Origin of the sequence: Ruegeria sp. HKCCA6707 (assembly GCF_013033515.1) — a bacterium.
GTDB lineage: Bacteria > Pseudomonadota > Alphaproteobacteria > Rhodobacterales > Rhodobacteraceae > Ruegeria.
In genome coordinates this window covers 112,509-336,044 of the sequence record NZ_WQEG01000003.1, presented here as the reverse complement: position 1 = coordinate 336,044, position 223,536 = coordinate 112,509, and the positions used below count along the sequence as shown (strand labels likewise).

At 58.3% G+C, this 223,536-nt stretch carries 227 protein-coding genes, 1 tRNA gene and 2 pseudogenes (2 of these 230 running past the window's edge); 109 read left to right on the top strand and 121 right to left on the bottom strand.

What is annotated here, in order from left to right:
* Nucleotides 1-2,238, bottom strand: partial view of an aconitate hydratase AcnA gene (gene acnA / locus GOW40_RS10150; protein WP_171130139.1) — the 5' portion only. Its footprint begins 453 nt before the window's first position; the window shows 2,238 of its 2,691 coding nt (coding positions 1-2,238); it begins with the start codon at nt 2,236-2,238; the stop codon falls past the left edge of the window.
* Nucleotides 2,239-2,464: 226 nt separating this feature from the next.
* Between acnA and GOW40_RS10145 the strand changes: the two genes are divergently transcribed.
* The gene (locus tag GOW40_RS10145) at nt 2,465-3,163 is read left to right on the top strand and encodes a thioredoxin family protein (RefSeq protein ID WP_171130137.1); all 699 of its coding nucleotides are present in this window, start codon (nt 2,465-2,467) and stop codon (nt 3,161-3,163) included.
* Here GOW40_RS10145 and GOW40_RS10140 read toward each other — a convergent pair whose 3' ends face one another.
* The 4 genes from GOW40_RS10140 to purB form a co-directional block, all read right to left on the bottom strand.
* Nucleotides 3,164-4,087, bottom strand: coding sequence for a lysophospholipid acyltransferase family protein (locus tag GOW40_RS10140; protein WP_171130135.1), 924 nt, complete (start codon nt 4,085-4,087; stop codon nt 3,164-3,166).
* 94 nt (nt 4,088-4,181) lie between these two features.
* Nucleotides 4,182-5,252, bottom strand: a complete 1,071-nt coding sequence (locus tag GOW40_RS10135; RefSeq protein WP_171130500.1) for a FliG C-terminal domain-containing protein — start codon at nt 5,250-5,252, stop codon at nt 4,182-4,184.
* 94 nt (nt 5,253-5,346) lie between these two features.
* Nucleotides 5,347-5,889: a tetratricopeptide repeat protein gene (locus tag GOW40_RS10130; RefSeq protein ID WP_171130133.1), complete on the bottom strand. Its 543-nt coding sequence runs from the start codon at nt 5,887-5,889 to the stop codon at nt 5,347-5,349.
* Nucleotides 5,890-6,260: 371 nt separating this feature from the next.
* The gene (purB, locus tag GOW40_RS10125; RefSeq protein WP_171130131.1) at nt 6,261-7,568 is read right to left on the bottom strand and encodes an adenylosuccinate lyase; all 1,308 of its coding nucleotides are present in this window, start codon (nt 7,566-7,568) and stop codon (nt 6,261-6,263) included.
* Between the two features lie 88 nt (nt 7,569-7,656).
* On the opposite strand from purB, the gene GOW40_RS10120 reads away from it, so the two are divergent.
* The 5 genes from GOW40_RS10120 (at nt 7,657) to GOW40_RS10100 (ending at nt 10,145) form a co-directional block, all read left to right on the top strand.
* A complete protein-coding gene (locus GOW40_RS10120) occupies nt 7,657-7,989 on the top strand; it encodes a hypothetical protein (RefSeq protein ID WP_171130129.1) in 333 nt (110 codons plus the stop codon).
* Complete coding sequence (locus tag GOW40_RS10115; RefSeq protein ID WP_171130127.1) at nt 7,986-8,408, top strand: DUF6314 family protein; 423 nt, start codon at nt 7,986-7,988, stop codon at nt 8,406-8,408. The genes GOW40_RS10120 and GOW40_RS10115 overlap by 4 nt, the downstream gene beginning before the upstream one ends.
* A 76-nt stretch (nt 8,409-8,484) precedes the next feature.
* Nucleotides 8,485-9,072: a biotin transporter BioY gene (locus GOW40_RS10110; RefSeq protein WP_171099798.1), complete on the top strand. Its 588-nt coding sequence runs from the start codon at nt 8,485-8,487 to the stop codon at nt 9,070-9,072.
* A 135-nt stretch (nt 9,073-9,207) separates the two neighbouring features.
* Complete coding sequence (locus tag GOW40_RS10105; RefSeq protein ID WP_171130125.1) at nt 9,208-9,768, top strand: hypothetical protein; 561 nt, start codon at nt 9,208-9,210, stop codon at nt 9,766-9,768.
* An 11-nt stretch (nt 9,769-9,779) separates the two neighbouring features.
* The gene (locus GOW40_RS10100) at nt 9,780-10,145 is read left to right on the top strand and encodes a hypothetical protein (RefSeq protein ID WP_171099794.1); all 366 of its coding nucleotides are present in this window, start codon (nt 9,780-9,782) and stop codon (nt 10,143-10,145) included.
* Between the two features lie 37 nt (nt 10,146-10,182).
* Here GOW40_RS10100 and GOW40_RS10095 read toward each other — a convergent pair whose 3' ends face one another.
* Complete coding sequence (locus GOW40_RS10095; RefSeq protein WP_171130123.1) at nt 10,183-11,406, bottom strand: bifunctional alpha/beta hydrolase/OsmC family protein; 1,224 nt, start codon at nt 11,404-11,406, stop codon at nt 10,183-10,185.
* Nucleotides 11,407-11,652: 246 nt separating this feature from the next.
* On the opposite strand from GOW40_RS10095, the gene GOW40_RS10090 reads away from it, so the two are divergent.
* On the top strand, nt 11,653-11,847 hold the full coding sequence (locus GOW40_RS10090) for a hypothetical protein (RefSeq protein WP_171130121.1): 195 nt from the start codon (nt 11,653-11,655) through the stop codon (nt 11,845-11,847).
* Between the two features lie 3 nt (nt 11,848-11,850).
* Here the strand turns inward: GOW40_RS10090 and dddP are convergent, their stop codons facing one another.
* Entirely contained in the window at nt 11,851-13,194 is a 1,344-nt protein-coding gene (dddP, locus tag GOW40_RS10085) for a dimethylsulfonioproprionate lyase DddP (protein WP_171130119.1), read from the bottom strand.
* 123 nt (nt 13,195-13,317) lie between these two features.
* On the opposite strand from dddP, the gene GOW40_RS10080 reads away from it, so the two are divergent.
* Nucleotides 13,318-14,064: a DUF3445 domain-containing protein gene (locus GOW40_RS10080; RefSeq protein WP_171130117.1), complete on the top strand. Its 747-nt coding sequence runs from the start codon at nt 13,318-13,320 to the stop codon at nt 14,062-14,064.
* Between the two features lie 36 nt (nt 14,065-14,100).
* On the opposite strand, the gene GOW40_RS10075 is transcribed toward GOW40_RS10080, so the two are convergent.
* The 5 genes from GOW40_RS10075 to GOW40_RS10055 form a co-directional block, all read right to left on the bottom strand.
* Complete coding sequence (locus GOW40_RS10075; RefSeq protein ID WP_254430420.1) at nt 14,101-15,006, bottom strand: hypothetical protein; 906 nt, start codon at nt 15,004-15,006, stop codon at nt 14,101-14,103.
* 206 nt (nt 15,007-15,212) lie between these two features.
* Entirely contained in the window at nt 15,213-16,007 is a 795-nt protein-coding gene (locus tag GOW40_RS10070; protein ID WP_171130115.1) for a lytic transglycosylase domain-containing protein, read from the bottom strand.
* Nucleotides 16,008-16,074: 67 nt separating this feature from the next.
* Nucleotides 16,075-16,722, bottom strand: coding sequence for an MSMEG_1061 family FMN-dependent PPOX-type flavoprotein (locus GOW40_RS10065; protein ID WP_171130113.1), 648 nt, complete (start codon nt 16,720-16,722; stop codon nt 16,075-16,077).
* A gap of 123 nt (nt 16,723-16,845) precedes the next feature.
* A complete protein-coding gene (glnA, locus tag GOW40_RS10060) occupies nt 16,846-18,252 on the bottom strand; it encodes a type I glutamate--ammonia ligase (RefSeq protein ID WP_171130110.1) in 1,407 nt (468 codons plus the stop codon).
* 32 nt (nt 18,253-18,284) lie between these two features.
* Nucleotides 18,285-18,623 carry a P-II family nitrogen regulator gene (locus GOW40_RS10055; RefSeq protein WP_171099777.1) on the bottom strand — a complete coding sequence of 113 codons (339 nt, stop codon included), beginning with the start codon at nt 18,621-18,623 and terminating at the stop codon, nt 18,285-18,287.
* A 168-nt stretch (nt 18,624-18,791) separates the two neighbouring features.
* Between GOW40_RS10055 and GOW40_RS10050 the strand changes: the two genes are divergently transcribed.
* From GOW40_RS10050 to tig, 3 genes are all read left to right on the top strand, one after another.
* Entirely contained in the window at nt 18,792-20,489 is a 1,698-nt protein-coding gene (locus GOW40_RS10050) for an NAD(P)H-hydrate dehydratase (protein WP_171130108.1), read from the top strand.
* Between the two features lie 232 nt (nt 20,490-20,721).
* Nucleotides 20,722-21,846, top strand: coding sequence for a porin (locus tag GOW40_RS10045; RefSeq protein ID WP_171130106.1), 1,125 nt, complete (start codon nt 20,722-20,724; stop codon nt 21,844-21,846).
* A gap of 183 nt (nt 21,847-22,029) precedes the next feature.
* A complete protein-coding gene (gene tig / locus GOW40_RS10040) occupies nt 22,030-23,361 on the top strand; it encodes a trigger factor (protein ID WP_171130104.1) in 1,332 nt (443 codons plus the stop codon).
* Nucleotides 23,362-23,463: 102 nt separating this feature from the next.
* On the opposite strand, the gene GOW40_RS10035 is transcribed toward tig, so the two are convergent.
* The 6 genes from GOW40_RS10035 to rpsF all read right to left on the bottom strand — a co-directional run bounded on the left by GOW40_RS10035 (nt 23,464) and on the right by rpsF (nt 27,225).
* Nucleotides 23,464-24,312 carry an acyl-homoserine-lactone synthase gene (locus GOW40_RS10035; protein WP_171130102.1) on the bottom strand — a complete coding sequence of 283 codons (849 nt, stop codon included), beginning with the start codon at nt 24,310-24,312 and terminating at the stop codon, nt 23,464-23,466.
* A gap of 95 nt (nt 24,313-24,407) precedes the next feature.
* Entirely contained in the window at nt 24,408-25,109 is a 702-nt protein-coding gene (locus GOW40_RS10030; protein WP_171130099.1) for a LuxR family transcriptional regulator, read from the bottom strand.
* A 223-nt stretch (nt 25,110-25,332) separates the two neighbouring features.
* Nucleotides 25,333-25,815: a lytic transglycosylase domain-containing protein gene (locus tag GOW40_RS10025; RefSeq protein ID WP_171100148.1), complete on the bottom strand. Its 483-nt coding sequence runs from the start codon at nt 25,813-25,815 to the stop codon at nt 25,333-25,335.
* A gap of 159 nt (nt 25,816-25,974) precedes the next feature.
* Nucleotides 25,975-26,604: a 50S ribosomal protein L9 gene (rplI, locus tag GOW40_RS10020; protein WP_171099767.1), complete on the bottom strand. Its 630-nt coding sequence runs from the start codon at nt 26,602-26,604 to the stop codon at nt 25,975-25,977.
* A gap of 12 nt (nt 26,605-26,616) precedes the next feature.
* Nucleotides 26,617-26,844 carry a 30S ribosomal protein S18 gene (gene rpsR / locus GOW40_RS10015; RefSeq protein ID WP_005608650.1) on the bottom strand — a complete coding sequence of 76 codons (228 nt, stop codon included), beginning with the start codon at nt 26,842-26,844 and terminating at the stop codon, nt 26,617-26,619.
* A gap of 27 nt (nt 26,845-26,871) precedes the next feature.
* Nucleotides 26,872-27,225 (bottom strand): 30S ribosomal protein S6, encoded by a 354-nt coding sequence (gene rpsF / locus GOW40_RS10010; protein WP_171130097.1) that lies wholly within the window; start codon nt 27,223-27,225, stop codon nt 26,872-26,874.
* Between the two features lie 270 nt (nt 27,226-27,495).
* Between rpsF and GOW40_RS10005 the strand changes: the two genes are divergently transcribed.
* Both GOW40_RS10005 and GOW40_RS10000 read left to right on the top strand, forming a co-directional pair.
* On the top strand, nt 27,496-28,014 hold the full coding sequence (locus GOW40_RS10005; protein ID WP_171130095.1) for a hypothetical protein: 519 nt from the start codon (nt 27,496-27,498) through the stop codon (nt 28,012-28,014).
* A 125-nt stretch (nt 28,015-28,139) separates the two neighbouring features.
* On the top strand, nt 28,140-28,712 hold the full coding sequence (locus GOW40_RS10000; protein ID WP_171099762.1) for a YceI family protein: 573 nt from the start codon (nt 28,140-28,142) through the stop codon (nt 28,710-28,712).
* Between the two features lie 58 nt (nt 28,713-28,770).
* Here the strand turns inward: GOW40_RS10000 and GOW40_RS09995 are convergent, their stop codons facing one another.
* Complete coding sequence (locus GOW40_RS09995) at nt 28,771-30,009, bottom strand: cytochrome b/b6 domain-containing protein (protein WP_171136422.1); 1,239 nt, start codon at nt 30,007-30,009, stop codon at nt 28,771-28,773.
* A gap of 172 nt (nt 30,010-30,181) precedes the next feature.
* Here GOW40_RS09995 and fabD point away from each other — a divergent pair, with 172 nt between their 5' ends.
* The 7 genes from fabD to mltG all read left to right on the top strand — a co-directional run bounded on the left by fabD (nt 30,182) and on the right by mltG (nt 36,502).
* Complete coding sequence (gene fabD, locus GOW40_RS09990; RefSeq protein WP_171130091.1) at nt 30,182-31,120, top strand: ACP S-malonyltransferase; 939 nt, start codon at nt 30,182-30,184, stop codon at nt 31,118-31,120.
* A gap of 42 nt (nt 31,121-31,162) precedes the next feature.
* The gene (gene fabG / locus GOW40_RS09985; protein ID WP_171130089.1) at nt 31,163-31,900 is read left to right on the top strand and encodes a 3-oxoacyl-[acyl-carrier-protein] reductase; all 738 of its coding nucleotides are present in this window, start codon (nt 31,163-31,165) and stop codon (nt 31,898-31,900) included.
* A gap of 207 nt (nt 31,901-32,107) precedes the next feature.
* Nucleotides 32,108-32,341 carry an acyl carrier protein gene (locus GOW40_RS09980; protein ID WP_008756330.1) on the top strand — a complete coding sequence of 78 codons (234 nt, stop codon included), beginning with the start codon at nt 32,108-32,110 and terminating at the stop codon, nt 32,339-32,341.
* 140 nt (nt 32,342-32,481) lie between these two features.
* A complete protein-coding gene (locus tag GOW40_RS09975) occupies nt 32,482-33,021 on the top strand; it encodes a GNAT family N-acetyltransferase (RefSeq protein WP_171099755.1) in 540 nt (179 codons plus the stop codon).
* A 108-nt stretch (nt 33,022-33,129) separates the two neighbouring features.
* On the top strand, nt 33,130-33,873 hold the full coding sequence (locus GOW40_RS09970) for a HisA/HisF-related TIM barrel protein (RefSeq protein WP_171230950.1): 744 nt from the start codon (nt 33,130-33,132) through the stop codon (nt 33,871-33,873).
* A gap of 205 nt (nt 33,874-34,078) precedes the next feature.
* Nucleotides 34,079-35,344: a beta-ketoacyl-ACP synthase II gene (gene fabF / locus GOW40_RS09965; RefSeq protein ID WP_171130085.1), complete on the top strand. Its 1,266-nt coding sequence runs from the start codon at nt 34,079-34,081 to the stop codon at nt 35,342-35,344.
* The gene (gene mltG, locus GOW40_RS09960; RefSeq protein WP_171130083.1) at nt 35,345-36,502 is read left to right on the top strand and encodes an endolytic transglycosylase MltG; all 1,158 of its coding nucleotides are present in this window, start codon (nt 35,345-35,347) and stop codon (nt 36,500-36,502) included.
* Nucleotides 36,503-36,569: 67 nt separating this feature from the next.
* On the opposite strand, the gene GOW40_RS09955 is transcribed toward mltG, so the two are convergent.
* Nucleotides 36,570-37,832 (bottom strand): DEAD/DEAH box helicase, encoded by a 1,263-nt coding sequence (locus tag GOW40_RS09955; protein ID WP_171130081.1) that lies wholly within the window; start codon nt 37,830-37,832, stop codon nt 36,570-36,572.
* A 257-nt stretch (nt 37,833-38,089) separates the two neighbouring features.
* Between GOW40_RS09955 and GOW40_RS09950 the strand changes: the two genes are divergently transcribed.
* From GOW40_RS09950 to GOW40_RS09940, 4 genes and pseudogenes are all read left to right on the top strand, one after another.
* Nucleotides 38,090-39,037 carry a DMT family transporter gene (locus tag GOW40_RS09950; protein WP_371731832.1) on the top strand — a complete coding sequence of 316 codons (948 nt, stop codon included), beginning with the start codon at nt 38,090-38,092 and terminating at the stop codon, nt 39,035-39,037.
* A 470-nt stretch (nt 39,038-39,507) separates the two neighbouring features.
* Nucleotides 39,508-40,173: pseudogene (locus GOW40_RS22340) on the top strand (glycoside hydrolase TIM-barrel-like domain-containing protein); the annotation flags it as partial.
* A gap of 180 nt (nt 40,174-40,353) precedes the next feature.
* Entirely contained in the window at nt 40,354-41,883 is a 1,530-nt protein-coding gene (locus tag GOW40_RS09945) for a phage tail protein (protein WP_371731835.1), read from the top strand.
* A gap of 8 nt (nt 41,884-41,891) precedes the next feature.
* A complete protein-coding gene (locus GOW40_RS09940) occupies nt 41,892-42,188 on the top strand; it encodes a hypothetical protein (protein ID WP_171130079.1) in 297 nt (98 codons plus the stop codon).
* Here the strand turns inward: GOW40_RS09940 and GOW40_RS09935 are convergent.
* On the bottom strand, nt 42,169-42,507 hold the full coding sequence (locus GOW40_RS09935) for a TraR/DksA C4-type zinc finger protein (RefSeq protein ID WP_171100146.1): 339 nt from the start codon (nt 42,505-42,507) through the stop codon (nt 42,169-42,171). The two genes, GOW40_RS09940 and GOW40_RS09935, sit on opposite strands and share 20 nt — an antisense overlap.
* An 84-nt stretch (nt 42,508-42,591) precedes the next feature.
* Between GOW40_RS09935 and cysE the strand changes: the two genes are divergently transcribed.
* Nucleotides 42,592-43,401 (top strand): serine O-acetyltransferase, encoded by an 810-nt coding sequence (gene cysE, locus GOW40_RS09930; RefSeq protein ID WP_171099739.1) that lies wholly within the window; start codon nt 42,592-42,594, stop codon nt 43,399-43,401.
* Nucleotides 43,402-43,473: 72 nt separating this feature from the next.
* Here cysE and GOW40_RS09925 read toward each other — a convergent pair whose 3' ends face one another.
* From GOW40_RS09925 to pgk, 5 genes are all read right to left on the bottom strand, one after another.
* Nucleotides 43,474-44,787 carry a pyruvate dehydrogenase complex dihydrolipoamide acetyltransferase gene (locus GOW40_RS09925; protein WP_171130077.1) on the bottom strand — a complete coding sequence of 438 codons (1,314 nt, stop codon included), beginning with the start codon at nt 44,785-44,787 and terminating at the stop codon, nt 43,474-43,476.
* Between the two features lie 12 nt (nt 44,788-44,799).
* Nucleotides 44,800-46,173, bottom strand: coding sequence for a pyruvate dehydrogenase complex E1 component subunit beta (locus tag GOW40_RS09920; RefSeq protein ID WP_171130075.1), 1,374 nt, complete (start codon nt 46,171-46,173; stop codon nt 44,800-44,802).
* Between the two features lie 15 nt (nt 46,174-46,188).
* The gene (gene pdhA, locus GOW40_RS09915; RefSeq protein WP_171099734.1) at nt 46,189-47,178 is read right to left on the bottom strand and encodes a pyruvate dehydrogenase (acetyl-transferring) E1 component subunit alpha; all 990 of its coding nucleotides are present in this window, start codon (nt 47,176-47,178) and stop codon (nt 46,189-46,191) included.
* Between the two features lie 158 nt (nt 47,179-47,336).
* Nucleotides 47,337-47,636 (bottom strand): septum formation initiator family protein, encoded by a 300-nt coding sequence (locus tag GOW40_RS09910; RefSeq protein ID WP_171099732.1) that lies wholly within the window; start codon nt 47,634-47,636, stop codon nt 47,337-47,339.
* A gap of 167 nt (nt 47,637-47,803) precedes the next feature.
* Nucleotides 47,804-48,994, bottom strand: a complete 1,191-nt coding sequence (pgk, locus tag GOW40_RS09905) for a phosphoglycerate kinase (protein ID WP_171130073.1) — start codon at nt 48,992-48,994, stop codon at nt 47,804-47,806.
* Nucleotides 48,995-49,127: 133 nt separating this feature from the next.
* On the opposite strand from pgk, the gene GOW40_RS09900 reads away from it, so the two are divergent.
* A complete protein-coding gene (locus GOW40_RS09900; RefSeq protein ID WP_171099728.1) occupies nt 49,128-49,634 on the top strand; it encodes a peptidylprolyl isomerase in 507 nt (168 codons plus the stop codon).
* Entirely contained in the window at nt 49,627-50,175 is a 549-nt protein-coding gene (locus tag GOW40_RS09895) for a peptidylprolyl isomerase (RefSeq protein WP_171099726.1), read from the top strand. The genes GOW40_RS09900 and GOW40_RS09895 overlap by 8 nt, the downstream gene beginning before the upstream one ends.
* Before the next feature lie 83 nt (nt 50,176-50,258).
* On the opposite strand, the gene aqpZ is transcribed toward GOW40_RS09895, so the two are convergent.
* The 5 genes from aqpZ to GOW40_RS09870 all read right to left on the bottom strand — a co-directional run bounded on the left by aqpZ (nt 50,259) and on the right by GOW40_RS09870 (nt 54,472).
* Nucleotides 50,259-50,948: an aquaporin Z gene (gene aqpZ / locus GOW40_RS09890; RefSeq protein WP_171130071.1), complete on the bottom strand. Its 690-nt coding sequence runs from the start codon at nt 50,946-50,948 to the stop codon at nt 50,259-50,261.
* A gap of 134 nt (nt 50,949-51,082) precedes the next feature.
* Nucleotides 51,083-51,715: a hypothetical protein gene (locus tag GOW40_RS09885; RefSeq protein ID WP_254444390.1), complete on the bottom strand. Its 633-nt coding sequence runs from the start codon at nt 51,713-51,715 to the stop codon at nt 51,083-51,085.
* 160 nt (nt 51,716-51,875) lie between these two features.
* Nucleotides 51,876-52,373 carry a polymer-forming cytoskeletal protein gene (locus GOW40_RS09880; RefSeq protein ID WP_171099720.1) on the bottom strand — a complete coding sequence of 166 codons (498 nt, stop codon included), beginning with the start codon at nt 52,371-52,373 and terminating at the stop codon, nt 51,876-51,878.
* Nucleotides 52,363-53,691, bottom strand: a complete 1,329-nt coding sequence (locus tag GOW40_RS09875; RefSeq protein WP_171130068.1) for a DUF5930 domain-containing protein — start codon at nt 53,689-53,691, stop codon at nt 52,363-52,365. Before GOW40_RS09875 ends, GOW40_RS09880 begins: the two co-directional genes overlap by 11 nt.
* A 319-nt stretch (nt 53,692-54,010) precedes the next feature.
* The gene (locus GOW40_RS09870) at nt 54,011-54,472 is read right to left on the bottom strand and encodes a peroxiredoxin (protein ID WP_171099716.1); all 462 of its coding nucleotides are present in this window, start codon (nt 54,470-54,472) and stop codon (nt 54,011-54,013) included.
* Between the two features lie 68 nt (nt 54,473-54,540).
* Here GOW40_RS09870 and GOW40_RS09865 point away from each other — a divergent pair, with 68 nt between their 5' ends.
* From GOW40_RS09865 to GOW40_RS09850, 4 genes are all read left to right on the top strand, one after another.
* Nucleotides 54,541-57,918, top strand: a complete 3,378-nt coding sequence (locus tag GOW40_RS09865) for an AsmA-like C-terminal region-containing protein (RefSeq protein WP_371731831.1) — start codon at nt 54,541-54,543, stop codon at nt 57,916-57,918.
* Between the two features lie 46 nt (nt 57,919-57,964).
* Nucleotides 57,965-59,011, top strand: coding sequence for a tRNA preQ1(34) S-adenosylmethionine ribosyltransferase-isomerase QueA (gene queA / locus GOW40_RS09860; RefSeq protein WP_171130064.1), 1,047 nt, complete (start codon nt 57,965-57,967; stop codon nt 59,009-59,011).
* Nucleotides 59,012-59,117: 106 nt separating this feature from the next.
* On the top strand, nt 59,118-60,392 hold the full coding sequence (locus tag GOW40_RS09855; RefSeq protein ID WP_171099711.1) for an MFS transporter: 1,275 nt from the start codon (nt 59,118-59,120) through the stop codon (nt 60,390-60,392).
* Nucleotides 60,393-60,500: 108 nt separating this feature from the next.
* Complete coding sequence (locus GOW40_RS09850) at nt 60,501-61,079, top strand: DUF924 family protein (RefSeq protein WP_171130062.1); 579 nt, start codon at nt 60,501-60,503, stop codon at nt 61,077-61,079.
* Here GOW40_RS09850 and GOW40_RS09845 read toward each other — a convergent pair.
* On the bottom strand, nt 61,076-61,510 hold the full coding sequence (locus GOW40_RS09845) for a hypothetical protein (protein ID WP_171099707.1): 435 nt from the start codon (nt 61,508-61,510) through the stop codon (nt 61,076-61,078). The genes GOW40_RS09850 and GOW40_RS09845 overlap by 4 nt on opposite strands.
* Before the next feature lie 216 nt (nt 61,511-61,726).
* On the opposite strand from GOW40_RS09845, the gene lpdA reads away from it, so the two are divergent.
* Nucleotides 61,727-63,121 carry a dihydrolipoyl dehydrogenase gene (lpdA, locus tag GOW40_RS09840; protein ID WP_171130060.1) on the top strand — a complete coding sequence of 465 codons (1,395 nt, stop codon included), beginning with the start codon at nt 61,727-61,729 and terminating at the stop codon, nt 63,119-63,121.
* 139 nt (nt 63,122-63,260) lie between these two features.
* On the opposite strand, the gene GOW40_RS09835 is transcribed toward lpdA, so the two are convergent.
* Nucleotides 63,261-64,646: a M20/M25/M40 family metallo-hydrolase gene (locus tag GOW40_RS09835; RefSeq protein ID WP_171130058.1), complete on the bottom strand. Its 1,386-nt coding sequence runs from the start codon at nt 64,644-64,646 to the stop codon at nt 63,261-63,263.
* A gap of 306 nt (nt 64,647-64,952) precedes the next feature.
* Here GOW40_RS09835 and hemA point away from each other — a divergent pair, with 306 nt between their 5' ends.
* The 3 genes from hemA (at nt 64,953) to ispG (ending at nt 68,717) form a co-directional block, all read left to right on the top strand.
* The gene (gene hemA / locus GOW40_RS09830; RefSeq protein ID WP_171230949.1) at nt 64,953-66,176 is read left to right on the top strand and encodes a 5-aminolevulinate synthase; all 1,224 of its coding nucleotides are present in this window, start codon (nt 64,953-64,955) and stop codon (nt 66,174-66,176) included.
* 129 nt (nt 66,177-66,305) lie between these two features.
* Nucleotides 66,306-67,526, top strand: coding sequence for a helix-turn-helix domain-containing protein (locus GOW40_RS09825; protein WP_171130054.1), 1,221 nt, complete (start codon nt 66,306-66,308; stop codon nt 67,524-67,526).
* Nucleotides 67,527-67,595: 69 nt separating this feature from the next.
* Complete coding sequence (gene ispG, locus GOW40_RS09820) at nt 67,596-68,717, top strand: flavodoxin-dependent (E)-4-hydroxy-3-methylbut-2-enyl-diphosphate synthase (RefSeq protein ID WP_171130052.1); 1,122 nt, start codon at nt 67,596-67,598, stop codon at nt 68,715-68,717.
* 14 nt (nt 68,718-68,731) lie between these two features.
* Here the strand turns inward: ispG and GOW40_RS09815 are convergent, their stop codons facing one another.
* Entirely contained in the window at nt 68,732-69,103 is a 372-nt protein-coding gene (locus GOW40_RS09815; RefSeq protein ID WP_171130050.1) for a VOC family protein, read from the bottom strand.
* A gap of 78 nt (nt 69,104-69,181) precedes the next feature.
* On the opposite strand from GOW40_RS09815, the gene GOW40_RS09810 reads away from it, so the two are divergent.
* Nucleotides 69,182-69,748 (top strand): TetR/AcrR family transcriptional regulator, encoded by a 567-nt coding sequence (locus GOW40_RS09810; RefSeq protein ID WP_171130048.1) that lies wholly within the window; start codon nt 69,182-69,184, stop codon nt 69,746-69,748.
* 26 nt (nt 69,749-69,774) lie between these two features.
* On the opposite strand, the gene GOW40_RS09805 is transcribed toward GOW40_RS09810, so the two are convergent.
* The 3 genes from GOW40_RS09805 to GOW40_RS09795 form a co-directional block, all read right to left on the bottom strand.
* Nucleotides 69,775-70,257, bottom strand: a complete 483-nt coding sequence (locus GOW40_RS09805) for a DinB family protein (protein ID WP_171130047.1) — start codon at nt 70,255-70,257, stop codon at nt 69,775-69,777.
* A 149-nt stretch (nt 70,258-70,406) separates the two neighbouring features.
* Entirely contained in the window at nt 70,407-71,165 is a 759-nt protein-coding gene (locus GOW40_RS09800) for a DsbA family protein (protein ID WP_171130045.1), read from the bottom strand.
* A complete protein-coding gene (locus GOW40_RS09795) occupies nt 71,162-72,544 on the bottom strand; it encodes a M48 family metalloprotease (RefSeq protein WP_171130043.1) in 1,383 nt (460 codons plus the stop codon). The genes GOW40_RS09800 and GOW40_RS09795 overlap by 4 nt, the downstream gene beginning before the upstream one ends.
* Here GOW40_RS09795 and GOW40_RS09790 point away from each other — a divergent pair.
* The 3 genes from GOW40_RS09790 to GOW40_RS09780 all read left to right on the top strand — a co-directional run bounded on the left by GOW40_RS09790 (nt 72,543) and on the right by GOW40_RS09780 (nt 77,588).
* Nucleotides 72,543-73,706, top strand: a complete 1,164-nt coding sequence (locus GOW40_RS09790; RefSeq protein ID WP_171130040.1) for a pyridoxal phosphate-dependent aminotransferase — start codon at nt 72,543-72,545, stop codon at nt 73,704-73,706. The genes GOW40_RS09795 and GOW40_RS09790 overlap by 2 nt on opposite strands.
* Before the next feature lie 66 nt (nt 73,707-73,772).
* A complete protein-coding gene (locus GOW40_RS09785) occupies nt 73,773-74,993 on the top strand; it encodes an N-acetylmuramoyl-L-alanine amidase (protein ID WP_171130038.1) in 1,221 nt (406 codons plus the stop codon).
* A 105-nt stretch (nt 74,994-75,098) separates the two neighbouring features.
* Complete coding sequence (locus tag GOW40_RS09780) at nt 75,099-77,588, top strand: PBP1A family penicillin-binding protein (RefSeq protein ID WP_171099684.1); 2,490 nt, start codon at nt 75,099-75,101, stop codon at nt 77,586-77,588.
* On the opposite strand, the gene GOW40_RS09775 is transcribed toward GOW40_RS09780, so the two are convergent.
* Complete coding sequence (locus tag GOW40_RS09775) at nt 77,582-78,415, bottom strand: aminoglycoside phosphotransferase family protein (RefSeq protein WP_171136427.1); 834 nt, start codon at nt 78,413-78,415, stop codon at nt 77,582-77,584. The two genes, GOW40_RS09780 and GOW40_RS09775, sit on opposite strands and share 7 nt — an antisense overlap.
* Before the next feature lie 77 nt (nt 78,416-78,492).
* Here GOW40_RS09775 and prfB point away from each other — a divergent pair, with 77 nt between their 5' ends.
* From prfB to GOW40_RS09760, 3 genes are all read left to right on the top strand, one after another.
* Nucleotides 78,493-79,617, top strand: coding sequence for a peptide chain release factor 2 (gene prfB / locus GOW40_RS09770; protein ID WP_171130034.1), 1,125 nt, complete (start codon nt 78,493-78,495; stop codon nt 79,615-79,617).
* A 182-nt stretch (nt 79,618-79,799) separates the two neighbouring features.
* Complete coding sequence (locus GOW40_RS09765; RefSeq protein WP_171130031.1) at nt 79,800-81,197, top strand: amidase; 1,398 nt, start codon at nt 79,800-79,802, stop codon at nt 81,195-81,197.
* Between the two features lie 31 nt (nt 81,198-81,228).
* A complete protein-coding gene (locus GOW40_RS09760) occupies nt 81,229-82,014 on the top strand; it encodes a DUF2189 domain-containing protein (protein WP_171130029.1) in 786 nt (261 codons plus the stop codon).
* Here the strand turns inward: GOW40_RS09760 and GOW40_RS09755 are convergent.
* From GOW40_RS09755 to GOW40_RS09735, 5 genes are read right to left on the bottom strand one after another with little or no spacing between them, the layout of a single operon-like run.
* On the bottom strand, nt 82,003-82,773 hold the full coding sequence (locus GOW40_RS09755) for a helix-turn-helix transcriptional regulator (RefSeq protein ID WP_171230948.1): 771 nt from the start codon (nt 82,771-82,773) through the stop codon (nt 82,003-82,005). The genes GOW40_RS09760 and GOW40_RS09755 overlap by 12 nt on opposite strands.
* A complete protein-coding gene (locus tag GOW40_RS09750; RefSeq protein ID WP_171130025.1) occupies nt 82,773-82,919 on the bottom strand; it encodes a hypothetical protein in 147 nt (48 codons plus the stop codon). Before GOW40_RS09750 ends, GOW40_RS09755 begins: the two co-directional genes overlap by 1 nt.
* The gene (ilvN, locus tag GOW40_RS09745; protein ID WP_171130023.1) at nt 82,919-83,479 is read right to left on the bottom strand and encodes an acetolactate synthase small subunit; all 561 of its coding nucleotides are present in this window, start codon (nt 83,477-83,479) and stop codon (nt 82,919-82,921) included. The genes GOW40_RS09750 and ilvN overlap by 1 nt, the downstream gene beginning before the upstream one ends.
* Entirely contained in the window at nt 83,479-83,883 is a 405-nt protein-coding gene (locus GOW40_RS09740) for a hypothetical protein (RefSeq protein WP_171130017.1), read from the bottom strand. Before GOW40_RS09740 ends, ilvN begins: the two co-directional genes overlap by 1 nt.
* A 4-nt stretch (nt 83,884-83,887) precedes the next feature.
* Entirely contained in the window at nt 83,888-85,639 is a 1,752-nt protein-coding gene (locus GOW40_RS09735; protein ID WP_171130014.1) for an acetolactate synthase 3 large subunit, read from the bottom strand.
* 422 nt (nt 85,640-86,061) lie between these two features.
* Between GOW40_RS09735 and GOW40_RS09730 the strand changes: the two genes are divergently transcribed.
* Nucleotides 86,062-86,448, top strand: a complete 387-nt coding sequence (locus GOW40_RS09730; protein ID WP_171099670.1) for a VOC family protein — start codon at nt 86,062-86,064, stop codon at nt 86,446-86,448.
* A gap of 74 nt (nt 86,449-86,522) precedes the next feature.
* Here GOW40_RS09730 and GOW40_RS09725 read toward each other — a convergent pair whose 3' ends face one another.
* The gene (locus GOW40_RS09725) at nt 86,523-87,167 is read right to left on the bottom strand and encodes a response regulator transcription factor (protein ID WP_171130012.1); all 645 of its coding nucleotides are present in this window, start codon (nt 87,165-87,167) and stop codon (nt 86,523-86,525) included.
* Complete coding sequence (locus GOW40_RS09720; protein WP_171099666.1) at nt 87,167-88,600, bottom strand: cache domain-containing protein; 1,434 nt, start codon at nt 88,598-88,600, stop codon at nt 87,167-87,169. Before GOW40_RS09720 ends, GOW40_RS09725 begins: the two co-directional genes overlap by 1 nt.
* Nucleotides 88,601-88,850: 250 nt before the next feature.
* Between GOW40_RS09720 and GOW40_RS09715 the strand changes: the two genes are divergently transcribed.
* The 3 genes from GOW40_RS09715 to GOW40_RS09705 all read left to right on the top strand — a co-directional run bounded on the left by GOW40_RS09715 (nt 88,851) and on the right by GOW40_RS09705 (nt 93,350).
* Nucleotides 88,851-89,933: a TRAP transporter substrate-binding protein gene (locus GOW40_RS09715; protein ID WP_171099665.1), complete on the top strand. Its 1,083-nt coding sequence runs from the start codon at nt 88,851-88,853 to the stop codon at nt 89,931-89,933.
* 118 nt (nt 89,934-90,051) lie between these two features.
* Nucleotides 90,052-90,978, top strand: coding sequence for a TRAP transporter small permease subunit (locus tag GOW40_RS09710; protein ID WP_171130010.1), 927 nt, complete (start codon nt 90,052-90,054; stop codon nt 90,976-90,978).
* Nucleotides 90,979-90,995: 17 nt separating this feature from the next.
* Nucleotides 90,996-93,350 carry a TRAP transporter large permease subunit gene (locus GOW40_RS09705; RefSeq protein WP_171130008.1) on the top strand — a complete coding sequence of 785 codons (2,355 nt, stop codon included), beginning with the start codon at nt 90,996-90,998 and terminating at the stop codon, nt 93,348-93,350.
* Between the two features lie 134 nt (nt 93,351-93,484).
* On the opposite strand, the gene GOW40_RS09700 is transcribed toward GOW40_RS09705, so the two are convergent.
* From GOW40_RS09700 to GOW40_RS09685, 4 genes are all read right to left on the bottom strand, one after another.
* Nucleotides 93,485-93,874: a VOC family protein gene (locus tag GOW40_RS09700; protein WP_171130006.1), complete on the bottom strand. Its 390-nt coding sequence runs from the start codon at nt 93,872-93,874 to the stop codon at nt 93,485-93,487.
* A gap of 6 nt (nt 93,875-93,880) precedes the next feature.
* Nucleotides 93,881-94,705 carry an arginyltransferase gene (locus GOW40_RS09695; RefSeq protein ID WP_171130004.1) on the bottom strand — a complete coding sequence of 275 codons (825 nt, stop codon included), beginning with the start codon at nt 94,703-94,705 and terminating at the stop codon, nt 93,881-93,883.
* A 75-nt stretch (nt 94,706-94,780) separates the two neighbouring features.
* Nucleotides 94,781-95,212, bottom strand: a complete 432-nt coding sequence (locus GOW40_RS09690) for an RDD family protein (protein ID WP_171130002.1) — start codon at nt 95,210-95,212, stop codon at nt 94,781-94,783.
* A gap of 63 nt (nt 95,213-95,275) precedes the next feature.
* The gene (locus GOW40_RS09685) at nt 95,276-95,698 is read right to left on the bottom strand and encodes a DUF2852 domain-containing protein (protein ID WP_171130000.1); all 423 of its coding nucleotides are present in this window, start codon (nt 95,696-95,698) and stop codon (nt 95,276-95,278) included.
* Between the two features lie 97 nt (nt 95,699-95,795).
* Here GOW40_RS09685 and GOW40_RS09680 point away from each other — a divergent pair, with 97 nt between their 5' ends.
* Genes GOW40_RS09680 through GOW40_RS09660 form a run of 5 tightly spaced genes read left to right on the top strand, consistent with a single transcriptional unit; the run spans nt 95,796 to nt 101,081 of the window.
* Complete coding sequence (locus GOW40_RS09680) at nt 95,796-96,245, top strand: DUF4440 domain-containing protein (protein WP_371731830.1); 450 nt, start codon at nt 95,796-95,798, stop codon at nt 96,243-96,245.
* Complete coding sequence (locus GOW40_RS09675) at nt 96,242-99,028, top strand: glutamine-synthetase adenylyltransferase (protein WP_171230947.1); 2,787 nt, start codon at nt 96,242-96,244, stop codon at nt 99,026-99,028. Before GOW40_RS09680 ends, GOW40_RS09675 begins: the two co-directional genes overlap by 4 nt.
* A complete protein-coding gene (locus GOW40_RS09670; protein ID WP_171129996.1) occupies nt 99,015-99,287 on the top strand; it encodes a hypothetical protein in 273 nt (90 codons plus the stop codon). Before GOW40_RS09675 ends, GOW40_RS09670 begins: the two co-directional genes overlap by 14 nt.
* Nucleotides 99,288-99,339: 52 nt before the next feature.
* Nucleotides 99,340-100,542, top strand: coding sequence for an RSP_2647 family RNA methyltransferase (locus GOW40_RS09665; RefSeq protein WP_171136429.1), 1,203 nt, complete (start codon nt 99,340-99,342; stop codon nt 100,540-100,542).
* Nucleotides 100,539-101,081 (top strand): RSP_2648 family PIN domain-containing protein, encoded by a 543-nt coding sequence (locus tag GOW40_RS09660; protein WP_171129992.1) that lies wholly within the window; start codon nt 100,539-100,541, stop codon nt 101,079-101,081. The genes GOW40_RS09665 and GOW40_RS09660 overlap by 4 nt, the downstream gene beginning before the upstream one ends.
* Nucleotides 101,082-101,152: 71 nt before the next feature.
* Here GOW40_RS09660 and GOW40_RS09655 read toward each other — a convergent pair whose 3' ends face one another.
* Nucleotides 101,153-101,842 carry a M48 family metallopeptidase gene (locus tag GOW40_RS09655; RefSeq protein WP_171129989.1) on the bottom strand — a complete coding sequence of 230 codons (690 nt, stop codon included), beginning with the start codon at nt 101,840-101,842 and terminating at the stop codon, nt 101,153-101,155.
* A gap of 187 nt (nt 101,843-102,029) precedes the next feature.
* On the opposite strand from GOW40_RS09655, the gene GOW40_RS09650 reads away from it, so the two are divergent.
* Nucleotides 102,030-102,542 carry a peroxiredoxin gene (locus tag GOW40_RS09650; protein ID WP_171129988.1) on the top strand — a complete coding sequence of 171 codons (513 nt, stop codon included), beginning with the start codon at nt 102,030-102,032 and terminating at the stop codon, nt 102,540-102,542.
* A 69-nt stretch (nt 102,543-102,611) separates the two neighbouring features.
* Here the strand turns inward: GOW40_RS09650 and GOW40_RS09645 are convergent, their stop codons facing one another.
* The 5 genes from GOW40_RS09645 to GOW40_RS09625 all read right to left on the bottom strand — a co-directional run bounded on the left by GOW40_RS09645 (nt 102,612) and on the right by GOW40_RS09625 (nt 106,748).
* A complete protein-coding gene (locus tag GOW40_RS09645; protein WP_171129986.1) occupies nt 102,612-103,796 on the bottom strand; it encodes a VWA domain-containing protein in 1,185 nt (394 codons plus the stop codon).
* A 4-nt stretch (nt 103,797-103,800) separates the two neighbouring features.
* Entirely contained in the window at nt 103,801-103,971 is a 171-nt protein-coding gene (locus tag GOW40_RS09640) for a hypothetical protein (RefSeq protein WP_171129983.1), read from the bottom strand.
* Nucleotides 103,972-103,976: 5 nt separating this feature from the next.
* Nucleotides 103,977-105,341, bottom strand: coding sequence for a DUF2927 domain-containing protein (locus GOW40_RS09635; protein ID WP_171129981.1), 1,365 nt, complete (start codon nt 105,339-105,341; stop codon nt 103,977-103,979).
* On the bottom strand, nt 105,338-105,787 hold the full coding sequence (locus GOW40_RS09630) for an N-acetyltransferase family protein (protein ID WP_371731829.1): 450 nt from the start codon (nt 105,785-105,787) through the stop codon (nt 105,338-105,340). The genes GOW40_RS09635 and GOW40_RS09630 overlap by 4 nt, the downstream gene beginning before the upstream one ends.
* A 115-nt stretch (nt 105,788-105,902) precedes the next feature.
* Nucleotides 105,903-106,748, bottom strand: coding sequence for a MoxR family ATPase (locus tag GOW40_RS09625; RefSeq protein ID WP_171129976.1), 846 nt, complete (start codon nt 106,746-106,748; stop codon nt 105,903-105,905).
* 387 nt (nt 106,749-107,135) lie between these two features.
* Here GOW40_RS09625 and dksA point away from each other — a divergent pair, with 387 nt between their 5' ends.
* Both dksA and GOW40_RS09615 read left to right on the top strand, forming a co-directional pair.
* The gene (gene dksA / locus GOW40_RS09620; protein ID WP_171099633.1) at nt 107,136-107,558 is read left to right on the top strand and encodes an RNA polymerase-binding protein DksA; all 423 of its coding nucleotides are present in this window, start codon (nt 107,136-107,138) and stop codon (nt 107,556-107,558) included.
* A gap of 73 nt (nt 107,559-107,631) precedes the next feature.
* A complete protein-coding gene (locus GOW40_RS09615; protein ID WP_171129974.1) occupies nt 107,632-108,783 on the top strand; it encodes an FAD-dependent monooxygenase in 1,152 nt (383 codons plus the stop codon).
* Nucleotides 108,784-108,787: 4 nt separating this feature from the next.
* On the opposite strand, the gene xth is transcribed toward GOW40_RS09615, so the two are convergent.
* From xth to GOW40_RS09590, 5 genes are all read right to left on the bottom strand, one after another.
* Nucleotides 108,788-109,567, bottom strand: a complete 780-nt coding sequence (gene xth, locus GOW40_RS09610) for an exodeoxyribonuclease III (RefSeq protein WP_171129973.1) — start codon at nt 109,565-109,567, stop codon at nt 108,788-108,790.
* Nucleotides 109,568-109,862: 295 nt separating this feature from the next.
* Nucleotides 109,863-111,278, bottom strand: coding sequence for an FAD-binding oxidoreductase (locus tag GOW40_RS09605; RefSeq protein WP_171136430.1), 1,416 nt, complete (start codon nt 111,276-111,278; stop codon nt 109,863-109,865).
* A gap of 114 nt (nt 111,279-111,392) precedes the next feature.
* A complete protein-coding gene (locus GOW40_RS09600) occupies nt 111,393-111,650 on the bottom strand; it encodes a DUF4242 domain-containing protein (RefSeq protein WP_171099626.1) in 258 nt (85 codons plus the stop codon).
* A gap of 27 nt (nt 111,651-111,677) precedes the next feature.
* Entirely contained in the window at nt 111,678-115,277 is a 3,600-nt protein-coding gene (locus GOW40_RS09595) for an adenylate/guanylate cyclase domain-containing protein (protein ID WP_171129969.1), read from the bottom strand.
* A gap of 349 nt (nt 115,278-115,626) precedes the next feature.
* On the bottom strand, nt 115,627-115,950 hold the full coding sequence (locus tag GOW40_RS09590; RefSeq protein ID WP_170714874.1) for an iron-sulfur cluster assembly accessory protein: 324 nt from the start codon (nt 115,948-115,950) through the stop codon (nt 115,627-115,629).
* Nucleotides 115,951-116,026: 76 nt separating this feature from the next.
* Between GOW40_RS09590 and GOW40_RS09585 the strand changes: the two genes are divergently transcribed.
* The 7 genes from GOW40_RS09585 (at nt 116,027) to GOW40_RS09555 (ending at nt 123,063) form a co-directional block, all read left to right on the top strand.
* Complete coding sequence (locus GOW40_RS09585; RefSeq protein ID WP_171129967.1) at nt 116,027-117,184, top strand: deoxyguanosinetriphosphate triphosphohydrolase; 1,158 nt, start codon at nt 116,027-116,029, stop codon at nt 117,182-117,184.
* A gap of 258 nt (nt 117,185-117,442) precedes the next feature.
* Nucleotides 117,443-119,188, top strand: coding sequence for an arginine--tRNA ligase (gene argS, locus GOW40_RS09580; RefSeq protein ID WP_171230946.1), 1,746 nt, complete (start codon nt 117,443-117,445; stop codon nt 119,186-119,188).
* Between the two features lie 86 nt (nt 119,189-119,274).
* Nucleotides 119,275-120,330: an SPOR domain-containing protein gene (locus GOW40_RS09575; RefSeq protein ID WP_171129963.1), complete on the top strand. Its 1,056-nt coding sequence runs from the start codon at nt 119,275-119,277 to the stop codon at nt 120,328-120,330.
* Nucleotides 120,327-121,334 carry a beta-N-acetylhexosaminidase gene (nagZ, locus tag GOW40_RS09570; RefSeq protein WP_171129961.1) on the top strand — a complete coding sequence of 336 codons (1,008 nt, stop codon included), beginning with the start codon at nt 120,327-120,329 and terminating at the stop codon, nt 121,332-121,334. Before GOW40_RS09575 ends, nagZ begins: the two co-directional genes overlap by 4 nt.
* Nucleotides 121,324-122,112, top strand: coding sequence for a ScpA family protein (locus GOW40_RS09565; RefSeq protein WP_171129959.1), 789 nt, complete (start codon nt 121,324-121,326; stop codon nt 122,110-122,112). Before nagZ ends, GOW40_RS09565 begins: the two co-directional genes overlap by 11 nt.
* Nucleotides 122,109-122,759, top strand: coding sequence for an SMC-Scp complex subunit ScpB (scpB, locus tag GOW40_RS09560; protein WP_171129957.1), 651 nt, complete (start codon nt 122,109-122,111; stop codon nt 122,757-122,759). The genes GOW40_RS09565 and scpB overlap by 4 nt, the downstream gene beginning before the upstream one ends.
* Nucleotides 122,760-122,823: 64 nt before the next feature.
* Nucleotides 122,824-123,063 (top strand): hypothetical protein, encoded by a 240-nt coding sequence (locus GOW40_RS09555; protein WP_171129955.1) that lies wholly within the window; start codon nt 122,824-122,826, stop codon nt 123,061-123,063.
* On the opposite strand, the gene GOW40_RS09550 is transcribed toward GOW40_RS09555, so the two are convergent.
* From GOW40_RS09550 to GOW40_RS09515, 8 genes are all read right to left on the bottom strand, one after another.
* Entirely contained in the window at nt 123,060-124,139 is a 1,080-nt protein-coding gene (locus GOW40_RS09550; protein ID WP_171129953.1) for a 2'-deoxycytidine 5'-triphosphate deaminase, read from the bottom strand. The two genes, GOW40_RS09555 and GOW40_RS09550, sit on opposite strands and share 4 nt — an antisense overlap.
* A 61-nt stretch (nt 124,140-124,200) precedes the next feature.
* Nucleotides 124,201-124,277: transfer RNA gene (locus GOW40_RS09545), tRNA-Pro, on the bottom strand.
* A gap of 61 nt (nt 124,278-124,338) precedes the next feature.
* Nucleotides 124,339-124,998 carry a MerR family transcriptional regulator gene (locus tag GOW40_RS09540; protein ID WP_171129951.1) on the bottom strand — a complete coding sequence of 220 codons (660 nt, stop codon included), beginning with the start codon at nt 124,996-124,998 and terminating at the stop codon, nt 124,339-124,341.
* Nucleotides 124,999-125,016: 18 nt separating this feature from the next.
* Nucleotides 125,017-125,319, bottom strand: a complete 303-nt coding sequence (gene ihfA / locus GOW40_RS09535) for an integration host factor subunit alpha (RefSeq protein WP_037316145.1) — start codon at nt 125,317-125,319, stop codon at nt 125,017-125,019.
* Between the two features lie 96 nt (nt 125,320-125,415).
* Complete coding sequence (locus GOW40_RS09530; protein ID WP_171099605.1) at nt 125,416-126,387, bottom strand: beta-ketoacyl-ACP synthase III; 972 nt, start codon at nt 126,385-126,387, stop codon at nt 125,416-125,418.
* Between the two features lie 24 nt (nt 126,388-126,411).
* The gene (plsX, locus tag GOW40_RS09525; RefSeq protein ID WP_171099603.1) at nt 126,412-127,500 is read right to left on the bottom strand and encodes a phosphate acyltransferase PlsX; all 1,089 of its coding nucleotides are present in this window, start codon (nt 127,498-127,500) and stop codon (nt 126,412-126,414) included.
* Between the two features lie 24 nt (nt 127,501-127,524).
* The gene (gene rpmF / locus GOW40_RS09520) at nt 127,525-127,731 is read right to left on the bottom strand and encodes a 50S ribosomal protein L32 (protein WP_008756996.1); all 207 of its coding nucleotides are present in this window, start codon (nt 127,729-127,731) and stop codon (nt 127,525-127,527) included.
* A 206-nt stretch (nt 127,732-127,937) separates the two neighbouring features.
* Entirely contained in the window at nt 127,938-128,474 is a 537-nt protein-coding gene (locus GOW40_RS09515; protein ID WP_171129949.1) for a DUF177 domain-containing protein, read from the bottom strand.
* 84 nt (nt 128,475-128,558) lie between these two features.
* Between GOW40_RS09515 and GOW40_RS09510 the strand changes: the two genes are divergently transcribed.
* From GOW40_RS09510 to GOW40_RS09500, 3 genes are all read left to right on the top strand, one after another.
* Nucleotides 128,559-129,032: an outer membrane protein assembly factor BamE gene (locus tag GOW40_RS09510; protein WP_171129947.1), complete on the top strand. Its 474-nt coding sequence runs from the start codon at nt 128,559-128,561 to the stop codon at nt 129,030-129,032.
* Between the two features lie 94 nt (nt 129,033-129,126).
* Nucleotides 129,127-129,867, top strand: coding sequence for a GNAT family N-acetyltransferase (locus GOW40_RS09505; protein WP_171129945.1), 741 nt, complete (start codon nt 129,127-129,129; stop codon nt 129,865-129,867).
* 68 nt (nt 129,868-129,935) lie between these two features.
* On the top strand, nt 129,936-131,744 hold the full coding sequence (locus tag GOW40_RS09500) for an ABC-F family ATP-binding cassette domain-containing protein (RefSeq protein WP_254444389.1): 1,809 nt from the start codon (nt 129,936-129,938) through the stop codon (nt 131,742-131,744).
* A 1-nt stretch (nt 131,745) separates the two neighbouring features.
* Here GOW40_RS09500 and GOW40_RS09495 read toward each other — a convergent pair whose 3' ends face one another.
* On the bottom strand, nt 131,746-132,300 hold the full coding sequence (locus GOW40_RS09495; RefSeq protein WP_171230945.1) for a sugar O-acetyltransferase: 555 nt from the start codon (nt 132,298-132,300) through the stop codon (nt 131,746-131,748).
* 9 nt (nt 132,301-132,309) lie between these two features.
* Nucleotides 132,310-133,065, bottom strand: coding sequence for a 3-hydroxyacyl-CoA dehydrogenase (locus GOW40_RS09490; protein WP_171129942.1), 756 nt, complete (start codon nt 133,063-133,065; stop codon nt 132,310-132,312).
* Between the two features lie 202 nt (nt 133,066-133,267).
* Between GOW40_RS09490 and GOW40_RS09485 the strand changes: the two genes are divergently transcribed.
* The gene (locus GOW40_RS09485; RefSeq protein ID WP_171136431.1) at nt 133,268-134,128 is read left to right on the top strand and encodes a hypothetical protein; all 861 of its coding nucleotides are present in this window, start codon (nt 133,268-133,270) and stop codon (nt 134,126-134,128) included.
* 113 nt (nt 134,129-134,241) lie between these two features.
* Here the strand turns inward: GOW40_RS09485 and GOW40_RS09480 are convergent, their stop codons facing one another.
* The 3 genes from GOW40_RS09480 to GOW40_RS09470 form a co-directional block, all read right to left on the bottom strand.
* On the bottom strand, nt 134,242-135,003 hold the full coding sequence (locus GOW40_RS09480) for a DNA/RNA non-specific endonuclease (protein ID WP_171129938.1): 762 nt from the start codon (nt 135,001-135,003) through the stop codon (nt 134,242-134,244).
* 117 nt (nt 135,004-135,120) lie between these two features.
* Complete coding sequence (gene tyrS / locus GOW40_RS09475) at nt 135,121-136,365, bottom strand: tyrosine--tRNA ligase (protein WP_171130492.1); 1,245 nt, start codon at nt 136,363-136,365, stop codon at nt 135,121-135,123.
* Between the two features lie 593 nt (nt 136,366-136,958).
* Entirely contained in the window at nt 136,959-137,753 is a 795-nt protein-coding gene (locus tag GOW40_RS09470; protein ID WP_171129936.1) for an SdiA-regulated domain-containing protein, read from the bottom strand.
* A gap of 354 nt (nt 137,754-138,107) precedes the next feature.
* Between GOW40_RS09470 and GOW40_RS09465 the strand changes: the two genes are divergently transcribed.
* Entirely contained in the window at nt 138,108-138,866 is a 759-nt protein-coding gene (locus tag GOW40_RS09465) for a hypothetical protein (RefSeq protein WP_171129934.1), read from the top strand.
* Here the strand turns inward: GOW40_RS09465 and GOW40_RS09460 are convergent, their stop codons facing one another.
* The 10 genes from GOW40_RS09460 to GOW40_RS09420 form a co-directional block, all read right to left on the bottom strand.
* Nucleotides 138,867-139,778 carry a metallophosphoesterase gene (locus GOW40_RS09460; protein ID WP_171230944.1) on the bottom strand — a complete coding sequence of 304 codons (912 nt, stop codon included), beginning with the start codon at nt 139,776-139,778 and terminating at the stop codon, nt 138,867-138,869. It abuts the gene before it with no gap.
* Nucleotides 139,779-139,797: 19 nt separating this feature from the next.
* Nucleotides 139,798-141,231, bottom strand: a complete 1,434-nt coding sequence (locus GOW40_RS09455) for a hypothetical protein (RefSeq protein ID WP_171129929.1) — start codon at nt 141,229-141,231, stop codon at nt 139,798-139,800.
* Nucleotides 141,232-141,250: 19 nt separating this feature from the next.
* Complete coding sequence (locus GOW40_RS09450; RefSeq protein ID WP_171129927.1) at nt 141,251-141,895, bottom strand: hypothetical protein; 645 nt, start codon at nt 141,893-141,895, stop codon at nt 141,251-141,253.
* A gap of 120 nt (nt 141,896-142,015) precedes the next feature.
* On the bottom strand, nt 142,016-142,189 hold the full coding sequence (locus tag GOW40_RS09445) for a hypothetical protein (protein ID WP_171129925.1): 174 nt from the start codon (nt 142,187-142,189) through the stop codon (nt 142,016-142,018).
* A gap of 42 nt (nt 142,190-142,231) precedes the next feature.
* Nucleotides 142,232-142,537 carry a hypothetical protein gene (locus GOW40_RS09440; RefSeq protein ID WP_254444386.1) on the bottom strand — a complete coding sequence of 102 codons (306 nt, stop codon included), beginning with the start codon at nt 142,535-142,537 and terminating at the stop codon, nt 142,232-142,234.
* Between the two features lie 52 nt (nt 142,538-142,589).
* Nucleotides 142,590-143,204, bottom strand: a complete 615-nt coding sequence (locus GOW40_RS09435; RefSeq protein WP_171129923.1) for a hypothetical protein — start codon at nt 143,202-143,204, stop codon at nt 142,590-142,592.
* A 129-nt stretch (nt 143,205-143,333) separates the two neighbouring features.
* Nucleotides 143,334-144,860: an alpha/beta fold hydrolase gene (locus GOW40_RS09430; RefSeq protein ID WP_171230943.1), complete on the bottom strand. Its 1,527-nt coding sequence runs from the start codon at nt 144,858-144,860 to the stop codon at nt 143,334-143,336.
* 91 nt (nt 144,861-144,951) lie between these two features.
* The gene (locus tag GOW40_RS22050) at nt 144,952-145,131 is read right to left on the bottom strand and encodes a hypothetical protein (RefSeq protein WP_217352275.1); all 180 of its coding nucleotides are present in this window, start codon (nt 145,129-145,131) and stop codon (nt 144,952-144,954) included.
* Between the two features lie 58 nt (nt 145,132-145,189).
* Nucleotides 145,190-145,489, bottom strand: coding sequence for a hypothetical protein (locus tag GOW40_RS09425; RefSeq protein WP_068337406.1), 300 nt, complete (start codon nt 145,487-145,489; stop codon nt 145,190-145,192).
* A gap of 364 nt (nt 145,490-145,853) precedes the next feature.
* Nucleotides 145,854-146,153, bottom strand: a complete 300-nt coding sequence (locus GOW40_RS09420) for a hypothetical protein (protein WP_171129919.1) — start codon at nt 146,151-146,153, stop codon at nt 145,854-145,856.
* Between the two features lie 298 nt (nt 146,154-146,451).
* Between GOW40_RS09420 and GOW40_RS09415 the strand changes: the two genes are divergently transcribed.
* From GOW40_RS09415 to GOW40_RS09405, 3 genes and pseudogenes are all read left to right on the top strand, one after another.
* Complete coding sequence (locus GOW40_RS09415) at nt 146,452-147,156, top strand: SDR family NAD(P)-dependent oxidoreductase (protein WP_171230942.1); 705 nt, start codon at nt 146,452-146,454, stop codon at nt 147,154-147,156.
* A 184-nt stretch (nt 147,157-147,340) separates the two neighbouring features.
* Nucleotides 147,341-147,502, top strand: a pseudogene (locus tag GOW40_RS09410) (MFS transporter); the annotation flags it as partial.
* A gap of 1,119 nt (nt 147,503-148,621) precedes the next feature.
* Nucleotides 148,622-149,734 carry an anhydro-N-acetylmuramic acid kinase gene (locus GOW40_RS09405; protein ID WP_171129915.1) on the top strand — a complete coding sequence of 371 codons (1,113 nt, stop codon included), beginning with the start codon at nt 148,622-148,624 and terminating at the stop codon, nt 149,732-149,734.
* Nucleotides 149,735-149,784: 50 nt separating this feature from the next.
* Here the strand turns inward: GOW40_RS09405 and GOW40_RS09400 are convergent, their stop codons facing one another.
* Nucleotides 149,785-150,150, bottom strand: coding sequence for a DUF4157 domain-containing protein (locus tag GOW40_RS09400; RefSeq protein ID WP_171129913.1), 366 nt, complete (start codon nt 150,148-150,150; stop codon nt 149,785-149,787).
* A gap of 129 nt (nt 150,151-150,279) precedes the next feature.
* Nucleotides 150,280-151,170, bottom strand: a complete 891-nt coding sequence (locus tag GOW40_RS09395; RefSeq protein ID WP_171129911.1) for a fatty acid desaturase — start codon at nt 151,168-151,170, stop codon at nt 150,280-150,282.
* 352 nt (nt 151,171-151,522) lie between these two features.
* On the opposite strand from GOW40_RS09395, the gene GOW40_RS09390 reads away from it, so the two are divergent.
* From GOW40_RS09390 to GOW40_RS09375, 4 genes are read left to right on the top strand one after another with little or no spacing between them, the layout of a single operon-like run.
* The gene (locus GOW40_RS09390) at nt 151,523-153,622 is read left to right on the top strand and encodes a hydantoinase/oxoprolinase family protein (protein WP_171129909.1); all 2,100 of its coding nucleotides are present in this window, start codon (nt 151,523-151,525) and stop codon (nt 153,620-153,622) included.
* Nucleotides 153,619-155,262: a hydantoinase B/oxoprolinase family protein gene (locus tag GOW40_RS09385; RefSeq protein ID WP_171136432.1), complete on the top strand. Its 1,644-nt coding sequence runs from the start codon at nt 153,619-153,621 to the stop codon at nt 155,260-155,262. Before GOW40_RS09390 ends, GOW40_RS09385 begins: the two co-directional genes overlap by 4 nt.
* On the top strand, nt 155,259-156,341 hold the full coding sequence (locus tag GOW40_RS09380) for a histidinol-phosphate transaminase (protein ID WP_171129905.1): 1,083 nt from the start codon (nt 155,259-155,261) through the stop codon (nt 156,339-156,341). Before GOW40_RS09385 ends, GOW40_RS09380 begins: the two co-directional genes overlap by 4 nt.
* Entirely contained in the window at nt 156,338-157,081 is a 744-nt protein-coding gene (locus tag GOW40_RS09375; RefSeq protein WP_171129904.1) for an aspartate/glutamate racemase family protein, read from the top strand. Before GOW40_RS09380 ends, GOW40_RS09375 begins: the two co-directional genes overlap by 4 nt.
* Before the next feature lie 2 nt (nt 157,082-157,083).
* Here the strand turns inward: GOW40_RS09375 and GOW40_RS09370 are convergent, their stop codons facing one another.
* From GOW40_RS09370 to GOW40_RS09360, 3 genes are read right to left on the bottom strand one after another with little or no spacing between them, the layout of a single operon-like run.
* Nucleotides 157,084-157,863 carry a methyltransferase domain-containing protein gene (locus tag GOW40_RS09370; protein WP_171129902.1) on the bottom strand — a complete coding sequence of 260 codons (780 nt, stop codon included), beginning with the start codon at nt 157,861-157,863 and terminating at the stop codon, nt 157,084-157,086.
* A gap of 29 nt (nt 157,864-157,892) precedes the next feature.
* Entirely contained in the window at nt 157,893-158,885 is a 993-nt protein-coding gene (locus GOW40_RS09365; RefSeq protein WP_171129900.1) for a nitronate monooxygenase family protein, read from the bottom strand.
* Nucleotides 158,886-158,934: 49 nt separating this feature from the next.
* Complete coding sequence (locus GOW40_RS09360) at nt 158,935-159,354, bottom strand: cupin domain-containing protein (RefSeq protein WP_171130488.1); 420 nt, start codon at nt 159,352-159,354, stop codon at nt 158,935-158,937.
* Nucleotides 159,355-159,440: 86 nt separating this feature from the next.
* Here GOW40_RS09360 and GOW40_RS09355 point away from each other — a divergent pair, with 86 nt between their 5' ends.
* Nucleotides 159,441-160,859, top strand: a complete 1,419-nt coding sequence (locus GOW40_RS09355) for a YdiU family protein (protein WP_171129898.1) — start codon at nt 159,441-159,443, stop codon at nt 160,857-160,859.
* Here the strand turns inward: GOW40_RS09355 and GOW40_RS09350 are convergent.
* Complete coding sequence (locus GOW40_RS09350; protein WP_171129896.1) at nt 160,835-161,752, bottom strand: adenylate/guanylate cyclase domain-containing protein; 918 nt, start codon at nt 161,750-161,752, stop codon at nt 160,835-160,837. The two genes, GOW40_RS09355 and GOW40_RS09350, sit on opposite strands and share 25 nt — an antisense overlap.
* 208 nt (nt 161,753-161,960) lie before the next feature.
* Between GOW40_RS09350 and GOW40_RS09345 the strand changes: the two genes are divergently transcribed.
* From GOW40_RS09345 to GOW40_RS09325, 5 genes are all read left to right on the top strand, one after another.
* Nucleotides 161,961-162,665 (top strand): endonuclease/exonuclease/phosphatase family protein, encoded by a 705-nt coding sequence (locus GOW40_RS09345; protein ID WP_171129894.1) that lies wholly within the window; start codon nt 161,961-161,963, stop codon nt 162,663-162,665.
* Nucleotides 162,666-162,737: 72 nt separating this feature from the next.
* A complete protein-coding gene (locus tag GOW40_RS09340) occupies nt 162,738-163,151 on the top strand; it encodes a Fur family transcriptional regulator (RefSeq protein ID WP_171099543.1) in 414 nt (137 codons plus the stop codon).
* Between the two features lie 133 nt (nt 163,152-163,284).
* Complete coding sequence (locus tag GOW40_RS09335; protein ID WP_171129892.1) at nt 163,285-164,163, top strand: DMT family transporter; 879 nt, start codon at nt 163,285-163,287, stop codon at nt 164,161-164,163.
* Nucleotides 164,164-164,299: 136 nt separating this feature from the next.
* Complete coding sequence (gene eno, locus GOW40_RS09330) at nt 164,300-165,577, top strand: phosphopyruvate hydratase (protein ID WP_171099539.1); 1,278 nt, start codon at nt 164,300-164,302, stop codon at nt 165,575-165,577.
* Between the two features lie 470 nt (nt 165,578-166,047).
* A complete protein-coding gene (locus tag GOW40_RS09325) occupies nt 166,048-166,215 on the top strand; it encodes a hypothetical protein (RefSeq protein WP_171099537.1) in 168 nt (55 codons plus the stop codon).
* On the opposite strand, the gene GOW40_RS09320 is transcribed toward GOW40_RS09325, so the two are convergent.
* The 3 genes from GOW40_RS09320 to mazG all read right to left on the bottom strand — a co-directional run bounded on the left by GOW40_RS09320 (nt 166,212) and on the right by mazG (nt 168,529).
* The gene (locus GOW40_RS09320; protein WP_171099535.1) at nt 166,212-166,661 is read right to left on the bottom strand and encodes an N-acetyltransferase; all 450 of its coding nucleotides are present in this window, start codon (nt 166,659-166,661) and stop codon (nt 166,212-166,214) included. The genes GOW40_RS09325 and GOW40_RS09320 overlap by 4 nt on opposite strands.
* On the bottom strand, nt 166,658-167,599 hold the full coding sequence (locus tag GOW40_RS09315; RefSeq protein WP_171129890.1) for a nucleoside hydrolase: 942 nt from the start codon (nt 167,597-167,599) through the stop codon (nt 166,658-166,660). The genes GOW40_RS09320 and GOW40_RS09315 overlap by 4 nt, the downstream gene beginning before the upstream one ends.
* A 63-nt stretch (nt 167,600-167,662) precedes the next feature.
* Nucleotides 167,663-168,529 carry a nucleoside triphosphate pyrophosphohydrolase gene (gene mazG / locus GOW40_RS09310; protein ID WP_171129888.1) on the bottom strand — a complete coding sequence of 289 codons (867 nt, stop codon included), beginning with the start codon at nt 168,527-168,529 and terminating at the stop codon, nt 167,663-167,665.
* A 66-nt stretch (nt 168,530-168,595) separates the two neighbouring features.
* Here mazG and GOW40_RS09305 point away from each other — a divergent pair, with 66 nt between their 5' ends.
* From GOW40_RS09305 to GOW40_RS09290, 4 genes are all read left to right on the top strand, one after another.
* Nucleotides 168,596-169,759 (top strand): M20 aminoacylase family protein, encoded by a 1,164-nt coding sequence (locus tag GOW40_RS09305; RefSeq protein WP_171129885.1) that lies wholly within the window; start codon nt 168,596-168,598, stop codon nt 169,757-169,759.
* An 11-nt stretch (nt 169,760-169,770) separates the two neighbouring features.
* On the top strand, nt 169,771-170,739 hold the full coding sequence (speB, locus tag GOW40_RS09300) for an agmatinase (protein ID WP_171230941.1): 969 nt from the start codon (nt 169,771-169,773) through the stop codon (nt 170,737-170,739).
* Nucleotides 170,740-170,807: 68 nt separating this feature from the next.
* A complete protein-coding gene (gene speB, locus GOW40_RS09295; RefSeq protein WP_171136434.1) occupies nt 170,808-171,755 on the top strand; it encodes an agmatinase in 948 nt (315 codons plus the stop codon).
* A gap of 73 nt (nt 171,756-171,828) precedes the next feature.
* Complete coding sequence (locus GOW40_RS09290) at nt 171,829-172,227, top strand: DUF1499 domain-containing protein (protein ID WP_371731828.1); 399 nt, start codon at nt 171,829-171,831, stop codon at nt 172,225-172,227.
* Here GOW40_RS09290 and GOW40_RS09285 read toward each other — a convergent pair.
* Nucleotides 172,153-172,455, bottom strand: a complete 303-nt coding sequence (locus tag GOW40_RS09285) for a hypothetical protein (RefSeq protein WP_171129876.1) — start codon at nt 172,453-172,455, stop codon at nt 172,153-172,155. The two genes, GOW40_RS09290 and GOW40_RS09285, sit on opposite strands and share 75 nt — an antisense overlap.
* Nucleotides 172,456-172,517: 62 nt before the next feature.
* Here GOW40_RS09285 and prfA point away from each other — a divergent pair, with 62 nt between their 5' ends.
* From prfA to GOW40_RS09270, 3 genes are all read left to right on the top strand, one after another.
* Complete coding sequence (gene prfA, locus GOW40_RS09280; protein WP_171130486.1) at nt 172,518-173,573, top strand: peptide chain release factor 1; 1,056 nt, start codon at nt 172,518-172,520, stop codon at nt 173,571-173,573.
* Nucleotides 173,570-174,418 carry a peptide chain release factor N(5)-glutamine methyltransferase gene (prmC, locus tag GOW40_RS09275; protein WP_171129874.1) on the top strand — a complete coding sequence of 283 codons (849 nt, stop codon included), beginning with the start codon at nt 173,570-173,572 and terminating at the stop codon, nt 174,416-174,418. Before prfA ends, prmC begins: the two co-directional genes overlap by 4 nt.
* Before the next feature lie 234 nt (nt 174,419-174,652).
* Entirely contained in the window at nt 174,653-175,234 is a 582-nt protein-coding gene (locus tag GOW40_RS09270) for a DUF4167 domain-containing protein (RefSeq protein WP_171129872.1), read from the top strand.
* A 56-nt stretch (nt 175,235-175,290) separates the two neighbouring features.
* Here GOW40_RS09270 and rsmA read toward each other — a convergent pair whose 3' ends face one another.
* From rsmA to lptG, 5 genes are all read right to left on the bottom strand, one after another.
* Nucleotides 175,291-176,133 carry a 16S rRNA (adenine(1518)-N(6)/adenine(1519)-N(6))-dimethyltransferase RsmA gene (rsmA, locus tag GOW40_RS09265; RefSeq protein WP_171129870.1) on the bottom strand — a complete coding sequence of 281 codons (843 nt, stop codon included), beginning with the start codon at nt 176,131-176,133 and terminating at the stop codon, nt 175,291-175,293.
* An 85-nt stretch (nt 176,134-176,218) separates the two neighbouring features.
* Entirely contained in the window at nt 176,219-177,184 is a 966-nt protein-coding gene (gene pdxA, locus GOW40_RS09260; protein WP_171129868.1) for a 4-hydroxythreonine-4-phosphate dehydrogenase PdxA, read from the bottom strand.
* Nucleotides 177,181-178,434 (bottom strand): peptidylprolyl isomerase, encoded by a 1,254-nt coding sequence (locus tag GOW40_RS09255; protein ID WP_171129866.1) that lies wholly within the window; start codon nt 178,432-178,434, stop codon nt 177,181-177,183. The genes pdxA and GOW40_RS09255 overlap by 4 nt, the downstream gene beginning before the upstream one ends.
* Entirely contained in the window at nt 178,425-180,587 is a 2,163-nt protein-coding gene (locus tag GOW40_RS09250) for an LPS-assembly protein LptD (RefSeq protein WP_171129863.1), read from the bottom strand. The genes GOW40_RS09255 and GOW40_RS09250 overlap by 10 nt, the downstream gene beginning before the upstream one ends.
* On the bottom strand, nt 180,587-181,690 hold the full coding sequence (lptG, locus tag GOW40_RS09245) for an LPS export ABC transporter permease LptG (protein ID WP_171130484.1): 1,104 nt from the start codon (nt 181,688-181,690) through the stop codon (nt 180,587-180,589). Before lptG ends, GOW40_RS09250 begins: the two co-directional genes overlap by 1 nt.
* Nucleotides 181,691-181,922: 232 nt before the next feature.
* Here lptG and GOW40_RS09240 point away from each other — a divergent pair, with 232 nt between their 5' ends.
* Genes GOW40_RS09240 through GOW40_RS09230 form a run of 3 tightly spaced genes read left to right on the top strand, consistent with a single transcriptional unit; the run spans nt 181,923 to nt 184,935 of the window.
* Nucleotides 181,923-183,389 carry a leucyl aminopeptidase gene (locus tag GOW40_RS09240; protein WP_171129861.1) on the top strand — a complete coding sequence of 489 codons (1,467 nt, stop codon included), beginning with the start codon at nt 181,923-181,925 and terminating at the stop codon, nt 183,387-183,389.
* Between the two features lie 6 nt (nt 183,390-183,395).
* Entirely contained in the window at nt 183,396-183,854 is a 459-nt protein-coding gene (locus GOW40_RS09235; protein WP_171129859.1) for a DNA polymerase III subunit chi, read from the top strand.
* 34 nt (nt 183,855-183,888) lie between these two features.
* Complete coding sequence (locus GOW40_RS09230) at nt 183,889-184,935, top strand: aldo/keto reductase (RefSeq protein WP_171136435.1); 1,047 nt, start codon at nt 183,889-183,891, stop codon at nt 184,933-184,935.
* A 279-nt stretch (nt 184,936-185,214) separates the two neighbouring features.
* On the opposite strand, the gene GOW40_RS09225 is transcribed toward GOW40_RS09230, so the two are convergent.
* Both GOW40_RS09225 and GOW40_RS09220 read right to left on the bottom strand, forming a co-directional pair.
* Nucleotides 185,215-186,042 carry a transporter gene (locus tag GOW40_RS09225; RefSeq protein ID WP_171129854.1) on the bottom strand — a complete coding sequence of 276 codons (828 nt, stop codon included), beginning with the start codon at nt 186,040-186,042 and terminating at the stop codon, nt 185,215-185,217.
* A 407-nt stretch (nt 186,043-186,449) separates the two neighbouring features.
* Entirely contained in the window at nt 186,450-187,436 is a 987-nt protein-coding gene (locus GOW40_RS09220) for a GlxA family transcriptional regulator (RefSeq protein ID WP_171129852.1), read from the bottom strand.
* A gap of 132 nt (nt 187,437-187,568) precedes the next feature.
* Here GOW40_RS09220 and GOW40_RS09215 point away from each other — a divergent pair, with 132 nt between their 5' ends.
* From GOW40_RS09215 to GOW40_RS09205, 3 genes are all read left to right on the top strand, one after another.
* Nucleotides 187,569-188,486 carry a 3-keto-5-aminohexanoate cleavage protein gene (locus tag GOW40_RS09215; RefSeq protein WP_171129850.1) on the top strand — a complete coding sequence of 306 codons (918 nt, stop codon included), beginning with the start codon at nt 187,569-187,571 and terminating at the stop codon, nt 188,484-188,486.
* Nucleotides 188,487-188,604: 118 nt separating this feature from the next.
* A complete protein-coding gene (locus GOW40_RS09210) occupies nt 188,605-190,068 on the top strand; it encodes a carnitine 3-dehydrogenase (RefSeq protein ID WP_171129848.1) in 1,464 nt (487 codons plus the stop codon).
* Nucleotides 190,065-190,823: an SDR family oxidoreductase gene (locus tag GOW40_RS09205; RefSeq protein WP_171129846.1), complete on the top strand. Its 759-nt coding sequence runs from the start codon at nt 190,065-190,067 to the stop codon at nt 190,821-190,823. The genes GOW40_RS09210 and GOW40_RS09205 overlap by 4 nt, the downstream gene beginning before the upstream one ends.
* Here the strand turns inward: GOW40_RS09205 and GOW40_RS09200 are convergent, their stop codons facing one another.
* Nucleotides 190,824-191,006, bottom strand: coding sequence for a hypothetical protein (locus GOW40_RS09200; protein ID WP_171099500.1), 183 nt, complete (start codon nt 191,004-191,006; stop codon nt 190,824-190,826).
* A gap of 83 nt (nt 191,007-191,089) precedes the next feature.
* Nucleotides 191,090-191,953 (bottom strand): helix-turn-helix domain-containing protein, encoded by an 864-nt coding sequence (locus GOW40_RS09195; protein ID WP_171129844.1) that lies wholly within the window; start codon nt 191,951-191,953, stop codon nt 191,090-191,092.
* Between the two features lie 107 nt (nt 191,954-192,060).
* Here GOW40_RS09195 and GOW40_RS09190 point away from each other — a divergent pair, with 107 nt between their 5' ends.
* From GOW40_RS09190 to GOW40_RS09180, 3 genes are read left to right on the top strand one after another with little or no spacing between them, the layout of a single operon-like run.
* Complete coding sequence (locus tag GOW40_RS09190; protein ID WP_171099495.1) at nt 192,061-192,264, top strand: DUF2061 domain-containing protein; 204 nt, start codon at nt 192,061-192,063, stop codon at nt 192,262-192,264.
* The gene (locus GOW40_RS09185; protein WP_171129842.1) at nt 192,257-193,141 is read left to right on the top strand and encodes a fatty acid desaturase; all 885 of its coding nucleotides are present in this window, start codon (nt 192,257-192,259) and stop codon (nt 193,139-193,141) included. The genes GOW40_RS09190 and GOW40_RS09185 overlap by 8 nt, the downstream gene beginning before the upstream one ends.
* Nucleotides 193,142-193,162: 21 nt before the next feature.
* Nucleotides 193,163-194,065: an EamA family transporter gene (locus GOW40_RS09180; RefSeq protein ID WP_171129841.1), complete on the top strand. Its 903-nt coding sequence runs from the start codon at nt 193,163-193,165 to the stop codon at nt 194,063-194,065.
* Here the strand turns inward: GOW40_RS09180 and GOW40_RS09175 are convergent.
* The 3 genes from GOW40_RS09175 to GOW40_RS09165 form a co-directional block, all read right to left on the bottom strand.
* The gene (locus tag GOW40_RS09175) at nt 194,062-195,411 is read right to left on the bottom strand and encodes a DEAD/DEAH box helicase (protein WP_171099490.1); all 1,350 of its coding nucleotides are present in this window, start codon (nt 195,409-195,411) and stop codon (nt 194,062-194,064) included. The two genes, GOW40_RS09180 and GOW40_RS09175, sit on opposite strands and share 4 nt — an antisense overlap.
* 185 nt (nt 195,412-195,596) lie before the next feature.
* Nucleotides 195,597-196,541, bottom strand: a complete 945-nt coding sequence (locus GOW40_RS09170; protein WP_171129839.1) for a glycosyltransferase family 2 protein — start codon at nt 196,539-196,541, stop codon at nt 195,597-195,599.
* Between the two features lie 4 nt (nt 196,542-196,545).
* Nucleotides 196,546-198,150 (bottom strand): peptide chain release factor 3, encoded by a 1,605-nt coding sequence (locus GOW40_RS09165; RefSeq protein ID WP_171129837.1) that lies wholly within the window; start codon nt 198,148-198,150, stop codon nt 196,546-196,548.
* Between the two features lie 109 nt (nt 198,151-198,259).
* Between GOW40_RS09165 and GOW40_RS09160 the strand changes: the two genes are divergently transcribed.
* The 8 genes from GOW40_RS09160 to GOW40_RS09125 all read left to right on the top strand — a co-directional run bounded on the left by GOW40_RS09160 (nt 198,260) and on the right by GOW40_RS09125 (nt 205,717).
* A complete protein-coding gene (locus GOW40_RS09160) occupies nt 198,260-198,622 on the top strand; it encodes a SnoaL-like domain-containing protein (protein ID WP_171129835.1) in 363 nt (120 codons plus the stop codon).
* Nucleotides 198,623-198,697: 75 nt separating this feature from the next.
* Entirely contained in the window at nt 198,698-199,477 is a 780-nt protein-coding gene (locus GOW40_RS09155) for an SDR family oxidoreductase (RefSeq protein WP_171136436.1), read from the top strand.
* A 2-nt stretch (nt 199,478-199,479) separates the two neighbouring features.
* Nucleotides 199,480-200,592: a hypothetical protein gene (locus tag GOW40_RS09150; RefSeq protein ID WP_171129830.1), complete on the top strand. Its 1,113-nt coding sequence runs from the start codon at nt 199,480-199,482 to the stop codon at nt 200,590-200,592.
* Nucleotides 200,593-200,698: 106 nt separating this feature from the next.
* On the top strand, nt 200,699-201,745 hold the full coding sequence (locus tag GOW40_RS09145) for a methyltransferase domain-containing protein (RefSeq protein ID WP_171136437.1): 1,047 nt from the start codon (nt 200,699-200,701) through the stop codon (nt 201,743-201,745).
* A gap of 81 nt (nt 201,746-201,826) precedes the next feature.
* Nucleotides 201,827-202,912 (top strand): ABC transporter ATP-binding protein, encoded by a 1,086-nt coding sequence (locus tag GOW40_RS09140; protein ID WP_171129827.1) that lies wholly within the window; start codon nt 201,827-201,829, stop codon nt 202,910-202,912.
* 122 nt (nt 202,913-203,034) lie between these two features.
* Nucleotides 203,035-203,817 (top strand): 5'/3'-nucleotidase SurE, encoded by a 783-nt coding sequence (gene surE / locus GOW40_RS09135; protein ID WP_171129825.1) that lies wholly within the window; start codon nt 203,035-203,037, stop codon nt 203,815-203,817.
* On the top strand, nt 203,814-204,464 hold the full coding sequence (locus GOW40_RS09130; protein WP_171099475.1) for a protein-L-isoaspartate(D-aspartate) O-methyltransferase: 651 nt from the start codon (nt 203,814-203,816) through the stop codon (nt 204,462-204,464). The genes surE and GOW40_RS09130 overlap by 4 nt, the downstream gene beginning before the upstream one ends.
* 62 nt (nt 204,465-204,526) lie before the next feature.
* Entirely contained in the window at nt 204,527-205,717 is a 1,191-nt protein-coding gene (locus tag GOW40_RS09125) for a peptidoglycan DD-metalloendopeptidase family protein (protein WP_171129823.1), read from the top strand.
* A 61-nt stretch (nt 205,718-205,778) separates the two neighbouring features.
* Here the strand turns inward: GOW40_RS09125 and GOW40_RS09120 are convergent, their stop codons facing one another.
* Together GOW40_RS09120 and GOW40_RS09115 are read right to left on the bottom strand one after the other, a co-directional pair.
* A complete protein-coding gene (locus tag GOW40_RS09120) occupies nt 205,779-206,450 on the bottom strand; it encodes a YafY family protein (RefSeq protein ID WP_171129821.1) in 672 nt (223 codons plus the stop codon).
* A 21-nt stretch (nt 206,451-206,471) separates the two neighbouring features.
* Nucleotides 206,472-206,777: a hypothetical protein gene (locus GOW40_RS09115; protein ID WP_171129819.1), complete on the bottom strand. Its 306-nt coding sequence runs from the start codon at nt 206,775-206,777 to the stop codon at nt 206,472-206,474.
* 220 nt (nt 206,778-206,997) lie between these two features.
* Between GOW40_RS09115 and GOW40_RS09110 the strand changes: the two genes are divergently transcribed.
* From GOW40_RS09110 to GOW40_RS09095, 4 genes are all read left to right on the top strand, one after another.
* Complete coding sequence (locus GOW40_RS09110; RefSeq protein WP_039531114.1) at nt 206,998-207,213, top strand: twin-arginine translocase TatA/TatE family subunit; 216 nt, start codon at nt 206,998-207,000, stop codon at nt 207,211-207,213.
* Between the two features lie 6 nt (nt 207,214-207,219).
* Nucleotides 207,220-207,678 carry a Sec-independent protein translocase protein TatB gene (tatB, locus tag GOW40_RS09105; protein WP_171129817.1) on the top strand — a complete coding sequence of 153 codons (459 nt, stop codon included), beginning with the start codon at nt 207,220-207,222 and terminating at the stop codon, nt 207,676-207,678.
* Entirely contained in the window at nt 207,675-208,598 is a 924-nt protein-coding gene (locus tag GOW40_RS09100) for a twin-arginine translocase subunit TatC (protein WP_171129815.1), read from the top strand. Before tatB ends, GOW40_RS09100 begins: the two co-directional genes overlap by 4 nt.
* A 117-nt stretch (nt 208,599-208,715) precedes the next feature.
* Nucleotides 208,716-209,558, top strand: coding sequence for an ATP-binding protein (locus tag GOW40_RS09095; RefSeq protein ID WP_171129814.1), 843 nt, complete (start codon nt 208,716-208,718; stop codon nt 209,556-209,558).
* Between the two features lie 59 nt (nt 209,559-209,617).
* Here the strand turns inward: GOW40_RS09095 and GOW40_RS09090 are convergent, their stop codons facing one another.
* The 7 genes from GOW40_RS09090 to GOW40_RS09055 form a co-directional block, all read right to left on the bottom strand.
* Entirely contained in the window at nt 209,618-210,262 is a 645-nt protein-coding gene (locus tag GOW40_RS09090) for an SDR family oxidoreductase (RefSeq protein ID WP_171129812.1), read from the bottom strand.
* A gap of 42 nt (nt 210,263-210,304) precedes the next feature.
* Complete coding sequence (locus GOW40_RS09085; RefSeq protein WP_171099465.1) at nt 210,305-210,553, bottom strand: hypothetical protein; 249 nt, start codon at nt 210,551-210,553, stop codon at nt 210,305-210,307.
* A gap of 155 nt (nt 210,554-210,708) precedes the next feature.
* The gene (gene purF / locus GOW40_RS09080) at nt 210,709-212,229 is read right to left on the bottom strand and encodes an amidophosphoribosyltransferase (RefSeq protein ID WP_171129810.1); all 1,521 of its coding nucleotides are present in this window, start codon (nt 212,227-212,229) and stop codon (nt 210,709-210,711) included.
* A 643-nt stretch (nt 212,230-212,872) separates the two neighbouring features.
* Nucleotides 212,873-213,478, bottom strand: a complete 606-nt coding sequence (locus tag GOW40_RS09070) for a CvpA family protein (RefSeq protein WP_171099459.1) — start codon at nt 213,476-213,478, stop codon at nt 212,873-212,875.
* A gap of 40 nt (nt 213,479-213,518) precedes the next feature.
* Entirely contained in the window at nt 213,519-214,883 is a 1,365-nt protein-coding gene (gene radA, locus GOW40_RS09065; RefSeq protein ID WP_171099458.1) for a DNA repair protein RadA, read from the bottom strand.
* A 120-nt stretch (nt 214,884-215,003) separates the two neighbouring features.
* Nucleotides 215,004-215,786, bottom strand: coding sequence for a DNA repair protein (locus tag GOW40_RS09060; protein WP_171136440.1), 783 nt, complete (start codon nt 215,784-215,786; stop codon nt 215,004-215,006).
* Nucleotides 215,787-215,936: 150 nt separating this feature from the next.
* Entirely contained in the window at nt 215,937-216,389 is a 453-nt protein-coding gene (locus GOW40_RS09055) for a paraquat-inducible protein A (protein WP_171129806.1), read from the bottom strand.
* Nucleotides 216,390-216,491: 102 nt separating this feature from the next.
* Here GOW40_RS09055 and GOW40_RS09050 point away from each other — a divergent pair, with 102 nt between their 5' ends.
* Nucleotides 216,492-216,920, top strand: coding sequence for a thioesterase family protein (locus tag GOW40_RS09050; RefSeq protein ID WP_171129804.1), 429 nt, complete (start codon nt 216,492-216,494; stop codon nt 216,918-216,920).
* Here the strand turns inward: GOW40_RS09050 and GOW40_RS09045 are convergent.
* The 3 genes from GOW40_RS09045 to alr are packed head-to-tail and all read right to left on the bottom strand — an operon-like array spanning nt 216,917 to nt 219,473.
* On the bottom strand, nt 216,917-217,663 hold the full coding sequence (locus GOW40_RS09045) for an ABC transporter ATP-binding protein (RefSeq protein ID WP_171129802.1): 747 nt from the start codon (nt 217,661-217,663) through the stop codon (nt 216,917-216,919). The genes GOW40_RS09050 and GOW40_RS09045 overlap by 4 nt on opposite strands.
* Nucleotides 217,660-218,442, bottom strand: a complete 783-nt coding sequence (locus GOW40_RS09040) for an ABC transporter permease (protein ID WP_171129800.1) — start codon at nt 218,440-218,442, stop codon at nt 217,660-217,662. The genes GOW40_RS09045 and GOW40_RS09040 overlap by 4 nt, the downstream gene beginning before the upstream one ends.
* Nucleotides 218,439-219,473, bottom strand: coding sequence for an alanine racemase (gene alr / locus GOW40_RS09035; protein ID WP_171129798.1), 1,035 nt, complete (start codon nt 219,471-219,473; stop codon nt 218,439-218,441). The genes GOW40_RS09040 and alr overlap by 4 nt, the downstream gene beginning before the upstream one ends.
* Nucleotides 219,474-219,728: 255 nt before the next feature.
* Here alr and GOW40_RS09030 point away from each other — a divergent pair, with 255 nt between their 5' ends.
* Entirely contained in the window at nt 219,729-220,268 is a 540-nt protein-coding gene (locus tag GOW40_RS09030) for a GNAT family N-acetyltransferase (RefSeq protein WP_171129796.1), read from the top strand.
* 49 nt (nt 220,269-220,317) lie between these two features.
* Here the strand turns inward: GOW40_RS09030 and GOW40_RS09025 are convergent, their stop codons facing one another.
* From GOW40_RS09025 to GOW40_RS09010, 4 genes are all read right to left on the bottom strand, one after another.
* Nucleotides 220,318-221,808, bottom strand: a complete 1,491-nt coding sequence (locus GOW40_RS09025) for a replicative DNA helicase (protein ID WP_171099448.1) — start codon at nt 221,806-221,808, stop codon at nt 220,318-220,320.
* A 225-nt stretch (nt 221,809-222,033) separates the two neighbouring features.
* Nucleotides 222,034-222,714 (bottom strand): orotate phosphoribosyltransferase, encoded by a 681-nt coding sequence (locus GOW40_RS09020; protein ID WP_171129793.1) that lies wholly within the window; start codon nt 222,712-222,714, stop codon nt 222,034-222,036.
* 84 nt (nt 222,715-222,798) lie between these two features.
* On the bottom strand, nt 222,799-223,281 hold the full coding sequence (locus GOW40_RS09015; protein WP_171129791.1) for a CinA family protein: 483 nt from the start codon (nt 223,279-223,281) through the stop codon (nt 222,799-222,801).
* Nucleotides 223,278-223,536, bottom strand: partial view of a phosphatidylglycerophosphatase A gene (locus tag GOW40_RS09010; protein ID WP_171129789.1) — the 3' portion only. It continues 239 nt past the right edge of the window; 259 of the gene's 498 nt are visible here — the last part of the coding sequence; the start codon falls outside the window, past its right edge; the stop codon is at nt 223,278-223,280. The genes GOW40_RS09015 and GOW40_RS09010 overlap by 4 nt, the downstream gene beginning before the upstream one ends.

Genomic DNA, 223,536 nt, shown 5'->3' with positions numbered 1-223,536 from the left:
GGGGCCTTTGGTATAGCCCCCCTCAACACCATCCAGCATCTCGTTCTTGACGCGGATATTGGCGAAGGTGCCGCGCATCATGATCTCGTGGTTGCCACGGCGCGACCCGTACGAGTTGAACTCGCGCGGTGCCACTTGACGTTCTGTCAGATACTTGCCCGCAGGTGTGGTTGTTGCAAAGGATCCAGCAGGCGAGATGTGGTCGGTTGTGATCATGTCCCCCAGGATCAGCAGAACCTTGGCGCCGTCGATATTTGAGATGGTGCCCGGCTCGGCCCCCATGCCTTGGAAATAAGGGGGGTTCTGGATATAGGTCGAGGTCGGTGGCCAGTCATAGGTTTCCTGCTGCGGAACCTCAACTTCCTGCCATTTCTCGTCACCCTTGAACACATCGGCGTATTTCGACTGGAAGGCCTCGCGGGTCACGGTTGCCTCAACCAGTTCGGCAATCTCGCTTTGGCTAGGCCAGATGTCTTTCATATAGACGTCGTTGCCATCTTTGTCTTGGCCGATCGGCTCGGACGTGAGGTCGATGTCCAGCGTTCCGGCCAGCGCGTAAACCACGACCAGCGGGGGCGAGGCCAGATAGTTGGCGCGCACATCAGGCGAGATCCGACCTTCGAAGTTGCGGTTGCCCGACAGGACAGAGGTTGCGACCAGGTCGCCCTCGGCAATGGCTTCCGAGATCTCTTGCTGGATGGGTCCCGAGTTACCGATACAAGTGGTGCAGCCATAGCCCACAAGGTTGAAGCCAACCTTGTCCAGATCCTCTTGCAGACCGGCGGCCTCAAGATAAGCCGAAACAACCTGCGATCCCGGTGCCAACGAGGTTTTGACCCACGGTTTGCGGTTCAGGCCCAAGGCCGCGGCTTTGCGTGCCACCAGGCCCGCGCCGATCATCACATACGGGTTCGATGTGTTGGTGCAAGAGGTGATCGAGGCGATCACAACCTTGCCCGATTCCATGGTGTAGTCTTCACCTTTGACCGCGACTTCCTTGCCCATGGGGCGCTTGAAGGTCTCGGCCATTTCTTTGGTGAATGCGGCTTTGGCATCGGTCAGTGCCACATAGTCCTGCGGGCGTTTTGGGCCCGAGATGGCGGGAACGATGGTGCCCATGTCCAGCGACAGGGTGTCGGTATAGATCGGCGCGTAGTCTGCATCGCGCCAGAATCCGTTTTCCTTCGCATAGGCTTCGACCAGAGCGATCCGATCTTCGTCACGGCCTGTGTTCCGCAGGTAGCGCAGGGTTTCACCGTCGATCGGGAAGAAACCACAGGTCGCGCCGTATTCAGGCGCCATGTTCGCAATCGTCGCCCGGTCGGCCAGCGGCAGACGGTCCAGACCTTCGCCATAGAATTCGACGAATTTACCCACCACGCCTTTTTCGCGCAGCATTTCCACAACTTTCAGAACCAGGTCAGTGCCGGTGGTGCCTTCGACCATGGCGCCGGTCAGTTCAAAGCCAATCACTTCGGGGATCAGCATCGAAATCGGCTGACCCAGCATCGCGGCTTCGGCCTCGATTCCGCCAACGCCCCAGCCCAGAACGGCCATGCCGTTGACCATGGTGGTGTGGCTGTCGGTGCCTACCAGCGTATCAGGGTATGCAACCTCGTCGCCGTTCTGATCGGTATCTGTCCAGACGGTCTGGGCCAGATATTCCAGGTTCACCTGGTGGCAGATACCGGTTCCGGGGGGAACAACGCGAAAGTTGTTGAACGCGTTCTGGCCCCATTTCAGGAACTGGTAGCGCTCCATGTTGCGCTCATATTCGCGATCCACATTCATCTGGAAGGCGCGCGGGTTGCCGAACTCGTCGATCATGACCGAGTGGTCGATGACCAGATCCACCGGGTTCAGCGGGTTGATCTTCTGTGCGTCGCCACCCAGACCTTTGATCCCGTCGCGCATCGCGGCCAGGTCCACAACGGCGGGAACGCCGGTGAAGTCCTGCATCAATACGCGGGCCGGGCGATAGGCGATTTCACGCGGGTTGTTGCCGCCATTCGCACCCCATTCGGCAAAGGCCTTGATGTCGTCGACCGAGACCGAGAAACCGTCATCCTCGAACCGCAGCATGTTTTCCAACACCACTTTGAGCGCGGCAGGCAGTTTCGAGAAATCGCCCAGACCGGCCTCTTGCGCGGCGGGGATTGAGTAATAGGAAATGGACTTGCCATTCACGCTCAGGCTGCGGCGTGTCTTGGCGGTATCCTGTCCGACTTTGATGGGCATCTAATGGCCTCCCTCTCAAATGACGTGGATTTTGGGATTCGCTGAGGCGTATCTGCATGACGTTGGCCTTCGGTTCAAGAGCTTACAGACCATCTGCGTCAATTTTTGTATACCATTGCACACATTTTTGTGCGTCACACTGCAGTATCTCTCTCGAAACCTTGATTGGAGGCGGAACCGTTAAGCAAGTATTGTGCCCGAAATGCTTACCAGATCGAGTAGTCAAATGTTCCGAGCCGCAGCCCTTGCGCTGGCATCTCTATTGCTTGCGCCCACCGCCCACGCCCAGCAAAACCCGGTTGTGGTCGAGCTGTTCACGTCTCAGGGATGCTCATCCTGCCCGCCTGCCGATCGTATCCTAGAAGAACTGGTCAAACGGGATGACATTATCGGTCTGGCACTGCATGTGGACTATTGGGACTATATCGGATGGAAGGACGAGTATGCCCATCCGGATCATACCTTTCGTCAACGCGCCTACGCGCGCGAGGGCGATCGGACAATGATCTATACTCCTCAGATGGTGATCAACGGCCAGCAGGATGTCGTGGGCGCAAAGGCTGCCGAGTTGGCCGAGGTAATCAACTCGTATCTGACCGAAGCGCCAAAAGCCTATGTGCAGGCGGCGCGCGTGGGTGAGGATGTTACGGTTGAAGTGACCCCCGTGGAATTGCCGCAAGGGCAGACCTATGAAATTCGCGTGGTGCAGTATTCACCGATGCGACACGCCTCGATCAAACGCGGTGAGCTTGCAGGACGTGACCTGAGTTATGCCAATGTTGTCGAGAAAACGCAGATTGCCGGACATTGGGACGGGATCGCGCCACAGAAATTCAGCGCATCTCTGTCTGAGGCACTGCCAGCCGTGGTCCTGGTGCAACGCGTCGGTCATGGCCCGATTGTAGCGGCAACCAAGGTCAAGTGATCAGGGCATGTCCTGCGGTTGAACGCCCAAGCCGTTCCAAGCCTTCCAGCGACGGTGGATCCAGAACCACTGGCCCATATGCTGTCGCACCATGCCTTCAAGGTCGTCATTGGTGTACTGAGTCATGGTTTTGGGGTCGGTATGCGCAACCGGATCGTGGAGGACGATCTCGAAATCGATGCCATTGGGCTCTCGGACCGCATAGCAGGGGATCAGAACAGCGTTGTATTTGATCGCCAGTTCGGCGTTGAGCACCGAGGTGACGGCGGGCTTGCCGAAAAAGGCCAGTTCTTCACCGCCATGGGCATGCAGATCGGAAACAATGGCGATGATGCCGCCCTTCTTGAGCGAGCGTACCATCTCGACCATGCCCTTGCGCCCCTGTTCGAACATGGGCGCACCGGTTTTGTAGAATGCCTGCACATACATGTCGTTGAAATAGGGGTTTGCCATCCGACGATAGAGGCAGCCGATTGGTTTGCCGCTACGCGCCTGCAAAGCAATCCGCGCGGCCAGGTAATGGCCGAAATGGGCGGTGATCATCATCACCGGGCGCCCTTCGGCAACTGCTGCGTCAAAGGCGGCGACACCCGAGCCTGAAACCTTGGCATTGCTTTGGCGTTCGATGAAGCCTTCGGGTGAGAAATGCTCCATGATCGCGCGGCCGGCATTGTCGGGTACTGCGCGGCTGATGCGACGGATTTCGTCTTCTGAAAGCTCGGGGCAGGTGAGTTTCAGGTTGCGCCGCACGCGCGTGCGAAATCCCACCACAGGTGCCAGTGTGCGCATGATCGCGCCCATCGCACCGATCCGGCGCTCGTAAGGCAACAAGCGCATTCCGCCGATAATACCCTTTAGGGCCAAGTTGATGGCATAGTAGCCTGCAAGCTCGAGACGGCTGCGGTCCGACTTTTCGACGGGCATTCGGGGGACTCACCAAGTGCTGTGATTTTCGGCACCAGACATATCGCCACAATTCGCCAACCACAAGCCGCGCAAGCGGGGGCGCGATGCTTTGTCAGTCTACGTCGTCCTCATCGGTTTCAACCAGGGTGATGGTTCCGTCGTCCAGAAAAGACCGGATCGCCGTGACGATCTGAGACATCGCGTCTTCTGCCTCACTCAATTTCACCTTGCCGCGTTCGGCCATTTCCTCGCGCAGGTTTTCTGCCATCCGAGTGGACATGTTGGACAACATGAACTCGGCTGCGGCCTGGTCGCCTTGGGTTGCGGCACCGGCGAGGGCAGAGACCAGAACGGGCTGATCCACCCCGCGCAGAACGGCGGGGATGTCGCGGGGCAGGATGCGCGTGGGGATATGGGCAAAGATAAAGATCGATTGCCGGACGGAGTTTGCGAAATCGGCATCTTCTTCGTCCAGTGCAGTCAGCAACCCATCCCGTGTTGTTGCTGTCGACTGGTTGAGAATGGCTCCAACCCGTGCGCCGGGTTCGTCTTTGAAAGCCGGGGTCGGGCGCTGATCCAACTGGGCCGCCAGGGACCATCCGATCCGCTCTACAGCGTCTGGGTTGACATTGGCCGTTTTCGACACCGCATAGGTGATCCGGCGCGCCACAGGGCCGGGCAGATGGCCCAGTAACTGCGCGGCGTTAGCGGTTTCGAGCTTGGACAGCATGACCGCTGCAACTTCGGTGCTTTCGGCCTGCGCGATCTTGGCCAGATCTTCAATCGGCACCTCGCGCAACCGCTGCCACGGATCCCCAATCTGACGGACACCGGCCACTTTGCGCAGCCGAGCGGCGGTGGACGGTGCAATCTTGTCGTTGACCGCGTCCAAAGCACCTGCCAGCCCGTGCGGAAAGGCCAGCCCGACACTGTCCAGCGCATTGGCGAACTCTTGTGCCACGGCGGCCAGGGTCACACGATCCACCAAGCCCATCTGGCCCAGTTGATGTGTGAGTTTTTCTTGCAAGCTATCGGGCAATTCCTCAAGCGGGATATCCGCGCCCTCGTTCAGCAGCAGGCGCACAACAATGGCGGCCTTTTCCCGGCTGTTCAATCTGCGCGGTACAACCTTTGTAGCCGCGTCATCCGCGTCGACAACAGGTTGTTGACGGCCCGGCGTCATCTGTACCAATGCGTTTGTGTCTTGCATCTGCCCGTGAAGTCATAGTGTGATTCACGGGCAGATTAGCGAGGTCGGGGTAAAGAAACCCTGAAACTCAGTAGCTATAAGTCAGCCCGGTACTGATCGCGTCGCGCAGAGAGGCTTCGGCCCATGTGCCTTCGCCGCCACGCGCCTTGATTTCCCGCCATTGTTCGATCGCCAGGTCGGTGCGGCCTTCGGCGACAAAACCCTGACCCATGTAGCTGCGTGCCAGAAGGTTGTCGGGATTTGCGTCAATGGCCTGCTGATAGAACAGGTTGGCCAGTTCAATCTCACCCATCTTGCGATAGGTGAAGCCCCAATAGGTTTTCACTCGGTCATCGTCCTGATCCATAACCCGCAAGATGTCCTGCGCATGTTCAAGCTGCCCGTCATAGGCCAGTTCGCGCACGGCATCATATAATTGGTCTTGGGAAAAATTTGTCTTGTTGGGTTTTACACATTTGCCAGCAGCTTCGTCATAGACTCGGCCAAACAGGCATTTCTTGGTTGTGTTCGTCGGCTTGGGCGGGCTGCTGTCGCCTCCGCCTGCTGCATGAACCATCGGTGCAAAGGCAAATGCCTGAAGGGCGATGGCCGAAGCGAGTACCAGACGCATATTCTTACTCCATTCTCAAAGTGATCAAAAAAAGCATAGCGTTGCCTTGTAAAAAGCGAACAACGCTGGTGCCAATTTTATTCACAAATTGGAGAAGAAAATTCTCAAGCAGTGATTTTGGTGCAGCTATGGCTGTCTGAATCCCAAACGGTCCCTTCAGCGCAAGACTGTGTCTGCTTTGAGTGCCCATTGCAGGCGAAGCTTGCAGTTGCTGCAAAAACAAGCGCCACAGCGCAGATGGTTGTCCGGATCATGGTGGTGTCCTTTCCAAAGACTACGCAGTGATCCTATCACAAATTCGCCAGCCTTCCAAAAAAGAAGGCCCGGATTGCGCCGTGCAACCCGGGCCTTCGGCAAAAACTGGCCAGAAATTAATCTTCGCCAAACACGCGGGCGAAAATCGTATCGACATGTTTGGTGTGATACCCGAGGTCGAATTTCTCTTCGATCTCATCCGGGTTGAGTGCTGCGGTGACGTCCGGGTCGGCCAGAAGCTCCTCTTTAAAATCAGTGCGGTGTTCCCAAACCTTCAGCGCGTTGCGCTGTACCATGGCATAGGCATCCTCGCGGCTGACACCGGCCTGGGTCAGCGCCAGAAGCACCCGCTGGCTCATGACCAGGCCGGGGAACTTGTTCATGTTTTCGATCATGTTCTCGGGGAAGATCAACATCTTGTCGATCACGCCGGTCAGACGGGCCAGCGCGAAATCCAGAGTGATCGTGGCGTCGGGCCCGATCATGCGTTCGACCGAAGAATGCGAGATATCGCGCTCGTGCCACAGCGCCACATTTTCCATTGCCGGAATCACCGCCGCACGCACCATGCGGGCCAGGCCGGTCAGGTTTTCTGTCAGAACCGGGTTTTTCTTATGCGGCATCGCGGATGAGCCTTTCTGGCCCATCGAAAAGAACTCGGCCCCTTCCAACACTTCGGTGCGCTGCATGTGGCGGATTTCGATGGCGATGTTTTCGATGCTGCTGGCGATTACTCCAAGCGTGGCAAAGAAAGCGGCGTGGCGGTCGCGCGGGATAACCTGCGTGCTGATCGGCTCGGGCACCAGGCCCAGTTGATCGCACACATGTTCTTCGACGCGGGGGTCGATATTGGCGAATGTGCCAACCGCACCGCTGATCGCACCCGTCGCAATCTCGGCGCGCGCATCGCGCATCCGTGACAGGTTGCGGTCCATCTCGGCATAGAACCGCGCAAAGGTCAGGCCCATGGTGGTGGGTTCCGCGTGGATGCCGTGGCTGCGACCGATGCGGACTGTGTTCTTGTGCTCCATCGCACGACGCTTGAGCGCGGCGAGCAGACCTTCGAGATCGGCAATCAACAGATCCGCGGCGCGGGTCAGCTGCACGTTCAGGCAAGTGTCCAGCACGTCGGATGAGGTCATGCCCTGGTGAACAAAGCGCGCTTCTTCACTGCCAACATGTTCTGCCAGATGGGTCAGGAAGGCGATGACGTCATGTTTGGTGACCGCCTCGATCTCATCTATCCGCGCCACGTCAAATTCTACGTCCTTGGCTTTCCATACGGCTTGCGCGTTTTCGCGCGGGATCACACCCAGATCAGCCATGGCATCGCAGGCATGGGCTTCGATCTCGTACCAGATGCGGAATTTGGTTTCGGGCGACCAGATAGCGACCATGTCAGGACGGGAATAGCGGGGAATCATTGGCGGCAGACCCTTTTTGTGATTGGGATGAGGCGTTGGCGCGGGGTTTAGCCGTGCTGGTCCAAGGGAACAAGGCACGAGTGGCGGGATGAGACGGTTTGCCCTGATTTTGTTGATCTGGCCGGGTATTGCGGCGGCTGATACGTTCAATACCTTGTCGGGCGATGAAATTCTGACCGCCTTGTCGGGCCAAAAGCTCGACTACGGGCAGGGGGTCTGGCAGGTGTTTGAGCCGTCTATGGTGACGAATTATTTCTCGGGTGGTCCAAGCACCGGGCGCTGGGCTGTGCGGGGGGATCAATATTGCTCGATCTGGCCACCGTTGGACCTGTGGGCGTGCTATGACGTACAGCAAAAAGGCGACGTAATCCGATTTGTGGATGATGCGGGCGGCATTACAGACGGGACGTATTCCGAGTGAACCTGCCCACAGGATTGACCGATTTCGAAGGGCGTTGGGCACTGACGCGACTGATCCGCGATGAGCGGGCCGGGCAGGTGGTGCAGGCCGATGGTGAGGCTGAGTTGCGCCCCGGATCAGGCGGGTTGATCTATAATGAGACGGTCACGCTGCGCATTCCCGGACAACCTGAAATGACCGGAACGCGGCGCTATTTTTGGCGCGCAGCCGAGGGCGGGATTGCCATCTATTTCGACGATGATCGCTATTTCCACGCGCTGACATTGGGTCGACCCCACGAGAAGGATCATCACGATTGCCCCCCTGACAGCTATGATGCAGAATACGATTTCACAGGATGGCCGCGCTGGAGCGTCCGCTGGACCGTGTCGGGCCCGCGAAAATCCTATGAAATGGAGACCGAATTTACGCGACGATAGCGTAATCATCTTGCAGCAGGGGGCCGGAACAGGCATTGCTGCATGTGCAAAGAGATCCGCAAGTGGAGAAAACGAAATGAATGCGAACGTATTGGCCAATGCAATTGGCCCGCGCGAGGGGACAGCGCTGCGCGTCAAACAGGTTGTACTGGTTGCCTTGGGCATTGTTGCTCTGGCCGTTGCCGCCAAGATCAAAGTTCCGATGTGGCCGGTTCCGATCACAATGGGGACCTTTGCGGTATTGACCATCGGCACCGCTTATGGCGCACGTCTTGGGCTGGTTACCATGCTGGGCTATCTGCTGGTTGGCGCGTTGGGCTTTGACGTGTTCGCAGGCTCGACAGCCGAGAAAAACGGCCTGACCTACATGATGGGCGGCACCGGCGGCTATCTGGTCGGCTATGTGCTGGCGACACTGGCGCTGGGTGCCTTGGCCGCGCGCGGCTGGGACCGCTCGGTCGGCAAACTGGCGCTGGCGCTGGTTTTGGCCAACGTGCTGATCTATGTGCCGGGCCTGCTGTGGCTGGGCCAATTGTTCGGCTGGGACAAACCGATCTTGGAATGGGGTCTGACACCGTTCCTGCTGGGTGATGCGATCAAGCTGGCTCTGGCGGCGCTGCTGATCCCGGCGGTCTGGAAACTGGTCGGCAACGCGCGTACCTGATTTCCCTGGATTTCGACAAGAGCCCGCGGTCGGTATCTCCGGTCGCGGGTTTTTTGTGCCCCGTGTTTGCAGGCTGGACAAACAGGGGCATACGCGTCCAATCTGATGGCAGAGAAATCATCAGGTTATTAAGATATGCGCTTTCTTAAGAATTCCGCCCTTGGGGCTTTTACTGCGCTTTTGCTGGGCAGCGCTGTACCTGCCAGCGCAGATACTCCCGTCACCTATACAGATGGTGGCGCGCCGTTGTTCCAGTTCATTGTCCCTGACTTCTGGGCGCTTCGGGTCGGTGGCCCACGCGAGATTGAAGACACCAGCGGCAATGACCCGCGCAGCGTGTCCCGGGTCATGGGCATGCGGCCTGTAACCGATGATGCGGCTTGGATCGGGTTCATTTCGCCCGAAGGTGTTTCGACGATCGATGGGGGGATCCAATACCTGCGCGATATCGACAAGTTCCTGGTCAAGGACCCGCAGGTGAGCAGCAACACGCGTCAGCGCATTGGCGGATTGCCGGCTCAAATCATCCGCGGCACCGGGCGGCGCGATGGGCGAGGTGTGAACTTTACCGCGACCGTGATCGACCTTCCGCGCGACCGTGTGGCTGTTGGCGTTGCCATCCTTCGTGACAGCGCCGATGCGGGCTATGTTGAGGATTTGAACGCCGTGTTCGAATCCTTCCGGTCACTGCGATAGGAGGGCAGCAAATGGCGTATTCGATCCTTAAGCGAACGGTGCTGGCTCTGGGGCTGGGAGGTTCGGCGTTTGCTCTGTCTGGTTGCGATGGTGTCGCTGTCGGGTTTGGCGTCGGCTACGGCTATGATCCGTTCTACGATTCGATGCTTTGGAACGACTATTACCGTCGCGATGTCGATGTGGATATCGATGTTGATCGACCAGTCAGGCCCAATCCGCCTGCGGGCAAACCACCGTCCAGACCAAACCCACCTGCCGGGAAACCGCCCGCGCGTCCCAAACCGCCTGTCGCTAAGCCTCCGGCCCGACCGCGCCCGCCAGTTGCGCGCCCACCCACAGCGCGACCGCCAATCCACCGGCCTGGCCCGCGCAGATAGTTCTGACTGCGCTGCGGGGTGGGCCCGTGGCGCAGACCTATTCAGTGGGCAATAGTTCGGTCGTGATCTGAACTGTCCCTTCCAGGGTGCGATGTACCGGACATCTGTCCGCGATCTCCATCAATTTGGCCCGTTGTGCATCGTCCAGCGGACCTTGCAATCGGATCTTGCGGCGAAAGACGTCCACTTTGCCTTCGTTGATGGCGAGACCGGCGTCCTGTGCGTGTACCTTGTTGTGACACACATCCACACTGACACTGGTCAGCGGCCAGCGCTTACGCCGTGCATACATGCGGATGGTCATCGACGTGCAGGCGCCTAAGCCCGAGGATACAAAGCCATAGGGCGACATGCCTCGGTCCGTGCCTCCGTAGGACACCGGCTCGTCAGCTATGGCGTGATGGTGGGGACCGGACTGGATGTCCTGCAGAAATCCGCTGGGATCGGCTTCGGTCACGCGCACAACACCCTCAGGCGCGCCGATCGGTGGGGCGGGAGGGCTTAGCTTAACATAGCGTGACACCCAGGCGGTGATCACATCTGCTGCGTAATTCGCGTCTTCGATGCGCGTGATCAAATGGTCTGCGTCATCCAGCGTCACAAAGCTTTTGGGATGTTTAGCAGCCATGAAGATACTGCTGGCATTGTCGATGCTGACCGTGGAGTCCAACGGCGCATGCAGGATCAGAAGCGCTGCGTTCAGATTGGCAATCGCAGGCGTTAGCGCGGTTTCCGAGATATCGTCGACAAAGGCCTTGCCTATGCGGAAAGGTCGACCACCGAGCGATACTGCGGCACTGCCATCCTTTTCGATTTCCGGGAGGGCGGCCTCGAAATGGTGCGAGACATGGCCGGGATCCGCCGGGGCGCCCAATGTCACAACGGCCTTGACCGACTCGATTGATGCACGGGCCCGTAAAACCGCAGCCCCACCAAGCGAATGACCAATCAACAGCGCAGGTGCCATATTCCGCCCCGCCAGATACTGAGCTGCTGCAGTCAGGTCCTGGACGTTCGATGTGAAGGTCGTATTCGCAAACTCCCCTTCAGAATGCCCCAGCCCGGTGAAGTCGAACCGCAAGATGGCAATTCCCATGGCTGCAAGACGCGCCGAAATGCGCCGCGCCGCCGGGATATCCTTTGAGCATGTAAAACAATGGGCAAACAGGGCAGTGGCCAAGACAGGCCCATCCGGCAGGTCTAACCGGGCCGCAAGTCGGCTGCCGTCATGTCCGGCAAAAGTTACGCGTTCCGTTGGCATAGGGAATCCTTGGTGTTTGGAGGCGGAACCATACTGGGTGCTGACGGGGAGCGGCTCAACCCCTATGTCAGAACCGTAACGGTAAGGTGAGGGACTGAAACTTTGTCTCGAATGATCCAACCGTTCAGCGGAGCATTGGATCAATATATCACATTTTGTGATTCAATTCCGATTAAACATTCATTTTCATTATTTCTCGGCGGCAACCACATTGGGCTTACAGATAAGTCACGAACGGAGGCCAAAATGGCACACGCACCTTGTGTCCCGCACAAACCCATCATTCAGCCAAGCCTTGTCTTTGCGGTTTTTCTGACCGGAGCAGCTGGATTTGCCTTAGGGCAGAACTGGCCACGTGATATGGCCGGCCAGAACGCCGCGACGACGCATGAGGACTGGCATGGCAATGTCAGAAGGTCAGGTTGGGGGCAGAGCGAATAGTTTTTAAGCGGTGTCCATCAGTTGCGCATCGAACGGGTATTTGGTCAGGTTCTCATAACCGTCTTCGGTGATCAGGACCTGATCTTCCAGCTTGATCGAGAAGTCGCCGCCAACCTCACCCACTGCTGCCTCGACGCACAATACCATACCGGGGTCAAGCGGATAGTCATATGAACCGGCTACCGCCTTGTCAGGGTAGGCGACCAGGGGCCATTCGTCACACAGGCCAACGCCGTGCATCAGGCAGCCGTATTTCTGCGCTTGAAACTTGTCGTCCAAACGATGGCTGTTCGCAGTCAGTTCGGGGATCATCACACCGGGTTTCAGCATTTCCATGTTGGTCATGATGTGCTCATGCGCGTGCTGCATCGCATAGATCATGTCGGGGCGAGGCTTTTGGTCGCCGATCCACCAGGTGCGTGAGATATCAACACATATGCCGTATGATCCAATGAGGTCGGTATCAAAGGCAATGATCTCGTTTTGCTGTGTGATCCGGGGGCCGCATTCCTGAAACCATGGGTTGGTACGCTGCCCCGAGGCCAGCAGGCGGGTCTCGATCCATTCGCCTCCGCGCTTGATATTCTCGGCGTGTAGAACGGCCCAGATGTCATCTTCCGAGGTTTTGCCATCCCCCACATTCGCACGGGCGAAACTTTCCATTTCGGCCACGGCGGTTTCGCAGGCATGGCTGGCGCAGCGCATCGCCAGAATCTCGTCCGGGCCTTTGACGGCGCGGGTCCTTTCCGTCAGCTCCTCGCCTTCCATGATCTCAAAGCCCTGCGCCTCTAGTGCGCGCAGGCCGTGCAGCATGATCTTGTCGACCGCCAGGCGTTTATTGCCGCCGCCATGTTCGTCGATCAGCACGCGCACCTCGTTCGAGAACACATCAGCCGCAACATCGACCTTGTCGCCACGGTCAAAATAGAACAAGTCCGCGCCCGAGCGCTGCTCGCGCACCAGCGGGTTGAACTTGGACAGAAAGGGCGAATTCTTATAGTCCCAGATCACCATATACCCATCAGCACAAAGCAGAACGGCGCGAAACGGATTATGCGTGTTCCACAGCTGCATATTGGTGCTGTCGGTGGCATAGCGGATATTGAGCGGATCAAAGATCAGCAATCCACCATAGCCTCGGTCGACAATGGCCTGTGTCAGGCGCTGCCAGCGATATTTGCGCATGGTTTCCAGGTTTGGCAGCTCAAGCCCGGCTGCGGCCCATTCAGAAAACGCCAGCTGCGTCGGTCCGATCTCGATCCGGTCATTGTCATTTGGTGTGCCGTCGCCCAGAGCTGCCCCTTTGGTCGGGTCAATCTTGCGCGTGTCGCGATATGGAACGTTCACTTAGGGCCTCCATCCTTGCCAGATGACTGTGCAAGGTGCAATTTTGCAGGTCGCAGTTGTTTGCGACCGTTCCGACGTCGCTTTTTTACCGACATTTCCGGGTGAGGCTGCTAGTGCGGGCGCATGACTACGATCTTGCAGAGCTCCATACCCTATGACCCGCTGACTGAAACCGCACTCCCCGGTATCGGCGCTGCTGACGCAGATGATTGGCTGCGTCGGGATGATGCCTTTGATGCGCAAATGCGCCGTAGGGCCGAGGTTTTGCGAGATCATCGCAAGGATGTTCTGGCGTTGGACGCGCAGGCATTTGAACCCGCGCAAGAGCTTTTGGAAATGGCTCTGGCGCTACATTACCCTGATGCAGGGGATCATGCGCTGCGCCAGGACGGTGTTCGGGTCAGGATTGATCGCGCCAAGCCACTAGAGACGCTGTGCCATCTGGTGCAGGAAGATCTGTGTATCTTGCAGAAACAGGGTGACGAACACGTTCTGACCGGAGCCATTCTATGCTTTCCGGCCAGTTGGTGCTTGTCCGAGAAGTTCATGCGCCCTTTGATCGGCATTCATGATCGAGTTGATCCCTATGACGCCAATATCGCCCGCCGAGTCCAACGGCTGTTCGATGGTATCCAGCCCGGCCGCCCGTTATGGCGCTTCAATGCCCTCTGGTATCACGACGCTGAGTTGTACCAGCCACGCAGCGTGAACGATCCACGCGAGATCACGGATCGGGGCTCTGCTCGGTTTCTGCGCAGCGAACGGCAGGTTCTACTCCGTTTGCCAAGAACCCGCGCAGTGGTTTTTTCGATCCACACCTATGTCCTGGACGCTCAAACCCTGCCCAAAATGGAAAACCCCGCCAAATGACGGGGCCTTCCTAGGAGGGTCTTAGGGTTGTCTCGTTCAAAAGCCGATAGCAGAAGTCACTCCGGCAATGGCGCCACTGGTGTTCAGCCCGAAAAGAGCCACTGTAAGAGCGACGACTTGCGTGTTCAGACGGAAATCCTCACCACGGATCAGATTGACCGCCGCCAGGGACAATGCAATCGGGGCCGAGACGCTTGCAATCGCACCGGTCATGCCCCAGCTGGACAGGCGCAGAATATCGCTGGGTTGCTCCTCGGGCGCACAGGTTACCAAGACTTGCTCGGATCCCTCGCCATCGACGGGTTCAGTGCGAAAGGCGATGCTGAGCAATTGGTCATCTGTCAGCTGGATCGGGCGTGCAGTTGGTTCGGCAAAAGCCACCACATCGGCTTCATGGTTTGCCATGTTCAAACCCGCAAACGGGCCGCTGATCACATCAAAAATCTGCTTCTTGTCGCGCAGCCTGCGTGGTGCGAATGAGTCGAATGCGCTGAGGAACTGCTCGGCTGTTAAGACGGTCTTTTCCGACAACCATTCGATGCGACGGGTCGAACAGATATCGATCATCCGGTAGAGCATCACGACCAACATCAGTTCCGAGACTTCAGTGTCGTCCAAAATCGCCGAAACCGGAGTAACAGTCAGCGCGAGCCGGTTCTCGGGCTGTTTGCTCTTTTGACGCTCAAGCGTCTTCAACCCGGCTGCATTGTCCATGCGTTGGTAGCGGGGGTCAGCATGTTGCGGGAGCGAGTCAAGCGTCAGCCGCACAAGGTATTGGCTGGACACGATGCTGGCTTCGGTCTCGCTCAGCTGCGCCTTGCGTTCCACCTGGTAGCCATAGTCCTCAAGCGTTGCGGCAACGATGTCACTGAAATGTGTCAGCGCATCCTTAGCTTCACCGTCAAATTGAACGCCGCCGTGATAGTCGTGTTTTGAGGTCACAGACTTTTCCTCTTTCCGCCGCAGTGGTCGTTTTCACCAGCAACCATAAGGAGCGAACTTGGGCAAAATTTGGCGCTTTAAGAAAAAATCGAGAAATATCAGGGATTGGTTACGCATTGGAAACCAAGAAACATTGGATTTCATTAAATTGTTGTGTCCAAAAGATGGCAAGACGGGGCTTGTCCACCCTTTTCGGGATGTGGGTGTTAGTTATCGATTCGCCACGCAATAATCGCAATTGACTGCTGATAGACAGACGCTGCATTCCACTGTTTGATCACTGCAAAATTCGGCTCTCCTTGCTGATAGCCTCGACCGGGTTTCCAGCCTTTCTTGCGAAGGAAATTAGCTGTTGAGGCCAGCGCATCGGTCATATTGTAGAAGTCAACTTCGCGATCTCCGGTGGCGTCGATACCATAGGTAAGGGCGTTGCCGGGCAGGAACTGCGTGTGTCCCAACTCGCCATGTTTTGCCCCTTTTGTGGCCATGGTGATGCTACCTTGGTCAACCAGTTTCAGGGCCCCAATGGCATGGGGAATAAAAAACTCGGATCGGCGACAATCATAGGCCAGCGTCGTGATTGATGACACGACGGGGCTGTCACCCATGAAATTTCCAAAGCCTGTTTCCATTCCGTGAATGGCGATCAGCACACCTGAAGGGACGCCAAATTGGCGCTCTAGGGCAGCGTAGAATTCGGGGTCGCGAGCCTTGCGTTTGCGGCCTTGGGCCACGATAGCGTCTGCGCCGCGCACCTGCATGAACTTGTCCAGCGAGTATTTAAAGCTTTTCTGGTTTCGGTCGGCTGCGATGGTGCGGGTTGCGTATTGGGTCTGCGCCAGGGCCTGCAGCCCCTTGCGTTTGACACCAGCGCGTTTCGCGGTCTTGGCGAAGTCTGCTTTCCAGGCCTCGAAACCCGCGCTGGTGTTACCGCAGGGGGCAGCTGCAGCAGCGGAAGTCAGGGCGAGCCCCAGAACGAACGCGGCGGTCAATCGAAGCATGTCTTTACCTTTCAGGCTAGGCCATCAAGGTCAGCCTAGGCCGGACAGGTTCAAACGCAAGCAGTCTTCAATACAGATCAAGCTCTCCTGCTTCTTTGAGCTTTTCGAACCACTCATCCGGGGTGGACTGAATCCGCGCGTGCTTGACCATCATGGCATTCATATCCGCCAGGCTGGACGTGTCGGGCCAGTTTTCAGGCTGCCAGAGATTCGCGCGGATGACGCATTTTGGACAATGGGCAAAGACAGATCGAACATGGATCAGCAAGGCGAGCTTTGGTGCTTTGCCATTGACTTGCATTTGGGCCAGCAGCTCCGGGTCTTTGCACAGACGCGCGGTGCCGCGCAGGCGCAGCGTTTCCATTTTGCCCGGAACCAAAAAAATCACCCCGGCACGCGGATCGCGCAGGATGTTGTGGAACGTGTCCATCCGTTTGTTGCCGGGCCGATCCGGGATTGCGATCAGCTGGTCCGAGATGACATGCACAAATCCAGGCGGGTCGCCGCGGGGCGAAATATCGACATAGCCATCCGGGTTGGTGGTTGCGATCAGACAAAACCCCGAAGCTGCAATGAAGTCGCGGCACATCTGGTCCAGCGCTGGGATCTCTTTGGCGACGATCTGCGGCAGCGGATGACCGGCCAGTGCTTCGAGCTCATCGGTGGATGTGATGAAATCGGAATAGGGGGCGAAGGGCGAAGGCTCAGGGGGCATTTGCGGGCTCCGATCTGACTATGCCAGACCATAGTGAGGGATCAGCATGATGTGGTCAAACCGGGGGCGAACGAATAAGGGCGCCCCATTGGGACGCCCTTGCATTTCAAATCCAAAAAAGGATTAGCAGCTGTAGTACATGCCGTACTCAACAGGGTGCGGAGTATGCTCGTAGGTTTCGACCTCTTCCATCTTCAGTTCGATGTAACCGTCGATCTGGTCTTTGGTGAACACGTCGCCCTGCAGCAGGAAGTCGTGGTCCGAGGCCAGAGCTTCCAGAGCTTCGCGCAGGCTGCCACAAACGGTCGGGATGTCGGCCAGTTCTTCGGCAGGCAGATCGTACAGGTTCTTGTCCATGGCTTCGCCCGGATCGATCTTGTTCTTGATGCCGTCCAGACCGGCCATCAGCAGAGCAGCAAAGGCCAGGTATGGGTTTGCGGCCGGATCGGGGAAGCGAGCTTCGACGCGCTTGGCTTTGGGGCTTTCGGTCCATGGGATACGGACACAACCCGAACGGTTACGAGCCGAATAGGCGCGCAGAACAGGAGCTTCAAAGCCCGGGATCAGGCGCTTGTAGCTGTTGGTCGACGGGTTGGTGAAGGCGTTCAGCGTCTTGGCGTGCTTCAGGACACCACCGATGAAATACAGCGCCTCGTCGGACAGGTCGGCGTATTTGTCGCCTGCAAACAAGGGCTTGCCGTCTTTCCAGATCGACATGTTGCAGTGCATGCCGGTGCCGTTGTCACCTGCGATGGGCTTCGGCATGAAGGTTGCCGATTTGCCATAAGCGTGCGCAACGTTGTGGATCACGTATTTGTATTTCTGCAGCTCGTCGGCCTGCTTGGTCAGGCTGTCAAAGATCAGACCCAGCTCGTGCTGACACGACGCAACCTCGTGGTGGTGCTTGTCGACCTTCATGCCCAGGCGCTTCATGGTCGACAGCATCTCGGAACGCAGGTCTTGCGCTTCGTCTACAGGGTTGACCGGGAAGTAGCCGCCTTTGACACCAGGGCGGTGGCCCATGTTGCCCATCTCATATTCGGTGTCGGTGTTCCAGGACGCGTCGGTTGCATCAACTTCGTAAGATACTTTGTTGATACTGTTCGAGAAACGCACATCGTCGAACAGGAAGAACTCAGCTTCGGGGCCGAAATAGGCTACGTCGCCGATGCCCGAGGATTTCAGGTAGGCTTCGGCCTTTTCGGCGGTGCCGCGCGGGTCACGCTCATAAGCTTCGCCGGTGTCGGGCTCGACAACCGAGCAGTGCAGGCAGATGGTCTTTTCCGCATAGAACGGATCGACATAGGCGCTTTCGGTGTCGGGCATCAGTTTCATGTCGGATGCTTCAATCGACTTCCAGCCGGCAATGGACGAGCCGTCAAACATAAAGCCTTCTTCCAGGAAGTCCTCGTCAACCTGGTCAGACATGATGGTTACGTGCTGAAGCTTACCGCGCGGGTCGGTGAAGCGGATGTCGACATATTCTGCGTCTTCATCACGGATCAGCTGAAGAACTGCGTCCTTGCTCATTCTCTCTATTCCTCTGATTGGAGATTAGTCGATTACAACGCGTCCGAGCCGGTTTCACCGGTACGAATGCGGATGGCTTGTTCTACGGGTGAGACAAAAATCTTGCCGTCGCCGATCTTGTCTGTTTTGGCGGCCGATACGATGGCATCGATGGCGGCATCAACCTGATCATCGTCCAGCACAACTTCGATTTTAACCTTGGGCAGGAAATCCACTACGTATTCGGCGCCGCGATAGAGTTCTGTATGGCCTTTCTGACGGCCAAACCCCTTGACCTCGATCACGCTGAGCCCCTGCACACCAACGTCTTGCAGCGCCTCTTTCACCTCGTCCAGTTTGAACGGCTTGATGATCGCCTCAATCTTTTTCATCACAGCTCACCTTGAATGGTTGTCTGGATGGCAGTGATCACGTCTAAGATCAGGCAGCAATGTGAATGCGGATTCTGCCCGGTCAGGGCCCATCGAAATCAAGCTGCCGATTAAAGTTTTATCGGCTTGCCTAAAATGTAATCGTTTTTTGAATCGAGTGGTGTTGAGATGACGGAAGTGTTGACAGCAGCTCAGATGCGCGCGGTTGAGCAGGCTGCAATCGACTCGGGCGAGGTCACCGGGCTGGCGCTGATGGAGCGTGCGGGGCAGGGCGTGGTGGACGCGATCTTAGAGGAATGGCCCGCGTTCAACGATCCGAGGGTCAGCCTCTCAACTTCCCCGGAAAGTTCGGAGCCAGATAAAGGGGATGCCTTTCGCGCAGTTGTGCTGTGCGGCCCTGGGAACAATGGTGGCGACGGCTTTGTCGTGGCGCGGCTTTTGTTTCAGCTTGGTTGGCAGCTGGAGGTTTTTCTGTACGGGGACCCAGACAAGCTGCCGCCGGACGCGCGGGTGAACTATGAGCGCTGGCTCGAGATCGGTACTGTCGCGCCTTTGCCGGAGGGTGTCTGGCTGCCGCAGTGCGATTTGCACGTGGATGCGTTGTTTGGGACGGGCCTGACGCGGCCGGTGCCCGAGAGCATTTCATATTCACTCTCGTATCTGCATAAGCGTCATCCCCCTTTTGTTGCGGTCTCTGTGGACCTGCCATCCGGGTTATGTGCTGATAGCGGGCGCCCGATCGGTGTGGCGGGCAAGGCGGATTTGACGGTCACGTTTCACAAGGCCAAATGCGGTCACTTTCTCGCGGAGGGCCCTGCGCGTTGTGGTAACGTGCGGGTCGCTGATATTGGTCTGCCGGCCCCGAAATTTCGCAGTACTGATGAATTAGTCGCTTATGTAAGTGACCCGGCGCGCGAGAAAATGACCGGCGCCCAGTTGAAGGAATACCATGAACGTCAAAAGGCTGAGGCGCGGTCTTTGGTGCGATTGATCGACGGGCCGGTGTCGTTCGGAATGCGTCACGCCGACCGCAAGGATAATGATGCCCACAAATACACCCACGGCCACGCGCTGATCCTGTCAGGTGGTTCCGGCCAGACCGGGGCGGCGCGGTTGGCGGCGCGGGGGGCGTTGCGGATCGGAGCAGGGTTGGTGACGCTTGGCGTACCGCCTGCGGCGCAGATGGAAGTGGCATGTCAGATTACAGCCTTGATGATGCGCCGGGTTGAGGGGGCGGAAGGTTTGGCGGAGGCCTTGCAGGACCAGCGTTTGAACGCGCTTTGCCTTGGGCCCGGCTTGGGGTTGGATCGTGCACGGGCGTTGGTGCCGGTGGCTTTAGCCGCGCAACGGGCGACTGTATTGGACGCAGATGCTTTGACAGCGTTTGGCGAGGATCCAGACAAGCTTTTCGACCTCTTGCATCCGAATTGTGTTCTGACGCCGCATGGGGGCGAGTTTGCGCGCCTGTTTCCGGATATTGCCGAAAAGCTGACATCAGCTCCGACTGTGGGCCCGGCCTATTCCAAGGTGGATGCCACGCGTGAAGCGGCGCGACGGGCGGGGTGTGTTGTTCTGTTCAAAGGGCCCGACACTGTCATTGCTGACCCTGATGGGAGATGCGCGATCAACGCGGCGATGTATGAGCGCGCGGCCCCTTGGTTAGCCACCGCTGGATCGGGTGATGTTTTGGCGGGGTTTATCACGGGGCTTCTGGCACGCGGGATTGCGCCCCAAAGCGCGGCAGAAACCGCAGCTTGGTTGCATGAGGAATGCGCAAGACAGTTCGGGCCGGGTTTGATTGCTGAAGACCTACCTGAGCAATTGCCTGCGGTTCTGCGTAACCTACTGAGTGATCAAAAAAACTGACGCGGGTCCAAAGGTCGTCATAACCGCGTGGCGCGGGCGATTTTCTGCGTGCTGAACCGAGGTTTCGGTATCAAATAGACACATATTATGATATCACGATGAGACTCACTCCTTTCCTGCTTTCGGAGTGAAAAGAACTTCTGATCAGAGGCTTGCTGGTATGTCGCAGCGCTTCGTTACCCAGTGAGTATCCAGACTCGAACCGGTCGGACCCTTATTTGAGGTATGAAAGATGTCACGCAATTTCCGAATTTCTGTTTCTGGGGCCGCGTTGGTCGCAGGGTTGGTATCGCCTGCAGCTGCCGAATTGAAATATGAAAACAACAGCGGCGGGTATGTATTGCTTTACGGCCAGTTGCACCCGGCGCTGATCTCGGTCGATGACGGGCAGCAAACTGAAACGCGCCTTTTGGACAACGACCTCTCGAACAGCAGGGTCGGGCTGCGCCTGATGCAACCTTATGGTAGCAACGAATTTACTTTTCTGCTCGAAACGGCCTTGGGTCTGCCCAATTCAACAGAGTGGAACCAGTTGGGCACAAGTTTCAGCGGTTGGACGCGCACTGACATCCGTCACGTGGATTTCGCGTTGGAAGGAAGCTATGGCAAGTTTTCTGCCGGCCAGGGCAGCATGGCTGCCGATGGCGCTGCCGAAGTGGATTTGTCCTACGTTGGGACTGCGCTGTATTCCTTTACCAATGATGAAAACTCGGCCTTCTTCTACCGTGGTGCGAATGGGGTTCTGAGCGGGATAACCATAGGCGACTCCAGCAGTAACTTTGATGGCGCTCGGCGCGGGCGTGTGCGTTATGACACCCCGGAGTTCAATGGTTTTTCGGCGGGATTTGCCTATGGCCAGAACATATTGTCCAGCAGTGATGATGATACCTATTACGACGTTCGCGTCTCGTATTCCAACACGTTCGGGGACGGGGTGGAGTTCGGGGCGGCGCTTGCCTATGCGGTTCGCGATCGAGACGATAATTCCGGGGACCAGGAAGACTTTTTCGGGTCTGCGTCGGTTCTGCTGCGCAACGGGCTTGGATTTACGGTTGCGGCAGGCACGCGCGACGACAAAAGGGCTGGTGCGAGCGATCCGGACTATTTCTATGGCAAGGTCTCATATGAAGGCAATTGGGTCTCGTGGGGGAAGACGGGGATCGGGATCGACTACTACGATGGTTCGGATTTCAACAGCAGCGGATCCAGTACCGAGTCATGGGGTTTCGCGGTTGTTCAGAAAATCCAAAGCATCAACACTGATGCATACCTGAAATACCGGAATCACGATTTTGATGACGGAACATCGTTCGACAGCAATGACACTTGGGTTCTGGGTGCGCGCTGGAGGTTCTGAGCCGGTTTAACGACACACCTTATCGCCACGGTCGATCCGGGGCGATTTTTCGGTTCAAGGCGGTCAAATCCGGGGCTGATGGCGCCTTTGCCTCTTGCACGCGCGCGGCTGGGCAAATAGAAGGCGTCAAATTTGCCTGGCGCGCCCGTGTTGCGCGCCCCGAATCCTATGGGGACTACCATAATGCAGGTTACCGAGACGCTGAACGAAGGTCTGAAACGCGGCTACAACATCGTTGTGACCGCATCCGAGCTGGACGACAAGGTTAACGAGAAACTGACCGAGGCGCAGCCGGAAATCGAAATGAAAGGTTTCCGCAAAGGCAAGGTGCCTATGGCCCTGCTGAAAAAGCAGTTTGGCCAGCGTCTGCTGGGTGAAGCGATGCAGGAAAGCATCGACGGCGCGATGAACAAGCATTTCGAGGACAGCGGCGAGCGTCCTGCGTTGCAGCCTGAGGTCAAGATGACCAACGAGGACTGGAAAGAAGGCGACGATGTCGAGGTCGCCATGTCCTATGAAGCGCTGCCCGAGATCCCCGAAGTTGACTTGAGCACGGTTGAGCTGGAGAAGCTGGTTGTCAAAGCAGACGATGCAGCCATTGAAGAAGCGCTGAACAACCTGGCCGAAACCGCGCAGGATTTCAAAGCGCGCCGCAAGGGCTCAAAGGCCAAGGACGGCGACCAGATCGTGTTTGACTTTGTCGGCAAGGTTGACGGCGAAGAATTTGAAGGTGGATCGGCTGAAGACTATCCGCTGGTTCTGGGCTCGAACAGCTTCATCCCCGGCTTTGAAGAGCAACTGGTCGGTGTGAAGGCCGAGGAAGAAAAAGACGTCAACGTCACTTTCCCGGAAGAATACGGTGCCGAGCATCTGGCGGGCAAAGACGCCGTCTTTACCTGCACCATCAAAGAGGTGAAAGAGCCTGTGGCGGCAGAGGTCAATGATGAGCTGGCTAAGAAATTTGGCGCCGAGGATCTGGCTGGTTTGAAAGAGCAGATCTCGGAACGTCTTGAGGCAGAATATGCCGGTGCGTCCCGCGCCGTAATGAAGCGTGGTCTCTTGGATGTTCTGGACGAGAAGGTTTCCTTCGACCTGCCGCCGTCGCTGGTTGAAGCCGAATCCAAGCAGATTGCACATCAGTTGTTCCACGAGGAAAACCCCGATGTGGAAGGCCACGATCATGGTGAGATCGAGCCGACAGAAGAGCACACCAAGCTGGCCGAGCGCCGCGTGCGTCTGGGGCTGTTGCTGGCTGAACTTGGGCAAAAGGCCGAAGTTGAAGTTACCGATGCCGAAATGACTCAGGCGATCATGAACCAGGCGCGTCAATATCCTGGTCAGGAACGCCAGTTCTTTGAGTTCGTGCAGCAGAACGCCCAGATGCAGCAGCAGTTGCGGGCGCCGATCTTTGAAGACAAGGTCGTTGACTACGTATTTGAACTGGCCCAGGTCGCCGACAAGGAAGTCAGCAAAGACGACCTGCAAAAAGCGGTTGAGGCACTGGAAGAGGAATAAACCTCTTCCTCCCGGGGCGATCCGGAGTGACAAAATTGCGGAGCCGACTTATCTCGAAGACGGCTCCGCATGGGTGGCTTTTGGTTCTATGAGGCGAGGGGGTCAGACCTCATGAGCAAAAGCACGGGGGGTTCCAAGCAGAGCAACTTTTTGCTCTGGCGAGAATGTATCTGTTAGAGTTTCGATCAGCTTCAGCGTGGCCATCCGTTCGTCTTCGGTGGTCGAGGCGCTTATCTGCTCCACAAAATACCTTTCAAGATCGGTGAGTGGCTTGTGGTCTTGGTTCGCAGGCAGAGGCGATTTTGACCGCGCAAACAGCGCCAGCGCTTCGTCTTCGGACAAGAAGACGTCATGTTCAATACCCGCATACGCGCGGATGCCAGCGATTCGTTCTTCCGAACAGTCCATCATTGCGGCCATGGCCACGACTTTGCCCATTGGTTTAGCCGTGCCAAGATAGTCGTATGGAGCGTTGCCCGATCGTTGCAGCACCCGGTTCATGACCGGATCGATCACCGCAATCGAATCCAGCACTCCGGCCTGCATCGCATATTCAAACGACCCGATCATGACCTCGCTGGTCACATAGGAAATCGAGTTCTTCCCCCGGCCGCGCCCCAGTTTTTTCGTGTCCACGCAAAAGCGCGTTGCCTCCCAAACCTGGGCGCTTCGGATCGGCGGTTCGCCATCCAGGATCGCGTTAAAGACGTCGGCCATCATATGTGGCCCGGTTGTCTGCAACAGGCGCATGCACCCAACGACGTCCCCATCGTCGTTGATGCTTACGACATGTGCCGGATGCAGGTCGTCGAACGCATCGCGTTCGCGCCCGTTTTCGATATTGACTTCCCAGCCCAGGCGATCCCCGAAAACGCGCGCGCGGAGTTGGTACATCTCGTCCAAGATGTCAGTGAATAAGTGTTGGTTGATACCATCGATAACGATGATCATTTCCATCCCCCTACAGATTGGTTACCGTAGGAGCAGGATTAACGAACATTTGAAATGAGACTATTGGGGGTTTCCCGTATTTTTGTATTTTTTTGTTAACCTGGCGTGATTAAGCCTAGACCTATTGCCCGGCCAATAGCCTGCGGCGTGGTCAAAGCGCCAAGTTTTTCCCGACCCGAACGCATGTGAACCTCGACAGTCCGGTGCGAGATCGAAAGGATGTCACCGATATCTTGTTGTGACTTGCCTTCAGCAACCCATTGCAGGATTTCTTTTTCACGGGTGGACAGGGAAGGAAGATAGAGCGCACGGGACAGGACACCCGATTGCATGACAGTATCATGTGCATTGACGGCTGCCATTTGAAGGTCGCCCATCACGTACCGTTTGTACTTGTCCCATTCGGCATCGGAACAATCCCGGGTGACGTTCAGCAAGCCACATTCGCCGTAGGGACCGCGCACTGGAACCGTCAGACCGCGCGATGTTATGCCGAAATCATGCGCGTCCCGGAAGACCGCATTAAACTTTTCATCTTTCTGGAAACGCCCCCAATCCACCGGTGCAATACTGAGCATGGAGGTATAAATGGTGGGGTCGAATTTGTGGTAGCCGTGGCTACCGTAGTGAATCTTCCACTCATCGGGATAGTTGGCATATCCCTGTACATCGCCTCCGGCGGTGTTCATCGTGGCATAAGACGCATAGTCAAAGCCCAGCTCGTGGCAAACAGCGTTTATGATATCTGCGGTCGACTTTTCATCTTGGTCGAGCGCAGCCAGGTCTATGAGTTTCACCGTTCAAACCTTTAGAGCGATGCATCTTTTGACACTTTGCCAATTCAGGGGTGTCCAATGTTTACGTCAGGGCAGCTTCTGATACGGATGCAAGTGAGGGGTGCACATACTGTAATCTTAATTCGAATTTCATTTGACAGAAAGGCGCATTTTTTGTCGGGTCAAGAACGGTTTGGCCCCGGTGTTGCTGTCATTTCGTCAAAACCTGAGAAAAAAGCCACGTTTAGTTCGAGCGAAGCCCGGTTTCGACAAGCATTCCGCGCGCTTTGGCCTCGGGGTAAAACCCTTTGGCGTATAGAAAAATAGCTCGATCCTGATTGCCGTCTGAAAGCAGCCAGGCCCCACGCAGATACTTGCCCGCGAATTCCAGATTGGTGTCCGCATCCAACAACCCCTTGGCGTTTCCGCTGTATCCCATTGAGCGAGCCGTTGCCGGTAGAATTTGAAGCAAGCCATAGTAGGGACGGTTTACAGCCCAGGGACGGTGGGTGCTTTCGCGGATGGCGAGCTTGTGTACCAGCTCGCGCGGGAGTTCATAATGGTCGGCCCATCTGTTGATTGATGCGCGAAGTTCGGGGGTTTCGTTAGGATAAAGCGGTGGATCAAACGTATCTCCACGCGATACAGCGTTGTCAGCTCCGCCGCAGGCTGCGAGCGGAAGAATTGCAGCCAAAGCCAGAAAGTCGCGACGTTTGAACGAGAGCATTTGAAACCTCTTTGTCATTGCTTGCGGATCATAAGGAACAGCCGTTACCTCGCAAGCCTAGGCATTTAATCTGGCGAAATTTTGCCCGTATAAGCTGAAAATGGAAAAGGCCGCGCTGTTGTCAGCACGGCCCTTCAAGTGGCTCGTCCAAATACCTTGTTAGGCTTGGGTTTCGTCTTCGGCAGCCTCTTCGGCAGGAGCTGCATCGGCGACCAGTTCGTCATCTTCCGATGCCGCAGAACCGATATCGTCAAACAGTTCGGCGATCTCGAACTCGGCTGCAGCTTCTTCTTCTGCGGCCAGTTCCTGGATCGATTTGCCCGAAGCTTGCAATTCGGCTTCTTCTTCCGAGCGCGCGACGTTCAGCTTGATCGAAACTTCAACTTCGGGGTGCAGGTGAACGGCGACGGTGTGCAGACCCAGCTCTTTGATCGGAGCGATCAGGGCGATCTGTTTCTTGTCGACGGTGAAACCTGCTTCGGTGGCGGCGTCTGCGGCGTCACGTGGAGTGACAGAGCCATAGAGCGCACCGGCATCCGAGGCCGAGCGAATCACGATGAACTGCTGATCGTCCAGCTTTTCAGCCAGCGCTTCAGCTTCTTTCTTGGTTTCCAGGTTGCGTGCTTCAAGCTGAGCCTTTTGGGCTTCGAACGAGGCGATGTTCGACTCGGACGCGCTCAGGGCTTTGCCTTGGGGCAGCAGGAAGTTGCGGGCGTAGCCGGGCTTGACGTCAACGACGTCGCCCATCTGACCCAGTTTCGCAACACGTTCCAGAAGGATAACTTGCATGTCAGTCTCTCCTTACTTCACGGCGTAGGGCAGCAGGGCGAGGAAGCGGGCGCGCTTGATGGCACGGGCCAGTTCACGCTGCTTTTTCGCCGAAACGGCAGTGATACGCGAGGGAACGATCTTGCCGCGCTCAGAGATGTAGCGCTGCAGCAGACGAGTGTCCTTATAGTCGATCTTCGGCGCGTTTTCACCCGAGAACGGGCAAACTTTGCGACGGCGGAAAAATGGTTTTGCGGCCATGGTTTATGTCCTTTCGTCAGGCGTTGATCAACGGCGCTCGCGGCGGTCGCCACGTTCGTCACGCTTTTGCATCTGAACCGACGGGCCTTCGGTGTGCTCGTCAACTTTGATGGTCAGAACACGCATGACGTCGTCATGCAGGCGCATCAGTCGTTCCATTTCCTGCACCGCGCCCGAGGGGGCATCGGTCTTCAGGAAGGAATAGTGACCCTTGCGGTTCTTGTTGATCTTGTAGGCCATCGTCTTGACACCCCAATACTCGCTATCGACGAGTTTGCCGCCATTGTCGGACAGTACGGTGCCAAAGTGTTCGATCAGGCCTTCGGCCTGCGCGTTGGACAGATCCTGACGCGCGATCATTACATGCTCATACAGTGGCATGTTCACTCCTGTTTATATCAAGGCGCATTTCAAAGGCGGGGCCATTTTGTCCTTCGCGACCCTGCCACGAGAGGCTGCGCGATTCACATCTGTGCGAAGGATGGCCCCATATACACGTTTGGGCGGTGGGAACAAGCCCTGCCTTACATGCCATTGAGACGCCGTGCTATTTCCACCAGGGTGCCCAATTCCTGACGCTTTTCTCCTCGAGGTTGTTCATTAAGACGGGGACACCCGGAACATCGCAACAGATAAAGACAGGGCAAACCAATGGCCGTAGTGAATACGAACACTTTCGAAAAGACAGCGCAGAGCGCAGTCTATGAAAAATCCGTACCTCTGCTGATCAATTTCACACCGAATTGGAAGGCACGACTTGTACTGGCTCGGATCGCCGGAGCCCTGTTGATCATGATCGCCTTCTCGATGTGGTTGATGCCAGGTTCGGTGATGGGTGCCGAGGTATGGCCGTTCAAATTGATCGCATCGCTGGCGTTTCTGATTGGCGGTGTCAGCCTGCTGACCGTAGAATTGCTGGATACCCGTCCTGACGCCTATTTTGACCCGATCCGCCGTGAGGTTCGTATCCTGCAAAAGAACGAGAATGGTCGTCCGCAAACCGTTCTGCGCCGCAGCTATGAATCTTTGGGTGGTGCCCGTTTCTCGGATGATCAGGTCGAACTGTTTGACGTTGATGGCAGCTTGCTGATGAAGCTTCCCCTGCAATCGGCGGATGTCAGCCGCGCGCTGAAAGGACAACTGAGCCAGAACGTAACAATCCTCGGCTGAGTTTTATTCTGTTCAAAAAAGAACAGAACCTGTTGATCAAAAAAACTTGAGTGCCGCCCTTGGGCGGCACAAATGTGTTATGAGCGAGCCTTGAGGTTTGCGAACTTAACACCGCGGAGATAACCATGAAATCCACCATTATTGCTGCAGCACTGGCCGTATCGGCGACAACAGCGTTTGCCGGCGCCGAAAAATACGTTTTGGATCCCAGTCATAGTCAGGTTTTGTTTTCCTATGACCACCTGGGTTTTTCGACCACCTACGGGATGTTCTCGGGATTTGAAGGTGAGATCATGTTCGATCAAGAAAACCCGGCTGCTTCGAGCGTGAGTGTTTCCATGCCAGTCATGTCCATGTTCACTGGCTGGGAAGCACGTGAAGGTCATTTCATGTCCGAGGACTTTTTTGGTGCGAAAGAGGGTGACCTGATCACTTTCACCTCGACCGGCATTGAAGTGACCGGTGACGACACCGCAAATATCACGGGTGACCTGACGATGAACGGTGTCACCAAATCTGTTGTTTTGGATGCCTCGCTGAACAAGGTCGACAACCACCCGATGGCCAACAAGCCATGGGCCGGTTTCAACGCGACAACCACACTGACGCGCAGCGAGTTTGATTTGGGCCAGTTTGCGCCGTTCGTTGGTGACGAAGTGACGGTTCAAATCTCGGTCGAGGCGCAAAAGGCCGAATAAGCCAGCCTCTACCGGATGAAATTCAGCCGCCAGAGCCAAACGCTCTGGCGGTTTTTTCTTATTGAGTCCGCGTGGCCGTCAACTCGACCCCAACGGTGACAACAAAACCCAAAGAGTCTTCGGTGGGCTGTGAGGTCCCGACGTCAAACTCCAACCGGTTCAACTCCAATGCGCCACTCATGGCTGCTGTGTTATCCTGAAGGTCCAGCGAGAAGGGCAGGACGATTTCCATGGTTTTGTCACGTATGGTCAGCGGACCGCGGGCTTCGTAACCTGTTTCCGTCTTGAACAGATCCGCTTTGAACTGTGCGGTTGGAAACTGGGTCGCATCGAAGAAATCTGCCCCCATGGCCTGATCCGTCACGGTGCCCAGACTAAGCGAAGCGATGGCGATGGTGACATCGACCGACCCGGCGGGTCCGGGTGCATCAGGCTCGTCAAAGGTGATGGCAGCCGTCCAATCTGAGAACGCTCCTGTGACCGGGCTGCCCAATTGCGAAATCGTAATCGACAGAGTACCGTCCTGAATCTGCCAATCGGATTGAACTTCGGCCAGCTGTGCGTCTCCGTGATCGTGATCCCCATTATCGTGACGACCGTGCGAGAACTCTCCCATCGCCCAGCCACCAGTGAGGACGGCCACCCAAACGGCAAGCGCCGCGACAACCGGGACCGGGCTGTGATGTTGTTGCGGTGGTTGCGGTGCGTCTGAGCGGCCCGGTAACATGCGACGCAGAGTGCTGTCCTTGTCGACAATATGGTGCTTGAGCGCACCGGCAATATGCAGGCCCAGGGACGCGACCAGAACCCACATCAAAAGCTCGTGCAATGTACCGGTCAGCTCGGCCAGGCCAAGAGATTTCGGGACGAAAGGCAAATTCTGTCCAAAGGGCCAGAGAATCGGCGCAAAACCCTCGCTTGCCGCGTGGTGGAACCATCCGGTCAGAGGGACCAGAACCAAAGAGCCATAGAGCAGCCAGTGAACCGTTTCGGCAGCAAGGGCTTCGGGTTTGTTATCCGCATTCAGAAGGCCTGGTTTGGTTTGCGTGACTGCCCAGAGGATGCGGGCCAGGGCGACAAAGAAAACCGTTACCCCTACAGTCTTGTGCAGCGAAAACAGATTGGCCGCGCGCGCAATCTGCGCTTCGGTCGGTGTGACCGTTGGATCAAACAAGACATGAGCCAGGTCGTTGGCGATCCAGCCCAGCGGTAAAGCCGTTAGGATCAGCAAGGCGGTCAGCCAGTGAAAGGCCTTGGTGACACTGCCGTAGCTTGAGGAAGTATTGCTCAGGGACATCGGGGAAATCTCCGGGACATTCAGTTCGCTACACCCTAAATCGCTGCCCATGGGACACAAGTGCGAGAAACGCACAGAACCGGTGCCCAGATGCAGAGCGCAGGCAATGCTTGTGCCGCGCGGCCTGTCGGTTTACACCGCGCGGCAACCTGACGTCATCCAAGAGGCATCTATGACACGCGCGTTCGTATTTCCGGGGCAGGGCGCCCAGACCATTGGCATGGGGAAGGCTCTGGCCGAGGCTTATCCGGCGGCCCAAGCCGTGTTCAATGAGGTTGATGAGGCCCTGGGCGAAAAGCTGAGCGCCTTGATCTGGGAGGGTGACATTTCTGATCTGACGCTGACCCAGAACGCACAACCGGCGCTGATGGCGACCTCGATCGCGGCGATGCGCGCATTGGAGGCCGAAGGCGCGTCGATTACGGATGCCGCTTTTGTGGCGGGGCATTCGCTGGGCGAATATTCCGCGCTGGCGGCTGCGGGTGCGTTGTCCGTGGCGGATACCGCGCGCCTGCTGCGCACGCGGGGGCAGGCGATGCAATCTGCCGTACCGGTGGGTGAGGGCGCGATGGCCGCCGTTCTGGGCCTTGATCTGGACGCGGTGCGCGCAGTAGCCGAAGAGGCCGCACAAGGCGAGGTGTGCCAAGCCGCAAATGACAACGATCCCACTCAGGTTGTTGTGTCCGGTGCGAAGGCGGCGGTGGAACGTGCTGCGGTGATCGCCAAGGAAAAAGGTGCCAAGCGGGCGGTGATGCTGCCCGTCAGCGCGCCGTTCCATTGCGCGCTGATGCAGCCCGCCGCTGATGTGATGGCCGAGGCTTTGGCCGGCGTTGAAATCAATGCACCTGCAGTGCCGCTGGTGGCAAATGTACGGGCCGAAGCAGTCACCGACCCGGATCAGATCCGGTCGCTGCTGGTTGAGCAAGTCACCGGCTCGGTCCGCTGGCGCGAAAGTGTGCAGTACATGGTGGCCCAAGGGGTCGATAGCGTCTGGGAGATCGGAGCGGGCAAGGCTTTGTCGGGGATGATCCGCAAGATCGACCGGGCGGTTGCATGTCAGGCCGTGGGATCGCCGGATGATGTTCAAGCGGCGCTGGGCGCAGGTCAATAACAGGGATGACACCCGACAGGGTGTGCAACGAGGAAGTTTTACATGTTTGATTTGACAGGAAAGAATGCTCTGGTCACCGGCGCGTCAGGCGGTATCGGTGGTGACATCGCGCGTGCTTTGCACGGCGCGGGCGCAACCGTGGGTCTGTCCGGTACACGTGTTGAGCCGTTGCAGGCGCTGGCTGACGAGTTGGGCGAACGCGCTCATGTGCTGCCGTGCAACCTGAGCGATGCCGAGGCTGTTGAGGCGCTGCCGAAACAGGCGATCGAGGCAATGGGGTCGGTCGATATTCTGGTCAACAATGCCGGGATCACGCGGGACAACCTGTTCATGCGCATGTCGGATGAAGACTGGCAAAGCGTGATCAACGTGAACCTGACCTCGACCATGAAGCTGTGCAAAGGCGTGATGCGCGGCATGATGAAGGCCCGTTGGGGGCGGATCATCAACATCTCATCCGTGGTTGGCGCGACCGGGAACCCAGGACAGGCAAACTATGCCGCGTCCAAGGCGGGTATGGTGGGTATGACCAAATCGCTGGCCTATGAGGTTGCCAGCCGAGGAATCACTGCAAATGCGGTGGCGCCCGGTTTCATCACCACCGCCATGACCGACAAGCTGACCGATGACCAGAAAGCTGGCATTCTGGGGCAAGTTCCTGCCGGTCGCATGGGCGATCCGGGCGAAATTGCCGCGGCTGTTCTGTATCTAGCAAGCCCCGAGGCGGGTTATGTCACGGGGACAACCTTGCATGTGAACGGCGGCATGGCCATGTTGTAGGCGCTGCAATTGGCAGGCGCGAAAGCGTTTGCCTTGTGCGTTGTGTATGCTATAGGCGGCGCATCTTAAAAGGGACCGGTTCCGATCGGTTCTTTGTTTTCCCGGGGACCCGGGACCCAAACCGCCCGGAATGGGCAAACCAAGGCCACCCCGCGCGGGCAAGGGCAGAACCGGGCAAACCGCCCTGAAATGGAATGAGGAATAGACATGAGCGACGTCGCAGATCGCGTAAAGAAGATCGTTGTTGAGCACCTGGGTGTTGAAGAAGACAAAGTTGCGGAAAACGCATCCTTCATCGACGATCTGGGCGCAGACAGCTTGGACACTGTTGAGCTGGTTATGGCCTTCGAAGAAGAATTCGGCATCGAGATCCCTGATGACGCGGCCGAAACCATCCAGACCTTTGGCGACGCCGTCAAATTCATCAGCGAAGCTTCCTAAGAGCTTCGGTTCTGAAAAAAAGCGGCGCTTCCGGGCAACGGAGGCGCCGTTTTTTGTGGCCAGACAAATTTCTCTCTTGCATGAGATGTTTACCCTTCGCAACGTATTGTCTGAGGCAGAAAACATAAGCGGGCAAGGGCATGATAAGATCCACCCCGATGATCAACACCGCACGGTTGACGCTGTGCGCGATGCGACCTGAGGACTTTAACCGGTTCGCAGAGATATGGCGCGACCCCAAGGTTGTGTGCCATATTGGCGGCAAACCCAAAACCCGTGGCGAAGCCTGGGAATCGTTCGTGCGCAATGCCGGGCATTGGCAAATGGCAGGGTTTGGACAATGGGCCGTTGTGCTGCAAGCCAACCGGACGCTGATAGGCCAGGCGGGTTTCTTTTATGGGAACCGAGACTTGGGTGAAGATTTCGATACTTTCCCAGAGGCTGGCTGGGTTTTGGCCCAAGAAGGTCAGGGGCAGGGCTTTGGGTTTGAGGCGGCGCAGGCCGCGCATGACTGGTTTGATCGCGTGATTCCCGGCCCGTTGGTGTCCTTGATAGGCAGCAAGAACGAAGCGTCGCTGAAACTGGCACAGAAACTCGGCTATACATTGATGCGCGAGGCCAAGTATCGCGGAACCGATGTTCACTTGCTCAAGCGGGATCGTCCACCGACGCGACATTGATCGATGCCGCAAAACAGTCCGGGTTTGCCGATCTTGTGAAACCGGAACCCATTTTGAGACTCTATGCTACCGTGGAAATCCAGAGTGATTCAGCGGAGGAAATGAGTCATGATGATCTACCCCACGATGGAGTTGCAGAACGGTCGGTGCGTGACCCTGGACAAGGGGCGTTTGGAAGATGCGTTGATCTGGCATGTGGATCCGGTGGAAACGGTGCGCGGCTGGGCGGCTGCGGGTGCCGAGTGGATGCAACTGACCGATTTTGACGCAATCGAGGGTCGCGATACCAACGCCGCTTTGGTGGAGGAGATCATTCGCTCGGCCGAGATCCCTGTGCAATTGGCCGGAGGAATGCGCACCCGCGAACATGTTGAGCATTGGCTAGATAAAGGTGCAGGCCGGATCGTGATCGGCACCATGGCGGCATGGGAGCCGAATCTGGTGAAGAAATTGGCCAAGCTGTATCCAGACCAGATTGTTCTGGCGGTGGATGTCTGGAAAGGTCGTGTGATGACCGAAGGCTGGCGCAGCCAGAGCGCGTTTACGGCCGAAGCCTTTATCGACGCATTTGCGGATACGCCTTTTGCGGCGATCCTTGTGACAGATATCGACAGCGACATGGAAGATGTCGAGGCGCAGTTGGGGTTGATATCGGGTTTGGCGGCGCAGTCTCGCACACCGGTGATCGCCAGCGGCGTGGTACGCAGCGCGGATGACATCTCGCGCCTAGCCTATATACCGAACATTTCCGGGGCAATTCTGGGGCGCGCATTGTTCCGCAAGAAACTGTCATTGGAGGACGCGTTGCGCGTCGCCCGGGGCGCTCAAGAGCCGGTGGCTCAGTTCCAGTAAGACTGCGGTGTTCGCCGAGGCGCGCGGTCTGACCTGAGCATGTCAGCGCCAAGCGTTACGACGAGCCCAGCTTGCGTTTCAGTGCGGTCGCCCGGGCAAGTTGCCGTAGCGACCGCATATGCGAATACGCTGATGGTCTTGCCCCCGGACCCCGTGCCGGGGTATGAGCGGTTCTAATAACAGTAAGCAGGCAAGAGGCATATCTATGCGCAGAGTCGTTGTTACCGGCCTTGGATTGGTCACTCCTTTGGCCAGCGGGGTCGAGGAATCCTGGTCGCGGCTGCTGGATGGTGAATCCGGTGCGGGTCCGATCACTCATTTCGACGCGGTTGAAAGCGGCGTCACCACGACCTATGCCTGTGAAGTCCCGCGCGGCGATGGCGCCGATGGCACGTTCAATCCTGACGATTGGATGCCACCAAAAGAACAGCGCAAGATCGAAGATTTTATCCTCTATTCCATCGCTGCAGCCGATATGGCGTGTCAGGATGCGAATTGGTTGCCCGAAGATGAAGAGGCGCGGCTGCGCACCGGTGTCTTGATCGGTTCCGGGATTGGTGGTCTGGGATCTATCGCAAACACTGCGAACCTGATCCGCGACAAAGGTCCGCGACGTGTGTCGCCCTTCTTTATTCCCGGCGCGCTGATCAACCTGGCTTCGGGACAGGTATCGATCCGCCACGGCTTCAAGGGGCCGAACCACTCGGTTGTGACAGCCTGTTCGACGGGTGCACATGCGATTGGGGACGCAAGCCGTATCATCCGGGCGGGTGATGCCGACGTCATGATCGCCGGTGGCGGCGAGGGCTGTATCTGCGAAATCGGTATCGCGGGTTTCAACGCCTGTAAGGCGCTTTCGACGAAATATGCCGATGATCCCAAGAAGGCGAGCCGCCCTTATGACGTTGACCGGGACGGCTTTGTCATGGGTGAGGGCGCCGGTATCGTAGTGCTCGAAGACTATGAGCATGCCAAGGCGCGCGGTGCCAAGATTTACGCCGAAGTTCTGGGCTATGGCATGTCTGGGGACGCGTATCATATTACGGCCCCATCCGAGGACGGGGACGGCGCCGAACGTTCAATGCGCGCCGCGCTGCGTAGCGCCGGGTTGGAGCCGAAGGATCTGGACTATATCAACGCGCATGGCACGTCGACCATGGCCGATACCATTGAACTGGGTGCGGTCGAGCGTTTGCTGGGCGATCACGCCAGTGAGGCGACCATGACCTCGACAAAGTCGGCAACAGGTCACTTGCTGGGGGCTGCAGGTGCGATTGAGGCCATATTCTCGATCCTCGCGATCCGCGATCAGGTTGCGCCGCCGACAATCAACTTGGAAAACCCTGCCGTGGAAACGCCTATCGATCTGGCACCCAACACCAAGCGTGAGCGCAAGATCGACGTGGCCCTTTCAAACTCGTTCGGCTTTGGCGGGACTAATGCCAGCGTGATCTTCGGAAAGGTCAGCTGAATGTGGCGGGCCCTTGCATCGAACGTGTTGACCATCCTTGTGGTTGGCCTGTTCATCATGGGCGGTGTGGTCCTGTGGGGGCAATCGCAATACCGGGCTGAAGGCCCTTTGGAAACCGCGATTTGCCTGCAGGTGCAGCCGGGCTCGAACATGACGCGTGTCAGCCGTGATCTGGAAGATCAGGGCGCGATCAGCAGTGGCACGATTTTCCGCATGGCCGCCGATTACAGCGACAAGTCCCAGCAGTTGAAAGCTGGCAGTTTTCTGGTGCGCGAAGGCGCGTCGATGGAGCAGATCATTGACGAGATCACCAGCTCGGGTGCCAGTACTTGCGGCTCAGAGATCGAGTACCGGATCGGTGTAACACGTATTCAGACCCGCGTGCGCGAGCTTGACCCGGCCACGTTGGATTTCGTCGAGATTGCTGCGTTTGACGCAAGTGATGAACAGATCCCTGATGCCTATACTGAGAAGCGAGACAATGCGGATACGCGGTACCGTGTATCGCTGGCCGAAGGTGTGACGTCGTGGCAGGTTGTGGAAGCGCTCAAGAGCTTTGGGGCGCTGAGTGGCGACATTGCCGAAATCCCGCCCGAGGGGATGCTGGCCCCCGACAGCTATGACGTGACGCCAGGGGCGGCGCGCGCAGACGTTTTGCGGGACATGATGGAAGAGCAGCAGCTGCGGATCAAAGCGGTCTGGGAGGCCCGTCAAGAAGGGCTGCCGATCACCAGCCCTGAAGAGATGTTGATCCTGGCCTCGATCATCGAAAAGGAAACCGGCGTGCCGGAAGAACGCGGGCAGGTCGCGAGCGTGTTTGTGAACCGTTTGAACCAAGGGATGCGTCTGCAGACAGACCCTACTGTGATCTATGGTGTCACCAAAGGTCAAGGAACGCTGGGTCGCGGGTTGCGGCGTAGTGAGCTTAACCGCCCAACACCTTGGAATACCTATCAGATCGACGGGTTGCCACCGACCCCGATTGCCAATCCGGGTCTGGCGAGCCTTGAGGCCGCTGTGGCCCCTGATGACACGGATTTCGTGTTCTTCGTGGCGGATGGCACAGGGGGTCACGCGTTTGCCGAGACGTTGCAGGAGCATAACCGCAACGTTGCAAAATGGCGCGAGATCGAAGCCGAACGGAATTCGGGGAACTAAAACGGTTTGGGTTTAGCCCTGAACGTTTAGAAGAAAAAAAGGCGGGCTGCGGCCCGCCTTTTTTTGTTTATGCTGCTGAACGGCGCCGGGGGCGGCGGCGTCTTTGACTTTGTGATGGTGCAGCACCTGATTTGTTCTGTGGTTTGGGGCCACGGCGGCGGTTGCCCGGACGACGACCGGGTTTCGCTGGTTCCTCACGCTCGGGCATGGTTCCGCTGGCCACAGGAATTTCGATCTTCATCAGCTTTTGGATCTGGATCAGCTTGTCGATCTCATCACCGGCACAAAACGCTATCGCCTCACCCTCGCGACCTGCGCGTGCGGTGCGCCCAATGCGGTGCACATAGTTGTCGGGCACTTCCGGCAAGTCATAGTTGATCACATAGGCCACACCAGGGATGTCGATGCCGCGGGCGGCGACGTCTGTTGCCACCAGAATGGTAACTTCTCCGGCGCGGAAAGCTTTGATGGCGCGATCCCGCTGCCCCTGGCTTTTGTTGCCGTGAATCGAGGCAGCGTTGAACCCGTCAGCGACAAGGCCTTTCATTAGCTTTTCGGCCCCATGCTTGGTTCGCGAGAACACTAGCGTCAGTGCGTCGGGGTCCTGAGACAGGATCTCGCGCAGCTTGCCGGGTTTCTCGGGCTTGGAGACGAAATGGACCGACTGCGTGATCTTGTCGGCTGCTTTGCCCGGGGGCGACACTTGCACCCGCTGCGGGTTATCCAGATAGGCACGGCTGAGCTCTTCCATCTGCTTCGGCATGGTCGCCGAGAACAACATGGTTTGGCGGGGTGTGCCTAGGGCGGGCGCAATGCGACGGAGCGCATGGATAAAGCCCATGTCGAGCATCTGATCCGCCTCATCCAACACCAGATGCCGAACGGAGCCAAGATCAACGGCCCCGCGCTCCATCAGGTCGATCAGACGGCCCGGTGTGGCGACCAGAATGTCCGTGCCACGCGACAGAAACATCACTTGTTTGTTGATCGACTGCCCACCCACAACAGTGGCCACGCGCAGTTTGGTCTTTTGCGTCAGCCCGCGCAGGCTGTCGGCGATCTGGTTCACCAGCTCGCGCGTGGGCGCAAGGATCAGCGCCTTGGCTGTTTTGGGCGCAGGCTTGCCGGGCTGCGCCAGCAAATGGTCGATCAGGGGCAGGCCAAAGGCCAGAGTTTTGCCAGTGCCGGTCTGCGCCAGCCCAAGAATATCATGCCCATTCAGAGCCAGCGGGATCGCCTGGTTCTGGATCGGTGTCGGTTGTGTAAGGTTTGCGCGTTTCAGCGCGTCATTCAGTGCGGGCGCAAGGCCCAGCATGTCGAAATCGAACAAAAAACTATCCTTCTGCTGCCCAAGGCATCAGGCCACGGGCAAATCGTGATGGGCCGCGTCCGCGACCGACAGGGGTGTACGAGACCTTGGGACAAGCAGGCGGTTCCTGCTTAGCCTGGTCGTCGCGTCAAGAACCCTGCGTGATGGGGAACTATGGGGTTGATCGGGCGCTGGCTGGCTTTTCGGCCTGTGTGCTCACGCTGCAGCGCTGTTTGGTGGCACATGCGCCCTGAAGGGTTGAAAGTCAAGCACTCAATATGCGCGACGCTTGCGAAGGGCGGGCCTTTGCCGGATACCGGACAGAAGGATTCGCGGGATGGCTGTGTATGCTCAGAGCTTTTGACAGGGCGGATTTGAGAACCGCCAGCATTGCCCTTGTCATCGGGGGAATGATGTGGGGACTCTATTGGATCCCGGTCCGATACTTCGTGAGTCAAGGGCTGAGCGGCGCATGGCCGGGCATCGTCATGTATAGCTCGGCCATTTTGGTTCTTTTGCCGTTTTTGTGGCGGGAACGCAGGTCGTTGCAGCGCGCTTGGCGCAGTCTGATTTTTAGCGGCATGTTTACAGGCGCCGCCTTCAGCCTGTTCACCATCAGTCTGGTTTATACGGATGTCGTCCGCGCCATCCTGCTGTTTTATCTCACTCCGGTCTGGGGAACGATCCTGGGCATGGTGGTGCTAGGCGAGCGACCGGGGCCTTTGCGGCTTTTAGGGCTTGTCTGCGGTCTGGGCGGAATGTTCATCATCTTGGGAGGTGAACAGGGGCTGCCCTGGCCTCGGAATACCGGAGATTGGCTGGCGCTGATCTCGGGCATGACATGGGCCTTTGGAACGCTTGGACTGTATCGTGCCTCGGGTATTTCGGTACGGGGACAGGTCTTTGCCTTTATTCTGGGTGCCTTGATTTTGTCGCTGTGCAGCCTGCCATTTGGGGCGGGGCTTGAAAGAGCGCTTGGTGAAGCGGTGCTTCAGGTCGGCCCTGTCGCCTTGCTTTCGGCGCTTTATACATTGCCGATGATTTTTCTGACCATTTGGCCTGCGACCTTACTGACACCAGCACGCGTTGGGCTGCTGCTGATGAGCGAGGTGGTTGTTGGCTTGATTTCGGCTGCTTTGTTCTCGGGTGAGCCGTTTGGACTGCGCGAGTTGATTGGAGCGACTTTGATCGTGAGCGCAGCCCTGTTGGAGGTGGTTCGCAGTTGAGGGGCCAATCGTAAACACGGCGTGCGCTGAGTGTTGCAGGAGGGTTGCGTAACGCATTGACATTGCGAACTTAATTTGGTATCCCTTATGTCATGCTAGAAGAAGTGGGCAACGGCCCCGGGGGAAACCCGGTGGCCGTTTCTCGTTTCTCTCGTGCGGAAAAACTCATGCATGAGGTCACAAGCAAAACATGACTTTGATTACCCCGGAAGAGCGGATTTCTCAGACGGCAGACTTGTTGCAGTCGCTTGAGGCGTCCATTCGCGGTTTGCGCCAGGCAGCGGAAGAACTGCGCAGGCAAATCGGAGCCGGGGAGGATGCAGATCTTGCTAGTTCAGCCAGGCAACTCGGTCAGCTAGAGGGGCTGATCCGAACCTGTCAGAAAGTGGAGACAAGCTTTGTCGAACAACATCACAGACAAGCCGGAATTGCCCAAGGGGGGTACGCGCTCGACCTTGATCGGGCACGATCTGAGATCGGGGAGGGGGGGGCTGTGTGCCCTCCCTTTCCTGTTTGAGTTTTGGGCGCTGCCGCATCAATTGCCGCCTGAAGGCGACTGGCGGTCCTGGGTGATCATGGGTGGCCGTGGCGCCGGGAAGACAAGGGCCGGTTCCGAATGGGTGCGGTCGATGGTCGAAGGGTCCAAGCCTTTGGACAAGGGTGCGGCCTGTCGGGTGGCTTTGGTGGGCGAGACGTTCGATCAGGTGCGCGATGTAATGATCTTTGGCGATAGCGGGATATTGCAGTGCTCACCGCCGGATCGGTGACCGACTTGGAAGGCGTCGGAGCGCAAACTGATCTGGCCCAATGGGGCCGAAGCGCAGGCCTTTTCGGCCCATGATCCCGAGGGGCTTAGGGGTCCTCAGTTCGATGCGGCCTGGTTGGATGAGCTTGGCTGCGCGGCAATAGACAAAGGCACCAACCAGCCGAACAAATTTTTGGACCCTAAATCGTCGGAATCAAAACTGCCCAATTATTCTAATGGCTTGAGGGACGATTTCATCCAGACACGTTACCTTGAGGCGGTGCTGGGGTATTGGGGGGATCCGGCCAACAACCCGGTTTCATCGCGCTATGGTGCGCCCATGATTGATATGTCCAACGCCTATGTCTGGGCATGGGACGCGCGGCCCTTTCCCAGCTTTCCAAACCGCCGCTCGCTATGGTCGGATGGGGCGAACTATGCACGCGGCCATTGGCTGAACGGGCGGTCGGGCGCACGCACGCTGGCCTCGGTGGTGACCGAGATCTGTCACAGCGCCGGTGTGACCCATATCGATGTTTCGGGTCTTTATGGCGTGGTGCGCGGGTATGCGATGCATGATGTGATGAACGCGCGGCAGGCCTTGCAACCGCTGATGCTGAGCTATGGGTTCGACGCGATCGAACGCGACGGCCTTTTGGTGTTCCGTATGCGCAACGTATTGTCTCCGGTTGGTTTGGATCCTGATCTTCTGGCCATCTCGCCCGACATTGACGGCACAATCGAACACCGCCGCGAGGCTGAGGCCGAGACGAGCGGCCGGGTGCGGCTGCGATTTGTGCAATCGGATGCCAACCATGATGTGGTCGCTGAAGAGGCTGTGTTGCCTGACGACGCAACCCATGCGGTTTCGGTGAACGAGATGCCTCTGTCCCTGACCCGAGGGGAAGGGCGGCAGACGGTCGAGCGCTGGCTGAGCGAGTCTCGTGTCTCGCGCGAAACGGCGCGGTTCGCGCTGCCGCCATCGATGCTGCATCTGGGGGCGGGCGATGTGGTCAAACTGCCGGATCGTCAAGATGGCATGCTGTACCGGATCGACAGGCTGGAGCAGGCCGAGATGCAATTGGCCGATCTGGTGCGGATCGAACCCGGCAATTATTCGCCCGCCGAGATCGCCGATGATGTGGTGGCCGAACGGCCCTTTACCGCGCCGGTTCCGGTCTTGCCGGTGTTTTTGGATCTGCCGCTGATCACCGGCGGTGAAGCGCCACACGCGCCGTATCTGGCAGTGTCGGCCAATCCATGGCCCGGCAATATCGCGGTCTATTCAGCGGCGCAGGACGAGAACTATGCCCTGAGCGAGATTATCGCGGGTCAGGCAGTGATCGGCTTTACCGAAACGCCCCTGTGGCGCGCAAGCCCTGGGGTCTGGGATCAGTCCGCGCCTTTGCGGGTCAACCTGATCGACGGAGTTCTGGACACACAACCGAGGTCGAGCCTGTTGAACGGGGCCAATCTGGCCGCAATCGGCGATGGCACTCCGAGCAATTGGGAAGTGTTCCAGTTTGCCGAGGCTGACCTGCAAGATGTCGGCGTATACAACCTGTCGACCCACTTGCGTGGACAGTTGGGCACCGATGCGCTGATGCCGGATGTCTGGCCAGCGGGTTCATGTTTCGTGTTGCTGGACAACCGTGTCTATCAAACCGGGCTGACACGCGGTGAGCGACGGCTGACCAAGCACTACCGGATTGGCCCGGCCACGCGCGGCAATGATGACCCGTCTTATGTACATCTGATCGAAACCTTCGAAGGCAATGGCTTGCGCCCATATCGGCCTGTGCATCTGAAACGCGCAGGTTCAGGGGGCGAGGACAGCTTCACCTGGATACGCCGGACCCGTATCGACGGGGACGACTGGGATGGGTTGGATGTGCCTTTGGCAGAAGAGACCGAGAGCTATCTGATCCGAGTTGTGGTCAGTGGCGGTGTCGTACGCGAAGAAGTCTCTCAAACACCGCACTGGAGCTATACCCCGGCGATGAAAGCGGCTGACGGCGTCGTCGGACCCTATGAATTCCGTGTGGCGCAGGTGTCTGCCACTTATGGGCCGGGTCCCTTTGCGGCCCTGGTGGTCGGGTAGGTCTGATCATGCGTCCCGTTCTTCACGGAGATGTCAGCGCGGCGGCACGCGCCTTTTTGGCCGTGCCCGCCACAGATCGAGAGCGACTGTGCGGGCGTATGATCGCCGAAGCCGAAGCTGCGGACCAGCACGTGGCCCAAACGGGGCGTCTGCATCCAGTCTTTGGAAACGGCTCATTGATGGCGGCGGCACGTGGTCGCCACCTTGCGGACGAGCCGGGATTTGACAATCTTAGTTACTGCGCTTGCTTCGAGATGGTCTTGCGGCATCTCATTCGGTTTCACGCTAACCTGCGGCGCAGCTGATGCATTTGCTGGCGGCGGGGTCCAGATCCAACCGCCCACGCGCGATGTCTTCGCCGCAATCTTCGCAATATCCAAACTCTCCTTCTGCAATACGCGCAAGCGCGGCCTGTAATCTGAGGGTTTCCAGATCGCGGCGGCTTTGCTGTGCCTGCGCCATCGCCTGGTTTTGCAGCGCGTCCATCCGACTGAGACGCCCAACAGCCTGTTGATCCAGCTCCACAACCGAGCGAGCGTCGTTTGTGCCTTCTGTCTGGGCCCGGATTTCTGCCAACAGGGTCCGAATTCGGCCTTTGAAATGCTGAATATCGGCATCATTCATTTTTGTTGCCCTGTCGATCACGGGTTTGCGTTTGGTAATTTTACCACTAAATGGCATTCTAGGCGCAGCAAAAGGACATAAGCCATGTTGGAAAAGCGCAGTCACGTCACCACTGTTGACCCGGTCTGGACCAGAATCACTGAAGAAGCTCAGGCTGCGGTCGATAAAGAACCGCTCATGGGCGGCTTGGTGCATGCCTGTATCCTTCACCACCGCAGCCTTGAACGCGCGCTGTCGTATCGTGTCTCAGCCAAACTGAGCTCGAACGAGATGTCGATGATGGTTCTGCGCGAAATCGTGGATGAAGCCTATGCGGACGAACCGGCGCTGGTCGAAGCTGCGCGGGCCGACCTTATGGCCGTCTACGAACGCGACCCGGCCTGTCATCGCCTGTTGCAGCCAGTTCTTTATTTCAAAGGCTACCAGGCCATGCAGGCCTATCGCGTGGCTCATTGGCTGTGGCGCAAGGGCCGTCATGATCTGGCCTATTTCTTCCAGATGCGTTCGTCTGAGATCTTTGGGATCGACATTCACCCCGCTGCAAAAATTGGCAAAGGTATCATGATCGATCACGCCCACTCCATTGTCATCGGTGAGACCGCGGTGGTGGGTGACAATGTCTCGATGCTGCATTCCGTGACCTTGGGCGGAACCGGAAAAGAAGAAGAACAACGCCATCCCAAGATCGGCGATGGCGTATTGATCGGGGCCGGCGCCAAGGTGCTGGGCAATATCGAAGTTGGCCATTGCAGCCGTATCGCCGCCGGGTCTGTTGTTCTGCAAGAAGTTCCGCCGTGCAAAACAGTGGCGGGGATCCCTGCAAAGATCGTCGGAGAAGCCGGCTGTGATCAGCCGTCAATTTCGATGGATCATATGTTGGGCAAAGATCAATAAGTCGGACTTGAGAAACGTAAAAAGGCCGCCTCGTGGGTTGAGGCGGCCTTTTTTGTACGTCGTTTGCTGGGATTACGCCAACATCACCATCGGGTTTTCCAGGTTCTCGACAATGGCCTTGAGCAACTCGGCCCCCAGCGCGCCGTCGATAACGCGGTGATCGACCGACATGGTGACCGACATGACGGTGGCCACGGTCAGCTCTCCATCATCGCCGACCACCGGTTTCTTGACCCCGGTGCCCACGGCAAGAATACCGGCATGGGGTGGGTTCACGATGGCGTCGAAATTGTCGATGCCGAACATGCCCAGGTTCGAGATTGCAAAGGTGCCGCCCTGATATTCGTGCGGAGCCAGCTTGCGTTCGCGGGCGCGGGCGGCGAGGTCTTTCATCTCGGTCGAGAGCGCCGAGAGCGATTTCATATCGGCATCCTGCAACACCGGCGTGAAAAGCCCGCCTTCGATGGCGACGGCCACGGCTACGTCCGAGGGTTTCAGTTGCAGCACCCTGTCGCCTGCCCAAACCGCATTACAGGCCGGAACCTGTTGCAGAGCGTTGGCAACGGCTTTGATGATGAAATCGTTGACGCTCAGCTTGACGCCGCGGCCTTCCAGCTGCTTGTTCAACTGGCTGCGGAATTTGAGCAGCGCGTCCAGTTTGATGTCACGGCGCAGGTAGAAATGCGGGATGGTCTGCTTGGCCTCGCCCAGACGTGCGGCAATGGTTTTGCGCATGCCGTCCAGCTGGACTTCCTCGTACTCGCGACCCTCGTACATGCGCGCAACCATATCGGCTGAGGGGCCTGTGGGCGCAGTCGCCGGGGCCGGAGCCGCAGCAGCGGGTGCGGGCGCAGCAGCGGCTGGCGCCGCCGTGGCGCTTTCCACATCGGCTTTGACAATGCGGCCATGCGGGCCTGAGCCGGTGATCTGCGCCAGGTCGAGACCTTTTTGCGCCGCGATCCGACGGGCCAGGGGCGAGGCAAAGATACGGCCACCGTCGGCTTTGACCGGCGCCGCCGGGGCTGGGGCTGCCGGTGCGGCGGGTGCCTCGGACGCCACAGGGGCGGCCTCGTTACCCGCGGCGGCTGCGGGGGCAGCCGCTGGCGCTGCGGCTGGTGCGGCTGCGATGTCATCGGCGCTTTCACCGTCTTCCAACAGAACCGCGATGGCGGTGTTAACCTTGACGCCTTCCGAGCCTTCGGGGATCAGGATCTTGCCTATGGTGCCTTCATCCACGGCTTCGAATTCCATTGTCGCCTTGTCGGTTTCGATCTCGGCCAACAGGTCACCGGACGAGACGGTATCGCCTTCCTTGACCAGCCATTTGGCAAGCGTGCCTTCTTCCATCGTCGGCGAAAGGGCGGGCATCAGAATTTCAGTGGGCATCTGTCTCGCTCCTTACCGGTAGGTCACTTGTTTCACGGCTGCAATCACTTCGTCGGTGGTGATCAGGGCCAGTTTTTCGAGGTTTGCGGCATAAGGCATCGGAACGTCCTTGCCGGTGCAGTTGATGACCGGGGCGTCGAGATAGTCGAACGCCTCTTGCATCACCACCGAGCTGATATAGCTGCCGACTGAGCCTTGCGGCCAGCCTTCTTCGACGGTCACCAGGCGGTTGGTTTTCATCACCGAATTGATGATCGCGCCGGTATCCATAGGGCGGATGGTGCGCAGGTCGATCACTTCGGCGCTGATGCCGTCTTCGGCCAGCTTGTCGGCGGCCTCAAGCGCGTATTGCATGCCGATGCCAAAGCTGACGATCGTCACATCCGAGCCTTCGCGCCAAATGCGGGCCTTTCCCAGCGGGATAGTCAGATCATCCACTTGCGGCATGTCGAAGGACCGGCCGTAGAGGATTTCGTTCTCCAGGAAAACCACCGGGTTCGGATCACGAATTGCGGATTTCAGCAGGCCTTTGGCGTCGGCTGCCGAATAGGGCATGACAACTTTCAGGCCGGGGATCTGCATATACCAAGCGGCATAGTCCTGGCTGTGCTGCGCTGCCACGCGGGCGGCGGCGCCATTGGGGCCCCGGAACACGATGGGGCAGCCCATCTGACCGCCAGACATATAGAGCGTCTTGGCGGCAGAATTGATGATCTGGTCAATCGCCTGCATGGCGAAGTTGAAGGTCATGAACTCAACAATCGGTTTCAGGCCACCAAAGGCAGAGCCCACAGCGATACCCGCAAAACCATGTTCAGTAATCGGCGTGTCAATCACGCGCTTGGGGCCGAATTCATCCAGCAGGCCCTGGCTGATCTTGTAGGCGCCTTGATATTCGGCGACCTCTTCGCCCATCAGATAGACGTCTTCGTCGCTGCGCATTTCTTCGGCCATCGCGTCGCGCAGGGCTTCGCGGACGGTTTCGGATTTCATCTCGGCATCGGCGGGCCAATCGGGCGACAAGTCCACAACCGGTGCGGCGGGGGCAGCAGCGGCGGGAGCAGGGGCCTCAACCGCCGCTGAGGCGGCTTCGGTCTCTGCTGCGGCGGCGGGTGCCGCAGCGGGCAGGGCGGAGGCGTCTTCGCCTTCCTCGACCAGGATCGCGATGGGGGTGTTGACCTTGACCCCTTCGCTGCCTTCCGCGATCAGGATCTTGCCGATGATGCCTTCATCAACGGCTTCGAACTCCATCGTCGCCTTGTCGGTTTCGATCTCGGCCATGATGTCGCCCGAGGATACAGTGTCGCCTTCCTTGACCAGCCACTTGGCCAGCGTGCCCTCTTCCATCGTGGGCGAAAGGGCGGGCATGAGAATTTCGGTTGCCATGTCTTAATCGTCCTCTCAGGCGTAAATGTCTGTCCAGAGCTCTTCGACCGAAGGCTCGGGGCTTTCTTTTGAGAATTCGGCGGCCTGATTGACGATCTCTTTGATCTCTTTGTCGATCGCCTTCAGATCCTCTTCGGTCGCGTGTTTGCCAGTTAGAAGCATCTCGCGCACATGTTCGATCGGGTCACTTTGTTCGCGGACCTTCTGAACCTCTTCTCGGGTGCGGTACTTGGCCGGGTCCGACATCGAGTGGCCGCGATATCGGTAGGTCTTGACCTCAAGGATATAGGGGCCTTTGCCTGCGCGGCAGTGAGCAACGGCCTTTTCGCCCGCAGCCTTGACCGCCAGCACATCCATACCATCGACAATCTCGCCGGGGATGCCGAATGCTTCGCCGCGCAGGTAAATGTCTTTGGTCGAGGTCGAGCGTGCCTGCGAGGTGCCCATGGCATATTGGTTGTTCTCGATCACGAACACCACCGGCAGATCCCAGATCGCGGCCATGTTGAAGGTCTCATAGACCTGGCCTTGGTTGGCGGCGCCATCCCCGAAATAGGTAAAGGTCACACCGCCGTTTTCCTTGTACTTGTCGGCAAAGGCCAGACCGGCCCCCAACGGCACCTGCGCGCCAACAATGCCATGACCACCATAGAAGTGCTTCTCTTTCGAGAACATGTGCATCGAGCCGCCCTTGCCCTTGGACAAGCCGCCTTCGCGCCCGGTCAGTTCGGCCATCACGCCACCCGGATCCATGCCGCAGGCCAGCATATGGCCGTGGTCGCGATAGGAGGTGATCCGCTTGTCACCTTCTTTGGCCGCAGCTTCAAGCCCGACAACAACTGCTTCCTGACCGATATACAGGTGACAGAAACCACCGATCAGGCCCATGCCATAGAGCTGGCCCGCCTTTTCCTCGAATCGCCGGATCAGCAGCATCTCGCGGTAATATGTCGTGAGTTCTTCCGCAGAAACATTTGGTTTCTTTGTGGTTTTTCGCGCAGCCATAGTGGCGATCTCCCCCTCTCGGCAAGATAGTTTAGCGTTAAACTATTTCATAAAGCATTTGGCGCTTGCTGGCGAGGGTAAATGTGACGCATGGTCATTCACGCGAAATTAATGCGCTCTGACGCGCTATGCCATGAGGTCTTACAAGGTGGATGGAACTATTGAATAACGATCTCATCCGCGCGGATCAGGCCCAGAATGGACCGCGCCTGCTGATCCAGCAGATCCAGATCCAGGTAGGTATCTGACAGGCGCAGGGTCAGGTTTTCCATCTTCGCGATTTCGGCGTTCAACTGCGTAAGATCCCGCGACAGCGCGTCCCGTTCGGCAGCGATCTCGACACGGCGGAACAGACCATAGTCACCTTGCACGGCGGCAAAGGTGAAATAAGCGCCCAACATGAAGGCGACCGAGAAGAACAGGACTGCACCCAAACCGGGGCGATGTGAACGGGTCACTAGGGAAACCACCGAATAGAAACTGCCTCGAACATGTGCCCTTAGCGGACATCTGGAAACACTATGTCACAGGTGATTCGGCTTGTGAATCCCCTGTGCTACAAAAACAGGAGCCAAAAACGAGATTGGCAAAGCGCCGCTGACTAGCGCTTTGTGCAAGCTCTGTTTTACTGGTCCAACGCCGCGACGCCGGGCAGGGTTTTGCCTTCCATCCACTCCAGGAACGCACCGCCAGCGGTTGAGATATAGGTGAAATCCGCAGCCGCGCCCGAGGCGTTCAGCGCTGCGACAGTGTCACCACCGCCGGCGACCGAGATCAATTGACCCGAACGACTGAGTTCAGCCGCTTTCAAAGCGGCCGCATTGGTGGCGGCATCAAACGGCGTCAACTCGAACGCGCCCAGGGGGCCGTTCCAGATCAGGGTCTGGCTTTTTGCAAACACCTCAGTGATGGTGGCTACGCTGTCGGGCCCTGCATCCAGGATCATGCTGTCTTCGGGGCATTGATCGGCGGGCAGGACCTGATGCGGCGCATTGGCCTCGAATGCAGTGGCGACCACCACGTCACTGGGCAGAACGATCTGACAACCCGCGCTTTGCGCTTTGGCAAGGATCTCGGCCGCTGTGTCCTTCATCGCGGTTTCGGCAAGAGATTTCCCAACACTGATGCCTTGCGCCACCAGAAAGGTGTTGGCCATCCCACCGCCGATGACCAGATAATCGACCTTCTCGATCAGATTGCCCAACAGCTCCAGCTTAGTTGAAACCTTGGCGCCACCCACAACCGCGGTCACGGGGCGTTTGGGAGCGCCCAATGCACCTTCAAGCGCTTGCAGCTCGGCCTGCATCAGACGGCCCGCACAGGCGGGCAGCAGGCGGGCAATGGCCTCGGTCGAGCTATGGGCGCGGTGGGCGGCGGAAAAGGCGTCATTGCAATAGACATCGCTCAGCTTGGCCATGCCCGCGGCCAGATCGGTGTCGTTTTTGGTCTCTGCCGCGTGATAGCGCGTGTTTTCCAGCAACAGGACCTGACCGGGTTGCAGCGCCTCTGCCGCCTGTTCTGCTGCGGGCCCTACGCAATCCTCGGCAAAGACAACGGGCGTGCCAAAGGCCGTCTCAAGCGCGGGCACCAGCTGTTTAAGCGACATCTCGGGCACGCGTTCGCCCTTGGGGCGCCCGAAATGAGCCAGAAGGATCGGCATACCGCCAGCGGCCAGAATATCTTGAACCGTCGGCACAATGCGCTGAATGCGGGTGTCGTCGGTCACAACACCGTCTGAAACCGGTACATTGATGTCGACACGCACCAAAACGCGCTTGCCGTTCAGGTCCATGTCATCCAGTGTCTTCCAGCCCATCCTGCGATCCTCGCTGTTTGCAATCCGTTTAGGCGGTTCTTTTCCTGCTATTTGCCCTCAGGTCAATGCGTCACTTGGCTTTCAGGCGCGCGCGTCATAACTATTTGCCAAGAATAAATGACAGGAGGGCCTCATGGCCGAGATCAAAGACCCCGAAAACACGATCATAATCGAGCTGAAGGATGGCAACGTGACCATCGAGCTTCTGCCCGATGTCGCGCCGCAGCACAGCGCGCGGATGAAGGAACTGGCCCGTGGGGGCGAGTATGACAACGTGGCCTTTCACCGTGTGATTGACGGGTTCATGGCGCAAACCGGCGATGTGCAACACGGCGATATGGAAGACGGCTTTAACCTGCGTATGGCGGGCACCGGTGGTTCGTCGCTGCCAAACGTTCCCGCCGAATTTTCGTCGCTGCCGCATGATCGCGGCACCTTGGGTGCGGCCCGGTCGCAGAACCCCGATTCAGCCAACTCGCAGTTCTTCATCAACTTCAAGGACAACCATTTCCTGAACGGCCAGTACACGGTCTATGGCCGTGTGATTGACGGGATGGAGCATGTGGACGCGATTGTACGCGGAGAGCCGCCGCAAAGCCCCGATCGCATGATCAGCGTCAAAGTGGCTGCCGATGTATAAGCTGGCGGCTGCATTTGCCCTGCTGGCCGGTCCTGCGCTTGCGACCGGTTTGCAGATCGAAATCGAAGGTGAGGGGGCCAATGGCACCGTCACCGTCGACCTGTTCGAAGATCTCGCCCCCCAACATGTGGAACAGATCACCGCACTGGCCGCCGCCGGCCAGTATGACAATGTGGTGTTTCACCGGGTGATCGAAGGTTTCATGGCGCAGACCGGCGATGTGGAACATGGCCGTCTGGGCAGCGATCTGCGCCGCGCAGGCACAGGTGGGTCAGACCGTCCTGACCTGCCCGCCGAGTTCTCGGATTTCAACTTTGACCGAGGCGTCGTGGGCATGGCAAGGGCGCAGGATCCCAACAGCGCCAACTCGCAGTTCTTCATCATGTTCGAACCGGGGCCGTTCCTGAATGGTCAATACACCGTTATCGGGCAGGTCACCGACGGTATGGATGTGGTTGACGCGATCAAGCGCGGCGATGGACCGAATGGCGCTGTCATCGGGCAGCCGGACGCGATGAAAACGGTCACCGTGACCGAGTAGAAAGACCAAACCCGGCGCTCATGACAGCGCCGGGTTTTTTTGAGGCTTTGCGCGGCGGCGTCTGAACCCCGCACTTTTGCAAGTCAGTCTTCGGACGACATCACCTTCCAGATCAGCGCACCTACGGCTCCACCGATCAGCGGTGCGACCCAGAACAGCCATAGCTGTGCCAATGCGGGACCATCCGCAAAGAGCGCAACGCCGGTCGACCGCGCCGGGTTGACCGAAGTGTTGGTTACTGGGATCGAAATCAGGTGGATCAGCGTCAATGCCAGACCAATAGCGATGGGGGCAAAGCCAGCTGGGGCGCCCTTGGACGTGGCGCCAAGGATGATCAGGATAAAGAACGCGGTCAGCACAATCTCGATCACCAAGGCCGACATCAAAGAATACCCTTCGGGCGAGGCCGCGCCATACCCGTTCGAGGCAAACCCTCCAACGCCTTCGAAACCGGGCGCACCGCTGACGATGATATAGAGTACAAGCGCTGCAACAACGGCACCCGCGACCTGCGCAGCCCAGTAGGGAAGCAGATCTTTGGCCGGAAAGCGCCCACCGACCATCAGACCCAGACTCACGGCAGGATTGAAATGCCCGCCCGAGATATGGCCAACCGTATAGGCCATGGTCAGGACAGTCAGGCCGAAGGCAAAGGAAACGCCCAGCCAGCCGATGCCCACATCGGCCACACCCGCCGCCAGCACCGCACTCCCGCAGCCCCCCAGAACCAGCCAGAACGTGCCGAAGAACTCGGCCATTAGTTTCGATGACATCAAAATCCCTCCGAAAAACAAACGTCTTATACTCATTCGAATAACATGTTTTTTTACGTTTTGTGAGCGGGGAATCTTTACCGCTCCGGCGTCAGAACCCTATGAGGAGACTGCCCGATTTGCGGCACCACGGATCAAACCGCCTTGATCGCCTTGCGCAGCAGTCGATTGCATCGACCGGAGAGAAAAGGAGACACTTCCTCGGTGCCTAGGCCACGTCGGTTCAGAAATAGCGCCAGGGCAAAAGCACGCGTGGGTTGGGTCATGTACCCCGACCAGCCGGCGTCATCAGCGCTTTGCAACTGGAACACGCCGAAACCGGCGATGATACATCCCAGATCCGTGGCAAGCTCATGGGCTTCATATCCGCCAGGCACGGCGTCCTCATGGCCGTCCAGCCGAGCGTGCATAAGCTCATGCGCCAGAAGGTTGATGAATTGTAAGGGCCGTTTCAACAGCGCGGGATCGTATCGGATCACCGTTGCCCCATCGATGGACTGATGTGTCCCAGCAATCGATGTAGCGGATTCATACGTGTGTCGGTATTCCTCGGGCAACACATCCAGCGTTAACAAGGTGACTGGCTTGCTCAGGTGCAACAGGCGTTTGACGTCTATCAACACGCGCTCGGCTGTCTCATGATCTTCGCCGCCGGGAGCCGAGAAGAATTCTTTGGTTGGCAGGATGACTTTACGCGGTGGTTCGAAATGTTCATCGAACCAGTCAAAGCAGTCTTCAACCCAAGACCGTAAGTTATCAGAGATCAATTGACGCGACCAAAACACTTTATGTTCCAAATACAATGTCTTGGACTTATGTCGCGTGTGTCCGCTTGGGCGTCAAGTCGCGAATTTGCGCGGTTGTACTGCAAGGAAAAACGCCGCAGACCTAGGTCCACGGCGTCGATCTTCAGTAAGAGAGGGGGTCTTACTGTTTTACGTCTGCCGCCGCGTTGGCGGCGGCTTTGCCACCGCGACCGGGGTTCAGCGGGTCGTCCTGGCGCTGCACAGATCCTTCGAAATGCGCACCACTTTCGATCGCGATTGTCTTGTGGATGATGTCGCCTTCGACCCGCGCGGTCGAGGTCAGGCGAACCTTCAGGCCGCGCACACGACCCACGATGCGGCCATTGACCACAACGTCATCAGCGGTCACTTCGCCCTTGATGGTGGCGGTTTCGCCAATGGTCAGCAAATGCGCGCGGATGTCGCCTTCGACAGTGCCTTCAACCTGAATATCACCCGATGTCTTGAGGTTACCGGTGATGTGCAGATCCGAGGACAGCACCGAGGCAGGGGGTTTCGGCTTGGGCGCCGTGCTTGCCTTTGGCTCGGCTGGTGCAGGGGCCGGAGCAGCCGGTGCAGCTGCTTTTTCCGACTCGGCGGCCTTGGTTCCGGGCTCGTTGATTTTGCTCTTAGAAAACATTTCTCGCAGCCTTGATGTAAGTCATTGGGTTTACGGGCTTTCCGTTCACGCGCACCTCATAGTGCAGATGTGTTCCGGTTGACCGTCCAGTGCTACCCATATCAGCTATATGATCCCCGCGCGAGACCCTTTGACCCACCTTGACCCGGATACTTGTGTTATGAGCGTAAAGTGTCTCAATTCCAAAGGCATGGCGAATTCTGACCAGACGGCCAAAGCCCGATTGCCAGCCCGCATGCGTGACCACGCCATCGGCCGTAGCGAAGATGTCCGTTCCGGGTGATCCTGCGAAATCCGCCCCATTATGCATACGGCGGCCGCCCGTTTTTGGGTCGCGCCGTGTGCCAAACCCACTGGTATAGCGCACAGCTGCGTTCACTGGGCTGGCGAAAGGGGCTTTCTCGGCGGCGATGCGAAAAAGATTCAACTGATCCATCTGCTGCAGCAGAGTATTCGCGCGGATCTGGTCGGGGGTCAGTTCCGACTCACCGCGCGTGCTGAAGGATAAAGGGGTCAGCGGACCGCCCATACCGCTATATCCGCGCCGGACCTCTTCGATGATACGATCTGTCGGCATCCCGGCCTGGCGGAACATCTTGTCCAGCGGCTCGACCGAAATCACCATTGCCTCTTCCAGCTGGCGAAATATCTCGTCGCTGCGTTCCTGCATCAAACGGATCTCCAGCTCTAGCTCAGCGCGCTGTTCCAACGCGCCCTGTGCATCGGCTGCAATCGCGTCACGCTCAAGCGCGGTGCGCGCAAGCGCGTCGGTCATGAACGCCATCTGCTCTGGGTTTGCGGCGGCCATCATGAAGGGCGCGTCCGCTTCGGTCAGTTGCTGCATTTTGGCCAGCTCAGCGCGCGCCTCTTCGCGCTGTTTCATGGTCGCCCGCAAGGTTGTCTGGATCACCTCAATCCCGGTTTCCAGCTCGCGGCGGCGGTTTTCTGACGCCAGCAGTTCTGACTGCATCGCCGAAACCTGTTCCAGCGCTGCGTTGAACCGATCATGCGCAGCCAGAGCTTCGGCTGCGCGCGCATCGCGTTCTGCAGACAGAACATTCAACCGCTCTTGATAGACGGCCTGATCGCGTTTTGCCTGATCTCGAAAGTTGCCCGACCCGATACTGTCCATCAGCAAGATTGAAGTTGCCACTGCGGTCCAGCCGACCATCACAGCAACGCCAGTTACCGCAATAACCTGTGTTTCGGAACTCAGCCGGATATACCGTGTATCACTGTCGGATTTCAAAAACACCCTGCGTTCAGGAAAAATCCGCTCAAGCAGTGCGTGTAGTTTAATAGCTAGGCGTGTTCGCACGCGTCCTACCCCATTGTCCCCATATTCGGGCTGGTTGTGAGTGAGTGGCCTGCCCTTGGGCAGAGTGCATAATGGGGTGTCGTGTTTTGAGCAAGTTTCTTGACCAAAGAGTCAGCATAAGCGGAAGAATCGCGCTTGAGATCGGCGGGAAATCGCCGAAAATCCGGTATTTGAGGGCTCTGTGGCCGATTGACGATGGGTAAACTCACGATCTCGATCACGCAGATCGTGGCCGCGATAGTTGAAACTCTGAGTATCGATTTGCGCCCCCCGCAACCTTCTGCGCCGCGGGGCTGTGCCGGGTTTTTGGCCGGTCAGATCACATTTCTTGCACGGCTTGCAGCACCTCATCCACATGGCCGGGCACTTTGACCTTTCGCCACATACGTGCGATTTTTCCATCCTTGTCGATCAGAAAAGTTGACCTTTCAATCCCCATGGATTTGCGCCCATACATGTTCTTTTCGACCCAGACACCATAGTCTTCGCAGACAGTTGATCCGTCATCTGACAGCAGCGGTGTGGTCAAACTGTGCTTGGCGACGAACTTGTCATGTTTCGCCACCGTATCTTTCGAGATGCCGAAAACGTGAGCCCCGGCTTGCTCAAACGCTTCTAACTGCTCTGAAAAACCAATGGATTCCTTGGTGCAGCCCGGCGTATCATCGCGAGGGTAGAAAAATAAAACGACGGCCTTGCCGCGTAGCGCGGACAGGGTTACGTCGCCGCCACCATCGCGCGGCAAAGTGAAGTCAGGGGCAAGATCTGAGACGTCGGGCATTTTATACTCCGGCTGAATTTGTAAACGGTTACGGGGTATAATAGGGCGCTGCGGGCAGGTTGAAAGACGTGGAAAGCAAAGTGGTGCAACCAGAACCGAAAGACGGTGTGAAACCGGCGCGAAAGCCGCGTCGGCGTTCGCGCAGCCTGTCGACTTTGTTCTGGGCTTTGCGTGGTGTTTTCATCCTGATCGCGCTGGCACTGTTCACCGGTTTCATGACGTTGGGCCAGCAAATGCACGCACCGCAATGGGTGCGGGATCGCGTTGAGGCGCGGCTTGATCGCGCGCTTGGTGGGATCAAGGTGACCTTTGGCGATGTCAGCCTCACGGTTCATCAAGGTTGGCGGCCTCGGTTACAGCTTAGCGATGTGCGCGTGAGCGACGCCGAGGGGCAACAGGTTGCCGAAGTCTCGCATATGTCGGCCAGCCTTGCGATGCGACCCTTGTTGCGTGGCCAGGTCCAACCAAAGCGAATAGAATTGCAGGGCGCGCAAGTGGCGCTCACTCGCGGGTTGGATGGTGCGCTGTCCTTGACCGTGGGGTCTAGCAGTGCCCCGGTCGGCGAGGCTCCTAACTTGGCGCAGCTGATCGAAGAAACCGATGAGCTCTTCAAATCGCCGAATTTATCTGCGTTGGTATCGGTTCGTCTGGATGCGATCACGCTGGATTATCAGGATCTGCGACAAGGACGTTCCTGGGTTCTGGATGGTGGTCACATCCTGTTGACGCGAGACGCGCGCCAATTGCGTCTGGGCACCGGGTTTTCGGTTTTGTCGGGGCGTGATTTTGTCAGCACCATCGAAGCGAACTACACCAGCTCGTTGGACAGTGCGGCGGCCGAGTTCGGAGTCAACATCACGGACTTGCCGACAGAGGATGTAGCAGGACACTCACCGGCGCTGGCTTGGATGCAGGTTCTGCGGGCGCCGATATCGGGTGCCTTGCGCGGATCGGTCAATGAGAACGCGGATCTGGGGCCAGTATTTGCAACATTGAACCTGGGCGCAGGCGCTGTGCAGCCCACGACCGCGACGCGTCCCGTCAAATTCGAATCTGCTCGGACCTATTTCACCTATGATCCAAAAGCTGAAGTTTTGGACTTCAATGAGGTGTTGATAGACTCGGCCTGGGGTACAGTACAGGCGGATGGAACGGCTTATCTGCACGGGGTCGACAGCGGTAGCCTGCAAAGCATGGATGGTCAGTTCCGCTTCAGCGGCATCCGCGTAAATCCGGCGGATTTGTTTCCGCAAGATCTTGAACTGACGCGCGCCGATCTTGATTTCCAGATCAAGCTTGCCCCGTTTCGGATGCGGCTTGGGCAGGCGACAATTGCCGACGATGAACACCGTTTGCATCTGACGGGCGATCTTGCCGCCGAGCCAGAGGGTTGGTCGGCACGTATCGACGCTCAACTTGCTGAACTGAGCTCGGAACAATTGTTGCCCTATTGGCCGGAACGTCTCGCCTCCAAACCGCGTGAGTGGGTGACGAAGAACATCCACAAGGGCAATCTCTCTGACATGGATTTTGCCTTGCGTCTAAGTCCCAATCAAAAGCCGAATATCTATCTGGATTTCGACTTTGACGACACAGAGTTGACGTTTGCCAAAACCTTGCCGCCGATCCAGCGCGCACAAGGCCAGGCTAGCCTATTGAATGGTCGATTTACGGTCACGGCGCAGCAAGGGATTGTGGTGGCGGATGAGGGGGGCGAAGTAGACGCTGCTGGCACGTCGTTCATCATCCCGGACACCGAAAGCAAAGGAATTACCCCCAGTGTCGTCAGGATTAAAGCCAACAGCAGCGTGACTGCGGCGCTGTCTTTGCTGGACCGCCCTCCGCTTCAATTGCTCACAAAAGCTGGATTGCCGGTTGATCTCGGGGCAGGGGGCGTGGCGCTTGAAGGTACCCTGGCGCTGCCACTAAAGAAAAAACTGCGTTTTTCTGATGCCGAATTTCATTTCGAAGGGGATCTGGCCAACCTGAACAGCAGCCGTTTGGTGCCAGGTTTCGAAATCAGCGCTGATCGGCTGGGAATACGAGGCGACCAAAGCGAGATCGAAATCGACGGGAATGGTCTTTTTGGTGCGGTCCCCGTGACCGCCCAATGGCTGCAACCGATCGGGGGCCCCGAGGCGCAGCGCAGTCAATTGACAGGGCAGATCGAGCTGTCGCCGCGCTTGATGGACGAGATCAATGCGGGTTTGCCACAAGGGATGCTGACGGGCCTTGGCATTGCCGATTTCAGCTTGGGTATCGGCGGCGGTGAGGCTCCAGAGTTGCAGGCTCAATCGGATCTAGTGGGTGTTGTGTTGGCCATCCCTGAGCTGGGGTGGCGCAAACCCGCGTCGCGCGGCGGTAGTTTGAATGCGCAGGCGACATTGGGTAGTGCGCTTGCGGTCAATGACCTGCAGATCGACGCTGCCGGGTTGCGCAGCCGTGCGTCGATCTCGTTTGCGAATGGTGGGGTCGAGCGGGTGCGCTTCAGTTCATTCGAGCTGGGCGACTGGCTTGCGGTCCCGGCCGAGTTGATTGCGCGAGGAAACGCGGTACCGGATATCCGCGTTCTGGGCGGCGTTCTGAACCTGGCCAAATCAACCATTGGCGAAGGTGGAAGTGGCGGTGGCGCGGGCGGTGGCGCCGGACCGCGACTGGATGTGTCCCTGGATCGCTTGCAAATCACCGAGTCGGTGGCGCTGACCGGTCTGTATGGGACATTTGAAACCACAGGTGGCCTAAAAGGGGGCTTCTCGGCGCAGGTAAATGGTGGTGCTGCGGTAAATGGGCAGGTGACACCCGTTTCAAGTCGCAGCGCGGTCAGTCTTACCTCAGAAGATGCAGGCGCGGTCTTGCTTTCTGCTGGGCTGTTGACGCAGGCGCGTTCAGGTTCGTTGGATCTGAATCTAAACCCAATCGGCGACCCCGGAAACTATGACGTTGACATGCGTATCGAGAATACACGTATCCAAAACGCCCCCGCCATGGCCGCGTTGCTGAACGCGATCAGCCTGGTCGGGCTGTTGGACGAAATGGCCGGGCAAGGGATCTTTTTCTCGGCCATCGATAGCAAAATGCGCATCACGCCAACCGAGGTCAAAGTGCTTAGCGGCAGCGCTGTTGGTCCTTCTATGGGGCTGTCCTTTGATGGCACCATCGACATGGTGACAGGGATGATGAACCTGCGCGGGGCGATCTCTCCGATCTATCTGCTGAATGCGGTCGGCAGCGTGTTGACCCGCAAAGGGGAGGGGGTGTTCGCGTTCAACTACACGCTGACCGGCCCGCTCAGCGATCCGAAGGTGGCAGTCAATCCGCTATCGGGTCTTGCACCGCTGTTCTTGCGCAACCTCATGCGGGCCCCGCCGCCCACGGTCTCAGACGGGCCAAATGCCAAGCCCGAAAGACCCCCGCCACCAAAAACGCCGAGAGGTGAGGACCGATAGCCCAATCAGAGTGGCCGAATCTATCCGCGCAATGTAGTGCGCCTGCATGAAACTTACCGATTTTGATTTTGACCTGCCTGAAGACCTGATTGCCACGCGGCCCGCCAGCCCGAGATCCTCGGCGCGCCTGCTGGTCTCGGAGGGCACTGAAATCCACGACCAGAGGGTGTTGGACCTGCCCAAATGGCTCCGCCCCGGGGATCGGCTGGTTCTGAACGACACCCGTGTCATCCCGGCGCGCCTGAATGGACGCCGCCACCGCAACAGCGCGCAGGGTCCGGTCTCGGCTGCGATCGAAGTCACATTGCTGGACCCGCAGGCCGATGGCACATGGTCGGCGCTGATCAAACCTCTGAAAAAGGTCAAGCCGGGTGAAGAGATCGTTTTTTCCGATGACCTCAGCGCGCAACTGGATCGAGTTGCCGACGGTCAGGCGTTTCTGCGGTTCAATCTTTCAGGCGACGATTTTGACGCCGCGCTCGAACAGGCAGGCGCGATGCCGCTGCCTCCCTACATCGCCGCTAAACGCCCTGCCGATGAGCGCGACAAAAGCGATTATCAGACCGTTTGGGCTCGCCATTCAGGTGCGGTTGCGGCGCCAACCGCCTCATTGCATTTCGACGATGCATTATTGCGGGCTTTATCTGATCACGGCGTGGCCTTTACCCATGTCACCTTGCATGTGGGCGCGGGCACCTTTCTGCCGGTCAAAGTCGAGGATGTGACCACGCACAAGATGCATGCCGAATGGGGCCGCGTCAGTGAGGATGCTGCTGCCGAGATCCAAGCCACCAAGGACGCGGGTGGGCGGGTGATCCCGGTAGGCACCACCGCCCTGCGGCTGATCGAAAGCGCGGCGCGCAGCGGTCGGATTGCACCCTGGGAGGGCGAGACGGATATTTTCATCTATCCCGGCTTCGACTTTCACGTCACCGATGCGCTGATGACCAATTTCCATCTGCCCAAATCCACATTGCTGATGCTGGTCTCGGCCCTGATCGGTCAGGACCGGGTCAAGGCCGTCTATCGCCATGCCGTTGATCAGAAATACCGTTTCTTTTCCTATGGGGACGCATCACTCCTGATCCCGTAACCGTCACAGGGGCGCGGATTGCCTCAAGATGTCGTAGACAAGCGCGACACCGACGATTCTATCTTTCACCACGGGTGATACCCGCAGCCACGACGAGGGAGCAGCCATGTTACAAGTCCTTTCCAGCGCTTGGGCGCTTCTCCTCGGCATGGGTTTGCTGATGGTCGGCAATGGCCTGCAGGGCACCCTGCTGGGCGTGCGGGGCGATATCGAAGGGTTTTCAACCTTCGAGATGTCCTTTGTCATGTCGGCCTATTTCGTTGGCTTTCTGGGCGGATCGCGCCTTGCACCCGAGATGATCCGCCGTGTTGGACATGTGCGGGTCTTTGCGGCGCTGGCCTCGTTTATCTCGGCTGTGATGATCATGTATCCGATGCTTGCAGACCCGATCGCGTGGTCGCTGGGCCGGGTGGTGATCGGGTTCTGTTTCTCGGGCGTTTACGTGACCGCGGAAAGCTGGCTCAACAACGCGGCCAGCAACGAAAACAGGGGGCAGGCGCTGTCGCTCTATATGATCGTTCAGATGATCGGGGTGGTCAGCGCGCAGGCGTTGCTGCTGGTAGGTGATCCCGCAGGGTACGAGACCTTTGTGATCGCGTCGATTCTGGTCTCGATCTCTTTTGCGCCCATCCTGCTGTCGATCTCGCCAACACCGGCCTTTGACACCACCAAACCGATGACGCTGCGCAAGTTGATGGACACGTCACCGCTGGGCTGTGTCGGCATGTTCCTTTTGGGCGGTGTCTTTTCGGCCCAGTTCGGGATGAGCGCCGTCTATGGCGCGCAGGCCGGGCTGACCCTGGTTGAGATTTCCACCTTCGTGGCTGCCTTCTATATCGGGGCGGTGCTGCTGCAATATCCGCTGGGTTGGGTATCGGACCGGATGGACCGGCGGATTTTGATCCTTCTGGTGTCTGCGGTGGGCGGTGCCGGAGCGGTCTTTGGGATGTTCTTTGGCGCGGGGGCCTTTCCGATCCTCTTGCTGGCCGCATTCATTATTGGGGGTATGACCAGCCCCCTCTATTCACTGTTGATCGCCTATACCAATGACTATCTGGAATATGACGACATGTCCGCCGCATCCGGTGGGCTGGTGTTCATCAACGGCCTTGGCGCCATCGCCGGACCGGTCATAACAGGTTGGTTGATGGGGCTCGGGTTGCTGGGGCCATCAGGCTTTTTCCTGTTCATCGCGACCTTGATGTTTGCCATGGCGCTTTATGCCGCCTATCGCATGACCCAGCGCGCTTATGTCCCTGTGGACGAAACCGGCGCTATCGCTCCGATCTATCCCACCGCCTCGCCGGTGGCCATGGAAGTTGCGCAAGAAGTTGCCATCGAGGCGGCGCAAGACGAATCAAGCTCACAAGAACAGGGCTAAGCGCCGGAAATATGTCGTCAATGTTGCAATATGTTACTGTTACAAATCTGTAAAACTGCCATACTTGATCCATATCCCTGGGGTGGGAATAGATGTGGAGTTTAGGACATGACTGGTCCTGAAGATGTACTGAGTTTTTGGTTAGATGAAATTGGCCCCGACGGTTGGTACGTTCAGGATGATGCGCTGGACGCGCAGATCCGCGAACGATTTTTGGCCACCTGGCAGGCCGCGTGTGAAGGTCGCTTTTCCCTTTGGCTGACATATCCCAGCGGTACGCTGGCTTACATCATCCTGATGGATCAGTTCCCGCGCAACATATTCCGGGGAAGCGCCAAGGCGTTTTCTACGGATAAGGCAGCGCTGGCAGCGGCCAAAGCGGCCGTTGACAGGGGCTGGGACCTCAAGATCGACGAACCTGCTCGACAGTTTTTCTATTTGCCGATGATGCATTCAGAAAACCTGTGTGATCAGGAACGTTGCGTGCGCCTGATGCACGAACGGATGCCCAACGACGGGGCCAGCAACCTGCTGCACGCCCGGGCACATCGCGAGGTGATCCGCCAGTTTGGCCGGTTCCCCTATCGCAACGAAGCGCTCGAGCGGTCAACGACGCAGCACGAAGCGGCCTATGTCAGCAATGGCGGCTACGGGTCTACCGTGCGCGCCTTGCAAACGGCAGGTTAACTCGCAGGCGTACAGCCGCGCAGGTCATGCAGTTGATCGGTAACCGCCTCGGATGCGGTGGTTATCGCATGGTTTATGAGGTCTTCGGGATTGTCCACCAAGCCATTTAGGCGCGCTTGGGTTGCTGACAGTTTTTCTTCGACGTCGTTCAAACGCTTTAGCGCATCGTTTAAATTCGTGCGTGTGGTCTGATCCAGGTTTCCGCCTTGTACGCGCAGATCAGCCAAATCGCTGCGAAGGCCTGCCAACTCTCCGCGAATGGCTTGCGCCTGATCCCGAAGCGGAGCCACTTGTTGAAGGTTTTCGGCGAAGCCGGTTTGGATGTTTTCCACCGATTGGGCGAGTTTCCACCCAAGGAACAAACACAAAGCCACCAGGATCAACGTTGCGTTCAGCAGAGCCAGAAGAAGATCCTTTATTGTTTTGGCCAACTATGCCTCCTGTTTTTCAATGAGTTAAGAAATCAGTACCGGTTGGATTTGTTCTCTCTTCTAGCCATTGCAGCCATGCGGGTATAGGCTCAAAATTGGTGCCACGTTGCCGATTGCCCCTGCGTCACATATGTCGCGGGCAGTCATGTTGATGCGTGGAGAAGAATAGTTTAATGGTAAACTAGTTTTGAAACTGATCTGCGCCGCGAGGTTAACATGGCTGCACAATCCTTTGATCTGATCGTAATCGGCGCCGGTCCTGGCGGGTATGTTGCTGCGATCCGCGCGGCTCAGCTTGGCCTGAAAACAGCCGTGATAGAGCGCGAGCATCTTGGTGGCATTTGCCTGAACTGGGGTTGTATTCCCACCAAGGCATTGCTGCGCTCGTCCGAAGTGTTCCACCTGATGGAGCGCGCCAAGGATTTTGGCCTGAAAGCAGACAAGGTCGGATATGATCTCGATGCGGTGGTCAAACGCTCGCGCGGGGTGGCGGCGCAGTTGTCGGGTGGTATCGGTCACCTGCTGAAGAAAAACAAAGTCACTGTGTTCATGGGCGAGGCAACACTGCCAGCCAAGGGCAAGGTCAGCGTCAAGACCGACAAGGGCAGCGAAGAGCTGACCGCCAAGAATATCGTGCTGGCCACCGGTGCGCGCGCGCGGGAATTGCCGGGGCTTGAGGCTGATGGCGATCTGGTCTGGACCTATAAGCACGCGCTGCAACCGCCCCGTATGCCCAAGAAGCTGCTGGTGATCGGCTCGGGCGCGATTGGGATCGAATTTGCCAGCTTCTACAACACGCTGGGCGCAGACACGACCGTGGTCGAGGTGATGGACCGCGTCCTGCCGGTTGAAGATGCCGAGATCAGCGCATTCGCCAAGAAAGCTTTCACCAAACAGGGCATGACCATCATGGAAAAGGCGATGGTCAAGCAACTGGACCGTGCCAAAGGCAAAGTCACCGCGCATATCGAGGTGAAAGGCAAGGTCGAGAAACACGATTTCGATACCGTTATCTCGGCCGTTGGAATTGTCGGCAATGTCGAGAATCTTGGGCTCGAGGCGCTGGGCGTGAAGATCGACCGCACCCATGTGGTCACAGACGAATTCTGTCGCACCGGTGTCGATGGACTGTACGCAATCGGCGACATCGCAGGCGCACCCTGGCTTGCACACAAGGCCAGCCACGAAGGTGTCATGGTCGCCGAGTTGATCGCAGGCAAACACGCCCACCCTGTGAAACCCGAAAGCATCGCGGGCTGTACGTACTGCCAGCCGCAGGTTGCATCGGTGGGGTATTCCGAAGCGAAGGCCAAAGAGCTGGGATATGACATCAAAGTCGGCCGCTTCCCCTTCATCGGCAATGGTAAGGCCATTGCCTTGGGTGAACCCGAAGGTCTGATCAAGACGATCTTCGACGCCAAAACGGGCGAACTGCTGGGCGCACACATGATCGGCGCGGAAGTGACCGAGCTTATTCAGGGGTACGTGGTGGGCCGCCAGCTGGAGACCACTGAAGAAGACCTGATGAACACCGTATTCCCGCACCCCACGTTGTCAGAGATGATGCATGAAAGCGTGTTGGACGCCTATGGGCGCGTGATCCATATGTAGCAGAAGGGGGCTCTGCCCCCGCCGCGGCGAGCCGCGACTCCCCCGAGGTATTTTCAAACAGAAGAAGCTGGCGAAGCGTCCTGACTTCTTCTGTTCTTAAATACCTCGGAGCGCGAGGCAGAGCCTCGCTAAGATTTCTTTACGTTGTCAAAGCGTCCAGAATTCGAGCCCAGGAGCGTATTCCCTTGTGGAAGCTCTTCACATCATATTTCTCGTTTGGAGAATGGATGGCGTCGTCGTCATTCGCATAACCCACCAGCATCGAGTCCAGCCCTAAAACCGTGTCGAAATAACCGACGACCGGGATCGATCCACCCATGCCGGTAAAGACGGCTTCGCGATCCCATTCGGCAGACAGCGCGCCGCGTGCGGCTTCGAATTCGGGACGGTTCAGGTTCATCACCGAGGCGGGCGAGCCGTCGAGGTCGGTGTCCCACTCGACGCTTGCATCTGGTGACAGCCGTTCTTCCACATGTTTGCGGATTTTCCCGCGCAGCGCGACCGGGTCCATATCGCCCACCAGACGGCATGTGATTTTGCAATGGGCCAGAGACGGGATCACGGTTTTTGATCCGGTACCGTTATAGCCCCCCCAAAGCCCGTTCACTTCAAGTGTCGGTCGGGCCCATTGCTGTTCCAGCGTGGAATAGGCCTTTTCGCCATGCGATTGGGTATAGCCGACCGAGTTCAAATAGTCCGCCTCGTCAAACCCGCAATTCTCCCATTGCCGCAGCTGATCGGCGGGGACTTCGTGCACGCCTTCGTAAAACCCGTCGACCGCCACGCGACCGGTTTCCTCATCGTAGAAAGATGCAACGATGCGCGACAATTCCCGCAGCGGGTTCAGGCCAGGGCCGCCATAGTGGCCCGAGTGCAGATCGATCCGAGGGCCTTGAATGGTAAACTCATCCTTGAGCATTCCACGCAGTTGCGCGGCAATCGACGGCACCCCGCGTGAGACCATGGATGTGTCGCAGACCAGCGCGATATCCGCCTTCAGTTCGGCTGCGTTCTCTTGCAGGAACGGGACCAGCGACGGCGAGCCCGATTCTTCTTCGCCTTCAAAGAAAAATGTGATGCGGCAGGGCAATTTACCGTGAACAGCTTTCCAGGCGCGGCAGGCTTCGATGAAGGTCATCAGTTGCCCCTTGTCATCCGAGGCGCCGCGCCCGCGGATGACCTGGCCGTGCTCGCTGTCTTCCAGCGCCGGGTCGAACGGGTCGCGATGCCACAGGTCCAGCGGGTCAACCGGTTGGACATCGTAGTGTCCGTAGAACAGAAGATGCGGTGCGTCACCAACTTCGCCCACATGCCCAACAACCATCGGATGGCCCGGTGTTTGCCGTTTTTCTGCTGCAACGCCAATGCTTTGCAGGTCCGAAACCAACCAGTTCGCTGCCTTGTCGACCTGGTCCTTATAGGCTGGATCGGTTGAGATTGATGGGATCCGCAACAGGTCCATCAGGCGATCGATCGAGGTGGATAGATCGTCATCGATGCGGCTGAGCACGGCGTCTAGCGACATGGGAAACTCCTGAGTATCTGGATTCTGGCGCGACCCTAGCAGCGTCAGCCGCACCGTCCAGCCCGAACTGCGGAGGGAACCGGTGTCGAAGACTGCGGCGTTTCCTCGCGTCTTGGAGCAGGAAGTTCTCTTGCCGGATCGGTTCCAAGGGGATATTTGATGCAGATCAATGATAGGTTTTGCTCTGGCCCCTAGACCGGATATCCAGAGAACCACAATCGCCAGGGCAGATTGATCTGAATGCTGGCGGCGGAATAGGAAGGCCCGGTTGCTGTTTGCAGTGACAGGGAACGTTAGGAGGGTCCGTTGGACTATACTGCCCAGCTCGATACTGCGATTGCCAGGCTGCACGAAGAAGGTCGATACCGCACTTTCATCGACATCGAACGCAAGAACGGACAATTCCCTCATGCCGTTTGGACATGCCCTGACGGGTCACAGCGCGACATCACCGTGTGGTGTGGCAACGACTATCTGGGGATGGGCCAGCATCCGGTTGTTCTCGAGGCCATGCACGAGGCCGTGGACGCCGCTGGCGCTGGCTCGGGCGGAACGCGTAACATCTCGGGCACAACGGTCTATCACAAGCGGCTTGAGGCCGAACTGGCCGATCTGCATGGCAAAGAGGGTGCTCTGCTGTTCACCAGCGCCTATATTGCCAATGACGCAACCCTCTCGACTTTGCCAAAGCTGTTCCCCGGCCTGATCATCTATTCCGACGCGTTGAATCACGCCTCGATGATTGAAGGTGTGCGCCGCAACGGTGGCGCGAAACGCATCTTCCGCCATAACGATGTGGCCCATCTGCGGGAATTGCTGGAAGCCGACGACCCAGCCGCGCCCAAGCTGATCGCATTTGAGTCGGTCTATTCGATGGATGGCGATTTTGGTCCCATCGAGGAGATCTGTGACCTGGCCGATGAATTTGGCGCTTTGACCTATATCGACGAAGTACATGCAGTAGGCATGTATGGCCCGCGCGGTGGTGGCGTGACCGAACGTGACAATCTTGCGCATCGGATCGATATCATCAACGGCACCCTGGCCAAGGCCTATGGCGTGATGGGGGGCTACATTGCGGCAAGCGCGAAAATGTGTGACGCTGTACGCTCTTACGCGCCGGGCTTCATCTTTACCACATCGCTGCCGCCCGCAGTCGCGGCTGGTGCGGCAGCCTCGGTTGCCTATTTGAAGAATGCCTCTGAATTGCGGGAGCGCCATCAGACCCAGGCCAAGATCCTCAAGCTGCGCTTGAAGGGACTGGGCTTGCCGCTGATCGACCATGGAAGCCATATTGTACCGGTGATCGTGGGCGACCCGGTACACACCAAAATCCTCAGTGATCGCCTGCTTCAGGATCATGGGATCTATGTGCAGCCGATCAACTTCCCGACCGTACCGCGCGGGACAGAGCGTTTGCGCTTTACCCCGTCGCCTGTGCATGGCCCGAATGAGATGAACAAATTGGTCCAGGCAATGGACGAACTTTGGTCACATTGTGCGCTAAATCGCGCCGAACTTGCTGGATAGCCTCAGAGCAAAGTGTGCAACGCGTTTTGCGCGTGTTAAGCTTACGCTAACAAGATTGGCGGACGAATCATGTGGGAATGATTCGCTCCGAGCGTGTAACACGCACAAGGCAGTAATGGGGCAGCAAGAATGATAGGGCGCAAGTCGCAGCGCGAGTCCGAAGAAGACGCCGAAGACGTCAAGCTGAAAGGGTTTGACGATTATGAGGTGAGTCTGGGCGACGTGATGCGCGGTGAACGTGCCACCATGGGCAAATCGCTGCTGGATGTTCAGCGCGAGTTGCGGATCAAAGCCAACTATATTGCAGCCATCGAGAATGCAGACCCCGACGCGTTCGACACGCCCGGGTTCATCGCGGGCTATGTTCGGTCTTACGCGCGTTATCTGGGTATGGACCCGGATGAGACCTTTGCCAATTTCTGCAAGGAAAGCGGGTTTGAGGTTGCGCACGGCATGTCTGCCGAGGCTTCCGTCGTGCGCAAGCCTTCGGGCGGCCTTCCGAACCGTGGCCCGATGGGGCAAGACCCGTTCATGTCTCCGAACACGCCGTTTGTTCCGGGCAAGGAGTCATTCGTCAGCCAGATCGAACCACGGGCTATCGGGTCTTCGCTGGTATTGTTGGCGGTGATCGGCGGGATCGGCTATGGCGGTTGGTCGGTGCTGAACCGGATTCAACAGGTTCAGGTCAGCCCCGTGGAACAGGCCCCCGTGATCTTGACCGATCTTGATCCGCTGGATGCGGTTCGCAGCACATCCAACCAAACCGAAGCTGAAACTGTCGAAGCGCCAAGCGCCGAGGCTCTGGATCGCCTCTATCGCCCCCAAGCGCTGGACGTGCCGGTTCTGGTTGCCCGCGATGCGCCGATCTCGACACTGGATCCCCGCACGGTTGGCACGTTCCGTCCACCAGAGCCGCCCAAGATCGAAGTGGCCGAGGTGCACACCGTCGAAAGACCGACTGTTTTGCCACAAGTGGTCGAACAGATCGACAAAACGCTCAAGATCGTAGCTGTTGGCCCCGCCTGGATGCGGGTCAGTGCGGCCGATGGCAGTATTCTGTTCGAAGGCACGCTGGGCACGGTCGAACAGGGCAATACCTTCGAAGTGCCGCTGACCGAAGAACCGCCGCAATTGCGGGCAGGGGCCTCGGGTCAGGTCTATTTCTCGATGAACGGCGAACATTTCGGACCAGTTGGCGCACCTGGCACTGTGACCAAGGGCGTCGTGCTGTCGAAAGAGGCGGTCAGCGAACGTTATCAGGTGGCGGATCTCGAGGCGGACCAGAACAGCGCGCTCAAGCAGCTGGTGGCCGAGTTGCAGACACAGGCAGCCGAGGCACCGGCAGAGTAATCTGACCATTGCAGCGCAGCGGTTGCCGGACTATCTAACAGTCAAGTTTGGCAGAGTTGGATCAGCCCCATGTCTCTCAATCATGTGCGCCCGTGGCGTGACATCTATCGTCGCAAGTCTCGCCAGATCATGGTGGGCAATGTCCCTGTCGGGGGTGATGCGCCGATTGCAGTGCAGACCATGACCAACACGCTGACCACAGATGTGGCGGCAACGGTGGCACAGGTTCAGGCCGCAGCCGAGGCGGGCGCGGATATCGTGCGCGTGTCTGTCCCGGATGAAGCCTCGTCAAAAGCACTGAAAGAGATCGTGCGCGAAAGCCCGGTTCCGATCGTCGCGGATATCCATTTCCACTATCGCCGCGGCATTGAGGCCGCCGAAGCCGGCGCCGCCTGTCTGCGCATCAACCCCGGCAATATCGGCGATGAATCGCGGGTGAAAGAGGTTATCCAGGCCGCGCGCGACCACAATTGCTCGATCCGCATCGGCGTGAACGCGGGCTCTTTGGAAAAGCATCTGCTTGAGAAATATGGCGAGCCATGCCCCGAGGCGATGGTCGAAAGCGGGCTGGAACATATCCGCATTCTGCAGGACAACGACTTTCACGAGTTCAAAATCAGTGTGAAGGCCAGCGATGTGTTCCTGTCGGCTGCGGCCTATCAGGGGATTGCCGAGGCCACCGACGCGCCGATCCATCTGGGCATCACCGAGGCTGGCGGGCTGGTCAGCGGTACAATCAAATCCGCCATCGGGCTGGGCAACCTCCTGTGGATGGGCATCGGCGATACGATCCGCGTCAGCCTGTCGGCGGATCCGGTGGAAGAGGTCAAGGTCGGCTTCGAAATCCTCAAATCTCTGGGCCTGCGCCATCGCGGCGTCAACATCATCTCGTGCCCGTCCTGCGCACGGCAGGGGTTTGACGTTATCAAAACTGTCGAGGCGCTGGAGCACCGGCTGGAGCACATCAAGACGCCCATGAGCCTGTCAATCATCGGCTGTGTCGTCAACGGACCGGGTGAGGCTCTGATGACCGATGTTGGCTTTACCGGCGGCGGCGCCGGGTCGGGGATGGTCTATCTGGCGGGCAAGGCCAGCCACAAGATGTCGAACGATCAGATGATCGACCACATTGTCGAGCAGGTCGAACAGAAGGCGGCCGAGTTGGATGCCGCGGCTGAGGCGGCAGAGTAGTACGCCTTTCAAGGCTATCGGATTGGTGTGCTGATATCCACGGCTGCACCGTTGGGATCGCGTAGCATCAGGCGTCTTTGCCCATAGGGCAGGTCCGTCGGCTCTTGAATGATGTCAGCCTGCATGGCCTGCGCATTTGCAACGACGACGTCCAGATCCGAGACCACAAAGGTGAAGATGCAACCTCCATGCATCTTGGCGACGCCTTCCGGTATGGTGTCATGATCCTTGTTCAGTATGCCCAGTTCGAAACCGGGCTTATCCTCGTCCGACAAAAGGACAAACCAACCGAAATCACCGGTTCTTTTCAGCCCGAGAAGGTCTTCGTAGAACTCTGCCGTCTGTTCGACATCGCCGGTTAGGATATTGGTAAAAGCGCGGTTCATCAGAGCCTCCTGAGGTTTGGACAATCAGCATACATATGTGTATGTTGCGTCCTACATACATAACTGTATGTTAGGCCAATGCAACCCAAAGCACTCACAACCGAAGACTGGCTGGATCTTGCGCTGAACGAACTGAGGCTAGAGGGGTATACCGCTTTGAAGGCGTTACCCTTATCGCGGAAGCTGAACGTAACGCGCGGCAGCTTTTATCATCATTTTCCAAGTCTGGATGAGTTTCACAAAGCGCTGATTGCCCATTGGTCAAGAAACACAAGTGACTCCGTGATCCGCGCGGCCCAAGAGGCAACTGACACGAAAGCCGCGCTGGATGATTTGTTGCAAAAGACATTGCGCTCGGGCGAGCAGTTGGAACGCGCTGTCCGGTCCTGGGCGACCGTTCAGCCCTTGGTCGCGCAAGAGGTTGAGAAGGTCGACAACACCCGAATTAAGGTGGCCGAAAACTTGCTTGTCAAAAGCGGGATTGCCAAAGCCCAAGCCACGCCGCGCGCGCGCTTATTGTACTGGGCCGCAATCGGCCGCCTTATGATGCCATTTCCAGAGCACAACCTGCTGTCACAGAGTGAGATAACCGATCTAGCGGCGCTCATGCTGGACGGCTTAACCGCCCTGAGAGCCAAAGGCTAACAGGCGAAATAGCCAGCACCTGGACGCTAGGGGATGTCGGTGGTCCCATAGTCGATCCCCATCGCATGCAGCGCGCTGGTTACCTGGCTGCGATGGTGTGTCTGGTGGTGGAAAATCTGCACCACCATAACCCAGCGGGGCACGGTGGGCAGGTCAGGCGCCTGCAGATCGCGCTTTGTGGGCGCGGCGGATAACCACTTTTCGGTCCATTCATCTGCGCCTGCTGACAAAAGTTCGTCTTGTTCCAGACGGACAGCTTTCAGGTCGTCCCAATCGGGCCAGACAGCGCCTTTGGAAGCGTACCGTTCCGGTAATGCTCCATTGAGGAAGGTCAAAATATTGCGATTGACCACGCAGATATGATCCAGCGTTTTGTGGATCGAGCCAAAGAACATCCCCCGGTCCAGGTTTCGTTCCGCGTCGCCAATCTCGTCGCAAAGGTGATAAACCGTATCGTTTTGCCAGCGCGAAAATGTTGCCATCTCACGGACAAAGCCATCTGTGATCATAACCTGGCCTTCCTAAAACGAATTGCGTCGGTCCTGACAAACCAAACCCTTGGAAAACGGGATGCGCTCAAATTCAGTTTTGCAAATGGGTTAAACGTCCCAAAGGTCGAAAGGGGCTGCGACCGGCAAAAGCTGCGCCCCCAATCCCATCACCCCTGTTCAGCGCGGACGCCGTCGGCGATCTCCAGCATTTGATCGGCGGGCAGGAAGCCGCGCAGCATCTCGGTGCCCAGAACAAAAGACGGCGTGCCCGAGATCTGCATGCGTTGTGCCAACTCGCGGGTTTCGGCGATTTCTGCGGTGACCTCGTCGCTGTTCATCGCAGCGATGATCGCGTCGCTGTCCAGGCCCAAGCCCTCTGAAATACGGCGTAGGGACACTTCGTTGGGCTCGCCGGTGAACTCCAACAGAGCGTCATGGACCTGTTTATAGGCGTCGTCGCCGGCAACCTGTTTGGTGGCCACCGCAAAGCGGGCAGAGGCCACCGAAGCCTCGCCCAGAATGGGCAGTTCTTTGATCACCAGCCTGATATTGCCGTCTTCGGCCAAGAGCGTGGCGATTTCGGGCACGGCCCTGCGACAAAAACCGCAGCGGTAATCCATGAACTCGACCAGGGTGATGTCACCATCGGGATTGCCACCCACCCAGCTATAGCCGTCATTGAACAAAGCCTCGGCGTTTTCGGCCACCAGCAGCTTGTCGGCTTGCGCTTCGGCTGCAGCGTTGCGCTGTTCCAGAATATTGATCGCCTCGATGATCACTTCCGGGTTTTCCAGCAGGTATTCGCGGACCTGCGCGCCAAACTCGGCTTTTTCGGCGTCGCTCATGGCGTTCAGGTCCAGCGCCTGGGCAGGGGCTGACAACAAGGAAAGACCCACCAGGGCCGGGGCTGCGTGTTTGAGGATCATTTCCGTTTCCTTTTCCGTTTCTCGGCGCGCTCTGATGCAATCAACACATCCTGGGCCCGTTGCCAACCCGGAGATCCTTCGGGCAGCAGCCGGACAGCGCGTTTGGCATGGATGCCCGCATCGGCCAACCGGCCCTGCAGCGCATATCGTTCTGCGGTCACGGCAGAGGCCATGCCGTTATTTCCCAGCTGCGAATAGGCCGTTCCCAGATCGCGCAGCAACCGCTGATTGCGATCATCTCGGGCGCGGGCCTTTTCCAACACGGGCAGGGCCGCTTTGGTGTCGCCACCCGCCAGCAGAGCCCGGCCATACCCCGCCAGGATCAAAGCGTTGGTCGGTGCCTTTTTTACGGCATCGCCATAGGCTGTAATGGCTTCGCTCACTTGACGGTTCTCCAGCAGGATCTGCCCTTTCAGATCATAGTAATATGGGTCATCGGGGCGCATTTCCAATGCTGCGTCGATGGCAGCTCGCGCACGGCTCAGATCCCGGTTCTGGTGGTGGGCCGCTGCTTCGCGCATCAGTCGAATATCGCGGTTGCTCTCTTCGGCAGCACGGCGCAAGGTCCAACTGGGGGACCGCAGGAAGGCTGAAAGTTTCCCTTTCACTCGCGCGAACCAATAATCGGCATTGGCATTGGGTTCGGCGCGATCTCCAAATTCGTCCAAAAACGCCTCGGCCGCGCGCAGGCGGTCGCGATCAGTGGGGTGCGAGCGCATGTAAGGATCGCGCCGCGCCTCGCTCAGCAATTCCTGCCCTGCGAATTTGCGGTGCAAGGCGACCATGCCCATGGGGGATATCCCGGCCCAGCGCAAATAACTGGCAGCACTGCGGTCGGCGGCGGCTTCTTCAGCCCGTGTATGGCTGAGAAAGCTGCGCAGGGCCGAGGATTGCGTACCAGCAGCGATGCCGGCAGCGGCCTCACCTCCACCTGCGGCAGCGGCTGCGATGGCCACCGCAAGGCCAAGCGATGCATTGCGCTGAGCAGCACGCAGGTTTTCGGCCCGGCGCGCCAGATGACCGTTGGCGATATGCGCGGCCTCATGGGCGATCACCGCTTGCAGCATCTCTGGGGTTTCGACTGACAGGATCAGCCCGTAGTGCACATAGATGGTGTTGTAGTCGATGACAAAGGCGTTGAACGTGTCATCATTGACCACGATGACCTGCACGCGGTTTGTGTTCAGCCCGGCAGCGCGCAGGATGGGAAAGGCCAGTTCGCGCAGCCCGTGTTCGATATCGGGATCGCGGATCAGGCTTTGCGCAACGCTTCCCACAACCGAGGCCATCCACAGAAGAATGGCCAGCAGCAGCGCCGGGATTGACGCGGGCCGGGATACGCGGTCAAAAGCCATGGCAACAACATGAGAGATGGGCATGAGAAACTCAACCCGGTCCAAGGTCGATCCGTTCATCGTGATGGATGTCATGGAAGCCGCGCGCCGCGCCGAAGGGGCCGGGCGAAGCGTGATCCATATGGAGGTCGGCCAGCCCGGGACCGGCGCCCCCAAACAAGCTGTTGAGGCTTTGGCCAAGGCGATGCAGCAGGATACTCTGGGGTATACCGTAGCGCTGGGATTGCCCGCGCTGCGCCAGCGGATCGCGCGGCTTTATGGAGAGTGGTACAATGTCGATCTTGATCCCAACAGGGTGGTGATCACGCCCGGATCGTCCGGCGGATTTCTGCTGGCTTTCACCGCTCTCTTCGACAGTGGTGACCGTGTGGGCATTGGCGCACCCGGTTATCCGTCTTACCGGCAGATCCTGTCAGCCTTGGGGCTGGAACCAGTGGACTTGCCGACCGCGCCGGAAAACCGCTTGCAACCGGTGCCTGGTGATTTCGCGGATTTGAACTTGCAAGGGCTGATGGTGGCCTCTCCGGCCAATCCGACCGGCACGATGCTGGACCATGCGGCGATGAAAGCGCTGATCGAGGCTGCGCAAGGGCAGGGGGCGTCTTTCATCAGTGATGAGATCTATCATGGGCTGGAATATGAGGCCAAGGCGGTCACGGCGCTGGAACTGACGGATGAGTGCTATGTGATAAACTCGTTTTCGAAATACTTTTCGATGACCGGCTGGCGCGTGGGTTGGATGGTGGTGCCCGAAGATCAGGTGCGCGTCGTCGAGCGGATCGCGCAGAACATGTTCATCTGCGCGCCCCACGCCAGTCAGGTGGCGGCGCTTGCGGCGATGGACTGCGAAGATGAGTTGCAGGCCAATCTGGATGTCTACCGCCGCAATCGCGCGCTTATGCTGGACGGCTTGCCCAAGGCCGGGTTCAGCAATATCGCACCTCCAGATGGCGCGTTTTATGTCTATGCCGATGTGTCCGACCTGACAGAGGACAGCCGCGCCTTTGCGGCCGAGATACTGGACAAGGCCGGGGTCGCGGTGACACCGGGCTTGGATTTCGACCCGGTGCGCGGGCACAAGACCTTGCGCTTTTCCTACGCGCGCGCCACGGCGGATATCGAAGAAGGTTTGGCCCGTCTGCAACGGTTCATGGCAGAACGCGGGGCGATTGCCGAACAAGCTTAGGGCGTTCACAACGCCCGCGAATTGCGGTAGACTTACCTTCAAACGATCTCGGGAAAACTTGAGGCCATGAGCAGGATTTTCTACGCATTCACCCTGATCTGGGCGTTGACCTCTGCTGCGTTCGCGCATGATTTCAACGCGCTGGCGCGGGTTTTGCCCGAACAGAGCCATATCGCCAACGAAGGCCGATCCGGCGTTCGGGTGCAATTGGGTCTTAGCCAGGGCGTTCCCTATCGTGTATTCACGCTCAAAGATCCATATCGCATGGTACTGGACTTCCAGGAGGTCGACTGGACAGGGCTGAAGCGCGATGGATTTCTGCAATCCGAGCGGATCAGTGATGTGCAATATGGCGCTTATGTTCCGGGATGGTCGCGTATGGTGCTGGAACTTGGGGCCCCTTTGATGGTCTCTTCTGCGGACATGCGGGTCGACGAGGCCAGCGGGCAAGCTGTGTTGGCCCTGCATCTGACCGGCACGGATTTCGACAGTTTCGTTGCGGGCGCAGGTGCGCCGCGTCAACCGGGCTGGGACCTGCCCGAGCCGTCGGTGGCCCCCGCGTTGCCTTTGATGGAAGGTGGACGCCCGGTGCATGTGATGCTCGACCCCGGGCATGGGGGCATTGATCCGGGGGCCGAGGTCGACGGGTCGGATGAAAAGACGCTGATGTTGACCTTCGCTCGCGAGCTGCGCGAGGCTCTGTTGCGCGCGGGTGGGTTCGAGGTGTCGCTGACCCGGGGCGACGATCATTTTGTCTCGCTTGAACGCCGCATCGCGCTGGCGCATCGGGCGGGTGCGGATGTGTTCATCTCGCTTCACGCGGATATCCTGTCCGAAGGGCGCGCGCATGGGGCTGCGGTCTATACCTTGTCAGATGAGGCGTCGGATGTGGCCAGCGTGAAACTGGCCGAACGTCATGATCGCGGTGATTTGATCTCGGGCATTGACCTGAGCGGGACGGACGACCAGGTGACCGATGTGTTGCTGGACATGGCCCGGCGCGAGACCAAGCCGCGCACCGACGCTTTGGCACAGGCGCTGGCCGATGGTATGGCGCAACAGGGCGGGCCAATGAACAACCGACCGATCCGGGCCGCGTCTTTTTCGGTGCTAAAGGCGGCTGATATCCCGTCGGTACTGGTCGAGCTTGGCTTTCTGTCCAGCCCACGCGATCTGAAGAATATCCGCGACGCCCAGTGGCGTGCGCGCATTGCCACAGGGTTGACAGAGGGGCTTATCCAATGGCGTCACGAAGATCAGGTCCGGCGGGCGCTGATCGGGCAATGACAGAGCAATGACGGGGCGGCGTAATTCAGCCTTGCAGCGTTTCGTGTTTTGACCCTGACACGGGGCGCCCTTATATAGACGGCACCGCGAAGAAAAGGCAGTAACGTGATCCGGTTCATTCTTTCGATTTTCGGTGGGCTGTTCAGCTTCATCACCCTGGGTATCTTCATGACCGCCCTGACCGTGGGCGGTGTGTTCTGGATGTATGGGCGCGATCTGCCCAGCCACGAGTCGTTGGCGCAATACAAACCGCCAACGATCAGCCGGATCTATTCGGGTGAAGGCAAGCTGATTGACGAGTTTGCTCAGGAACGCCGCCTGTTTACACCCGCCGAGGAAATCCCGGATCTGGTGAAACAGGCTTTTATTTCTGCCGAAGACAAAAATTTCTATTCCCATCACGGCTATGACCCGCGCGGTATCGTAGCCGCCGGTGTCGAAGCTGTGCGCACCAAAGGTGGTACCGTGCGCGGTGCGTCGACCATCACCCAGCAGGTGATGAAAAACTTCCTTTTGTCCGGTGACCGTCAGGCCGAGCGCAAGATCAAAGAGATCATTCTGGCCACGCGGCTTGAAGACACGTTGGACAAGGAACAGATCCTCGAACTTTATATGAACGAGATTTTTCTGGGTCAGAACTCCTATGGTGTGACCGCCGCGGCGCAGACCTATTTCAACAAGACCCTGCAAGAGCTGGAACCGCATGAGGCCGCGACCCTTGCTGCGATGCCCAAAGCTCCGTCGGATTTTCATCCGGTGCGCCGGAAAGAGCGGCTGTTGGATCGCCGCAACTATGTTCTGCGCGAGATGCAGCAGAACGGTTATATCGACCAGGCTACGTATGAGACCGAGGTCGAGATGCCATTGCGCTCGGTCCAGAACGGTGATTTCGAAAGCTTCCGTACGGCCCTGCCGCCACGCGATTATTTCACCGACGAAATCCGCCGCCAGCTGAGCGAAGACTTTGGTGAAGGCGAGTTCTTTACCGGAGGCTTCACCGTGCGCGCCTCGGTCGATGAGGAAATGCAGGTCGAAGCTGCCAAGGCGCTGCGCACCGCATTGCAGAAATACGACCGGTCACGCGGCCGCTGGCGCGGCACTGGCGAGGTGATTGCCGAAGAGCAACTGGCAGATGAGGCGCAGTGGCGCGAAGCGCTGTCGCTTGTGAAGATTCCGCGCGATGTTGAACTGCCAACGCAATGGTATCCGGCGGTGGTGCTGGAGGTGGCGGATCAAAGCCTGACCGTCGGGATCGAGGATGGCCCCGCCGATGGCGTCATTCCGCGCTCGGACATCCAGTGGATGCAAGGCAACTTCTTTGACAATTTCAAACGCGGCGACGTGATCCTTGTGATGGCCGGGGAAGAGGGCCAATGGTCTGCCCGTCAGGTGCCCGAGGTGCAGGGCGGCTTTGTCGCGATGGATGTGAACTCGGGCCGTGTTCTGGCGATGCAAGGCGGATTTTCCTATCAGGACACCGTGTTCAACCGCGCCACCCAGGCGCAACGCCAGCCGGGGTCATCGTTCAAACCCTTTGTCTATGCCGCCGCGCTGGACAGCGGATACAGCCCCGCCACCATCGTCGTGGACGCACCGATTGAGGTGAACACACCGCAGGGCCTCTGGCGGCCCAAGAACTCATCGAACAAGTTTTACGGCCCAACACCGCTGCGCACCGGGATCGAACAATCGCGCAACCTGATGACGATCCGTCTAGCGCAAGAGGTCACGATGCCGGTTGTCGCGGGCTATGCGGAACGGTTCGGGGTCTACGACCGGATGGGCGCGTTTCTTGCCAACTCGCTGGGCTCTGAAGAGACGACGCTCTACAAGATGGTGGCAGCGTATGCGATGTTTGCCAATGGTGGTCAGAGGGTCGAACCCACGCTGGTAGACCGCATTCAGGACCGGTTCGGGAAGACGATCTACCGCCATGATGATCGTGAATGCGTGGATTGTAACTCGGGCTGGATCGCACCTGATCAGTCGCCACGCATTGTTACGGATCGCTGGCAGGTGATGGACCCGATCACCGCTTATCAGCTGACATCGATGATGACCGGTGTGGTCGACCGCGGTACGGCCTCGTCGCAAATCGATCTGCCGGTGCCAACCGCAGGCAAGACCGGCACAACCAACGAATCTAAAGACGCCTGGTTCATTGGCTTTACGTCGAACATCGTCGCAGGCTGCTATATCGGATATGACCGTCCGCGTCCGATGGGGCGGGGGGCCTATGGCGGCACATTGTGTGGCCCGGTCTTCCAGAGCTTTATGGAGAAAGCGGTCGAGAAATATGGCGGTGGCCCGTTTGAAGTGCCGCCCGGTGGCCATTTCATCAAGATCGACCGGTTCAGCGGTGCGCGTCTGCCACCGGACGCAACCGGCGACTATGTCGTGGCCGAGTATTTCCGCGATGGCGTGGATGGATTTATCGACCGGATCTATGATGGCGGTTTTGCCATCGGCTCGGATCTGCCGCTGTTCGAAGAGGTTCAGCGCGCAGGCGTTCAGGTTCAGACCTCGACCGGGGAAACTGTGATCGTTGCCCCCAATGCCTCGCAAGGGGATCTGAGTACCGGCGGTCTTTATTGATCGGCAACTGCCAAAAGCAGGTTCAGCAGATCAGCCTCGCGGTCGCCTGACAGAGTGCCACCCGAACGCCAGAAGATCGACAGAGTGCATTTGGCCGCCGCCCATTTCGCGACGCGGCCGCGCGGGGCGTTCATGGCATCGGCGTAGAGCGTCAGGCAGCACTCGATATGAGCGGGCTGACGCATCAGATCTTCCAACCCTTTGGGATTGCGCAGCGCATTGGCCAGTTCAAAGGCCGGATCGCCGACATAGCCCTTGGCGTCAATGACCCGCAGTCCTGCATCCGTGACGATCACGTTGTCATGATGCAGATCGCCATGCAGCGGGTGTTTGAACTCGGTACCATTCAACAACGCGCGCGCAAACGCCATCCCTCGCGACATATCCTGTTTCAATCCGGCGGGGCAGTCGGAGGCAAACTGGCAGTCAAACATTGCGGCAAAGGTCTTCTCCAGCGGTTCCAGCCCGGCTTGAGATGGGGGCGGGCCCTGATGCAGGCGCCGGGCCGTCTCGGCCAGCATCTCTGCGGCGCGGTCAGGCGCACCATCGCGGGCGATATCGCCCAGTGAGGGGCCCTCAAGCCACTCCATCAGAACAGCGCTCTCTGCCCGCGCCAAAATCTCCACCGCACCGCGATCCTGCCAGCGCTCCAACAGGTGCAGACCGGGGCCTTCATTGCCCATATCTGCGCGCCGATAGACCTTAAGCGCGGCCTCTTGGCCGCGCTGCGTTCTGACCTTCCAGACCTGTGCGTGCCCGGTATCGGCGATGTGGCAAATCTCGGTCAGGTGCCATTCGGTCATAAACTCTTGGGCTGTGCCCTGCATTCGCGTCCTGCCTGTCTTGTGGTGCCTCACGCCTCTTGCTATCACGCAGGCCTGATTGAGCAAGTTGGGACAAGACCATGCGCGCCGAAACCCAGAATATTGTGGTGGAAATCGAAAAGTCTCTGGAGCTGCTGGCGCAGCGCATGGACTATGAAACCGCGCCGCACCGGCTTGAGGAATTCAACGCGCGGGTCGAAGACCCCAACCTGTGGGACAACCCCGAAAACGCACAAAAGCTGATGCGCGAACGGCAGATGCTGGTGGACGCGATCGAGACCTACGAGTCGATCAAGACCGATCTCAGCGACAATATCGAACTGATCGAATTGGGTGAGATGGAAGACGATCAGGACGTCGTGGATGACGCCGAAGCCGCCATCAAAGCGTTGCAGGACAAGGCCGCCAAGAAAGAGCTTGAAGCGTTGCTGGATGGTGAGGCCGACAGCAATGATACCTTCCTCGAGATCAACTCGGGCGCGGGCGGCACGGAAAGCTGCGACTGGGCCTCGATGCTGGCGCGGATGTATGTACGCTGGGCTGAGAAAAAGGGCTATACGGTCGAGCTGCAATCCGAGACAGCGGGCGAAGAGGCGGGGATCAAATCCGCAGCTTACAAGATTTCGGGACACAACGCCTATGGCTGGTTGAAATCCGAATCCGGCGTTCACCGGCTGGTGCGGATTTCGCCTTTTGACTCGGCAGCCAAGCGGCATACCTCGTTCAGTTCTGTCTGGGTCTATCCGGTGGTGGACGACAATATCGAGATCGAAGTGAACCCTTCGGACATTCGCATCGACACCTACCGGTCGTCAGGCGCGGGCGGACAGCACGTGAACACGACCGACTCGGCGGTGCGGATCACCCATATTCCCACGGGGATTGTTGTGACAAGCTCGGAGAAATCTCAGCACCAAAACCGCGATATCGCCATGAAGGCGTTGAAATCGCGGCTTTATCAGCAGGAACTGGATCGTCGGAACGCTGATATCAATGCAGCCCACGAGGCCAAAGGGGATGCGGGCTGGGGCAACCAGATCCGGTCTTATGTTTTGCAGCCTTATCAGATGGTGAAGGATTTGCGGACCAATCACGAGACCTCGGACACCAAAGGGGTGCTGGATGGGGATCTGGATGAGTTTATGGCCGCAACGCTGGCGTTGGACGTGGCGGGCAAAAGCCGATCCGAGGCGCAGGGCGACTGAGGTCGGCAGGGGGCTCTGCCCCCGTCGCTGCGCGACTCCCCCGGGATATTTTTGGCTAGATGAAGCGGATCCGGGTTGGCCGGGCTGACCGGCAAAAACATACATCCAAACAACGGGTTTTCTTGCTGCAAGGGCTTGGCTAGGCTGGTTTGAAGGACCAGTCTTTTCCAAGTGGAGCCCTCATGGATCTAAGCCGAACCTCTGCCACCCAGCTGCTGAGCGAATTGTCAGCGGGCCGCCTGTCGGCGCAGGAACTGATGCGCGCAACGCTGGATCGGATCGAGGCGGTGAATCCCCGGGTAAATGCCGTTGTAGCTTTGCGGGATGCGCAGGAATTGCTGGCAGAGGCGCAGGCGGTTGACAAAAGCGAGGTGAAAGGCCCGTTGCACGGGCTGCCGATTGCGGTGAAGGATCTGGTGAATGTGGCCGGCATTGCCTCGACCCAGGGTTCGCCATTGTTTCGGGACAATGTGCCTGCGCGCGATGATCTGCTGGCGGCGCGTTTGCGGGCGGCAGGCGCGATCCTGATTGGCAAGACCAATACGCCTGAATTTGGCCTGGGCTCCCACACGTTCAATCCGGTCTACGGCGCCACGCGCAACCCCTATGATCTGGATCTGTCCTGCGGCGGGTCTTCGGGTGGGGCGGCGGTGGCGTTGGCCACGGGGATGCTGAGCCTGGCGGACGGGTCGGACATGATGGGCAGCCTGCGCAATCCGGCGGCATGGAACAACGTCTACGGCTTTCGACCCAGCTGGGGCAGGGTGCCGTCCGAGCCGGTCGGAGATGTGTTCTTGCATCAGCTCTCGACGCTTGGGCCGATGGCGCGCAGCCCCGAAGATATTGGTTTGCTGCTTGACGTGATCTCGGGCGCAGACCCGCGCCAGCCCTTGTCGGTTGAAACGGCACCCGTTTCGCCTGTGCAAGCTGCAGACCTCACGGGGGTGCGGATCGGCTGGTTAGGGGATTGGGATGGCGCGCTACCATTTGAGCCGGGAATTCTGGAGTTGAGCGCTGAGGCGTTGCAAGTGTTTTCCGACCTGGGCGCAGTTGTTGAATCCGTGGCACCCCCTTTTGAGGCCGAACGGCTGTGGGACAGTTGGATCACCTTGCGCTCGTGGAGCGTGGCAGCGGGGTTGGTCCCCTTGGCTGCCCAGCGGGGGGCGCTCAAAGACACCGCGCAATGGGAGCTGGATCGGGGCCTGGCCTTGTCGGCGATGGATGTGCATCGCGCCAGTGTCATCAGGTCCGAGTGGGCCCAAGCGGCGGTTCAACTGTTTGAGCGCTATGACGCGCTGGTTTTGCCCTCGGCACAGGTTTGGCCTTTTGAGATCGATCAGCCTTATCCAACGCAGATCGCGGGGCAGGCGATGGATACGTATCATCGCTGGATGCAGGTGGTCGTACCCGTCAGCCTGATCGGCTTACCCTGTCTCTCGGTTCCTGCAGGCTTAGGCGCAGCGGGGCTGCCCATGGGCGTACAGCTCTTCGGGCCACGCGGATCGGACGCGCGAATCTTGTCGACGGGCGCCGCCTACCATGCGGCGACGCAATGGCCGCAAACCAGACCGGCCTTGTGACGCGGAATTCTAAGGGAGGAGGAACAGGGTGATGGATAAATCCTTTGGGGTCCCAGACCTGCGCCCGGCCAATACGGGGATGCTGAAACAGGCGCTGCATATGGCCTGGGCCGATCTGCGCCGCGCGCCGGTTTTTGGTCTGCTGTTTGCGGGCTTCTACGTCATCACGGGCTGGCTCATGGCCTGGGTCACGCTCGAAACCGGCACATCCTATTGGCTGGTTCTGGCGGCCATCGGGTTTCCACTGCTGGGCCCTTTCGCCGCCGTGGGGCTTTATGAGGTATCGCACCGATTGGAACAGGGTGAGCCTTTGGAGTTCAAGGCAATCTTCGGAGTTGTCCTGCAGCAAAGCCGTCGGCAGCTGCCGTCGATCTGCGCCATCATCGTGGTGATGTTCCTGTTCTGGTTCTTTCTTGGCCACATGATCTTTGCGCTGTTCATGGGGCTGTCGACCATGACCAATGTGTCCTCGTCGCTGCAAGTGTTCCTGACACCCAACGGGTTGACCATGCTGGTGGTCGGAACAGCGGTGGGCGCGGTTTTTGCCCTTGTGCTCTATATGATCACCGTGTTGTCGATCCCGATGCTGCTGGACCGCGAGCTGGATTTCGTCTCGGCCATGATCGCGAGTTTTTCCTATGTCCGGGTCAATCTGAAAGTGATGCTGATCTGGGGTTTGCTGATCGCGGTCTTTACTTTCGTGGCGATGATCCCCTGGTTCCTGGGTCTGTTTCTGGTGCTGCCGCTGCTGGGTCATGCCAGCTGGCACCTCTACCGGTTGATCACTGTTGATAGTGACGGCGCCTCAGCCGCGTGACAGGCGTGCAATGGGCAGTGCCGTCGACACCAAGCGCCCAAGATAGCGCAGTTTGAGCTGTTGCGGCGTGAGCGAAGAGCCGTGTGACATCTTCGACAGCGTGCCGGACCATTCCTCATCCTCTGTCGCGCGGGAAAACACCATCATGCGCTGATCTTGTGCATTGCGGCGCGACATCAGGATCAAAAGGCTGGTCTGTGTTGCGACAACCATGCCTTGAACCTCGCGTCCCTGCGGTGAGTGCGCTGAAGTCGAGCCGCGCGGTTCATATCCGCGCAACAGGGTTGTGTGCCCAACATGACGAATATGTACCAGGCTATGATGCGTTGTGGCATGCGCCTCGGGTGCATCGGCAAGCAATTGGTAAAAACCGCTCGCGAGGGTGGGTTTTTCTTTGGGTACCAAAAAACGGTCGAGCATTTCGGCTGCAGGATGTGGGTGCGTCTGGGTGATTTCATCCAAAGGCTGCAAGAGAATCCGGGCGTCCACGCCGAAGAATCGGCAAATGCGCTCCAATACCTCGGGCCGGGGAAAGTTCTGTCCTGACAGATAACGGTTGAACTGTGTGCGGTTCATCCCCAGTTGACGACACAACCCCGAGACCGACGGGTATTGGCTCGCCAGAACGCGTAGATTAGCCCCAAAAACACCCTGTGTTTCAGATCGGCTGACGCTTAGGTCGGTTATGCTTGTCCCAAGTTCGTATTGCAGGAAAAAACACAACCGCACCAATCTGGTACGTGCTGCAGTCACACTCATCAACCAAAAGCGGCGGGCAGAGAAATCAACCACGCAGCGACCTTCAGGCTAATCGGATAAGCCTGAAGTTCAATGGTCTTTTTGAGGTATTGTCTGATGTTTAGCGCAAAACCCTCGGAGCGATCACCGGGGGTGTACTTTTTCATCAATCGCCACGCAAAAGTGCGGCAACACCGGTTCGGGCAACCTCGATCAGGCCCAGAGGGCGCATCAGATCGGCGAAAGCATCAATCTTGTCGGGCGCACCGGTGATTTCGAAAATGAACGAGTTCAGGGTGCTGTCGACCACATTGGCGCGGAAGATATCGGCCAGTCTTAGCGCCTCGACCCGTTTGTCGCCTTCGCCCACGACCTTGATAATCGCCAGTTCCCGTTCGACCGAGGGGCCTTCGACGGTCAGGTCATGCACGTCATGCACGGTCACAATCCGACCCAACTGCGCCTTGATCTGTTCGATCACCTGCGGCGTGCCGGTGGTGACGATGGTGATCCGGCTGAGGTGGCCGGTGTGGTCCACCTCGGCCACGGTCAGGCTTTCGATGTTATAGCCGCGGCCCGAGAACAGCCCGATCACACGGGCCAAAACACCGGGTTCGTTCTCAACCAGAACGGCGATCGTATGGCGCTCCTGCACGTCCGAGAAGGTGGGGCGTAGATTATAGGCCGAATGGCGGGTGGAGCCTTTTTTGATATGTAGGGCAGACATTAGTCGGCATCCTCTATTAGAGCGTCTTCTGAGAAACGACCACGTACCATCATGACGTTCAGTGCCATTTGAGCAGCCTTTCGAAGGTCTTCCCATGCAGAGAGTGCGATAGCTGCACTCAACTCGGGAAGGGGGTTACGCGTGCGACGGCTGACGTCAGTTAAAGCACGGGAGTATTCTCGAAGCGCGATTTCTTCAGATTTCGTATAGATCGGTTTCGGAAAGCAGAATGCCGTGTCGTCAAACACGTCGTCCCATTGATTTATGACTTCGTTTGTGACCGAGACCGAAGGTGTATTTTGTTGGTACTCACGTTGACTGGGCCACGAAGATGCAAGCTCCAGCGCTTCGATCTGACGATTGCGAAGTCTCTGGTACACCAACATGTTTTCGTGGCCAGCCATGCGTTTACACCAACACCGACCCTTTGGAATCGATCACGCCCTGCGTTTCGGCCTCACCCAGCAGCATCTCGTTATGGGCTTTGCCTGACGGGATCATGGGGAAGCAGTTTTCGTGCTTTTCGACCAGACAGTCGAAGATCACCGGACCATCGTAGTTGATCATCTCCATGATCGCGTCATCCAGATCGGCTGGATCGGAACACAGGATGCCTTTGGCGCCAAAGGCCTCTGCAAGTTTGACGAAATCGGGCAGGGCCTCGGACCAGCTATGCGAGTATCGCTCGCCATGCAGCAGTTCCTGCCACTGGCGGACCATGCCCAGACGTTCATTGTTGAGGATGAACTGTTTCACCGGCAGGCGGTACTGCACGGCGGTGCCCATCTCTTGCATGTTCATCAGCCACGAGGCCTCACCCGCCACGTTGATAACCAGCGCATCGGGGTGCGCCATTTGCACGCCGATTGAGGCGGGGAAGCCATAGCCCATCGTGCCCAGCCCGCCCGAGGTCATCCAGCGGTTGGGGTCTTCGAAACCCAGATATTGCGCCGCCCACATCTGATGCTGGCCCACTTCGGTGCAGATATACCGGTCGTGGTTTTTGGTCAGTTCTTCCAGCCGTTGCAGCGCGTGTTGCGGCTTGATGGTCTTTTCGCTGGCGGTGAAGGCCAGACAGTTCACCTTGCGCCACTCGGAAATCTGCGCCTGCCAGCTTTTCACAGCCGCCGCGTCCGTCTTGCGGCCGCGCGATTTCCAAACTTTCAGGATGTCTTCCAGCACATGGGCGACATCGCCGACAATCGGGATATCGACGCGGATCACCTTGTTGATCGACGAGGGATCAATATCCACATGCGCTTTCTTGGAATTGGGCGAGAACGCATCCACGCGACCGGTGATCCGGTCATCAAAGCGTGCGCCGATATTGATCATCAGGTCGCAATCATGCATCGCCAGGTTGGCCTCGTAGAGACCATGCATTCCCAGCATCCCCAGCCAGTTCTTGCCCGAGGCCGGATATGCGCCCAGACCCATCAGGGTGGAGGTGATCGGGAATCCCGTGGCATCGACTAGTTCACGCAGCAAATGGCTGGCGGCGGGGCCCGAGTTGATAACGCCACCGCCCGTATAGAAGACGGGTTTTTTGGCGGTCTCCATCGCGGCGACCAGTTCAGTGATCTCTTCCAGATCACCTTTCAGAACCGGCTGGTAATGCGATGTAGAAGGCTTGGGTGCGCTATAGGTGCCCGATGCAAACTGCACGTCCTTGGGGATGTCGATCAGCACCGGGCCGGGGCGGCCCGAGGTGGCGACGTGGAACGCTTCGTGCATCGTTCCGGGCAGCGAATCCGTGTCCTTCACCAGCCAGTTGTGCTTGGTGCAGGGGCGGGTGATGCCGACAGTATCGGCCTCCTGAAACGCGTCCGAGCCGATCATGAAGGTGGGAACCTGTCCGGTCAGAACCACGATGGGGATCGAATCCATCAACGCGTCAGTCAGTCCTGTGACAGCGTTGGTGGCGCCGGGCCCCGAGGTCACCAGGGCAACACCCGGCTTTCCCGTCGCACGGGCATAGCCCTCGGCGGCATGAACAGCACCCTGTTCGTGGCGCACCAGAATGTGCCGGATGTCGTTTTGCAGAAAGATCTCGTCATAGATGGGTAGCACGGCGCCACCGGGATATCCGAATACCGTGTCCACGCCCTGATCCTTGAGGGCCTGAACCACCATCTTTGCGCCAGTCATCTCACGTGTCATCTGCTTTGCTCCGTTGGCGACATGTGTCTTGCGTTTCGCATAAAAAAAGCCCCCGATGATTTCGGAGGCGCATGGGTTCGATTATGGTTTACCGTTACCGGCCCATGCGCTTGGTTCCCACGATTACGACTAGCGTTCTCATCGCCAGAGGCTCCTTTTTGCGTTGGCAGCGACATTATGATCAGGGAATGGGGGCGTCAACAGGCAATTGCGCCAATTATCTAACCCAAGAGTGTAAAATTTTGACATTTTGTTGCGCAAAATGACGCATGTTGAGAAATTTCCGCGAAGCTGATGCTGTGAGAGTCGTGTCGAGCGCGCCGGAGTCCGGTCTTTGGGGCTGCGATGCAGCTCGGTATCAAGCCAAGCTGCCGGATCAGAGTTATGCTATTTTGTAGGTGAATTCAGCTTGGAGGCTTTCTGTGGCGCAGCTTTTGCAACTCACCCCTTTTGTCCTTTGCGCATCGCTGGAGCGGCAGATCCGGTTCTACTGCGATCGGTTGGGGTTCACCTGCACATTCCGGCAAGACAATTACGCGTTCTTGCGTCATGGCGCGGTGGCGATCCGATTGCTGGAATGCCCGCCGCGTGCTGATGGCAAACCGCTGGGGGATGAACACTCCTTTTATATCGACGTCGAAGGCATCGATGAATTGTACGAAAGCCTGCGTCCGGGCTTGGACGACCTGCCCGAAACCCGCGTGCGTGCCCCGTTTGACCAGCCGTACATGCAGCGGGAGTTTCATGTTCTGGATGAGGACGGAGCTTTGGTGTTTTTTGGCGAGGGTATTCAGAGCGCGGAAAGCTAGGTCTCCCGCTCATCGGCGACACGCCTGCGGCGCGTCTTCTCTTGTTGGGCCAGGCAGCGCGTTCCGCGCTGCGGTCAGAAATTGTGACCGGTGCCCTGCAGCATGCCATGTTCCAGCGCATAGCGGGTAAGGCCCGCGGTTGAAGAAATGCCCAGTTTGCGTTTGATGTTCTTGCGGTGGGTTTCGACAGTGCGCACCGAGATCTCCAACGCCTGGGCCACCTCTTTGTTGGATTTGCCCTGGGCCAGTTCCAGCAGGATGGTCTGTTCACGCCCGGTCAGCGCCTCGCGCGTGTCATCCTGTTTGGGTTGCAACGAACCACGAGCCCCGGTGCAGAGATATTGCTCGCCCTGCATGACCGCGTCGATCGCTTGTTTGATTTCATCTGTCGGCACATCTTTGAGCACATATCCCCGCGCGCCATGACTGAGCGCGGTCGAGATATATTCGGGGCTGTCATGCATGGACAGGATCAGAACGCGGGTATCTGGCAGGCGTTCGAGGATCATCTCGGTGGCGCTGAGCCCGCCGAGGCCGGGCATGTTCAGATCCATCAGGATTACATGCGGGTTCAGACGCAGAACCTGATCCACGGCCTCTTGACCATTATGGAGCGTGCCGACCACTTCGATTTCGTCATAGCTTTCCAGCAGTGACTGGATACCTTCGGCCACCATCGGGTGGTCATCGACGATTAGCACGCGGATGGGATCGGACATCAGGGGCTGGCCTTTCGCTTGGGAGTTGCGTCATCCTGCGGCGAGAGCAGGTGGCTCAGCGGCAGGCTCGCTTCGATCACCGTACCGCTTTGCGCGCCGCGTGATGACAGAATACGCAACGACCCGTCAAGCTGCTCGATCCGTTCCTGCATGTTGCGCAGCCCGATCCCGGTGCCGACGCTGCTGCGATCGCTGGGCAGACCGCGCCCGTTGTCGGTGATGCGCATGGTCGCGCCCTTAGTGTGGCCGCGCAGATCAATGGTCACGCGGGTGGCGCCCGAGTGACGTTCGATATTGGTCAGCGCCTCTTGCGCGATACGGTAGAGCGCGATTTTGCTGTCCTGATCCAGTCGGTTACGGAACACAACGGTCGAGAATTCGGTTTCAATTCCCGTGCGCTCGCGGAAATCATCGGTCAGCGCCTTGAGCGCGGGGCCAAGGCCCAGATCGTCAAGCACGCCCGGGCGCAGGTCGCGGCTGATGCGACGCACCTCGGAAATGGCGGTGCCCAGATTGTCGATGCCTTTTTCCAGCGGATCCTGTGCACCAGCCTCATCGCCCCGCGTCAGCCGACGGCGCGCATTGTCCAGCGCATAGCGCACACCCACCAGAATCTGGCTGATCCCGTCATGCAATTCGCGGGCAACCCGGCCGCGTTCCTCTTCTTGCGCATCGAAAACCCGCTGGGTCAGTTCCTTGAGCCGCGCATCTGCAAGTCGTCTTTCCCGGATATTGAGCAGCATCCCCGAGGCAAACACGATCAGCACGGCGGCCAGAACAATAGCGCCGATATAGCGGAAGGTGCGCTGTACCCGCGCCTCGACCTCGGCGCGCGCATTGGCAACTGTTGCCACGATATCGTCGATGAAAACACCGGTGCCCACGGCCCACCGCCAATCCTGCAATCCAACCACATAGGCGATCATCTGCGCCTCTTCCCCGGTCGAGGGCTTTTGCCACATGAAGCTGTGCCAACCGGCCCCCTGGCGGGCGAGGCGGATGAATTCATCGACAATCGGCGTTCCATCCGCATCGGTCAGGCCTTCCCAATTGCGGTTGATAAACTCGGTCTGGCGCGGACTGACCAGATTGGTGCCATCATAGTCATAGACAAAGAAGAACCCGTCCTTTCCATAGATCATGGCCGACAGGATTTGGGTTACCAGGTTTTTGGCAATATCATCATCAGGTGCTGCGCGCCCGTAGATATAGGCAAAGCCGTTGCGGGCCTGTGTGACGTAATTGCGTAACTCCTCTTGCTTGGCTTCGATCAGGCGTGCCTCAAGCGCTTGGATTTCGCTTTCCGCGGTGGCGCGGGACTCATAGGCCACGACAAGCGCAATCGCAGCAACCGCCAAAAGCAATGGCAGCGCTGCCACCAGCGACAGTTTCTGCGCATAGGTCAACGTGATGAGGTTTCGCAATCCGCCCATGGACGAATCGATACGCAAGACGGGCTGAAATTGCAAAAAGATTGGGCGTATTTTGCAGCCAGCGCTTGGGCGAGCCCTGCGTTGCAGATCAAATCTGCCCAGAATTGACCCAAATGAGCCGAAAAAAGCCACTCGCCTACGCAGTAGTAGGTATTCACATAAATTTCTGCCGCATTAGGGTGACGGGCACTGAACTCGACTGACCCGGTGATTTGCCGGGTATTTGAATATGCAGGGGAGGAACACTCATATGGATCGTCGTTCATTTCTGAAAACATCTGCACTGGGCGGCTCGGCGGCTGCGGCCACCACGCTGGCAGCTCCGGCTTATGCGCAGGGCAATCGCAAACTGACCATGGTGACCTCGTGGGGTCGTGGTCTGGCAGGCGTGTTTGACAGCGCTCAGCGTTGCGCCGACAGCATCAACGCGATGTCGGATGGCAGCCTGACGGTTGAAATCAAAGCTGCCGGTGAACTGGTTGGCGCGTTCGAAGTTTTCGACGCCGTGTCATCCGGTCAAGCCGACATGTATCACGCCGCTGACTATTACTTTGTAGGTCAGCACCCGGGTTATGCGTTCTTTACAGCCGTTCCGTTCGGTATGACCGCGCAAGAACTGGTAAACTGGTACTATCACGATGGTGGTATGGAACTGCATGATGAACTGGGCCAGATCTTTGGTCTGAAATCGTTCATTGCAGGGAACACCGGTGCTCAGGCGGGTGGCTGGTACTCAAAAGAGATCAACAGCCCCGAAGACTTCCAGGGTCTGAAGTTCCGTATGCCGGGTCTGGGTGGTCAGGCGCTGGGTAAACTGGGCGCATCGGTTCAGAACATTCCGGGCTCGGAAGTGTATCAGGCGCTGTCGTCCGGTGCGATAGACGGAACCGAGTGGATTGGTCCCTGGGCCGACGAAAAAGCGGGCTTCCAGGAAATCACCAAGACCTACTACACTGCGGGCTTCCACGAGCCGGGCGCAGGTCTGTCGCTGGCGACAAACCGCGACGTGTTTGAAGAGCTGACACCGGCCCAGCAAAAGATCATCGAGATCGCAGCTGGTGAAGCGCACCAGTGGAACCTGGCGCAATTCCTGGCCAATAACGGTGCAGCGCTGCAGCGTCTGCAAGCCGGTGGTGTGAAGGTTCTGGAATTCCCGGATTCGGTCTGGGATGCGTTCGGTGCCGCAAGCCAGGAAGTTCTGGACGAGAACATGGGCGACGAGCTGTTCAAGAAAATCCACGACAGTGCAATGACTTCGATGGCCGCGTCGTCGGGTTGGCAGAACCTGTCGTCGGGTGCCTACACCGCGCAGCGCGACCGCGTTCGCGGCTAATCGCAACGCGCTTGATCAATCGGTTTCCCCGCGGTCGCGGGGAAGCCTTTCCCGTTGCACATAAGCGGTGCGGACACCGCCATAAACACACGTGCAACCGAGACGACCTGGGGACAACATGCAGGACGAAAACGGTATCTCGTTCTTCGGCGCCCTGTGGAACGGACTGATCTGGTTCGTTCAGAATATCGCCGAAGCCTTCTATAATTTCGGATACGCCATCACGCATCCGCAGCTGTGGCTGGACTGGTCAGACAAAGAGGCGATCATGCGCTTTGTCTATTACGGCGGTTCCGTCGAGTTCTTCTTTGTGGTGTTCACCCTGTTTCTGGTGCTGACCGTGATTGGTGTCATGTACCGCAATGTCATGTGGAACATGGTGCGCGGGCTGGAAGGGTTTGCCAACGTGACGGGGCGCTTCTTTGCCTGGGCGGGGCTGTTGATGGTGGTGCAACAGATCATCATCGTCTTCATGCAGCGCGTCTTTACCCGGGCTGATATGGCCTTTGGGTTCGGTATCCCTTTTCAGAAGGATATCAGTTGGTTCGCGGAAGAGCTTAAGCTTTATAACGCTATGGTAGTCTGCATGTGCTGTACCTACACCTTCGTGCAGGGCGGGCACGTGCGTGTCGACCTAATCTATGCGGGGATCAGCCACCGCGCCAAGCGCGTGGTCGATATGTGCGGCGCGCTGCTGTTCATGATGCCAATGGCGGTTCTGACCTGGATGTATGGCTGGTACTTCATGTGGCGTCACCTAATCGTGCCGAAACCGTCGGCCAGTGACACTCTGGATCGTTTGGTGGCCAAGTCGCGCGCCCTGCGCTGGAACGTTGAAACGATCGGGTTCAGCCCGAACGGGTTCAACGCGTATTTCCTGTTCAAGATCCTGCTGATGTTGTTTGCAGGCATGGTGTTCCTGCATGCCATAGCCTTCCTGTGGCGATCCTACCTGGAATATGTCGAAGGACAGGAAAGCACCGGGAAATACCTCGACAAGGACAGCCTTGGCGAAGGTGAAGAAGCCTACGAAGGCGCACATTAGGGACGGAGACCCAGACTATGCTATTCGGACTTGATGGCGTCGAAATAGGCCTCATTATTGTATTCTTCTGCCTCTTCGGAGGCATCTTGTCAGGCTTTCCGGTGGCTTTCGCCATTGGTGGTGCCGGGGTGATCTCGTTTGGGATCATCGCTGCGCTGGACAGTGCCGGGCTGTTGATCCACCAGGCGATTGACACAAGCTCGACCGCGTATCGTGATCTGGTGAATTCCGGGGTCAAACCCGATGTCATATCGGTTTTCCGATACCCCGAGTTACCGCGCATCGGTGAGCCGGTGTTCCCCTCGGGCTGGGAAACCGCGCTGGACCGCAACGTATCCTTCATTGTGAACCGCATGAACGAGCGTGTTCTGGCTGGTCAGTCGATCGAGACGCTGCTGGCGGTTCTAATGTTCGTTCTGATGGGCATCACGCTGGAACGCTCGAAGATCGCCAACGATCTGCTGACCACGATGGCGCGCGTCTTTGGCCCGCTGCCCGGTGGTCTGGCCGTGTCGATCGTGGTTGTGGGTGCGTTTCTGGCCGCTTCGACCGGGATTGTGGGCGCAACCGTGGTCACCATGGGCCTGCTGGCCCTGCCGACCATGCTGCGCAATAATTATTCGCCCGAGCTTGCCACCGGTGTCATTGCCGCCTCGGGCACGCTGGGTCAGATTATTCCGCCGTCGATTGTGATCGTTCTGCTGGGTACTCTGGCCGGGGATCTCTACTCCACGGCACAGGAAACCCGCGCGCAAGAGGCCGGATGTACCGATGCGCTGACCTATCTGGGTGAACCTGCGGTGGTTTCGGTGGGCACGTTGTTCCAGGCGGCCTTGCTGCCGGGGATCATGCTGGCGCTTCTCTATGCACTTTATGCCTTTGGCTATGCGTTGTTGAACCCTGACAAAGCGCCGGCTGTGGCCGTTTCTGGCGGATCGGGCGAGCCAATCACCCGTTCGGAAGGCCTGACCTGGCTGCTGGGTGTGCCTGTCGCGCTGATCGTCGGGACGGTTCTTTTGGGCAGTGCCGGAGTTGTCGGCAGCCAGAACATCTCGGTCTCGGCCTTCTCGGACATCACAGAAGGCGCGTCGTTGCGGACCAATGTGTCGGAAGAGTGTAAAGCTTCGATGATCGACCTGCATGGGCAGGCCGCCTGGGATCAGGCGGTGGCCGAACAGGAAGAGATCGACGCCGCCGGTGGTGCGGAGCAGTCCGAGCGCTTGACCGAAGAGGAACTGGCCGCAGCGCGCGAGGCCAAGATCGCCAATGCCGCACCCATCGGTAACGGGGTCGCAGTGATCGTGGTTCTGCTGGGTCTGACGCTGGCGCTGGGTCGCGGCATTGCACCGTCGCGGTCGCCTCAGCCACTGATCGTCGGGGCGATTGGCTTGGTGCTGATGCTGCTGGTGGATATTCTCTTCATCTCACCAACCACGTCGTCCGGCTGGACCTTTGTCAGGCTGGCGATCCCCTTTGGTCTGGCGATCTATGGCTGCAAAGAAGCAGCCATGCGCTGTGCCACAAATGATCTGATCCGCGTGGTCTTCCCCCCGCTCGTTCTGATCATCGCGGTGCTGGGCTCGATCCTGGGTGGTGTGACCAACCCTACGCCCGCTGCGGCTCTGGGCGCAGGCGGGGCCATCATGTTGGCGGCCTATCGCAAGCTCAAGGATCAGGATCGTTCGGCCAAGGTGATCATCTGGGCAACCTTTGCCGTGATCATTTGTCTGCTGCTGGGTGTGAACTTTGATTTGCGTGTCAATCAGGAAAGCGTGCCGTTCGAAAGCTGGGTTGCCTTCTTCTTTGCCTATGCAACTTACCTCTACGCGGTGTTCGGCCTGCTGTTTGGCTGCTGGGTGCTCTATACCAGTGGCGTGCTTACACCGGTGGTGCGTGAGACCGCCAAGGTAACCTCGATGGTCTTTACCATCCTGATCGGGTCGCAATTGCTGAACCTTGTGGTGATCTCGTTCGGAGGCGAGCATTACATCCAGCAGTTCCTGCGGAGTTTCGACAACGAGTTCACGGTTTTCCTGATCGTGATGCTGGTGTTGTTCATCTTGGGATTTGTGCTGGATTTCCTCGAGATCATCTACATCGTGATCCCCATCGTGGGCCCGGTGATCTATGGCGGGTCGTTTGACCCGAAATGGGTGACGATCATGGTGGCGGTGAACCTTCAGACCTCGTTCCTGACCCCGCCGTTCGGCTTTGCGCTGTTCTACCTGCGGGGCGTGGCACCAAAAGAGGTCACCACAGGCCATATCTATCGCGGCATTATCCCGTTTGTGATCATTCAGGTGGTTGGGATTGGGATCCTGTGGTTCTTCCCGACGATCGTGACCATCATCCCGGATCTGATCCCGAACTGATCGTGCAGATCGCTGTTACAATGGAAAGGGGGCCGCTGGGCCCCCTTTTCTTTATGCTTTGGGGAAGGGGCCAGCCCCTTCTTGGCCCGCGACCAATTCAAACCCGGGATATTTCCGGCCAGATGAAGAAACGATCAGGTGAACTGAATCAGATCCCAGCGATTGCCAAACGGATCTTGCCACACAGCGACGATACCATAGGGCTCGGTGCGGGGGTGTTCTTCGAAGGTGACACCCGCGGCGCGCATGGCAGCGTGATCGCGGCCGAAATCGTCGGTTTCGAGGAAAAAGCCCACGCGCCCACCGGTCTGATTGCCGATTGCAGCGCTTTGTTCAGGTCCTTCGGCGCGTGCCAGCAGTAATGAGCCATTAGAGGATCCTGGTGGTGCGACACGGACCCAGCGTTTGCCGTCGCCCAGATCTATATCCTGTAGAAGCGTGAAACCGAGCGTATCGGTGTAAAAGGCAATAGCGGTATCGTAGTCCGGCACCACCAGGGAGACGGCGTGAAGGGTCTGTCTCATAAAAGGTCAGCCTTTGGTTGGGTGACGGTCCGGCAGTTGGATATTGGCCACCTGTTCGGCAATGGGGGCCGAGGACAGGGGGTGATGCGACGTATTGGCGAGTGCCTGCGGATTTTCTACCGACTGCCACGCCCCGTTCAGGAAGACCTCAAGCCCCGTGAACTTGGCCTTGTAGCCCATCTTGGGGCTGCCGGGCACCCAATAGCCCAGATAGATGTATGGCAGACCCGCCTCGCGCGCGATCTCGATATGGTCGAGGATCATGTAGGTGCCCAGAGAGTTTTGGTGCTGATCGGGATCATAGAAGGAATAGACCATGCTGAGCCCGTCATCGAGCACATCTGTCAGGCTGACGGCAATCAGATCCTGACTGCTCGGGTCGCTGTATTCCACCACACGGCTGCGGATCGGTGTCTCTTCGATCATCGCGGCAAATTCGAACACATCCATATCGGCCATGCCGCCATCGGCGTGGCGCACGTCCAGATAGCGGCGGAACAGGTCAAACTGATCATCCGTAGCCCAGGGCGAGGTGGCACGGCGTTGCAGATGCGCGTTACGTTTGGCAGCGCGCTTCTGGCTTTTGCTTGGGCGGAATTTCGACACATCGATCCGCGCCGACAAACACGCGGCGCAATCGGTGCAGGACGGGCGGTAGAGCACGTTTTGTGATCGGCGAAACCCTTGTTGTGAAAGGGAATTGTTCAACCTGTCGGCACCTTCGCCCTGAAGCGCGGTGAACAGCTTACGCTCCATCCGGCCTTCAAGATAAGGGCAGGGCTGAGGAGCCGTCACATAGAATTGTGGCGCAATTGGCAGCGTGTGTCGCATATGGGTCCCGCGTTTCCTTGGCGGGATGATAGCAACCGTTTCCGGGCCCGCCAAGTGTTTCGCGAAAGCAGGCGATTATGCGCGCCTGTTGATCATTACCGTTCCTAGGAAAGCGTCGGTCAGACCCTGACCACGCGCGCTGGTGAGCATCATGACGACCGAAATGATCTGCAGGACAAAAAACGTCATGCTGACAAAGTAACCGGCCGTATGTGCGATGGCCTTGCCCAAATCCATACGTGCGCCAAACGCGTCGCGCAGTTCGATCCCCATAAAGCGCATGCCCAGGGTGGCTGATCCGTTCGAGATCGTCACCACGCGATAGATGAAACTGACCACGCCATAGATCAGCGCCAGCACGAAAATGCCCAGGCCAAAGGTCAGCAAGATAGCCACTGTGCACAAAAGCGAAATGAAGGCGATGTCGAACAGCCAGGCGACAAAGCGCTTGGTCGCAACAGATTGATAGAATTCCGGCTGGGTATCCGGATCAGGCAAATAGGTCATTTCTGATGTCCACGAAGGTTTTCAAATACCCTGTCCCGATTGAGGGGACAGGGCAAGCTGTGATCAGGCCGGTTCACCGTTTTCAGGTTCATCACGGTTGTCGCGGGCGCGTTCATCCATGAACTCGTCGAACTCGGCCTTGTCCTTGGCTTCGCGCAGTCGGCGCAGGAACGCTTCAAAGTCTTTCTGCTCACGTTCCAGCCGGGCCAGAGTATCGGCCTTATAGGCGTCAAACGCGCTGTTGCCCGAAGGTTTCATAGCGCTCATGTGGCTGTTCCAGGAAGAACGGCGGCTGCAGGATTTGCTGAACATGCGTTTGCTCCAGATCATATAGGCAAGAAAGGCCAGGCCGATGGGCCAGAAGAAGATAAAACCAAGCACCATGGCAGCGATCCAGGCACCTTTGCCCTTGCTGTCCAGCCAGGCCTCGGCGCGGTGCAGCCATCCCGGATTGGAAGGGACGACGGTGTCGGACAATGCGGTCATATTGAGGTCTCCGGGGTTGATGTAAATTGCGTTCACATCTAACAGATGGGAGGGCCTGGTCCGGCTTGCAAGGGGTAAATGTGAAAAAGATTTACATTTGCCTGAATTGGCCAACTTGCCCGTTGACGCGGTGGCCGTTCAGGCGCAGGTTCCCGTCATGCAAAAGACTGAAAACACAAACGCTCCGTCCCTGAATGACATATTGGCTTTGGAGAAGCGGGTCTGGTCCGCTTTGGTCGAAGGGGATGCCCAGGCAGATCGCGCTCTGCTAACCTCGGATTTCCTGGGCGTCTATCCCACCGGGTTTGCCAATCGCGATGATCATGTGGGCCAATTCGCCGACGCGCCGACCATGGCCCGGTTCGAGTTGAGCGAAGAAAAACTTAGGGTACTGACCCCGGATATCGTTCTGCTGTCTTACCGGGCCGATTATCAACGACCGGGCGCGTCAGAATGGGAGGCGATGCTGATCTCGTCGCTGTGGGAAAGGCGCCACGACAAATGGCTCAACAGCTTTAGTCAGGACACGCCGCTGGAGCGGACATGACCGCGGCACTGACAGTCCGACGGATGCCGCGCGCATTCGACCCAGAATTGGGGGCTGAGACGCGTGAAAAAGTTTCGGATGTCACGTCAGAACAGGCTGAACTGATCGCCGGAACCGCTGGGTCCAGCCCCTATCTGAAAGGTTTGATCGAGCAAGAGGCCCCTTGGTTGGCCGAAGCGTTGCAGCAGCCCGACCAGGCACTGTCAGATGTGATGGCTGCGGTGCGCGATTTGGAACCGGCGCAGCTGAAACCGGGTTTGCGTCTGGCCAAGCGGCGCATGGCAGTGTTGACCGCTCTGGCCGACTTGGCCGGTGCGTGGCCATTGGAAAAGGTGACAGCAGCGCTGACGGATTTTGCCGCTTTGGCCGCCGATATGGCCGCCAAGGCCGAGATCGCAGCGCTGATCCGGCGCGGTAAACTGCCGGGTATGACCAAAGAGGATATAGCAACTGCGGGCGGGTTGATCATTCTGGCCATGGGCAAAATGGGTGCGCATGAGCTGAACTACAGCTCGGATATCGATCTGATCGTCTTGTTCGACGAGACGCGCTTTGATCCTGGTGATTTCTATGAGGCGCGCCACGGCATGGTGCGTGCGACGCGCAACATGTGTGCAACGCTCAGCGACAGGACTGCCGATGGCTATGTCTTCCGCACCGATCTGCGCTTGCGGCCAGACCCTGCGGTGACGCCTGTGTGCATGGCGACCGAGGCGGCCGAGCGGTATTATGAGAGTTTAGGCCGAACATGGGAACGCGCAGCTTATATCAAGGCGCGCCCCTGCGCAGGTGATCTGGCCGCCGGTCAGCGATTTCTGGACGCGCTGCGCCCCTTCGTCTGGCGCAGGCATCTGGATTTCGCGGCCATTCAAGACGCCCATGACATGCGCCTGCGCATCCGCGAGAACAAAGGCACCGGCGGGGGACTCAGCATCCCCGGTCACGATATGAAGCTGGGGCAGGGCGGCATCCGCGAGATCGAGTTCTTCACCCAGACCCGTCAACTGATCGCTGGGGGGCGCGACCCGGATCTGCGCCTGCGCGGCACGGTTCCGGGGCTTGCGGCCCTGGCCGAGAAAGGCTGGGTGCCAGCCGATGTGGCCGAGAAGCTGACGGATCACTACCGCGCCCATCGCGAAGTCGAACACCGTATTCAGATGGTCCATGACGCGCAGACCCACAAGGTGCCGCAATCCGAGGATGGCATCGCGCGGGTCGCCTGCCTGATGGGCATTGACAGTGCCGAGCTGACCTCTGACCTGACCCGCCGCCTGAGCGAAGTGCATGAGTTGACCGAAGGGTTCTTTGCCCCCGGTCAAACCGTGGCACCTGCGCCCGATCACGTCTTTGATCAGAAAATTCTGGCGCGCTGGCCCAGCTACCCGGCGCTGCGCTCGCAACGGGCCCGGCGCATCTTTGACCGTCTGCGTCCCGAGCTGTTGTCACGCCTGTCGCGCGCGGCGCAACCAAGTGAGGCGCTGGTGGCGCTGGATGGGTTTCTGTCGGGCCTGCCTGCCGGGGTGCAGCTGTTTTCCCTGTTCGAGGCCAACCCGCAACTGATCGATCTGCTGATCGACATCGTCGGCACCTCGCACGCGCTGGCCATGCACCTGTCGCGCAATGCATCTGTTTTTGACGCGGTGATCGGTGGTAGCTTCTTTGATGACTGGCCCGGACAAGCCGCTTTGCAGGCGGAGTTGGCGCAGGCGCTGAGCGCCGAAAGCGATTATGAAACGCAGCTGGATCTGGCGCGGCGCTGGTGCAAGGAATGGCATTTCCGCGTTGGCGTCCACCATTTGCGCGGGCTGATCAACAGCGCGCAGGCCGGGCAGCAATACGCTGATCTGGCGGGCGCGGTGATTGCGGCCATCCTGCCGTTTGTTGCTGCTCAATTCGCGCAGAAACACGGCCCGGCTCCGGGGCGGGGCGCTGCCGTATTGGGCATGGGGTCGCTCGGAGCGGGCCGGATCAACTCGCAATCTGATCTGGATGTAATCGTGATCTACGACCCGCTGGATCAGGACATGTCCGACGGCTCGCGCCCTTTGGCCACCCGCACCTATTACGCGCGTTTCACGCAGGCGCTGATCACGGCACTAACTGCTCCGATGTCGCAGGGGCGGCTCTATGAGGTCGACATGCGCCTGCGCCCCTCAGGCAATCAGGGGCCGGTGGCGACCAGTTGGGCCAGTTTCACCAACTATCAGCGCAACGAAGCCTGGGTTTGGGAACATCTGGCCCTGACCCGCGCCCGCGTGGTCGCTGGCGATGCAGGCTTGGCGAAGGATATCACCGATTTCCGTGCGCAGCTTTTGGCCGAGCCGCGCGACCCGGCCAAGGTCTTGAAAGAGGTTTCCGAGATGCGCGACCGTCTGGCGGCGGCCAAAGCACCCGCTGGGCTCTGGGACGCCAAGAACGGGCCTGGGCGCCTGATGGATATCGAATTGCTGGCGCAAACCGGCGCGCTCTTGTCCGGTTCGGTTCAACGCGATGTACATGCCGGGTTGGATGGCGCGGTCGCAGCCGGGCTTTTGCAGGTCGCAGAGGCGCAAACACTCAAGGATTGCTATGATTTATGCTGGTCCGTGCAATGCGCCGCGCGCCTGCTGTCAGGCAAGACAATCGAAGCCGACAAGATCGGCGAGGGCGGCACCGCATTCCTGTGCCGGGCCACGGGTTTCGACGATGTGGAGCAATTGCAGGAGGCGCTGCAAAACAGCTATACGACCGCTGCCGATATTATCGGCCGCGTGGTTGAGGAGGGTACAGATGGCGCGCAGTGACGATCCCAACGATCACAAGGGCCTGATCCGCGAGGCCTATCGCATCGATGGCATCACCCTGAAGGAATGCCGCAGCATCTTTCTGGACTGGGCGCTCAGCCTGCCTGTAGAGCGGGACCAGAGGCAAGCCCTGACCGATCTGCATGCACTCTATGTGGCCCAGGCTGCGGACCATCCGATGACGCAGGTGCTGGCCGAAGGGCTGCAAGCGGCCCAAACCCCCAAGCGGCGCGGCGGCTGGCGGTCTCGCCAGCGTTAGGCGCGCACACCGGGGGCTTTCACCTCTGCGCATTCGCGACTAAGAGGGCGTCATGACAGAACCCGCCGACCGCCCCCGCATTCGCCTGAAACCCAAAGCCAACGCACGTGGTCTGCGCCATGGCTTTCCCTGGGTCTATGGCAACGACGTCGTCACCGACCGCCGCACTCGCAAGATCCCCGCAGGCGCGCTGGCAGTGCTCGAAGACGACAAACGTGCGCCCATTGCGCTGGTGGCGGTGAACCCGAACTCAAAGATCATGTGCCGCGTGCTGGATCGCGACATCACGGCTGATTTGGATGCCACATGGTTCGAAACCCGCCTGCACCGCGCGCTTGAACTGCGCGAATGCCTGTTCGATGCGCCCTATTACCGGCTGCTCCATGCCGAGGCGGATGGCTTTCCCGGAGTGATCATCGACCGCTTTGGCGCGGCCTGCGTGATCCAGCCCAACGCCGCCTGGGCCGAGGCGCATCTGGATCTGTTGACCGACGCGCTGGTCAAGGTCACGGGCGTGACTGTCGTGCTGAAAAACGCCTCGGGCCGCACGCGCGGGCTGGAAGGTTTGGACGATGTGAGCCAGACCCTGCGCGGCGAAGCACCCCAGGCCCCGCTGCCGGTACCGATGAACGGGGCCACCTATATGGCCGATCTCACCGGCGGTCAGAAAACCGGCCTGTTCTATGACCAGCGCCTCAACCATGCGTTTGCGGCGAGGCTGGTGCAACCCGGCGCGCAGGTGCTTGATGTGTTCAGCCATGTGGGCGGGTTTGGCCTGGCCATGCTGGCCGGTGGGGCCGGGCAAGCGCTTTGCGTCGATGGCTCTGCCGCTGCGCTCGATCTGGCGACCCAAGGGTCCGAGGCCTCGGGGCTGGCCGGCCACCTGAATACTCGCCAAGGCGACGCGTTCGAGGTTTTGACCCAATTGGGCGAGGAAAACGCGCAATTTGACGTGGTGATCTGCGACCCGCCCGCCTTTGCGCCCTCAAAACAAGCCCTGGACGCAGGCTTACGCGCTTACGAGCGCATCGCCCGTCTGGCCGCGCCGCTGGTCAAACCGGGTGGCTATCTGGGTCTCTGCTCTTGTTCCCACGCTGCTGACCTGTCGCGCTTCCGCGACGCCTCATCTCATGGCATTGGCCGGGCCGGGCGACAAGCGCAACTGATCCACACAGGCTTTGCCGGGCCCGATCACCCGCAATTGCCGCAACTGGCAGAAAGCGGGTATCTCAAAGCGGTGTTCTATCGGCTATGAAGGCCGTGCTCGACACCTGTGTTATCTACCCCACGGTGATGCGTCAGATGCTGCTGGGCGCCGCAAAGCTTGGCCATTTCACTCCCATCTGGTCGGCGCGCATCCTCGAAGAATGGGCCCGCGCCGCCCGCAAACTGGGCCCCGAGGGCGAGGCGCAGGCCCGCGCCGAAATCGCATTGACTCAGGCACAGTGGCCGCAGGCCGAACACCGCCATGACCCAGGCGCAGAACAACGGCTCTGGCTGCCCGACAGCGCAGATATTCACGTTCTGGCCACCGCGATCACCGCCTCGGCCGATCTGGTCATCACCGTGAACGCCAAGGATTTTCCCCGCAACATCCTGGCTGAAGAGGGGCTCGACCGACGCGATCCCGACAGCCTTTTGCGCAGCCTTTGGGAGGTGGACCCCGAAGGCCTTGAAAGCCTTGCCGACAAGGTCCTGACTGAGGCCAATCGTCTGTCGGGGGATCAATGGACCCGGCGCAGTCTGATGAAAAAGGCACGCCTGCCCAAACTGGGTAAAGGCCTCGCTGTCTAAAGCGGATACCCGATCATCTGGTTTAAAAAAATTTCTCGCTGAACGCGAGAGGCAGGTCTCTCGTCCCTGCCTTAACCGCCCGCACCCCAGCGCTGCTCAAGCGCCTCCAAAGCGGCAATCCGCTCCTCCGTCTTGGGATGGCTCATCAGCCAGGCCGGCACAACACCGGCGCGCTGCTGGGTCAGATCCTCAAGCTTGTGAAACAGCGACTTTTGCGGCCCGATGCCGATCCCGGCCTTGGTCAGCAACGCAGCCGCATATTCATCCGCCTCATACTCATCCCCGCGCGACAGGCGCGAGGCCAACAGGGCGGTCAGCGCGTTGGCGATCATCGCACCCACGAAGGGAATAAACCGGTTCAACACCAGCATCAGTGCCGTGCGCAGCGCGTTCTGGCCGGAAAAATCAATCATCCGCCGCCGCGCATGCCCCAGCGCCACATGACCCAACTCATGTGCAATCACGCTGGCCATCTCCTCGGCGGAAACCTCGCCCGAACGGAATTTCCGGTAAAACCCCCGGGTGATGAAAATTCTCCCATCCGGCGCAGCAAGCCCGTTCACCGGGTCGATTTCATAGATATACACCGGCACCCGTTCGATCTCTAGCGCTGCGGCTAGACGATCCGTCATCCGCTTCAACGCCGGATCTGCCAGTTCGGTCGACTTGGCATCCAGATCCTTGTGCGTGCGCCAGACAGAAATCCGGTACATGACCAGACCATAGAGAACGGCAAGAAGGATCGGGGTGAGGCGCAACATGCGTTAGATATGGGTGTCCGTTAATCAAGAGCAAACAGAAATTTCGAATACCGGTTTGAGTTTCCTTGCAAAGATTTGTCGGCGAACACTGTAGCCGAGTATTTTCTTATAGATGCCAAGCCTCTATCCTCAGACTGTTATGCAAGTTTACCAAGGCGTTCGCCGGATGAGATGAAAAGGAAACGACATGTCGCAAAAACCAAAGGTGAACGCTCCAGTTGGAGATTTCAGTTTCGACAGCGTATCTGACGGCCGGATTGAAGTGGGTCAGCCCAAAGACCGATGGACCATGCTTTTTGTCTATCGCGGGCGCCATTGTCCACGGTGCAAGCGGTTTTTGAACAAGCTGAATGCGATGCTATCCGAATGGGTCAGTGTCTTGGATGTGGTGGTCGTGTCAGCGGACACGAAAGAAAAAGCTCTGGCTGACAAAGACGAGTTCGGATGGACGTTTGATCTAGGCTACGGGATGACCGAGCCGCAGATGCGTGTGCTGGGTCTCTATGTGTCAGATCCACTGTCCGAGGCCGAAACATCGCAACGATTTGCAGAACCTGGCGCATTCGGCATTCGGCCCGACGGTACCTTGATGTTGGTCGACATCTCGAATGGTCCTGCTGCGCGTCCGGACTTAGACGAGTTGCTGGACGGTATGAAGTTCAATATCGAAAATAACCGCCCCGCAAGAGGAACTGCTTGAAAACACCAAGCCTTTACAGCGGTGTCCGTTAATGCATCAAAGCACACAGGCCTCAATTGGAACCGAGCGCTAGCGCGTCAGCTCTCGCATACCCTGTTCCAGACCGGCCAGTGTCATCGGCACCATGCGGTTCTCGAAAATCTCCTGGATCATGCTGATCGAGTGGGTATAGCCCCAGTATTTCTCGGGCACCGGGTTGATCCACAGGTTTGACGCCCATTGGTCGCGCGCGCGTTGCAGCCAAACCTGGCCTGCCTCTTTGTTCCAGTGCTCGTTCGCGCCACCGGGATAGGCGATTTCGTAGGGGCTCATCGAGGCATCGCCGACGAAGATACATTTGTAATCCGGCCCGTAGGTGCGCAGCACCTCATGGGTGGGGGTCTGTTCTGACCACCGGCGGCGGTTGTCGCGCCAGACGCCTTCATACAGGCAATTGTGGAAGTAGAAATATTCCAGGTGTTTGAACTCGGTGCGCGCGGCCGAAAACAGCTCTTCCACCACCTTGATATGCGGATCCATCGAGCCGCCCACATCCAGAAACAGCAGTACCTTGACCGCGTTGTGGCGTTCCGGGCGGGTTTTGACGTCCAAATAGCCATGCTCGGCCGTGGCGCGGATGGTGCCGTCCAGATCCAGCTCTTCCGCCGCACCTTCACGGGCCCATCGACGCAGACGCTTCAGCGCGACCTTGATGTTGCGCGTGCCCAGTTCAACTGTGTCGTCCAAGTTCTTGAATTCACGCTTGTCCCACACTTTGACCGCACGCTGATGGCGGCTTTCTTTCTGGCCAATGCGCACCCCTTCGGGGTTGTAGCCATAGGCCCCAAAGGGAGAGGTGCCAGCGGTGCCGATCCATTTATTGCCGCCCTGATGACGGCCTTGTTGTTCCTTCAGACGCTCGCGCAGCGTGTCCATCAGCTTGTCAAAGCCGCCCATGGCTTCGATCTCGGCCTTTTCTTCGGCTGTCAGATGCTTTTCGGCCATCTTCTCAAGCCAGTCGGAGGGGATGTCCACAGCCTCCAGCACCTGATCGAAACTGATCTCAGACAGCCCTTCAAAGCTGGCGGCAAAGGCGCGGTCGAACTTGTCGATATTGCGCTCATCCTTTACCATCGAGGCGCGGGCGAGATAGTAGAACGCCTCGACATCATAGGTGGCCAGACCCTTTTTCATCCCCTCCAGAAAGGTCAGGTACTCCCGTAGTGAAACGGGGATACCAGCTTTGCGAAGGTTCTCGAAAAAGGGTAAAAACATGGGGTTACGTGATGAACCTCACCAATATCAGCGACAGGATCAGACCTAGCAGAGCGAAGGCGATGCCATACCCTGCCGCATATTGCGCCATATCGGCCTTGTTGCCATTGCGCTTGCGTGCGGCCATTGCACCAAGCGCGGCCCCCAAGATCGCCATTCCCAAAACAACCAACATGCGCCTTACCCGTTCGTGTTGCGCGCGGCCTGTTCAGCGATGCCATCCGACACGGAACGGGCCACAAGATCCGAACCGAACCCGTAGCGTGCCCATCCGATACTGTCCAGCCTGACGGTGCGTGCCTGATCCGGGCGACCGGATTGCCGCAGCGCTTCGGATTTTAACAATAGCAACGTGGCCAGCAACGCAGCATTTTCCGCTTGTTGCATGACGGCGATGGCGTCGTCCAATTCGGGGATCACCGATGGGCCCCGTCCTCGGGCCAAGGCGTAAGACGCGGTTTGCGCCGTCACATGAGCCTGATGTATTTCGGTGCCGGGGGTTGCCTTGAGGTATTTTAGCGCCACCGCATAGTGCCATTGGGCCCGCTCGGCATCGTCAAACTGCGCCATGCGGCCCAGAAGATAGTGCGGATAGGCGCGCCGGTGATCGGTCCAGCCTTGTTCTTCGCCGATGCGAACGGCCTGTTCCGCGGCGCGCACCCGCCGTGCAGATGCCGATGTTGATCCCAGCGAGGTCTGGACGGCCTTGATCCACTCGCGCGGGGTCTCGGATATCGGTTGGGCAGGTATGTTTTCACCGCGCGGGTTCAACCGGCGCAATATGCCGGGCAGAACCGCCGCGACCTGATCACGCGTCATGCCGCTGCGCAGTTCAGGCGCATAGGCCGTGCGCAGGATCAGCATGTCGAACCCGGTCAGGATGGTGTGGAAATTGTCGTCGTTGAACACCGAATCCGGCAGATGATAGAGATCGTTCAGAGGTCCAAGCGACTGGGCGAGTTCCTCGTGAAGGCAATCGCGAATTTCTTGCGGACTGGCGTCATAGGGAATGAAAATGCCGATCTTCTCGCGGCTGCGCAGCGCGGTCCAGTTGCTTTTCTGCTTGCGCCGGTCGCGCCGGTATTCTTCCAGACTGGCTGAGTTTGGCACCACGAAACAGGCCGCTTGGGGCAGGGTGCGTTGGATCTGCTCTTGGCTGACGCCTTCGATCGTGATGCTGGCCGGTCCGTCCGAGACCTGTGTGATGTCCAGACGCGCCTCGCGGCGCAAGCGCGACAGAAGTCGGGTCAGGTCCGATTGCATGGTTGGAGGAACCGTCCCGGTCAGACGCACCGTTATCGGGGTTTCGAACCGGGTGAAAACCGGCAATTCCGCACCGCTTTCCAGCGCAAAATGCAGATCCAGGAAATCGGCGGCAATATTTGCGTTTGATCGTGCCGCCGGTTGCGGACGGGTGGCGCCAAAGGATTTCGCCGGGGGCAGGGCGGCTTCGATGGCCTGCACCCGCGTCGGCTGTTCCACCGCCGGGGTGGTGGTGCAGGCAGCAAGCGCTGCCGCCGCTATGAGAGCCAGAGCCGTTCTCATGGCCGCTGATACCTGATGAAGGGCGTCAGCTTGCCGACACGATCATAGAGTTTTCTGGCCGTTTCATTGAAATCTTGCGTCAGCCAATAGACAGCAGGTGCACCCTGACGGTCGGCTTCGGCATAGACCGCTTCGATCAATGCGCGCCCGACACCTGAACCACGGGCTTGTGGTGCGGTGAACAGATCCTGCAGATAACAGACGTTTTCCACCTTCCACGCGTGCCGATGAAACAGGAAATGCGTCAGACCGACCAACTGCCCGTCCAATTCGGCCACCAGGCATGAGAAGTCTTGCGGATCCTCGCCCATGAGCCGGGCAAAGGTGCTGTCATAGACCTCATCACTCACTGTGCTTTCGTAAAACGCCAAATAGGCGCGCCACAGCTTTGACCAGGCCTCGCGATCCTCGGCACGAAGGGGGCGAATGAGAGGAGTATTCGGCAAATGCGCCATCCTTTCCTGCAGAAGACAGGACCGCCCCCTGAATTGTCGTCATGCTGACATCCGACCTGACCCTTGGCAAGCGATCATCACCGGATCGTCAACAATGCGGCGGTATTCAGCGCTGCGAGCGCGCCATAAAGGCAAGCCGTTCAAACAGATGGACGTCCTGTTCGTTCTTGAGCAAGGCGCCATGCAGCTTGGGCAGCGCATTGGCCCCGTCGCGCTTGAGATCTTCGGGTGTCAGATCTTCTGCCAGCAAAAGCTTGAGCCAATCCAGCACTTCCGAGGTTGAGGGCTTTTTCTTTAGCCCTTGTGTCTCGCGGATCTCATAGAATTGGGTCAGAGCCGTGGTCAGCAGCGCGTCTTTGATGCCGGGGTGATGTACCTCGACAATGCGGCGCATCGTGGCCTCATCCGGAAAGCGGATATAGTGAAAGAAACAGCGGCGCAGAAAGGCGTCGGGCAGTTCTTTTTCGTTGTTCGAGGTGATGATCACGATCGGGCGGTGCTTGGCCTTGATCGTCTGACCTGTCTCATAGACATGGAACTCCATCTTATCGAGCTCTTGCAGCAGGTCATTGGGAAACTCGATATCGGCCTTGTCGATCTCATCAATCAGCAACACGACCTTCTCGTCCGCCTCAAACGCCTGCCACAACTTGCCTTTGCGAATATAGTTCGCGACATCGTGCACGCGTTCCTCGCCCAATTGGCTGTCGCGCAGTCGACTGACCGCGTCATATTCATAAAGGCCCTGCTGCGCGCGGGTGGTCGATTTGATGTTCCATTCGATCATGGTCAGACCCAAGGCTCCGGCCACCTGCTTGGCCAGCTCGGTCTTGCCGGTTCCAGGTTCCCCCTTGACCAGCAGAGGGCGCTCGAGCGTGACCGCAGCGTTCACGGCAATGGTCAGATCGTCGGTGGCGACATATTCGGCTGTGCCCTGGAAACGTGCGGTCATGTGATCCTCGTTGACAACGTTCAGTCAGCCCTGATCGGGTCAGACCGCTCTGGGTTACCGTCGGGCGTTCTGCAATGCAAGACGGGTCGCTGCGTTGCAGCTTCACGCGGATGTGAAGCTGTTTGAGGTCTGCGCGGCATGATTCGAAACGATGCAACCAGAAAAGGTTGTGGGCCGCGCCTTGAAAAAGCCCGTTAATTTCCACAGAAAACAAGCTTTTTTGTTGCATGTCTCATAGTTAGACAAGGCCGCATGGCGACGCTTACAGGCAACGTTTGCATAGTGACAATCCTCGCGCCGTCAGTTAAACGCACCGCAGAAGGGGAGTGCCGAATGTCTGGTGACACGACCGCGACCGACGGTTCAGCCCGTACCGAGGGAGCAAAAATGAAACAGGAAGTTTTCCTGCCGGAAGATTACCGCCCGGCTGAAGATGAGCCGTTCATGAACGACCGACAGCTTGAATATTTTCGTCGCAAGCTGACGGATTGGAAAACCGAACTTCTTGCAGGCAGCCGCGATACAATCGAGGGTTTGCAGGACAATACCCGTAACATTCCCGACGTTGCAGACCGCGCCAGTGAAGAAACTGATCGCGCGCTGGAGCTGCGCACACGGGACCGTCAGCGCAAGCTGGTGGCCAAGATCGAGTCGGCTCTGCGCCGTATCGACGAGGGTGAGTATGGCTATTGCGAAATGACCGGCGATCCGATCTCGCTGAAACGTCTGGATGCGCGTCCGATCGCCACCATGACGCTGGAAGCGCAAGAGCGTCACGAGCGTCGCGAAAAGGTTCATCGCGACGATTGATCGCCGCATTTTTGAACAAGAAAATCAAACGCCGGGGCCTGTTGCTCCGGCGTTTTTGCGTTAAAGCGGGGGCATGGGTGTCAACGGTTTGAAATTCTGTGTCATCGGGGGCGGGATCGGTGGTCTGGCCGCCGCTTTGGCTCTGCGCCAGCAAGGCGGGGATATAACCGTGCTTGAACAGGCCCCTGCCTTGACCGAGGTTGGCGCGGGCCTTCAGATTTCTGCCAATGGAATGGCAGTTCTGCGCGCTTTGGGTGTCGCATCCGAGACGCCCGAAGCCGGCCAGAGATCCTTTGGCACCGAGCTGCGCGACTATCGTCACGGGCGTTTGGTCAGTCGGATCCCAAGCCCCAAGGCTGGGCCCACCTACTATTACCACCGCACTGATTTGTTGGATCTGTTGCACGCGGGTGCCGTTCAGGCAGGGGTCGATATTCGTCTGGATGCCTGTGTCGAAACGGTTCTGACAACCCCGGACGGGGCGCGTGTACAGCTTGAAAACGGAACACAGCTAGAGGCCGACTGCATCATCGCTGCCGACGGGGGCCGCAGCCGCATCCGACCCATACTGAATGGTCCTGAAGAGCCCCGATTTACCCGGCAGACCGCCTGGCGCGCCACCATCCCCTGGAAAGGTCGAGACGACACCCCGCGCGCGGTGCTGACGATGGGGCCAGGTCGACATGTGGTCACCTATCCCCTGCGAGATCAGAACCTGATGAATATCGTCGCAGTCGAAGAACGCTCGGATTGGCGCGCCGAGGGCTGGCGGCAGGAGGGCGATCCAAAAGACCTGCGCGCCCGCTTTGCCGATTTTGGTGGCACGGTCGGTGAAATCCTGGATCGGGTCGAGCAGGCGAACCTATGGGCGTTGTTCCTGCGCCCTGTGGCGCAGCAATGGCAAAACGGGCGGCTTGCTCTGCTGGGCGATGCGGCACATCCGACATTGCCCTTCATGGCCCAAGGCGCCTGTCTGGCACTTGAGGACGCTTGGTGTTTGGCGCGTGCCTTTCAAAACCAGCCCGATATCGCGCGGGCGCTGTCTGTGTATGAAACCACCCGAAAACCGCGCGCGACAAAAGTCGTTGCGGCGGCAGGCGCGAACGCGCGCAATTTCCATCTGCGCGGCCCGGCCCGATTTGTCGCGCAAGCGGGATTGATGGTTTTGGGCCCTCAACTCGGGCGGCGCTATGACTGGATTTATGACTACGATCCGACGGTCTGAGCCGTTACAGATCCAGATCAACCCAAACCGGTACGTGATCTGATGGCTTTTCGTGGCCGCGAATTTCTGCATCGATCTTGCAGTCACGCATCAGATCAGCGGCTTGAGGGGTCAGCAGGAAATGATCGATCCTGATACCGTCATTTCGGTTCCAGGCACCCGCCTGATAGTCCCAAAAGGAATAGTGCTCAGGCCCGCGCGTAACGGCCCGAAACGCTTCGGTGAACCCAAGGTTCAGAATTTTGCGAAACGCTGCCCGGCTTTCCGGCCGGAACAACGCGTCCTCGCGCCAGGCCTCAGGGCGCTTGGCGTCTTCCGCTTGCGGGATGATGTTATAGTCGCCAGCCATCAAGGCCGGCTCTTCTGAGCCGATCAGCGCTTGCGCCCGCGCATAGAGCCGTTCCATCCACGCAAGCTTGTAATCATATTTCGGACCCGGCGCCGGGTTGCCATTGGGCAGGTACAAACCGCAAATCCGCAGCGCCTGTTTGCCGATCACCGTCGCCTCGATCCAACGTGCCTGTTCGTCACTGTCATCACCGGGCAGGCCGCGTGTGACGTCTTCCAGAGGAAGCTTCGACAGGATCGCCACGCCGTTGAAGCTCTTCTGGCCATGGGTTTCGACGTTGTATCCCCGCTCTTCAAAGATCTCGCGCGGGAAGTTTTCGTCGACCGATTTGATCTCTTGCAGCAGCACCACATCGGGTTGCGCGTCATCCAGCCATCTGGGCAGTGCTTCAATCCGCGCCTTGATGCCGTTGATATTGAACGTGGCGATTTTCATCTGCGGTCCTCCGATGAGCTGAGGCAACCTATCGCGTAGAAAGGGACCAACGGCAAGTATGGGGCAGCATCCGAGCTTGATATTTGCCAAATTGACCGGGGACCAAATGTGGTGAGGTCTGTGTGACCGATACCGTTTGTCAGATTGACATGACAAACGGCATCGCAGCTTCAAAGCGTATGACAAACGACCAGTGCGCCTGCTTTACCCGGTGCTGGCGAGATGTCTGCGCATCTCTGATGATGGTCGAAGGCGCGCGTCTCAGACCTGTTGCAGCGCCTTCGTTTGTAACCAGCTAGGTAGGCAAGATGTTGTGGTTAACACGAAAGAGGTTGGCGGGGTCGTAGCTGCCTTTGATCTTGGATAGCCTGTCAACATTGTCGCCGTAAGCGCCGGTTGTTGGGTCCGCTTCATCTTCGGGCATGAAGTTTACATAGGCGCTGCCGCTGGAATGCGGTTGCATATTATCATAAAGATCGCGCGCCCAGTCGATACATTCGGCATCTTTTCCGGGATCTTCCCAGCGCGTGTGAACATTCATGATAAAGTGCGCCGATCTTTGGGGGTAGGCTGTTGAACCCGTATCAACGCGCGCCATTGCTCCGCCGACATGCGCTATGAAGACCTCGCAGGCGGGATCAGGCAGGTTGGAAATGGCTTTCAGAAGCTCCGAGATGGCGTCCGACGGCAGGGCGTCGAAGTCATGGCTTTTCCAATAATTGCGAGCCCCTGGTGTCAGAAGAGGGTCAAAAGCACCCTGCCAATCGACGAATTTATGTGGAGAAATAACATCGGCGATCGGATCTCCCAATGCGCGCAGTGAAGCCATGGCTTTTTCGCCGTCTTCCATTGGTCCGCTATAGCAGGCGGCGAAGATCAGGACTTCCCGCCCATGCCATTCCTCGGGCAGGAAAGGCAGAGGGGGCGCTTTGCGCATCACGCTCCACACGGTGAGCTCATCAGGCGATGTGTCTGCAATTACAGCATATTCCGCAAGCAGTTCCGGGGCTTTTTCAATCGGATGCACAATCAGGCCTGACAAGACGTCGGGTCCAAGCTCGTGCAACTGAAACTCGAAAGAGGTGACAACTCCGAAGTTTCCACCACCACCCCGAATGGCCCAGAACAGATCCGGGTGGCTCGTGGCTGATGCGGTGACAATTGTACCGTCGGCAGTTACGACTTCTGCAGAGATCAGGTTGTCGATTGTCATGCCAAATTTACGTGTGGTCCATCCAAACCCGCCACCCAGCGTCAAACCGGCAATACCCGTTGTCGAATTGATCCCGGTTGGGACAACAAGCCCATGCGCTTGCGTTTCGCGATCAACATCGCCGAGCAGCGCTCCGGGTGCCACCCGCGCTGTCTTGTTCACCGGATCAACATGGACCGAGCGCATCTGCGACAGGTCAAGCATCACCGCATCGTCTGCAACTGCGTGTCCTGCTATCTGATGCCCACCCGAACGAACCGACATTACGAGGCCAGCATCGCGTACAAAATTCACGGCTTTCTGTACGTCGCTTGCGCCCAAGGCGCGGACGACAAAGCCTGGGTAGCGTTCGAACATGCTGTTCCACGTTGTTCGAGCGTCTTCGTATTCTGCCGAACCTCGTTGATACACACCGCCACGAAGGGATGAATCAAGCGCGTCCAAAGCCTCTTGACTCACACGTGTCTTGTTTCCGTCGAGTGTAATTAGGTCAAACATGTTTTGGCCTCCCTATTGTTAGGTAGGGCTTCTTGCAGGTCTGCCTCTTATGATTGTTTTCCGTTCAGATGAATCGAACGAAAAGGGGTCTTGGAACTTGGACGAAACCCAAGGTCAGGCAAAAATCGCGGGATCAATCCGATCCACTGGCGTTATTACATCGGCTGGGATATTCAGACGCTCGGCCGCCTTTCTCAGGCTTTCTTCATCTGGGGCCTCATACAAACAGTATGTCTTACGTTTGTCAGCGCTCAGAAACGAGAAAATCCACTCAACTCCAACCTCGTCATTAATCTCTTTGATGTGGATCTTGGCATCATCGGTGATGTTCAATTGTTCGGCAAAGTTTCTTTCGATTATATACCTTGGCATACGGTCCCCCAGATTGTTTTTCGTATGTTAACTCGCTACTCCTTCGAGCTTTGACCTGAGGGAAACCATACTCAATTTTTGCGAAATTTCCAACGCTTCCCCTTCCAGTTGAAAAGCCTGTTCAACATCGTTTGGGCGGCCCCGGCGTCTCAACGCCTTGGCATACGCTGCTTTGCTGTGCGCTATCCAGGGCGGGCACTTCATGCGCGTGTCAATTTCGATGGCCTTGCACAACAACTGCTCTGCGGTGTCCCAATCTTTTAGAACGGTGCACAGATTACCCAACCGCCGCGCTGCCGCGCCGGAACAAACAGTTGTTGCCCCCGCGGTGATCGTTAGCTCTTCGTAAGGTGCCAGTAATTCGAGAAGGGTCTTGGCATGATCCTGATGTTCAACAGCGACACAAATGTCGGCCAAATAGGACAATGTGGTCGAATACATGGCGTCGGGCGGTAAATCGAAATTGTTTTCAGCCATTTCGTTCAAAATGCGCTCGGCAGGTTCTTTATACCCAAGTTCGGCTGCGATCAGCCCAAAGCCGGGCTTCCACGAGATATCTTCAGGACTTTCTGACATCAGTTTTTTGATGACCGGCGCCACCTCGTGAAGACGGTTTTGCTCGCGCCGGATGGTAAACATCTGAACCCCGAACACGCCTTCGACATGCTCGCCATGGGTCTTGCGACCAATCTTTACCGCTTCGGTCGCGTGTGTTTCGGCTTGGTCAAAATCACCATCCATGATTGCAACCATGGCGCGTGCGTGCTTCTGCACCCAATAGAGTTGCAGATGATTGTCCTTCTCGGAAATCTCGGTAAGCAGATCCAGCGAATGGTCCATCAATTCGCGATCAGCCATTTCAGCCCCGACGAACAGACTGAGAGTTCGGTCTCGCCCCTGATCGATGCTGCCAAGATGCTCGGCCACTTCGTGCATCGCATCCAGGTGTTCTCGCCAGCGGTGCGCATCTCTTCCTTTGCGCGCGATGAACGGGGCCCCAAAATGCATCATCATCACCGAGAACTGCGATTTGTGGTCGCCCAGTTTTGCCGCCAGTTCCATCGACTTCTGTCCGAATTCTGCGCCTTCGGCCAAATTGCCGACAAACATATACGCGCGTGCGAGTTGGCTCATCAATCGGCAGCGGCGGGTTTCGTCATCCTGGGGCAGGTCTTTCAGCGCATTTCTGCAAAGCTCGATCGCGTCGCCATGCCGCTTGCTCGACATCATGCTCGAGTCAGCAAAATGGTTGGCCGCGTCCGCAGCAAGTTCGACATTTCCGATCGCCCGGGCCGCTGTCGACGCCTCTTGCAAAATCGCGATGCCTTCCGGCAAATCGCCCAGGCTGTCATGGCTGCGACCAACAAGAATTTGGCCCACGACCCTTTCTGCCTTGGCCTCAGACCCAAGCTCTTGGGCGGCTCGGAGGGTTTCGCGGGCGTGTGTCATTGCCTCTTGGCTGGCAGATCGTGCCAATGCCATTTCTGTCGCAATCTTCCATTTTTCGAATGCCTCTTTCCATTCTTCAGCTTCAGAAAGGTGGCGGGCAACCAGTTCCGGTCGGCGTTCGATCTCTGCGGGCCTCAACTGCATGAGGGCACGTGCGACCATTGAGTGTTGTTTTCTGCGTGTCGCACTCAGCATGGACTGATAGGCCGTATCGCGGATCAGCGCATGGCGGAAAACAAAATGCCCGCGATTGTTCCCGCTTTCAAAGATCAGACCTGTGCGCGCAAGTTCTTCGAGGCATTTGTTAACATGGGCGGCGTCAAGGTTCATCGCCGCTGCCAGAATACCTGGCTCAAACTCGCGACCAACGACAGAGCCTGTAAGTGCGATCTGTTTGGCCTCATTCGACACAGCATCAAGCCGCGCCATCAACGCGCCTTTCAAAGAAGAGGGTATGTGGACTTGCCCTTGCTCACCCGCCTCAACAATTGCCCGTGTCAGTTCTTCGACGAACAAAGGCACACCATCTGTCTTTTCGATGATTGTTGATATCAGAGCGTCGTCCGGGCTTTGGCCTGTGATGCTTTCAACCAGGTTCGCGACATGCGCGGTTCCGAACCTGCGCAGGACAAGAGTCTGAACATGCGTATCCCCTTCATCACACGCCAAGTCCCAGCCGGGCCTATGTGTGATCAGGATCATGAGCGGAAGATCGGTGCAAATTGACTTAAACCGCTCCAGCAAGGCGTGTGTGGACGGATCCATCCAATGCGCGTCTTCGACACAAAGAATAACGGGTTGAACGTTCGACCTGACCTGTACTGTGTGGATCAAGGTTTGAATCGTTTTGTCGCGCTGTTCCTGCGGTGACATCTCGAGAACGGTACGCGCGAGCGCGCTGCGGGGGGCGACCAGTGCCGCAAAGACCGGCAGAACTTGTTCCCAATCCAGCCCCGATCGGCTTTCCAGTACTTTTCGGACATGCCGCAGGATCCGGTCATCATCAAAGTCCGGCTCAACACCGGCATCTTGTGAAATTCGCTGGGTAACCGGATGAAAAGGGCTGCTGCTGAGATAGGGGGAACAGTTCAACCTGATGACATCAGCGTGTTCGACGACGGCGTCGGAGGCAAGGAATTCCTCAGTTAGCCGCGATTTGCCGATCCCGGCTTCTCCGGCAAGAAGGACGACCTCTCCATGGCCGCTCTGAGCACGTTGCCATGATTGCAGCAGGATCCCTTTTTCGTAGTCCCGGCCGATCATTACGCTGTCGACATCTTCTCGATGCACAGCTCGAAACCGGCTTTCCGCACTGCGTTCCGATACAGCTTTCAACAAAGTATGCGGCTCGGCAAAGCCTTTGAGTTCGACTTGCCCAAGCGAGTCGAACTCGAATATCCGATGCAACGCCGTTTCGGTTTCTTCAACAGAAACCACGACCGAATTTGGTTCGGCATGTTCCTGAATTCGCGCCGCAAGATTGACGACCGGGCCGGTCATCGCTCCTTCTTCATAGGTGTTTTCACCCACGGTATCCCCGACCACCACATCGCCGCTTGCGATGCCAAGTCGGACCGATAAGCATTCTCCATCTGGCGCTTTAAGCACGCTGACACGTCGGACAGCATCCAGGCCTGCTTTAATCGCTCGAATGGCGTGATCTTCGTAGGCCCTGGGCCAGCCAAAAAACACCAGCAGACCGTCACCCAGATACTTTGCGACATAGCCCCCATACCGGCTTACCGCTCCTGCTACGGCATCCTGGTAGCTCTGCAGCAAGTCCCGCATGTCCTCTGGATCAAACCGGTTGGTAAGTTCGGTCGAGCCCACAAGATCAGCGAACACGACGGTTACATGACGTCTCTCGGCGGTACTATGCGCGGCGTGTGTTCGGGACAAAGGATTGCTGTCATTCGCAGTAGCCGCAGCTGAGGTCGGTGGCATTTCACGCGCAGGTTCATCGGCGGTTTTGATAGAAGGCGCCGCGCTTTGATGATCCTGCAGGCTCTGGATTGCTGCGAGTATGATTTTGCGGTGACCGAGGCTGACTCCAAGCTCTTTCAGGTCTTCGCCGGACAATAAGGGCAAAACACGCGCATCAATGTCGTTTTCCGCAAAAACATCTGCGTATTGACCCAGTTCGAGATCGTTTAGCCACTTGTAGATATCGACCGACATCTTTGGATCATGCTGAGATACGGTGCGCAGATCAAGAAAACGCTTTCCACAAAGCCAAAAATCGTCGGATAGCAGGGTGTTTCATCGTGTTTGGTCGATTGTCGAGACTGCCGGACAGTCGTTATGGCTGCGCACGCCGGGTCAAGGCACCGGGAACGGGAAACGACCCCTGAGGTCTAAAGGCCTTTGGCGTATTCTGGTCGCTCGGGTAGCGAGGACCGATCAATCTGTTCGCATATGGCTGAGAAAGGCCACTCTCTCAGATGGGTCTGTTCCAAGAAATGATCTCATTCGGCGTCGCTGCCCAAGCCTCGGTCTGTACTTGGTGCGTGACTTGGTGCGTGCGAAATTACATCGAGAACGACGTGCCGCAGCCGCAGGACGAGGTGGCATTGGGGTTGTCGATCACAAAGCGCGCGCCGATCAGTTCCTGGGTGAAATCGATCACCGCGTTTTCCAGAAACGGCAGCGAGATTGCATCGACGATCACCTTTTGGCCTTTGCCCTCCAGGACCAGGTCATCTTCTTTGGGCTCGTCCAAAGCAATTTCGTATTGAAACCCGGAACATCCGCCGCCTTCCACTGCGACGCGCAAGGCTTGTCCCTGATCTGCGGCGCCGATCTCGGCCAGGCGATCAAAGGCGCGTTCTGTGACGGTTGGGGGCAGATTCATGCCGAACTCCAAAGGTTTATTTCCCGGTTGAGGTACAATATATGAAACCCACAGACAGGCGACAAGGACAAGACCTTTGAAAATAGCGGGTTTTGCCTCGGATCCAGGTCGCGCAAGGGGGCGGCTTGTACCGGAGGAAGAAAGCAGTTTCCGGTCATGCTTTCAGCGTGATCGTGATCGGATTATCCATGCCAGCGCCTTTCGGCGGCTGAAACACAAAACGCAGGTCTTTGTTGAACATGAGGGTGACAGTTATCGCACCCGCCTGACCCATTCGATTGAAGTGGCGCAGGTGGCACGGACCATAGCAGGTGCGCTGGGGCTGAACCCCGAACTGACCGAGGCCGTGGCACTGGCGCATGATTTGGGCCACACGCCGTTTGGCCACACCGGCGAAGACGCGTTGCACGCCCTGATGCAGCCTTATGGCGGGTTCGATCACAACGCGCAGGCCATCCGGATCGTGACCAAGCTTGAGCGTCACTATGCCGATTTTGACGGCTGCAACCTGACATGGGAGTGTCTGGAGGGCATCGCCAAGCATAACGGCCCTGTGGTGGGCGAATTGCCCTGGGCCTTGGCCGCGTGCACTCAGGAGTTTGATCTGGAACTGCACACCCATGCCAGCGCCGAAGCGCAGGTGGCGGCGTTGTCGGATGACATCGCCTATAACAACCACGATCTGTTTGACGGGTTGCGCGCTGGTCTGTTCAGCGATGAGGACATCCAACAGCTTCCAATCATCGACCGTTGTTTTGCCGAGGTGGATGCCAAATACCCGCAGCTCGATGCCTACCGACGCCGACATGAGGCTTTGCGGCGGGTTTTTGGGGTCATGGTCTCGGATGTGATCGATACGTCTGGCGCGTTGATCGCCGCTTCGGGTGGGCGATCGGTCGAAGAGATCCGGCATCTGGGCTATCCCGTCATCCAGTTCTCGGATGGGCTATGGGCGCAGCTCAAACAAATCCGCGCTTTTCTGTTTTCCCGCATGTACCGCGCACCCAGCGTGATGGAGGTGCGGGCCAAGGTCAGCAAAGTGGTCGAAGAGCTGTTCCCGATCTATCTGAACGACCCCAAACAGATGCCCGGTCACTGGCATGGCGATATCGAGGCCGCTGTGGATGAAACTGCACTCGCCCGGATCGTATCCGACTATATCGCGGGCATGACCGACAGGTTTGCCCTGCAGGATCACGCCCGACTGACCGGGGATCATTCAATCGCGATATAGACGATGACCCGGACCCGCTGGCTGGGCTGCTCATTGGTCATATTTGCGTCTGTGGGTTCGCAACCATCGCGGGGCCACAGCCTCGGTTCCAGATTGGGGCGTCGGCTGCTTGCACGGCGACGATGGCGCAGCGCATGGGGGGCGATTGTCTGGGGCAGGGCCGAGGTGACGGCGCGCCAGCGCTAAACCAACGATAGGCGTCCATTGACCTTGGCGCTTTGCGTGGTAAACCGCCCGACAAGCAAAAGGACATTCGAAATGAACCTGTTTTCCGAGATCCGCAGTCTGGTGTTGGATGCGCTGGCGCAGATGCAGTCCAAGGGCGCGCTGCCCGAGGGGTTGAGCTTTGACAACGTGGCCGTTGAGCCGCCGCGCGACGCTGCGCATGGGGACATGGCGACCAATGCGGCGATGGTGCTGGCCAAGCCTGCCAAGATGAAGCCGCGCGACATCGCCGAAGCACTGGCCGGTAAGCTGGCCGCGGATGATAGGATCACCAGTGCCGAAGTCGCCGGACCGGGGTTCCTGAACCTGCGGTTGGCGCCCTCTGTTTGGCAGGGTGTATTCGCGGCAGTCTTGGAGAAAGGCACCGATTTTGGACGCTCGGCCATGGGCCATGGTCAGAAGGTCAATGTGGAATATGTCTCGGCCAACCCAACCGGGCCGCTGCATGTGGGGCATACGCGTGGCGCTGTGTTCGGCGACGCTCTGGCCAGCCTGCTGGCCTATTCCGGCCATGAGGTGACGCGGGAATATTATATCAACGACGGTGGTGCGCAGGTGGATGTGCTGGCGCGGTCGGCTTACGAGCGCTACCGCGAAGCCAACGGGCTGAGCCCCGAGATTGCCGAGGGCTTGTATCCCGGTGACTACCTGATCCCGATCGGTGAGGCGCTGAAAGATAAATATGGCGACAGCCTGATCGACAAGCCGGAAAGCGACTGGCTGGAAGAGCTGCGCAATTTCGCCACCGACGCGATGATGGACCTGATCCGCGCTGACCTGAAGGCGCTGGGCGTCGAGATGGACGTCTTCTTCTCGGAAAAATCGCTCTATGGCACGGGGCGGATTGAATCCGCGCTGCAATCTCTGACTGACAAAGGCCTGATCTATGACGGCGTTCTGGAACCGCCGAAAGGCAAAAAGCCCGAAGATTGGGAGCCACGTGAGCAGACACTGTTCAAGTCAACCGAGCATGGCGATGATGTCGACCGCCCGATCAAGAAGTCAGATGGCAGCTGGACCTATTTTGCCCCCGATATCGCCTATCACTACGACAAGATAAACCGGGGCTATGACGCGCTGATCGATGTTCTGGGTGCAGATCACGGCGGCTATGTCAAACGGATGAAAGCGGCGGTGTCGGCGCTGTCGGATGGCAAGGTGCCGCTGGATATCAAACTGACGCAGCTGGTGAAGCTGTGGAAAAACGGTGAGCCGTTCAAGATGTCGAAACGGGCAGGGAATTTCGTCACTCTGCGCGATGTGGTCGATCAGGTGGGCCCTGATGTGACCCGGTTCGTGATGCTGACCCGTAAGAACGACGCGCCTCTGGATTTCGATTTCGACAAGGTGCTGGAGCAGAGCCGCGAGAACCCGGTGTTCTACGTGCAATATGCCCATGCCCGGGTCATGAGCGTGCTGCGGAAAGCGGCTGAGGCCGGGATCGCGGCGGATGATGCTACTCTGGCTGCCGCTGATCTAAGCCGGAACGACCATGCATCCGAGCTGACCGTGGCCAAGAAGCTGGCCGAATGGCCGCGTCTGGTCGAGATCGCTGCGCGCACCAACGAACCTCATCGGGTGGCATTCTATCTCTATGAACTTGCCGGGGATTTTCATGCGCTCTGGAACAAGGGCAATGACGAGACCCAACTGCGGTTCATCCAAGATGGCGATGTTGCCACAAGCCAGTCGAAAATTGCTTTGGCCCGTGCCGTTTCTGTTGTGATTTCGGCGGGCTTGGGTATTCTTGGCGTTACCCCGGCGCAGGAGATGCGATAACAAATTTCGCCCGAACCGCCGGATCGAGGTAGGCAAGAAATGACCCGCGCGCCCTTTTGAGGGTGCAGCAGGGCAGTGAGGCGGATATGGCGAGTTATGATTACTCGGGGCATCAAGTCCCCGAGCGGGCGCATTTCAAAAACCAGGCGCATCCCGAAGAAGATTACGGTTATTCTGAAGACGATTATCGCGATCCGGCACCGCGAGGTGGCGGGTTCAGCCGTATCGTGAATTTCCTCGGCGCCACCGCGTCGCTGGCGCTGGTCGCCGGTGTCGTGCTTTGGGGCTATCAACTGATCGTGCGCGATGTCAGCGGTGTTCCTGTGGTGCGCGCCGCCGAAGGGCCGATGCGCATACAGCCTGAAAATCCGGGCGGAACGCCAGCAGATCATCAGGGTCTGGCCGTAAACACTGTGGCGGCCGTTGGGTCAGCCGCAGCCCCTGCGGATCGCTTGATCCTTGCCCCCAAACCGGTGTCGCTCAGCGACGAAGACGCGCCGATGGGGCAACTGCAGGCCGCAGAAACCGAAAAAGAACTGGAAGAGGCCAAGGCGCGGTTGGCGGATGACATTCGGCAAGCCGCAGTAGACGGTGCCGTCGCCGAAGCCGAAGGCCTGACCATTACCGAACCGGTCGAGATTCCGGGCCTTCAACTGGCCTCGCTGGCGACACCTGAAGACGAACCTGCCATCGATCCCGCGGATCTTGCCGCCCAATTGCCAGACCCGGAACTGGCCGCGCTGCCGGGCGTGCGCCGGTCGCTGCGCCCACAGACGCGACCTGCACGTGTAATCTCGCGCCGAGCCACCACCAGCAGCGCCACTGAAGACGCCATTAACGCAGCGGTCAAAGCGGCCGTAGGTCTGGATGTGGATCCAAATACTCTGGCCAAGGGCACGCGTCTGGCGCAGGTTGGGGCTTATGAAAGTGTCGATGTGGCGCAGGCCGAATGGGATCGCCTGAACAGTCGATTTGGTGAGTTCATGAATGGAAAACAACGCGTTATCCAGAAAACCTCAAGTGGTGGGCGGACGTTCTATCGTCTGCGCGTCATGGGGTTTGATGACCTAAGCGACTCGCGCCAGTTCTGCGCCGCGTTGGTTGCACAAGGGGCTGACTGTATCCCGGTCAGCGTCCGGTGAGCTTTGGCGCCGCGATCACCGATGCCGAAGGGCTTCGACTGAGTTCCGAAGAGACCGCCCTGTTTCGAGATATGAACCCGTTCGGGTTTATTCTGTTTGCGCGCAACATCGAAAGCTCCGATCAGGTGCGTGCCTTGTGCGACGATTTCCGCGAGGCCGTAGGGCGCAACTGTCCCATCACGATCGATCAGGAAGGGGGCCGCGTCCAACGTCTGCGCGCACCGCTGGCGCGCGAATGGCTACCCCCTTTGGACCACACCAGGGCAGCCGGGGATCAGGCCGAACGCGCCATGTATCTGCGCTATCGCCTGATCGCGCGCGAGCTGTTTGAGCTTGGCATCGACAGCAACTGCGCGCCCATGGTCGATGTGGCGCGGGATGAGACACACGAATTTCTGAAGAATCGGTGCTATGGCACTGACCCAAAAGCGATTTCCCGGATTGGCCGCGCCGTGGCGCAGGGCCATCTGGACAGCGGTGTGCTGCCTGTTCTGAAACACATCCCCGGCCACGGGCGCGCCACGCTCGACAGTCATTATGACCTGCCACATGTAGATTTGGATCTTGAGGACCTCAAGTCACAGGATTTCGCACCGTTCCACGCGCTGAACGACCTGCCATTGGGCATGACCGCGCATCTGGTTTATGACCGCATCGATCCGCAACCCGCCACAATCTCAGCTGCCATGATCCGCCTGATCCGTGACGAGATCGGATTTGACGGCTTGATCATGACCGACGATATCTCGATGAAAGCGCTCAGCGGGTCTTTGGCCGATCTGTCGCGGCAATCTCTGGATGCTGGTTGCGACGTCGTTCTGCACTGCAATGGCAGCTTTGACGAACGTGTTGAGGTGTTGCAGGCCGCAGGCGAAATGACCCAAGCGGCCCAAAGCCGGGCCGAGCGGGCGCTGGCCATGCGTAAACCGCCGCAGGAACTTGACATCGACGCCGCTGAGGCGGAACTATCTGCCCTAATGGGCGGGCAGGTATATGAACGATAACCTTTTCAGCGAAGACCCGGTCTCGGTCGCCGATCGGCTGGCCGCCGAAGCGCTGATCGTTGATGTGGACGGGTTTGAAGGCCCGTTGGACGTGCTGCTGACCCTGTCGCGCACCCAAAAGGTCGACCTGCGCAAAATCTCGGTTCTGGCGCTGGCGCAGCAATATCTGGCTTTTGTCGAAAAGGCGCGGGCGCTGCGTATTGAATTGGCCGCTGACTACCTGGTGATGGCCGCTTGGCTGGCGTTTCTGAAATCGCGCTTGCTTCTGCCGCCTGATCCCAATGACGAAGGACCCTCGGGCGAGGAACTGGCCGCGCATCTGGCGTTTCAGTTGGAACGGTTGCAAGCCATGCGCGATGCTGCCGCGCGGCTGATGGCCCGCGACCAACTGGGCCGTGATTTCTTCAAACGCGGGCAGGGCGAAGATGTCACCCGCATCCGCACCGTGACCTATTCCGCCACGTTGCTGGACCTGATGCAGGGCTATGCCCGTATCCGCACCCGCGATGAGTTCCGCCCCTTTGTCATGGACCGTGATGCCGTGTTCACGATGGAACAGGCCCTGGAACGGATGCGCCCCTTGATTGGCTTTGCCGGTACCTGGACGGATATGGAGACCTATTTGCCCGAGGGCTGGGATGCCGATCCGGTTCGCCGCAGATCGGCCACGGCGGCCACATTCGCCGCTTCACTTGAGCTGGTGAAAGAAGGACATATGGAGATGAAGCAAAGCGATACGTTTGCTCCGATCCAATTGCGCAAGAGGACAGACACGTGACTGACGCCCCCGAAGAGACCGGCACCCTGTTCGAAGCCCCTCCCATGGCTGAACAGGAACGTATGGTCGAGGCGGTGCTGTTCGCCAGTGCCGAGCCGGTCACTCTGGCCGATCTTGAAGCGCGGATGCCCCATGGCAGCAATGCCGCGCAAGCGGTTGAAATGCTGCAAAAACGTTACGATGGGCGCGGGGTGCGCGTGGTGCAAGTGGGGGATGCCTGGGCGATCCGCACCGCACCCGATCTGGGCTTTCTGATGCAAAAGGAAACGGTTGAGACCCGTAAGCTGAGCCGTGCTGCGATCGAAACGCTGGCGATTGTCGCCTATCATCAACCCTGTACCCGGGCCGAGATCGAAGAGATCCGGGGCGTTTCCGTCTCACGCGGGACGATTGATCAACTGCTTGAAATGGAGTGGATCCGGCTGGGCCGCAGGCGCATGACACCGGGCCGCCCGGTTACCTTCGTGGTGACGCCGCAGTTTCTGGATCATTTCGGGTTGGAAAACGCCCGCGACTTGCCGGGCCTCAAGGAATTGCGCGCCGCTGGGCTGTTGGAAAACCGTCCGCCCCCCGGTGCGATGCCGTTGGGCGAGGGGCGCGAAGAGATCGAAAACGACGACCAGAGCGAGATGTTCGAAGAAGAGTGATCACCGCGCTCTTTTTCTGCCGTGGCAATCGGCTATATTGGCCGCGAGGCAATGGAGTAGAACAATGAACGCCAACCGGATCATCGACATGATCGTGCGTCAGGTGGTGCGCCGTCTTGTGTCCAAAGGGGTGGATAAGGGCTTTGACATGGCCAGCAGGATGTCGCGCAAACCCGACAGCCTGGACAGGCCGGCCAGCCCCGAGGTTGAACGCGAGATGCAGCAGAAAAGCCAGCGGACCAAACACAATATGAAACAGGCGCAGCGGATGAGCCGACAGATGCGTCGGTTCATGAAGTTCTAGTTTGCCGGTTTGAAATGCTTGGACAGTTTCAACCCCTGTCCCTGATAATTTGACGCGATGCCAGCACCATAAAGCTGCGTAGGCATCTCGGCCATTTTCTCATAGACAAGCCGCCCGACAACCTGGCCGTGCTCCAGCACAAAGGGTGCCTCATGGCAGCGCACTTCCAGCACGCCGCGCGATCCGGCGCCCCCGGCGGCTGCGTGACCAAAGCCGGGATCAAAGAACCCGGCATAATGCACACGGAATTCGCCGACCATTGCCAGATAAGGGGCCATTTCAGCGGCATAAAGCGGTGGGATATGCACCGCCTCGCGGCTGACCAGTATGTAGAATGCGCCGGGGTCGAGGATGATTCGCCCCTCTTTGGTGCGCACCTCTTCCCAATAATCCTGTGGGTCGTATTCTCCGATCCGGTCCAGATCGATCACCCCGGTATGGGGCTTGGCGCGATAGCCGACCAGATCTGTGTCGGGCAATTGCAGATCAACCGAGAACCCCAGCCCGTCTTGAATGACGGCGGGGCCATCCACCAGCGGTGAGGCATTGTGCAGGGCGGTCAACTCTGCGTCACTCAGAACCGCCTGACCCTGACGGAATCGGATCTGGTTCAGGCGCATGCCGGGGCGCACTAGAACCGAGAAGGACCGGGGGCAAATCTCGGCATAAAGAGGGCCGGCATAGCCTGCGGGAACGCGGTCAAATTCGGTGCCGCCATCGGTGATTGTCCGCGTCAGCAAATCCAGCCGCCCGGTCGAGCTTTTGGCATTGGCCACAGCGGTCATGTCTTGCGGCAGGGCCAGCGATTCCATCAACGGCACCAGATAAACGCAGCCTTTTTCCAGAACAGCACCGTCCGTGATATCGATCTGGTGCATCTCGAATTCTTGCAGGCGGTCGGCGACGGTGCGGTTTTCACCAGCCAGAAAGGACGCGCGCACCCGGTAAGCTACTGTTCCAAGGCGCAAATCCAGGCTGGCGGGTTGCACCTGCGCTGGCAGTACGTCCGGGCAGGCTGAAATCTCGCCCCGCGCGATCATCGCTTCGATCTGCTGGTTCGGGCAAACACCTGTCATTTCGATCCCCCCTGGTGCCAGAGCGGGATCTGGCGAATGTGCCATATACGTCGGTGTGATTTGGTCGGGCTAGCAGGACTCGAACCTGCGACCTTCCGTCCCCCAGACGGACGCGCTACCAGGCTGCGCCATAGCCCGACGTTGGAGTGTTCATAAAGACTTTCCCGACAGGGGCAAGAGGAAATCATCGCCTTTTTGCTTATCCCGCAATTCGGGTTTCGACCCGGTCGAGCCAGGCCCGCAGGTCTTTGGCAATCGGGGCGATATTGCGCAAAAGCTGAGGGTCAAACTCTTGCACATTCCAAGCCTGAGACGCGATGCCGCCCATCAGGGGCGCTTCGTCAATCTCGGTGCTGGGCATGATATCGGGGTCGACAGACGGTGTAGCCGGTTTTGGCGCTGTGGGCTGTTGGGATTGAAGGGGTGGCTCTGAAGACGCGGCAGGCTCTGCCAATGGGGCTGGGGCGGGCTCAGCGTCGGGGGCCAGGTCCATCTTGAATTGTTCAACAGGGGCAACAGGTTGTGGCGTGGGCATGGGAACCACCTTGGCCTCAATCACCTCTGCTGGTCCCTCAGAGCCATCATCAAGCGGTGGCGACAGAGCTGCAACATGGGCCACACCCTGTTCGCGCAGGATACGCTGCGCGCCCTTGATGGTGATCCCGTCCTCGTGCAGCAGTTTCTTGATACCGCCCAGCAGGCGCATGTCATTGGGGCGGTAATATCGCCTCCCACCCGCACGTTTCACCGGTTTGACCTGGGTAAATTTGCTTTCCCAGAAGCGCAGAACATGGGCCTGAACCCCGAGCCAATCCGCAACTTCGCTGATCGTGCGGAACGCGTCGGGGGACTTGCTCATGCTTGGATGCCTCGGGTTTTACTTGCGGTTCCCGGCAGCGACGCGATCTTTCATCAGATGCGACGGGCGGAAGGTCAGAACGCGGCGGGGCTGGATTGGCACCTCTTCACCGGTTTTGGGATTGCGGCCGATACGAGCGGTCTTGTCCCGAACGCTGAACGTGCCAAAGGACGAGATCTTCACCTGTTCCCCACGAACCAGCGCATCTGACATATGGTTCAGGACGCTTTCCACAAGCTGTGCGCTTTCATTGCGTGAAAGGCCCACCTCACGAAAGACAGCCTCGCTTAGATCCATACGAGTGAGTGTTTTGTCGCTCATGCCTAATCCCCTGTTGATGACCGAGCATAGGGCGGCGGCAATTTCGCTGTCAATATCAATGAATTGCGGCTGTGTGTGTAAGCCGGATTGTGCCGGTTACCACCGCAGCGCAACAGCGCCCCAGGCCAGACCACCGCCAATAGCTTCGGTCACGATCAGATCACCGGGTTTGATCTGACCGCGCTGCTTGCCCACTGACATCGCCAATGGGATCGATGCGGCCGAGGTATTGCCGTGATCCTGCACGGTGACGACCACACGATCCATCGGCAGATCCAGCTTGCGGGCGGTGCCCTGGATGATGCGAATATTGGCTTGATGGGGCACAACCCAATCGACATCCGCGTTGTTCAAACCAGCGCGCTCTAACGCAGTTTCCGCAGTTTTTGCAAGTTTTTCAACGGCATGGCGGAAGACCTGATTGCCCTGCATCCGCAAGTGACCAGTTGTATTGGTCGATACGCCACCGTCGACGTAAAGCAATTCGCGATAGCGCCCGTCCGAGTTCAGGTCGGTTGACAGAATGCCGCGATCGTCCGAGGTGCCGGTGCCTTCCTGCTGTTCCAGTATCAGGGCGCCAGCACCATCGCCGAACAAAACGCAGGTCGACCGGTCGGACCAGTCCATAATCCGCGAAAACGTCTCGGCCCCAATCACCAACACGCGTTTGGCCTGCCCAGACAGGATCAGAGCATTGGCATTGGCCAAGGCAAAAACGAATCCCGCGCAAACCGCCTGCACGTCAAAGGCAAACCCGCGGGTCATGCCCAGCCGTGCCTGAACCATTGTTGCAGCTGAGGGGAACGTCAGGTCAGCGGTTGACGTGGCGAGAATGATCGCGTCGATCTCGTCTGCGGTCAGATTGGCATCTGCCAGAGCCGCTTCGGCGGCGTTGGTGGCCAGATCAGAGGTCGTTTCGTCTTCGGCAGCAAAATGGCGGCGTTCAATACCCGAGCGGGTCCGGATCCATTCATCCGTCGTATCCAGCGTCTTTTCGAACTCTGCATTTGGGACGACGCGTTTGGGTAGATAATGCCCGACACCTACAACAACTGAACGGCTTGCCATGCTTTGGGTACTGCCCTTTTATTCTTATTGCGATTGCTGCGGCGCAGCTTGCGCGGCATCTTGTGCAAGGGCGGCTGTAGATGCAACCCGTGCCGCCAACTTTTCCGAAAAGCCTGATTCGGCCAGGGTAAAGGCCAGCTTTACCGCAGCGGACACACCGGTGGCGTCGGCACCGCCGTGGGATTTAATTACCGTGCCGTTCAGCCCCAGAAACACGCCCCCATTCACGCGGCGTGGGTCGATACGTTTTTTCAGTCGGTTTAGCGAGGTGATCGCCAGAACCGAGGCCAGTCGCGACAGCGGAGAAAACTTGAACGCCTGGCGCAGCAGGTCGCCAATCAGGCTGGCTGTACCCTCACCTGTTTTGATGGCCACATTGCCGGTAAACCCATCGGTGACAATGACATCTGCCGTATCGCCGGGGATGTCACTGCCTTCGACAAAACCGACAAAATCGAAGTTTGCCTGTTCCGCAAAATCGGCGATCAGCGCGTGGGCTTCTTTCAGCTCGGCGCGGCCTTTGTGTTCTTCGGTGCCGACATTCAACAGACCGATCCGAGGGCGGGTCAGCGCCATCCCATTGCGCGCGTAAGAGGCGCCCATCAGGGCATATTGAAGCAGATCCTTTGCGTCGGCGCGCACATCGGCGCCCACATCGAGCATCACGTTGAACCCCTGAGGGTTGCGCGAGGGCCACAGAATCGCGATGGCAGGGCGGTTCACCCCCGGCAGTTTGCGAAGCCGGATCATCGACAATGCCATCAATGCGCCGGTATTGCCGCAAGACACTGCACCATGCGCTTCACCTGCGCGCACCGATTCCAGCGCGGACCACATCGAGGTCTGCTTGCCGTTGCGCACCACCTGGCTGGGCCGGTCCTCCATCGTGACCACATCAGGGCAATCACGAAAAACGACGCGCCCCTCAAGGACGCGCCGTTTGGCAACCAGTTTTCTCAACTCGGATTCCTGACCGTGCAGGATGAACCCGATCTTGGGATTCTTGTCCGCAGACTTGGCAATACCCGCAACCACTACGGCGGGGCCTGAATCTCCGCCCATGGCGTCAACCGAGATGATGATCCGGTCGCTTGGCGTGGGCTGATCCGTCATGCGTTCGCCTGCGTTCGATCAGGTTTATGCCGCGTCTTCATCCAGATCGATTTCGTCGGCCTGCGCGACAACTTCACGATCGTCATAATGGCCGCAAGATGCGCAAACGTGGTGGGGGCGTTTCAGCTCGCCACAGTTCGGGCATTCGTTCGGGTTTGCAGCAACCAGAGCGTCGTGTGCGCGGCGGTTGTTGCGACGCGACTTGGAAACTTTGTTCTGTTGGACGGCCATGGTCTCAACCTTTGTCTGACTGGGGGCCGCAGATTCGCTGCTGACCCGGGTTACATTCTTCGTTTTCTCGTGGTGTGACGCGCGTTTAGGCCGCAAGCCTCGCAATGTCCAACCCAAATTCGGATGAGCGCGCGAAAATACTGCGATTCTCGACATGTTCAAGCGATTTTTCTGACGGCTTGCTATGACAGGAAAACATTGCTCTGTCACTCGTCTTTTTTCAGCGCATCGCGCAGTTCCGCCAACCCGGCAAAGGGTTTGGCATCATCATCTGTCATCGCTTCTTTGCCCGGCTCGGTGTAATTGCTGTGTTGCAACTGCGCGTCGGGTTTGCGCGGATATTGCGGTAAGGCCAGCGACAAGGCCTCGGCCAGCACCAATGCGGGGTCGATCTCGGCCGCAAGAGCTTCGGTCTCGTCATCTTCGGGCATTTCGAATTCCGGCTCGTCCGGATCGGACCATTCGGCCAAATAAATCCGACGTACCGAGGTTTCGATCCGCGTTGTCACGGGGTCAAGCGTGACGACGCAGGGCTGAATGACAGTGGCGCCTAGCTTGCCAGTCAGCTTCCAGTCGCGTTTGCCCTGGGATTCGATTTGGCCGATGAAGGAAACCTTGCGCAAACCCAGCAGCCCAAGATCGTCTTTGAGAACGTCCAACGCATCGCCGCTGGGGCGCAGTTCGAACGCCGTCGGCACGTTTTGCGGCAGGTCCGCGACGCGCAGAGCTGTATGATCGGCCATTCGTGACCCTTTCCTGTGTTGAACCAAAGCACCGGTTTCTGTAATCGGATAGAAGCCGCACGGTGCCAAGGCAAGAGGGTGAAGATGATCAACGTGTCGAACAACAAGAACCTGGCGCTCAAATCGCTGGCATTCGGCGCGCTCCTGGCCGTTGTTGCATGTTCCCCCGTCTTCAAGAATCACGGCTATGTGCCACCCCCCGAAGATTTGGCGCAAATCAAAGTCGGGGTCGACACCCGCGAAACCGTATTGGAGACCGTCGGCGCGCCTAGTTCCTCGGGCGTTTTGCGGGATTCCGGGTTCTATTACGTGGCCTCCCGTGTTCGCAAGTCGGGCGCGCGTCGGCCCAAAGTCGTCTCGCGCGAGTTGGTTGCCGTCAGTTTTGATCAGCGCGGCGTGGTCAGCAATATCGAGCGGTTCGGGCTTGAGGATGGCTATGTCATCGTGCTTGAGCGTCGCGTGACGGATTCGAACGTGGAAGACAAAGGCTTCCTGCGTCAATTGCTGGGCAATATCGGTAACTTCAACCCGGCCAATATCCCGGGCATTAACCAATAAGAGTTCAAATCTGCTGTTTCCGTCACCGGAAAGTCATATGCTCTGTGCTACGGAGCAGACGAAGTCTTAGTCGATAAATGTGGAACGTGCCGCCATGGCCAGAGCAGTTTTTCTGAACAAAGGACGGTACCGAGCGCGTCTGGCAGAGACGACCGCGGATCTGGATGCGGCCTGCAGGCTTAGAACCCGTGCCTTTGATACGGCGCAGCTTGATCAAGACCGGTTTGACGATCTTTGCGCACATGTCCTGATCGAAGATCGCCGTGCCGAAGATCAACTGGTGTGCTGTTTCCGCCTGTTGACCATGCAAAACGGGGCCGAGATCGGCGCCAGCTATTCGGCGCAGTTCTATGATCTGTCGGCCTTGCACAGCTTTGAGGGTCGCATGGTCGAGATGGGTCGCTTTTGCGTGCATCCCGGCAAAACAGACCCGGATATTCTGCGGGTCGCCTGGGGGGCAATGACCGCCTATGTGGATCAAAACGGGATCGAGATGCTGTTTGGCTGTTCCTCTTTTGCCGGGACGGAAACCGCGCAATACCTGGATGCCTTTGCGATGCTGAAACACCGACACCTGGCCCCAAAGCGCTGGTTACCCCGGATCAAGGCGCCCGATGTGTTCCGCTTTGCGACCCGTCTGCGGCGCAAGCCCGATGCCAAAAAGGCAATGCAGCGGATGCCGCCCTTGCTGCGCACCTATCTGATGATGGGCGGATGGGTCAGCGATCATGCGGTGGTGGATCGGCACTTGAACACGCTGCACGTCTTCACCGGGTTGGAAATCGGCGCGATCCCCGCAACTCGCAAACGTTTGCTGCGGACGGTGGTCGGTTAATTTGAGTATTTCTGAAAAGGTGAAACAGGGGCGTTGACGCCTTCTGCCCACCGGTTTAGCTGGCGGGCATGGCGAGAATTCCTTTGTTGCAGATGTCCGGCATTTCCCTGACCTTTGGGGGTGATCCGGTGTTTTCCGAGCTTGATCTGGTGGTTCAGCCCGGTGATCGTGTCGCGCTTGTGGGACGGAACGGGTCGGGCAAATCCACCCTGATGAAAGTGATGGCAGGCCTGGTCGAGGCGGATCAGGGTGACATTACTGTGCCTCCGGGGAAATCTGTGGGCTATATGGAGCAAGATCCCACCATGGCGGGGTTTGCCACGCTGGGGGATTATGCGGCAAGCGGGTTGGAGCCGGGTGAGCTCTATAAGGTTGAACGCGCGGGCGAGGGGCTCAAGTTCGATCCCACGCGCGCGGTTGAGACGGCCTCGGGCGGTGAACGGCGGCGCGCAGCGCTGGCCAAGCTGATGGCCGAAGCGCCCGATCTGATGTTGCTGGACGAGCCGACCAACCACTTGGATATCGAGGCGATTGCCTGGCTTGAGCGTGAGTTGGGGGCAACCCGTGCGGCCTTTGTCTTGATCTCGCATGACCGCGCCTTTCTGCGCGCTTTGACCCGCGCGACGCTGTGGATCGATCGCGGCATGGTGCGACGGCAAGAACAGGGGTTTGATGCGTTCGAGGCCTGGCGCGACAAGATCTGGGAGGAAGAAGACCAGCAGCGCCACAAGCTGAACCGGCTGATCAAGTCCGAGGCGAAATGGGCTGTGGAAGGCATCAGCGCCCGACGCAAACGCAATCAGGGCCGGGTGCGCGCCTTGCAGGCCTTGCGGGCCGAAAAGGCCGCGCAGATCAAACGCCAGGGCTCGGCCGCCATGACACTGGAGGCGGGGCCGAAATCCGGCCGTAAGGTGATTGAGGCGAAAGGGCTGACCAAAAGCTTTGGCGACACAGCTATCCTGCGCAATTTCGATCTGCTGGTGCAGCGCGGCGACCGCGTGGCCTTTGTTGGCCCCAACGGTGTGGGCAAGACAACGCTGCTGAAGATGTTGCTGGGGCAGGAACAGCCGGATGAAGGTACGGTGACGCTGGGCACCAACCTAGAGGTCGCCATGTTCGACCAGACCCGCGCGCAGTTGGACCCCGAGATGAGCCTGTGGGACAGCCTGACAGGCGACCCCGAAATGCGGGTTTCAGGCAAGGCCGATCAAGTGATGGTGGGCGGCCACCCCAAACATGTGGTGGGCTACCTCAAAGAGTTTCTGTTCGACGAACGGCAGGCCCGCGCGGCGGTCAAATCCCTGTCCGGCGGAGAAAAGGCGCGCTTGCTGTTGGCCAAGCTGATGGCCAAAAGCTCGAATCTTCTGGTGTTGGACGAACCGACCAACGATCTGGATGTGGAAACGCTCGACCTGCTGCAAGAGCTTCTGGATGACTATGACGGCACGGTGCTACTGGTCAGCCACGACCGTGATTTTCTGGACCGGGTCGCCACCACCACTGTTGCGATGGAAGGCGACGGACGCGCCACCGCCTATGCGGGCGGATGGTCGGATTATCTGGCCCAACGCGGCGAGCTTGCCCCCAAGAAGGAAGACAAGCCCAAAGCCGCCAAACCAAAGCCTAAGGCCGAGGCCAAGCCGAAACCGGGCCTGTCTTTTTCGGAAAAACATCGCTTGGACAAACTGCCCGCCGAGATCGCCCGGCTTGAGGCCGAGATCGCCAAGCTGGAAGAGCTGATGGCCGACCCCGAGCTTTTCACCCGCGAACCGGTCAAGTTTCAAAAGGCAACCGAGGCGTTGGTGGAGCGTCAGCAAAAGCTCTCAGCCGCCGAGGAAGAATGGCTGCTGTTGGAAGAAAAGGCCGAAGGGGTCTGATCTAAATCCCATGCGCAATCGGACGGGCAGGGTTCCCGACAACAGTTTCGTTCGCTGCCACCGGCTTTGTGACCACGGCGCCTGCACCAATAATGGCGTTATCACCAATAGTAACGCCGGGAAGGATGATCGCCCCGCCGCCAACCCAGGCGTTTTTTCCGATACGAACCGGGCGGGCATATTCCAGACCACGTGCGCGCTCTGCCGGGTCTTTGGCATGTTGCGCGCAATAGATCTGCACTTGGGGGCCAAACATACAGTCATCACCGATCTGAACGCGCGCCGTATCCAGGATGACGCAGCCGGTGTTGAAATACACCCGGTTCCCAAGATGTATGTTGAAGCCGTAAACGCAGTGAAACGGAACCTCAATCCGGTGATCCTGACCTGCATCGCCCAACAAGTTTCGAAGCTCGGATGACATGGCACCGCGACTGTCCGGATGGCTCGTATTATGCGCATGCAAAGCCCGCCGCGCGTTTTCGCGCAGTGCATTCAGCTCGGGATCAAGGCAACAATACCAATCGCCCGCTTCCATTTTCTCACGCTCGGTCATGGGCAAGCGTTACCGCATCCGCAGGGCGCCGTCGATGCGTATGACCTCTCCATTCAGGTAGCCCATTTCAACGATGAAACCGGCCAGGCGGGCGTATTCCTTTGGGTCGCCCAATCGGGCAGGGTTGGGCACGTCGGCGGCCAGTTGTTGTTGCACCTCTTCGGGCAGGCCCGCCAGCATCGGGGTCATGAAGATGCCGGGTGCGATTGTCATGACGCGGATACCGGTCGAGGCCAGATCGCGGGCCATGGGCAGGGTCATGCCAACGACTCCGCCTTTTGAGGCCGCATAGGCTGCCTGGCCTTTCTGGCCGTCAAAAGCGGCGATTGAGGCGGTGTTGATGATCACGCCGCGCGCGCCATCTGCCTCGGGATCGGCTTTGGCGATCTCGGCTGCGGCCAGACGCGCGACGTTGAACGTGCCGACCAGATTGATGTCTATCGTACGCTGGAACGCGTCCAGCGGGTGTGGGCCATCGCGGCCCACAGTTTTGATACCATAGGCAATCCCGGCGCAGTTCACCGCAACGTTCACACCGCCCATGGCGTCGACCGCCTGGGCAATGGCAGAGCTGACCGAGGTTTCATCGGTGACATCTGTCTGTGCAAAATGCCCGTCAATATCGCTGGCGACCGCTGCGCCGCGTTCGGCGTCCCGGTCCAGAATGGTGACCTGCGCGCCTTGAGAGGCGAAATAACGCGCCGTGGCTTCGCCCAACCCCGACGCTCCGCCGGTCACCAAAGCTTTGGTTGTGGACAGCTGCATGTCGGTCTCCTCCCTGTGATATGAACAGTTGTTCAATAACCGGTGCCGCCCTGGTTTGTCTACACATTTGCGGCCGACCGAAACGGTTTGGGTTTCTAAAGAGATCTTCAGGCGGGCTTCACCCGGACTTCACGGCCAGTCGCCAAGTCGTGTTCGAAGAAACCACAGCAAACGCGTGTTTAGCTGTCAGGAGGTACCGACCATGGTAAAAGGTAAACAGAAACTCCTTGGTGCACTGGTCGCGGCGCCATTTGTCGGAGTTTTCATCGTAAGCGACGCGGCTGCTTCTACTGAGGCGTGCAACTGGCGCACCGCACGGGATCTGGCCAACGCTGGTGACTATGCTGCGCTGTGTGACTGCGCGCAGGTCACCCCCAGTTTTCTTGAGCGCCTGCAACGCCGGGCGGATTTTGAAACGACGCTGAGCGTGACATCTGCGCAGTGCCCCGGGTTGGCCTCTTTGCTGACTGACCTGCCGACCGCAAGTGTCTCGGGCAATCTGTTTGGCGAGGACCGAAACTCTGACCCGTTAGGCGGGGGCGAGGCGTTTGCGGATGCAGGTGACACCCCAGGTGGTGCAGGAGGCGGTGCTGGTGGTGGCACCGGCAATTCCGGCGGTGGCGGTAGTCCCGGCGATGGTGGCGAAAACCCCGGTGGTGGCGGTGATAACCCAGGCGACGGCGGTGGTCCCGGTGATGGCGGCGAAAACCCCGGTGACGGAGGTGGTAAACCCGGCAACGGCGGGGGTAAGCCCGGTGGTGGCGACGGCAAGCCCGGTAAAGGGGGCGATAAGCCCGGCAAGGGCGGAGACAAACCCGGCAAAGGTGGCGGCAAAGGCGGCGATAAGCCTGGCAAGGGCGGTGGCAAAGGCGGCACCGGTGAAGGCCCCGGTAATGGCAACGGGAACAACGGCAACCCGGGCAATGGCGGCGGAAACACCGGTGGATCCGGGCCAGGAACCGGCAATGGCGGAGGCAATAACGGCCAAGGTGGCGGCGCTGGCAACGGCGGCGGCGGCGAAGGAAACGGTGGCGGTAAAGGCGGTGGCAAAGGCCGGACCTGACCCACTGAACGCATAAGCTTTAACATCTTGCGGCCACCCCTTGGTGGCCGTTTGACCCTTTACTGCTCGGATTTGTCTTTGGCCGAAACCGTAGGCTAGCCCCCAGCAGGGCGTTACAATGCCAACGTGTAGCTTTCGGCCTTGGTGGCCAAGGTCTTTGGCATCTTCTTTGACGCGTCTGCCGGAAGCTGGGATTTGGCCAACCGCTCATTGGGCTTGCCGTCAGGAAAGAAACTGTCCAGCCGCCAACTGGCCTCAAGGGTCCTTGGCAGCTTGCTCAGCATTCGCACAGTCTCTTTCGACGCGCCACCCCACCAGGGTTTCATGGACCCTTTGCACTTGGCGTGAAACCTGACCCGCGCGCGATAGCCGGATGCTTTTTCTTCCTTTCGGATTTCCTGCAGCTTTTTGATCAGCTTGGATTCAAAACCACTGTAGTAGGTCGAATTCGAACTGGCCGACATCGGCGTCAGGTTTGCATTCGTCCCCGGACCGCCCAATTTTTCGCTGAGGATGTGGCCTTTGATATAGGTTTGTGCCTGCAACTCGGAATAGTCGGCCATCATGTGGATTTCCGAAAGGGCAAGCAGCTCCAGTATCTTTTCCACCGAATTGGCTCTGGCCAGTTTTTGCAATGTGCTTTTGTTGGACAGTGCCTTTTGCACCGCCCCCAGATCAATCAGATCCTTCACGTCCCAGCGCGCGTTGAACCGCTCGACAATTGCGCAATGGCCCGATGCAGGGGAACTGCCTTTCAGCTTCAGACTGTCGGTTGTCAGGATACAGGTAACCTCATCGGCACCGGTCGAGAATTTCTCGCCTTCGAAGACAACATCGCTGCGACGGGATGAAGTGAATTTGTTGGGAATAGCCATGGTCGATACTTCAAAGTGCTAAACTGAAAGACAGCTTAGCACAGAAGTGAACCCGGCCAGAATTTTTCGGCGAAGGACGCCCGGGCTCGATGTGATGCGCCCGAGCCGCAAGGAGCCTTAACCCATCTGAACCAGCGCGTGCCGCTTCTTGCCTGCGCTCAGTTTGATCGGAGAGGACAGGGCGCCCGCATCGATCATCAGCCCGGCATCGGTCAGCGGTGCGTCGTCCAGCTTGGCTCCGTTTTCGGCGATCAGGCGCTTGGCCTCTTTGCCCGATTTCGCGAGGCCCGATTTGACGATCAGCTGCACGATGGAGATCGGAGTATCGGCTTCGGTCAGTGTCAGTGTCGGCAGATCATCCCCGACACCGCCTTTTTCGAACACCTCACGTGCGGTCGCCTCGGCGGTGGACGCGGCCTCAGCCCCGTGCAGCAGCGTTGTCACCTCATTGGCCAGACGGATCTTGGCCTCGTTGATCTCGGACCCTTGCAGAACGGCCAGGCGGTCGCATTCGTCGACCGGCAGTTCCGTGAAGATCTTCAGGAACCGGCCTACATCCGCATCTGTGGTGTTGCGCCAGAACTGCCAAAACTCATAGGGGCTCAGCATATCGCCATTCAGCCAGACCGCACCGCCCTGGGATTTGCCCATCTTGCGGCCATCGCTGGTGGTCAGCAGCGGCGTGGTCAGGCCATAGATCTCATGATCCAGCACCCGGCGCGTCAGATCGATCCCGTTGACGATATTGCCCCACTGGTCCGAGCCACCCATCTGCAACACGCAGCCATAGCGGCGGTTCAGTTCCAGGAAGTCATAGGCCTGCAGGATCATGTAGTTGAACTCAAGAAAGCTCAGCGATTGTTCCCGATCCAACCGCGATTTCACCGACTCGAACGACAGCATCCGGTTGACCGAGAAATGCCGCCCGATATCGCGCAGGAAGTCGAGATAGTTCAGACTGTCCAGCCATTCGGCGTTGTTCAGCATCAGCGCGCCGGTATCGCTGTCGTCATAGGAAAGGTATTTCGCAAACACCTGCTTCATGCCCGCGATATTGGCGTCGATCTGTTCGGGGCCCAGCAACGGGCGTTCATCCGAGCGAAACGACGGATCCCCCACCTTCGTCGTGCCGCCACCCATCAGGGTGATCGGCTTGTGCCCGGTCTTTTGCAACCAGCGCAGCACCATGATGTTCATCAGGTGCCCCACATGCAGGGACTGCGCCGTGGCGTCATAGCCGATATAAGCCGTTTGCACCCCCGAGATCAGCGCGTCGTCAAGGCCCTGATAATCGGTGCAATCGGCCAGAAAGCCGCGCTCGATCATCGTGGCGATGAAATCCGATTTGGGGTGGTAGTTCATAACGCTCAACAGGCCCTGTGGTTTGGCCCTCTCAGCAAGGGCTGGTGTAAGTTATAGGTCAGTGTTTGTCAATCTGGACCGCTCGCTCACGAGATTACCGATGCCTCGCTAGATCGTTTCTCTAATCTCCGAAGTCATAGAGAATGTCTAGTCGTCTGTGTCATGCGAGGGCTCAAAATTTGAAACAGTACTGTGATGGAGTTGCAAAAAATGTGGTGTTTTGTCGACTTCTAAGGGCTATGATTGCGACTGAATAGGCAAGTTGTGATTTTCGAATACAACGACACAGAGAAACTCTCCTTAACGGCCAAGAAGGTGCAAATTCAACTATTTTGCCTAAGTATTACAAACATCACACTGTGATAGGTCCGCAGGGGATCTCAGATGCCTATGTCCTCCCACCGAAATGCAGCAGGTTCATTCGACAGTTCCAGCGTGGAGTGGACATTCGTCACCGGACTATTCAATTTCTGCGATACGGGACCAAGCCGACATATGCTGAGGTTTAGCTGAACTTCCGCTATGCCGACAAATTGGCTATTTCGTTTTTCTGCAATCAAATGCGACAAGCAAGTGCGAATTTCTTACTGCAATCAAACTTGCGGTAAGACAAATGCGTAGAGGCGTGACTTTTTTCCATCATCGGTCAAGATGTATAGAACGCCACCACTTTCATCCAAAGCGATCCCCTCAGGGTTCTTCACTTCCTTTGCTTCATCCTTTTTGGAGTAAATTAAGTCGATAGTTTTGACCGTCAGAACTTCAGGATCAAAAACGAATATTCGGCGCCCTTCATCGCTGAGTATCCATAAAGATTTGGTCTTGCCGGACCAGGCAATCCCGCTGATGTCTAGTTCGTCATCGTCGGCACGAGATGAAACAAAACCAGCCTGAGCCGTTAATGGAACTGCTTCGACAATCTCATCAATCTCTGGCGAAATGATGAGCAGCAGTCTTGGTTGACCCTCAATGACTACGAATACTTGCCCAGAGTCTTGATCTACAGTGATCCCTTCTGGCCCCTTGTTCAAAGGGTTCTCAGCAAGCATTTCAGCAACTTTGCCGTAGCCCCTGAGTGAAGAAATTGAAGTAGAATTGACTTTGATTGGATCTGTTGGTTGGACCGTTGCGATAGATCGGTCAGTTTCTTGTAACAGCAATACAGACCCGTCCTTTCTTCCAGCGACACCTTCCAAATCTGTGCCCAGATATTCTGGAAGTTTGAACGAACTCTTTAGTTCTCCATCTACTCCTAGAAGGTGCAGCTTCGATGCTTCATCGCTTACTGCCCACAAGAACCCATCAACGCTGGAAAGCGATAACCCAGATGGCTCAGAAAAGCCCGCTGATTTATCTGCAACTTTGTAAGACTCAATAAGTTCCAACATATCAGTCTGCGCTCTCACTGGGCTCGTTAACGCCAAAGCGTTGGCGACCACAGCAAGGCTTGCGCAAATTACCTTCGCAACTCTTCGTTTGTGCCGATCATTTGGCTGGTTCATTCGAGTAAAACCTGTGTTCTTTTGGACTTAGTTCATACTCGATCAAAAATCGATGTTGTCCAACCTAACACAGTATTTGGCGGAAGTTTGATGTTTCATCCCGCAAGGCTTTACCGGAACCAAATTCATAAGGTTGAATTAATCTATGGGAGTGCGGCTTCATCGCGAGGTGTGGAACGATTGCGTCAAGTTACTCACTTCGCAGCGACATTTAGACGGTACAGCGGGAGGGAAAGACTTTTGAGTAAGCTATTTTCGATATTATTGGTCCTTTTGGCGGTGCTTTTGCCTAGCGTTAGCTATTCTCAGATTGATCCTGCTTCCTTGCTTGCGGGAACGTCCGAGTCAGAGATAGTGATTGAACGAGGCTGGACTCAGTTCCGTGGTAAGCAGGAACTCTACTTCTTCACGCTAGACGTCATTGTAACGATCATTTTGACCGCATTGATTGTCTATCATCCCGTACGACGTAAAGCGCGCCGAAGTGTCAGCGATCTGGTTATGCCCAGACTGTTCTTCCTATACGCGCTAATTGGAATGGCTGTGGGATTCCTGGTGGTCCAGCACGGGTCAATGATTGGTTTCGTTATTTTTGGCATCGGTGCGTTGCTCAGGTTCCGCTCCAATCTGGATGATCCGGTCGATACAGTCGAAATGATAATCGTAACGGTTCTTGGTCTTGCCGTCGGTTTGGGCTTACCGCTGATGGCCACACTGGTGGCGATTGTGTGTTGGAGCTTCATTTGGCTCGGAGGGCGAAACAAGGGCGTGGAAGTTTCGCTCAAAGCTTCAGATGAAGAACACTCATTGAAAGTCAGCGGAGACATTGAAGCGATGGCCGCAGACGCTGGCTGGAAGCTGGTCAGAAAACACCACGTCCCAGGAAAATCTCGCGTTTCATTGCTTTTCATCACCTCAGGAGGACTCTCAGAAGCCCGGATCGAAGAGATGATAAACGATCTGGTCCCAGAAAAGGTCGAACTGAAACTCAACCTCTAGTCATTTGACAAGGTCTAAGCGTTTCAACACTGCATTCGGAGATCTGATCTCTTTTGGGAGCGACTTGAAATTTACTGACCTTTCGAAATCAGGTCCTCGATATACCGCAATCCCAAATTCTCCGTTTGGCTGGAACGTTACATGAGTGAAGCTGTGAGGCGACCTGGCTTTTGAACCGATTAACCGTCGCGGGCCACCGCCCAAACAAGCTTGGGAGACGTAAGCGACACCGTCTTTCCAACCGGGATAGAAGGCATGATGGTGGCCTGACAGATGCAGAACAACACCGCTTTCCAGATAGACTTTTTCAAGTGTTGGGTCACCGATGATTTCGCGTTCGCGCTGGATCGCAAACGGCCAAAGTGGGAGGTGACTGAAAGTGACAATCGGGTTTCCGTCTGCACCCAGTTCCTGTAGGCGGTCCTGCTGGTCACCGGACAAGGGTCCTAGGGTCGTTGCATCCAAAGACGCAAACGTTACGCCCTGCATCTCAAAAGCGTAGAAGAACGGGTAGTCATCCGAAACCAGGAAATCGACGTCTAGTTTTCTCGGAGTCCATTCCTCTGCGTATATTTTTCTTTCACGCTCGAACCCACGGTACGCAGAGGCATCATGGTTTCCTGGCGTGACCGCAAATGGAATGCCGGCAGCCTCTAAAGGATCTGATACGGCCTCGTGAAACGCCTTCCACATATCCCTGACCTGTTTGTCGGACAAGTTGGGAATGCGCTGTCCCGCAACCATATCTCCGGTCGAAATAACCAGATCTGGATCAATATCGACTATCCGCTCAATCGCCTTGTCGACGCGGGCATCGTATTTTACCGAACCATAGCTTCCGTTCAGATCTGATATGACGATAACATCCAATGCCGCCGCTTTGCTGGCGAGCAGAGCGGTCCAAATGAACACCACAATAAGAGCAGAACACCTACGGTTCATAACAGTCCACAGCCTCTACCTCGGTGTCGTTCCTCAAAAAGAATGCGACAGGATCCAAGTCGAACGTCAGATCGCCATTTGAACAATTGCTCTGGAGGATGGCCGTTGCCAGTGCAGTGTTTTTGACAACTTGTGCAATCTGACTTTCTGACAACCCAAAGCTTTGCGATAGCCAGTCATAGACCGAGTCTTGGGTTTGAAGGTCACTATTCAATGCAACCAAGCTCCGATATGTACTTGGAGAGAAGTGGCGAATTTTCTCCAGCATTTGTGTAGATTTCGCGAAGTTGGCATACTCGACACGCCCACCAGCATCGTTGTCGTTCAGATTGCTGCGACGGATCAAAAACGCGTTGGCGGGAACGTCTCCATCGTTTGGCTCATGGTGCTTGGCTTTCTTATGCTTCAGCTTTCCGTCTTCGACCCAATACCAATAGGGTGTGAAGTCTATGTTTCCTACGCGGTCCTGCTGGCTAAAGATGAAATCGAGGAGAACAATCTCGGTAAGTTCTTGCATCCAAAATGCCATCTGTTGGTCGCTGACATCGGGACCGAGATCCTTGTTGATCATCCGGTCTCTTCGACCTTCTCTGACGCCCTCTACAATGGCCTTTGACAAGGGTTTTGAAGAACGCAAAGCCAAGAAAGCGGGGGTTTCCTGAAAATCACGGTTTTGTCCTTTTCCCCAGCCAGATTTTCGGGTGCCGTTGATTTCCGAGCCGTAGCGATGTCCAGGGCTATCAAGCAGAACACCGTATATTTGCTTTCGGTCTGCGGTGAATAGATCATCGGTCGGTTGGTATGAGTTCGGGTCAGCATCCGCGGCTGCGAAGACCCGCCAGCCTTCGTGATTCATGCGCCCACCATGCGAACCACCAGAGATCGCAAGGCCAGGCTCTGCGACTTCGGAAAAATGCGCCTGGGCGTCCATGCTACGCCAAACGGCGACTGGAACTCTGACAGTCGTGTCGAAATATCTGGAGAAATGATAGTAAAGCAACGACGAGGTGGAAAACGTTCCGCTGGTGCCTTTTTGGTTCATGGTGGACTTGAATTTGGCGAGCCTGTCCTTGGCCAGATCTTTCGCGGCCTTCCCCTCTTTGCAAGCGTTTCTCTCGAACTCAGAACGGTTCCCCGTGTAGGGTCCTTCCGAGATATCGTAGACGGCCATTCCTGGGCTGGTGCTCCAGGTTTTCGGACAAATAGCAATTTCGGAGGCATAAAAATCAATCTCGCAATAGGCCGTTTCTTCCTCAAGATCGCTATTCATGTACACGCCCGTTGGAACTTTTTCGATCCGAATGCAGCGTTCCGTAACACCATTGGGACTATCAAATGTCGTGGCTTCACCGAGAACATCGTCGCTCGCCCACAAGGCAGTGGGTGCAATGAAAGCAAGTGACCACAAAAGATTGAAAGTCATTTAGATAGTCCTCCAGGTATCACTTAGGGCAAATCGCTGCCTGTTGTTCGGTGGAGATCTTCAACTTTGGGTCGACGCTGAAGTTGGAGAATTTTGAGTCAATCCACTGGTCGCATCCGCCTGAACATGGCGCCCCGTTTCGGGCATCATTCCAATATTCCTTGGCCCTTTCTTCCGTCCAACCGCAAAACTGAACGAGCGCCATTGCCGACAATGCACCTGAGGAATGAACGCCCCACATACAGTGCACCAGGACAGGGCCTTTTCCGGGGTTTTCAATCACCTCGTGTATGGACGCCATGACAGCACCGGGTCGGGAGGATCTGGCGCTTTGATAGTCAAAGGATCCGTTTCCGCAACTGGTGCGACCGTATTCAGTGTTTTTACCAAAGTCGGCGTAGAACCCGGTTGAAAACCCTTCACCGCACAGAGTTTCGCGTTGACCTTCACTTAGGCCCGTTCGCTCCTTGTCGCCGCCTTTGAAACCAGAGCGATACAATACTCCGCTTAAGACGGGGCGAAAAAAAGCGACGCCATCGATGCCTCCGTCACCACCCTTTGAGAGCATTTGACTGTTGCTTGGGCCGCCGTTTCGACTGGTCACGTCAGAATTGGCAGCGGTTGCGAAAACACCAATGAATATGAGGGACATCAAAAACCGCATGCCAGCTCCTTCCTATTCTTGAGCACTTGATGGTTACACTCTTCCGACCTGATAAACTCTCGAAAGGGCTGGTTCACGATAACCATTTCAAGTGGGCGGTTAACTTAACGTTATGAAACTTTAAATGGGCCACACCAGGTTGATGATAACGACGACCACGAAGTAGGCTAGAACAACTTTCCAGTTCCATTGGTGTTTGTTTTCTTCATTGATCACGCCAGCCGATATCAAAGCCAGATTTGTCATAACTAGAGCGGCAATGATGACCGCCGCATGTGCCAGGTCAAAGTGCAAGTGCGAGCTCCTTCTTTCAGATTGGAGATTGATGAAAATGTGTTAGCAATCACCTGATGGCAGCATAGCTACATCTGAGTACCTTCCCTCGGATGTCGTGATCCGAGCACAGGCACCGGTATCTTTGTTAAACCAGTACGAGGTCAGCCCTTCGCTTCGGATGAGTTCAAACCCGAGACTTTGAATACCCATTTCAGCTTGGCCCGCTCTTGCCCCTTCAAATGAAGAAAGATCGCTAGAGCTGCCCACAGTTGGTGCACTTGCATCTGCCGAACCGCTACTCTCATCGCATGCTGCAAGCGCAGAAATGCACATCGTGCCGATCACAAATAGTACTTTGGATTTCATCTGTTTTTCCTAGCTTTTTGGGGGATACGTTTCGGGGGTTCTAGTCGATCACCTATTCAATTCCGAAAATTACGTTGTAGCTGACGGAAGAGTTGCTGCGATTGATAACCTCCACAACATGATCACCAGATTGCCAAAGCTGTCCTCGATACTCTTTGTCCGCCGACATCAATCCCAACAGTTCAGTACCATCGGGGTTACGAATAACGTAGTCCAAGGAGCCATTTCGCGGAGCAACGCGGACGTAGAGGAACTGTTCGTTTTTGGCACCCAGAACATATTGCTGAGAGGCGCCGGGCGCGAGTTCACCAACGAGTTCGGCGCCGGTGGAGCCAGCATCGAATTTGACACGTTGGCTACCGGTAGAACCGGCGGCGCCTGCCATTGCTCCACCGCCATCATCCATAGCTTCGACAACCGACATCTCGCCGATGCTTCCATCCTTGTACGCGATACAGCGCCAGAGTGTTCCACCTGCATCACGCAGTATGACCAGCGTACCGGCTTCCGAGAACTGCGAGCTTTCAATCGTACCTGATTGACCGTCTGGTCCTCCCACCTGCCGCAAATGGTCAATACACGCATCGTCGGCTTCTGATATTGCAAAAGCAGCTGTACCCGCGATTGCGAAGACGGGTGTGAGGAGTTTGAGTATCTTGAGCTTCATCAGTTGGCCCCTGTTGAATGATCGTTATAGTTTCGTTTGGCCCAAGGTTGTGGCGGGCATATTTCTGACTTCAGATTTGCCTTTCTCTGTTGCTTAGCTTCCAAATGAAGATCAACGTGTCCCGAATTTCTAATCCCTCGACAAAGACCCATCTGGTAAAACGAAGTTCACTGGCTCAAGTTCGTTTAGGCAGGGCGCAGAAACCACGTTTGAAACGTCGGCAAGAAACTTGACTAAAAGTGAAGCCGCGCAACGGTTGAATTCCCCAATCTGGACATGCGTCCCAGACGGAAAAACAAACTGTTGCGCGTTCGGCAGAGACTCCTCGACCTTGTCAGCAAGGAATGCTGGTGTTCTAGCATCTAATTGGCCTGTCAGTATCAGCGTCGGAACGTCGGCTCTGAGCGGCTCATCTGTATCAGGCGAAAGCTCTGGAAGCGCCAAAGTTTCACAGGCAGTATTGTACTGTTCACCTACCAACCCAGAAAACAACGAAGCATATTCACTCGTGTCAGGTGTTGTCTTGACGTCTTCGGTAGAATTGACCGGATCTTCAGAACAGACGACTGTGAAGTGCATCAACGACGCAAGATTGCCAGCAGGTGTGTCCCTGGCTTCCAGCGCTGCTTGTCCGATGATTGGGCCGAGCCCCTCTGACAAGCTTGCACGACCATCGGCAAGTAAGAGTGTCAGTATGGCCGGTAGACTGCCGACTGAGATCTGACCGCTTTGCCGCTCAAACACAAACTCAACGAAACTTTGCTTGGAGATGCTGAAGGTTAAAGTCTCTGTCTCGTCTTTCGGGTTCACATAGGTTGTTGGGATCGGGCCCTCTTGAAATAGGTCAATTCCCTCTTGAACCAGAGAAAGCAGATCGAACTCTGCCGCGCATTTTGGCTCGGCGGAACACTGCGTTGCGAGTTGCCCAATCGAGAAATCTACGGCAATCGCCCGGTTTTCCGCCCAGTTTTGGGTCGTGGGTGTCTCTGCGCCGTCAAGTATGAGAGCTTCAAGGTTGTTGCCGAACATACGAGCGTAGTGTTGCGCCAGAAGTGTTCCATAAGACGCACCGTAGACGGCGATTTTTTCATATCCAAAGGCTTCACAAGCAGCGTCTAAATCCTGTGCCATTTGCAAGCTATTGAATTTGGTCAAATCAATACCGTCAGCTTCAGCATCAGATTTGCAAGTTTGAATAGCGTCACGAAGCCAATTTGTAGTATCTGATTTGGTTTTGTCTTCCACAACAGCACGCCACGGCAGACGATGGAAGGGTGTGCAATCCAAAGAAGGTACACTGTGTTTGGAATCGAGCTCTTCTAGGATAAAGATATCTCGGGTCGCGATCAACGGGCCGAGCATTGGGTCTGAGAAGACGGCGTAAATCCCTTCAGTCAAAAGCGAGGATCCGGGTCCGCCTGACAGCATAAACATTGGCGGATCTGCCGCTTCCCTTTTTTGGGAAGCACGGACGAAAGGTAGGCCAATTAAGTCATCGTTAGGGTAGGAGCGGTCCCGAGGAACATAAAACGTGCCGCAAGACACATCCGAGGTAATTTCTGCTTCATCTGGGACGGGTACAACGCAGGGACCAGGAACAATCTCAAACGCACTTTGCGCGAATGCTGATCCGCTCAAAACGATCATCGTCAACATGCCCAATGTGCACATCAAACGCAGCTTGCCGACAGTGGATAGAGCAAATTGGTAACAAACAGTAGGTTTCAGCGTCCTGCTGCTCATCAGGTCATGGTCCGTACGGCCATACTAGATTCAGCAGGAAAACAACAACGGCCATCGCGACAACTACTTTCCAGTTAAACTTGCGACGTTCCTCTTCTTTAATGATTCCTGACATTTGAAGTACAAAGAGTGTTGCCACTAGTAGTAGTACGGTTACGACTGCATGCGCCAAGTCAAAATGCATTCAACAAGTTCCTTTCTTTTAGAAATCAATCCCTTCTTTGAACTAGGATCAGGTGATTTCACTTCGCTTCTCTTAACTTTGACAGAAACTCATCGCATGCCTGTGCGCTACCGACGATCTCGCCCGTCGTTTCAATTCCCTGCAGTGACGCCATCTCGGAATTCACGCGATTGAGGATCTGATCCGCTTGCTCGGCGGTGATCAGGTTCTCGGCTTGTGCTCCTTTCAGTGTGGTGCAGACACCGGCGGACAAGCCTGTCGCAACGCCGACACCCACCGCGGCCCCGCCACCCAAGGTCATCGCCCCAACCACGCCAAGGACGAGCCCGATCACAATTCCCAAGATTACTTTTCCCATGTTTTCCTCCCTTTTGGTGAGACAGAGCTCCGCCTTCACTTCTGGCGCCAACCGCGTGCCCATCTGCAAATTAAGACCAATGCCAACAGGTTGAGTGCGGGTGCAATCGCTGCGAACCACGGTTTGACTGGCTCTGAAACCAAGTCCGATACAAGTATCCAAGGCAATCCTAACGGCAAAAGGAACACCCCAGACAAAGGGTCTCTTTCTTGTCCCAACCAGCCAAATGTACCAGTCAAGAACACAAACAAAGCCAGCAGGTAAAAGATCGCGAATACGATGTTGGTTATTCTACAAACCAAGTCGAACTTTCTGAAGAGCAAGCCAGTGTTGCGCGGCCGTGTTCAGCCACGCACCATATTGATCACAATGCGCCTTCGTCGCCCAAGAACTCGATACCAGCTGTCGCGCCATCACTGTAGGCAATACAATTCCAAGGAGCACGATCCTCGCCAACGCCGACCGTTACTTGTGTTCCCGCCTCGCTAAACGCAGACGACAGCACCACGACTTGCGAATTGTTTGTCGTATTGGCGACATCACGCAGACACGCCTGCTGGGCAGGAGTCAGTTCCGATGACGCAGTCGAGCCGCCAGTATCTTCACATGCTGCAACAGTCAAAGTCACAAACAATACAGCAGTGGGCATCAATATTCTCTTCATTGTTCTTCCCCTGTGAGTTCCGCCTAGTACTAAGTCAAAGACTCAGGACAAAATCAACAATTTGATTGTGTCGAATTTTTTGCGTGATAGCGGATGTCAGACGGGGACAACTTGTTTTGATGGCTGAAGTCTTTCTAGCAATAGATCCATTTAAATTTCCGCTTTGGGCTCAATCCAGACCAAAGCTGCGGAATCCACGATTAACCGCCAAGCGGGACAGGGCTCTTGTTCGCTGCTCTATTTGAATTTCATGTGATACGATGACCACCTAGCAACTATAGCGAGGGAGTATTTTGACGTGGGTGGAAAAGTCTGTGTGATCATCGGCTTTGGGCCGGGCCTCGGGACCGCGTATGCCGAAGTATTCACGAGAGCCGGGCATGACCTCGCGCTTCTAAACAGGTCGGGCGCGGGTACAAGCGGAGACGGTGCGACTGGTCCGGTTGTGAAGACCTTTGCCTGTGACGCTGGAGACCCGGACAGTCTCAAGGCGGCATTGCAATCAGTCCAGAGCGAACTTGGCCAGATTGACGTTGCGATTTACAACGCTGACCTCGCTCAATTCGGCACGCTCGATGAAGTGTCGGAAACCCAATTCGAGCAAAGCTGGCGCGTAGGCGCATTGGGTCTATTTGCGACGGCCAAGTTTCTCGGGCCGCAAATGTCTGAGCGCGGTTCAGGCACAATTATTGTGTCAGGAGCCACTGCGGCACTTCGAGGCAACGTTTGGACAACGGCCTTTGCGCCATCCAAGTCCGCCCAGCGTGTCTTAGCGAACGCTCTCGCGAAACAACTAGGCCCGAAAGGCGTTCATGTGGCATACATTGTTATCGATGGCGTAATCGATACGGAGGACACTCGGACGAACTTTGCGCCAAACGAACCGGACGAGTTCTTTATCAATCCCGTGCATATTGCAGAAGCTGCGTTAATGCTCGCACACCAAGACAAATCGGCATGGACCTTCGAGCTCGACATTCGCCCGTTCGGAGAGAAGTGGTAGGACAGCTGATGGGTAATTTGCCGCTTCGCGGACTAAGCCGACATCGGCCCGGCCAAACTCAAAGTCGTTTAGTGCAGCAAACTGCGAATCTAGTAACCGGCTAGAAAGGTTGAGGTTTTTGCTTGAAGCACAAAATCGGGAGGCTACTTGAACCTGATCAAGTCCCCAAAAAGCAACCCGCGCAATGAAATTCACTGGCCCGTTCATCTTCATACTGCTCACACTGCTGATCGATGCGATGGGTATCGGTATTGTCTTTCCCATAATGCCGGATTTGATGGATCGGGTTGGGGCTGAGAGCACGGCTCAAGGCGCATTGTGGACAGGTCTCATCGCATCCGCCTATTGGACTGTGTTAGACACACCCTTTGCCCCTCCCGTGACGGGGGGCACGGGTATGTGAACTATTCGTATTACCACTCAATATTTTCTGACAGAAATGTTGACAATCCAAGGCACTATATCGCATTTGTGGTTAGTGACAGACTTGATCCCTTAGGTAGGTTCGCAACCTCCAGAACTCTCGCGATTTGTTCGTTGCTTACCAATAGCCGTTTAGGCTGGAGAGCCACAGGTTCGATTGCTAGTGCCCTGTCTTTGCTGCACCATTCGTTTGTCAGCGCGAACTTATAGATCGCCTTAAGTAACCGTCTTACATGAAACGCTGTGCCTTTTCGTTCGATTGCGACCTCGGCTACGAGATCAGCAAGGCGATACAAGGGCACTTGGTCGAGTAGTGTTCTCCTAAGTTCATTTGGAACGCATCTCCATGCCTGATCTATTTGTTGGAGAAACGAAGTCGATTTGCCTTCTTGGGATTTTTTTCTCAGGTAGTACGCGTAAGCTTGAGCCATCGTAAGGTGAACTCTAGGCTCTGCCCAATCAGCCTCCTCTTGCTCACGTTTCAGCTTGTCGAGCGCTTTGATCGCGAGAGAGCATGACATGCCTGGCCATTCTCCCAATTTGCGCCTAACAGTTTTCTTCGCGTGTGGGTTCTATAGCCTCGCATAGAACACCTTTGATCCGGTGCTTCGAACCCGGATCGTCAAACCTCTGGTGTAAGCTATGGTGTAAGTTAGCTCGCCATTCTGAGGCGAAGGTAGATTGCGAAGCGTTTTTTCAGTTATGCGCTCAAGCTTGCGGTTTTTTGAGTCGTCCATGCAGATTTGGCCCTTTTTTCAATGCGCTGAAAGGACCAAGGGCACGACATGACTCCAGCGAGTGAAGCGACACACCGTGCCAAATGGATCATCGTGGCGATGAAATCCGATTTGGGGTGGTAGGTCATGTCGTGCCCTTTGGGTATGTGTTGCGCGGCACTGTATAGGGGGCGGACGGTGCAAGGAAAAGGCAGTTTCGGCAAGAAAAACACGGCGCGCATGCGATGTTGCTTGCCTTAGATGTCGCTTGACGCGAAACATTGTGCAAGACACCCGGATAACGGGGCAGCAAGAGCGAGGGCAGCGTGAGCCGGGTCATCAGCAAAACAGGTGTCGTCGCGGCCTTGGGGGCGATGTCGGGAACATCTTTGGACGGTGTGGATGCGGCTGTCCTGCAAACCGATGGACACCAGATCCATGGTTTTGGCGACACCGGCTACCGGCCCTATTCCGACGCCGAACGCGTCGTATTGCGTACAGCTCTGGGTCAATGGCACGGGCCCGATGTGGACGCCGCCGCCGAGTTGGTGACCTTTGCCCATGCCGAGGCCTTGTCCGAGTTCGATCAGATCGATCTGATCGGCTTTCACGGTCAGACCCTGGCGCATGAGCCGCGCGGGCGTGGGACGTTGCAGGTGGGGGATGGTGACGGACTGGCCCAGGCGCTGGGTGTGCCGATTGTCTGGGATTTCCGCAGCGACGACGTGGCGATGGGGGGCGAGGGCGCACCGCTGGCGCCGTTCTTTCACTTTGCCTGTGCCAAGTGGATCGGCGCGACCCGGCCTTTGTGTTTCCTCAATCTGGGCGGCGTTGGAAACCTGACCTTTATCGACCCCAGCTTTGACGGCCCCGAAGCCCTCGGTGCGCTTCTGGCCTTTGATACCGGCCCCGCAAACGCGCCCATTGATGATCTGGTGCAGGCCCGATTGGGGCAACCCATGGATCGCGACGGCAAAATCGCGCGAGGTGGGGCGGTGGAAACTGGTGCGCTCGAACGGTTTCTGGCCGAGCCCTTCTTTGCCCGCATGCCACCCAAATCACTGGACCGAAACGACTTTGCCCGCATGGTCGGGTTGGTGAGCGAACTGCCCGATGCAGATGCGGTCGCCACACTGACCGCGATGTGTGCGGCGGGCGTGGCACAAGGCATGGCCCATTGCCCCAAACCCCCAACCCGCGTGTTGGTCACCGGCGGCGGACGTCACAACCCGGTGCTGATGGAAATGCTGCGCGTCTCACTGGACTGCCCGGTTGAGCCGGTCGAAACCGTGGGCCTGAACGGAGACATGCTCGAAGCCCAAGCCTTCGCCTATCTCGCGGTCCGAGTGGCGCGGGGCTTGCCAACCTCATGCCCCGGAACGACGGGGGTGAGCGCGTTGGTGGGTGGAGGTGTCGTAAGCAGCACTCGGCTAGCGTGATCTGCGCTGTCTGGTCGTCGAAGAATGAACCTGACCCGCAGCTCTGCTGATCACTTGGACACCAGTACCTTTCCCTTCATCGGCTTCGGCATACGACCATTCGCCTGCTGAACCACATGGGTCAGCTCATGCGCAATCAGTTTTTTGTCCTTGGCGTCCGAACTTTTTGCAAAAAAGATGTCTTTTCCATTGGTAAAGGCTTTTGCGCTCAGAGCTTTACACAGATCAGCAGCATTGCCACCCGTGTGAATCCGCACCCCTGACAAATCCGCTCCTAATACGCCTCCCAGGCTCTCTGTCAGCTTTTTGTCCAGTTTCGTCGCCTTGGTTCCGACGATTTCATCTTTGATTGCCTTCGTTTTTGCCTTTTTGTTTTTAAGCCCTTTTACGATTTTTTCAGCTTCTTCGGTTTTCATTTTCACGTCCTTCAAATGCAATTGGGTGTATGCTTTGGGGTCATAGGGCTGTTTCAGTGTGTGGTTCAGTGAAACGAATTACACTCGGCCAAGCAGTTTCAGGTGGTTGCCCGGCTTTTACAGGCTTTTTCACGGTTCCATTGTTCGAAGATACTCTGCCGTAAACGCCGAGTATCCCTCTGAGGTAGATTTCAGATGCGGTCCGGCCTGTCGATGCAGGGCCGGAAGGTGATGAAAAGGGACGTTTGGAAAGGCATGGTGCTCGGCGTGGTAGGGCATGTTCCAGGCCAGGAACCGGATGATCCGGTTGGTAAAGGTTGTGCGTGAGTTCTCGAGCATATTGGCGACAGGCGGGCAGAGGCCGTGCTCAGCCAACAAGTAGAGCCTGAGCGCAGGTTGCCCGACCAGAACCGGCAGGATCCAGATCCAGAACAGCAGGGGCGAGAAAAACAGGCTGAGGCCCGCTGCCGCGTAAAGCACTAAAAGCAGGCGGGCCTCGATGCGCATGGCGCGGTGTTGGCGGGGCGGCAGGTAGGGCGCGTCGATCCGACCTAAGGCGTTCAAAACCAACGTCTTTGCCATACCGCTCCAGTAGGGCCAACCGCTCAGATAGATCAAAAAACTTGGCCAGTTGTCGGGCCGGGGCTTGCCACCAATTTCGGGGTCTTTTTCGGGGTCATTGGTCCATCTGTGATGGGCTAGGTGGTAGTACCGAAACCAGGTGAAAGGCAGTGCGATAGGGATTGAGACCAGATGGCCGACGACCTCGTTCAACCGGCCGCTGCGAAACGGGGTTTTGTGCGTACACTCATGGCTGAGCGTGAACAGAAAGACCAAGAGAACGCCCTGGGGCAGGATCAGAAGCGGCCAAAGTGGAGTTTTTGCGGCGATTGCGGCTGCACATGCAGCGATCAGCGCAAAGTGCAGCGCAAGCTGTTTCAGCCCAGCAGCGTTCGAGCGTTGTTGCAGCGCGGCTTTGGTCTGGGCGGAAAGCGAAGCGATGAGCGCACGGTGATCCATGGCCGCAGGTTAGATATGTGGCGATCCGGGTCAAGAGAACACCGTTTGTATAGCAGTGGCCCGACTTTAATTATGCCAGTCAGTTGCCTGTAAAAAATAGGTTTTGCAGTAGGTGACGGTATCTTTGATCTTGTGAGGTTGAGATTTCTATTGACAGAAATCCTGTTCCTTCGCCAGCATTCCTACCAGCGCAATGATCAAAGATGGTGTACGACTCGTGCTTGCATCTGTTGAAAATCTCGGACGCCGGGCCACCGGATGTGACTTGGTCGCCTGACCAATCGCAGGGATGACCGGCCGCGCTCGCTGGGGTGCGGTGGATTTTCGATCTTCACTTGACCGAGTTCACACGATGCACGAGATGACAGGATTGCGCCTGGCCGTCGATATCGGCGGCACCTTCACCGACACGGTTTTGGTGGACGGAACCGGCAAAATCCGCGCCACAACCAAAACGCCAACAACGCCGGACCACCCAAGCCTGGGTGCATTGGACGGCGTGCGTCGCGTGATGACGCAGGCCAGGGCAGACTGGGCCGGGATCACCGGGTTCATTCACGGCACAACTCTGGCCACCAATGCGCTGATCGAACGACGCGGGGCGCGTGTTGCCACGATCACGACCGAAGGGTTCCGCGATATCCTTGAGATCGGGTATGAGCGGCGGTACAGCCAATATGACATCAATCTGGTCAAGCCAAACCTGCTAGTGCCACGGTCTCGGGCCTTCACCATCGGCGGGCGGATGAATGCGCAGGGGCAGGAGATTGAACCGCTGAACCGAGCGGATGTGGCGCGGCTTGTGCAGGCGTTGCAGGCCTGTGACGCGCAGGCCGTTGCGATCTGCTTGCTGCATGCTTACGCAAATCCCGACCATGAGCTGCAGTTGAAAGAGCTGCTAAGCGCCGCCCTGCCAGATTTGGTGATCTCGCTCAGCCATGAGGTCAGTCCCGAGGCGCGTGAGTTTGACCGGCTCTGCACAACGGTTGCAAACGCCTATATCCAACCGCAGATGGCGCGTTATCTGCATGATTTCCAATCGCGATTTCAAGCAGAAGGATTGCGCTGCCCGATCCTGATGATGACCGCTGGCGGTGGTATGACGACGATGGAAACCGCCGCCCGGTTGCCGATCCGGTTGGTGGAGTCTGGTCCGGCGGGCGGTGCCATTCTGGCCGCGCGCATTGCCGCCCAGATCGAGGCGTCAGAGGTTCTGTCTTTTGACATGGGTGGCACCACCGCCAAGCTCTGCCTGATCGATGAGTTTCGCCCCCAAACCGCCCGCAAGTTCGAGATCGCGCGGGCTGCGCGGTTCATCAAAGGTTCGGGCATGCCGGTACGCATTCCGGTGATCGAGATGATCGAGATTGGTGCGGGCGGCGGATCCATCGCCCATGTGGATCGGCTGGGGCGGTTGCAGATTGGCCCCGAAAGCGCGGGCTCTGATCCCGGGCCCGCGGCTTTTGCCAAAGGGGGCACGGCGCCAACGGTGACGGATGCCGACATCGCGCAAGGCCTGATCGACCCGGACCGGTTTGCCGAAGGGCGTCTGACCATCGACACAGACGCCGCCGAACAGGCGCTGACCTTCGGTGTTTGTAAGCCCTTGGGCCTGTCTGCCGCTGACGCAGCCCATGGGGTCAGCACCATCGTGGATGAAAACATGGCCGCCGCCGGGCGTATGCATGCGGTCGAATCCGGTAAAGATTTGGGTCGCCGCGTCATGATCGCCTTTGGCGGCAACGGGCCGCTGCACGCAACCCGCGTGGCGCGCCGGTCTCAGGTCGATCGCATCGTCATCCCCAATGATCCGGGCGTGGGCTCGGCTGTCGGGTTCCTGCTGGCGCCGGTCTCGTTTCAGATCATCCGGTCGCGCTATGCAAAGCTCGATCATTTGGATTTGGACGACTTGAACCAATTCTTCGACGCGATGATCGACGAGGCGCAAGCCGTTGTCCGCGCCGGGGCTCCGGAGGGTCGCCTGCTTTGCCGACGCCAGGCCTTTATGCGCTATCACGGGCAGGGGCATGAGATCGAGATTGCTCTGCCGGATCGGGCGCTGCGGTCGGACGACATTTGTGCTTTGCGTCAGGCGTTTGAGGCAGAATACAGCCGTCAGTTCAGCCGCGCAGTGCCGGGGATGCAGATTGAGATCCTCAACTGGGCGTTGGACGTGTCTACCAAAGCCGAGGTGTTGAGCCCGCAGGTACAACCCGAGACGTCGCAACGGGCCGTACCTGTCGGGCACAGGCACATTCTGTGCGAGGTCAGTGGCTCATGGCGTCAGGCCGACCTTTACGACCGCAGCGCGCTGAGGCCCGGAGATTGGCTGGAAGGCCCGGCTCTGATTGTCGAGCCGCAGACAACCACCTTTGTCAGCACAGATTTCACGGCGCAGATCGATGGGGGCCACAACATCTGGCTGATCCGCGACAGAAAGGACGAGCAATGACCCAGACGAATACCGCGCTTCAGGTTATGTGGAACCGTCTTTTGGCCGTTGTCGAAGAACAGGGTCAGGCGCTGATCCGCGCCGCCTTCAGCCCCATCGTGCGCGAATGCGGGGATATTTCTGCCGGGATCTTTGACGTGCAGGGGCGAATGCTGGCGCAGGCCGTCACCGGAACGCCGGGGCATATCAACACGATGGCAGAAGCAGTTAAGGCGCTGCGCAACCGCTTTTCGGTGCAAGAGATGGAGCCCGGCGACATTTACCTGACCAACGATCCCTGGATCGCTTCGGGGCATCTGAATGACTTTTTGCTGATGATGCCGGTGTTTTACAAAACCCGCGTCATAGGCTTCACGGCCTGCACTTCACATCTGGTGGATTTGGGTGGTCTGGGGATGGGGCCGGAAGGGCAGGATATCTATGACGAAGGTTTGCTGATCCCCCCGTGTAAGCTGGTGGAGGGCGGTACGCTCAATACGTTGCTGATTGAGATCGTTAAGGCCAATTCGCGTGAACCCATCGCCAATGAAGGTGACATCTATGCGCTGATCGCCTGCTGCGAAACGGGCGCGCGCCGTCTGGCTGATATGATGACCGAGTTTGGGATCGATCACCTGGATACGCTGGCCGATTTCATTATCGACACCTCCTATCGCGGCACTCTGGCGGCCATTGCCGAACTGCCAAAGGGCACCTGGCGTAGTCAGTTAGCCGTGGATGGGTATGACCGGCCGATCGACCTGCATGCAGCGTTGACGATATCAGGTGATCAGGTCGCGCTGGACTTTACCGGCACATCGGGCCTGTCGAACAAGGGCATTAACGTGCCGCTGAACTATGCAACTGCCTATTCGGTTTTTGCGCTGCGCTGCATCATCGGGCCGGATATTCCCAATAACGCAGGATCTTTGGCGCCGTTCGTTGTCTCTGGGCCTAAGGATTGTATTTTGAACGCGCAACCGCCTGCGCCTGTGGCGATGCGTCATACATTGGGGCAGATGACACCCGATCTGGTGTATGGCTGCCTGTCCCAAGCTTTGCCGGGCGCGGTGCCCGCCGAAGGCGCGTCCTGCATGTATGATCTGCCCTTGCGCCACGCGCCCGAAGCTGTCTCGCGCGGCGATACGCAATTTGCGTCAGAGCTGGTGTTCAGCGGTGGAACCGGTGCGCGGCCCGGATTGGACGGGCTTTCGGCCACAGCGTTTCCGTCGGGCGTCTGGGGCAGTCAGGTTGAAACCACCGAAGCGGTTGCCCCCGTATTGATCACGCGGCGAGAGCTGCGGACAGACAGCGGCGGGCCGGGGCAGAGGCGCGGCGGCTTGGGGCAACGGATCGACTTGCGCGCGGCCAAGCAAGAAGACCTGATGCTGTTTCTGTCGGTCGAGCGCGTAAAGAACCCGGCGCAGGGCCGCTTTGGCGGCCAGCCCGGGGCCGCCGGGCGCATCCGTCTGCAAGGCAAGGATTTGCCGGGCAAAGGTGAGGTTCGCATCCCCGTAGGAGACACGCTGATCTTTGAAACGCCCGGCGGGGGTGGGTTTGGCGATCCCAAAAGCCGCGACCAGGCCGAGGTTCTGCGCGATCTGCAAGAGGATCTGATCAGCCCCGAGGCGGCGCAAAAGACATATGGGGTAGAACCATGATCCAGCCCGTGCCTCATATCGCCGATATGTCACCCTATACCTTGGCGCAGCTCAAGGCACCGGCGGGGAAGCCTTTGATTTCGCTTTCGCAAAACGAAAGCCTGCGCCCGCCCAGCCCGGAGGCGATCAAGGCTGCGGCAGAGGTCATTGGACAAGGCCACCTTTACCCCGATCCCGATTGGGGCGAACTGCGCGTGGCGTTCGCTGAAACCTATGGTCTGGAGGCCAGTAACATCCTTTGCGGGGCGGGGTCGATGGACCTGATTGCCTGTCTGGCACGCTGTTTCGCCGGGCCTCAAGCGGCGGTTTTGGCTCCGGCCCATGCGTACCCGTTTTTTCGGACGGCTGCACAGATGGTGCGGGCGCGGTTCGACACAGCGCCAGAGCGGGACGGGCATGCCTGCGTGGATGCTCTGATCGACGCCATCCGGCCCGACACACGCCTGCTGTTTCTGGCCAACCCGGGCAATCCGACAGGCACCCGCATTTCGCGATCCGACCTGATCCGGCTGCGCAAAGGGATTCCCGCGTCGGTGCTGTTGGTGATCGATGAGGCCTATGGCGAGTTCGCGGACCATCTGGCCGAGCCCATGTTTGATCTTGTTGCGCGCGGCGACACTGTGATCCTGCGCAGCCTGTCCAAAGCCTATGGGCTTGCGGCGATGCGCGTGGGCTGGGGGTTGTTTCCGCCTGCCATTGCCGCGCAGATGCGCAAAGTCATGAATCCCAACAACATCCCTGCCGCAAGTCAGGCCGCCGCTGCTGCGGCGGTAAGAGATCAGCGATATATGGAGGAAACCTGCGCCTTGACCAGACACGCGCGCGACGGGTTTCGCGCCCGGTTGCAAACGGCCGGGTTTGATGTGCCAGAAAGCTTTACCAATTTCACGCTCATCCGATTTGCCAGCGATGACGCGGCGCAACGCGCGGATGCCGCGTTGCGTGCGGAAGGCGTGTTTCTACGTCCGCAAGGCGGTGTCGGTCTGGGGCACTGCCTGCGCGCGACCATCGCGGCTGAAGCGCAGCTTGATAAAGCCGCAGCTATTCTGGAACACCAGAGCAAGGAGCAGGGATCATGACCCAATCGCGTGGGCGCGCCCGGTTTGGCATTCTTGTGCCCTTCACCAACACCAATCTTGAACCCGACATGGCGCTGTTGCGCCCGGATGGCGTGTCCCTGCATTTCGCGCGCATCGGCGGCTATGATCAGGATGAGATCCCGGATGCCGACCAGATGCACGGGCTGGGTGCGGCAGATCTGGACGAACCACTGCGCCTGTTACAGGGGGTGCGCCCCGATGTGATCCTTTATGGCTGCACATCGGCCACGCTTACCCATGGGCCGGAGTTCGATCGAAACCTTGCCCAACAGATCAAGGCCCAAAGCGGCGCGGAAACCGTGACGGCGGCAGGGGCTTTTGTGCATGCGTTGCAGACGCTGGGGGTGAAACGGATCGGGTTTGCGTCGCCTTATGTGTCGCAGATCAACGATATGGCCATCGGTTTTCTGCGGCGGACCGGGATTGAAACAGTCGCACGCTCGGAAGTGCGCGAGGCGCTCGACAATTACGGGCAGGGCGCGATGGGCCCGGACGCGGTGTTTGACCTGGGTCGCGCCGCGGATAGCCCCGAGGCCGAAGCCTTGGTGCTGTCCTGTACCGATATGCGCAGTGTCGAGGTGATTGACAGGCTGGAACAGGCGGTAGGCAAACCGGTCATCACCTCGAACCAGGCGATGGTGTTTCAGGCGTTACAATTGGCGGGGATCGCTGATCCGGTACCGGGCTATGGCACGCTATTGCAACGCACACGGCTTTGAAATCAGCCAGATTTGCGCGCTATCGTGACAAATTGCGTGATCGAGAAAAAGAACCGACCCTGCTGCGCCAAGTGGTGTTGCTCGTCAAACCACGCGTCCGCTACGGCGACGGGCATATGCTGATTGTCGATCGCAAAGCGTCGCATCAGATGCATCATCATCACCGCCAGCCCATCCGGTTTCAGCACGTGATCGGTGAGCGTAACCGTCTCGACGCCCTCAACCGTTTGCCCCAGCTTTCTGAGCAATCCCGGCAGTCGGGCAGGGACGTCACCCGCCGCAAAATGGGCATCCCAAGACGCCAGCATCCGGTTCATACGCTCGGCGTTTTCGCTGAACCAGACAAGGCTGTCGAAGTGCAGATCGCTGATCACCAGACGGCCGTTGGGCTTAAGGCAGCGCAGGGCCTCTGACAGGGCGGGCTCCATGTCCTCGAGATATTCGAACACCTGCACGGAAACGGCTTTGTCGGCCACGCCATCCGCCAGCGGCAACGCGTCGGCCAATCCGACATGAAACTCGACATTCTGGAACTCGGCACAGCGTTGCTTGGCCGCTGCCAACATGTCGGCGCTTTGATCGACGCCCAGAACCTTGCCCTCGGGCCCCACCGCGCGGGCCAGTTCTGCGGTCAGCAGCCCGTTGCCACAGCCGATATCCAGGATGGTCTCGCCCGGGCATGGCGCAAGCGCATCAAAAGACGCCCGGCGGCGCTTGATCACATCAGCGCCCTGATAGGCCATGTCCAGAATTTTGGTGGTTTCCGCGTCAAACTTCAGCATTTGGATTTCCCCCGTTCCAGGTCTAGCGCTCAGAGTATCGCTTGCCGGTTTTGCAGATGGTCCTTGGCATCCAGGTAAAGCTCTTCAACGATCTCAGCGGCAGGCATGATCTGCCGGACAAGCGCGACACCCTGACCGGACCACATCGACATCGCCTCAACATCTCCGTCTGTACCTGGCAGAGGCGTATAGCTTTGATAGCGCACCACCGGCCTGCCATCCGGGCGATGTCCGATCACCTGTTGCTCACCCGGACGGTTGCCCGGGCTTGCAGACCCGGTTGTGTGCCAATGTTCCGAGGTCGAGTTCTTCAACGCACGATGCGGCGCGGCGGGCCAGTCCACGTCATAAAGGTCATAATACCATTCCGTCGCTGTCTCAGAGGCGTCAAGAATGCTCTGGCGATAGGTGTCGTGAATCGTTGCCTCGGTGCTGCCCAGAAAACGCGTACCAACCCAAACGCCTTCAGCGCCCAGCAAAAGCGCGGCTGCCATCCCGCGACCATCGGCGATCCCCCCGGCAGCGACCACCGGCAGCTTGACCGCATCGGCCACTGCCGGGATCAGCGCAAGGGTCGAAACCTGCCCCCAGACATGGCCACCGGCCTCCCAGCCTTGGGCAACGATCACATCGGCGCCTGCATCCTCAGCCGCCCTGGCTTCGGCGACGCTGCCCACGCTGGCCAGAACCACAAGTCCGGCTGCTTTGGCTGTCGCAAAGGCCGACGGCTCCATCCCCCAGAACAGGGAAACAGCGTGGATCTTGGCGTCGATACAGGCCTCAAGCTGGTCTTGATAGGGAAATGAGAGGTTCAGATTGACCGCAAAGTTCCGATCTGTCAGCGCGCGGACGGCGGCAATCCCCTCTACCACCTGATCCACCGGCTTGCCCCATAACGGGATCACGCCATAGCCACCGGCATTGCAGACCGAGGCCACAAGGTCAGGACCGGCGGCGCCGCCCATCGGGGCCGACAGGATCGGTTTTTCGATATCCAACAATTGGCACAATGCGCTGGGCATAAGATCGCTCCTTTATGTACGGCAGGCTTGTCCGGAGCGCAGCGGTCGTTCAGCCACGCGGGATGTCAAACTCTGGTGCCGCCAGTTCAAACCCCTGAAACTCGAATCCCGGCGACACGGTGCAACTGACCAAAGTATAAGCGCCCGTGCTGCGTGCGGCTTGCCAGTGATGTTTCGGGACAACCACTTGCGGGCGTCCCTGAGACAAGTCCGGCGTCAGCACATGATCCGTCGCAGGCCCTTGATCTGTCGCACTGATCGACAGGACCAGAGGCGCGCCTGCGTGGTAAAGCCAGATCTCGTCGGCATTGACCCGGTGCCAATGGCTGCGCTCGTCCTGTTGCAACAGGAAATAGATGCAAGTGCCCGTTGCGCGGCCTGCATTATCCGCACGCCATGTCTCGGCATACCAACCACCTTCGGGATGGCGTTGCAGGTTCAACTGGTCGATGATCTCTTGCGCGTTCATATAGGTTCCGTCCCTTTGCTGCTGATTATGCACAGGGTTGCGCAATCTTCTATGGCAATCGGCAAAGCGGACCATATGTTTGGCTCATGACACTGACGATCCCCTTCGACAACAGCTATGCCCAGCTGCCCAACAGCTTTTACGCTCGGCAAAAACCCGAACCCGTGCGCGCCCCGCGACTGGTTGCGTTCAACGCAGATCTTGCACGCCTGTTGGGGATCACGCCGGGTGACGTGCAGGACATGGCCGAGACCTTTGCCGGTAACGCCATGCCGGAGGGGGCCGAGCCTTTGTCTCAGCTCTATTCCGGGCATCAGTTTGGGCATTACAACCCACAATTGGGCGATGGTCGTGCGGTGTTGCTGGGCGAAACCTTGGGCACTGACGGAGAGCGGCGGGATATTCAGCTCAAAGGATCGGGCCGCACGCCGTTTTCCCGCAATGGTGACGGGCGTGCGTGGCTGGGGCCGGTGTTGCGCGAATATGTGGTGTCCGAGGCGATGCATGCGCTGGGCGTACCGACCACGCGCGCGCTGGCAGCGGTCGAAACCGGAGAGGTCGTGCTGCGCGAAGGCCCGATGCCCGGTGCGGTGCTGACGCGCGTGGCGCGCAGCCATTTGCGTGTGGGCACCTTTCAGGTTTTTGCCGCGCGCGGGCAGTTGGACGATCTACGCAAACTGACCGAATACGCTATCGACCGTCACTATCCGCAGGCTGATGGCCCCATGGGCCTTCTGCGCCATGTGCGCGACGCACAGGCGCGCCTGATCGCGGCCTGGATGAGCGTGGGCTTTATTCACGGTGTCATGAACACCGACAACAGCTCGATCGCGGGAGAGACAATAGACTATGGGCCTTGCGCCTTCATGGATCAGTATCACCCCAATACGGTCTTCAGCTCAATCGATCAGTTTGGGCGCTACGCCTATTCCAACCAGCCCGACATTGCAGTGTGGAACCTGGCACAGCTGGCCACGGCCCTGATCCAGCAATATGACGACAAGGAAGCCGCCGTAGAAGAAGCGACCGAGATCGTTCACGCCATGCCTGACCTGTTGCAAGCGGAATGGCTTGCGCGGTTCCGGGCCAAGATCGGGTTGACCACATTCGAGGAAGGGGATCAGACGCTCATCTCGGACCTGCTGAAACGCATGGCCGACGAACAAGCAGATTTCACCAATACCTTCCGAGCGTTGGGCGGCGATGCGGCCCGTGATCAGTTCACCAATCCCGAAGCCTTTGACAGCTGGGCCGAAGGCTGGCAGGCGCGCCTGACACGCGAGGCTGACCCCATCGTGACAATGACAGCGGCCAACCCGGCCTTTATCCCGCGCAATCACCGCATCGAACAGATGATCTCGGCGGCGGTGCAGGGGGATTATACGCTGTTTAACCGGCTGAATACTGTTTTGGCGCAACCCTATCTGGATCAGCCGGAAAACGAGGATCTGCGCCGTCCGCCCAGCGCGACTGAGGTGGTTCAGGCCACGTTCTGCGGCACCTGAGACCGGCCGCGGATCTCAAAGCTCAGGCAGGCCTCAGACTCGTCTATCGGCATGGTCGGGGAAATCACGCCGCTATCAGCCAGCATGACAGATTCCCGTTTCAGCCTGATCTCGCGGCCCGCTTCGGATTTTACATAGGTGCCCGAGGTGCTGCGGTCGGTCAGGATCAGTTTGCCCGCCTTCATGCTCAGCACCGCATGCGTCCGTGACACCCAGGGTTGCTGCAGCACGACATCGCAATCGGGCGCGCGGCCGATGGTCAGCTCACCATTGTCACCACACCACCAGACACTGTCTTCATAGCGCAGATGCAGGGTCAAACCCGCATGGGGTTTCCAGTTGGTCTCGGACCGTCCAAAATTCGTGGGCAGACGGGTCTGGAAAATCATGTCCGAAGTGGGGTCGACAAGCGAGAATGCGGGTAGGGGCTCGGCCACGCCTTTCAGGCTGAGCCGCCCAAGGGGCTTGAGCATGGACCGGTGTTCCGGGTGCAAAAGCTTGGCGGCGGCCTCGCTGACACAAGCCTCGCCGGGGTTGGCGGCCGTGGCAAAGCGCGCGGTGACGTTGACCGCCTCGCCATAGATGCCGCGCTCGCCGATCACGATGGGGCCTGAGTGCATCCCTACATGCACTTGCAGAACCGTTTCCTCATCTGGCTCAACCAGTTTTAGGGCGGCTTTGAGCGCGGCGTTTGGGTCGTCGAAAAAGCTTAGGACATCGTCGCCTTTCTGGCCAACGGGCACACCTCCGAAAGACAGCAGCACGCGCCGCAGATGGTCGATCTTGAGCTGAATCAGGCGCTGCGCCTCATCGTCACCTACCGCATTGTACAATGGAGTGCTGCCAGCGATATCTGCGATGATCATGGTTGCGAATTTGGAATCTACGTCCAATTTCGGGGTCCTCTTCGGGTCGGGTCAGCCGTATCGACGATCATACCAGTCGCGTTTTCGTGGACTTCAGTCCTAGGATAGGAAAATCCGTGTTTCAAATTAAACTTCAGGTTCTGCGTGATTGCATAGCGCGCCTGTGGCAAAAAATCGAGTTGTAATGGTGCGTGGGCCTGACATGCTTGGCTGGGTTTGGATGATCTGAGACATGATGAAACGCGAAAAGACTGTCAGGCTGGCCAGCTACAATATCCAGAAATGCCTTGGCATGGATTTTCGCCGCCAACCGCAGCGGACGCTGCAGGTGATCGACAGTATGAAGGCCGACATCGTTGTGCTGCAAGAGGCCGACAAACGTCTGCCGCCGCGCCCCGCCGCCTTACCGCATTTCATGCTGGACGAGGCCGGCTGGCAGATCGTCGACCTGGGAGGCGCGGGCAGTCTGGGCTGGCACGGAAATGCGGTGATCTGGCGGGGCGCCGGGTTGAACGTGCGACAGACTGGCCATCACGACTTGCCGGGGCTTGAACCCCGCGGGGCCGTACGGGTCGAGTTTGACACGCCCATAGGACCGCTGCGTGTGATGGGAATGCATTTGGGCTTGTTGCCCGCCTCGCGCCGCCAGCAGATTACCCATCTGCGACATTGCGACGCCGGTCTTGCCCAAATGCCCACGGTTTGGGCCGGAGATTTCAACGAATGGTCCCGCCAACCGGTTCTGGATCACCTGGCTCCCGACATGAGCTTCCTGCCTCCGGTCCCCAGCTTCCCAGCGGCCCGGCCGCTGGGCGCGTTGGACCGGATTGCGCTGGGCTCGGGCCTGCAAGCTGCTGCGCATGGTGTTCAGACTGCGCGGCCCGCGCATATCGCGTCGGACCACCTGCCGGTCTGGGTCGACCTTCACCGCGCGGCTTAAGGCGCATTTCCGCTGTGGCGCAGGGCGCACAGACGTATTAAGACAGAGACCCGAACAGTTCCGAGAGTCACCATGTCCGATACGATCATCGCCCGCTGCGAAGCCAAAGGTCTGCGTATGACGGGTCAGCGCCGCACCATCGCCCACGTGCTGGAACAAAGCGCAGATCACCCGGATGTCGAGGAACTTTATACCCGCGCTTCGGCTGTGGATGAGGGGATTTCCATAGCTACGGTCTATCGCACGGTGAAGCTGTTTGAAGAGGCCGGCATTCTGGAACGGCTGGAATTCGGCGATGGCCGTGCCCGCTACGAAGACGCCGAGCGGGACCACCACGACCACCTGATCGACATGCAATCGGGGCAGGTCATCGAGTTCGTCGACCCCGAGATCGAGGCGCTTCAGGAAAAGATCGCCGCCAAGCTGGGGTATCGCCTCAAGGGCCACAGGCTTGAGCTTTACGGCGTGCCTCTGGATCAGGACTGACGATCACCAAATGCGATTGGCGGCGCCACGTTAATTCATATTTCGCGGCGGGATAAAGCTTGCGACCGCGCTCATATTGCGGTTGTGGTTAGATGTCTGACGCGGCTTTGATCGCGCGCCACGGAAACGGCTCATGAACAATTTAAACGGCATCTTGCTGCTTGTCGGATCGATGGCAGCTTTTGCAATCGAGGATATGTTTATCAAACACCTGTCGGTCAGCGTGCCGACCGGGCAGATCCTGGTTGTGCTCGGCGTCGTGTGTGGGGTGGCTTTCGCGCTTTTGACCGTAGCCTCGCGCAAGCGGATCTTTGAACCGGCAGCGTGGAAGGCGGTGCCTTTGATCAGAGCCTCGACCGAAGGCGTTGCCGCGGTTGCTTTTGTGACCGCTCTGTCTTCGATTGACCTGTCGACGGTGGCAGCCGTGTTTCAGGCGTTGCCTCTGGTCATCACCATGGGGGCTGCATTGTTTCTGGGCGAAACTGTGGGCTGGCGGCGCTGGAGCGCAATCGGTGTTGGCTTCATCGGAGTGTTGATGATCATCCGCCCGGGGTTGGAGGGATTCCAGCCCGAGACGCTTCTGGTGATCCTTTCCGTTGTCTTGATCGCAGCGCGGGATCTGATCACACGGCGGCTGGATACAAGAGTGCCCTCAACCGTCGTGGCGATGCAGGCCTATCTGAGCGCGACGCTGGCCGGTGCGGTGCTGATGGTCTGGGCAGATCAACCGGTTGCGCCGCTGCAATCGGCGCATGTCTTTCCCTATCTGGCTGCGTTCCTATCCAGCATGTTGGGCTATTACGGTATCGTTGCGGCCATGCGGGTGGGCGAGGCGTCTGCAATGATGCCGTTCCGCTATACGCGGCTTGTGTTCTCGATGATCGCGGGGATGCTGATGTTCTACGAGCGCCCGGATGCGCTGACCCTGGCTGGGGCCAGCCTGATTATCGCCTCAGGTCTTTACACCTTTGTCCGCGAACGCCGTTTGGCCAGACAGCTGGCCATCGCCTGACCCGTTTGATGCAATTCCCCGGGTGTTAGCCCTAAAGGCAGGAAAATATGCCTGTTAGCGATAACGTAACCGGTTTACTTTCCGCCGGTTGCTGCTATGACGCGTGCAACCGACTGCAGCCATAGGGACAGACCTGATGAGCACCATTATCGACATCCATGCACGAGAAATTCTGGACAGCCGGGGCAACCCGACCGTCGAGGTCGACGTCATTCTGGAAGACGGCACCATGGGCCGCGCGGCCGTGCCCTCGGGCGCCTCAACCGGTGCCTATGAGGCGGTTGAAAAGCGCGACGGTGACAAGACCCGGTATATGGGCAAGGGCGTTCTGGAAGCAGTTGCCGCCGTTAACGGTGAAATTGCCGAAGAACTGGTTGGCTTTGACGCGACCGAGCAGGTGGCGATTGACCAGGCGATGATCGATCTGGACGGGACCGACAACAAAGGCCGTCTGGGTGCGAACGCCATTCTGGGGGTCTCGCTGGCTACGGCCAAAGCGGCGGCGGATTTCACCACGCAGCCTTTGTACCGCTATGTCGGGGGTACCTCAGCGCGCATCCTGCCGGTGCCAATGATGAACATCATTAACGGGGGTGAGCACGCGGACAACCCGATCGACATTCAGGAATTCATGATCATGCCCGTCTCGGCCAGCAATATCCGCGAGGCGGTGCGCATGGGATCCGAGGTGTTCCACACGCTGAAGAAAGAGCTTTCGGCGGCGGGTCTGGCCACCGGCGTCGGCGACGAAGGCGGGTTTGCTCCCAACATCGCCTCGACCCGTGAAGCATTGGATTTCATTCTGAAATCCATCGAAAAGGCCGGGTACAAGCCGGGTGATGAAATCCACCTGGCGCTGGATTGCGCTGCGACCGAATATTACAAGGACGGCAAATACGTCCTGTCGGGCGAAGGCAAGACCCTGACTTCCGAGGAAAACGCCGCCTATCTGGCTGCGCTGGTGAACGACTATCCGATTATCTCGATCGAAGACGGTATGTCCGAGGATGACTGGGACGGGTGGAAAGCGCTGACGGATGCCATCGGCGACAAGGTACAGCTGGTGGGTGACGATCTTTTTGTGACCAACCCGGCACGTCTGGCCGAGGGTATCAAGCGCGGCTCTGCCAACTCGATGCTGGTCAAAGTGAACCAGATCGGTTCGCTGACAGAAACTCTGCGCGCCGTCGATATGGCCCACCGCGCGGGTTATACCAACGTCATGTCGCACCGCTCGGGCGAGACCGAGGATGCGACCATTGCCGATCTGGCGGTCGCCACCAATTGCGGTCAGATCAAAACCGGCTCGCTGGCGCGGTCGGACCGGTTGGCGAAATACAACCAGCTGATCCGCATCGAGGAATCGCTGGGCGAGGTTGCCGAATACGCCGGACGTTCGATCCTGCGCACCTGAGCCTTTAGTTGATACGGTGATCCTCAAGCTTGGCTCGGGGATCGCGTTCCATCAAAGCTATTACACCTTAAACGCCGGACCAGCTTGAAGCGGTCCGGCGTTTGTGTTGGGTACATCACGATTTTCTGCTGGTGCTGATCGGTCAATGCAAAGCCGTTGGGTCCCAACGAATCCTTTTGAATGCGGGATAACCTCTGGTTGCATCGGAGCGGTAATATTTGCCTCTGGGTTTCGAAAAGCGCGATAGAAATTCGGACAACTCCAATTTTTCGTCAGCTCGCCCTACTTTTATCGAGATGTATGTGAGATCGGAACAGGTATAGTTTTCAACGAATTAACAGTGTTCGGGATGTCCGGCGAATCCAATTGGTTCGAAAATTCCGACAATTTTTCAGTTTTGTGTGAACTAGTTCCTAAACACGATCAATCGACGTGACCTAACCTGACTGCAGTGCAGAAAGGAGATCACGATGTCTGTATCCAAATTCCTTCTGATTTGCTCAGTTTCTTCCGTCATGCTTATCGCGGCCTGTTCCGGGCCCAGCACCTATCCGATCACGGGGATCGCCGCTTCGGCCTCGGATCCGGTGATGGATATGGAAATGCCCGGCGTGAATATGGGCATCCCGACACACTAAAGCGCCTTGCTCATCAGCATATAGCGATCCCGGGGTTTGAAACCGGTCCGCAGATACAGCTTGTTGGCGCTTTCATTGGTCCGGTCGACCTCAAGATGCAGGGCGGTCAGACCTGCACCCGCCAACGCCTTGGGCAATTCAAGCAGAACTTCGGTCGCGATCCCGCGACCGCGGACAGCAGGGCGGATGTAAATCTCGTCGATGAACCCGTCCATGCCGCCAAACTCGACCGACCAGCCAAAGGTCAGGATGAGATAGCCCAACGGCGCGCGCGACGGACCGATCAGATAGATGCAGCCATGCGGAATGCCGTCCAGCAAAGGGGACAGCGCCGCGCGGCGCGTGTCAGCGTCCTGATCAATCCCTTCCTCGGCATGAAATGCCGACACAAGGGTCATCAGGCGATCAAGATCCTCGGGGCGGGCCAACCGCAGGGCGGCGCTCATAACCGGGCCAGTCGTTCGGTGAGCAATTTGAAAAATCCATCGGCGTCAACATCACTGATAAACAGCGCATTGGGTGGATGGTCGGTCACGCCCCACCAATCGGCCACCGTCATGCCCATGGTAAGGGGAGACGTGGTTTCGATCTGCACATTGACGAAACGACCCGAGAACAACTCGGGCTGAATGAGGTAGGCGGTGACACAAGGATCATGCAGCGGTGCACCGTCCGAGCCGTATTTCTCTTTATCGAAGCGTTCGAAGAAATCGGTCATCTCAGCCACCGCATGACCGACCTTCGAATCCAGCGCGCGGAATGCATCGTTGCGATGTGGCGTGACCAGCGCTTCATGGGTCACATCCAGTGGCATCACCACAATGTCTGCGCCCGATTTGAACACGATATCAGCCGCTTGTGGGTCAACATAAATGTTGAATTCGGCCGCAGGCGTGATGTTGCCAACCTCAAAATAAGCGCCGCCCATCAGCACGATCTGCTGTACACGCTCGACAATATCGGGGGCTTTTTCAAACGCGGTTGCGATGTTAGTCAGCGGCCCCAGCGGGCAGAGCGTGACGGTGCCGGGCGCGTGCGCGCGCAGGGTGTCGATGATGAAATCCACCCCATGGCCGTCAGCCAATGGCATTTCAGGGTCAGGCAGCACAGGGCCGTCCAGCCCGGTTTTGCCGTGCACATGTTCTGCCGTGACCAGTTCGCGGTTCATCGGGCGGTCGCAGCCTGCATAAACCGGGATGTCAGGGCGACCGGCCAGTTCACATACGATGCGGGCATTCTTGGCGGTCAGCTCCAGCGGCACATTGCCTGCCACAGCGGTCAGTCCCAGCACTTCGATCTCATCCGGGCTGGCCAAGGCCAGCAGAATGGCCACCGCGTCGTCCTGTCCGGGGTCTGTGTCGATGATGATCTTGCGCGCTGCCATTGTTTGCCTCCGGACTGTCAGAGCGCGGACACTCGCAAGTGCTGCCGATCTTGTCCAGTTATTTTACGCCTCGCTGCGCGCGGGCGTCGCCACGGCAGGCGAGAGTTTGCCATTGGCCCGGTGTTCTTCGGTTTTGACCGCGTCCCACAGTGCGTCCATTTCTTCAAGCGTGCTTTCAGATGGGGTTCGGCCCCGTTCGGCCAGCCGGGCCTCGACCTGTCCAAACCGGCGGGTGAACTTGGCGTTGGTGCGGCGCAGGGCGGCTTCGGGTTCGATGCCCAGATGACGGCCCAGATTGACGATGACGAACAGAAGATCACCGAACTCATCCTCCAACGCGTCCGCATCCATCTGGTCGCGTGCCTCTTCTAACTCGGCGGCTTCTTCGGTGATCTTGGCCAGCACATGGCTGGCATCGGGCCAGTCAAACCCCACGCGGGCCGCACGTTTTTGCAGTTTATGTGCCCGCAGCAGGGCGGGCAGGTTGGCGGCAACCCCATCCAAAGCGCCTTTCTGTGCCTTGCCTGCGCGTTCGGCGGCCTTGATGGTCTCCCAATCCTGCACCTGTTGTTCGGCGGATTTATCGCGAGATTCCTCGCCGAAGACATGCGGGTGCCGGGCCACCATCTTGTCTGACATGGTGCGCACCACATCCTGGAAGGTGAAATGCCCGGCTTCTTCGGCCATCTGAGCGTGAAAGACCGATTGGAACAGCAGATCGCCCAATTCACCCTTCAGCTCATCATAGGCCTCGCGTTCAATGGCGTCGGCGACCTCATAGGCCTCTTCAATCGTATAGGGTGCGATACTGGCGAAATCCTGTTCGATATCCCAGGGGCATCCAATCTGTGGATCGCGCAGGCGGCGCATGATTTCCAGCAGACGTTCGATACCTGCATCGCTGTTGTGGATCAGAGAGTTTTCCGCCATTGCGCCGCCTTTCATTCCCGTGTCAGATGCATCCATTCCGCAGCTTGGATCAGGAGTCCACCCCAGATGCCCGTCGTCAACCGAATTGCCGATTTCTCAGCCGATATGACCGCATGGCGGCGGCATTTGCATACGATTCCCGAGCTGGCCTTTGATTGCCATCAGACTGCGGCTTTTGTGGCCGAAAGGTTGCGCGAATTCGGCGTGGATGAGCTGCATGAAGGTATTGCCCAGACAGGTCTGGTCGCAATCATCAACGGGCAGGGCGAGGGGCCAACCATTGGTCTGCGCGCCGATATGGACGCGCTGCCGATCACCGAGGAAACCGGCGTCGACTATGCCTCGACCAACCCCGGCAAGATGCACGCCTGTGGTCACGACGGGCATACCACGATGTTGCTGGGGGCCGCACGCTATTTGGCCGAGACCCGGAATTTCCGTGGTCGGGTGGCCCTGATCTTTCAACCTGCCGAGGAAGACGGCGGCGGAGCCGGTGTCATGGTCGAAGAAGGCATCATGAACCGGTTCGATATTTCTCAGGTCTATGCGCTGCACAATGCGCCGGGCTTTGTCGAAGGGTCATTCTATACCACCCCCGGGCCGATCATGGCAGCGGTGGATACGTTCGACATTCATATTCAGGGCAAGGGCGGTCACGGTGCCATGCCGCACGAGACCTGCGATCCGGTGATGGCGGCTTGCGGCATTGCACAGGCGATCCAGACCATTGTCAGCCGCAACCATTACGCGCTGGATGATCTGGTGGTCTCGGTGACACAGATCCACACCGGCACGGTCAACAATGTGATCCCGGATACCGCCTATATCAACGGCACCGTGCGCAGCTTTGACCCATCGGTGCAAAAGATGGTCATGCGGCGAATGGCCGAGATCGTCGAAGGCCAGGCCAAAGCTTACGGGGTGGAAGCGCGTCTGGATTATGACGTCAACTACCCGGCCACGATCAACGACGCCGAGAAAGCCGACTTCGCAGCCGAGGTCGCCCGTGAGATTTCAGGCAAGGACCGCGTCACCGGCAATACTGGCCGTGAAATGGGGGCCGAGGATTTCTCCTACATGCTGCAAGAGCGCCCCGGTGCCTATCTGTTTTTGGGGCAGGGTGATGGCGCCGGGCTGCACCATCCAAAGTACAATTTCAATGATGAGGTCGCACCGGTGGGGGCCTCGTTCTTTGCGCGCATTGTTGAGCGCGCGCAGCCACTGAGCTGAGGGGATTGGGCATGGCATTGGAAGACGCAAAGAACCAGGTGGACGAAGCCTTCACCAATCCCGACCTCAAAGGTCTGTCGTATGAAAACACCTTTGGCGGCGCGACCTCGTTCCTGCGGCGTCTTTATACCAAAAATTTGAACGGCGTAGATATTGCCGTAACCGGCGTGCCCTTTGATCAGGCGGTCACGAACCGACCCGGTACCCGGCTGGGGCCACGTGCGATCCGAGAGGCCAGCGCCCTGCAATCCCCCGATGAGCCCTATAGTTGGCCGTTTGATGCGCTCAGCGAGCTTGCCATCGTGGACTATGGCGATGTGGCCTATGATTACGCCAATATCCCGGCCTTTCCAGACACGTTGACCGACCATATCCGCACCATCCTGGCCGCCGATGTGGCGTCTGTAGCGCTTGGTGGGGATCACTATATCAGCTTTCCGATCCTGAAAGCCTATGCCGAGAAATACGGGCCGATGTCGCTGCTGCAGTTTGACGCCCATACCGATACCTGGGCCGATGACGATATGAGCCGCGTGGATCACGGGACGATGTTCTACAAGGCGGTGAAGTCGGGGATCGTGGACCCGAAGTGCTCGGTTCAGGTGGGGATTCGCACCACCAACGAAGACACGCTGGGCGTCAACATTATCGATGCGCGCGAGGTTTACGAATCCGGCCCGGCGGTGGTGGCGCAAAAGATCAAAGGCATCCTGGGCGATAGCCCGGTTTATCTGAGCTTTGACATCGACGGGCTGGACCCGGCCTTTGCCCCCGGCACCGGCACACCGGTTTGGGGTGGGCTCAGTTCGATCCAGGCGCAAATCATCCTGCGCGACATTGCCGGGATCAATATCAAAGGTGGCGACGTGGTTGAGGTTTCGCCACCCTACGACACATCGGGCGCAACAGCGATTGCAGGGGCACATGTGGCGACGCAGATTATCTGCCTTTTGGGCTGGGACAAGCTTGTGCGCCCTTAACCTTTGGTTAGCCATAGCTCCGATAAGTATTTGTTTAACAACAGACCCGGGTGGGAGAGGCGCAGAATATGACAGAGTTTAATCAACCTCTCAGCGGCAATGAGCTGGCGCGTTTTTCAGGGCCGAATACCTTCATGCGCTTGCCGCAGGCGCAGGCTTTGGACGGGTTGGATGTGGCGGTGCTGGGGATACCGATGGATATCGGCACCTCGTGGCGGTCGGGCACACGGTTCGGGCCGAAGCAAATCCGCGCCGAAAGCGCGATGATCCGGCCCTATAACATGGCAACTTTCGCGGCCCCTTTCGACAGCCTGCAAATCGCGGATATCGGCGATCTGGCGATCAACACCTTCTCGCTGGCGGACAGTCTGAAGATCATCAAGAACAGCTATGACGGCATTCTGGCGCAGAATGTGATCCCGGTGGCGATGGGCGGCGATCACTCGATCACCCTGCCGATCCTGCGGGCGATTGCAGGGAAACACGGGCCCGTGGCTTTGGTCCATGTGGATGCTCATGCCGATGTGAATGATGAGATGTTTGGCGAGCGTGAAACCCATGGCACCGTGTTCCGCCGCGCCTATGAGGAAGGGCTGATCGTGCCCGACAAAACCTTTCAGATCGGCATTCGCGGCTCTGGCTATGCCGCCAGCGACTTTACCGAGGCGCAGGGCTGGGGGTTCCAGCAATTCCCGGCGTGGGAGCTGTGGCAACAAGACCTGACCGAGATCGGTGCGCGCATTCGCAAGTCTGTGGGTGATCACCCGGTCTACGTCACCTATGACATCGACAGTCTGGACCCGGCTTATGCCCCCGGCACCGGTACGCCCGAGATTGCGGGCCTGACCACGCCGCAGGCATTGCAATTGATCCATGCGCTCAAGGGCATAAACCTTGTGGGCTACGATCTGGTCGAGGTTTCGCCGCCCTATGATCCCTCGGGTAATACGGCGCTGACGGCGGCCAATCTTTTGTTTGAACTTTTCTGCATCCTGCCCGGCGTGACGTCACGATAACCTACGGCTTGGCTTGCCCGGCGAAGCGATACGTCTAGGCTGTGCCCAAAAGGGTTAGCGCGAGATGAGGACCATGTTGCTTGCCATATTCATTGCTGCCGTGATGGTGGTATTGGGCTTTGTCCGGCTGGCCCCATCCGATCCCGCGCGTTGGCATGTTCCACCGCAGGCCCAGGCCGATCGGGACTTGCCCAAAGGCGTTCTGCGCGTGTTTGAAACCGGACCGGACGGGCTGGCGCGGCTCGACCGGATCGCGCAGGCAACACCACGCACAACGGTTTTGGCGGGCAGCGTGGCGCAGGGGATGGTGACCTATATCACCCGCACTAAGGTCTTCGGCTTTCCCGACTACACCACGGTTCAGCAGGATGGTGATGCGCTGCGGATCTATGCCCGCCTACGATTTGGCCGCAGGGATTTCGGCGTCAACCGAGACCGGGTCGAGCGCTGGCTTGCTTTGTTGCAGCCCTGACGACAAACACCCCTCTTGCACCTCGCGCCACATGGGCACGTTCAGGGACATCTGGCATTGGGCGGTGAACATGCGGCCATCGACCTGCAGGCAGATCAATTCCCCCAATTCGATGCGGGTGCCTGATGTGTCGGTGCAATAGCAGTCGCGGGTCTTGCCATCCGGGCCGATATAGTCGGCCAAGGCCGGGCTGGAACTCAGAAGAAGCGCAAGGATTAATCGTTTCATAGCAGCAAGCTTAGCATGATGTGGCCCTTGACCAAAGCCCCCGGATGGGACACACCCCCGTGATGATCCCCGAAGAACGACTTGAACAGATCACACAGCGGTTTCAATACCTCGAGGCGGCCATGGCCGATGGGGCCTCGGGCGCAGATATTGCGGTTTTGGCCAAGGAATATTCCGATCTCAAGCCGGTGGTTGACCAGATCAGCCAATGGCGTCAGCTGGTGTCGGATCTGGCTGAGGCGCAGGCGATGCTGGCCGATCCGGATATGAAGGAACTGGCCGAGGAAGAGATCCCTCAGCTGCAGGCTCAGATCCCAGAGGCCGAGCATGCGTTGCAACTGGCCCTGTTGCCCCGCGATGAAGCTGACGCGCGCCCCGCGATGCTTGAGATTCGCCCCGGCACCGGTGGGGACGAGGCCGCCTTGTTTGCCGGTGATCTGCTGCGCATGTATCAGCGCTATGCTGAGGCTCGGGGCTGGCAGTTCGAGATCATCGAAGAACAGGCCTCGGATCTGGGGGGCATCAAAGAGGTGGTCGCCCATATCAAGGGGGACAATGTCTTTGCCCGGATGAAATACGAATCCGGCGTGCACCGGGTGCAACGTGTGCCCGAAACCGAAAGTGGCGGGCGCATCCATACCTCTGCAGCCACCGTGGCCGTTCTGCCCGAGGCCGAGGATGTGGACATCCAGATTGACGCCAATGACATCCGCATCGACACGATGCGCAGTTCGGGCGCGGGAGGGCAGCATGTCAACACCACCGACTCGGCGGTACGGATCACGCACCTGCCCAGTGGGATCGTGGTGACCAGCTCTGAGAAATCTCAGCACCGCAACCGCGAGATTGCCATGCAGGTGCTGAAAACCCGGCTTTATGATCTGGAACGCCAGCGGATCGACAGTGAACGTTCGGCAGATCGGGCCAGTCAGGTGGGCTCGGGTGACCGGTCCGAGCGGATCAGGACCTATAACTTCCCGCAGGGGCGGATGACCGATCACCGCATCAACCTGACGCTTTATAAGCTGGATCAGGTGATGCAGGGCGATCTGGATGAGGTGATCGACGCGCTGACCGCTGATGATCAAGCGCGGCTGCTGGCTGAGATGGCGCTATGATCGCTGCTTTGACAGCAGCGCAGGCCATGGTGGCTGCCACCGCGCGGCTGCGGGCTGCAGGCGTGCCTGACCCGGCGCGCGATGCCCGCTTGCTGTTGGCCCATGCGGCCAAAGTTGAGGCCAGCCGCGTAACTCTGATTGCGCCAGAAGAACTGGCGCCGGATATCGCCGAACGCTATGACCAGTTGATTTCGCTGCGCGCCATTCGTGTGCCGGTTTCGCATCTGTTGGGCGAACGTGAGTTCTATGGCCGCAGGTTCCGTGTCAGCGGCGATGTCCTGGACCCGCGCCCGGAAACCGAAGCGCTGATCGAAGCAGCGCTGAGCGAACCCTTCGATCATCTGCTGGATCTCGGCGTCGGCTCGGGCTGTATCCTAATCACGCTGCTGGCGGAACGCGCCAGCGCCACGGGTGTCGGCGCGGATCTGAGCGAAGCCGCCTGCTTGCAGGCCAGCGCCAATGCCGTGCAGCATAATGTGCAAAACCGGGCCGAGATCCTGCAATCGAACTGGTTTGAAAGCGTTGAGGGGCAATTTGACCTGATCGTTTCGAACCCGCCCTACATTGCGCAGGATGAGATGGATGACCTTGCACCCGAGGTGCGCGATCACGAACCGCGCCTCGCCCTGACCGATGAAAGCGACGGGCTAGAGGCCTATCGTCAGATTGCGGCTGCAGCGCCGGATTATCTGACCAAAGGCGGCCGACTGCTGGTCGAGATCGGGCCAACTCAGGCGCGCGCCGTGTCTTCCTTGTTTGATGCGTCAGGGCTGGCCGATATTCGCGTCATTCCTGATCTGGACGGGCGCGATCGGGTTGTCGGCGCAAAATTGCCAGAACAATAGGGTGGGCAAGGGCCAAATTGTGCCGCTTTATGTAAAAAAGCTGCGAAAAAACCGACAAACCCCTTGTCTGCGCGCGCTGGACATGCTTACTCAATAACAGTCGGCGAGGTTGATGCTGTTCCAGCTCACCCCTGACGCCAAGCCCAAAAGTCGATCATTCGTTACGGCACATGCCTTTGAGCAGCGTAAAGAACGGGTGGATCGACAGCGAATGACAAGGCTGATGTAAAGTAGATGAGATCTTCCAAATCCCGCTCGCGGGCCAAGAATAACCGCAATCGTCCCTCTGGTGGTAACGTTGTAAACCGGGTTTTCGACAGCTCGGGCCCCGAAGGCAAAGTGCGTGGCACGCCGCAGCAAATTATTGATAAATACAATCAGTTGGCGCGCGATGCTCAACTGGCGAACGATCGCGTGGCGGCTGAGAATTTCCAGCAACACGCCGAGCATTATCTGCGTCTGCTCAGCGAGGCACAACGCGAGATGGAAGCGCGCCGCGAAGAGCAGGAGCGCCAGAACCGTGAGCGTCAGGCCGAGCGTGACCGCGAGCGCGCAGAACGTCAGGAGCGCGAAGCAGCCGCCCGTCAGACTGACCCTGCTGAGACACCGCAGCCCGAAGTGATGGATTTTGCCGCAGCCGAGGCCGCTCCGGAAAGCGGGTTGGTGGAAACACCCGAAAGCAAAGGTGCCGAAGCAGCGGTGCCTGAGAAAAAGGAAAAGCCTGCCCGCAAACCGCGCGCGCGCAAGCCCAAAGCCGCGCCAGCGGAAGAGCCTGCACCAACCGATCCCGGTGATGCGCCAGAAGCAGCGGAATAAGGTATAGTCCTGAAAGCAAAGCCCCGAGGGTCAGGCCCGGGGCTTTTTTCTTGCCTTCAGTCTTTTTTGAGTTCTCGGGCTAACGCACAGAATGCCTCAAGCGGGATCTGTTCGGCACGGTCGGTCGGTTGGATACCTGCCGCGCGCAGACGGTCTTCGATATCCGGGGCGAGGCCCTTGAGCGAAGCGCGCAGCATCTTGCGGCGCTGATTAAAGGCAGCAGCGACCACTCGCGACAATGTAGCGGCGTCAGCCGGATAGCGTGGCGTGGGCAGGGCGGTCAGATGAACCACCGCGCTGGACACTTTTGGGGGTGGAGTAAAGGCTCCGGGCGGCAGTGACATTGCGATGCGTGCGTCAGCCCGCCATTGCGCCAGTATGGCGAGGCGGCCGTAGGCTTTGCTGCCGGGCTGCGCCACGATGCGGTCGGCCACTTCGCGTTGGAACATCAAGGTCAGGCTTTGCCAGAAGGGTGGCCAAGCGGGTGGTGTGAGCCAACGCACCAGCAATTCCGTGCCAACGTTGTATGGCAGGTTGGCGGCGACGCGAATGGGTGGCGTGAGATGCGCCATCGGGTCGATCTCCAATGCGTCCCCGTTGATCACCTCAAGTCGGCCCGGATAGGCGGCGGCAATCTCGTTCAGCGCGGCGATGCAGCGGGTGTCTTTTTCCACAGCCACCACATTGCGCGCACCTTCGGACAAAAGCCCACGGGTCAACCCGCCCGGGCCGGGGCCGATTTCCAGCACGTCGCATTGGGTCAAGTCCCCAGCTTGACGGGCAATCTTGGCGGTCAGGTTTAGATCCAGCAGAAAGTTCTGGCCCAGCGATTTGCGCGCGGAAAGCTGATGGGTCGCGATGACCTCACGCAGAGGGGGCAGGGTGTCGATTGCGCTCATGATCCGGCTCCCGTGACGCGTTCCCTTTGGTATATGCCAGGAAACTTTAGGCCTCCAGCGGGGATATTTTCAGCCAGACCAAGGTTCAAGAGCTTAGTGCCATATGTTGCGCGCGCTTAAGCGCTTCGATCAGGCTTGTGGGATTGGCGATGCCCTGACCCGCGATATCCAGTGCGGTCCCATGATCTGGCGAGGTGCGGATGAAGGGCAGGCCCAGGGTGATGTTCACGCCCCGGTCGAAATCCAGCGTTTTGATCGGGATCAGGGCTTGGTCGTGATACATGGCAATCGCCGCGTCATAGCGGCTTCGCGCAGCGGCGTGGAACATGGTGTCTGCGGGATGAGGGCCGGTGACGGTGGCATTTTCAATGTGGACGTCAACCAGCAAGGGTGCAATCCAGTCCAGCTCTTCCTGACCCATTTTGCCACCTTCGCCTGCATGGGGGTTTAGCCCGGCGACCGCAAGGCGCGGATGCTTTATGCCAAACTGCCGCTGGAGGCCGCGTGCGGTGATCTCGAGCGTGTCGCGCAGCAGATCCGGGGTCAGCGCCTTGGGCACGTCGGACAAGGCGATATGAATTGTGGTGGGGACCACGCGCAGCGCATCGCAGGCCAACATCATGACCACTCGATCGCATCCGGCAAGTGCGGCGAGAAACTCGGTATGGCCGGGATAGGCAAAACCGGCACCATCGATCAGGGCCTTTTTGTGGATTGGCGCGGTACACAGGGCCGAGGCCGCACCGCTTTGGGTCAGGGCCACACCTTGTTCGATCGCCGCGATCACGGATGCCGCATTGCGCGGATCGGGTTGTCCGAGGGTGTTGGGCGCGGGGAAGTCGATCTGCCAGACGGGCAGCGCTTGGGCGCTGATGGCGTTTGCTTGGGCAAGATCGGTGATCTGTTCCGCTGGCGTGCCCGCTGGAAGATGCGACGCATCGCCCAGATAGACAAAGGGGCAGCGGTCACGCAGAGCATCCCAGGCTTTGGCGGCGATTTCGGGACCTATGCCCGCGGGCTCTCCGCAGCTAAGGGCGATTGGCGCGGTCATTCTTCGATGATCACGGCCTCGGCGCGCAGCTGGGATAGCAAGCTGTCAGCAAAGGCCGACAGGCGCTGTTGCGTCAGAGCATTGGCAACATCTGCTCTTGACGTGTCCTCTCCCAAATCGCGGGTTCGGTTGCACAGCATCAGAAACATCAGCGTTTGACCGCTATTGCGCGTGAGCGCCGTTGAAACCTCATTCGGGTCGAGCTTGGCCAATTCAAGCGCAACATCGCTCGGGATCTCACCGGGCGCGGCGGTAACGCGTTCAAGAACCTCACTGGGTTGATCTTTGGCAACACCATATAGATCGTCACATGTGTCAATCTCTTCCCTGAGCTGGGCCGCAGCGGAAAGCGCCGCAGAGCTACGGCCGCCGGGGATATAGTAGACAGCGTAATCGATACTGGAATATCTGGGTGCGCCTGCCGCAACCTCGCGAAGACCGCGCATTTGAAACAGGGCTATGGCGTTGGGCAGGGACAGGGGCGTGGTAATCTCGCCGGGCCGCAGGCTGATGATCAAAGGCTGAAGCGTCGGAGGAAGGTTGCTGATCGGCAACCAGTCCAGACGACCGCCATTGGACCGGGTCTGAGAGGCGGAATACTGCGCGGCGGCAGACGAAAAAGCCTCTTGCCCTGACAGCGCGGAAATTTCCTGCGCCAAAGCATCAACTTGTGCCAGGTTCTGCTGGTTCACTGGGATAATGATCTCAGACAGAAGAACCTGCAGGCCACCGCTTCCACCTTGGCCCAGGGCGCGGTTGATCTCATCCTCGGTGGGACGGGATTGGGACAGGAAACGCGCGGCCACAAAATCGTTCCACGCAACCTGGTCTTCGATGAAATCCCGGACCGTCTCCTGGTCAACGCCCGCATCACTTAGCAATTGCAGGAATTGTTCGGGCTCCAACCCGCCGCGCGCGGCGAATTCGTCAATGCCACTTTGGACGGCTTCGGGGCTCGCCTGAATGCCGGCATTGCGCAATACCTGTTTGCGGATCCGATCATCGATCAACGCGCGTCTTACGTCAGCTTCAGTGCTTTCAGGTATGCCCAAGAGTTCAAGAAACAGCTGTCGCTGTTCCAGTTCGTACCAGGTGACGATATCCTGGTTCACTTTTATTGCCGGTGAGAACAGGCTTTGGGCAGCAGACGGCAGAGTCCCCAACGTCAGCGAAACAGATGCCAGCACGGGCAGAGCAAAGCGGCGCAGAAACGCGCCAGGAAACTTGTTGGTACCTAAGATCAACTGCATGCCTTTTTGAACTTCCTGCCACCACCGTCAACGGAATACCCAGTCAGGGCTACGGTAAACCCGAATTCGGTCGAAGGCTCAATAGTCGAGTTTGAGGTGAAACGACGTCTGGCGGTCAAGTCTACTTGAACGCATTCGTTTCTATAGGTGACGCCCAGACCGACGCGGATCGGTTCGGATTCACTGAAATCGTATCGGGCAGATGCGGTCGTGGTCCAACTTTGGTTCACGTTGTAGCGGCCTGAGACCAAGATTTCTGATATTTCGTCACCACCGGTTTCGACGGGATCAGGTTCCAGCCAGACATAGCTGCCAGCCAGACCAGCGTCGCCGTTATTCCATGCTGTGCGGAACTCAGCTTTGCTGAAGCTGAAATCTCCGTCCAAGAGGCCACGCGCCGAGAACGTCAGGCCGTTGCCATTGTTCAACTGACCGGCAAGCAGCAGATCAGATGACGTCCCTTGCAGGCCTGATGTCAGAGTGAATTCGGGATTGGCCTGTGTCCGAAAGACCTGACCAATTGTGGCCAGCGCGTGCCAGCCGCCCGGCGCATATCGCGACCAGTTCAAGCCAATTGCGGCAGTAGCGGCATCTTCGCGCTGATCTTCGGCCGGAAAACGTGACAGAGACAAAAGATTGCCCTGATCAAACTCTTGGAATGTGCTTTCCTCGTTTGGAACATCTGTATCCGACACATGCGCCCAGCCGATCTGCGCAATGGGTTCAAGCACTTGTGACGCGCCCGACTGTTCGCGGCGAACCATTGGATAGCGCAGCGTGAACGCGGCACGCGGGGTAGCGCGCGTGATCTGATCGGGGAACTGGCTGTCATTGCGGATGTCAAACGTGTCGACAGAGGCCCCCACCCGGGCTTCGGCCCGCAAACCGGTGGCATAGGTCCAAGACCGCAGCCATTCAGCATCCAGCGTGGCGCGTGCGACGTCGCGACCGGTGACGTCCAGATCACTTGTGCGCTCATGAGCATGGGTCAGGAACGCAAGCTCGACCTCGCCCCCCAGCATGCGCGGGAAAAAGCGTTTGCGATAGTTCAGGTCGAAGACCAACGAAGGAATCTCACTTTGGCTTTCCGAATCCCGGAGGGTTTCGAAATAGATCACACCGGTTTTGAAAGCTGTGTCTCGCTTGATCCGCTCAAGAGCAACTTCACTGCGCAGACGGTCGAAATCCGGAAGTCCGTAATCGGCAAGATAAGCGTTGTCTGACGTGGTCTGAATGTCGAAGGACAGTCTGAAATCATTGTTCAGGTTGAAACGTCCCCGTCCAAACAGATAGCCGCGATTTTCGTCAGGTAGCAGATCATCGCGGGTGAGGGCGCCGTTGAACTCGATACGACCCCGTTTGAACCTTTGCCGATAGCGGAAACCCAGCGTTCGGGTGCTGGATGAGATGTATGGCGACAGAGTCAGATCCTTGTGATCCCCGAGCTTGATGAAATAGGGGACCTGAACACCCGTGCCCAACTGCGAGGTTGTGCGGATTGACGGCACCAGAAACCCGGTGGCGCGGTCCAGGGTCGGATCGGGCAGGCGCAGGACGGGGAAGTAGAAGACGGGTACATCCAGAATGCGAAACTGAGCACCCTCGAAATACAGCTGGCGTTCAAGCTGATCATGGGTGACCTTGCGTGCACGGATTTGCCACAGCGGTGGTTTGCCGTCATCGCAAACCCGGCAGGATGTGGCAGCCACTTTGCTGAACTGCGTATAACGCCCTGCGGTCCGGGTGGCTTGCACCGACGCAATCTGGACCTGTTGGTCAAACACCATCCGGGCACCGGTCAACAAACCGTTGCGCAAACCATTGTCCAATTCGGCGCTGTCGGCCAGCAGGGTCGACTGACCGGCCTGGTCAATGCGAATAGGGCCTTCCAGTTGAAGCTCACCCGTACTGCGGTCATAGACCACGCGCTCGGCTGTCAGCTTTACATCGCCTTGAAACGCCTCGACGTTCCCCTCTGCAACAAGCTTTCGGTCCGGCGTGATAAAGATCTGGTCAGCCACAAGCAGCGCTGGAGCGTCTTGTTGTTCAGTTGCAGACTCTTCTCCAGCGTCTTGAACAGGTTGCGCAACAGACACCATCGAAGTGCTCAGCACCAACGCGGTCGACAAAAGCCATGGCAGCAAACGCGGCATCAACCGTCCTCCGCGTGAAGCAATAGACCCATCGACAGAAGTATGGCCGCAAACGGAGGCGCCCAGGCGGCGACAAAAATAGGTAGTTGCCCGTTCTCGCCCAGGATCTGCGCAAAGTTGCGAATGAAATAAATGGCAAATCCCAAGAGAACTGCGGTTAGTACGGCGATTCCGGTTCCCCCAAAGCGCACATGGCGCATCGTGAACGCAGCACCGATCAGGACCATGGAAACAAGGAATAAGGGCCGCGCCAGCTGAGTTTGCAGCCAGACCTCGTATTGCTTGGTCGAAAACCCTGCCTCGCGCAGATCCTCGATCAGCTGAGGCAGGTCGTAGATGGATACAGACTTTTTCTGGCCCAACCTGTCGAGTATTCGCTCACGTGTCAGGGTCGTCGGAATGTCGAGCGTTTTATATGAGGTTGCCGTAGCTTCCGGGTTTACCTCGTCGTCAACCAATGACCAGGTTTTCGCGCGTTTGAGCACCCATTGCCCCGGCTCCAACTGCGCACGATCCGCGACAATTTGTTCTACCGGTGTGCCATCGCCCGAGAAGGTGGTGATGGTCACATTGCGCAGTACCAGCATTTCTTCGTTTGTTACGGCCCGCGCATGGATCACGGATTGGCCGTTTGCCGAACCTTGGCGCAGCCACAAGCCCTCGCGACTGATAGACAAGGTCGAACGCGAATCGCTGCGATAGCTTTCGGACAGGCGTTGAAACTCTTCCGAAGTCGCAGCCGCGATCGGGTTCAGCAGGACCACCGCCAATCCACCGATAACCAGAGCCAGAAAAACGGGTGCAAGCAAAGCCCGAATCCCGGATCTGCCGATTGCGCGCGTAACCACAAGTTCGGAACTGCGTGCAAGGCCAACAAACAAGGCTATTGTCGACAGGATCATCAGCAACGGCAGCATCTCACTGATGGCTGCGGGGGTATTCAACAACGTAAGCTGGATCAACTGACCAAACGTCAGATCCGCATCGTCGAAACGACGGACTTGTTCGATCAGGTCGATCAGTATGATCAGAGTCAGGAATATTGCGCCGATGATCAGGAAGCTTTGCAAAAAGCGGCGTGCGAAATAGCGGTCGAGGATCACGAATAGGCCCTCGTGATCCATGTCGCCAGGCGACACTCAGGCGGCTGCGACGGCACATGCGTAACGCATAAGGCCTTATGCCTGCCCCAAACTTGCACTGAGAATTTCCCCCGAACCTGCCGAATTGTTTTCCGGCGACCTTACTGCAAATGCTGATCGGGGAAAACTGCTATCTGGTCAACTGCGATCGCGCGAGCTAGGTCTTAGGCAATTCAATTCTCAGGAGCACCTCATGAGCCTTTTGCCCGCCGTGACTTTTCAACCCGTTGATCTGGACCTGATCGCCAAAGCCGAAGGGCATGTGGCTGTCATCGTGACCGAAGACGGGAAAATGGGGCCAGCGGCGCGCCGGGCCAATCGCCTGACCCGAGGGGCCGTGGCCCGGCTGCTGGAAAGCGAGGCGTTTGAGAAAGTGAAAACCGGGCAAGTAGTCACAATGGCATGGCCTAGCGGGCTGGCAGCCGAGGCATTGCAACTGCTGGTTCTGTCGCGGCGTCCTGAGCCCATCGAAGCCCGCAAGATCGGGGCCAAGCTGGCCAAGCTTGCAGGTGGGAAACCGGTTCTGGTGTCAGCGGACAGTCAGAACCGGGTCGAAGAACTGGCACTTGGCGTTGTTTTGCGTAGCTATGATTTCGACGCGCACAGGACCAAGCAAGCTGATCCTCTGGGTGCTGTCACCATCTGCCACAACAAATCCGATGAAGCCGAGGCCGCCTTTGCACCGCTTTATGCCGTCGCCGATGGCGTGCGGATGACACGTGATCTGACCAATGAGCCTGCCAACGTTCTGACCACCACCGAATTCGCTGACCGCCTGGCCGAGATGAAAGCGCTTGGCCTTGAGGTTGAGGTTCTAGAAGAAGATCAACTGGCTGAACTGGGCATGCGCACCTTGTTGAGCGTGGGGCAGGGCTCGGTCAGCCCGTCCAAGGTCGTGGTGATGCAGTGGAACGGTGGCGCAAAGGGTGACGCCCCATTGGCTTTGGTCGGCAAAGGCGTGGTGTTCGACACTGGCGGGATCTCGCTGAAACCGGCGGGCGGCATGGAAGACATGACCATGGACATGGGCGGTGCCGGTGTTGTGGCCGGAGCCATGCGCGCGCTGGCCAAGCGCAAGGCCAAGGCAAATGTGGTGGGGCTGGTGGGCCTTGTTGAGAACATGCCCTCGGGCAATGCGACCCGTCCGGGCGACGTTGTGACCTCGATGAAAGGTGACACGGTCGAGATCATCAATACCGATGCCGAGGGCCGCTTGGTTCTGTGTGACGTGATGTGGTACGCGCAGGAACGTTTCAGCCCGGTCGGCATGATCGATCTTGCCACTCTGACGGGCGCGATCATCATCGGCCTCGGCCATGAAAACGCGGGCGTCTTCTCGAACAACGACACGTTTTGCGAGGCCTTCCTCAAGGCCGCCAAAGCCGAAGACGAAGGCGCGTGGCGGATGCCCTTGGGTGCGAAATATGACGAACAGCTGAAGTCGCGTATCGCGGATATGAAAAATGTGGGCGGTCGCCCCGCAGGCTCGATCACCGCGGCGCAGTTCCTGCAACGCTTTGTAAAAGAGGATACGCCCTGGATCCATCTGGACATCGCCGGTGTTGCCTCGGTCGCGGCTGAGACATCCTACGCCCCCAAAGGGGCGACCGGTTGGGGCGTGCGTGCGCTCAGCCGGTTTGTGCAGGACAATTTCGAGTAAGACACCATGGGCGCCGTCTATTTCTATCACCTGACCCAGCAGCCGCTGGAGCGCACTTTGCCGGTATTGCTGGACAAGGCGCGGCAAGCCGGGTGGCGGATCGCGGTGCGCGGCACCGATCCCGCGCGAATGGACTGGCTGGACGAAAAGCTGTGGCTGGGGGCAGAGGACGGTTTTCTGCCCCATGGTCGCGCCGGTGGGCCGCATGATGCAGAGCAGCCGGTCTTGCTGACCACCGAAACGCAATCTGCCAACGGCGCGGTCTGTGTGATGGCAGTGGATGGCGCGCCGGTCGAGGCCGATGAGGTCTCGGCGCTGGAGCGCGTCTGCATCCTGTTTGACGGTACAGACGAGCGCGCGGTGCAGCACGCACGCGGACAGTGGAAAACGCTGACCGGCGCAGGGTGTTCAGCGCAATATTGGTCAGAGGAAACAGGGCGCTGGGAAAAGAAGGCCGAGGCCTGAACGCGGCCCGCGTAGATATGCAGGAGAATTTCAGATGCAAATGAAACCCTTGGGGCGCACCGGAATTTCGGTGTCGGATATGTGCCTTGGCACCATGACCTTTGGCACGCAGACATCCCAGGCTGAAGCCCATCGTCAGATGGATATGGCGCTGGATGCTGGCATCAATTTCGTTGACGCGGCCGAGATGTATCCGGTGAACCCTGTGTCAAAAGAGACGGTGGGGCTGACCGAAGAGATCCTGGGAAACTGGAACGCGGCCAATGCGGCACGGCGCGGTGATTATGTGCTGGCCACCAAACATTCGGGCGAAGGCTTCATGCATGTCCGCGATGGTGCGCCGATCTCGGACGAAACGATTGCTGAGGCGGTCGAAGGCTCTTTGCGCCGTCTGAAGACCGATTGCATCGATCTCTATCAATTCCACTGGCCCAATCGCGGCAGTTACATGTTCCGGCAAAACTGGGGCTATGATCCATCAGGCGGGGATCGCGCGGCGGTAATTGCGGATATGCAAGCCTGTCTCGAAGCGCTGCAAGCGCAGGTGGACAAGGGCAATATCCGTGCCTTCGGCCTGTCAAACGAAAGCGCCTGGGGCACAGCGCAATGGCTGCGCCTGTCAGAGGAGACGGGCACACCGCGCGTGGCCTCGATCCAGAACGAGTATTCGCTGATGTGCCGCCTGTTCGATACGGATCTGGCCGAGCTGTGCGTTTATGAAGATGTAGGCCTTCTGGCCTTCTCACCTCTTGCGGCTGGGTTCCTGTCGGGCAAGTACCAAGGCGGCGCCGTACCCGACGGCTCGCGCATGTCACTGGTGCCCGGCATGGGCGGGCGCAACTCGGACCGTGTGCTGGAGGCGGTTGCCGCCTATCTCGACGTGGCCAATCGGCACGGTCTGGATCCGGTGCACATGGCCCTAGCCTGGTGCCGCACCCGCCCGTTCATGGGCTCGGTCATCTTTGGGGCCACCACAGAGGTACAGCTTGCGCATATCCTGAACGGTCTGGACCTTGAGCTGTCACAAGAGGTGATGGACGACATAGATGCGGCCCATAAGGCCTTTCCAATGCCGTTCTGAGGCGTGTTGAGCTAAGGGAAACAGGCCTCAATCGCGAGTCAATTCCGCACCTTTCGGCCATTTCGGGCCATTGGGTCGTGGTGCGGCGAAATCAAACTATGAGCCCAATGTGAAATTTGCTGCGGATTGAATGAACGGCAGAAATCTGCGGCGAAGCGGCCCTTTGACTATTCACTTCTTCGTGCCGAGTGCGTGTAGAGTAAATATCTTATTCGATTTACCTGGGCTGATAGACGGGGTCGCGACGCTGATCGTCAGGATTCCGATTTTTGGAAGCGATTATTTTGGAAACAAAAATGTCAGTTGCAGCCGCACGCCCCAGCCTTCCGGCCCGCCATCCGAACTTTCGGCCCAGTAGCGGAGCCCGCCCCCAACACTCACCAGCTGCCCGCCGATTTGCGTAACCTTGGACGCAATCACATTCACCGGGACGGACCATTGCTCGCTCTCCCAGTCATAGGTGGACTCGCTATTGATCGTGAACGACCACGCTGTAGGCGTCGTGTAGGAAAGAAAGGGCTGAACGAAAGTCTGACTGATATCCATGTCGCCGCCAATGTCCCATACATGGTTGGCCAGTCCGCCATAGGTCCACGGGCCTTGCTGGCGCAGGGCGACGCCTGTCGCACCCGCCCCCCACTCACCTGCACCCAGAGTGTCATCCGTCGATGTCGGTAGTAGCAAGACCGGTCCGGCGCCCCAAATCCATCCTCCGGATGTCGGCTGCTTCGGCGAAAAGAAAAAGCTCTGAACCGTGTCCCCTAAACCCGTTTCACTGCTCGACCCAGGAAGTATGCCCTCCGTAGAAATAACCGGCAAGATCGTGCGCGAAATCAAGTTCCAGTTGCCGCCGAGACTGATCGGGACGACAGGCTGGATGTTGAGTGTCCATCTTGAGCCGCTGTCGTCCACGCCGATGTTTTCGTCGTAGTTCAATTGAAACGGCACACTGATAAGGTCGGCGACTGGGTTCGACAGTTGTTTGGCCAATTCTTCCGCACCAGCGGCTTGAGCGCGCACATTTTGGGAAGAGATGAGAAAGGCCGCCAATGAGGCAGCGCTCAGCCGTTTTAGATTTGGGGACTTAATGGTGATTCTCTTTTGCATAAAAGCTATCTTAAGACACAGAACCGGCACTGTCTTTTGACTATACCTTCGGCGTTAGGTTCCTTATCTTCTGGCGTGCCGGGTTGGGTTTCCTTGAACCGCATGCAGCTCACTACAAACTTCGGTCTTGCTTTCTGAATATCACGATCTTGAAAGTCCGGGAATCTCGTGGGAGCAGACCTTCGTGCTCGACAGCCATACGGCAGAAAAGTCCCGCATTTTAGATATCCGTAACCGCGTAGCGAAGGTAAGCAAATTGGCGCGGTTGGTTGCCCGTTCTGTGCCGCTACCCAGGTTTTGGGGATGCTTCGACACGCAAGCTCAAGGCGAAAGGGGCGCTGCCTCCACTTGGTCCGTTGGGCCAATTCGCCTCCGGGATATTTAGGGCCCGATGAGGCCTGACCCGATCAGTGCGGGGTTGGCGTGGCGCGTTCTTGTCTGAGGTCACGGGCCGAGAGGCCGTGGGCGGTGCGGAAGGCGCGGGCGAAGCTGGATTGTGAGGCAAAGCCGGTGGCCAGCGCCACCTCCATCAGCGGGGTGTCGGTATCGGTGACCAGACGCCGGGCTTCGGCCAGGCGCAGGTGCAGGTAATGATCTTGCGGTGTGGTGTTCAGGCGCAGGCGGAACTGTTGTTGCAGGGTGCGCGGGCTGGTGCCCAGGGTCTCGGCGATTTCAGCCAGAGGCAGGGGCTCGTCGAGCGAGGCTTCCATCAACGCGTTGGCTTTGGCGGTCAGGGCCGTGTGGCGATGCGGGGCTCCGGTGCGGCTTTGCGGTTTGGTGGGCGCGGGCGCGCCATCATAGAGGAACAGGCCCGAGACGCGGGCAGCGAACCCTGCGCCGTGGCGAGCGGCGATGATGTGAAGCATCATCTCAACCGCCGGGATCGCACCGCCCGAGGTCAGGCGCTGGTCGGACACGGTGAAACGGTCGGGGCGCACGTCAACCTCGGGGAAGCGGACGGCGAAATTGTCGAGGTCTTCCCAATGGGTTGTGGCCGCGTGGCCGTTCAGCAGACCCGCCTCGGCCAGCAGCCAGGGGCCGCCGTCGATACCGGCCAATGTGGCGCCTGTGCCTGCGATGCGGCGCAGGCCTGCCAGCAGGCTGGGCGTGGCGTGGCGGGCCAGTTGAAACCCGGCGACGACAATCATCAGGTCGCAGCTTTGCAGCCGTGCCAGCGGGATGCCCGGCACCGTCAGCGCGCTGGTAAGCGTCGCCGGAGCGCCCGTGGCGGTCACGTAGTCCCAGTCAAACGCCGGGCGATCCGCCAGCCTATTGGCCGCGCGCATCGGATCGACGGCCGAGGCAAAGCTGAGTGTGTTGCAGTCATCCAGCACCAAAACCGCCGTTTTCAGGGCGCGATGTTCGGGCTGGAGGATGTTTTTTGCGGATTTCATCAAGTCTGATTCGCATTCTGGCAAGTGTTGCCCCAAGGCTGCGCCAGACTCGCGTGTAAGTGCAAATCGATTGCCGGGGAAAAGCCTGGGGAAAACCCAAGGCAAAACCGGGTATAAGCTGGGGAAAACGCCATGCCACTGGAAATGAACCGTGAGGTCTTTATCACCTGCGCCGTCACCGGCTCGGGCGGAACACAGGATCGCAGCCCACACGTGCCACGCTCACCGGCGCAGATTGCCCAAAGCGCCATTGCCGCGGCAAAGGCGGGTGCGGCGGTGGTGCATTGCCATGTGCGCGACCCTGAAAGTGGTGCGCCGAGCCGCCGGTTGGATCTGTACCGCGAGGTGACGGACCGGATTCGCGAGGCCGAGGTTGATGTCGTGCTGAACCTAACCGCCGGGATGGGCGGAGATATGGTGTTTGGCCCGACCGAAGCTCCGCTTCCGTTGCGTGAGGATGGCACCGACATGATCGGGGCAGCGGCGCGGGTAGAGCATGTGGCGGAATGTCTGCCCGAGATCTGCACGCTGGATTGCGGCACGATGAACTTTGCCGAAGCCGATTACGTGATGACCAACACGCCCGGCATGTTGCAGGCGATGGGGCGGATGATGACACATCTGGGCGTGAAGCCCGAGATCGAGGCCTTTGACACCGGTCATCTGTGGTACGCCAAGCAATTGGTGAAGGACGGCGTGCTGGACAGCCCGGCTTTGGTGCAGCTCTGCATGGGAGTGCCGTGGGGCGCGCCGGATGATCTGAACACCTTTATGGCGATGGTGAACAACGTGCCCGATGACTGGACATTCAGTGCGTTTTCGCTGGGTCGAAGCCAGATGGCCTATGTGGCCGCAGCAGTGCTGGCGGGGGGTAATGTGCGCGTCGGGCTGGAGGATAATCTGTGGCTGGACAAGGGCGTGCTGGCCGAGAACTGGCAATTGGTCGAACGCGCCGGGACCATCATCGAGAATATGGGCGCGCGGGTGATCGGGCCGCAGGAGGTGCGGGAAAAGCTGGGGCTGGTGAAACGCGCGCCGGTGGCGAAGTAAGCGAAACATAGGGGCCGCGACCGACCCTGGGTGGGTGCGAATGCGCCCTCCCGGGGGGAGGGTCGGGCGCGGCCCGGTCCGCTTTGCGTACCGAGCATGGAAAGTTTGAGGATATCACATGAAAACAGCAGCGATCATCGGCGGTGGTGTAATCGGCGGCGGGTGGGCTGCTCGGTTTTTGCTCAATGGTTGGGATGTGCGGGTGTTTGACCCGGACCCCGAGGCAGAGCGCAAGATTGGTGAGGTTCTGGATAATGCCCGGCGGTCTCTGCCCGGGTTGAGCGATGTGCCGTTGCCGCCTGAGGGCGCGCTGAGTTTTCATGAGGAGATGGCCGAGGCCGTGCAGGGGGCTTCGTGGATTCAGGAAAGCGTGCCGGAGCGGCTGGACCTGAAACAGAAGGTCTACAGGGGTTTGCAGGAGGCGTGTGATCCAGCCGCGATCATCGGGTCTTCGACCAGTGGGTTCAAACCGTCCGAGTTGCAGGAGGGGTCGCTACGCCCCGCGCAGATTGTGGTGACGCACCCGTTCAACCCGGTCTACCTGTTGCCGCTGATCGAACTGGTGCCAACCGATCAAAACCCGCCCGAGATGATTGCGCGTGCGCAGGAGCTGCTGAAATCACTTGGCTTCTTCCCGCTGCATGTGAAGAAAGAGATCGACGCGCATATCGCCGACCGCTTTCTTGAGGCCGTCTGGCGAGAGGCTTTGTGGCTGGTCAAGGACGGCATCGCCACCACCGAAGAGATTGACGAGGCGATCCGTATGGGGTTCGGCATTCGCTGGGCTCAGATGGGGCTGTTCGAGACCTATCGCGTGGCCGGGGGCGAGGCCGGGATGCGGCATTTCATGGCGCAATTCGGCCCGGCGCTAAAGTGGCCGTGGACGAAGCTGATGGATGTGCCCGAGTTTACCGATGAGCTGGTTGACTTGATCGCCGATCAGTCGGACGCACAATCGGGGATGCACTCGATCCGCGAACTTGAACGCATCCGCGACAACAATCTGGTCGGGATGATGCGCGCGCTCAAGGCTCAGAACTGGGGCGCGGGCGCGGTGCTGAACCAGCATGATGCGACGCTGAAACCGGGCGCTTTGCCGACGCTGGACCAGGCGGATCTGAGCCAGCCGATCCTGACGCTGTCGCGGGCGGTTCCTTTGGATTGGGCGGATTACAACGGCCATATGAACGAGGCGAAATACCTGGAGGCCTTCTCTGCGGCGAGTGACCGGTTCATGGAGGTGATTGGCTGCGATAGCGACTATATCCGGTCGGGCGGCAGCTATTTCACCGCCGAAAACCATCTCCGTTATGTGCAAGAGGCACATGCCGGGGACCGGATCGACATAAGAACGCAGATGCTGCTGGGGCAGGGCAAAAAACTGCACGTTTTTCACAGCATGTACCATCGCGAAACCCTATTGGCGACGGCCGAGAGTTTCATGCTGCATGTCAGTCTTGAAACCCGTCGCCCATGCCCGCCTTCGACCGAGATTCAGTTGGCGTTGACGAGGATCGCCAAGACTCAGGCCGGTCTGCCTTACCCTGAAGGGGCAGGGGCGGCCATTCGGAAACCTGCATGACCGGGCGTGTTTTGGTGACGGCTGGGGCTTCGGGTGTTGGCCGGGCCATGGCAGAGGCCTTTGATCGCGCGGGCTATGACGTCTGGGTCAGCGATATCGATCCTGCGGCACTTGCTGCGGTTCCCGGTCATTGGTACGCGCACCATGCCGATGTCAGTGACGAAACCCAGATGCGCGCCCTGTTCGATGCGATCAGAGCAGCGGGCGGGCTGGACGTGCTGTGCGCCAATGCCGGGATCGCAGGGCCAACTGACGCGATTGAAGATATCGATCTGAACGCGTGGCGCACCTGTGTGTCAGTCAATCTGGACGGAGCATTTCTGGCCGCGAAGTACGCGACGCCGCTGATGAAAGTCGCCGGGTCTGGCAGCATCATATTGACCTCATCAACCGCAGGGCAGCACGGCTATCCCTTCCGCGCGCCCTATGCCGCTGCGAAATGGGCGGTGATTGGATTGATGAAGACATTGGCGATGGAGCTTGGACCGCATGGCATCCGCGTCAACGCGATCTGCCCCGGTGCTGTCGAAGGTCCACGGATGGAGGGCGTGCTGACCCGTGAAGCAGCGGCAAAAGGGATGACCCGGGATCAGGTCTATCACGGCTATGCCTCAGGCACTGCGATGGGGCGCTTTGTCGAAGCGCATGATATCGCAAATATGGCAGTTTTTCTGGCCTCGGATGCAGCACGGCTGGTTTCGGGCCAGGTGATTGCAGTTGACGGGTTCACCGTGAATCCGGACCCGAAGCTTTAGCTATCCTTGATTTGGTCCGCGGATCTGCCGGATTGCGCGCCGTACAGCTTGCCAGTTCTGCGCCTGATCAGTGTCTCCAGCGTCGTGACTTTCGCGTTCTTTTTGGGCAGCTTCTGCTTCGGCCTTGTCACCATGTGCTGCAAAAAGGGCCCGGGCGTATTCTGCGGTTCTGAGAGCGTCCATTGCCATCCTCCTTCCAAGGTGAAGTGACGTGTCAGTGGTTCGCGCACATCAAGTATAGCGCAAAAAGGCACCAACCGCACGTTTCAGGCGACGATTTGAGAACGCAGCTCTTGCAGATGCGCAGGAAATTCTCGGGCGGTCAGGCTTGCCTCACGCACCAAGTGGTCGAAATGTCGGGTAAACAGCTCGATCCTGTCCCGGTCGCGAAAAGCCATATAGTGGCTGCCAGCATAAAAGACGCAAAGTTGCGGACCAAACAGTGTGAACGGCGCGGAATAAAGCCGCTTGGCGTCAAACAGGTAGATCCGCAGGCGCGGATAGAGTTGGTCGCACAGGGCAAGCAGGTGGTCGATCTGCTCCAGCCGGGCTTGGAGCGGTAGCGTTTCGTAATACCCCGTTCCGAGGGCACAGCTGCGGATCTCGAATAATGGCATTGCGATTTCGTAGTCGGATTGCGCCTCTCTCATCCACTTCAACCGATCCTCGGATGCTCCGATCGCCTGATCGGCTGTGCGACCCAGGTGCGGCGCGTATTCCCATTCCAACACCGCGCGCGTCTTGAGCATGTCGGGCAGGGTCGCCGGGACATAGCGAATTTTGTAGCCGGCAGCCATCTTGTGCCATTCGAAAATACGTTCATCCACCAATGCGCGGGGGGCCTCGGTCATGGTCAGGGAGCTGGCCAGCAGCTCAGCCGCGCTTTCGGGTCGGTCCGAAAGGCTCAGCAGCCAATCTGCGGACACACCCAAGGCCGAAGCGCAACTGCCGACCACATGAGCATTGGGCAAGCGCGCGCCCGCGTCGGTCAAAAGCTGCGACACGGTCGAACGGTCCACGCCGATATCACGCGCCAGCGCGCTTTGGCTGATCTGACGCTCCTCCATCGCCTGGGCCAAGCGCAGACGAAATTGGGCAGCGCGGTCTCGTTTGTCTAGTTTATCCAGCATGCGATGACAAATATCACATTTGATGAATTTTGTTAATTGTATTCAGAATTTCCACCCGGCGGCTGATCACGTAGCTGTGAAGACATAACAAAAACTAGGGTGACGGAATGGAAACACGACGCAGATCAGTCGTGAAAGCAATGCTGTGGAATGCGATGGGCCTGATTGTCATGTCGGGTGTCGGGTTGGTCACTACCGGCTCGTTGGCATTGGGTGGGACATTGGCCGTGGCGAACACCGTCATTGGCTTGGCGATGTACGTGACCTATGAACGGATTTGGGCCGGTATTGCCTGGGGCAGACATGCCTGAGCGCGCAGGGTCCGAATGGGGCACATTTGCACTGATCCTGGGCTGCTATGCGTCATGGTTGATCACCATCTTCCTGCTGCCGCTCTGGTTGGCGATACCGGTAATGGCACTTGTGGCCGCGCTGCATTCATCGCTGACGCATGAGGCGTTACACGGGCACCCGTTTCAGCAGAACTGGCTCAACGAGGCGCTCATGGCACTGCCCTTGACGCTGTTCATTCCCTATGGCCGCTTTCGCGATCTGCATCTGGCGCATCATCAGGATGCAACGCTGACCGATCCCTATGATGATCCCGAATCCAACTATATGGACCCAAAGATCTGGGTCGGTTTGCCGCGAGCGGTGCAGATGATTTGCGGGATCAACAACACGCTTTTGGGGCGCATGTTGATTGGTCCCACCATCGGGCAGGCGCTGTTTCTACGCGACGAATTACGCGGGATCAGGCGTGGCGACCGAGCGATCCTGCTGGCCTGGGCGCTACATCTGCCGGGGGTCGTCGCTGTTCTTTGGATCGTTTCGCTTTCGCCGATGCCGGTCTGGGGCTTTGTTCTGTCAGCCTATATTGGCCTCGGACTGGTCAAGATCCGCACGTTTCTGGAACATCGTGCGCACGAAAAATCTCGTGCCCGAACGGTGATCATCGAAGACAGGGGGCCGCTGGCTTTTCTGTTTCTCAACAACAATCTGCACGTCGTTCATCACATGAACCCACAGGCGCCGTGGTACCAATTGCCTAGCCTCTACGCGCAGGGCAAAGACAGGTATCTGGCCTGCAATGAGGCCTATGTCTACCGGTCTTACAGCGACGTGTTTCGCAAATACCTGCTGAAGGCCAAAGACCCGGTGCCGCATCCGCTCTGGCCAAAGCAATAATTTCCCGACACAAGGGAGCCCATGAGTTTATGGGTTCCCGTCACACTCGCAGCCGCCGGATTTCAAACCGTGCGCTTCATGCTGCAGAAATCGCTGAGCACAACGCGGCTGACCGCAGCAGGGGCCACCTTCGCGCGCTTTGCCTATTCTCTGCCGCTGGCGCTTTTGGCGCTGGTTCTGGCCCTGCAATTCAGCGGTCTGCCCTTGCCGGAGCTAAGCGCGGGGTTTTGGCTGTTTGCTGTGGCGGGTGGGACGTCGCAAATCCTTGCCACGATTTGTGTTGTGGCCCTGTTCAAACAGCGCAATTTTGCCGTCGGCATCACCTTCAAAAAGACCGAGGTCATCCAGACCGCCATTGTCGGCTTTCTGGTGCTGGGCGATCAGGTGTCTTCAGGCGCTTTGGTGGCGATCCTTCTGGGGCTGGCAGCGGTTTTGCTGCTGTCCAAACCCCCTGAGGGTCAGGGCGCGTGGTGGCAGCACCTGACCAATCGTGCCTCAAAGCTGGGTCTGGGGTCGGGGGTGCTGTTTGCAGTGTCCTCGGTCAGCTATCGCGGGGCGTCTTTGCAGCTTGGTGATATCGACGCCTGGTTTCGTGCCCTCGTTACGCTGGCGGCTGTGGTCAGCTTTCAGTTCATCAGCATGGCGCTGTGGCTCTTGTGGCGTGACCGGGCCGAGTTGCGCGCGGTTTGGGAGACCCGGAACACCGGCGTCTTTGTCGGGCTGACCAGCCTGTGCGGATCATTTTGCTGGTTCTTCGCTTTCACCCTGCAAAATGCTGCCTATGTCAAAGCGCTGGGACAGGTTGAACTGATCCTCAGCCTGCTGGCCTCGATCCTGTTTTTCCGCGAGACGATCACACGGCGCGAGATTGCCGGGATGACACTTTTGGGGATTTCGATCCTGGCGCTGGTGCTGGCGATCTAGCTGGCGCGACGCTCATCAAAGCTGAGCGCTATGAAGCTGGGCAGGTGATCTCCCATCCCGACGACAGCCGGGCCAGAGTCGTCCCGCCGGCCACGTCCCTTTTTGCTTTCGCCCTTCTTGCCGTCGCTTTTCTTGCGCTCGGGCTTTTTGGCGTCGGCCTGCTTTTCGGGCTTGGCTTTCTCGGGCTTGGGCTCGTCCTTGACCGGGTTATCGAGACGCGGGATTTCCTTTTGGATCAGCTTTTCAATCGCATCCAAGGCTTTTTCATCACGACCCGAACAAATGGTCACCGCCTTGCCTTCACGTCCGGCACGACCTGTGCGGCCAATCCGGTGAACATAGTCTTCGGCATGTCCCGGGACGTCGAAGTTGAACACGTGGCTGACGGAGGGAATATCCAGTCCGCGTGCAGCCACATCCGAGGCGACCAACAGGCGCAGTGATCCATCACGGAAGCCGTCCAGTGTTTTCATCCGCTGCGACTGGTCCAGATCGCCGTGGATGGCAGCGGCGTTATAGCCATATTTCTTCAGCGATTTCGCGCAGATATCCACATCGGTCTTGCGGTTGCAGAAGATGATCGCGTTGGTGCATTTTTCACCTTCTGCATCAATCAGCGCCCGCAGAACCTTGCGTTTGGCGCTGGCCTCGCGGTCGCGGCGACCGCCTTTGAACATGACAACGCCCTGTTCGATAGTCTCGGACGCGGTGGCCTGACGCGCGACTTCAATCCGAGCAGGGGCCGACAGGAAGGTGTCAGTGATCCGCTCGATCTCGGACGCCATGGTGGCCGAGAAGAACAGGGTCTGGCGGGTGAAAGGCGTGAGCGAGAAGATGCGTTCGATATCGGGGATAAAGCCCATATCCAGCATCCGGTCGGCTTCATCCACCACCATGATCTGAACACCGGTCAGCAACAGCTTGCCGCGCTCAAAATGGTCCAGCAGGCGACCTGGGGTTGCAATCAGTACATCGACGCCGCGATCAATCAGCGCCTCTTGCTCTTTAAAGCTGACCCCGCCGATCAGCAGCGCTTTGGTCAGTTTCAGGTGCTTGGTATAGGTGTCGAAGTTTTCGGCCACCTGCGCCGCCAGTTCCCGCGTCGGGCACAGGACCAGCGAGCGCGGCATCCGCGCCCGGGCACGGCCACGCGCCAGCAAGGTGATCATCGGCAGGGTGAAACTGGCGGTTTTGCCAGTCCCTGTCTGCGCAATGCCCAGAACGTCGCGCCCTTCCAGAGCGGGCGGTATCGCACCTTCCTGGATCGGGGTGGGGGTTTCGTATCCGGCTTCCTCAATGGCTTTGAGGACCTTCGGGTTCAGGTTCAGTTCGTTAAACTTTGTCATGTATGTCCGGTTAATGCGGACACTTGACCTGGCCCGCGCGTCTGAAAACTGCCGGGCCCGGATGGCCATGCGCGTCATGCGCATTTCGGCTTTGGCGGGGCATAACAAAATCGTGCGGCAGGGTCAAATCAAGAGCGTGAAGCCAAGGCAAAGGTGAAGGATCTTTCGGGTTTTTGCGCAACAATTCAGCGGGTTCCAGGGAAATGTTTCAAGACTTTTTGATCAAGCGCAAGGGGGCGGTGCAGGATCAGGCCGTGTTTTTCCAACCGCGCACGCACGTCTGGATTTGCTGCACTCATCTCATCATAGAAGGCACGCAGCCCCGGTTGGCCCTGTTCGGCCTCGATCCAGCTAAGCAATTCATGTTTGTTCAACCCGCCAAGCGCACGTGCCGTATTGCGTTTCAGCCCGGGTTTGTATGACCCATGTTGCAACCGATACCGGTAATGCGACATCCAGTGATCCCAGCTTGGGGCATGCCGGTGGCACAGATCGATCTGAGGCAGTTCGGTATTGCAGGGCAGAAGCTGCTTGTACTGAAAAATAGTGTGGATACGGTCGCTGATCTCGGGCAAGCCGGTGCGAACGAATAGCTTGCCTTGAGTATGGCTCAGGAATCCTGACACCAGAAAAGGGCCATAGTTCGGGTATAACGCCTCAACCAAAGCGGCGCGCCGTGGTCCTTCGGGGATAAAGGCTTTGTACCTATCGTCGTCACCCGCCAAAGCCTCAATAGGGCGGATACGGACAGCGGGGATGTCGTCTGGGATGTCGTGCAGAAGATCAGGGATTGGGGTTTTGGGCCACAAAAACTCATCGACGTCGATATGCGCCAACCAATCCACATCGGTCTGACGGTATATGAAGTCGGCATTTTTGGACTGGCGCACCTGATGCTTGTCGGGGCGGTCGATTTTGCGCCGCTGCCAATAGTCATCTGAGCAGACCCGGATATCGATCTTGGGGTTTTGCCGCAGAATGCGCACGGCACGTCGATTAGGCTCGTCCAACAGCAGATGCACCCGATCCGCGCCCAAATCCAGATGATAGGCAGCAAAGCGCAGGATGTCGGGCAGGGGCGCGCGGGTCGTCGCGACAATGCCCCAGCTCGGACGCCCCTGCGCGCGCATGGCGTTAGGTCATCATCTCTTTGGTGGCTGTCAGGGTCAGCGCCGGATAGTCGCGCTCAACCCGGTCGATATCCCATTGCAACCGCGTCAGATAGACGATGTCGCCGTCGTGATCATGGGCGATATGCTGCTTGTTGGCGTTGACGAATTTCTCGACTTCGGAATTGTCGCCGCTGACCCAGCGGGCCGAGGTGAACTGAGACGCCTCAAACCGCACAGGCAGGCCGTATTCCATCTCTATCCGGCTGGCCAATACTTCGAATTGCAGCGCTCCGACGACGCCCACGATAAAGCCAGACCCGATGGAGGGTTTGAACACCTTGGCGGCGCCTTCCTCGGCAAATTGCATCAGCGCCTTTTCCAAATGTTTGGCCTTGAGCGGATCGCCCGCCCGCACCCCTTGCAACAACTCGGGTGCGAAAGAGGGGATGCCGGTCACGCGCAGCGCCTCACCCTCGGTCAGCGTATCGCCAATGCGCAATTGCCCGTGGTTAGGGATGCCGATGATGTCACCAGCCCAGGCCTCATCTGCCAGTTCCCGGTCGGAGGCCAGAAACAGCACCGGGTTCGAGATTGCCATCGGTTTCTTGGACCGCACATGTGTCAGTTTCATGCCGCGTTTGAAATGGCCACTTGCCATGCGGACAAAGGCCACACGGTCACGGTGTTTTGGGTCCATATTGGCCTGAACTTTGAAGACGAACCCGGCCACTTTCTTCTCATCGGGTGCAATCTGACGCGGTTCGGCCGACTGCACTTGTGGCTGCGGTCCGTAAGCGCCAATGCCCTCCATCAGCTCTTTTACACCAAAGGAATTGATGGCCGAGCCGAACCAGATCGGGGTCATATGCCCCTCTAACACGGCTTGCGGGTCGAGCTTGGGCAGCAACTCGCGCGCCATTTCGACCTCTTCCAGCAACTTCTCCAGCAGATGTTCGGGTACATGTTCGGCCAGTTTCGGGTCGTCCAGCCCGTTGATTTCGATGCTTTCCGCCACCTTGTTGCGGTCAGCGCGGTCCATCAGCTCCAGCCGGTCGCGCAGCATGTCATAGCAGCCGATGAAATCGCGCCCGACGCCGATAGGCCAGGCGGCGGGGGTCACGTCGATGGCCAGCATTTCCTGAATTTCGTCGATGATCTCGAACGTATCGCGGCTTTCGCGGTCCATCTTGTTACAGAAGGTCAGGATCGGCAAATCGCGCAGGCGGCAAACCTCGAACAGTTTCTGTGTCTGGCTTTCCACACCCTTCGCGCCGTCGATCACCATCACTGCCGCGTCCACCGCGGTCAGCGTGCGATAGGTATCTTCCGAGAAATCGCTGTGGCCGGGGGTGTCCACCAGATTGAACCGGAAATTCCCGTAATCAAAGGACATGGCCGAGGCTGAGACCGAGATCCCGCGATCCTTTTCCATCTGCATGAAATCCGATCGTGTACGGCGTGCCTCACCCTTGGCGCGCACCTGACCGGCCATCTGAATCGCGCCCCCATACAGCAGGAACTTTTCCGTCAATGTCGTCTTGCCCGCATCCGGGTGCGAGATGATGGCAAAGGTCCGGCGCCGGGCGATCTCGGGCGGCAGAGAGGGTTGGTTCGAGGTATCAAGCATAAACGCGCGTATAGGGGGGGAATCCTGCCGAGGCAAGACATAGGGGCTGGATCGAATCGGTCGAATGTGAGAGTGAGAACATATAGTGAACAAATAATGGAGATAACCGATGAATTTGAAAGAGATTGCAGAGGAACTGGTTGCCGGATGTCGCGAAAACCGTGCCAAGGCGAATTTGGATAAGCTCTATGCTGCCGATGCGGTGTCAGTAGAAGCGGCGGACCAGCAAGGCATGGGTCGCGAAGCACACGGGCTGGACGCCATCAAAGGAAAACATGATTGGTGGGAGAGTTCCACCGAAGTGACAGGTGGCGACATAGCCGGGCCTTTTCTGCATGGAGAGGATCGGTTTGCCGTGATTTTCGAAGTGCAGGGCAAGATGAAAGACAGCGGAGAAAGCTTCGATATGCGCGAAGTTGCGATTTACCACTTCGCTGACGGCAAGATTGTCCGGGAAGAGTTTTTCTACTGACCGATCATCCGTTTCTGGTCTTCCCTGTCTGGCCGGTGCTAGACACGTCTGGGACGACGGATAGGGAGGACCTTCATGGATCTGGGAATTCGAGGAAAGCGCGCGCTGGTCTGTGCGAGCAGCAAAGGATTGGGCTTGGGTTGCGCCGAGGCCTTAGCCGCCGCCGGCGTGGATTTGGTGATGAACGCGCGCGGGGCCGAAGCACTGGAGGCCGAGGCAACGCGCTTACGTTCGGAATATGGTGTCGATGTAAAGACCGTGGCCTGTGATGTAACCGCTTCCGAGGGTCAGTCGCAGGTGATCGACGCGGCGCAGGGTGTTGATATCCTTGTCACAAACGCGGGTGGCCCACCTCCGGGTCTGTGGTCGGACTGGGATCGTGACGATTTCATCAAGGCGCTGGACGCCAATATGCTGACACCGATTGCTTTCATGAAAACTTTGCTGCCGGGGATGATGGACAAGGGCTGGGGCCGCGTGGTCAACATCACCTCTCAATCCGTGCGGGCGCCCATTGGTGTTCTGGGCCTGTCGAACGCGGCGCGCACCGGGCTTACCGGGTATGTCGCAGGCACATCGCGGCAGGTTGCGCCGCATGGGGTGACAATCAATAACCTTCTGCCGGGCATTCACGCCACCGATCGGGCGGATGCGCTGGACGGTGGGGTTTCGACGCAAAAAGGCATCACCATGGATGAGGCGCGTGCCGAACGTGCGGCCACCATTCCCGCACGCCGCTATGGCACGCGACAGGAGTTTGGCGCAGCCTGCGCTTTCCTGTGTTCTCAACATGCGGGCTTTATTGTCGGGCAGAATATCTTGCTGGATGGCGGTGCCACCAACTTGACGATGTAGACATGGCGCAAGGCTTTTCACTGAAAGATCAGTTGTTCAACGCGGAAAAAACCCGCTATCTTGCGGGTTTATTCGCTGAGGCTGATGCAGAATTCGACGCTGTTGCGTTCGAATCTGCAGTGATGGCACGGTTGCCGGAGCTGGAGCTGAAAGAACGCATCACGTGGATTGCCGAATGCCTGCAAGCGGCCCGGCCCGGAGACTTGCCGCAGGTGTCGGACCTGCTGTTGCGGGCGCTGCCCCCGCCGCTTGATCCGACTAAAACGGATGACGATTTCGGTGACTTTATCTTTGCGCCATTGGGCGAATGGGTCGTGGCCACGGGGATGGAGCATCCCGATCTGGCGCTGGATGTGCTGGAGGAACTGACACAACGGTTTTCGATGGAGTGGGCGATCCGACCCTTTCTGAACCGCCATACTGATATTGTCATGCAGCGGATGCAGCTCTGGTGCGACCATTCCAGCTATCACGTGCGGCGGTTGGTCAGCGAAGGAACCCGGCCCAAACTGCCCTGGGGGTTGGGTGTGGATCTGGATCTGAGCGATCCTCTTCCGTTGCTGGATCGGTTGCACAGCGACCCAACGCGTTATGTGACCAGATCAGTTGCCAATCACCTGAATGACATCACCAAAAAAGCACCCGATCTTGTGCTGGACCGGTTGCAGGGGTGGGGTCAATCTGGTGCGCAAGACAGCAAGGAATTGGCTTGGATGACATCCCATGCGTTGCGCGGGCTGGTGAAGGCCGGACACCCCGAGGCCATGAAGATGCTTGGCTACGATCCCGAAGCCGAACTGGACGTTCAGATCACTCTGGATGGCGAAGCACGTATCGGTGCCGAGCTTAGTTTCGCGGTTGAGGTTGGGGGCCAAAAGGGGCAACCTGTTTTGGTCGATTATATCATTCATTTCCAACGGCCTGGCGGAAAAATCTCACCTAAAGTGCACAAGCTGAAGCAAGCAAAAATCGGCTCAGATGCGCTTACGATCAGCAAGCGCCACAAGCTTAAGGGAAACGCGACCACGTTCACTTTGGTGCCGGGTCCGCACAGGCTTGAGGTTCAGGTGAACGGCCGGGTCCGGGCCGGGGTCGATTTCGATCTGTTGGGCTGATCGCGCAGCCTGGCTCTCACGCTTTCGTCAAAACCGGGCCTGCCTGATTGCGCCACCGGGGTGGTTGCACTAGCTCAGCGCAAACACAGGCAAAAGGAACGCTCGGATGAAGCATGAGGTTGTGCAGAATTACTATGGTGAGGTGCTACAGGGCAGCGATGATCTTCAGACCAATGCCTGCTGTACTCCGGATGATATTCCGGACCATCTAAAAAGGATTCTGTCGCAAATTCATGATGATGTGCTGACGCGCTACTATGGCTGCGGCTTGATCGCGCCGCTGGATCTTGAAGGGATGTCGATCCTGGATCTGGGCTGTGGCGCCGGGCGCGACGTCTACGCTCTGTCCGCGATGGTGGGTGAAACGGGCCGCGTTGTCGGTATCGACATGACGCCCGAGCAGCTCGACGTGGCGCGCTCCCATCAGGACTATCACGCCCAAGCTTTTGGTCACTCTGCCAGCAATGTGGAGTTTCACAACGGCTATATCGAAAAGCTGGATGAACTGGATCTGGAACCCGGGAGCTTTGATATCATAGTCTCGAACTGTGTGATCAATCTGGCGACCGATAAGGCTGCGGTTTTGCGCGGTGCGCATCGTCTGTTGAAAGAGGGTGGCGAGATGTATTTCTCGGACGTTTATGCCGACCGCCGCGTGCCCAAGGCGATGGCTGAGGATGAGGTTTTGTATGGCGAATGCCTGTCTGGGGCGTTGTATTGGAACGATTTTCTGACGATGTCGCGCGATGCAGGCTTTGGGGATCCGCGCCGCGTGACCCATCGCCCGCTGACCATTGAAAACCCGGTTCTGGAAGAACGCGTTGCACCACTCAGCTTTATTTCGGCCACGTACCGCCTGTTCAAACTGCCTGCGCTGGAGCCTGCTTGTGAGGATTACGGTCAGGCGGTGATCTACAAAGGCACGGTACCCCACGCACCGCATCAGTTTGCCTTGGACGATCACCATTTGATCGAGACAGGCAAGGTCTTTCCAGTCTGTGGCAATACCTGGATGATGTTGAAAAACACTCGCTTTGCCCGCCATTTCGATTTCATCGGTGATTATTCGACCCATTACGGGATTTTTGAAGGCTGCGGTGGCGATAGCCCCTTTGCGGTGCAAGGTGAAGACGCCTCAGCCGGGTGCTGCTGACGCCTTGCGTCGGACGGGCGGGGTTGCTATCCCCGCCTAAGCCCGATGGAATTGATCGGGTAAGGCAAATGGGATCCACCGGTGACAGGCACGACAACGCCTCCGCGTCTTGAAGTTCGCAATCTTGTCGCCCGGTTTGACGGGCGCACGGTGGTCGACAATATCTCGTTCCAGGTGCAGGCGGGGCAGGTGACGTGTCTGCTGGGCCCGTCGGGTTGCGGCAAATCGACGACCCTGCGGATGATCGCTGGCGTCGAGATGCAAAGCGCTGGTGAGATCTATGTGGATGGCAAACTGATCTGCGACACCATCTTCCGCGTACCGCCCGAACGGCGCGAGATCGGGTTGATGTTTCAGGATTTTGCTCTGTTCCCGCATCTGAGCGTGGCCGATAACGTAGCGTTCGGGCTGAAAGCCCCGAAAGAGCAGAAACGAGCCCGGGTTGAGGAATTGCTGTCCAAGGTGGATCTGATGCGCTTTATCGACGGCTTTCCGCATCAGCTGTCAGGGGGCGAACAGCAACGCGTGGCACTGGCCCGCGCGCTTGCACCGCGCCCTCGGATCATGCTGATGGATGAGCCGTTCTCGGGGCTCGACAATCGCCTGCGCGACGGCATCCGGGATGAGACGCTGGCCATTTTGAAAGAGGAAGACGCCGCCGTTCTGCTGGTCACCCATGAACCCGAAGAGGCGATGCGCATGGCCGATGAGATTGCCCTGATGCGCCGGGGCAAGATCGTGCAGCAGGGCGCGCCCTATAACGTCTATACCCGCCCGGCAGATAAGCCCGCGGTGGCCTTCTTTAGCGATATCAACGTGTTGCAGGCGCGGGTGAATGGGGCTTTGGCCGATACGCCCTTTGGGCAGTTTCTGGCCCCCGGCGTGCCTGACAACACAGATGTTGAGATCGTTTTCCGGCCCCAGCATGTGCGACTGGATTTCGACCGCAACGGCAAAGGCCCGTCGCCGACACCCTCGGATGGTGTAGCAGCCCGTGGCGTGGTTGAACGCGCCCGGTTTCTGGGCAGCGAAAGCCTGATCGAGTTCCGCATGGACTATGACGGCTCGCTTTTGAAAGCGACGGTTCCGAATGTGTTTGTGCCTGCGCCCGGTCGGGTTATGTGGCTGACCATCCGCCGCGACCGGTGCTTCGTTTTTCCGCTCTGAGGCCTTTGGGCACCAATTTGCAAGCAAGTGGTGCGGGAAAGCCGCATTTTGCACCTGTCGCTTGCTTGCCGCATCGCCAAGCCCCGTCTATCAAGGTCAAAATCTGGGTGTAAGGCGGATGCATGCGAATTCTTCTGACAAATGACGATGGGATAAACGCGCCAGGGCTTGAGGTGCTAGAAGCCATCGCGGCAGAACTGGCGGGCCCTGATGGTGAGCTCTGGGTGGTTGCACCTGCGTTCGAGCAATCGGGTGTTGGCCATTGCATCAGCTATACCCGCCCGATGATGATGACGCAGCTGGGCGAGCGGCGCTTTGCGACCGAGGGCTCACCCGCTGATTGCGTGTTGGCAGGGCTGCATGAGGTCCTAAAGGACGTACCGCCCGATCTGGTGCTGTCCGGGGTGAACCGGGGCAACAACTCGGCCGAAAACACGCTCTATTCCGGTACAATCGGCGGTGCGCTGGAGGCCGCTTTGCAGGGCCTCCCTGCGATTGCCCTGTCGCAGTATTTCGGCCCGCGCAACCTTGGTCTCGAGGACCCGTTTGAAGCGGCGGCGCGGTATGGCGCCGATTTGGTGCGCCGTATTCTTGCGGCGACCCCGGTTGAAGACCGCGATTACCGCCTGTTCTACAACGTTAATTTTCCACCGGTGCCCGCCGCCGAGGTCCTGGGCACCAAAGTGGCACCACAAGGGTTCCGCCGCGATACGCATTTCTCGGTTGAACCCCACAGCTCGCCCTCGGGGCGCAAGTTCTTGTGGATCAAAGGCGGTTATCAGCATAACCCAACCGCGCCCGGCACCGATGCAGCGGTCAATCTGGAAGGCTATATCTCGGTCACCCCGATGCGGGCTGATCTGACCGCCTATGACACGCTTGAGGCATTGAAGGCCATCGAATGACCGGTTTGACCCCTGAAACCAAGATGCAATTCCTGTTTGCGCTGCGGTCGCGTGGGGTGCGGGATGCGCGTGTGCTCGAGGCGATGGAACAGGTGGACCGCGGCGCCTTCGTAAAAGGTCTGTTCGCCGAACGCGCCTATGAGGATACGCCGCTGCCGATTGCCTGTGGGCAGACGATCAGCCAGCCCTCGGTTGTGGGGCTGATGACGCAGGCCTTGCAAGTGGGGCCGCGTGATACGGTTTTGGAGATCGGAACCGGCTCGGGCTACCAGGCCGCCATCCTGTCGAAACTGGCGCGCCGGGTCTATACGGTTGAGCGGCACAAGCGTCTGGTGGCAGAGACCGGACAGCTGTTCAAGGATCTGGGCCTGACCAATGTCACCGCCATGCTGACCGATGGATCCTTCGGATTGCCGGAGCAAGCGCCCTTTGATCGGATTATTGTGACAGCGGCGGCAGAAGATCCGCCCGGACCGCTCTTGGCGCAGCTTAAAATCGGCGGTATCATGGTGCTACCCGTAGGCCAGTCGGATGCGGTGCAGACCCTGATCCGGGTCACGCGCACCGAAACCGGTCTGGACTATGATGAATTGTTACCCGTTCGCTTTGTGCCTTTGCTGGAAGGTTTGGGCAAGGACGGGGCCTAAAGGTTTAATCCGCGTTTGCGCCGGAACCCCGGAAAACAGGGGCAGGTGTTGAGGACAAATAAATGAGAGCAGTTTCCAAATCAGCCATGTGCCGGTCTTCTGTGGCAGCCATTGCCCTTGTGGTTCTGGCCGGGTGCGAAGGACCCTTCGATTATGACCTTCGCGGTAATGTCGGCGGGTTTTCGACCGCAGATGCGGCGCTTGGTGCCACGACCAACCGGCCAGCGCCAGATGCGCGCGGTGTGATCACCTATCCCAATTATCAAGTGGCCGTCGCGCAGCGCGGTGACACAGTGACCGATCTCGCGACGCGTGTGGGCCTACCAGTCGCGGAACTGGCGCGGTTCAATGGGCTTCAGGCCGATGACAAGCTGCGCGAAGGCGAAGTTATTGCGTTGCCACGCAGCGTCGGGGCGAGCAATGGCAATGTGGACATCGCGACGATAGCGGGTTCTGCCATCGATGAAGCGCCCGCAACCGGATCAAGCGGCGGTGTTCAGACAACGGCTCTGCAACCGGCGCCGCAGAATGCGGCACCTGCGCCAGTGGTGTCCGGTCCTGAGCCCATTCGCCACAAGGTCAAGCGCGGGGAAACCGCGTTTACCATTTCGCGACTGTATGAAGTGCCTGTTGAATCGCTTGCGGAATGGAACGGATTGGGGCCGGATTTCGTTGTGCGCGAAGGTCAATTCCTGTTGATCCCGGTGAAAAACCAACCCGCACCGCAAGCTGCGCCTGCAGCCAGCGCAGCTGCGGCACCTGTCGCGACCAATGTGACTCAACCCGGCGAAGGGTCGCCAACACCGACCCCGCCAAGTGCGACACAGCCGCTGCCTGAAAATGACGTGGCCCCGGCGACCGAAGCGCCTGATGTCACCGCCGAAGCACCGACCAATGCCAGCACAGCGGCGCTTGGCTTCCCGGTCACCGGGCGGATTATCCGCACCTATGACAAGGGTACAAATGAGGGTATCGATATTGCTGCCGCGCCCGGAACCCCGGTCAAGGCGGCTGAGGCCGGAACCGTGGCCGCCATCACGGCAGATGCGGATCAAGTGCCGATCATCGTGGTCAAACACAATGACGATCTGCTGACCGTCTATGCGAATGTCGCCGATATCAAGGTTGAAAAAGGCGACCGTGTGCGCCGGGGCGAAACCATTGCCGCCTTGCGGGATGGTGACAACGCCTATGTGCATTTCGAGGTGCGTGAGGGCTTTGAATCGGTGGATCCCGAGCCTTTCCTGAACTGAGGTAAACGGCCCTGACCAGGCCAGGCCTCCGGCGGGCGTGTTTTGGAAAAGATGAAGCCTGTCAGGCGGTTGGGTCGTAATCGGCCAATCGCTTTCCGGGCTCGTCCGCAAAGATTTCGGGCAGGGGCTGCACGGTTTCTATTAGATCCACACGAAAGACGCGAAAGCCGTCGCGCAACTCGCACCAGGCTGTGAGGGTCCAAACCCGGCCCCAATATTCCATATGCAGCGGGCGGATCCTGCGGTTGGTCAAAACCCCATCGATCCGGCGATAGCTCAGTTGGAGTTTCTGGCGCGATTTGATGGCGGCGCGGATCGGGGCCATATGGGCCAGCCCGCGCGCCGCATCTGCAAAAGGATAGACCGCAAACTTCCACGCGTCGGCCTCGGCCACAACCTGGGTGGGCAGCACCGCATCGATCTTGTCGGCCAGCGTTTCGGCGGCAGCCTTGAGCTCGGGGTCGGCAGCCTCGGCGACGATTGCCATGCCAAGGTTCAGCGCCTCTAGTTCGGACGGGGTCAGGTTCAGCGGGGGCAGGGTGATCTGCTCGCGAACCATATAGCCCACGCCGCGCTCGCCCTCGACCGGCACGCCCGAGGCCACCAGCGTATCCATATCGCGATAGATCGTGCGGACCGACACCTCAAGTCGATCCGCAATATCCTGCGCGCGGTGCAATTTCCCGTCGCGCAGGATCTGGATGATATCAAACAGGCGGTCAGTGCGGCGCATGACACGCCTGCCGGACCGCCTTTAGGCAGTCATGTTCCATAGCACATTCTCATGCCGCATCTGCATGGTCTCGGGATCAATAGCAGCCATCAGGGCCGGGGCAAAATCCTGCTGAGGGAACTGCGCGGCGGCGTCTTTCGCGGCCTTCATATCTGTCCAGATGACGTAATCGGTCCAGCGGCCATCCTCGCCCTGGCTGAGTCGACGATGGGCAAATCCGGGGGCAGCGCGGACAAAAGCCTCGGTCGACTGGCTGAGCTTCACGAACTCTTCCGGTGTGGTGCCCTTGGCGAGGGTAAAGGTGACGATTTCAGCAACATGGGTCATTTCATTCTCCGTTGACCAGGTTTCGATAGGCCCGACCTACAGTGTTACAACTGACATAAACCTGTCAGTTGTAAAAAGCGAGCCCCCGGATTCTTTTCAAACAGCCCAAATTTGAGCGAGAATTCGGCCAGCTTGACTTTTGCGACGCCCGACATCGGCGTAAAAACCAATCCGAAATCGACGATTGGGCGCCAATGCGCCAAAAAACAGGAGAAGAAACATGCTCAACAATATCGGCCTTCCCGGACTGCTGCTGATCGCAGTTGTGGTGTTGGTGCTGTTTGGTCGCGGCAAGATCAGTTCGCTGATGGGCGAAGTGGGCAAAGGCATCACCTCATTCAAAAAAGGCGTCAAAGAAGGTGCTGACGAGCTGGAGCAGGATGCCTCTGAGCTGGCCAAGGACGTCACACCCGAGACCGACAAAGACAAGGCGTAACCTTAGATGTTTGATCTGGGCTGGACCGAGCTTCTGGTCATTGGTGTCGTGGCCCTGATCGTTGTCGGGCCCAAGGATCTGCCTGTGTTGTTCCGCAATGTGGGCCGTTTTGTCGGCAAGGCACGCGGTATGGCGCGCGAGTTCAGCAGCGCCATGAACGAGGCCGCAGATCAGGCCGGGGTCAATGAGATCAAAAAGGGTCTGAACGCGGCCACCAACCCTGTCAGCACAGCGATGGACGGCGTCAATGAAGCGGCACGGGATGTTGCCAAAAGCATCGACCCGACCAAGTTTGATCCCGACAGCGAGACCGGAAAGTTGGCAGCGGAACGCGCTGAACAGGCCAAGAAGATCCAGGCCACCTCCGCCCGCGCCACCGCAGAACGCAAAGCTAAAGAGGCGGCAGATGCCTTGGCCAAGGCTGAGGCGGCTGAAGCCGCTTTGAAGACTGAAAGCGAAACATGAGCAAGACCGACGAGATCGAAGATTCCTCGGCCCCTTTGATCGAGCATCTGGCCGAGCTGCGCACGCGTCTGATCCGGGCGGTGATCGCCTTTGTGATCGGCATCGTGCTGGCTTTTGCTGTGGCCGAGCCGATTTTGCAGTTTCTGCTGAGGCCCATCGAGGCGACGCTGCGCGAGTTGGGTGATCCGTCACCGACGCTGCAATATACCTCGCCGCAGGAGTACCTTTTCACACTGTTCCGCATCTCGATGGTTTTTGGCTTTGCGCTGGCCTTTCCCGTAATCTCGTACCAGCTGTGGCGCTTTGTGGCGCCGGGGCTTTATCGGTCCGAGAAAGGGGCTTTTCTGCCTTTTCTGATCGCTTCCCCCTTTATGTTCCTGCTGGGTGCGGCCTTTGCGCAATTCGTCGTGACGCCGCTGGCGATGCAGTTCTTTTTGGGATTTGCAGATGTCAGCTCGATCTTCGCCAATCTCCTTTCGCCGGATGCCGGTGAAATCCCCGAGGAAATCGTTGTCGTGCCCGAAACCGCAGACGGCGTGCGGGTGACGTTCTTCGGCAAGGTGAACGAATCGCTCGACATCACTTTGAAGTTCATCATCGCTTTTGGCCTGTGTTTCCAATTGCCGGTGTTGCTGACGCTGATGGGCAAGGCTGGACTGGTCAGCGCCGAAGGGCTGGGCTCGGTGCGCAAATATGCGATGATCGGTATTCTCGTTCTGGCCGCTTTGGTGACCCCCCCAGACGTCATCACCCAAGTGATCCTTTTCACAGTGGTCTATGGGCTCTATGAGATTTCCATCTTCCTCGTGGCCCGGGTCGAGAAAAAGCGGGAAGAGAAACTGCGCGCCGACGGCTATTATGACGATGAAGAGGCCGAAGCTGACGCAGACCTTGCCGAAGAATACGACGAACAGAAGTAACCTGTTCTGCAATGAGAAACAGGCGCGCCCGTCCAAGGCGCGCCTTTTTTGATGCGGGCTCTTGTTGCGGGGCAGGGAACGTGGTTTGAACCGGCCCAGACCAGAGCGGAGAGACAGATGGACGATCAGGCCCTGAACCGTATTGCCGACGCCTTGGAGCGGATGGCTCCGGCCCCGCTGGCAGCGCCGGATTTCGCGGCAGCCCTGGCTTTTGTCTGGCATGTCGAACCGGATCGGCTGGAGCCTGTCGAACAGGTCAGCCGGGTCGATCTGGATCTTTTGGTGGGGATCAACCGTTCGCGCGATACCTTGCTGGACAATACGCGCCGCTTTGCAGATGGTTTCAAGGCCAACAACGCGCTGCTCTGGGGCGCGCGTGGGATGGGCAAATCCAGCCTGGTCAAAGCCGTCCACGGAACCTTGCAACCCGAGTTTCCCGATCTGAAACTGGTTGAGCTGCAGCGCGAGGATATGGGTTCGGTCGCGCGGCTGCTGAACCACCTGCGCGCAGCACCCCATCGGTTCATCCTGTTCTGCGATGACCTATCGTTTAGCCATGACGACCAGCACTACAAATCGCTCAAGGCTGTGCTGGATGGCGGTATCGAGGGGCGGCCCGAAAATGTGGTCTTTTACGCCACCTCTAACCGACGCCACCTGATGCCACGGGACATGATCGAGAACGAACGCTCCAGCGCCATCAACCCGTCCGAGGCGGTTGAGGAAAAGGTCTCTCTGTCTGATCGTTTTGGCCTCTGGCTGGGCTTCCATCCTTGCGATCAGGATGAATACCTGGCCATGATCAACCGCTACTGCGCCGCTTACGGTGTCACCGTTAACGCCGACACCCTTCGTGCCGAAGCCATCGAATGGCAGGCAACGCGCGGTGCGCGCTCAGGCCGCGTCGCCTGGCAATTCTTTGTCGATCTGGCCGGGCGCCAAGGCGTTCATATCGCCTGACCCAATCCTTCTTCTGTTCAAAAATACCTCCGCCGGAGGCATGGCCCACAGGGCCATTTTTAAAGCAATGCCAAAATCCGCGCCGCTTCATCCGCCGGGCGGTTCAGCGCATCGCGATCCTCGCCGGGATGGAACCGGGCACGCACGGCTGTGGGCATAGGCGCGGGCTCGACAATCGAAACCCGCGGTCCTGTACGTTCGGTCTCTGCCTGCCAACTGCGGGCCAGAGCCACCTGCGCGGCCTTGGTGGAACCATAGATGCCGTAGAATTTCTGACCCGCTTTGGGATCGTCAAAGAACACCGCATGGCCATCCGTGCCCAGCAAGGGCGTCACATAGGGGATCAGCACCGAGGTCGCGGTGGCATTGGTGTTCAGCGCCTTGGCCCATTCCTTGGGATCCACGAAATGCGCAGGCGTCAGGGCAGATGTATGCACCGCCGTGTGCAGCCACAAATCCACCTTGCCCCAGCGGTCGTGAATGCCTCGGCACAGGGTGGCCATCGCATTGGGATCGGTGATGTCCATTGGCGCCAATGTGGCTGAACCGCCCTTGGCCTGGATCCGGTCGTCCAGCTCTTCCAACCCGCCCGTGGTTCGGGCAACGGCCACGATGTGATAGTCGGGCGCGAGGGCTTCGGCCAAAGCAGCCCCCAGCCCGCGCGAAGCGCCGGTCACCAGCGCGATTTTGGTCTGATCGGTCATGGGCGGGGTTTGGCCTGCGACGCGAGGGGCGTCAAGCCCGGATCACGCGCCCGGGATGACCATTCGTCGCGTCTCGCCACCATGCTGCAGCAAAATACCCTCGGCATCGATAGCGATGACCTTGCCAGATCCGACGCGGCTGCCCGGTGTGACTTCGCGCACGCGGCCCGACGACAGGCGCACAAGCGCACGCATCTTGGTGGCAGGGCCAAAAATCCCCAGCAGCGCGGTTGCATTCTTCTTGAGCGCGCCCCGCTGTGTGGCCGCGTTTTCAACGGAAATGTTGGGCATGTCTTACGGTCAGAAAGTATTCCTGACCCCTTTGCATGAGTGGTTTGCAGCGGGCCGTCTAACAAAGAAATTCGGGAATGAAAAGTCATCCACAACTGCGACAGAATGGCGTTGCCAAAGCCCGTTCAAGTCTTTGTTCACAAGAGAGACTACGGTTAGCCCGAGGCGAGTTTGGCCCCGTTCCAGGAATCACCTACGACCTCCATGTCATGTTTCTTGCGATCCGAACGGCTGCTTTTTTCCAACGTGCTTAGATAATCTTCTTCGACCCCGGTGATGTAATTGCCGTCAAAGCAGGAGCAGTCAAAAGCTTCGATCTCGGGGTTGCCTTCCTTGGCAGCCCAGATCAGATCGTCCAGGTTTTGATAAAACAGCGCGTCGGCACCCAGTTCCTGGCGGATTTCCTCGATGTCTTTTCCATTGGCGATCAGCTCGGCCCGGGTGGGCATGTCGATACCGTAGACATTGGGATATTTCACCGGCGGCGAAGCGCTGGCGATGTAAACTTTCTTGGCACCGGCCTCGCGACACATCTGGACGATTTTCTTGATGGTGTTGCCGCGCACAATCGAATCGTCGATCAGCAGAACATTGTGCCCCTCAAATTCCAAAGGAACAGCGTTCAGTTTGCGCCGCACCGATTTCTGGCGCTCGGCCTGACCGGGCATAATGAAGGTCCGCCCGACATAGCGGTTTTTCACCAGTCCTTCGCGATAGGGAATTCCGGTGATCTTCGCCGCCTCAAGCGCAACTGGGCGGGCGCTGTCGGGGACGGGGATGATCCGGTCGATCTGAAGACCTGAATCCTGGATTTGCTTGGCCAGCGTTTGCCCCATTCGCATCTGCGTTTTGTAGACAGACACGCCATCCAGCAGCGAGTCGGGCCGAGCCAGATAGACATACTCGAAGATACACGGCGTCAACTTGCCTTCGACTGCCTGGAACTCGTGCATATTACCGTCAAGGTCGATCAGGATCGCTTCGCCGGCGCGCAGGTCGCGCAGTTTCTCAAACCCGTTGATCCCAAAGGCCACATCTTCCGAGGCAAAGGCGAAATCGTCGCCCTGACCTGGGATTTCGCGTTTGGCCACCGACAGAGGGCGAATGCCATAAGGGTCGCGGAAGGCCAGCATGCCGACTCCTGCGACCAGACAGATCACGGAATAGGCGCCTTGAATGCGTTCCATGGTCATTTTTACACCGGCAAAGATGTTGCGGATCGGATCGGCATTGCCGTTCACCTTGATCGCATCCGCCACCTTGTCGGCCAGAACGTTCAGCAACACTTCGGAATCCGACGTGGTGCGCAGATGGCGGCTGTATTTGGCAGTGACCTTCTCGCGCTGCTCTTCGGTATTGGTGATGTTGCCGTTATGGACCAGATAGATCCCATAGGGTGCATTCACAAAGAACGGCTGGGCCTCGGCGGCGCTGAGGGACCCGGCGGTGGGATAGCGCACATGACCAATCCCGACACGGCCCATCAGCGTCTCTGCGTCCTGAGCGTTAAAGACATCCTTGACCAGACCGTTGGCTTTTTTCTCGCGGAAGAATTCACCGTTATAGGTGACAATGCCCGAAGCATCCTGGCCGCGGTGTTGCAGCATCAGCAACCCGTCATAAATCTCGGCAAACACATCATGTGTCCGGCTTGCGATTCCCAAAATCCCACACATTGACGGGGCTCCAATCTTTATGACGCTGTGGCGGTGTGATGGCTTGGATGGATCGAGCTGTTCGCCTGCTGCACCTGATCGGGGCGTAGAATACTCTGACGGTGCGGGTCCGGATTGATCACGGCACAGCGCACTGAACGAAAGAGGATGGGCAAGGCGGGCAGCTCCGATTCCATGTCGGTTGGCCCTCACATAATGCCTAATTGCGCTGCTGTCATCAAAGGATCACATTTGTGGATTGATGCAGGCAGCAAAGCCCGAAATTGCCGCAACAAGGTGACAACTTATCTGCCATGTGCTGTCATATCACCCAAAGGGTAACGCAGCCTTTGGTTCAGAGTTGGTGAGGTTACATGTGGCAGCACAAGAGAAATCAAAAGAAAGAAGAACCGATCAAACGCAGATGTCATCGCTGTCGCGGCTCCGGTCGTGCGCCCTGCGAGATTTGCAAGGGCGCAGGACAGGTTATCAAGGGGCGAGATATCTATGGCAAACCGCAATACAGTCGATGCGACGGCTGTTTCGGCCTCAAGAATATTCGCTGCACCGTCTGCGGTGGTGAAGGGTTCGTCTAGAAAAATCCTGGTACCGGTACAAAAAAGCCCGGCCAAGACCGGGCTTTGTTACGTCTCGTCTGAACGCCTTAGTTCTGCGCTTCGGTTTCGGTCGGCGTTGTCGCAGGCTCGCTTCCGGCTTGCGCGGCGCAGTGACCAACCAGCGATTCATATTGCGAGGTAATCCAGCCCAGAGCAGCCTCCGGGTTTTGTTCCTCAATCTGGCCGCTGAACTGCTCGAACACTTGGGCCGAGCGGCTGTCATCCACCATCGGGAAAGTTTGGCTCGTTGCCACGCTGTCATAGACAAAGAACGCAATTGCAACCAGAAGGATGCCGCGCGCGACACCGAAGAAGAAGCCAAGCGCCTGATCCAAACCGCCAACGGCTGACCGTTGAACCAGAGACGAAAACAGCGGGGTAAAGACGCTGACGACAATGAGCGCCAGCGCGAATACGGCAGCAAAACCTGTGATCACCGACAATTCGCAACTGTCGCGCAAGAACTCTCCGACCACGGGGATTTCTTTGATCAGCGGAACGACCTGCGGCGCAAAGATAAAGGCCAAGACGGCGGCCGCTGCCCAGCCTGCTATTGCCAGCACTTCGCGTATGAGACCGCGTGAATAGGCCAGAAGGCCTGAAACGACGATGATCAGGGCAACAACCCCGTCAACAATTGTAAAGTCTTCCATGGCCCTCGCCTGCTCGTTTTCTGCCCCTCAAGGCGCGACTTTAACCTGCTCCGAAGGTTTCGCCAACAAACCCAACCAAATCAGAGGGTCGGGTGAGTGTCAGACCTGCCACAGTGCCGGTTTTGCCACCCGCCGGAGCAATTGCCGCTGTGAAACCAAGTTTCTGTGCTTCTTTCAACCTATTTTCGGTCTGCGGTGCCGGTCTAAGTGCCCCTGACAGCGAGATTTCTCCGAAAACCACCGTATCTGCGGGCAGGGCAGTGTCTTCTCGGGCGCTGAGCAGTGCGGCGGCCACCGCCAGATCAGCAGCAGGTTCACTGACCTTCAGCCCGCCAGCCACGTTCAGATAAACATCGAGCCCCGCAAAGGGGATGCCGCAACGCGCTTCGAGCACGGCGAGGATCATTGCCAGACGTCCGCTGTCCCAGCCCACAACGGTGCGGCGCGGTTGGGAATGCGGCGATGGCGCGACAAGCGCCTGCAATTCAACCAGCACGGGCCGGGTGCCTTCGATACCGGCAAAGACGGCTGATCCGGGGCTGGGCGTGCCGCGTTCGGACAGGAACAGGGCCGACGGGTTGGTCACTTGCGCCAGACCTTTGCCGGTCATCTCGAACACGCCGATCTCATCTGCCGGGCCAAAACGGTTCTTGACCGCGCGCAGGATGCGGAATTGGTGACCGCGCTCACCCTCAAAGTACAGCACAGTGTCGACCATATGCTCGACCACGCGCGGGCCTGCGATTTGACCTTCTTTGGTGACATGGCCCACCATGATCACCGAAACACCGTGTCGTTTCGCAAACGTGGTCAATTCATGCGCTGCGGCCCGGACTTGTGATACCGAGCCTGGCGCGCTGTCCACATTGTCGGCCCACATGGTCTGGATGGAATCGATAATAGCGAGGCCGGGCTTTTCCGCCTCAAGCGTGGTCAGAATATCGCGCAGATTGGTTTCAGCGGCCAATTGAACCGGGGCGTCTTCAAGCCCCAAACGCCGGGCGCGCATCCGGACCTGAGCGCTGGCTTCTTCACCAGAAACATAGACGGTTTTCACACCCGCCCGGGCAAACCGTGCGGCGGCCTGCAGCAAAAGCGTGGATTTTCCGATCCCCGGATCACCGCCGACCAGAAGAGCCGAGGCAGGCACAAGTCCGCCGCCCAACACCCGGTCAAGCTCGTCCACACCGCTGAGGGTGCGGGGTGGGGGTGTCTCTTCGGTGGACAGGTCGGAAAGCGGGATGGACTGCCCGCGTTTGCCACCAAGAGATTTCTTGGCGGGTCCGGCAGAGAGGGGTGTTTCCTGAACGATGGTGTTCCATTCGCCGCAGCTGTCGCAGCGGCCGGACCATCGGGAATGTGCGGCACCACAGGCGGAGCAGGTGAAAGAAGGTGTCTTGGCCATGGCGCCCTTGGTGCATCAGCTCGGGCGGTTCTTCAAGCCCTTGCGGGCTTTCCTCACCGCCGGGCGCCCGCTGCGGGTTCGGGCCCTTTGGGCCGTCACCCGCAGCGGGCGCTGTCGCGCCTACTCTGCTGCTCGAGGGGGGGTCATGGGATAGATGCTGGCGTTGCTGGAGTGCACCAGTTCGGGGGAGGATCGCAGATGGGTCGACAATTCCGGCAGCAGGTCGAACAGTTCATCCCGCAAGCGAGCCAGCTGCGATTTGGCAATCGATTCCTCGATCTCGATATCGCGGGTCCATTGGCGCAGCTCATGCTGGATTGTTTGCGCGTCTTCGATGCGCTGCTGAAACTGCTCGACCTCTTGCTGGCGTTGTTGCAGGAAGCTGCGAGCGCGGTTGACCTTATCATCGCCAAAAGTGTCTGCAAGTTCCTGACTGACCTGGCTCATCTGCGCGGCAAGCTCCAGGATTTCGGGTTCCAACGATTGCAGATCGGGATGTTCGCGTAGAAAGCTGAGCCGCTCTTTCACCGCGTCAAATTCGGACGACGTCCGGAACAGGCCCGACCGGTCGGCGGCATGGGCCAGATGATAGGCCTGCGTGACATCCTGCATGTTCATCGCAAATCTGCGGTGGGTGTTTTCCAGCGCCATCATCCGTGCGCTGGAGGGCAGATAGAAGGCCAGCATAAGCGCCAGTGCGGTCAGACCGACTTGAACATAGAGCCCGGCGTCAACAACCCCGGCAGGCCCGAACCCGGCCTGCAGCGACAGCCAGGGCAACACACCCGCAGCTGACAGGCCGGTGGAAATCACACCCCCGGCGGCCAAGGCAATAATCAATGCGAAGGTGGCGCGCATGAAGGCGTTCTGCAGGTGCAATGTGATGCTGTGAAGCGTGGCCATGATCGTCAATCCCCTTCGTCAACCGATACTCATCGGGTGCAGGCGGACCAGAAATCAAGCGCGCAGGAACATCCGCAACAGCCCCGTTAAGCCAATAGTTTTGCGCCTTGTGGTATTGATGTGAGACTGCGAAAGGGCGTTTGCAATCAACTAGCTCTGAGGATTTCGTGAACGGACTGTGTTCTCGGTCAGATATCCCAGCACAATCGATGCCAGGATACAGGCGGTAAACAGATAAAGCCCCCATGCGGTTTCGATGGTGGCATAGGCGATGCCCTTGGCCAGCGTGATATAAAGCGCGATGAGGAAGATATCGGCCATGGCAAGCTTGCCCAGCAGGGTCAGCGCAGGCTGCACGCGGGCGTCCAGCAGGTTCCATTGTATCAGCGCGGTGCCGATGGTTTTCAGGTATGGTGCGAAGAGGGCAAACACGGTGACCACCAACGCCAGAAACACGTCGGATTTCCACAGCGATTGCAGACCGGTGATGACGCTGATTTCGCTGAGGCCGAAAATGGGCAGCAGACCTGCGCGCATCAGCGGGGCGAACCACGCGATGGGGTAGAGGATCAGGAGCGAGAGGGTGGCGAGGCGGAGGGTCATTGGGACTGTCACTTGTGTTCTGCCGAATTTCGGTAGTTTTCTGCTATGTGGTAACTGAATTTGATGTTTGAAACTCGGATAAGTCTGTCAAGGAGAGATCGGATGCCTGCTTTTGTGGCTTTCAAGTCAATTGTTGATCCATCGGATTGCGATTTTCTGGGGCACATGAATGTCTCAAGGTATTTTGCAGCATGTTCGGATTCGGTATTTGCCCTTCAGTCAGAAATGGGTTTGACCGCAGAAGATATGCGTTCGGGACGAAGGCTATCGTTTGCGGTAGTGCATGCGGAGAGTGACTTTCTATCTGAGTTGCAGGCGGGCGACGCCATCCAAATGGAAAGCGAAATAATTGAACTGGGTGGGAAGTCGATTACGTTTCGCCATAGCTTGCTACGTGCAGCGGATAGAAAGATGGCTTTCAGTACCGTTTTCAAATGCGTCTTGCTTAATCTCGAAACAAGAAGAGCAGAGGCGCTTCCCGACGAGGTCGTCTCAAAGGCGCAAGACTGGCTGGCTGACAATATGGTTTAACGCACCGCCTCAATCGGCCCTTCCGCGCTCCCGCTGATAAACTGTTCCACATAGGGATCGCCAGAGGCGTCCATCTGCCCGACAGGGCCGGTCCATTGGATCACGCCTCCGTGCAGCATCGCTACGTTGTCGGCAATAGCGCGGACCGAGCTCATGTCGTGGGTGATGGTCATGGCGGTGGCGCCCATCTCGGTCACGATCTCGCGGATCAGGTCGTTGATGACGCCCGACATGATCGGGTCGAGGCCGGTGGTGGGTTCGTCGAAAAAGATAATCTCGGGCTCGGCGGCGATGGCGCGGGCCAGGCCCACGCGTTTTTGCATACCGCCCGACAGCTCGGCGGGAAATCGGTCGGCCACGTTGGCCTTCAGTCCGACACGGCGCAGTTTGTCGATGGCAATTTCACGGGCGTAATCCGCCGGGCGCTTCAACGGCCCGCGCAGCAGGCGGAAGGCCACGTTTTGCCAGATGGGCAGCGAGTCGAAGAGGGCCGCGCCCTGGAACAGCATTCCGAACCGAGCCAGAAACGCATCACGGTCGCCTTTGGTGGCATCCTTGCCATCCACATATATCATCCCGTTGTCGGGTTTGATCAGGCCCAGAATACATTTCAGCGCCACAGATTTTCCCGTGCCAGATCCGCCGATAATAACCATCGACGTGCCCTTGGGGATCTCAAGGTTCATGCCTTGCAGCACATGGTTTTCGCCAAAGGCTTTGTGAACGTTCTCCATCCGGATCATAGCGAGAAGAATACCCCCGTGAGAACGAAGTTGGCAGCCAGGATCAAAACCGCTGCAGCCTCGACCGAGCCTTTGGTCGCCCGGCCCACACCCTGCGCGCCGCGGCCCGAGTTCATACCGTAATAGCAGCCCATGATCGCCGCGATTACGCCGAAGGCGGCACCTTTGACCAGAGATGAGACGATGTCTCGGGCTTCCAGAAAGTCGACCGTGTTTTTCAGATACGCGGCGGGGTTGAAGCCCAGATTTTGCGTGGCAACCGTATAACCGCCCGCAATGCCGATGATGTCTCCGACCCCGACCAGGGCAGGGACGGTGATCAACGCCGCCAGCACGCGCGGGGCGGTGAGGTATTTCATCGGATGCGTGGAGAGCGTGACCAGAGCGTCAATCTGCTCGGTCACTTTCATCGTGGCGATTTCGGCAGCGATGGATGACGTCACACGTGCCGCGATCATAAGGCCGACCAGAACCGGCCCAAGCTCTCGCACCATGCCGATGGCCACTATCTGCGGCACCACAGCCTCGGCATTGAAGCGCGCGCCACCAGCATAGATCTGCAAGGCCAGCGCTCCGCCGGTGAAAATCGCAGTCAGGCCCACCACGGGCAGGGACAACCAGCCGATATTCAGCAGCGCCAGGGCAAATTCACGCGGATAAAAGGGCGGGCGCACGATATGCGACACCGCATCCAGCGCGAACAGCGCCACGCGGCCAAAGACCGCAAACAGGTTCAGAATGGCTCGACCAAGCCCGCCAAGCGGTGACAATGGGTTCATTCGACATAGCCCCGCGAATAGCGGCTGCCGAGCGAGGTGAGGATTTCATACCCGATGGTGCCTGCGGCTTCGGCCAGATCGTCAACGGTTTGGTGCCCGTTCAGGATACGCAGGCGTTCGGGGTCCTGGGGCAGGTCCGTGACGTCGATCGTGATCAGATCCATGGAAATGCGCCCGACGACCGGGCAGGGCTGATCGCCCACAAAGGCGTCGATGCCGCCACCGATGGCTCGATGCAAACCGTCCGCATACCCCGCCGCAACAGTCGCGATACGCGACGGGCGGCGTGCGGTCCAGGCATTGCCGTATCCCACAGTCTCGCCCACATCGACGTGACGCACCTGAATGACCGGCAGGTCGATGGTGACCACCGGCTTGGCCGCGGCAAAGGGCAGGCCGCCATAAAGGCCAACGCCCGGGCGGCAGAGGTCGAAATGATATTCCGGCCCCAGGAGGATACCACCGGTCGCCGCCAAAGACCGGGGTGCCGAGATCCCACCGGTCATGTCTTTGAAACTTTGCAGCTGCTGCCGGTTCATCGGGTGGTCGGGTTCGTCCGCGCAGGCCAGATGCGACATGACCAAGGCCGGGTTGCGCGCCAGCACGGCGCTGCGCAATGCCGACCAGTCCGACGGCTCCAGCCCCAGACGGTTCATGCCGGTGTCCAGCTGAATGCCAAACGGATGGTCGGGCAGGGCGTCGAAGTGACGTTGCACCTGTTGTGGCGCGTTCAGCAGCGGGATCAGATCATGGTCGCGCAGAAGGTCGGTATCGCCGTCCATATGCCCAGAAAAGACAAAGATGCGCGGCTCGGGGCCCAGGACTTTGCGGATCGGAACGCCTTCTTCGGCGGCAGCAACAAAAAAGCTGCGAACCCCTTCTTCGGCTAAGGCCAATGCGACGGGTTCGGCACCCAGCCCATAGGCGTCGGCTTTGACCACGGCGCCGGTTTCGGCGGACGACAATGAGCTGAGCGCGCGCCAGTTACTGGCCAGCGCAAGAAGGTTGATGGAAAGGCGTGCTGTACTCATGGCAACGTTCATGACATTGCATCGACCAAGGTCAAGAGGGAAAGATTGTTTTCGGCATCAGAAAGCCCAGGGAACCGGCAAGTTCCAGCCATATCAACACATTTTTTACAAACGCCCCATGGGCAGATCAGGGTCGAGGTTCTTGTGATTGTGCTCAAATGACCGTTAGATCTCTTACACCAGAGTGTATCGTTTCGCGCTTTTCAGCGCTAAGTTGAATGCAGTCTGGCATCGTAATCGGAAACGGAAGAACAAATGGAATTTTCTACCGGCCACAAAGATCACCAGGCCGAGATCGTCGCGTTTTTCGCGTCGGTTTTTTCGGCGTCAGAGGGGCCCGGCGAAGGCGCGTTGATCGGCGAATTCGTAACTGATCTGCTGGCCACAACCCCAGCCGAGGACGTGCTGGTGTGCACTGCTCGCGACGAGCATGCGCTGGTCGGCTGCCTCTGCTGGTCTCGGATCCGGTTTGCCGACGATACACGCATGGTATTCATCTTGTCCCCTGTGGCCGTTCACACCGAGCGGCAAAAGGAAGGCATCGGGCAAAGGCTGATCGGATTCGGATTGGATCAAATGCGTTTACAGAAAGTCGATGTGGTTCTGACCTATGGCGACCCGGCGTATTATGGCAAATCCGGCTTTCTGCCCATTACGTCAGAGGTTGCGCAACCGCCTTTACCGCTCAGCTATCCGCATGGGTGGTTGGGGCAATCGCTGAAAGAGGAGGCGTTGGCCCCTTTGCAGGGCCAATCCCGGTGCGTCGCGGCATTGAACAATCCCAACCTTTGGTAAGTTGAGTACCTCCGCTAAGTCGAACCGTTTTACAGCAACGACAAGGGGGTCAGTACCCCTCGATCTCACCGCTTTGCTGCCAAGGCTTGACCAGATTGCCAAACCGCGTGAACTGGGCCTCGAACGACAGCTCGACCGTGCCGATAGGACCGTGGCGTTGCTTGCCGACGATAACCTCGGCCTTGCCGTGCAGACGCTCCATGGCCTGCTTCCACTCTTCCATCTTTTCCAACTCGTGATCGCCCGGCTTTTCCCGTTCCTTGTAGTATTCTTCGCGGAACACGAACATCACCACGTCGGCATCCTGCTCGATCGAGCCCGATTCCCGCAGGTCTGACAATTGCGGGCGCTTGTCGTCGCGGTTTTCGACCTGACGGCTGAGCTGAGACAAAGCGATCACCGGGATATTCAACTCTTTGGCGATGGCTTTCATCCCCATCGAGATTTCGGCAATCTCATTCACGCGGTTGTCGGACATGCCGCGGCACAGTTGCAGATAGTCGATGACCAGCAGATCAAGCCCGTGGGTTCTCTTCAGCCGCCGCGCACGCGCGGCAAGCTGAGAGATCGGGAGGGCGGGGGTGTCATCGATGAAGAGGGGGCAGGCTTCCAATTCCTTGGCCGCGTCCACGAAACGGCGGAACTCGGCCTCGGTCATATCTCCTTGACGGATCTTGTGGCTTGAGATTTCCGAGGCTTCGGCCAGAACCCGGCCTGCAAGCTGCTCGGCGCTCATTTCCAGTGAAAAGAACCCGACGACGCCGCCATCAATCGCGCCCTCGGATCCGTCCGGCTTTAAACCGCGCTTATAGGCCTTGGCCACGTTAAATGCGACGTTGGTCGCCAGCGAGGTTTTACCCATCGAGGGCCGCCCCGCCAAAATGATCAGATCGGACGGGTGCAGCCCGCCCAGTTGTTTATCGAGATCGGCCAGACCGGTGGAAATCCCCGCCATGCCGCCACCACGCTGGTAGGCTTCGTTGGTGACGTTGACGGCTTCTGTGACCGCCTTGAGGAAGGATTGAAATCCTTGTTCGGTCTGGCCCTGCTCGGAAAGCTGATAGAGCTGTTGCTCGGCCTCGACGATTTGTTCTTTTGGTTCGCTGCTGACATCGACCCGCGCCGCCTTGTCCGAGATGTCGCGACCCAACCGGATCAGCTCGCGCCGGATGGCCAGATCATAGATCATCTGGGCATAATCATGCACCGCAAAGGCGCTGATCGAGGCCCCGGCCAGCTTGACCAGATAGGCGGGGCCACCCAGTTCTTTCAGGCCCTCATCTTCGGCCATGAATGACTTCAGCGTTACGGGGGAAGCCAGCGCATTCTTGGCGATGCGATTGGCTGCCACCTCATAGATGCGGGCATGGACCGGGTCATAGAAATGCTCGGCCCCGATGATCGATGCCACACGATCATAAAGATCGTTGTTGGTCAGGATCGCGCCCAAAAGCTGCTGCTCGGCCTCGATCGAATGCGGCATTGTTTCGGCGTTCTGAATTTGTGCCGCTGCCTGCTCGATACTGCTTATCTCGTTCATCTTGTCCCCGCTGCCCGTGCGCCGGTTCTACACGCGAAACACCACCACAAGCTATCTGGAAATACCTGTGGCTAAGTTGGGGTAAAGCCTTGGGATAACTTTCCGGACAGTTTGGATATCTGAACGCGCTTGGCTTATTATGTAGGAATTGACGCGAAAGTCACCAGATATCGTAGGCGAAGCTCCGATTCTTGTGGGCTTATCCCCAATCCATCCACAACAGATTTAACTGGATTTATTAGCCTCTTGCCAGCCACGTGGGTCGTTCAGAAATGCCTCGACCCCGCTAAGGGTCTCTGCGTCAAAGGCCTTTTGCGCATTGGCCTCGGCCAGAACATCCCACCAGGTGCACAGCGAATGCAGGGTTATTCCGTGATCGCCCAGAGTTTTTTCGGTCTCGGGGAAAATACCATAATAGAAAATCACCGCCGTGTGCCCGCAGGTGGCCCCTGTTTCGCGGATCGCATCGACAAAAGACAGCTTTGATCCACCATCGGTGGTCAGGTCCTCGACCAGCAGCACCCGATCGCCTTCGCCCATCGTGCCTTCGATACGGGCGTTACGGCCATAGCCTTTGGGTTTCTTGCGCACATAGGTCATCGGCAGCGCCATACGCTCGGCCACCATGGCGGCAAAGGGGATGCCCGCCGTCTCGCCCCCGGCGATGTTGTCAAACGCCTCAAACCCCGCATCCCGCATCACGGTGACCGTCAGGAAATCCATCAGGGTCGAACGGATGCGGGGGTATGAGATCAGCTTGCGGCAGTCGATATAGGTCGGGCTGGGCAGACCAGAAGACAGCGTGAACGGCTCGCGCGCATTGAAATGAACGGCCTTGATCTCCAGCAGCATCCGCGCAGTCAGGCGGGCGATTTCGGTGCTATCGGGGAAAGAACTGGGGATCATGGCGCAAACCTCTGGGCTAAGGGAATGTTGCGGGCTGATAGCCTGACCTTCGGGCCAGAGTCGAGCCTGATTGTTCGCGCAAGCTCAGGTATCGTCGGTTGGCAAAAGCGCGTCGCGCAGCAGCGTCAACGCGTGATCGCGCGCGGATTGGCGTACTTTGTCGCGTCCGAGCGCACCAAACTCCACCGTTTCCGTCTGTGTGACATGGCCTTTGAAGGCCAGACCAAAGCAAACGCGGCCCTCGGGCTTGTAGTCAGAGCCGCCGGGGCCCGCGATTCCGGTGATCGACACCGCCAACTGCGCGTTTGAGTGCTGCAGGGCGCCTTCAGCCATTTCATGCGCAACCTGCTCTGAAACAGCGCCGTAAGTGGCCAAAGTCTGCGCCCGTACACCCAACATCTGTTCCTTTGCATCGTTGGTGTAGGTCACAAAGCCACGATCCACGACCGCTGAGCTTCCGGGAATATCCGTCAGCGCCGCCGCCACCATGCCGCCGGTGCAGCTTTCGGCGGTTGCGATCATGACGCCCCGCGCCTTAGCCAGATCAAGAAGCTCGGATACGTTCACAGGCCCAATACCCCATGTGCGATGCCGGCCAGAGCCATGACGCCAATCGCGGCAAAGAAGCCGGCGATGACATCATCCAGCATCACGCCCATCGGGTCGCCCCTGCGGTCGGCCCAGCCAACGGGGCCGGGTTTGGTGATGTCGAACAGGCGGAACAGCAGAAATCCGGCCAGCCAACCGGGCCAGAGCGCCGTGATCTCGATCCCGTGCGCCCAGCTGGGGTAGGAGATTGCCCAGATTGCGATGAACTGTCCT

What these genes read in the sequence shown, in the direction of transcription:
- GOW40_RS10145 (WP_171130137.1), top strand. Translation starts at nt 2,465, where the DNA reads ATGTTCCGAGCCGCAGCCCTTGCGCTGGCATCTCTATTGCTTGCGCCC.
- GOW40_RS10140 (WP_171130135.1), bottom strand. Translation starts at nt 4,087, where the DNA reads ATGCCCGTCGAAAAGTCGGACCGCAGCCGTCTCGAGCTTGCAGGCTAC.
- GOW40_RS10135 (WP_171130500.1), bottom strand. Translation starts at nt 5,252, where the DNA reads ATGACGCCGGGCCGTCAACAACCTGTTGTCGACGCGGATGACGCGGCT.
- GOW40_RS10130 (WP_171130133.1), bottom strand. Translation starts at nt 5,889, where the DNA reads ATGCGTCTGGTACTCGCTTCGGCCATCGCCCTTCAGGCATTTGCCTTT.
- purB (WP_171130131.1), bottom strand. Translation starts at nt 7,568, where the DNA reads ATGATTCCCCGCTATTCCCGTCCTGACATGGTCGCTATCTGGTCGCCC.
- GOW40_RS10120 (WP_171130129.1), top strand. Translation starts at nt 7,657, where the DNA reads ATGAGACGGTTTGCCCTGATTTTGTTGATCTGGCCGGGTATTGCGGCG.
- GOW40_RS10110 (WP_171099798.1), top strand. Translation starts at nt 8,485, where the DNA reads ATGAATGCGAACGTATTGGCCAATGCAATTGGCCCGCGCGAGGGGACA.
- GOW40_RS10105 (WP_171130125.1), top strand. Translation starts at nt 9,208, where the DNA reads ATGCGCTTTCTTAAGAATTCCGCCCTTGGGGCTTTTACTGCGCTTTTG.
- GOW40_RS10100 (WP_171099794.1), top strand. Translation starts at nt 9,780, where the DNA reads ATGGCGTATTCGATCCTTAAGCGAACGGTGCTGGCTCTGGGGCTGGGA.
- GOW40_RS10095 (WP_171130123.1), bottom strand. Translation starts at nt 11,406, where the DNA reads ATGCCAACGGAACGCGTAACTTTTGCCGGACATGACGGCAGCCGACTT.
- GOW40_RS10090 (WP_171130121.1), top strand. Translation starts at nt 11,653, where the DNA reads ATGGCACACGCACCTTGTGTCCCGCACAAACCCATCATTCAGCCAAGC.
- GOW40_RS10080 (WP_171130117.1), top strand. Translation starts at nt 13,318, where the DNA reads ATGACTACGATCTTGCAGAGCTCCATACCCTATGACCCGCTGACTGAA.
- GOW40_RS10070 (WP_171130115.1), bottom strand. Translation starts at nt 16,007, where the DNA reads ATGCTTCGATTGACCGCCGCGTTCGTTCTGGGGCTCGCCCTGACTTCC.
- GOW40_RS10065 (WP_171130113.1), bottom strand. Translation starts at nt 16,722, where the DNA reads ATGCCCCCTGAGCCTTCGCCCTTCGCCCCCTATTCCGATTTCATCACA.
- glnA (WP_171130110.1), bottom strand. Translation starts at nt 18,252, where the DNA reads ATGAGCAAGGACGCAGTTCTTCAGCTGATCCGTGATGAAGACGCAGAA.
- GOW40_RS10055 (WP_171099777.1), bottom strand. Translation starts at nt 18,623, where the DNA reads ATGAAAAAGATTGAGGCGATCATCAAGCCGTTCAAACTGGACGAGGTG.
- GOW40_RS10050 (WP_171130108.1), top strand. Translation starts at nt 18,792, where the DNA reads ATGACGGAAGTGTTGACAGCAGCTCAGATGCGCGCGGTTGAGCAGGCT.
- GOW40_RS10045 (WP_171130106.1), top strand. Translation starts at nt 20,722, where the DNA reads ATGTCACGCAATTTCCGAATTTCTGTTTCTGGGGCCGCGTTGGTCGCA.
- tig (WP_171130104.1), top strand. Translation starts at nt 22,030, where the DNA reads ATGCAGGTTACCGAGACGCTGAACGAAGGTCTGAAACGCGGCTACAAC.
- GOW40_RS10035 (WP_171130102.1), bottom strand. Translation starts at nt 24,312, where the DNA reads ATGATCATCGTTATCGATGGTATCAACCAACACTTATTCACTGACATC.
- GOW40_RS10025 (WP_171100148.1), bottom strand. Translation starts at nt 25,815, where the DNA reads ATGCTCTCGTTCAAACGTCGCGACTTTCTGGCTTTGGCTGCAATTCTT.
- rplI (WP_171099767.1), bottom strand. Translation starts at nt 26,604, where the DNA reads ATGCAAGTTATCCTTCTGGAACGTGTTGCGAAACTGGGTCAGATGGGC.
- rpsR (WP_005608650.1), bottom strand. Translation starts at nt 26,844, where the DNA reads ATGGCCGCAAAACCATTTTTCCGCCGTCGCAAAGTTTGCCCGTTCTCG.
- rpsF (WP_171130097.1), bottom strand. Translation starts at nt 27,225, where the DNA reads ATGCCACTGTATGAGCATGTAATGATCGCGCGTCAGGATCTGTCCAAC.
- GOW40_RS10005 (WP_171130095.1), top strand. Translation starts at nt 27,496, where the DNA reads ATGGCCGTAGTGAATACGAACACTTTCGAAAAGACAGCGCAGAGCGCA.
- GOW40_RS10000 (WP_171099762.1), top strand. Translation starts at nt 28,140, where the DNA reads ATGAAATCCACCATTATTGCTGCAGCACTGGCCGTATCGGCGACAACA.
- GOW40_RS09995 (WP_171136422.1), bottom strand. Translation starts at nt 30,009, where the DNA reads ATGTCCCTGAGCAATACTTCCTCAAGCTACGGCAGTGTCACCAAGGCC.
- fabD (WP_171130091.1), top strand. Translation starts at nt 30,182, where the DNA reads ATGACACGCGCGTTCGTATTTCCGGGGCAGGGCGCCCAGACCATTGGC.
- fabG (WP_171130089.1), top strand. Translation starts at nt 31,163, where the DNA reads ATGTTTGATTTGACAGGAAAGAATGCTCTGGTCACCGGCGCGTCAGGC.
- GOW40_RS09980 (WP_008756330.1), top strand. Translation starts at nt 32,108, where the DNA reads ATGAGCGACGTCGCAGATCGCGTAAAGAAGATCGTTGTTGAGCACCTG.
- GOW40_RS09975 (WP_171099755.1), top strand. Translation starts at nt 32,482, where the DNA reads ATGATAAGATCCACCCCGATGATCAACACCGCACGGTTGACGCTGTGC.
- GOW40_RS09970 (WP_171230950.1), top strand. Translation starts at nt 33,130, where the DNA reads ATGATGATCTACCCCACGATGGAGTTGCAGAACGGTCGGTGCGTGACC.
- fabF (WP_171130085.1), top strand. Translation starts at nt 34,079, where the DNA reads ATGCGCAGAGTCGTTGTTACCGGCCTTGGATTGGTCACTCCTTTGGCC.
- mltG (WP_171130083.1), top strand. Translation starts at nt 35,345, where the DNA reads ATGTGGCGGGCCCTTGCATCGAACGTGTTGACCATCCTTGTGGTTGGC.
- GOW40_RS09950 (WP_371731832.1), top strand. Translation starts at nt 38,090, where the DNA reads ATGCGCGACGCTTGCGAAGGGCGGGCCTTTGCCGGATACCGGACAGAA.
- GOW40_RS09945 (WP_371731835.1), top strand. Translation starts at nt 40,354, where the DNA reads ATGCATGATGTGATGAACGCGCGGCAGGCCTTGCAACCGCTGATGCTG.
- GOW40_RS09940 (WP_171130079.1), top strand. Translation starts at nt 41,892, where the DNA reads ATGCGTCCCGTTCTTCACGGAGATGTCAGCGCGGCGGCACGCGCCTTT.
- GOW40_RS09935 (WP_171100146.1), bottom strand. Translation starts at nt 42,507, where the DNA reads ATGAATGATGCCGATATTCAGCATTTCAAAGGCCGAATTCGGACCCTG.
- cysE (WP_171099739.1), top strand. Translation starts at nt 42,592, where the DNA reads ATGTTGGAAAAGCGCAGTCACGTCACCACTGTTGACCCGGTCTGGACC.
- GOW40_RS09925 (WP_171130077.1), bottom strand. Translation starts at nt 44,787, where the DNA reads ATGCCCACTGAAATTCTGATGCCCGCCCTTTCGCCGACGATGGAAGAA.
- GOW40_RS09920 (WP_171130075.1), bottom strand. Translation starts at nt 46,173, where the DNA reads ATGGCAACCGAAATTCTCATGCCCGCCCTTTCGCCCACGATGGAAGAG.
- pdhA (WP_171099734.1), bottom strand. Translation starts at nt 47,178, where the DNA reads ATGGCTGCGCGAAAAACCACAAAGAAACCAAATGTTTCTGCGGAAGAA.
- pgk (WP_171130073.1), bottom strand. Translation starts at nt 48,994, where the DNA reads ATGGGCTGGAAGACACTGGATGACATGGACCTGAACGGCAAGCGCGTT.
- GOW40_RS09900 (WP_171099728.1), top strand. Translation starts at nt 49,128, where the DNA reads ATGGCCGAGATCAAAGACCCCGAAAACACGATCATAATCGAGCTGAAG.
- GOW40_RS09895 (WP_171099726.1), top strand. Translation starts at nt 49,627, where the DNA reads ATGTATAAGCTGGCGGCTGCATTTGCCCTGCTGGCCGGTCCTGCGCTT.
- aqpZ (WP_171130071.1), bottom strand. Translation starts at nt 50,948, where the DNA reads ATGTCATCGAAACTAATGGCCGAGTTCTTCGGCACGTTCTGGCTGGTT.
- GOW40_RS09880 (WP_171099720.1), bottom strand. Translation starts at nt 52,373, where the DNA reads ATGTTTTCTAAGAGCAAAATCAACGAGCCCGGAACCAAGGCCGCCGAG.
- GOW40_RS09870 (WP_171099716.1), bottom strand. Translation starts at nt 54,472, where the DNA reads ATGCCCGACGTCTCAGATCTTGCCCCTGACTTCACTTTGCCGCGCGAT.
- queA (WP_171130064.1), top strand. Translation starts at nt 57,965, where the DNA reads ATGAAACTTACCGATTTTGATTTTGACCTGCCTGAAGACCTGATTGCC.
- GOW40_RS09855 (WP_171099711.1), top strand. Translation starts at nt 59,118, where the DNA reads ATGTTACAAGTCCTTTCCAGCGCTTGGGCGCTTCTCCTCGGCATGGGT.
- GOW40_RS09850 (WP_171130062.1), top strand. Translation starts at nt 60,501, where the DNA reads ATGACTGGTCCTGAAGATGTACTGAGTTTTTGGTTAGATGAAATTGGC.
- lpdA (WP_171130060.1), top strand. Translation starts at nt 61,727, where the DNA reads ATGGCTGCACAATCCTTTGATCTGATCGTAATCGGCGCCGGTCCTGGC.
- GOW40_RS09835 (WP_171130058.1), bottom strand. Translation starts at nt 64,646, where the DNA reads ATGTCGCTAGACGCCGTGCTCAGCCGCATCGATGACGATCTATCCACC.
- GOW40_RS09825 (WP_171130054.1), top strand. Translation starts at nt 66,306, where the DNA reads ATGATAGGGCGCAAGTCGCAGCGCGAGTCCGAAGAAGACGCCGAAGAC.
- ispG (WP_171130052.1), top strand. Translation starts at nt 67,596, where the DNA reads ATGTCTCTCAATCATGTGCGCCCGTGGCGTGACATCTATCGTCGCAAG.
- GOW40_RS09815 (WP_171130050.1), bottom strand. Translation starts at nt 69,103, where the DNA reads ATGAACCGCGCTTTTACCAATATCCTAACCGGCGATGTCGAACAGACG.
- GOW40_RS09810 (WP_171130048.1), top strand. Translation starts at nt 69,182, where the DNA reads ATGCAACCCAAAGCACTCACAACCGAAGACTGGCTGGATCTTGCGCTG.
- GOW40_RS09805 (WP_171130047.1), bottom strand. Translation starts at nt 70,257, where the DNA reads ATGATCACAGATGGCTTTGTCCGTGAGATGGCAACATTTTCGCGCTGG.
- GOW40_RS09800 (WP_171130045.1), bottom strand. Translation starts at nt 71,165, where the DNA reads ATGATCCTCAAACACGCAGCCCCGGCCCTGGTGGGTCTTTCCTTGTTG.
- GOW40_RS09790 (WP_171130040.1), top strand. Translation starts at nt 72,543, where the DNA reads ATGAGAAACTCAACCCGGTCCAAGGTCGATCCGTTCATCGTGATGGAT.
- GOW40_RS09795 (WP_171130043.1), bottom strand. Translation starts at nt 72,544, where the DNA reads ATGCCCATCTCTCATGTTGTTGCCATGGCTTTTGACCGCGTATCCCGG.
- GOW40_RS09785 (WP_171130038.1), top strand. Translation starts at nt 73,773, where the DNA reads ATGAGCAGGATTTTCTACGCATTCACCCTGATCTGGGCGTTGACCTCT.
- GOW40_RS09775 (WP_171136427.1), bottom strand. Translation starts at nt 78,415, where the DNA reads ATGCAGGGCACAGCCCAAGAGTTTATGACCGAATGGCACCTGACCGAG.
- prfB (WP_171130034.1), top strand. Translation starts at nt 78,493, where the DNA reads ATGCGCGCCGAAACCCAGAATATTGTGGTGGAAATCGAAAAGTCTCTG.
- GOW40_RS09765 (WP_171130031.1), top strand. Translation starts at nt 79,800, where the DNA reads ATGGATCTAAGCCGAACCTCTGCCACCCAGCTGCTGAGCGAATTGTCA.
- GOW40_RS09760 (WP_171130029.1), top strand. Translation starts at nt 81,229, where the DNA reads ATGGATAAATCCTTTGGGGTCCCAGACCTGCGCCCGGCCAATACGGGG.
- GOW40_RS09755 (WP_171230948.1), bottom strand. Translation starts at nt 82,773, where the DNA reads ATGAGTGTGACTGCAGCACGTACCAGATTGGTGCGGTTGTGTTTTTTC.
- GOW40_RS09750 (WP_171130025.1), bottom strand. Translation starts at nt 82,919, where the DNA reads ATGAAAAAGTACACCCCCGGTGATCGCTCCGAGGGTTTTGCGCTAAAC.
- ilvN (WP_171130023.1), bottom strand. Translation starts at nt 83,479, where the DNA reads ATGTCTGCCCTACATATCAAAAAAGGCTCCACCCGCCATTCGGCCTAT.
- GOW40_RS09740 (WP_171130017.1), bottom strand. Translation starts at nt 83,883, where the DNA reads ATGGCTGGCCACGAAAACATGTTGGTGTACCAGAGACTTCGCAATCGT.
- GOW40_RS09735 (WP_171130014.1), bottom strand. Translation starts at nt 85,639, where the DNA reads ATGACACGTGAGATGACTGGCGCAAAGATGGTGGTTCAGGCCCTCAAG.
- GOW40_RS09725 (WP_171130012.1), bottom strand. Translation starts at nt 87,167, where the DNA reads ATGTCCGATCCCATCCGCGTGCTAATCGTCGATGACCACCCGATGGTG.
- GOW40_RS09720 (WP_171099666.1), bottom strand. Translation starts at nt 88,600, where the DNA reads ATGGGCGGATTGCGAAACCTCATCACGTTGACCTATGCGCAGAAACTG.
- GOW40_RS09715 (WP_171099665.1), top strand. Translation starts at nt 88,851, where the DNA reads ATGGATCGTCGTTCATTTCTGAAAACATCTGCACTGGGCGGCTCGGCG.
- GOW40_RS09710 (WP_171130010.1), top strand. Translation starts at nt 90,052, where the DNA reads ATGCAGGACGAAAACGGTATCTCGTTCTTCGGCGCCCTGTGGAACGGA.
- GOW40_RS09705 (WP_171130008.1), top strand. Translation starts at nt 90,996, where the DNA reads ATGCTATTCGGACTTGATGGCGTCGAAATAGGCCTCATTATTGTATTC.
- GOW40_RS09700 (WP_171130006.1), bottom strand. Translation starts at nt 93,874, where the DNA reads ATGAGACAGACCCTTCACGCCGTCTCCCTGGTGGTGCCGGACTACGAT.
- GOW40_RS09695 (WP_171130004.1), bottom strand. Translation starts at nt 94,705, where the DNA reads ATGCGACACACGCTGCCAATTGCGCCACAATTCTATGTGACGGCTCCT.
- GOW40_RS09690 (WP_171130002.1), bottom strand. Translation starts at nt 95,212, where the DNA reads ATGACCTATTTGCCTGATCCGGATACCCAGCCGGAATTCTATCAATCT.
- GOW40_RS09685 (WP_171130000.1), bottom strand. Translation starts at nt 95,698, where the DNA reads ATGACCGCATTGTCCGACACCGTCGTCCCTTCCAATCCGGGATGGCTG.
- GOW40_RS09675 (WP_171230947.1), top strand. Translation starts at nt 96,242, where the DNA reads ATGACCGCGGCACTGACAGTCCGACGGATGCCGCGCGCATTCGACCCA.
- GOW40_RS09670 (WP_171129996.1), top strand. Translation starts at nt 99,015, where the DNA reads ATGGCGCGCAGTGACGATCCCAACGATCACAAGGGCCTGATCCGCGAG.
- GOW40_RS09665 (WP_171136429.1), top strand. Translation starts at nt 99,340, where the DNA reads ATGACAGAACCCGCCGACCGCCCCCGCATTCGCCTGAAACCCAAAGCC.
- GOW40_RS09660 (WP_171129992.1), top strand. Translation starts at nt 100,539, where the DNA reads ATGAAGGCCGTGCTCGACACCTGTGTTATCTACCCCACGGTGATGCGT.
- GOW40_RS09655 (WP_171129989.1), bottom strand. Translation starts at nt 101,842, where the DNA reads ATGTTGCGCCTCACCCCGATCCTTCTTGCCGTTCTCTATGGTCTGGTC.
- GOW40_RS09650 (WP_171129988.1), top strand. Translation starts at nt 102,030, where the DNA reads ATGTCGCAAAAACCAAAGGTGAACGCTCCAGTTGGAGATTTCAGTTTC.
- GOW40_RS09645 (WP_171129986.1), bottom strand. Translation starts at nt 103,796, where the DNA reads ATGTTTTTACCCTTTTTCGAGAACCTTCGCAAAGCTGGTATCCCCGTT.
- GOW40_RS09640 (WP_171129983.1), bottom strand. Translation starts at nt 103,971, where the DNA reads ATGTTGGTTGTTTTGGGAATGGCGATCTTGGGGGCCGCGCTTGGTGCA.
- GOW40_RS09635 (WP_171129981.1), bottom strand. Translation starts at nt 105,341, where the DNA reads ATGAGAACGGCTCTGGCTCTCATAGCGGCGGCAGCGCTTGCTGCCTGC.
- GOW40_RS09625 (WP_171129976.1), bottom strand. Translation starts at nt 106,748, where the DNA reads ATGACCGCACGTTTCCAGGGCACAGCCGAATATGTCGCCACCGACGAT.
- dksA (WP_171099633.1), top strand. Translation starts at nt 107,136, where the DNA reads ATGAAACAGGAAGTTTTCCTGCCGGAAGATTACCGCCCGGCTGAAGAT.
- GOW40_RS09615 (WP_171129974.1), top strand. Translation starts at nt 107,632, where the DNA reads ATGGGTGTCAACGGTTTGAAATTCTGTGTCATCGGGGGCGGGATCGGT.
- xth (WP_171129973.1), bottom strand. Translation starts at nt 109,567, where the DNA reads ATGAAAATCGCCACGTTCAATATCAACGGCATCAAGGCGCGGATTGAA.
- GOW40_RS09605 (WP_171136430.1), bottom strand. Translation starts at nt 111,278, where the DNA reads ATGTTTGACCTAATTACACTCGACGGAAACAAGACACGTGTGAGTCAA.
- GOW40_RS09600 (WP_171099626.1), bottom strand. Translation starts at nt 111,650, where the DNA reads ATGCCAAGGTATATAATCGAAAGAAACTTTGCCGAACAATTGAACATC.
- GOW40_RS09595 (WP_171129969.1), bottom strand. Translation starts at nt 115,277, where the DNA reads ATGTCGGTCGATATCTACAAGTGGCTAAACGATCTCGAACTGGGTCAA.
- GOW40_RS09590 (WP_170714874.1), bottom strand. Translation starts at nt 115,950, where the DNA reads ATGAATCTGCCCCCAACCGTCACAGAACGCGCCTTTGATCGCCTGGCC.
- argS (WP_171230946.1), top strand. Translation starts at nt 117,443, where the DNA reads ATGAACCTGTTTTCCGAGATCCGCAGTCTGGTGTTGGATGCGCTGGCG.
- GOW40_RS09575 (WP_171129963.1), top strand. Translation starts at nt 119,275, where the DNA reads ATGGCGAGTTATGATTACTCGGGGCATCAAGTCCCCGAGCGGGCGCAT.
- GOW40_RS09565 (WP_171129959.1), top strand. Translation starts at nt 121,324, where the DNA reads ATGAACGATAACCTTTTCAGCGAAGACCCGGTCTCGGTCGCCGATCGG.
- GOW40_RS09555 (WP_171129955.1), top strand. Translation starts at nt 122,824, where the DNA reads ATGAACGCCAACCGGATCATCGACATGATCGTGCGTCAGGTGGTGCGC.
- GOW40_RS09550 (WP_171129953.1), bottom strand. Translation starts at nt 124,139, where the DNA reads ATGACAGGTGTTTGCCCGAACCAGCAGATCGAAGCGATGATCGCGCGG.
- GOW40_RS09540 (WP_171129951.1), bottom strand. Translation starts at nt 124,998, where the DNA reads ATGAGCAAGTCCCCCGACGCGTTCCGCACGATCAGCGAAGTTGCGGAT.
- ihfA (WP_037316145.1), bottom strand. Translation starts at nt 125,319, where the DNA reads ATGAGCGACAAAACACTCACTCGTATGGATCTAAGCGAGGCTGTCTTT.
- GOW40_RS09530 (WP_171099605.1), bottom strand. Translation starts at nt 126,387, where the DNA reads ATGGCAAGCCGTTCAGTTGTTGTAGGTGTCGGGCATTATCTACCCAAA.
- plsX (WP_171099603.1), bottom strand. Translation starts at nt 127,500, where the DNA reads ATGACGGATCAGCCCACGCCAAGCGACCGGATCATCATCTCGGTTGAC.
- rpmF (WP_008756996.1), bottom strand. Translation starts at nt 127,731, where the DNA reads ATGGCCGTCCAACAGAACAAAGTTTCCAAGTCGCGTCGCAACAACCGC.
- GOW40_RS09515 (WP_171129949.1), bottom strand. Translation starts at nt 128,474, where the DNA reads ATGGCCGATCATACAGCTCTGCGCGTCGCGGACCTGCCGCAAAACGTG.
- GOW40_RS09510 (WP_171129947.1), top strand. Translation starts at nt 128,559, where the DNA reads ATGATCAACGTGTCGAACAACAAGAACCTGGCGCTCAAATCGCTGGCA.
- GOW40_RS09505 (WP_171129945.1), top strand. Translation starts at nt 129,127, where the DNA reads ATGGCCAGAGCAGTTTTTCTGAACAAAGGACGGTACCGAGCGCGTCTG.
- GOW40_RS09500 (WP_254444389.1), top strand. Translation starts at nt 129,936, where the DNA reads ATGGCGAGAATTCCTTTGTTGCAGATGTCCGGCATTTCCCTGACCTTT.
- GOW40_RS09495 (WP_171230945.1), bottom strand. Translation starts at nt 132,300, where the DNA reads ATGACCGAGCGTGAGAAAATGGAAGCGGGCGATTGGTATTGTTGCCTT.
- GOW40_RS09490 (WP_171129942.1), bottom strand. Translation starts at nt 133,065, where the DNA reads ATGCAGCTGTCCACAACCAAAGCTTTGGTGACCGGCGGAGCGTCGGGG.
- GOW40_RS09485 (WP_171136431.1), top strand. Translation starts at nt 133,268, where the DNA reads ATGGTAAAAGGTAAACAGAAACTCCTTGGTGCACTGGTCGCGGCGCCA.
- GOW40_RS09480 (WP_171129938.1), bottom strand. Translation starts at nt 135,003, where the DNA reads ATGGCTATTCCCAACAAATTCACTTCATCCCGTCGCAGCGATGTTGTC.
- tyrS (WP_171130492.1), bottom strand. Translation starts at nt 136,365, where the DNA reads ATGAACTACCACCCCAAATCGGATTTCATCGCCACGATGATCGAGCGC.
- GOW40_RS09470 (WP_171129936.1), bottom strand. Translation starts at nt 137,753, where the DNA reads ATGTTGGAACTTATTGAGTCTTACAAAGTTGCAGATAAATCAGCGGGC.
- GOW40_RS09455 (WP_171129929.1), bottom strand. Translation starts at nt 141,231, where the DNA reads ATGACTTTCAATCTTTTGTGGTCACTTGCTTTCATTGCACCCACTGCC.
- GOW40_RS09450 (WP_171129927.1), bottom strand. Translation starts at nt 141,895, where the DNA reads ATGCGGTTTTTGATGTCCCTCATATTCATTGGTGTTTTCGCAACCGCT.
- GOW40_RS09440 (WP_254444386.1), bottom strand. Translation starts at nt 142,537, where the DNA reads ATGAAATCCAAAGTACTATTTGTGATCGGCACGATGTGCATTTCTGCG.
- GOW40_RS09435 (WP_171129923.1), bottom strand. Translation starts at nt 143,204, where the DNA reads ATGAAGCTCAAGATACTCAAACTCCTCACACCCGTCTTCGCAATCGCG.
- GOW40_RS09430 (WP_171230943.1), bottom strand. Translation starts at nt 144,860, where the DNA reads ATGTTGACGATGATCGTTTTGAGCGGATCAGCATTCGCGCAAAGTGCG.
- GOW40_RS22050 (WP_217352275.1), bottom strand. Translation starts at nt 145,131, where the DNA reads ATGCATTTTGACTTGGCGCATGCAGTCGTAACCGTACTACTACTAGTG.
- GOW40_RS09425 (WP_068337406.1), bottom strand. Translation starts at nt 145,489, where the DNA reads ATGGGAAAAGTAATCTTGGGAATTGTGATCGGGCTCGTCCTTGGCGTG.
- GOW40_RS09420 (WP_171129919.1), bottom strand. Translation starts at nt 146,153, where the DNA reads ATGAAGAGAATATTGATGCCCACTGCTGTATTGTTTGTGACTTTGACT.
- GOW40_RS09400 (WP_171129913.1), bottom strand. Translation starts at nt 150,150, where the DNA reads ATGAAAACCGAAGAAGCTGAAAAAATCGTAAAAGGGCTTAAAAACAAA.
- GOW40_RS09395 (WP_171129911.1), bottom strand. Translation starts at nt 151,170, where the DNA reads ATGGATCACCGTGCGCTCATCGCTTCGCTTTCCGCCCAGACCAAAGCC.
- GOW40_RS09390 (WP_171129909.1), top strand. Translation starts at nt 151,523, where the DNA reads ATGCACGAGATGACAGGATTGCGCCTGGCCGTCGATATCGGCGGCACC.
- GOW40_RS09385 (WP_171136432.1), top strand. Translation starts at nt 153,619, where the DNA reads ATGACCCAGACGAATACCGCGCTTCAGGTTATGTGGAACCGTCTTTTG.
- GOW40_RS09380 (WP_171129905.1), top strand. Translation starts at nt 155,259, where the DNA reads ATGATCCAGCCCGTGCCTCATATCGCCGATATGTCACCCTATACCTTG.
- GOW40_RS09375 (WP_171129904.1), top strand. Translation starts at nt 156,338, where the DNA reads ATGACCCAATCGCGTGGGCGCGCCCGGTTTGGCATTCTTGTGCCCTTC.
- GOW40_RS09370 (WP_171129902.1), bottom strand. Translation starts at nt 157,863, where the DNA reads ATGCTGAAGTTTGACGCGGAAACCACCAAAATTCTGGACATGGCCTAT.
- GOW40_RS09365 (WP_171129900.1), bottom strand. Translation starts at nt 158,885, where the DNA reads ATGCCCAGCGCATTGTGCCAATTGTTGGATATCGAAAAACCGATCCTG.
- GOW40_RS09360 (WP_171130488.1), bottom strand. Translation starts at nt 159,354, where the DNA reads ATGAACGCGCAAGAGATCATCGACCAGTTGAACCTGCAACGCCATCCC.
- GOW40_RS09355 (WP_171129898.1), top strand. Translation starts at nt 159,441, where the DNA reads ATGACACTGACGATCCCCTTCGACAACAGCTATGCCCAGCTGCCCAAC.
- GOW40_RS09345 (WP_171129894.1), top strand. Translation starts at nt 161,961, where the DNA reads ATGAAACGCGAAAAGACTGTCAGGCTGGCCAGCTACAATATCCAGAAA.
- GOW40_RS09340 (WP_171099543.1), top strand. Translation starts at nt 162,738, where the DNA reads ATGTCCGATACGATCATCGCCCGCTGCGAAGCCAAAGGTCTGCGTATG.
- GOW40_RS09335 (WP_171129892.1), top strand. Translation starts at nt 163,285, where the DNA reads ATGAACAATTTAAACGGCATCTTGCTGCTTGTCGGATCGATGGCAGCT.
- eno (WP_171099539.1), top strand. Translation starts at nt 164,300, where the DNA reads ATGAGCACCATTATCGACATCCATGCACGAGAAATTCTGGACAGCCGG.
- GOW40_RS09325 (WP_171099537.1), top strand. Translation starts at nt 166,048, where the DNA reads ATGTCTGTATCCAAATTCCTTCTGATTTGCTCAGTTTCTTCCGTCATG.
- GOW40_RS09320 (WP_171099535.1), bottom strand. Translation starts at nt 166,661, where the DNA reads ATGAGCGCCGCCCTGCGGTTGGCCCGCCCCGAGGATCTTGATCGCCTG.
- GOW40_RS09315 (WP_171129890.1), bottom strand. Translation starts at nt 167,599, where the DNA reads ATGGCAGCGCGCAAGATCATCATCGACACAGACCCCGGACAGGACGAC.
- mazG (WP_171129888.1), bottom strand. Translation starts at nt 168,529, where the DNA reads ATGGCGGAAAACTCTCTGATCCACAACAGCGATGCAGGTATCGAACGT.
- GOW40_RS09305 (WP_171129885.1), top strand. Translation starts at nt 168,596, where the DNA reads ATGCCCGTCGTCAACCGAATTGCCGATTTCTCAGCCGATATGACCGCA.
- speB (WP_171230941.1), top strand. Translation starts at nt 169,771, where the DNA reads ATGGCATTGGAAGACGCAAAGAACCAGGTGGACGAAGCCTTCACCAAT.
- speB (WP_171136434.1), top strand. Translation starts at nt 170,808, where the DNA reads ATGACAGAGTTTAATCAACCTCTCAGCGGCAATGAGCTGGCGCGTTTT.
- GOW40_RS09290 (WP_371731828.1), top strand. Translation starts at nt 171,829, where the DNA reads ATGTTGCTTGCCATATTCATTGCTGCCGTGATGGTGGTATTGGGCTTT.
- GOW40_RS09285 (WP_171129876.1), bottom strand. Translation starts at nt 172,455, where the DNA reads ATGAAACGATTAATCCTTGCGCTTCTTCTGAGTTCCAGCCCGGCCTTG.
- prfA (WP_171130486.1), top strand. Translation starts at nt 172,518, where the DNA reads ATGATCCCCGAAGAACGACTTGAACAGATCACACAGCGGTTTCAATAC.
- prmC (WP_171129874.1), top strand. Translation starts at nt 173,570, where the DNA reads ATGATCGCTGCTTTGACAGCAGCGCAGGCCATGGTGGCTGCCACCGCG.
- GOW40_RS09270 (WP_171129872.1), top strand. Translation starts at nt 174,653, where the DNA reads ATGAGATCTTCCAAATCCCGCTCGCGGGCCAAGAATAACCGCAATCGT.
- rsmA (WP_171129870.1), bottom strand. Translation starts at nt 176,133, where the DNA reads ATGAGCGCAATCGACACCCTGCCCCCTCTGCGTGAGGTCATCGCGACC.
- pdxA (WP_171129868.1), bottom strand. Translation starts at nt 177,184, where the DNA reads ATGACCGCGCCAATCGCCCTTAGCTGCGGAGAGCCCGCGGGCATAGGT.
- GOW40_RS09255 (WP_171129866.1), bottom strand. Translation starts at nt 178,434, where the DNA reads ATGCAGTTGATCTTAGGTACCAACAAGTTTCCTGGCGCGTTTCTGCGC.
- GOW40_RS09250 (WP_171129863.1), bottom strand. Translation starts at nt 180,587, where the DNA reads ATGCCGCGTTTGCTGCCATGGCTTTTGTCGACCGCGTTGGTGCTGAGC.
- GOW40_RS09240 (WP_171129861.1), top strand. Translation starts at nt 181,923, where the DNA reads ATGAGCCTTTTGCCCGCCGTGACTTTTCAACCCGTTGATCTGGACCTG.
- GOW40_RS09235 (WP_171129859.1), top strand. Translation starts at nt 183,396, where the DNA reads ATGGGCGCCGTCTATTTCTATCACCTGACCCAGCAGCCGCTGGAGCGC.
- GOW40_RS09230 (WP_171136435.1), top strand. Translation starts at nt 183,889, where the DNA reads ATGCAAATGAAACCCTTGGGGCGCACCGGAATTTCGGTGTCGGATATG.
- GOW40_RS09225 (WP_171129854.1), bottom strand. Translation starts at nt 186,042, where the DNA reads ATGCAAAAGAGAATCACCATTAAGTCCCCAAATCTAAAACGGCTGAGC.
- GOW40_RS09220 (WP_171129852.1), bottom strand. Translation starts at nt 187,436, where the DNA reads ATGAAATCCGCAAAAAACATCCTCCAGCCCGAACATCGCGCCCTGAAA.
- GOW40_RS09215 (WP_171129850.1), top strand. Translation starts at nt 187,569, where the DNA reads ATGCCACTGGAAATGAACCGTGAGGTCTTTATCACCTGCGCCGTCACC.
- GOW40_RS09210 (WP_171129848.1), top strand. Translation starts at nt 188,605, where the DNA reads ATGAAAACAGCAGCGATCATCGGCGGTGGTGTAATCGGCGGCGGGTGG.
- GOW40_RS09205 (WP_171129846.1), top strand. Translation starts at nt 190,065, where the DNA reads ATGACCGGGCGTGTTTTGGTGACGGCTGGGGCTTCGGGTGTTGGCCGG.
- GOW40_RS09200 (WP_171099500.1), bottom strand. Translation starts at nt 191,006, where the DNA reads ATGGACGCTCTCAGAACCGCAGAATACGCCCGGGCCCTTTTTGCAGCA.
- GOW40_RS09195 (WP_171129844.1), bottom strand. Translation starts at nt 191,953, where the DNA reads ATGCTGGATAAACTAGACAAACGAGACCGCGCTGCCCAATTTCGTCTG.
- GOW40_RS09190 (WP_171099495.1), top strand. Translation starts at nt 192,061, where the DNA reads ATGGAAACACGACGCAGATCAGTCGTGAAAGCAATGCTGTGGAATGCG.
- GOW40_RS09185 (WP_171129842.1), top strand. Translation starts at nt 192,257, where the DNA reads ATGCCTGAGCGCGCAGGGTCCGAATGGGGCACATTTGCACTGATCCTG.
- GOW40_RS09180 (WP_171129841.1), top strand. Translation starts at nt 193,163, where the DNA reads ATGAGTTTATGGGTTCCCGTCACACTCGCAGCCGCCGGATTTCAAACC.
- GOW40_RS09175 (WP_171099490.1), bottom strand. Translation starts at nt 195,411, where the DNA reads ATGACAAAGTTTAACGAACTGAACCTGAACCCGAAGGTCCTCAAAGCC.
- GOW40_RS09170 (WP_171129839.1), bottom strand. Translation starts at nt 196,541, where the DNA reads ATGCGCGCGCAGGGGCGTCCGAGCTGGGGCATTGTCGCGACGACCCGC.
- GOW40_RS09165 (WP_171129837.1), bottom strand. Translation starts at nt 198,150, where the DNA reads ATGCTTGATACCTCGAACCAACCCTCTCTGCCGCCCGAGATCGCCCGG.
- GOW40_RS09160 (WP_171129835.1), top strand. Translation starts at nt 198,260, where the DNA reads ATGAATTTGAAAGAGATTGCAGAGGAACTGGTTGCCGGATGTCGCGAA.
- GOW40_RS09155 (WP_171136436.1), top strand. Translation starts at nt 198,698, where the DNA reads ATGGATCTGGGAATTCGAGGAAAGCGCGCGCTGGTCTGTGCGAGCAGC.
- GOW40_RS09150 (WP_171129830.1), top strand. Translation starts at nt 199,480, where the DNA reads ATGGCGCAAGGCTTTTCACTGAAAGATCAGTTGTTCAACGCGGAAAAA.
- GOW40_RS09145 (WP_171136437.1), top strand. Translation starts at nt 200,699, where the DNA reads ATGAAGCATGAGGTTGTGCAGAATTACTATGGTGAGGTGCTACAGGGC.
- surE (WP_171129825.1), top strand. Translation starts at nt 203,035, where the DNA reads ATGCGAATTCTTCTGACAAATGACGATGGGATAAACGCGCCAGGGCTT.
- GOW40_RS09130 (WP_171099475.1), top strand. Translation starts at nt 203,814, where the DNA reads ATGACCGGTTTGACCCCTGAAACCAAGATGCAATTCCTGTTTGCGCTG.
- GOW40_RS09125 (WP_171129823.1), top strand. Translation starts at nt 204,527, where the DNA reads ATGAGAGCAGTTTCCAAATCAGCCATGTGCCGGTCTTCTGTGGCAGCC.
- GOW40_RS09120 (WP_171129821.1), bottom strand. Translation starts at nt 206,450, where the DNA reads ATGCGCCGCACTGACCGCCTGTTTGATATCATCCAGATCCTGCGCGAC.
- GOW40_RS09115 (WP_171129819.1), bottom strand. Translation starts at nt 206,777, where the DNA reads ATGACCCATGTTGCTGAAATCGTCACCTTTACCCTCGCCAAGGGCACC.
- GOW40_RS09110 (WP_039531114.1), top strand. Translation starts at nt 206,998, where the DNA reads ATGCTCAACAATATCGGCCTTCCCGGACTGCTGCTGATCGCAGTTGTG.
- tatB (WP_171129817.1), top strand. Translation starts at nt 207,220, where the DNA reads ATGTTTGATCTGGGCTGGACCGAGCTTCTGGTCATTGGTGTCGTGGCC.
- GOW40_RS09100 (WP_171129815.1), top strand. Translation starts at nt 207,675, where the DNA reads ATGAGCAAGACCGACGAGATCGAAGATTCCTCGGCCCCTTTGATCGAG.
- GOW40_RS09095 (WP_171129814.1), top strand. Translation starts at nt 208,716, where the DNA reads ATGGACGATCAGGCCCTGAACCGTATTGCCGACGCCTTGGAGCGGATG.
- GOW40_RS09090 (WP_171129812.1), bottom strand. Translation starts at nt 210,262, where the DNA reads ATGACCGATCAGACCAAAATCGCGCTGGTGACCGGCGCTTCGCGCGGG.
- GOW40_RS09085 (WP_171099465.1), bottom strand. Translation starts at nt 210,553, where the DNA reads ATGCCCAACATTTCCGTTGAAAACGCGGCCACACAGCGGGGCGCGCTC.
- purF (WP_171129810.1), bottom strand. Translation starts at nt 212,229, where the DNA reads ATGTGTGGGATTTTGGGAATCGCAAGCCGGACACATGATGTGTTTGCC.
- GOW40_RS09070 (WP_171099459.1), bottom strand. Translation starts at nt 213,478, where the DNA reads ATGGAAGACTTTACAATTGTTGACGGGGTTGTTGCCCTGATCATCGTC.
- radA (WP_171099458.1), bottom strand. Translation starts at nt 214,883, where the DNA reads ATGGCCAAGACACCTTCTTTCACCTGCTCCGCCTGTGGTGCCGCACAT.
- GOW40_RS09060 (WP_171136440.1), bottom strand. Translation starts at nt 215,786, where the DNA reads ATGGCCACGCTTCACAGCATCACATTGCACCTGCAGAACGCCTTCATG.
- GOW40_RS09055 (WP_171129806.1), bottom strand. Translation starts at nt 216,389, where the DNA reads ATGACCCTCCGCCTCGCCACCCTCTCGCTCCTGATCCTCTACCCCATC.
- GOW40_RS09050 (WP_171129804.1), top strand. Translation starts at nt 216,492, where the DNA reads ATGCCTGCTTTTGTGGCTTTCAAGTCAATTGTTGATCCATCGGATTGC.
- GOW40_RS09045 (WP_171129802.1), bottom strand. Translation starts at nt 217,663, where the DNA reads ATGATCCGGATGGAGAACGTTCACAAAGCCTTTGGCGAAAACCATGTG.
- GOW40_RS09040 (WP_171129800.1), bottom strand. Translation starts at nt 218,442, where the DNA reads ATGAACCCATTGTCACCGCTTGGCGGGCTTGGTCGAGCCATTCTGAAC.
- alr (WP_171129798.1), bottom strand. Translation starts at nt 219,473, where the DNA reads ATGAGTACAGCACGCCTTTCCATCAACCTTCTTGCGCTGGCCAGTAAC.
- GOW40_RS09030 (WP_171129796.1), top strand. Translation starts at nt 219,729, where the DNA reads ATGGAATTTTCTACCGGCCACAAAGATCACCAGGCCGAGATCGTCGCG.
- GOW40_RS09025 (WP_171099448.1), bottom strand. Translation starts at nt 221,808, where the DNA reads ATGAACGAGATAAGCAGTATCGAGCAGGCAGCGGCACAAATTCAGAAC.
- GOW40_RS09020 (WP_171129793.1), bottom strand. Translation starts at nt 222,714, where the DNA reads ATGATCCCCAGTTCTTTCCCCGATAGCACCGAAATCGCCCGCCTGACT.